At 37.3% G+C, this 230,686-nt stretch carries 222 protein-coding genes, 2 pseudogenes and 5 riboswitches (1 of these 229 cut by a window edge); of the genes and pseudogenes, 164 read left to right on the forward strand and 60 right to left on the reverse strand.

Annotated features, from left to right (window positions below):
* The 9 genes from ribF to KVT27_RS02580 all read left to right on the forward strand — a co-directional run.
* Window positions 1–288, forward strand: the 3' portion of a protein-coding gene (gene ribF / locus KVT27_RS02540) for a riboflavin biosynthesis protein RibF (RefSeq protein WP_150908020.1). Its footprint begins 663 nt before the window's first position; 288 of the gene's 951 nt are visible here — the last part of the coding sequence; its start codon lies off the left edge, out of view; its stop codon occupies window positions 286–288.
* Window positions 289–441: 153 nt separating this feature from the next.
* Entirely contained in the window at window positions 442–711 is a 270-nt protein-coding gene (gene rpsO / locus KVT27_RS02545) for a 30S ribosomal protein S15 (RefSeq protein ID WP_008178982.1), read from the forward strand.
* A 373-nt stretch (window positions 712–1,084) separates the two neighbouring features.
* Window positions 1,085–1,609 (forward strand): DoxX family protein, encoded by a 525-nt coding sequence (locus KVT27_RS02550; RefSeq protein WP_036124050.1) that lies wholly within the window; start codon window positions 1,085–1,087, stop codon window positions 1,607–1,609.
* A 450-nt stretch (window positions 1,610–2,059) separates the two neighbouring features.
* On the forward strand, window positions 2,060–4,174 hold the full coding sequence (gene pnp / locus KVT27_RS02555; protein WP_036124052.1) for a polyribonucleotide nucleotidyltransferase: 2,115 nt from the start codon (window positions 2,060–2,062) through the stop codon (window positions 4,172–4,174).
* Between the two features lie 82 nt (window positions 4,175–4,256).
* Complete coding sequence (locus KVT27_RS02560; protein WP_036124055.1) at window positions 4,257–5,480, forward strand: M16 family metallopeptidase; 1,224 nt, start codon at window positions 4,257–4,259, stop codon at window positions 5,478–5,480.
* A gap of 164 nt (window positions 5,481–5,644) precedes the next feature.
* Complete coding sequence (locus tag KVT27_RS02565; protein ID WP_036124057.1) at window positions 5,645–6,643, forward strand: ABC transporter substrate-binding protein; 999 nt, start codon at window positions 5,645–5,647, stop codon at window positions 6,641–6,643.
* Window positions 6,644–6,660: 17 nt separating this feature from the next.
* Window positions 6,661–7,653 carry a FecCD family ABC transporter permease gene (locus tag KVT27_RS02570; RefSeq protein ID WP_150908018.1) on the forward strand — a complete coding sequence of 331 codons (993 nt, stop codon included), beginning with the start codon at window positions 6,661–6,663 and terminating at the stop codon, window positions 7,651–7,653.
* Window positions 7,653–8,435 carry an ABC transporter ATP-binding protein gene (locus tag KVT27_RS02575; RefSeq protein ID WP_036124065.1) on the forward strand — a complete coding sequence of 261 codons (783 nt, stop codon included), beginning with the start codon at window positions 7,653–7,655 and terminating at the stop codon, window positions 8,433–8,435. Before KVT27_RS02570 ends, KVT27_RS02575 begins: the two co-directional genes overlap by 1 nt.
* 11 nt (window positions 8,436–8,446) lie before the next feature.
* Window positions 8,447–8,941 (forward strand): pyridoxamine 5'-phosphate oxidase family protein, encoded by a 495-nt coding sequence (locus KVT27_RS02580; RefSeq protein WP_217580608.1) that lies wholly within the window; start codon window positions 8,447–8,449, stop codon window positions 8,939–8,941.
* Window positions 8,942–8,974: 33 nt separating this feature from the next.
* On the opposite strand, the gene KVT27_RS02585 is transcribed toward KVT27_RS02580, so the two are convergent.
* The 4 genes from KVT27_RS02585 to KVT27_RS02600 are packed head-to-tail and all read right to left on the reverse strand — an operon-like array spanning window position 8,975 to window position 11,450.
* Window positions 8,975–9,589, reverse strand: coding sequence for an ABC-2 transporter permease (locus tag KVT27_RS02585; protein WP_217580609.1), 615 nt, complete (start codon window positions 9,587–9,589; stop codon window positions 8,975–8,977).
* A gap of 10 nt (window positions 9,590–9,599) precedes the next feature.
* Window positions 9,600–10,226: an ABC-2 transporter permease gene (locus KVT27_RS02590; RefSeq protein ID WP_036226489.1), complete on the reverse strand. Its 627-nt coding sequence runs from the start codon at window positions 10,224–10,226 to the stop codon at window positions 9,600–9,602.
* Window positions 10,227–10,228: 2 nt separating this feature from the next.
* Window positions 10,229–11,071, reverse strand: a complete 843-nt coding sequence (locus KVT27_RS02595) for an ABC transporter ATP-binding protein (protein ID WP_217580610.1) — start codon at window positions 11,069–11,071, stop codon at window positions 10,229–10,231.
* A gap of 1 nt (window position 11,072) precedes the next feature.
* Entirely contained in the window at window positions 11,073–11,450 is a 378-nt protein-coding gene (locus tag KVT27_RS02600; RefSeq protein ID WP_008178959.1) for a GntR family transcriptional regulator, read from the reverse strand.
* A 141-nt stretch (window positions 11,451–11,591) separates the two neighbouring features.
* Here KVT27_RS02600 and KVT27_RS02605 point away from each other — a divergent pair, with 141 nt between their 5' ends.
* From KVT27_RS02605 to KVT27_RS02870, 54 genes are all read left to right on the forward strand, one after another.
* Window positions 11,592–11,855: a YlmC/YmxH family sporulation protein gene (locus KVT27_RS02605; protein ID WP_004224966.1), complete on the forward strand. Its 264-nt coding sequence runs from the start codon at window positions 11,592–11,594 to the stop codon at window positions 11,853–11,855.
* A 9-nt stretch (window positions 11,856–11,864) separates the two neighbouring features.
* A complete protein-coding gene (locus KVT27_RS02610) occupies window positions 11,865–12,644 on the forward strand; it encodes an NAD(P)-dependent oxidoreductase (RefSeq protein ID WP_012293314.1) in 780 nt (259 codons plus the stop codon).
* Window positions 12,638–13,228 carry a dipicolinate synthase subunit B gene (locus tag KVT27_RS02615; RefSeq protein WP_008178956.1) on the forward strand — a complete coding sequence of 197 codons (591 nt, stop codon included), beginning with the start codon at window positions 12,638–12,640 and terminating at the stop codon, window positions 13,226–13,228. The genes KVT27_RS02610 and KVT27_RS02615 overlap by 7 nt, the downstream gene beginning before the upstream one ends.
* An 82-nt stretch (window positions 13,229–13,310) precedes the next feature.
* Window positions 13,311–14,348 carry an aspartate-semialdehyde dehydrogenase gene (locus KVT27_RS02620; RefSeq protein ID WP_036124081.1) on the forward strand — a complete coding sequence of 346 codons (1,038 nt, stop codon included), beginning with the start codon at window positions 13,311–13,313 and terminating at the stop codon, window positions 14,346–14,348.
* 13 nt (window positions 14,349–14,361) lie between these two features.
* Entirely contained in the window at window positions 14,362–15,261 is a 900-nt protein-coding gene (gene dapA / locus KVT27_RS02625; RefSeq protein WP_008178954.1) for a 4-hydroxy-tetrahydrodipicolinate synthase, read from the forward strand.
* 795 nt (window positions 15,262–16,056) lie between these two features.
* The gene (locus KVT27_RS02630) at window positions 16,057–17,724 is read left to right on the forward strand and encodes a ribonuclease J (protein ID WP_036124084.1); all 1,668 of its coding nucleotides are present in this window, start codon (window positions 16,057–16,059) and stop codon (window positions 17,722–17,724) included.
* A 153-nt stretch (window positions 17,725–17,877) separates the two neighbouring features.
* The gene (locus KVT27_RS02635) at window positions 17,878–20,172 is read left to right on the forward strand and encodes an FtsK/SpoIIIE family DNA translocase (protein WP_217580611.1); all 2,295 of its coding nucleotides are present in this window, start codon (window positions 17,878–17,880) and stop codon (window positions 20,170–20,172) included.
* A gap of 188 nt (window positions 20,173–20,360) precedes the next feature.
* Entirely contained in the window at window positions 20,361–21,089 is a 729-nt protein-coding gene (locus KVT27_RS02640; protein ID WP_008178950.1) for a GntR family transcriptional regulator, read from the forward strand.
* A gap of 54 nt (window positions 21,090–21,143) precedes the next feature.
* Window positions 21,144–22,226, forward strand: coding sequence for a BMP family lipoprotein (locus KVT27_RS02645; protein WP_036124090.1), 1,083 nt, complete (start codon window positions 21,144–21,146; stop codon window positions 22,224–22,226).
* A gap of 441 nt (window positions 22,227–22,667) precedes the next feature.
* Entirely contained in the window at window positions 22,668–24,215 is a 1,548-nt protein-coding gene (locus KVT27_RS02650) for an ABC transporter ATP-binding protein (RefSeq protein ID WP_036124093.1), read from the forward strand.
* Window positions 24,215–25,261 (forward strand): ABC transporter permease, encoded by a 1,047-nt coding sequence (locus KVT27_RS02655; protein ID WP_012293322.1) that lies wholly within the window; start codon window positions 24,215–24,217, stop codon window positions 25,259–25,261. Before KVT27_RS02650 ends, KVT27_RS02655 begins: the two co-directional genes overlap by 1 nt.
* 1 nt (window position 25,262) lies before the next feature.
* A complete protein-coding gene (locus KVT27_RS02660) occupies window positions 25,263–26,222 on the forward strand; it encodes an ABC transporter permease (protein ID WP_036124095.1) in 960 nt (319 codons plus the stop codon).
* A 175-nt stretch (window positions 26,223–26,397) separates the two neighbouring features.
* On the forward strand, window positions 26,398–27,669 hold the full coding sequence (gene yfmF, locus KVT27_RS02665) for an EF-P 5-aminopentanol modification-associated protein YfmF (protein ID WP_036124098.1): 1,272 nt from the start codon (window positions 26,398–26,400) through the stop codon (window positions 27,667–27,669).
* The gene (yfmH, locus tag KVT27_RS02670; protein WP_217580613.1) at window positions 27,666–28,964 is read left to right on the forward strand and encodes an EF-P 5-aminopentanol modification-associated protein YfmH; all 1,299 of its coding nucleotides are present in this window, start codon (window positions 27,666–27,668) and stop codon (window positions 28,962–28,964) included. The genes yfmF and yfmH overlap by 4 nt, the downstream gene beginning before the upstream one ends.
* On the forward strand, window positions 28,964–29,692 hold the full coding sequence (gene ymfI, locus KVT27_RS02675; protein ID WP_036147479.1) for an elongation factor P 5-aminopentanone reductase: 729 nt from the start codon (window positions 28,964–28,966) through the stop codon (window positions 29,690–29,692). The genes yfmH and ymfI overlap by 1 nt, the downstream gene beginning before the upstream one ends.
* 44 nt (window positions 29,693–29,736) lie before the next feature.
* On the forward strand, window positions 29,737–29,994 hold the full coding sequence (locus KVT27_RS02680) for a DUF3243 domain-containing protein (protein ID WP_008178933.1): 258 nt from the start codon (window positions 29,737–29,739) through the stop codon (window positions 29,992–29,994).
* A gap of 226 nt (window positions 29,995–30,220) precedes the next feature.
* Window positions 30,221–31,006 carry a DUF3388 domain-containing protein gene (locus KVT27_RS02685; RefSeq protein WP_008178931.1) on the forward strand — a complete coding sequence of 262 codons (786 nt, stop codon included), beginning with the start codon at window positions 30,221–30,223 and terminating at the stop codon, window positions 31,004–31,006.
* Between the two features lie 16 nt (window positions 31,007–31,022).
* Entirely contained in the window at window positions 31,023–31,952 is a 930-nt protein-coding gene (locus KVT27_RS02690) for a helix-turn-helix domain-containing protein (protein ID WP_175422988.1), read from the forward strand.
* 47 nt (window positions 31,953–31,999) lie between these two features.
* Window positions 32,000–32,578 carry a CDP-diacylglycerol--glycerol-3-phosphate 3-phosphatidyltransferase gene (pgsA, locus tag KVT27_RS02695; RefSeq protein WP_025113992.1) on the forward strand — a complete coding sequence of 193 codons (579 nt, stop codon included), beginning with the start codon at window positions 32,000–32,002 and terminating at the stop codon, window positions 32,576–32,578.
* Window positions 32,579–32,595: 17 nt separating this feature from the next.
* The gene (locus KVT27_RS02700) at window positions 32,596–33,855 is read left to right on the forward strand and encodes a competence/damage-inducible protein A (protein ID WP_036124110.1); all 1,260 of its coding nucleotides are present in this window, start codon (window positions 32,596–32,598) and stop codon (window positions 33,853–33,855) included.
* Window positions 33,856–34,016: 161 nt separating this feature from the next.
* Entirely contained in the window at window positions 34,017–35,078 is a 1,062-nt protein-coding gene (gene recA / locus KVT27_RS02705) for a recombinase RecA (protein ID WP_036124113.1), read from the forward strand.
* A 522-nt stretch (window positions 35,079–35,600) separates the two neighbouring features.
* Entirely contained in the window at window positions 35,601–37,160 is a 1,560-nt protein-coding gene (gene rny / locus KVT27_RS02710) for a ribonuclease Y (protein WP_008178918.1), read from the forward strand.
* Window positions 37,161–37,300: 140 nt separating this feature from the next.
* Complete coding sequence (locus KVT27_RS02715) at window positions 37,301–38,071, forward strand: tyrosine-protein phosphatase (protein ID WP_235318481.1); 771 nt, start codon at window positions 37,301–37,303, stop codon at window positions 38,069–38,071.
* A gap of 31 nt (window positions 38,072–38,102) precedes the next feature.
* Window positions 38,103–39,260 carry an O-antigen ligase family protein gene (locus KVT27_RS02720; RefSeq protein WP_217580615.1) on the forward strand — a complete coding sequence of 386 codons (1,158 nt, stop codon included), beginning with the start codon at window positions 38,103–38,105 and terminating at the stop codon, window positions 39,258–39,260.
* A 69-nt stretch (window positions 39,261–39,329) separates the two neighbouring features.
* Window positions 39,330–40,046 (forward strand): YveK family protein, encoded by a 717-nt coding sequence (locus KVT27_RS02725; protein ID WP_036147487.1) that lies wholly within the window; start codon window positions 39,330–39,332, stop codon window positions 40,044–40,046.
* Window positions 40,046–40,744: a CpsD/CapB family tyrosine-protein kinase gene (locus KVT27_RS02730; protein ID WP_036147488.1), complete on the forward strand. Its 699-nt coding sequence runs from the start codon at window positions 40,046–40,048 to the stop codon at window positions 40,742–40,744. Before KVT27_RS02725 ends, KVT27_RS02730 begins: the two co-directional genes overlap by 1 nt.
* An 8-nt stretch (window positions 40,745–40,752) precedes the next feature.
* The gene (locus KVT27_RS02735) at window positions 40,753–41,838 is read left to right on the forward strand and encodes a glycosyltransferase (RefSeq protein ID WP_217580617.1); all 1,086 of its coding nucleotides are present in this window, start codon (window positions 40,753–40,755) and stop codon (window positions 41,836–41,838) included.
* A gap of 67 nt (window positions 41,839–41,905) precedes the next feature.
* Window positions 41,906–43,003 (forward strand): glycosyltransferase, encoded by a 1,098-nt coding sequence (locus tag KVT27_RS27210; RefSeq protein WP_309140230.1) that lies wholly within the window; start codon window positions 41,906–41,908, stop codon window positions 43,001–43,003.
* Window positions 43,004–43,018: 15 nt separating this feature from the next.
* On the forward strand, window positions 43,019–44,539 hold the full coding sequence (locus KVT27_RS02745; RefSeq protein ID WP_217580622.1) for an oligosaccharide flippase family protein: 1,521 nt from the start codon (window positions 43,019–43,021) through the stop codon (window positions 44,537–44,539).
* Entirely contained in the window at window positions 44,530–45,519 is a 990-nt protein-coding gene (locus KVT27_RS02750) for a glycosyltransferase family 2 protein (protein ID WP_217580624.1), read from the forward strand. Before KVT27_RS02745 ends, KVT27_RS02750 begins: the two co-directional genes overlap by 10 nt.
* Before the next feature lie 127 nt (window positions 45,520–45,646).
* A complete protein-coding gene (locus KVT27_RS02755) occupies window positions 45,647–46,444 on the forward strand; it encodes a TIGR00282 family metallophosphoesterase (RefSeq protein ID WP_036124138.1) in 798 nt (265 codons plus the stop codon).
* A gap of 178 nt (window positions 46,445–46,622) precedes the next feature.
* Window positions 46,623–46,889, forward strand: a complete 267-nt coding sequence (locus KVT27_RS02760; RefSeq protein ID WP_004224903.1) for a stage V sporulation protein S — start codon at window positions 46,623–46,625, stop codon at window positions 46,887–46,889.
* A 259-nt stretch (window positions 46,890–47,148) separates the two neighbouring features.
* On the forward strand, window positions 47,149–48,888 hold the full coding sequence (locus KVT27_RS02765) for a 2-oxoacid:acceptor oxidoreductase subunit alpha (RefSeq protein ID WP_036124141.1): 1,740 nt from the start codon (window positions 47,149–47,151) through the stop codon (window positions 48,886–48,888).
* On the forward strand, window positions 48,888–49,754 hold the full coding sequence (locus tag KVT27_RS02770) for a 2-oxoacid:ferredoxin oxidoreductase subunit beta (protein WP_025114005.1): 867 nt from the start codon (window positions 48,888–48,890) through the stop codon (window positions 49,752–49,754). The genes KVT27_RS02765 and KVT27_RS02770 overlap by 1 nt, the downstream gene beginning before the upstream one ends.
* Window positions 49,755–49,959: 205 nt before the next feature.
* Complete coding sequence (locus tag KVT27_RS02775; RefSeq protein ID WP_254636038.1) at window positions 49,960–50,337, forward strand: 2-oxoglutarate ferredoxin oxidoreductase subunit beta; 378 nt, start codon at window positions 49,960–49,962, stop codon at window positions 50,335–50,337.
* Between the two features lie 231 nt (window positions 50,338–50,568).
* The gene (locus tag KVT27_RS02780) at window positions 50,569–51,657 is read left to right on the forward strand and encodes an ABC transporter substrate-binding protein (RefSeq protein ID WP_208704568.1); all 1,089 of its coding nucleotides are present in this window, start codon (window positions 50,569–50,571) and stop codon (window positions 51,655–51,657) included.
* The gene (locus tag KVT27_RS02785) at window positions 51,647–52,483 is read left to right on the forward strand and encodes an alkaline phosphatase family protein (RefSeq protein ID WP_036147503.1); all 837 of its coding nucleotides are present in this window, start codon (window positions 51,647–51,649) and stop codon (window positions 52,481–52,483) included. The genes KVT27_RS02780 and KVT27_RS02785 overlap by 11 nt, the downstream gene beginning before the upstream one ends.
* Window positions 52,484–52,553: 70 nt before the next feature.
* The gene (locus KVT27_RS02790) at window positions 52,554–53,399 is read left to right on the forward strand and encodes an ABC transporter permease (RefSeq protein WP_008178897.1); all 846 of its coding nucleotides are present in this window, start codon (window positions 52,554–52,556) and stop codon (window positions 53,397–53,399) included.
* On the forward strand, window positions 53,396–54,181 hold the full coding sequence (locus KVT27_RS02795; RefSeq protein WP_036124153.1) for an ABC transporter permease: 786 nt from the start codon (window positions 53,396–53,398) through the stop codon (window positions 54,179–54,181). Before KVT27_RS02790 ends, KVT27_RS02795 begins: the two co-directional genes overlap by 4 nt.
* Window positions 54,178–55,179 carry an ABC transporter ATP-binding protein gene (locus KVT27_RS02800; protein WP_036124155.1) on the forward strand — a complete coding sequence of 334 codons (1,002 nt, stop codon included), beginning with the start codon at window positions 54,178–54,180 and terminating at the stop codon, window positions 55,177–55,179. Before KVT27_RS02795 ends, KVT27_RS02800 begins: the two co-directional genes overlap by 4 nt.
* Window positions 55,176–55,958 carry a DeoR/GlpR family DNA-binding transcription regulator gene (locus KVT27_RS02805; protein ID WP_008178893.1) on the forward strand — a complete coding sequence of 261 codons (783 nt, stop codon included), beginning with the start codon at window positions 55,176–55,178 and terminating at the stop codon, window positions 55,956–55,958. Before KVT27_RS02800 ends, KVT27_RS02805 begins: the two co-directional genes overlap by 4 nt.
* Entirely contained in the window at window positions 55,958–56,968 is a 1,011-nt protein-coding gene (locus KVT27_RS02810) for a histidinol phosphate phosphatase domain-containing protein (RefSeq protein ID WP_217580628.1), read from the forward strand. The genes KVT27_RS02805 and KVT27_RS02810 overlap by 1 nt, the downstream gene beginning before the upstream one ends.
* A 77-nt stretch (window positions 56,969–57,045) precedes the next feature.
* Complete coding sequence (locus KVT27_RS02815) at window positions 57,046–58,350, forward strand: carboxylate--amine ligase (RefSeq protein ID WP_042737542.1); 1,305 nt, start codon at window positions 57,046–57,048, stop codon at window positions 58,348–58,350.
* 182 nt (window positions 58,351–58,532) lie between these two features.
* Window positions 58,533–60,077 (forward strand): tRNA (N6-isopentenyl adenosine(37)-C2)-methylthiotransferase MiaB, encoded by a 1,545-nt coding sequence (miaB, locus tag KVT27_RS02820; RefSeq protein WP_150908005.1) that lies wholly within the window; start codon window positions 58,533–58,535, stop codon window positions 60,075–60,077.
* A complete protein-coding gene (locus KVT27_RS02825) occupies window positions 60,078–60,515 on the forward strand; it encodes a YlbF/YmcA family competence regulator (protein WP_008178888.1) in 438 nt (145 codons plus the stop codon). It abuts the gene before it with no gap.
* Between the two features lie 133 nt (window positions 60,516–60,648).
* Window positions 60,649–61,299: an outer spore coat protein CotE gene (gene cotE / locus KVT27_RS02830; RefSeq protein WP_175445510.1), complete on the forward strand. Its 651-nt coding sequence runs from the start codon at window positions 60,649–60,651 to the stop codon at window positions 61,297–61,299.
* 127 nt (window positions 61,300–61,426) lie between these two features.
* Complete coding sequence (gene mutS / locus KVT27_RS02835; RefSeq protein ID WP_217580630.1) at window positions 61,427–63,997, forward strand: DNA mismatch repair protein MutS; 2,571 nt, start codon at window positions 61,427–61,429, stop codon at window positions 63,995–63,997.
* Window positions 63,998–64,012: 15 nt separating this feature from the next.
* Window positions 64,013–65,875, forward strand: a complete 1,863-nt coding sequence (gene mutL / locus KVT27_RS02840) for a DNA mismatch repair endonuclease MutL (protein ID WP_217580632.1) — start codon at window positions 64,013–64,015, stop codon at window positions 65,873–65,875.
* 17 nt (window positions 65,876–65,892) lie between these two features.
* Entirely contained in the window at window positions 65,893–67,386 is a 1,494-nt protein-coding gene (gene glpK / locus KVT27_RS02845) for a glycerol kinase GlpK (protein WP_217580634.1), read from the forward strand.
* Between the two features lie 17 nt (window positions 67,387–67,403).
* The gene (locus KVT27_RS02850) at window positions 67,404–69,050 is read left to right on the forward strand and encodes a glycerol-3-phosphate dehydrogenase/oxidase (protein WP_036124173.1); all 1,647 of its coding nucleotides are present in this window, start codon (window positions 67,404–67,406) and stop codon (window positions 69,048–69,050) included.
* A gap of 3 nt (window positions 69,051–69,053) precedes the next feature.
* Entirely contained in the window at window positions 69,054–69,971 is a 918-nt protein-coding gene (locus tag KVT27_RS02855; protein ID WP_036124176.1) for an alpha/beta fold hydrolase, read from the forward strand.
* Window positions 69,958–70,860, forward strand: a complete 903-nt coding sequence (gene miaA / locus KVT27_RS02860) for a tRNA (adenosine(37)-N6)-dimethylallyltransferase MiaA (RefSeq protein ID WP_217580636.1) — start codon at window positions 69,958–69,960, stop codon at window positions 70,858–70,860. Before KVT27_RS02855 ends, miaA begins: the two co-directional genes overlap by 14 nt.
* Before the next feature lie 97 nt (window positions 70,861–70,957).
* Complete coding sequence (hfq, locus tag KVT27_RS02865; protein ID WP_025114023.1) at window positions 70,958–71,188, forward strand: RNA chaperone Hfq; 231 nt, start codon at window positions 70,958–70,960, stop codon at window positions 71,186–71,188.
* Between the two features lie 95 nt (window positions 71,189–71,283).
* Window positions 71,284–71,586, forward strand: coding sequence for a rhodanese-like domain-containing protein (locus KVT27_RS02870; RefSeq protein ID WP_036124183.1), 303 nt, complete (start codon window positions 71,284–71,286; stop codon window positions 71,584–71,586).
* A 49-nt stretch (window positions 71,587–71,635) separates the two neighbouring features.
* Here the strand turns inward: KVT27_RS02870 and KVT27_RS02875 are convergent, their stop codons facing one another.
* The gene (locus tag KVT27_RS02875) at window positions 71,636–72,031 is read right to left on the reverse strand and encodes a hypothetical protein (protein ID WP_036124186.1); all 396 of its coding nucleotides are present in this window, start codon (window positions 72,029–72,031) and stop codon (window positions 71,636–71,638) included.
* Between the two features lie 270 nt (window positions 72,032–72,301).
* Here KVT27_RS02875 and KVT27_RS02880 point away from each other — a divergent pair, with 270 nt between their 5' ends.
* Both KVT27_RS02880 and cobT read left to right on the forward strand, forming a co-directional pair.
* Window positions 72,302–73,156, forward strand: coding sequence for a DMT family transporter (locus KVT27_RS02880; protein WP_036124189.1), 855 nt, complete (start codon window positions 72,302–72,304; stop codon window positions 73,154–73,156).
* Between the two features lie 61 nt (window positions 73,157–73,217).
* Window positions 73,218–73,393: riboswitch (cobalamin riboswitch) on the forward strand.
* A gap of 94 nt (window positions 73,394–73,487) precedes the next feature.
* A complete protein-coding gene (gene cobT, locus KVT27_RS02885; protein WP_036124192.1) occupies window positions 73,488–74,543 on the forward strand; it encodes a nicotinate-nucleotide--dimethylbenzimidazole phosphoribosyltransferase in 1,056 nt (351 codons plus the stop codon).
* A gap of 68 nt (window positions 74,544–74,611) precedes the next feature.
* Here the strand turns inward: cobT and KVT27_RS02890 are convergent, their stop codons facing one another.
* On the reverse strand, window positions 74,612–75,217 hold the full coding sequence (locus KVT27_RS02890) for a trimeric intracellular cation channel family protein (protein ID WP_036124195.1): 606 nt from the start codon (window positions 75,215–75,217) through the stop codon (window positions 74,612–74,614).
* Window positions 75,218–75,561: 344 nt separating this feature from the next.
* Between KVT27_RS02890 and KVT27_RS02895 the strand changes: the two genes are divergently transcribed.
* The 3 genes from KVT27_RS02895 (at window position 75,562) to glnA (KVT27_RS02905) (ending at window position 78,736) form a co-directional block, all read left to right on the forward strand.
* On the forward strand, window positions 75,562–76,812 hold the full coding sequence (locus tag KVT27_RS02895; protein WP_036124198.1) for a methionine gamma-lyase family protein: 1,251 nt from the start codon (window positions 75,562–75,564) through the stop codon (window positions 76,810–76,812).
* A gap of 157 nt (window positions 76,813–76,969) precedes the next feature.
* On the forward strand, window positions 76,970–77,347 hold the full coding sequence (locus tag KVT27_RS02900) for a MerR family transcriptional regulator (protein ID WP_036124201.1): 378 nt from the start codon (window positions 76,970–76,972) through the stop codon (window positions 77,345–77,347).
* Between the two features lie 54 nt (window positions 77,348–77,401).
* Window positions 77,402–78,736, forward strand: coding sequence for a type I glutamate--ammonia ligase (gene glnA, locus KVT27_RS02905; protein WP_036124204.1), 1,335 nt, complete (start codon window positions 77,402–77,404; stop codon window positions 78,734–78,736).
* Between the two features lie 90 nt (window positions 78,737–78,826).
* On the opposite strand, the gene KVT27_RS02910 is transcribed toward glnA (KVT27_RS02905), so the two are convergent.
* Window positions 78,827–79,138 (reverse strand): CotD family spore coat protein, encoded by a 312-nt coding sequence (locus tag KVT27_RS02910; RefSeq protein WP_025114030.1) that lies wholly within the window; start codon window positions 79,136–79,138, stop codon window positions 78,827–78,829.
* A gap of 456 nt (window positions 79,139–79,594) precedes the next feature.
* Between KVT27_RS02910 and KVT27_RS02915 the strand changes: the two genes are divergently transcribed.
* From KVT27_RS02915 to KVT27_RS02940, 6 genes are all read left to right on the forward strand, one after another.
* Window positions 79,595–80,602, forward strand: a complete 1,008-nt coding sequence (locus KVT27_RS02915; RefSeq protein ID WP_036124208.1) for an ABC transporter substrate-binding protein — start codon at window positions 79,595–79,597, stop codon at window positions 80,600–80,602.
* Window positions 80,603–80,714: 112 nt separating this feature from the next.
* Complete coding sequence (locus KVT27_RS02920) at window positions 80,715–81,731, forward strand: FecCD family ABC transporter permease (protein WP_217580639.1); 1,017 nt, start codon at window positions 80,715–80,717, stop codon at window positions 81,729–81,731.
* Window positions 81,724–82,764 carry a FecCD family ABC transporter permease gene (locus KVT27_RS02925; protein WP_036147524.1) on the forward strand — a complete coding sequence of 347 codons (1,041 nt, stop codon included), beginning with the start codon at window positions 81,724–81,726 and terminating at the stop codon, window positions 82,762–82,764. The genes KVT27_RS02920 and KVT27_RS02925 overlap by 8 nt, the downstream gene beginning before the upstream one ends.
* A gap of 50 nt (window positions 82,765–82,814) precedes the next feature.
* Entirely contained in the window at window positions 82,815–83,642 is an 828-nt protein-coding gene (locus tag KVT27_RS02930) for an ABC transporter ATP-binding protein (RefSeq protein WP_036147775.1), read from the forward strand.
* Window positions 83,639–84,409 (forward strand): IucA/IucC family C-terminal-domain containing protein, encoded by a 771-nt coding sequence (locus KVT27_RS02935; RefSeq protein WP_217580641.1) that lies wholly within the window; start codon window positions 83,639–83,641, stop codon window positions 84,407–84,409. Before KVT27_RS02930 ends, KVT27_RS02935 begins: the two co-directional genes overlap by 4 nt.
* Before the next feature lie 393 nt (window positions 84,410–84,802).
* Window positions 84,803–86,158: a YjiH family protein gene (locus KVT27_RS02940; RefSeq protein WP_036124220.1), complete on the forward strand. Its 1,356-nt coding sequence runs from the start codon at window positions 84,803–84,805 to the stop codon at window positions 86,156–86,158.
* Between the two features lie 15 nt (window positions 86,159–86,173).
* Here KVT27_RS02940 and KVT27_RS02945 read toward each other — a convergent pair whose 3' ends face one another.
* Window positions 86,174–86,905 (reverse strand): CPBP family intramembrane glutamic endopeptidase, encoded by a 732-nt coding sequence (locus KVT27_RS02945; protein ID WP_217580643.1) that lies wholly within the window; start codon window positions 86,903–86,905, stop codon window positions 86,174–86,176.
* A 175-nt stretch (window positions 86,906–87,080) separates the two neighbouring features.
* Window positions 87,081–88,094, reverse strand: coding sequence for an acyltransferase family protein (locus KVT27_RS02950; RefSeq protein WP_244294745.1), 1,014 nt, complete (start codon window positions 88,092–88,094; stop codon window positions 87,081–87,083).
* A 227-nt stretch (window positions 88,095–88,321) separates the two neighbouring features.
* Between KVT27_RS02950 and KVT27_RS02955 the strand changes: the two genes are divergently transcribed.
* The 4 genes from KVT27_RS02955 (at window position 88,322) to KVT27_RS02970 (ending at window position 92,523) form a co-directional block, all read left to right on the forward strand.
* Window positions 88,322–88,573 (forward strand): phage holin, encoded by a 252-nt coding sequence (locus KVT27_RS02955; RefSeq protein ID WP_025114039.1) that lies wholly within the window; start codon window positions 88,322–88,324, stop codon window positions 88,571–88,573.
* 81 nt (window positions 88,574–88,654) lie between these two features.
* Entirely contained in the window at window positions 88,655–90,754 is a 2,100-nt protein-coding gene (locus KVT27_RS02960) for a DUF2339 domain-containing protein (protein ID WP_208704553.1), read from the forward strand.
* A 259-nt stretch (window positions 90,755–91,013) separates the two neighbouring features.
* Window positions 91,014–91,766 carry a prepilin peptidase gene (locus KVT27_RS02965; RefSeq protein WP_036147535.1) on the forward strand — a complete coding sequence of 251 codons (753 nt, stop codon included), beginning with the start codon at window positions 91,014–91,016 and terminating at the stop codon, window positions 91,764–91,766.
* A 34-nt stretch (window positions 91,767–91,800) separates the two neighbouring features.
* Window positions 91,801–92,523, forward strand: coding sequence for a gamma-glutamyl-gamma-aminobutyrate hydrolase family protein (locus tag KVT27_RS02970; protein ID WP_036147536.1), 723 nt, complete (start codon window positions 91,801–91,803; stop codon window positions 92,521–92,523).
* Between the two features lie 104 nt (window positions 92,524–92,627).
* On the opposite strand, the gene lexA is transcribed toward KVT27_RS02970, so the two are convergent.
* Entirely contained in the window at window positions 92,628–93,245 is a 618-nt protein-coding gene (gene lexA / locus KVT27_RS02975; protein ID WP_008174697.1) for a transcriptional repressor LexA, read from the reverse strand.
* A gap of 166 nt (window positions 93,246–93,411) precedes the next feature.
* Between lexA and yneA the strand changes: the two genes are divergently transcribed.
* Together yneA and KVT27_RS02985 are read left to right on the forward strand one after the other, a co-directional pair.
* Window positions 93,412–93,726: a cell division suppressor protein YneA gene (gene yneA / locus KVT27_RS02980; RefSeq protein WP_025114043.1), complete on the forward strand. Its 315-nt coding sequence runs from the start codon at window positions 93,412–93,414 to the stop codon at window positions 93,724–93,726.
* Window positions 93,723–94,388, forward strand: coding sequence for a YneB family resolvase-like protein (locus KVT27_RS02985; protein WP_036124235.1), 666 nt, complete (start codon window positions 93,723–93,725; stop codon window positions 94,386–94,388). The genes yneA and KVT27_RS02985 overlap by 4 nt, the downstream gene beginning before the upstream one ends.
* An 18-nt stretch (window positions 94,389–94,406) precedes the next feature.
* On the opposite strand, the gene def is transcribed toward KVT27_RS02985, so the two are convergent.
* Both def and KVT27_RS02995 read right to left on the reverse strand, forming a co-directional pair.
* Window positions 94,407–94,985, reverse strand: a complete 579-nt coding sequence (gene def / locus KVT27_RS02990) for a peptide deformylase (protein WP_150907991.1) — start codon at window positions 94,983–94,985, stop codon at window positions 94,407–94,409.
* Between the two features lie 130 nt (window positions 94,986–95,115).
* The gene (locus KVT27_RS02995; protein ID WP_217580645.1) at window positions 95,116–95,643 is read right to left on the reverse strand and encodes a GNAT family N-acetyltransferase; all 528 of its coding nucleotides are present in this window, start codon (window positions 95,641–95,643) and stop codon (window positions 95,116–95,118) included.
* 189 nt (window positions 95,644–95,832) lie between these two features.
* Here KVT27_RS02995 and KVT27_RS03000 point away from each other — a divergent pair, with 189 nt between their 5' ends.
* Together KVT27_RS03000 and tkt are read left to right on the forward strand one after the other, a co-directional pair.
* Complete coding sequence (locus tag KVT27_RS03000; RefSeq protein ID WP_008174688.1) at window positions 95,833–96,066, forward strand: DUF896 domain-containing protein; 234 nt, start codon at window positions 95,833–95,835, stop codon at window positions 96,064–96,066.
* A gap of 125 nt (window positions 96,067–96,191) precedes the next feature.
* Complete coding sequence (tkt, locus tag KVT27_RS03005; protein ID WP_217580647.1) at window positions 96,192–98,186, forward strand: transketolase; 1,995 nt, start codon at window positions 96,192–96,194, stop codon at window positions 98,184–98,186.
* Window positions 98,187–98,369: 183 nt separating this feature from the next.
* On the opposite strand, the gene KVT27_RS03010 is transcribed toward tkt, so the two are convergent.
* The 5 genes from KVT27_RS03010 to KVT27_RS03030 form a co-directional block, all read right to left on the reverse strand.
* Window positions 98,370–99,002, reverse strand: coding sequence for a response regulator transcription factor (locus KVT27_RS03010; RefSeq protein ID WP_008174684.1), 633 nt, complete (start codon window positions 99,000–99,002; stop codon window positions 98,370–98,372).
* Window positions 98,977–100,017, reverse strand: coding sequence for a sensor histidine kinase (locus KVT27_RS03015; protein WP_036124243.1), 1,041 nt, complete (start codon window positions 100,015–100,017; stop codon window positions 98,977–98,979). Before KVT27_RS03015 ends, KVT27_RS03010 begins: the two co-directional genes overlap by 26 nt.
* The gene (gene liaF, locus KVT27_RS03020; RefSeq protein WP_036124245.1) at window positions 100,014–100,697 is read right to left on the reverse strand and encodes a cell wall-active antibiotics response protein LiaF; all 684 of its coding nucleotides are present in this window, start codon (window positions 100,695–100,697) and stop codon (window positions 100,014–100,016) included. Before liaF ends, KVT27_RS03015 begins: the two co-directional genes overlap by 4 nt.
* 111 nt (window positions 100,698–100,808) lie before the next feature.
* Window positions 100,809–101,447 (reverse strand): PspA/IM30 family protein, encoded by a 639-nt coding sequence (locus tag KVT27_RS03025; protein ID WP_217580649.1) that lies wholly within the window; start codon window positions 101,445–101,447, stop codon window positions 100,809–100,811.
* Between the two features lie 15 nt (window positions 101,448–101,462).
* On the reverse strand, window positions 101,463–101,819 hold the full coding sequence (locus tag KVT27_RS03030; RefSeq protein ID WP_036124249.1) for a lmo0954 family membrane protein: 357 nt from the start codon (window positions 101,817–101,819) through the stop codon (window positions 101,463–101,465).
* A 342-nt stretch (window positions 101,820–102,161) separates the two neighbouring features.
* On the opposite strand from KVT27_RS03030, the gene sirA reads away from it, so the two are divergent.
* Window positions 102,162–102,587, forward strand: a complete 426-nt coding sequence (gene sirA, locus KVT27_RS03035; protein ID WP_025114054.1) for a sporulation inhibitor of replication protein SirA — start codon at window positions 102,162–102,164, stop codon at window positions 102,585–102,587.
* A gap of 99 nt (window positions 102,588–102,686) precedes the next feature.
* Entirely contained in the window at window positions 102,687–102,905 is a 219-nt protein-coding gene (locus KVT27_RS03040; protein ID WP_004232154.1) for a YneF family protein, read from the forward strand.
* Window positions 102,906–103,004: 99 nt separating this feature from the next.
* Here the strand turns inward: KVT27_RS03040 and KVT27_RS03045 are convergent, their stop codons facing one another.
* On the reverse strand, window positions 103,005–103,373 hold the full coding sequence (locus KVT27_RS03045) for a M20/M25/M40 family metallo-hydrolase (protein WP_217580651.1): 369 nt from the start codon (window positions 103,371–103,373) through the stop codon (window positions 103,005–103,007).
* Window positions 103,374–103,595: 222 nt separating this feature from the next.
* Window positions 103,596–103,742: riboswitch (cyclic di-AMP (ydaO/yuaA leader) on the reverse strand.
* Between the two features lie 238 nt (window positions 103,743–103,980).
* Between KVT27_RS03045 and KVT27_RS03050 the strand changes: the two genes are divergently transcribed.
* Entirely contained in the window at window positions 103,981–104,451 is a 471-nt protein-coding gene (locus KVT27_RS03050) for an S-ribosylhomocysteine lyase (RefSeq protein ID WP_036124252.1), read from the forward strand.
* 51 nt (window positions 104,452–104,502) lie between these two features.
* Here KVT27_RS03050 and KVT27_RS03055 read toward each other — a convergent pair whose 3' ends face one another.
* Entirely contained in the window at window positions 104,503–105,474 is a 972-nt protein-coding gene (locus tag KVT27_RS03055) for an alpha/beta hydrolase (RefSeq protein WP_217580653.1), read from the reverse strand.
* A 206-nt stretch (window positions 105,475–105,680) separates the two neighbouring features.
* Here KVT27_RS03055 and KVT27_RS03060 point away from each other — a divergent pair, with 206 nt between their 5' ends.
* The 3 genes from KVT27_RS03060 to KVT27_RS03070 all read left to right on the forward strand — a co-directional run bounded on the left by KVT27_RS03060 (window position 105,681) and on the right by KVT27_RS03070 (window position 107,817).
* Window positions 105,681–106,865, forward strand: coding sequence for an acetyl-CoA C-acetyltransferase (locus tag KVT27_RS03060; protein ID WP_144422598.1), 1,185 nt, complete (start codon window positions 105,681–105,683; stop codon window positions 106,863–106,865).
* 22 nt (window positions 106,866–106,887) lie between these two features.
* Window positions 106,888–107,154, forward strand: coding sequence for a YqkE family protein (locus KVT27_RS03065; protein ID WP_025114058.1), 267 nt, complete (start codon window positions 106,888–106,890; stop codon window positions 107,152–107,154).
* A 159-nt stretch (window positions 107,155–107,313) separates the two neighbouring features.
* Window positions 107,314–107,817, forward strand: a complete 504-nt coding sequence (locus KVT27_RS03070; protein WP_217580655.1) for a GNAT family N-acetyltransferase — start codon at window positions 107,314–107,316, stop codon at window positions 107,815–107,817.
* Between the two features lie 24 nt (window positions 107,818–107,841).
* On the opposite strand, the gene KVT27_RS03075 is transcribed toward KVT27_RS03070, so the two are convergent.
* Window positions 107,842–108,321 carry a VanZ family protein gene (locus tag KVT27_RS03075; protein WP_036124258.1) on the reverse strand — a complete coding sequence of 160 codons (480 nt, stop codon included), beginning with the start codon at window positions 108,319–108,321 and terminating at the stop codon, window positions 107,842–107,844.
* The gene (locus KVT27_RS03080) at window positions 108,318–109,217 is read right to left on the reverse strand and encodes an aldo/keto reductase (protein ID WP_217580657.1); all 900 of its coding nucleotides are present in this window, start codon (window positions 109,215–109,217) and stop codon (window positions 108,318–108,320) included. The genes KVT27_RS03075 and KVT27_RS03080 overlap by 4 nt, the downstream gene beginning before the upstream one ends.
* A gap of 75 nt (window positions 109,218–109,292) precedes the next feature.
* On the opposite strand from KVT27_RS03080, the gene KVT27_RS03085 reads away from it, so the two are divergent.
* The 12 genes from KVT27_RS03085 to KVT27_RS03140 all read left to right on the forward strand — a co-directional run bounded on the left by KVT27_RS03085 (window position 109,293) and on the right by KVT27_RS03140 (window position 120,055).
* Entirely contained in the window at window positions 109,293–109,844 is a 552-nt protein-coding gene (locus KVT27_RS03085; protein WP_217580659.1) for an NUDIX domain-containing protein, read from the forward strand.
* Between the two features lie 58 nt (window positions 109,845–109,902).
* Window positions 109,903–110,415 carry a hypothetical protein gene (locus KVT27_RS03090; RefSeq protein WP_025114062.1) on the forward strand — a complete coding sequence of 171 codons (513 nt, stop codon included), beginning with the start codon at window positions 109,903–109,905 and terminating at the stop codon, window positions 110,413–110,415.
* Between the two features lie 121 nt (window positions 110,416–110,536).
* Window positions 110,537–111,001 (forward strand): ferric iron uptake transcriptional regulator, encoded by a 465-nt coding sequence (gene fur / locus KVT27_RS03095; RefSeq protein ID WP_008174639.1) that lies wholly within the window; start codon window positions 110,537–110,539, stop codon window positions 110,999–111,001.
* Between the two features lie 172 nt (window positions 111,002–111,173).
* A complete protein-coding gene (xerD, locus tag KVT27_RS03100; RefSeq protein WP_008174638.1) occupies window positions 111,174–112,076 on the forward strand; it encodes a site-specific tyrosine recombinase XerD in 903 nt (300 codons plus the stop codon).
* Between the two features lie 93 nt (window positions 112,077–112,169).
* Window positions 112,170–113,351: a phosphopentomutase gene (deoB, locus tag KVT27_RS03105; protein ID WP_036124267.1), complete on the forward strand. Its 1,182-nt coding sequence runs from the start codon at window positions 112,170–112,172 to the stop codon at window positions 113,349–113,351.
* 13 nt (window positions 113,352–113,364) lie between these two features.
* On the forward strand, window positions 113,365–114,615 hold the full coding sequence (locus KVT27_RS03110) for a thymidine phosphorylase (RefSeq protein WP_217580661.1): 1,251 nt from the start codon (window positions 113,365–113,367) through the stop codon (window positions 114,613–114,615).
* 274 nt (window positions 114,616–114,889) lie between these two features.
* A complete protein-coding gene (gene spoIIAA, locus KVT27_RS03115; protein ID WP_025114066.1) occupies window positions 114,890–115,243 on the forward strand; it encodes an anti-sigma F factor antagonist in 354 nt (117 codons plus the stop codon).
* Entirely contained in the window at window positions 115,236–115,676 is a 441-nt protein-coding gene (gene spoIIAB / locus KVT27_RS03120; protein WP_008174630.1) for an anti-sigma F factor, read from the forward strand. The genes spoIIAA and spoIIAB overlap by 8 nt, the downstream gene beginning before the upstream one ends.
* 10 nt (window positions 115,677–115,686) lie before the next feature.
* The gene (gene sigF / locus KVT27_RS03125) at window positions 115,687–116,478 is read left to right on the forward strand and encodes an RNA polymerase sporulation sigma factor SigF (RefSeq protein WP_025114067.1); all 792 of its coding nucleotides are present in this window, start codon (window positions 115,687–115,689) and stop codon (window positions 116,476–116,478) included.
* Between the two features lie 15 nt (window positions 116,479–116,493).
* Complete coding sequence (locus KVT27_RS03130; RefSeq protein ID WP_036124270.1) at window positions 116,494–117,942, forward strand: spore germination protein; 1,449 nt, start codon at window positions 116,494–116,496, stop codon at window positions 117,940–117,942.
* A 222-nt stretch (window positions 117,943–118,164) separates the two neighbouring features.
* Window positions 118,165–119,484 (forward strand): diaminopimelate decarboxylase, encoded by a 1,320-nt coding sequence (lysA, locus tag KVT27_RS03135; protein ID WP_217580664.1) that lies wholly within the window; start codon window positions 118,165–118,167, stop codon window positions 119,482–119,484.
* Between the two features lie 199 nt (window positions 119,485–119,683).
* A complete protein-coding gene (locus KVT27_RS03140) occupies window positions 119,684–120,055 on the forward strand; it encodes a GNAT family N-acetyltransferase (RefSeq protein ID WP_008174622.1) in 372 nt (123 codons plus the stop codon).
* Window positions 120,056–120,327: 272 nt separating this feature from the next.
* Here the strand turns inward: KVT27_RS03140 and KVT27_RS03145 are convergent, their stop codons facing one another.
* Window positions 120,328–120,831, reverse strand: a complete 504-nt coding sequence (locus tag KVT27_RS03145) for a DUF309 domain-containing protein (RefSeq protein ID WP_036124273.1) — start codon at window positions 120,829–120,831, stop codon at window positions 120,328–120,330.
* A gap of 55 nt (window positions 120,832–120,886) precedes the next feature.
* Here KVT27_RS03145 and KVT27_RS03150 point away from each other — a divergent pair, with 55 nt between their 5' ends.
* From KVT27_RS03150 to KVT27_RS03220, 15 genes are all read left to right on the forward strand, one after another.
* Complete coding sequence (locus tag KVT27_RS03150; protein ID WP_036124274.1) at window positions 120,887–121,666, forward strand: segregation/condensation protein A; 780 nt, start codon at window positions 120,887–120,889, stop codon at window positions 121,664–121,666.
* Entirely contained in the window at window positions 121,638–122,231 is a 594-nt protein-coding gene (scpB, locus tag KVT27_RS03155) for an SMC-Scp complex subunit ScpB (RefSeq protein WP_036147547.1), read from the forward strand. Before KVT27_RS03150 ends, scpB begins: the two co-directional genes overlap by 29 nt.
* Window positions 122,232–122,332: 101 nt before the next feature.
* On the forward strand, window positions 122,333–123,379 hold the full coding sequence (locus KVT27_RS03160; RefSeq protein ID WP_191967780.1) for a D-alanyl-D-alanine carboxypeptidase family protein: 1,047 nt from the start codon (window positions 122,333–122,335) through the stop codon (window positions 123,377–123,379).
* A gap of 350 nt (window positions 123,380–123,729) precedes the next feature.
* A complete protein-coding gene (locus tag KVT27_RS03165) occupies window positions 123,730–124,461 on the forward strand; it encodes a pseudouridine synthase (protein WP_008174614.1) in 732 nt (243 codons plus the stop codon).
* Between the two features lie 325 nt (window positions 124,462–124,786).
* Window positions 124,787–125,320 (forward strand): thiol-disulfide oxidoreductase ResA, encoded by a 534-nt coding sequence (gene resA / locus KVT27_RS03170; protein WP_008174612.1) that lies wholly within the window; start codon window positions 124,787–124,789, stop codon window positions 125,318–125,320.
* Between the two features lie 13 nt (window positions 125,321–125,333).
* Entirely contained in the window at window positions 125,334–127,010 is a 1,677-nt protein-coding gene (resB, locus tag KVT27_RS03175; RefSeq protein WP_217580665.1) for a cytochrome c biogenesis protein ResB, read from the forward strand.
* Complete coding sequence (gene ccsB, locus KVT27_RS03180; protein WP_008174608.1) at window positions 127,007–128,188, forward strand: c-type cytochrome biogenesis protein CcsB; 1,182 nt, start codon at window positions 127,007–127,009, stop codon at window positions 128,186–128,188. Before resB ends, ccsB begins: the two co-directional genes overlap by 4 nt.
* Before the next feature lie 115 nt (window positions 128,189–128,303).
* The gene (locus KVT27_RS03185; protein ID WP_004232215.1) at window positions 128,304–129,020 is read left to right on the forward strand and encodes a response regulator transcription factor; all 717 of its coding nucleotides are present in this window, start codon (window positions 128,304–128,306) and stop codon (window positions 129,018–129,020) included.
* A complete protein-coding gene (locus KVT27_RS03190; RefSeq protein WP_036124279.1) occupies window positions 129,013–130,788 on the forward strand; it encodes an ATP-binding protein in 1,776 nt (591 codons plus the stop codon). Before KVT27_RS03185 ends, KVT27_RS03190 begins: the two co-directional genes overlap by 8 nt.
* 78 nt (window positions 130,789–130,866) lie before the next feature.
* A complete protein-coding gene (sigX, locus tag KVT27_RS03195; RefSeq protein WP_036124281.1) occupies window positions 130,867–131,400 on the forward strand; it encodes an RNA polymerase sigma factor SigX in 534 nt (177 codons plus the stop codon).
* Window positions 131,397–132,680, forward strand: coding sequence for an RNA polymerase subunit sigma (locus KVT27_RS03200; protein ID WP_217580667.1), 1,284 nt, complete (start codon window positions 131,397–131,399; stop codon window positions 132,678–132,680). The genes sigX and KVT27_RS03200 overlap by 4 nt, the downstream gene beginning before the upstream one ends.
* A gap of 153 nt (window positions 132,681–132,833) precedes the next feature.
* A riboswitch (FMN riboswitch) is annotated at window positions 132,834–133,021 on the forward strand.
* Between the two features lie 221 nt (window positions 133,022–133,242).
* Window positions 133,243–133,830: an ECF transporter S component gene (locus tag KVT27_RS03205; RefSeq protein ID WP_036124285.1), complete on the forward strand. Its 588-nt coding sequence runs from the start codon at window positions 133,243–133,245 to the stop codon at window positions 133,828–133,830.
* 182 nt (window positions 133,831–134,012) lie between these two features.
* Window positions 134,013–135,359 (forward strand): sodium-dependent transporter, encoded by a 1,347-nt coding sequence (locus KVT27_RS03210; protein ID WP_036147550.1) that lies wholly within the window; start codon window positions 134,013–134,015, stop codon window positions 135,357–135,359.
* A 190-nt stretch (window positions 135,360–135,549) separates the two neighbouring features.
* Complete coding sequence (gene glnA, locus KVT27_RS03215) at window positions 135,550–136,884, forward strand: type I glutamate--ammonia ligase (protein ID WP_036124288.1); 1,335 nt, start codon at window positions 135,550–135,552, stop codon at window positions 136,882–136,884.
* Between the two features lie 77 nt (window positions 136,885–136,961).
* Complete coding sequence (locus tag KVT27_RS03220) at window positions 136,962–137,159, forward strand: hypothetical protein (RefSeq protein ID WP_036147553.1); 198 nt, start codon at window positions 136,962–136,964, stop codon at window positions 137,157–137,159.
* A gap of 45 nt (window positions 137,160–137,204) precedes the next feature.
* Here KVT27_RS03220 and KVT27_RS03225 read toward each other — a convergent pair whose 3' ends face one another.
* The gene (locus KVT27_RS03225; RefSeq protein ID WP_081937074.1) at window positions 137,205–137,558 is read right to left on the reverse strand and encodes an NUDIX hydrolase; all 354 of its coding nucleotides are present in this window, start codon (window positions 137,556–137,558) and stop codon (window positions 137,205–137,207) included.
* Between the two features lie 195 nt (window positions 137,559–137,753).
* Here KVT27_RS03225 and KVT27_RS03230 point away from each other — a divergent pair, with 195 nt between their 5' ends.
* Window positions 137,754–139,049, forward strand: a complete 1,296-nt coding sequence (locus tag KVT27_RS03230) for a helix-turn-helix domain-containing protein (protein ID WP_036124292.1) — start codon at window positions 137,754–137,756, stop codon at window positions 139,047–139,049.
* A 34-nt stretch (window positions 139,050–139,083) separates the two neighbouring features.
* Here the strand turns inward: KVT27_RS03230 and KVT27_RS03235 are convergent, their stop codons facing one another.
* Both KVT27_RS03235 and KVT27_RS03240 read right to left on the reverse strand, forming a co-directional pair.
* Window positions 139,084–140,490, reverse strand: a complete 1,407-nt coding sequence (locus KVT27_RS03235) for a M20 family metallopeptidase (RefSeq protein ID WP_217580669.1) — start codon at window positions 140,488–140,490, stop codon at window positions 139,084–139,086.
* 26 nt (window positions 140,491–140,516) lie between these two features.
* Window positions 140,517–141,755, reverse strand: a complete 1,239-nt coding sequence (locus KVT27_RS03240) for an MFS transporter (protein WP_217580671.1) — start codon at window positions 141,753–141,755, stop codon at window positions 140,517–140,519.
* Window positions 141,756–142,038: 283 nt separating this feature from the next.
* Between KVT27_RS03240 and KVT27_RS03245 the strand changes: the two genes are divergently transcribed.
* Both KVT27_RS03245 and KVT27_RS03250 read left to right on the forward strand, forming a co-directional pair.
* Window positions 142,039–142,902: an AraC family transcriptional regulator gene (locus tag KVT27_RS03245; protein ID WP_036226649.1), complete on the forward strand. Its 864-nt coding sequence runs from the start codon at window positions 142,039–142,041 to the stop codon at window positions 142,900–142,902.
* Between the two features lie 166 nt (window positions 142,903–143,068).
* Window positions 143,069–143,572 carry a pyridoxamine 5'-phosphate oxidase family protein gene (locus KVT27_RS03250; protein WP_217580673.1) on the forward strand — a complete coding sequence of 168 codons (504 nt, stop codon included), beginning with the start codon at window positions 143,069–143,071 and terminating at the stop codon, window positions 143,570–143,572.
* A gap of 46 nt (window positions 143,573–143,618) precedes the next feature.
* Here KVT27_RS03250 and KVT27_RS03255 read toward each other — a convergent pair whose 3' ends face one another.
* Complete coding sequence (locus KVT27_RS03255) at window positions 143,619–144,125, reverse strand: GNAT family N-acetyltransferase (RefSeq protein WP_036226653.1); 507 nt, start codon at window positions 144,123–144,125, stop codon at window positions 143,619–143,621.
* A gap of 134 nt (window positions 144,126–144,259) precedes the next feature.
* Between KVT27_RS03255 and KVT27_RS03260 the strand changes: the two genes are divergently transcribed.
* Window positions 144,260–145,030, forward strand: a complete 771-nt coding sequence (locus KVT27_RS03260) for a GNAT family N-acetyltransferase (protein WP_036124302.1) — start codon at window positions 144,260–144,262, stop codon at window positions 145,028–145,030.
* Between the two features lie 35 nt (window positions 145,031–145,065).
* On the opposite strand, the gene KVT27_RS03265 is transcribed toward KVT27_RS03260, so the two are convergent.
* Complete coding sequence (locus KVT27_RS03265; RefSeq protein WP_036147556.1) at window positions 145,066–145,329, reverse strand: coat protein; 264 nt, start codon at window positions 145,327–145,329, stop codon at window positions 145,066–145,068.
* A 183-nt stretch (window positions 145,330–145,512) separates the two neighbouring features.
* Between KVT27_RS03265 and KVT27_RS03270 the strand changes: the two genes are divergently transcribed.
* Entirely contained in the window at window positions 145,513–146,562 is a 1,050-nt protein-coding gene (locus KVT27_RS03270) for a DUF418 domain-containing protein (protein ID WP_036124304.1), read from the forward strand.
* 96 nt (window positions 146,563–146,658) lie between these two features.
* On the opposite strand, the gene KVT27_RS03275 is transcribed toward KVT27_RS03270, so the two are convergent.
* On the reverse strand, window positions 146,659–147,132 hold the full coding sequence (locus KVT27_RS03275; RefSeq protein ID WP_008174582.1) for a YbaK/EbsC family protein: 474 nt from the start codon (window positions 147,130–147,132) through the stop codon (window positions 146,659–146,661).
* 194 nt (window positions 147,133–147,326) lie between these two features.
* Here KVT27_RS03275 and KVT27_RS03280 point away from each other — a divergent pair, with 194 nt between their 5' ends.
* The 3 genes from KVT27_RS03280 to KVT27_RS03290 all read left to right on the forward strand — a co-directional run bounded on the left by KVT27_RS03280 (window position 147,327) and on the right by KVT27_RS03290 (window position 149,384).
* The gene (locus KVT27_RS03280; protein ID WP_217580675.1) at window positions 147,327–148,475 is read left to right on the forward strand and encodes a PstS family phosphate ABC transporter substrate-binding protein; all 1,149 of its coding nucleotides are present in this window, start codon (window positions 147,327–147,329) and stop codon (window positions 148,473–148,475) included.
* A 31-nt stretch (window positions 148,476–148,506) separates the two neighbouring features.
* A riboswitch (guanidine-I (ykkC/yxkD leader) is annotated at window positions 148,507–148,602 on the forward strand.
* 126 nt (window positions 148,603–148,728) lie between these two features.
* Window positions 148,729–149,070: a DMT family transporter gene (locus tag KVT27_RS03285; protein WP_217580677.1), complete on the forward strand. Its 342-nt coding sequence runs from the start codon at window positions 148,729–148,731 to the stop codon at window positions 149,068–149,070.
* Entirely contained in the window at window positions 149,070–149,384 is a 315-nt protein-coding gene (locus tag KVT27_RS03290; RefSeq protein ID WP_008174577.1) for a DMT family transporter, read from the forward strand. Before KVT27_RS03285 ends, KVT27_RS03290 begins: the two co-directional genes overlap by 1 nt.
* A gap of 56 nt (window positions 149,385–149,440) precedes the next feature.
* On the opposite strand, the gene KVT27_RS03295 is transcribed toward KVT27_RS03290, so the two are convergent.
* The 4 genes from KVT27_RS03295 to KVT27_RS03310 form a co-directional block, all read right to left on the reverse strand.
* Window positions 149,441–150,319 carry a glycine betaine ABC transporter substrate-binding protein gene (locus KVT27_RS03295; RefSeq protein ID WP_217580679.1) on the reverse strand — a complete coding sequence of 293 codons (879 nt, stop codon included), beginning with the start codon at window positions 150,317–150,319 and terminating at the stop codon, window positions 149,441–149,443.
* Between the two features lie 68 nt (window positions 150,320–150,387).
* Window positions 150,388–151,242: an ABC transporter permease gene (locus tag KVT27_RS03300; protein ID WP_008174570.1), complete on the reverse strand. Its 855-nt coding sequence runs from the start codon at window positions 151,240–151,242 to the stop codon at window positions 150,388–150,390.
* Window positions 151,235–152,434, reverse strand: a complete 1,200-nt coding sequence (locus KVT27_RS03305) for a quaternary amine ABC transporter ATP-binding protein (protein ID WP_208704545.1) — start codon at window positions 152,432–152,434, stop codon at window positions 151,235–151,237. Before KVT27_RS03305 ends, KVT27_RS03300 begins: the two co-directional genes overlap by 8 nt.
* A 158-nt stretch (window positions 152,435–152,592) precedes the next feature.
* Window positions 152,593–153,228, reverse strand: a complete 636-nt coding sequence (locus KVT27_RS03310) for a GntR family transcriptional regulator (RefSeq protein ID WP_036124312.1) — start codon at window positions 153,226–153,228, stop codon at window positions 152,593–152,595.
* Window positions 153,229–153,499: 271 nt separating this feature from the next.
* Here KVT27_RS03310 and KVT27_RS03315 point away from each other — a divergent pair, with 271 nt between their 5' ends.
* The 4 genes from KVT27_RS03315 to KVT27_RS03330 are packed head-to-tail and all read left to right on the forward strand — an operon-like array spanning window position 153,500 to window position 157,021.
* Entirely contained in the window at window positions 153,500–154,231 is a 732-nt protein-coding gene (locus tag KVT27_RS03315; RefSeq protein WP_036226664.1) for a GTP cyclohydrolase II, read from the forward strand.
* Window positions 154,232–154,246: 15 nt separating this feature from the next.
* The gene (gene ribD, locus KVT27_RS03320) at window positions 154,247–155,359 is read left to right on the forward strand and encodes a bifunctional diaminohydroxyphosphoribosylaminopyrimidine deaminase/5-amino-6-(5-phosphoribosylamino)uracil reductase RibD (RefSeq protein WP_217580681.1); all 1,113 of its coding nucleotides are present in this window, start codon (window positions 154,247–154,249) and stop codon (window positions 155,357–155,359) included.
* Window positions 155,356–156,441: an FAD-dependent monooxygenase gene (locus KVT27_RS03325; protein WP_217580683.1), complete on the forward strand. Its 1,086-nt coding sequence runs from the start codon at window positions 155,356–155,358 to the stop codon at window positions 156,439–156,441. Before ribD ends, KVT27_RS03325 begins: the two co-directional genes overlap by 4 nt.
* A gap of 16 nt (window positions 156,442–156,457) precedes the next feature.
* Window positions 156,458–157,021: a 5' nucleotidase, NT5C type gene (locus tag KVT27_RS03330; protein ID WP_217580685.1), complete on the forward strand. Its 564-nt coding sequence runs from the start codon at window positions 156,458–156,460 to the stop codon at window positions 157,019–157,021.
* A gap of 212 nt (window positions 157,022–157,233) precedes the next feature.
* Here KVT27_RS03330 and solA read toward each other — a convergent pair whose 3' ends face one another.
* From solA to KVT27_RS03350, 4 genes are all read right to left on the reverse strand, one after another.
* On the reverse strand, window positions 157,234–158,352 hold the full coding sequence (solA, locus tag KVT27_RS03335; RefSeq protein ID WP_036124320.1) for an N-methyl-L-tryptophan oxidase: 1,119 nt from the start codon (window positions 158,350–158,352) through the stop codon (window positions 157,234–157,236).
* A gap of 127 nt (window positions 158,353–158,479) precedes the next feature.
* Complete coding sequence (locus KVT27_RS03340) at window positions 158,480–159,832, reverse strand: uracil-xanthine permease family protein (protein WP_036226672.1); 1,353 nt, start codon at window positions 159,830–159,832, stop codon at window positions 158,480–158,482.
* Window positions 159,833–159,883: 51 nt separating this feature from the next.
* Window positions 159,884–161,251, reverse strand: a complete 1,368-nt coding sequence (gene guaD / locus KVT27_RS03345) for a guanine deaminase (RefSeq protein ID WP_217580687.1) — start codon at window positions 161,249–161,251, stop codon at window positions 159,884–159,886.
* 197 nt (window positions 161,252–161,448) lie between these two features.
* Window positions 161,449–162,339, reverse strand: coding sequence for a LysR family transcriptional regulator (locus tag KVT27_RS03350; protein ID WP_036124328.1), 891 nt, complete (start codon window positions 162,337–162,339; stop codon window positions 161,449–161,451).
* Window positions 162,340–162,452: 113 nt separating this feature from the next.
* Here KVT27_RS03350 and KVT27_RS03355 point away from each other — a divergent pair, with 113 nt between their 5' ends.
* The 3 genes from KVT27_RS03355 (at window position 162,453) to KVT27_RS03365 (ending at window position 165,092) form a co-directional block, all read left to right on the forward strand.
* Window positions 162,453–163,637 carry a YbfB/YjiJ family MFS transporter gene (locus tag KVT27_RS03355; protein ID WP_036124329.1) on the forward strand — a complete coding sequence of 395 codons (1,185 nt, stop codon included), beginning with the start codon at window positions 162,453–162,455 and terminating at the stop codon, window positions 163,635–163,637.
* 186 nt (window positions 163,638–163,823) lie between these two features.
* Complete coding sequence (locus KVT27_RS03360; protein WP_036124331.1) at window positions 163,824–164,564, forward strand: class I SAM-dependent methyltransferase; 741 nt, start codon at window positions 163,824–163,826, stop codon at window positions 164,562–164,564.
* Between the two features lie 12 nt (window positions 164,565–164,576).
* Complete coding sequence (locus KVT27_RS03365; protein WP_217580689.1) at window positions 164,577–165,092, forward strand: DUF6886 family protein; 516 nt, start codon at window positions 164,577–164,579, stop codon at window positions 165,090–165,092.
* 51 nt (window positions 165,093–165,143) lie between these two features.
* Here KVT27_RS03365 and KVT27_RS03370 read toward each other — a convergent pair whose 3' ends face one another.
* A complete protein-coding gene (locus tag KVT27_RS03370) occupies window positions 165,144–165,626 on the reverse strand; it encodes an NUDIX hydrolase (protein WP_217580691.1) in 483 nt (160 codons plus the stop codon).
* 168 nt (window positions 165,627–165,794) lie between these two features.
* On the opposite strand from KVT27_RS03370, the gene KVT27_RS03375 reads away from it, so the two are divergent.
* Window positions 165,795–166,238 carry a 2-thiouracil desulfurase family protein gene (locus tag KVT27_RS03375; protein ID WP_036124337.1) on the forward strand — a complete coding sequence of 148 codons (444 nt, stop codon included), beginning with the start codon at window positions 165,795–165,797 and terminating at the stop codon, window positions 166,236–166,238.
* A gap of 62 nt (window positions 166,239–166,300) precedes the next feature.
* Here KVT27_RS03375 and KVT27_RS03380 read toward each other — a convergent pair whose 3' ends face one another.
* Together KVT27_RS03380 and KVT27_RS03385 are read right to left on the reverse strand one after the other, a co-directional pair.
* Entirely contained in the window at window positions 166,301–168,685 is a 2,385-nt protein-coding gene (locus KVT27_RS03380) for an ABC transporter permease (RefSeq protein ID WP_217580693.1), read from the reverse strand.
* A 3-nt stretch (window positions 168,686–168,688) separates the two neighbouring features.
* Complete coding sequence (locus KVT27_RS03385) at window positions 168,689–169,447, reverse strand: ABC transporter ATP-binding protein (RefSeq protein WP_036124340.1); 759 nt, start codon at window positions 169,445–169,447, stop codon at window positions 168,689–168,691.
* 159 nt (window positions 169,448–169,606) lie between these two features.
* Between KVT27_RS03385 and KVT27_RS03390 the strand changes: the two genes are divergently transcribed.
* A complete protein-coding gene (locus KVT27_RS03390) occupies window positions 169,607–170,365 on the forward strand; it encodes a DUF4184 family protein (protein WP_217580695.1) in 759 nt (252 codons plus the stop codon).
* 13 nt (window positions 170,366–170,378) lie between these two features.
* On the opposite strand, the gene KVT27_RS03395 is transcribed toward KVT27_RS03390, so the two are convergent.
* The 6 genes from KVT27_RS03395 to KVT27_RS03420 all read right to left on the reverse strand — a co-directional run bounded on the left by KVT27_RS03395 (window position 170,379) and on the right by KVT27_RS03420 (window position 176,066).
* Window positions 170,379–171,821 (reverse strand): HAMP domain-containing sensor histidine kinase, encoded by a 1,443-nt coding sequence (locus tag KVT27_RS03395; RefSeq protein ID WP_217580697.1) that lies wholly within the window; start codon window positions 171,819–171,821, stop codon window positions 170,379–170,381.
* A gap of 9 nt (window positions 171,822–171,830) precedes the next feature.
* The gene (locus KVT27_RS03400) at window positions 171,831–172,538 is read right to left on the reverse strand and encodes a response regulator transcription factor (protein WP_036124344.1); all 708 of its coding nucleotides are present in this window, start codon (window positions 172,536–172,538) and stop codon (window positions 171,831–171,833) included.
* Window positions 172,539–172,570: 32 nt separating this feature from the next.
* On the reverse strand, window positions 172,571–173,272 hold the full coding sequence (locus KVT27_RS03405; RefSeq protein ID WP_036147570.1) for an ABC transporter permease: 702 nt from the start codon (window positions 173,270–173,272) through the stop codon (window positions 172,571–172,573).
* Window positions 173,273–173,290: 18 nt separating this feature from the next.
* Entirely contained in the window at window positions 173,291–174,163 is an 873-nt protein-coding gene (locus KVT27_RS03410) for an ABC transporter ATP-binding protein (protein WP_036147571.1), read from the reverse strand.
* A gap of 161 nt (window positions 174,164–174,324) precedes the next feature.
* The gene (locus KVT27_RS03415; protein WP_036147572.1) at window positions 174,325–175,341 is read right to left on the reverse strand and encodes an ABC transporter permease; all 1,017 of its coding nucleotides are present in this window, start codon (window positions 175,339–175,341) and stop codon (window positions 174,325–174,327) included.
* Window positions 175,338–176,066, reverse strand: a complete 729-nt coding sequence (locus tag KVT27_RS03420; RefSeq protein ID WP_208704540.1) for an ABC transporter ATP-binding protein — start codon at window positions 176,064–176,066, stop codon at window positions 175,338–175,340. The genes KVT27_RS03415 and KVT27_RS03420 overlap by 4 nt, the downstream gene beginning before the upstream one ends.
* Window positions 176,067–176,183: 117 nt before the next feature.
* Between KVT27_RS03420 and KVT27_RS03425 the strand changes: the two genes are divergently transcribed.
* Window positions 176,184–176,780, forward strand: a complete 597-nt coding sequence (locus KVT27_RS03425) for a TetR/AcrR family transcriptional regulator (RefSeq protein WP_217580700.1) — start codon at window positions 176,184–176,186, stop codon at window positions 176,778–176,780.
* 164 nt (window positions 176,781–176,944) lie between these two features.
* On the opposite strand, the gene KVT27_RS03430 is transcribed toward KVT27_RS03425, so the two are convergent.
* Entirely contained in the window at window positions 176,945–177,844 is a 900-nt protein-coding gene (locus KVT27_RS03430; RefSeq protein WP_036124357.1) for a hypothetical protein, read from the reverse strand.
* A gap of 433 nt (window positions 177,845–178,277) precedes the next feature.
* Window positions 178,278–178,619, reverse strand: coding sequence for a DUF7668 domain-containing protein (locus KVT27_RS03435; RefSeq protein WP_036124358.1), 342 nt, complete (start codon window positions 178,617–178,619; stop codon window positions 178,278–178,280).
* Between the two features lie 361 nt (window positions 178,620–178,980).
* Here KVT27_RS03435 and KVT27_RS03440 point away from each other — a divergent pair, with 361 nt between their 5' ends.
* From KVT27_RS03440 to KVT27_RS03450, 3 genes and pseudogenes are all read left to right on the forward strand, one after another.
* Window positions 178,981–180,069, forward strand: a complete 1,089-nt coding sequence (locus tag KVT27_RS03440) for an S-layer homology domain-containing protein (protein WP_217580702.1) — start codon at window positions 178,981–178,983, stop codon at window positions 180,067–180,069.
* Window positions 180,070–180,340: 271 nt separating this feature from the next.
* Window positions 180,341–181,366, forward strand: a complete 1,026-nt coding sequence (locus KVT27_RS03445; protein WP_217580704.1) for an Ig-like domain-containing protein — start codon at window positions 180,341–180,343, stop codon at window positions 181,364–181,366.
* A 99-nt stretch (window positions 181,367–181,465) separates the two neighbouring features.
* Window positions 181,466–181,603: pseudogene (locus KVT27_RS03450) on the forward strand (ATP-binding protein); the annotation flags it as partial.
* A gap of 11 nt (window positions 181,604–181,614) precedes the next feature.
* Here the strand turns inward: KVT27_RS03450 and KVT27_RS03455 are convergent.
* Window positions 181,615–181,920: a hypothetical protein gene (locus KVT27_RS03455; RefSeq protein WP_150907949.1), complete on the reverse strand. Its 306-nt coding sequence runs from the start codon at window positions 181,918–181,920 to the stop codon at window positions 181,615–181,617.
* A gap of 280 nt (window positions 181,921–182,200) precedes the next feature.
* Between KVT27_RS03455 and KVT27_RS03460 the strand changes: the two genes are divergently transcribed.
* The gene (locus KVT27_RS03460) at window positions 182,201–183,802 is read left to right on the forward strand and encodes a Na/Pi cotransporter family protein (RefSeq protein WP_200878341.1); all 1,602 of its coding nucleotides are present in this window, start codon (window positions 182,201–182,203) and stop codon (window positions 183,800–183,802) included.
* Window positions 183,803–183,906: 104 nt separating this feature from the next.
* Here KVT27_RS03460 and KVT27_RS03465 read toward each other — a convergent pair whose 3' ends face one another.
* The gene (locus KVT27_RS03465) at window positions 183,907–184,779 is read right to left on the reverse strand and encodes a LysR family transcriptional regulator (RefSeq protein ID WP_036147582.1); all 873 of its coding nucleotides are present in this window, start codon (window positions 184,777–184,779) and stop codon (window positions 183,907–183,909) included.
* 102 nt (window positions 184,780–184,881) lie between these two features.
* Between KVT27_RS03465 and KVT27_RS03470 the strand changes: the two genes are divergently transcribed.
* Window positions 184,882–186,048, forward strand: a complete 1,167-nt coding sequence (locus tag KVT27_RS03470; RefSeq protein ID WP_217580706.1) for a YbfB/YjiJ family MFS transporter — start codon at window positions 184,882–184,884, stop codon at window positions 186,046–186,048.
* A gap of 29 nt (window positions 186,049–186,077) precedes the next feature.
* On the opposite strand, the gene KVT27_RS03475 is transcribed toward KVT27_RS03470, so the two are convergent.
* The gene (locus KVT27_RS03475; RefSeq protein WP_036124367.1) at window positions 186,078–186,938 is read right to left on the reverse strand and encodes a YitT family protein; all 861 of its coding nucleotides are present in this window, start codon (window positions 186,936–186,938) and stop codon (window positions 186,078–186,080) included.
* 33 nt (window positions 186,939–186,971) lie between these two features.
* Window positions 186,972–187,511 (reverse strand): transcriptional regulator, encoded by a 540-nt coding sequence (locus KVT27_RS03480; protein ID WP_036147586.1) that lies wholly within the window; start codon window positions 187,509–187,511, stop codon window positions 186,972–186,974.
* A 184-nt stretch (window positions 187,512–187,695) separates the two neighbouring features.
* Between KVT27_RS03480 and KVT27_RS03485 the strand changes: the two genes are divergently transcribed.
* The 4 genes from KVT27_RS03485 (at window position 187,696) to KVT27_RS03500 (ending at window position 190,219) form a co-directional block, all read left to right on the forward strand.
* Window positions 187,696–187,947, forward strand: a complete 252-nt coding sequence (locus KVT27_RS03485; protein WP_036124371.1) for a PLD nuclease N-terminal domain-containing protein — start codon at window positions 187,696–187,698, stop codon at window positions 187,945–187,947.
* Entirely contained in the window at window positions 187,931–188,833 is a 903-nt protein-coding gene (locus KVT27_RS03490) for an ABC transporter ATP-binding protein (protein WP_217580708.1), read from the forward strand. Before KVT27_RS03485 ends, KVT27_RS03490 begins: the two co-directional genes overlap by 17 nt.
* A 1-nt stretch (window position 188,834) precedes the next feature.
* Entirely contained in the window at window positions 188,835–189,617 is a 783-nt protein-coding gene (locus KVT27_RS03495) for an ABC transporter permease (protein WP_254636042.1), read from the forward strand.
* 215 nt (window positions 189,618–189,832) lie between these two features.
* Window positions 189,833–190,219, forward strand: a complete 387-nt coding sequence (locus KVT27_RS03500) for a GntR family transcriptional regulator (RefSeq protein ID WP_217580710.1) — start codon at window positions 189,833–189,835, stop codon at window positions 190,217–190,219.
* A gap of 45 nt (window positions 190,220–190,264) precedes the next feature.
* On the opposite strand, the gene KVT27_RS03505 is transcribed toward KVT27_RS03500, so the two are convergent.
* On the reverse strand, window positions 190,265–191,662 hold the full coding sequence (locus tag KVT27_RS03505) for a hypothetical protein (protein WP_036124375.1): 1,398 nt from the start codon (window positions 191,660–191,662) through the stop codon (window positions 190,265–190,267).
* A 421-nt stretch (window positions 191,663–192,083) separates the two neighbouring features.
* Here KVT27_RS03505 and KVT27_RS03510 point away from each other — a divergent pair, with 421 nt between their 5' ends.
* The 4 genes from KVT27_RS03510 (at window position 192,084) to KVT27_RS03525 (ending at window position 196,928) form a co-directional block, all read left to right on the forward strand.
* Window positions 192,084–192,722: a GntR family transcriptional regulator gene (locus KVT27_RS03510; protein WP_036124377.1), complete on the forward strand. Its 639-nt coding sequence runs from the start codon at window positions 192,084–192,086 to the stop codon at window positions 192,720–192,722.
* Between the two features lie 19 nt (window positions 192,723–192,741).
* On the forward strand, window positions 192,742–193,791 hold the full coding sequence (locus KVT27_RS03515; RefSeq protein WP_036124379.1) for a 2,3-butanediol dehydrogenase: 1,050 nt from the start codon (window positions 192,742–192,744) through the stop codon (window positions 193,789–193,791).
* Between the two features lie 380 nt (window positions 193,792–194,171).
* Window positions 194,172–195,134, forward strand: coding sequence for an ABC transporter substrate-binding protein (locus KVT27_RS03520; protein ID WP_200878334.1), 963 nt, complete (start codon window positions 194,172–194,174; stop codon window positions 195,132–195,134).
* Between the two features lie 135 nt (window positions 195,135–195,269).
* The gene (locus tag KVT27_RS03525) at window positions 195,270–196,928 is read left to right on the forward strand and encodes an AraC family transcriptional regulator (RefSeq protein ID WP_208704515.1); all 1,659 of its coding nucleotides are present in this window, start codon (window positions 195,270–195,272) and stop codon (window positions 196,926–196,928) included.
* 219 nt (window positions 196,929–197,147) lie between these two features.
* On the opposite strand, the gene KVT27_RS03530 is transcribed toward KVT27_RS03525, so the two are convergent.
* Genes KVT27_RS03530 through KVT27_RS03540 form a run of 3 tightly spaced genes read right to left on the reverse strand, consistent with a single transcriptional unit; the run spans window position 197,148 to window position 200,765 of the window.
* The gene (locus tag KVT27_RS03530; protein WP_217580712.1) at window positions 197,148–198,272 is read right to left on the reverse strand and encodes a Ger(x)C family spore germination protein; all 1,125 of its coding nucleotides are present in this window, start codon (window positions 198,270–198,272) and stop codon (window positions 197,148–197,150) included.
* 29 nt (window positions 198,273–198,301) lie between these two features.
* Entirely contained in the window at window positions 198,302–199,702 is a 1,401-nt protein-coding gene (locus KVT27_RS03535) for a spore germination protein (protein WP_217580714.1), read from the reverse strand.
* The gene (locus tag KVT27_RS03540; RefSeq protein WP_036147591.1) at window positions 199,695–200,765 is read right to left on the reverse strand and encodes a GerAB/ArcD/ProY family transporter; all 1,071 of its coding nucleotides are present in this window, start codon (window positions 200,763–200,765) and stop codon (window positions 199,695–199,697) included. Before KVT27_RS03540 ends, KVT27_RS03535 begins: the two co-directional genes overlap by 8 nt.
* A 310-nt stretch (window positions 200,766–201,075) precedes the next feature.
* Between KVT27_RS03540 and KVT27_RS03545 the strand changes: the two genes are divergently transcribed.
* From KVT27_RS03545 to KVT27_RS03605, 13 genes are all read left to right on the forward strand, one after another.
* Window positions 201,076–201,867, forward strand: coding sequence for a nicotianamine synthase family protein (locus tag KVT27_RS03545; RefSeq protein ID WP_309140217.1), 792 nt, complete (start codon window positions 201,076–201,078; stop codon window positions 201,865–201,867).
* A gap of 305 nt (window positions 201,868–202,172) precedes the next feature.
* A complete protein-coding gene (locus tag KVT27_RS03550) occupies window positions 202,173–203,000 on the forward strand; it encodes a helix-turn-helix transcriptional regulator (protein ID WP_217580716.1) in 828 nt (275 codons plus the stop codon).
* Between the two features lie 82 nt (window positions 203,001–203,082).
* On the forward strand, window positions 203,083–204,069 hold the full coding sequence (locus KVT27_RS03555) for an ABC transporter substrate-binding protein (protein WP_150907936.1): 987 nt from the start codon (window positions 203,083–203,085) through the stop codon (window positions 204,067–204,069).
* Between the two features lie 50 nt (window positions 204,070–204,119).
* A complete protein-coding gene (locus KVT27_RS03560) occupies window positions 204,120–204,449 on the forward strand; it encodes a cupin domain-containing protein (protein ID WP_217580718.1) in 330 nt (109 codons plus the stop codon).
* 505 nt (window positions 204,450–204,954) lie between these two features.
* On the forward strand, window positions 204,955–206,820 hold the full coding sequence (locus KVT27_RS03565) for an S-layer homology domain-containing protein (protein WP_254636043.1): 1,866 nt from the start codon (window positions 204,955–204,957) through the stop codon (window positions 206,818–206,820).
* 72 nt (window positions 206,821–206,892) lie between these two features.
* Complete coding sequence (locus tag KVT27_RS03570; protein ID WP_217580720.1) at window positions 206,893–210,720, forward strand: chitobiase/beta-hexosaminidase C-terminal domain-containing protein; 3,828 nt, start codon at window positions 206,893–206,895, stop codon at window positions 210,718–210,720.
* A 477-nt stretch (window positions 210,721–211,197) separates the two neighbouring features.
* Window positions 211,198–212,103 carry an NAD(P)/FAD-dependent oxidoreductase gene (locus KVT27_RS03575; protein WP_036127718.1) on the forward strand — a complete coding sequence of 302 codons (906 nt, stop codon included), beginning with the start codon at window positions 211,198–211,200 and terminating at the stop codon, window positions 212,101–212,103.
* A 618-nt stretch (window positions 212,104–212,721) separates the two neighbouring features.
* Window positions 212,722–212,899: riboswitch (cobalamin riboswitch) on the forward strand.
* A 117-nt stretch (window positions 212,900–213,016) separates the two neighbouring features.
* On the forward strand, window positions 213,017–213,241 hold the full coding sequence (locus KVT27_RS03580; RefSeq protein WP_031417836.1) for a glutaredoxin family protein: 225 nt from the start codon (window positions 213,017–213,019) through the stop codon (window positions 213,239–213,241).
* On the forward strand, window positions 213,238–213,597 hold the full coding sequence (gene nrdI / locus KVT27_RS03585) for a class Ib ribonucleoside-diphosphate reductase assembly flavoprotein NrdI (protein ID WP_036124398.1): 360 nt from the start codon (window positions 213,238–213,240) through the stop codon (window positions 213,595–213,597). The genes KVT27_RS03580 and nrdI overlap by 4 nt, the downstream gene beginning before the upstream one ends.
* On the forward strand, window positions 213,594–215,687 hold the full coding sequence (gene nrdE, locus KVT27_RS03590; RefSeq protein ID WP_036124399.1) for a class 1b ribonucleoside-diphosphate reductase subunit alpha: 2,094 nt from the start codon (window positions 213,594–213,596) through the stop codon (window positions 215,685–215,687). Before nrdI ends, nrdE begins: the two co-directional genes overlap by 4 nt.
* On the forward strand, window positions 215,675–216,643 hold the full coding sequence (gene nrdF / locus KVT27_RS03595; RefSeq protein ID WP_025114203.1) for a class 1b ribonucleoside-diphosphate reductase subunit beta: 969 nt from the start codon (window positions 215,675–215,677) through the stop codon (window positions 216,641–216,643). Before nrdE ends, nrdF begins: the two co-directional genes overlap by 13 nt.
* Before the next feature lie 11 nt (window positions 216,644–216,654).
* Complete coding sequence (dut, locus tag KVT27_RS03600; protein ID WP_036147595.1) at window positions 216,655–217,092, forward strand: dUTP diphosphatase; 438 nt, start codon at window positions 216,655–216,657, stop codon at window positions 217,090–217,092.
* Between the two features lie 276 nt (window positions 217,093–217,368).
* Window positions 217,369–218,535 carry a glycoside hydrolase family 5 protein gene (locus tag KVT27_RS03605; protein ID WP_225316266.1) on the forward strand — a complete coding sequence of 389 codons (1,167 nt, stop codon included), beginning with the start codon at window positions 217,369–217,371 and terminating at the stop codon, window positions 218,533–218,535.
* 160 nt (window positions 218,536–218,695) lie between these two features.
* Here KVT27_RS03605 and KVT27_RS03610 read toward each other — a convergent pair whose 3' ends face one another.
* From KVT27_RS03610 to KVT27_RS03620, 3 genes and pseudogenes are all read right to left on the reverse strand, one after another.
* Window positions 218,696–218,932, reverse strand: a complete 237-nt coding sequence (locus KVT27_RS03610) for a ferredoxin family protein (RefSeq protein ID WP_036124417.1) — start codon at window positions 218,930–218,932, stop codon at window positions 218,696–218,698.
* Window positions 218,932–219,447: a YwhD family protein gene (locus KVT27_RS03615; protein ID WP_036147596.1), complete on the reverse strand. Its 516-nt coding sequence runs from the start codon at window positions 219,445–219,447 to the stop codon at window positions 218,932–218,934. The genes KVT27_RS03610 and KVT27_RS03615 overlap by 1 nt, the downstream gene beginning before the upstream one ends.
* Window positions 219,448–219,838: 391 nt before the next feature.
* Window positions 219,839–220,098, reverse strand: a pseudogene (locus KVT27_RS03620) (helix-turn-helix transcriptional regulator); the annotation flags it as partial.
* Between the two features lie 752 nt (window positions 220,099–220,850).
* Here KVT27_RS03620 and KVT27_RS03625 point away from each other — a divergent pair.
* Entirely contained in the window at window positions 220,851–223,328 is a 2,478-nt protein-coding gene (locus KVT27_RS03625; protein ID WP_036147597.1) for an S-layer homology domain-containing protein, read from the forward strand.
* Between the two features lie 87 nt (window positions 223,329–223,415).
* Here KVT27_RS03625 and KVT27_RS03630 read toward each other — a convergent pair whose 3' ends face one another.
* Both KVT27_RS03630 and KVT27_RS03635 read right to left on the reverse strand, forming a co-directional pair.
* The gene (locus tag KVT27_RS03630) at window positions 223,416–224,543 is read right to left on the reverse strand and encodes an acyltransferase (protein ID WP_036124423.1); all 1,128 of its coding nucleotides are present in this window, start codon (window positions 224,541–224,543) and stop codon (window positions 223,416–223,418) included.
* A 281-nt stretch (window positions 224,544–224,824) separates the two neighbouring features.
* Window positions 224,825–225,817 carry an NADPH:quinone oxidoreductase family protein gene (locus KVT27_RS03635; RefSeq protein ID WP_036124426.1) on the reverse strand — a complete coding sequence of 331 codons (993 nt, stop codon included), beginning with the start codon at window positions 225,815–225,817 and terminating at the stop codon, window positions 224,825–224,827.
* A gap of 125 nt (window positions 225,818–225,942) precedes the next feature.
* Here KVT27_RS03635 and KVT27_RS03640 point away from each other — a divergent pair, with 125 nt between their 5' ends.
* From KVT27_RS03640 to KVT27_RS03655, 4 genes are all read left to right on the forward strand, one after another.
* On the forward strand, window positions 225,943–226,533 hold the full coding sequence (locus tag KVT27_RS03640; RefSeq protein ID WP_036124427.1) for a TetR/AcrR family transcriptional regulator: 591 nt from the start codon (window positions 225,943–225,945) through the stop codon (window positions 226,531–226,533).
* Window positions 226,534–226,961: 428 nt separating this feature from the next.
* A complete protein-coding gene (gene rocF / locus KVT27_RS03645; protein ID WP_036124429.1) occupies window positions 226,962–227,867 on the forward strand; it encodes an arginase in 906 nt (301 codons plus the stop codon).
* A gap of 278 nt (window positions 227,868–228,145) precedes the next feature.
* Entirely contained in the window at window positions 228,146–229,573 is a 1,428-nt protein-coding gene (locus KVT27_RS03650; protein WP_036124430.1) for an amino acid permease, read from the forward strand.
* 240 nt (window positions 229,574–229,813) lie between these two features.
* The gene (locus tag KVT27_RS03655) at window positions 229,814–230,587 is read left to right on the forward strand and encodes a DUF817 domain-containing protein (RefSeq protein ID WP_217580722.1); all 774 of its coding nucleotides are present in this window, start codon (window positions 229,814–229,816) and stop codon (window positions 230,585–230,587) included.
* The last annotated feature ends 99 nt before the right edge of the window (window positions 230,588–230,686 follow it).

Genomic DNA, 230,686 nt, shown 5'->3' on the forward strand with positions numbered 1-230,686 from the left:
ATTCCGGCAAGTGGGGTCTATGCTGTTCGTCTACTAGTCCAAAATGCTTGGTATGATGGTGTCTGCAATGTAGGGTACAAACCAACGTTTAAAGATCCTAACGATAAGCAATTGTCCATTGAGGTTCATATTTTAAATTTTGATAAGAATATTTATGGCGAAGAAGTACATGTAGCTTGGTATAAACGTATTCGAAGCGAAAGAAAATTTGACGGTATTGAAGCTTTAAAAACGCAAATCGAAAAAGATAAACAAGAAGCTATACAATATTTTAACGATCTACAATAGAGTCAACGAAGTAACGGTTTTTACTTGCTTGCCCCAATCATTTATGGTAACATTCATAAGTGCATAATGCTCAACCTTAGCTCGGTATATCGAAGACTCCAACGTTTACTGTGCTAATGGGGATAAATAATTTTTCTTAGGAGGTCCATACAAATGGCTATTACAAAAGAACGTAAAAACGAAATTATCGCTGAGTACCGTACTCACGAAAGTGACACTGGTTCACCAGAAGTACAAGTTGCAGTATTAACAGCAGAAATCAATGCTCTAAATACTCACTTACGTACACACAAAAAAGATTTCCACTCTGAGCGTGGTCTTCTTAAAATGGTAGGTCGTCGTCGTCACTTATTAAAATATCTTCGTGAAACTGACGTACAACGTTACCGTGAACTAATCAACCGTTTAGGCTTACGTCGCTAATTACAGCGGGCTGTAGACAAACTTATGTTTTGTCTACAGTCTTTTTTTATTGCAAAAAAATAATGACCTTCTAGGATAGTTCACTTCTCGTCTCCGTTTTTATTTTGTTCGATAATAAGCCATAACTTTTTTACGCTCCGGTGAACGAGCTAGAAAAAACATGTTCTAGCCAATAAAAGGGTGATATATTCTAATCACATTTCGCAACCAAATTCAACCAGTCCTATGTGAATTTAGCTTTATTGTCCAATCGAGTTGGATCAAGAACTAATTGAATAGTAGTTGTTCTTATTTAGCCATGAATGGCCTATAACAACTTACTTCAGCTTGTGAAATGTGAAAACAAAATTTTATGGTGAGAAGGTGCAGTTGGATGTTTAACAAAATATTAAGAGAGAATAATATTGTTGCAGGGATTTTGACAATTATTCGTATCTATCTAGGTTGGCATTGGCTAACAGCCGGTTGGGGAAAATTGATGAATGGATTTGATGCATCCGGTTTTTTAGCAAATGCAACAGCAAATCCAGTAACTAGCGGCGAGGATTTAGCATATCCACTATATGTAAAGTTTATTGAAACATTTGCTTTACCCAATGCTGAAATTATTAATTTCCTTATTCCTTGGGGAGAGTTTTTAGTTGGCCTAGGATTAATACTTGGATGTTTAACAACCTATGCTGCATTTTTTGGGATGGTTATGAACTTTGCATTTTTAATGGCAGGAACTATATCAAGTAACCCATGGGATATTTTACTCGCTATCTTTATAGCAGCAGCTGGTTTCAATGCCGGTAAGTTTGGATTGGATCGTTTCGTCATTCCAGCTATCAGCAATAAGATCCAAACAGCAAAAAACAAAGATAAAATAGCTAGACCGCTGTCTAAAACTACATAATTTACATAAAAGAGACATGAAATGCCCCGTGAATGCTAGTTTGACGGGGCATTTATTTTAATTTTTCCACCTTGACACACTTAAACTTTACTACATACTTAACTTTCTTTATACTAGTAGGATGTTGTATGACAAGTACCGTGGTATAATAAATCTATTGTGTATAGCCTGCACTTGAAATAATAATGTGAAGAAGCATTTATATCTATTTACATACATTACTTTTCGTCAGGAAGGATCAATTTAAGTCAATTCCATATAACAAAAGTATAAAAATGTTTTTTCAATAAAATATAGAAATAAATCTTAAATAAATTGGCAATAACTGAATTTAAATGTATGATTATTTCAAGAAATATTTTTTAGCATAGAACAAGCATTTTTGGTACACTTACAATTAGTACATACAGACGAAGTAAGTGTTTTTTATAATAGAGAGGGGTTCATTGAATGAACGAAAAGAAAGTCTATTCCTACGAATGGGCTGGCCGTCCACTTGTAATTGAAGTAGGACAGTTAGCAAAACAAGCAAACGGAGCTGTATTAGTACGCTATGGCGATACTTCCGTATTATCTACAGCCACAATGTCAAAATCACCAAAACCACTTGATTTCTTCCCATTAACAGTAAACTATGAAGAACGTCTATATGCTGCGGGTAAAATTCCTGGCGGCTTTATTAAGCGTGAAGGGCGTCCATCAGAAAAAGCTATATTGGCGAGCCGTTTAATCGACCGTCCAATCCGTCCGATGTTCCCCGATGGTTTCCGTAACGAAGTTCAAGTAATCTCTATGGTAATGTCAAATGATTCTGACTGTACGTCTGAAATGGCAGCAATGCTTGGTTCTTCATTAGCCTTAGCTATTTCTGACATTCCATTTGATGGGCCAATAGCGGGTGTACAAGTTGGTTATATTGACGGTGAGTTCATTGTTAATCCAACAGTGGAACAATCGAACCAATCGACAATTCATTTATCTGTAGCAGGGAACAAGGACGCTATCAACATGGTTGAAGCTGGCGCACTTGAAGTTCCAGAAGAAGTGATGTTAGAAGCGATTATGTTTGGGCATGAGGAAATTAAAAAAATTATCGCATTCCAAGAGCAAATTGTGGCTGAGGTAGGAAAAGAAAAGAAACCAGTTACATTATTTGAAATTGATGAAGCAATCCAAGCGGATATAAAGGCTGCTTGTGAGACGGATATGCATGATGCAATTCAAACTGCTGAGAAACATGCTCGTGACGAAGCGATTCAAGCTGTAAAAGATCGTATTATTGCTTCCTATGAAGAGCAAGAAGCAGATGATGATACGATGAAGCAGGTTTATACAATACTTGATAAGATGGTAAAAGATGAAGTACGTCGACAAATCACTGAAGATAAAATTCGTCCAGATGGTCGTAAACTAGACGAGATTCGACAACTTTCTTCTGAAACCGGAATATTACAACGTACACACGGTTCAGGTCTATTTACACGTGGACAAACTCAAGCACTTTCTATTTGTACTTTAGGCGCGCTTGGGGATGTACAAATTATTGACGGTTTAGGTGTCGAAGAATCAAAACGCTTCATGCACCACTATAATTTCCCCCAATTCTCGGTTGGTGAGACAGGACCAATTCGTGGACCAGGTCGTCGTGAAATTGGTCATGGAGCTTTAGGAGAACGTGCACTGGAAGCAGTTATTCCTGATGAGTCTGTTTTCCCATATACAATTCGTTGTGTATCGGAAGTACTTGAATCAAATGGTTCAACATCTCAAGCGTCTATTTGTGCATCTACATTAGCTATGATGGATGCTGGTGTTCCTTTAAAAGCACCAGTTGCAGGTATTGCAATGGGCCTTATTAAAAAAGGTGAACATTATTCTATTTTAACGGATATTCAAGGCATGGAAGATCATCTAGGGGATATGGACTTTAAAGTGGCTGGTACAGCTAAAGGTGTAACAGCTCTACAAATGGACATTAAAATCGATGGCCTATCACGAAATATTTTAGAAGAAGCATTGACACAAGCTAAAGTAGGTCGTATGCATATTTTAGAATCAATGCTTGCGACACTTGCAGAGCCACGTACACAATTATCTGAATTTGCACCAAAAATCGTGATTGTTAAAATCAACCCAGATAAAATTCGCGATGTTATTGGACCTGGCGGAAAACAAATTAACAAAATTATTGAAGAAACGGGCGTTAAGATTGATACAGAACAAGATGGTACAATCTATATTTCTTCTGCTAATGAAGAAATGAATGCACGCGCAAAACAAATTATTGAAGATATCGTACGTGAAGCTAAAGTAGGGGAATACTACTTATCGACAGTGAAGCGTATTGAAAAATTCGGTGCGTTTTGTGAAATCTTCCCAGGTAAAGATGGCTTGCTTCACATTTCTGAAATTCAAGAGGAACGTACAAAGCAAGTGGAAGACGTCTTAAAACTTGGCGATCAATTACTAGTAAAAGTAATTGAAATTGACAAACAAGGTCGTGTGAATTTATCTCGTAAAGTAGTACTACAAGAGGAAAAAGAACGCGCTGAACAACAAAAATAATAAAGATAAAAGGCTGCGTCTAATGCGCAGCCTTTTTAAATAGTTTATCATCATAAAGAAATATATAGTTGGGGGAGATTTTTTGGTTCAAGTACATACATGTCAGAACGGTGTTCGTATTGTGTCAGAACAAATTAACCATGTAAGATCTGTTGCTTTAGGTATTTTTGTTAACGCGGGTTCACGCTATGAACTACCTGAAGAGAACGGTATTACACATTTTATAGAGCATATGTTGTTTAAAGGAACAGCAACTCGTTCAGCTCGTCAAATTGCGGAAGAATTTGATCGGATAGGTGGAGAATTAAATGCTTTCACATCTAAGGAAAATACGTGTTATTATGCAAAAGTTTTAGATCATCATGCAGAGCTAGCAGTCTCCATTTTGGCTGATATGTTTTTTAATTCTACATTTGCAGAAGAAGAATTAGAAAAAGAACGACAAGTCGTATTAGAGGAAATTTTAATGAGCGAAGATGCCCCGGACGATGATGTGCATGAAAAGCTATGGAGTGTCATGTATCCCAATGATGCACTGGGCCGTCCGATATTGGGCAGTGCAGCTACATTAAAGACATTTACTGCTGAGGCGATTCGCCATTATATGGCCAAACATTATGGTCCAGAGTCAGTGGTGATTTCCATTGCGGGCAATATTACGCCTCAACTCATAGCTACGATTGAACGGTTATTTGGACAATATCAGCCTTCCGCAGTTGCGATTGCGCCTGTGCTGACAAATCCTTCATTTCATCCTGGGGAAATTTCCAAAATCCGAGATACAGAGCAAGCGCATTTAGCTATATCCTATCCAGCTATTGGTGTTAAGGACCCTGATATGTATAGCTTTATTGCGTTAAATAATATTATTGGTGGCAATATGAGCTCACGATTGTTTCAAGAGGTGCGTGAAGAAAGAGGTCTAGCTTATTCTATTTTCTCCTACCAATCCTGTTATGCAGATGTTGGGGCGTTCACCATTTATGGCAGTACTAGCCGTCAGCAATTATCACAGCTACAACATACTATTGATGCTACTTTACTCGATATTGTCGCAGGTGGTGTCACAGAAGAAGAGCTTGATAATGCAAAAGAGCAGCTGAAAGGTAGCTTTGTTCTAGGATTAGAGGGAACTGGCGCACGTATGAATCGGAATGGTACGAGTGAGCTTGTTCATCGTAAACATCGTACAGTAGACGAGGTATTAGCGTCTATAGATGCTGTATCCATGGACTCAGTGGATCGATTGATTGCTAAAATTTTGAAAGCAGAGCCGGCTATTTCAATTATTGGACCAAGCGAATAAAATACCTACCTCATTGTATAGTCTTAAAAGTAGGTGTCTCAAATGATTATTGAGACACCTACTTTTTATTTGTATTATCAATTAGGCATTGTAATTATCAATTAACTCTGATAGTATGATTGATATTGAAAATCATTTTCATTTACACAGAGGAAATAGTAGATATGAAAAAATGGCTATATGTTAGTACACTCGCATTATCATTAGCACTTGTTGGATGTGCAGAACAAGAAGAGAAAGGCGCAGATAAAGAAATTCAAAAGGAAGAAGTAGCAAAGCAAGATGAAGCTGCTGATACTTCGGCTGTCAAAAAAGATGAATTTCAAGATGGTGTTGATGAAGAAGCCTTTCAGAAGGCATTAGCAAACTTTCCTACAACAGTGCCGGAAAAAATTGTGACGACATCAGTTCCTTTAACAGAAATGCTACATCTTTTGGAGATCACACCAGTGGGGGTACCAACATCGACAAACCCGATACCATCAGACTTTGATTCGATTACAAAAATTGGTTCACCAATGTCACCAGATTTAGAAGTTATTTCGAGTTTACAAACCGATTTGATTCTTGGCGCTTCTTCTCTACAAAGCTCATTAGATCAAGCACTACAGGGAATGAATCTCCCAACAGCTTATTTACCAACAGATTCGTATGATGACTTAAAATTGAGTTTTAAGGTGCTAGGTACATACTTTGGTAAAGAAGAAAAAGTAAATGAAATCTTACAAAATCTTGTAGCAAAAGAAAAAGAGCTGGAAGAGCAAGCACAAGGAAAAGAATTACCATCTGTTATGCTCGTTATCGGAACATCTGATTCCTTTATGGTAATGAACGACAAATCCTACTTAGGAAGCTTAGTAGAAAGATTGGGTGCAGATAATATTGCGAAATCAGTATTAAAAGCAGAGTCAACTTATTCACCAATGAATTTAGAAGATATTGTTGTAGCAGATCCAGATATTGTCTTTGTCTTAGCGTCTGGCGATCACGGAGCGAATGAAGATAAATTTAAACAAGAAATTGAAAAAAATAGTGCTTGGCAACAATTATCAGCATACAAAAATGACAAAATCTATATGCTTGATTACAGTATTTTTGGTGTCACATCTATTACAAATGCTGAGACAGCACTAACAACGATTGCAGATTATTTCTATAAATAAGTTCGTGAGGTAGAGGTATGATTCATACAGCAAGAAGTCGCATGATTATTATCACGACCTTTGTGATAACCATTTTAGCAGCAGTAATAGCAATTGGATTAGGTAGTGTCCATATTTCAACTCCTGATATATTATCAACCCTTATCAATGGTCGTGGTCAAGAGGGTGTGTATACAACGATTATATGGGATATCCGTCTTCCCCGCGTGTTACTAGCTTTAATTATTGGCGCAAGTATAGCTATATCTGGGGCGTTACTGCAGGCAGTCATGGGAAATCCGTTAGCAGATCCAGGTTTAACAGGGGTAACAAGTGGTGCTGCAGCTTTTGTATTGCTTATCCTTTTAGCGAATCCAGAATTAACCCATTTGATCCCTATCGCAGCCTTTGTTGGTGGTTTAATTGCCGCAGCAATTGTCTATGCACTCGCCTGGAGACGGACAGGCATTACCCCAATCACCATTATTTTATCAGGGGTTGCAGTAAATGCTTTATGTGGGGGCGTCATTGGATTTTTGTCGATACTATATAGTGATCGTCTACCATCGGCAGTACAATGGATGAATGGTAGTCTCGCTGCAAAAGGAAATGCATCGCTGCATATGATTTATTTGTACGCCATTATAGGCTGGATACTATCCATTTTTGCAATTCGCAAAGCAAACATTATCCGTTTGGGCGATCAGGTCGCTACTAATTTAGGGGAAAGTGTAACACGGATTCGTATTATGCTATCAATTTTAGCTGTCTTTTTAGCAGCGATATCTGTTGCTGCAGTGGGAATGATCAGCTTTGTTGGATTAATTGTACCTCATATGGCGAGATTATTAGTTGGTTCTGATTATAAATACATGTTGCCTATGAGTATGGCCTTGGGGGCGATTGTTTTATTGGTTGCGGATACGGGCGGACGGACAATATTTGCACCACTTGATATACCGGCAGGCATTTTAATGGCGGTAATCGGTGGACCTTACTTCTTATACTTAATGAGAAAGAGGGCGTTTTAATGTTAAAAATTGAACAGCTATCCATCAGCTATGAACAAAAGGAAGTTGTCCATAATTTTTCATTTGAAGTGGAACAAGGCGAGATTCTATCGATTATTGGACCGAATGGCTCTGGTAAATCAACGATATTAAAGGCGATTGCACGGATGCAGCCGTACAGTGGTGGGAATATCCTGTTTGAAGGAGAAAATATGCGTCGACTATCCTCAAAGGAAATCGCACGCAAAATGTGTATGCTGAGTCAGCAAAACCAAGCTCCGAGCGATATTTCTGTCAAAAGTTTAGTGGCCTATGGTCGATATCCGCATAAAAAGTGGTTTGAACGCCTGAATGCAGAGGATGAGGCAATTATTGATTGGGCATTAGAAAAAACCTATCTTTCCCATTATAAAGAAAAACCAATAGCCGCTTTGTCTGGTGGCGAGGCACAGCGCGCATGGATTGCGATGGCTTTGGCACAACGGCCACAAGTCTTATTATTGGATGAGCCCACGACATTTTTAGATATTGCTCATCAGCATGAAGTGCTAGAATTAGTACGGGAGCTTAACCGTGATATGGGTATGACAGTTGTAATGGTGCTTCATGATTTGAACCAAGCCTCTAGTTACAGCGATAAAATCGTCGTTGTAAAGGATGGTAACCGAGCACATATAGGGACACCGGATGAAGTGATGACTGAACAAATGATCCAACAAATATATCGTATGGAAGCTGAAATTCAATATGTATCTTGGGATAATTCTCCGAGAATTCAATTGAAAAATACGGTTAGAGTATAGGGGGAAATAATATGCCAAAAGCAATTGATATTGAACAAGTAAAACAAAATTATGAAAGCTTTATACAAAGTAAAAAAAACTGTGTGTTAAGCTTCGTGAATGGGGAAGGTAAGCCTTTTAGTAGTACTACGCCTTTTGTGCGACTCAACGGAAAGTTTTATGTTTATCTTAGCCAAATAGCCGAGCATTACCAACTCATGGAGCAATCGGAAGTGGTTGATTTAATTTGTGTAGCAGATGAGGCCGTAACAGCCAATCCATTTGCTCCAGAGCGAGCACGTTGGCAATGTGTACCAAAAAAATTAGGGAATGAAGGTCATGAGGATATATTTGCGACATTCGATCAACTGTTTAATGCAAAAATGATGGAGTTGTTGCGCTCACTTGATTTTTCTTTATTCGAACTAACGCCAATAGAGGGGCGTTATGTTGTTGGATTTGGGAAAGCCTTTACGATTGATATTGCTAATGATACATTAATTCATGTAGTTGTAGATAAAAAATAGGTTGCCTTAAGGGCAGCCTATTTTTTTTGAATGTTAAAATATTTCTCGTGTCATCAATAAATGAAGACATTTTTGAAAAACTAACCAGCTACTAAAGATACTTATAAGCGTTGGGATTAACAAAATGAAGAGATTTCCTGCTACTAGCGATAAATAAAAATGAACAACCGAATTAAGAGTTATAATTAGTACTGTAGCTGTAAGCATCTGTAAAGATCGCATTTTCTCCGTTTCCTCGAGCTGTTGAATATAAAATTGACTAGAAAGAAGAAAAAAAGAGCTACTGATAAAACCAACATACATGGCAAAATGGCTAATAAAATTTGTAGACGCTTCAGACTGTGAAAAGTACAAAGGTGCAATTAATATATAGAGACTTGCAACAAAGGCATAGCAAAAAAGGAAATCCGACTGTAATTGGACTTTCTTTGAGAGAGGCAAGCTATTAACATAAACTTCCCATTTTACTTGACGATCCCCTTTATATAAATTTTCAACGAGGCTAGCGGAAACAATTACTACAAATAGACAAATGAATGGGCTATCTAAATAAGGCAAGCGTATGAAATAAAGAACGAAACAGATAGTGATTGCAAAAAGGATAGTCCATCTTTGTACGATAAATCTTTGTACTAATAAGGCACGCATGGAATCCCCCCTAGAATTCTTTTCGTTTATAGATTTCTGTAGAAATGAGTGAGGAAAGCCACAGTAACAGAAGTCCAGCGAAAGGTGTAAAATAGATGAATTGCTTTAAATCTAAAAATGTCATAATTATTGTGGGTATAGCCCCTTTAAACATCCCCACTAAAAAGCCAGGGATAAAACAAAGTGCAATTAGAACCATTCTTCCTTTGAGAGAGCCATATTTAATATAAATAGGTAAAAAAACGGCTAACAGACAAAGGGCCGATGTTACAATCATCATAAACGTGAGGAAAAATTGAGCAGTCATCTCATTATTGCTCAATTGATGAATAAGAAAAATGATTGGTAGAGCAATGACAAGACCGAGTAGCATTAATAACACACTTAGTAAGTATTTACTAAGCACAATATCAGCTTTTGTAATTGGAAAGGTATTAGCGTATTTATCCCAGTTGCATTGTTCATCATACGCAAGGGCAGTGATGGCTTGAATGGTAACAATAAAAACAATAACAGCTAAAATCATAGAAGTTTCTCGCATAAGAATAGCCATAATAAGGAGAAAAAGTATGACAAATAATTGTGACTTCATTTGACGCTGAATGGTCATAAAATCTTTTACTAGTAAACCAATCATAATTAAACACACCCTTTCACGAAAAATAGCATAATATCTTCGATAGAGGGTCTTTCAAGTTTGAACATCTCATTTACTTCCTTTTTAAGTACTAATGCCTCGATTCCAAATACGCCATTGCGCTTTCTTATAATCGCATGCTCAGGTAATTCGTTTACCTCCTCAAGACTTCCTTTGAAAATGCCATACTCATATAAAAGGGCATCTTTACTTTCACTCAATAAAATTTCTCCATTATGAATAAGGGTGATATGGTCGGCTATTTTTTCTAAATCACTTGTAATATGGGAGGAAAAAAGAATACTGTGTGTTTCATCCTGCATAAATGCTAAAAATAAATCTAAAATTTCATCGCGAATAATGGGGTCCAGACCACTTGTTGGTTCATCTAAAATTAAGAGTTTCGGATGATGAGACAATGCTAAAGCAATTGATAGCTTCATTCTCATGCCTCGCGAAAGTTCCTTGATTTTTTTCTTCTTTGGCACGTTAAATTGAGCTAATCGTTCAAAGTAGTAATCTGTATCCCATGTTTTAAATACCTTTTTCATAATTTTGTCAAGCTGAGTCGCAGTCAGCGTTTCGGGTACGTGTAATTCGTCAAAAACCACGCCAATGTCATTTTTAATCGATTGTTCATGTTCGACATGATCTTTGTTAAAAAGTAATATATCGCCGTATTCTTTTTTTACTAAATTAAGCATGCACTTAATCGTTGTGGATTTTCCAGCACCATTTTCTCCAACAAAGCCCATTACTGTTCCTTGAGGTACTGAAAAACTTACATCTTTTAGTGAAAAACCTTCAAATCCTTTATGTAAGTCATGAATTTCAATGGCATTCATCTTAATGATCCCCCTCTAACATTAAAGTGACTAAATCTTGTAATTCTTCATTTGATAGACCAGCTGTTTTCGCTAATTTTACGGCTTTCAGCACATGTTCCTCTACTTGTCGCAAGAGCTCCTCACGCAGGAAATCCTGGTTACGTTCCGTTACAAAGCTTCCCTTCCCAGCGACTGTTTCAATAAAGCCATCCCGTTCTAAATCGGCATAGGCACGTTTAGTAGTCATTACGCTTATTTTTAAATCTTTAGCTAAAGCACGAATGGATGGTAGGGCATCACCTGCTTGCAATTTATTAGCTAGAATGGCTTCTTTGAGCTGGATGGTGATTTGCTCATATATGGGCTTATCACTGGCATTGCTTAAATGGATATGCAAAATCCTCACCTCTTATAACTGTATATACACACTATACACAGATTGGAGCAGAAATGCAATATATTCCTACTTTTGGTAGGGGGCACGATTTACAAAAACTCGGCATATATTGAGGTAACGGCTCAAGGAGGGAGATGAGGAATGCTACTATCTGAGATGGTGGATAAAGAGTTAATTCAAATTGAGGGTGGTGTACATTTTGGCATCCTGGCTCATACAGAATGCCTATTAGATGTGCAAACAGGAAAAATACATGGTTTTGAGATTGTCAAAGATAAATTACCTTTCCAAAAAAAGAAAATGAAGGTTAGTGAAATGATACCTTGGCACGAAATTATATTAATTGGTGAAGATCGAATTTTATTTAACAAGACATCTACAGTACAGTCAGAATATTTACAGTGAGGTGAGCTTTTGGAAAACGAAAAATGGCTCGTTATCGGTGAGGACTCCAGATTAAAAGAACTAGCTACAATGTTAAGAAGTCCATCGAGAACAGTGTTTTATAAAAGAACGACAGTTTGGAACGAGGAGTTAAATAAACTTGTTTTAGAATTTCAACCAAATAAAATTATTCTACCTATCCTGCCTTTAAAAATAGAAGTAGAACAGCTATATGGTATATCACAGGTTAAATTCTATACAGGTCGTTTAACTATGCACTGGAAGCATCTGCTAGAAAAAAATGAATCCCTTTGCTATTTACAACAAGAATCGTTTATTTGGCAAAATGCTAGATTAACAGCAGAGGGGTTTATCGCCACGTTTTACGGACTCGAGCAAAAATGTATTTACGGACAAAACTTTACAATCGCAGGTTTCGGACGTATCGCAAAAATGCTCGCTTCTTTACTAGTTAAAATGGGGGCAAATGTTCATATTGTTGCACGTTCAGTTGTACAAGTGAGTGAGGCTAAGGCATATGGCTATAAAGCTACGGACTTAGATGATCGTTTATGGTCAATTAATGAAGGTACATTTATTAATACCATTCCAGCTAAATGGATTACAGAATCGTTTAAAGATCATGTTCCAGCAGTTTTATATGATTTAGCCTCAGAGCCAGGCTGTTTGGATATAGATGCTGAGCAACTTCAAACATATGTACTGTTGCCATCATTGCCTGGGAAATACTTTGCACATAATGCTGCTGAAATTCTGTGCAAGGCCATAGAGGAGGAAGAAAATTGTTAACGGGGAAACGAATTGGCCTAGGTATTACAGCCTCTCATTGTACGTATGAAGATGTCATACCTAAAATTCAAAATTTTATGGATGTTGGTGCAACGGTTATACCAATCATTACCCATTCCGTTTTACATGCAGCTACACGCTTTGGTACAGGGGAGGAATGGATTGCAAAAATAGAAGCTTTAACTGGAGAAAAAGTTATTTCTTCTATAAAAGAAGCGGAGCCATTTGGTCCATCCAATCCACTGGATGCAATGGTAATCGCTCCAATGACAGGTAATAGTATTAGTAAGTTTGCCAATGCGGCTACAGATAGCCCTGTTCTTATGGCAGCAAAGGCAACTTTACGTAATGGATCACCTGTAGTGTTAGGAATTTCAACAAATGATGCACTCGGCTTAAATGGAATAAATATAATGAAGTTGTTAAATGCCAAAAATATTTACTTTATCCCATTTGGTCAGGACTCTCCTCACTCCAAACCAAATTCTCTAATTGCTGATTTTGACCAAATGGTAGATACTGTTCATGCAGCAATTACGCAGAAAAAGCAATTACAACCGCTGTTGATACAATATTTCAAATAAATCATAGATTACACACAATTTTCAGTATTTTTGTGATACAATAGCACACATTATGGAACTTGTATTCAAGGAGAGATGACAGATGACAAAGCAGTTAACAGTTGCGGTTGTTGGAGCAACAGGAGCAGTAGGATCAAAAATGATGGAGCAATTAATCAAACGAAAATTTCCAATAGGGAACATTAAATTTCTAGCATCTGCACGTTCAGCAGGAAAATCAATCGAGTTTAATGGTCAAACATATACAATTGAAGAAGCGACACCTGAAGCTTTTGAAGGCGTCAATGTCGCTTTATTCTCAGCTGGTGGTTCAGTATCAGCTGTGCTTGCACCCGAAGCAGCAAAGCGTGGTGCGGTAGTTATTGATAATACGAGCCATTTCCGAATGGATCCAGAGGTACCACTTGTTGTACCTGAAGTGAATCGAGGCGATCTGGCGAAGCATAAAGGGATTATTGCAAATCCAAACTGCTCGACAATTCAAATGGTAGCTGCACTTGAGCCAATTCGTAAAGCATTTGGATTAACAAAAGTGCTTGTTTCAACGTATCAGGCGGTTTCAGGTGCAGGTATTTCTGCTATTGAAGAATTAAAAACACAAAGCGCAAACTGGGAAGCAGGTAGGGATGTAGAAGCAAATATTTTACCATCTGGTAGTGATAAGCGCCATTACCCAATCGCTCGTAATGTCATTCCACAAATTGATAAATTCACAGATAACGGATTTACATACGAAGAAATGAAAATGATTAATGAGACGAAAAAAATTATGCATGCACCAGAGCTAAAAGTTGCTGCTACTTGCGTTCGTGTGCCGGTCGTTTCAGGTCACTCAGAGTCTGTTTATATTGAGGTAGAGAAAGAAACATCAATCCAAGAGATTTTTGACGTATTACGCAATGCACCAGGTATAGTATTACAAGATGATATTGCAACACAAACTTACCCAATGCCTATTTATGCAGAAGGGGAAGACGCTACTTTTGTAGGACGTATCCGTCAAGATTTAGACAACAAAAAAGGATTCCATCTATGGATCGTTTCTGACAATCTATTAAAAGGCGCTGCATTAAACTCTATCCAAATTGCAGAAGCAATGCTTGAGGATAACTTACTATAAGAGGGGTGTAAGGATGAATTTAGGTCGAATTGGAACGGCTATGATTACGCCGTTTAAAGATGATGGCACGATAAATTATCCAGAATTAGAACGTATTATTAATCATTTGATCGACAATGGTACAGATTGTATTGTTGCTTGTGGTACGACTTCTGAAAATCCTACAATGTCTACGGAAGAAAAAATAGAGGTTGTTCGTTTTACAGTAGAAAAGGTAGCTGGTCGTGTGCCAGTTATTGCTGGCACAGGGGACAATGAAACAGCATATTCTATAGCCATGACCCATAAAGCAGAAGAAAATGGAGCAGATGGCATAATGCTTGTAGCTCCTTACTACAATAAACCAAATCAACGTGGGATCTTTGCTCACTTTGAAACGATTGCTAAACAAACGAGTCTACCAGTTATGCTCTATAATGTCCCTGGGCGTACTGGTGTGAATGTGGCCTATGAAACTTCTGTTGCATTAAGTAAGATTCCTAACATCGCTTGGATTAAAGAAGCAAGCGGCAATTTGGATCAGATGGGTGATGTTATTGAAAATGTTGATCCAGATGATGATTTCTTAGTGTATAGCGGAGATGATGGCCTAACATTGCCACTAATGGCGATTGGCGGGGCAGGCATTATTTCCGTAGCGGCTCATGTAGTAGGCAATGATATGCAATTAATGATTAAAGCGTTTGAAGAAGGAAATCATAAGCTAGCAGCTAAAATTCACCGAGCATTATTACCTCTTGTACGCGCGCTGTTCGCTCAACCGAACCCTTCACCTATTAAATATGCAATGACAAAGCTAGGCTTTGATACACTCAATGTTCGTTTGCCAATGATGGAAATGACGGATGAAGAGAAGGCTAACTTTGATAACATTTGGGATACGTATCAAGAAAAAGCGAGAAGTTTTAGATAAATAAAAACGAGGCTGATCATTCAAATCAGTCTCGCGGACTGTAGACGAACTCTCAATGAATTTTGAGTTGGCTACAGTCTTTTTTTTCTTTACTGGGTCTACCCGCTTCCCTCGCTTTGTTGCTGCCGCTTTGCTTTCGCACAGAAAACATCCCCTCAGTCCAGAATCTCGACTTTCCCGCAATTTGTTACACCAACTTCAACATAAAGAACTCCTTATTCATTTAAAGTTATAATGAGCGTGAACAATTTGATATGTTAACGATTGATCCATGAATTCCCAAAGATTATTTCGTGTGAAAACTGGAAGCTACTATAGATTTTTTATTTAGATATCCACTAAACAATTGTCCATGCAGGCGATGCTTACTTTGGCTGCCATGATTTAAAGAAAATGGCTACTTGGACATGGTAATTAGCTTAGAGAGCAAATTTGCTCGGAGAGTATGTGGAGATCCGCAGTAAGTGATTTACCAAAATTGAAAATGCAAGAGGAAGAAAAGCATAGAGAGTGAACTTCTCGATGGATTTTGTCAACAGTCTGTGAGGCTGATTATTCAAAGCAGCTTCCTTTTTATTTAAGAAATCCATAACTTCTCATCCTCAAAAATACTTTAATGACTCTATTTCCATAAAGATTCCAATATCTGTCTTTCCATCTACTAGCAATAAGGAAAAGATAAGAAAATATATTTCTGCTGTGAAACATGTATTTTTAATTTGTGCAAAAGCTTAGCAAACCGTATAATAAATGTTAAGTGGTTGCTGTTCGGGATATTTTTTAGGAGGAAATAAATTGACAAAAAAGAAAAATGAACTGATTCGAATCATCCCTCTTGGGGGTGTGGGCGAAATTGGAAAAGCAATGTACGTAGTAGAAATTGATGAAGAGCTATTTGTAGTAGATAGCGGCTTAATGTTCCCAGAGGACGAGATGCTAGGCATCGATATCGTGATCCCTGACATTACGTACTTAGAAGAAAATAAAGAGCGTGTGAAAGGTATATTCTTAACACACGGACATGAAGATGCAATTGGCTCGATTGCCTATGTATTGCAAAAAATAAAGGCACCAGTTTACGGCTCAAAATTAACAATTGCTCTAGCTAAGGAACATTTGAAAGAATTACCTGCACCACATCAGGTAAAGTTTTTTGAAGTAACAAACCGTAGTCGTATGAATTTCAACTCAACGTATGTAACATTCTTCCACACAACACATAGTATTCCCGATTCGTTAGGGGTAGTGTTCCATACATCTGAAGGCGCGATTGTTCATACAGGAGAGTTCAAATTCGATCAATCAGCGACAGGTAAATTTAAACCTGATTTAGCGAAAATGGCCCAGTTAGGGGAAGATGGCGTCTTTATTCTATTATCTGAGTCTTGCGAAGCTGAACGACCAGGTTATACAACATCGGAAATTGTCATTGAAGAACAATTATCAAAAACATTCCATTCAGCACCAGGTCGTATTTTAGTAGCTGTTTATGCATCGAATTTTATCCGAATTCAACAAGTATTTGCTCAAGCTCAAAAATCATTCCGTAAAGTAGTGATTGTCGGGAAGCCATTAGAGAAGGCTGTAGATTTAGGTGTACAGCTTGGCTATTTAACAGTCGAAGAAGATACAATTATTCCAATTTCAGAAATGCAAAAATATCAAGACGATGAAATTATCATTATTACAACAGGCAATAAAGGGGAGCCTTTAGATGCTCTCGAAAAAATCGTACGTAAGCATCACCGTGACATTAAAATTAAGCAGGGTGATACAGTTTTAATTACATTTACACCTTCTCCTGGTATGGAAGTGCAAATGGCTAATACGATGAACTCCATTTCTAAAGCTGGGGCTGAAATTCTAACTTCTAGCAAAAATGTGCACGTATCAGGTCATGGTAGTCAAGAAGATTTAAAGCTTATGTTAAATTTAATGCAACCAAAGTATTTTATTCCTGTTCAAGGGGAATATCGTATGCTAATTGCTCACTCTAAATTAGCTCAACAGCTAGGCATGCAAAAATCCCAAATATTTATCGCTGATAAAGGGGATATTGTTGAATATAAAAATAATAAGATGCGCATGAGTGGACGTGTACAAGCTGGTAACGTCTTAATTGATGGGATCGGTGTTGGCGATGTGGGGAATATTGTTCTTCGTGATCGTAAATTATTATCACAGGATGGTATTTTCATTGTGGTCGTGACATTAAATCGTGCACAAAAGAAAATTGCGTCTGGTCCAGAAATTTTATCACGCGGCTTTGTATATGTTCGTGAATCAGAAGAGTTAATGGTTGAGGCATCGGACATCGCAAGGACTGTTATTGAAAAATATGTAGGGAAAGAAACATTTGAATGGACGAATATTAAGCAAGAAATTCGTGATACTTTAAATACGTACCTATTCCAGAAAACAAAGCGTCGTCCAATGATTATCCCAATTATTATGGAATATTAATACAAATGACTCATCGTCAAGGCTTTGAGGAAAAGTAAATGGAAAAGGATTTTCTCCCAATTGCGGTGGAAAATCCTTTTTTTGAAATGTTCGAGTTCTACATGGTATGATTCGCTACATATATAAAATGGATTGCAGAAGAAGGTGATAGAAATGGCGGTTAGTAAAAGAAAAAAGTCTACTAAAAGCAAAGCAACAACAGAAAAAAAAGAAATGTCTCCACTTATGTATGAAATTCTAGGGCTGCTCTTAATTGCGCTTGCGGTCATCATGATTTTTGAATACGGTATGATCGGGCGTACGCTACAAACATTCGCAATGTTTCTATTAGGAAATTTACATTTTGCCGTTCCATTTATGCTAATATTTGTTGCGTTATTAATGATGATTGGTCGAAAAAAAGTCGGTATGAAAGACCGCTTAATTCTAGGTATGCTCCTCATTATTATGAGCTTAACCATCTTTAGTCATGGCATATTATTTGAACAATTATCAAAATCAGGTGGCTTATTATCTGATTCGGTTCTCCGTGAATCATGGCGAATTCTCATCAATACCGAGGGGATTATTCATCGCAGTAATGCACTAGGCGGTGGAATGATCGGTGCTCTTTTATTTAGTGGTCTTCATGTTCTATTTGAAGCATCAGGGGCACGAGTCGTTGCTTGGGTTATTTTCTTTATAGGCTTGATTTTGGTTACTGGAAAAGCATTAGTGCCATATTTGGCAGAGAAAATGCCAGATTTATTTGGTAAATGGAAAAAGAAACATCGAGATAAGAAAAAAAATGCACCTAAAAAGCCAAGTAATCGTCGTTCTAGGGCAGAAAGTGTGGACGAGATTGCAGCGGTGAATCAAACCACGGATATGCCTGAGCAAGAAGAAGAAGAAATACATCATGAGCCCATTATTTCTGCATTTACCCAAAATGTATCTCAGGAAAGAACTATATTTGATCAGGCAGAAATAGTGGAAAATGAACACGATGAAGCTATGGATGAGGTCCATATTCAAGGGACAGATACTGTAGAAAATGCAGACTACCAGCTTCCTTCTTACAATCTATTACAATTACCACCACAACATGACCAAAGTGGAGAATATTCCGTCATCCAGGCGAATGCCAAAAAGCTTGAACAAACATTGCAAAGCTTCGGCGTAAAGGCAAAAGTCACACAAGTTCATTTAGGACCAGCCGTTACGAAATATGAAATCTTACCTGATATTGGTGTCAAGGTAAGTAAAATTGTCAATCTGCAAGATGATCTAGCATTAGCGCTGGCTGCCAAGGATATTCGTATGGAGGCACCAATCCCTGGAAAATCTGCCATTGGTATTGAAGTGCCAAATAGTGAGGTAGCCATTGTTACTTTACGAGAGGTATTAGAATCGAAGGATGGAGCTAAGCCAGAAGCATTGTTGCAGGTAGCATTTGGACGAGATATTACGGGACAAGCAGTGCTAGCAGAGCTCAATAAAATGCCGCATTTACTCGTAGCGGGTTCAACAGGTAGTGGGAAAAGTGTCTGTATAAATGGCATAGTAGTATCCATACTAATGCGTACAAAACCACATGAAGTAAAGCTTATGATGATTGACCCGAAAATGGTGGAGTTAAATGTTTATAACGGTATTCCCCATTTATTGGCGCCTGTTGTGACCGATGCACGAAAAGCTTCTCAAGCCTTGAAAAAAGTTGTTTCTGAAATGGAACGTCGATATGACCTGTTTTCACATACTGGAACACGAAATATTGAAGGCTATAATAATCATGTACAAAAGGTCAATGAACAGACAGATGAAAAGCATCCTAAGCTACCTTATATTGTAGTCATTGTAGATGAGTTAGCAGATTTGATGATGGTCGCATCTAGTGATGTGGAGGATTCAATTACACGTTTAGCCCAAATGGCACGTGCAGCGGGAATCCATTTGATTATTGCAACGCAAAGACCAAGTGTAGATGTTTTAACAGGTGTCATTAAAGCTAATATTCCATCGCGAATTGCTTTTGCAGTTTCTTCAGCTATTGATTCGAGAACGATTTTAGATATGGGCGGAGCAGAACGATTACTTGGACGCGGAGATATGTTATTTTTACCAGCCGGTGCATCGAAACCAAAACGGGTACAAGGAGCCTTTTTATCGGATCAAGAGGTTGAGGCTGTTGTGAATTTTGTTATAGAACAGCAAAAGGCTCAGTATCAAGAGGAGATGATTCCTACTGAAGAAGAAACGATTTTAGAGGAAACCGATGAATTATATGACGAAGCAGTGCAATTAGTGGTCAGTATGCAAACAGCATCTGTCTCCATGCTTCAGCGTCGCTTCCGAATAGGCTATTCAAGGGCAGCACGTATTGTTGATCAGATGGAACAACGCGGTATTGTCGGGCCTCCTGAGGGCAGTAAACCTCGTCAGGTGCTTATTCATCAATACGATAATTAAACATTAAATGGATGGTCCTTTCCGTATATTTGTCCATTTATTTGCAACGAATTTGAAGAAAGAATGAATTCTATAACAGATTTTATTTAAAACTGTTTATTTCATTCTGCAAAAATGTTATATTTATGAACGATTAGTAGGAATGTTGTACATCAGATGTCTGATCTCTGATTTTGGTGGTGATATATGTGACTATTAAAGCAGATCATCGTCATCTCTATCTTCAAGTAATCGATCGTTTAAAATCTGACATTGAGGCTGGCATTTTTAAAGAAAATGAAAAGCTGCCTTCAGAATTTGAATTATCGAAATCACTCGGAGTCAGTCGAGCAACACTTAGAGAAGCACTTCGACTGTTGGAAGAGGAAAATGTGATTGTGCGCCGACACGGGGTTGGGACTTTTGTCAACCCTAAGCCGTTGTTTACATCAGGCATCGAGCATTTATCGAGCATTTCTTCTATGATCGAGGCAGCGGGTATGGAGCCTGGTTCGCGTTTTTTAAAAGCGGCCGAGCACATCCCTTCTGAGGAAGATTTAAAACGCTTCCAATGTGATGGCGACGATAAAATACTCACAATTGAACGTGTCAGAACAGCGGACGGTGAGCCCGTAGTTTACTGTATAGACAAGCTACCCGCAAGCTTCCTGCCTACTGACTTTGTCGAAAAAAAAGAAGTTTCACTGTTCTCTGCTCTTGAGCAATCTGGAAAAATTCATGTGGCCTATGCGGTTACGTACATTGATCCAGTTGGGTATCATGAACAAGCTTCACCGATTTTAAACTGTGGACGTGAAACAGCTCTTTTAGTGTTAAAGCAGTTGCATTACGATGACCATGATCAAGTAGTGCTCTATTCAAAAAATTATTTCCGAGCTGATAAATTCAGCTTCCATGTAGTTCGTAAACGGGTGTAGAACATTTCTAAATTTTTTTCCTGCTAATTACAATACCTTTGGGGGGTTAATTAAATGAAAAAACGTAAATTTGGTTTAGTATTAACATCAGTATTAGCGGCAAGTGCAATTTTAGGTGCTTGTGGTACAAAAGACGAAAAGCCTGCAAAAGAAAATGATAACGCTTCAGGTGGAGAAACATCAGAAGAATCATTTTCAGTAGCAATGGTTACTGACGTAGGTGGCGTTGATGACAAATCATTCAACCAATCTGCATGGGAAGGTGTTCAAGCTTACGGAAAAGAACACGGTCTTAAAAAAGGTGATGGTGGTTTCGACTACCTACAATCAGCTTCAGATGCTGACTATGAAACAAACTTAAACAACTTAGTGCGTCGTGACTTTAACTTAGTTTATGGTATCGGTTTCATGATGGCTGATGCAATCGATGCAGTAGCAGCTGAAAATCCAGACAATCACTTTGCGTTGATTGATGCTGAAGTGAAAGCAGACAACGTAGTAAACGTACTGTTCAAAGAGCAAGAAGGTGCTTTCTTAGCTGGTGTTGCTGCAGCTAAAATGTCTAAATCAGGTAAAATCGGCTTCGTAGGTGGCGTAGATATTCCAGTTATTAACCGCTTCCACGCTGGTTTTGTTGAAGGCGCTAAAGCAGTAAATCCAGATATCGACATCCAAGTAAAATACACTGGTGCATTTGATAAAGCAGATCTAGGAAAAATCACTGCTAACAGCATGTACTCTTCAGGTGTAGATGTTATCTTCCACGCTGCTGGTGCAACTGGTAATGGTGTATTCTCTGAAGCAAAAGAACGTAAAGCAAAAGATCCAAATGCAGATGTATGGGTAATCGGTGTAGATGCTGACCAATACGAAGAAGGTAAAGTAGACGATAAAACAAACGTAACTTTAACTTCTATGTTAAAAGGTGTTAACACAGCAGTAGTAGATATTTCAAACAGAGCGAAAAACGGTGACTTCCCTGGTGGAGAAACACTTGTTTATGGTTTAGCTGAAGATGGGGTTAAACTTGCGGATTCTCGCGGTGCAATCCCAGAAGATGTACAAAAAGTAATCGATGAATATAAAGAAAAAATTGCTAAGGGTGAAATCGAAGTTCCAGAAAAAGTGGAAAAATAATTCATCTTTTGATCATCATAAGGGACTTTTAAGAAGGACCTTATGATGATTTTTCAATCTATCGTTATATTTAGATTATTCGCAATTCTCTATTTAACTAGATTTATATGAACCTTTTAGAGGTAGTAATAAGATTTTCATAATGATGGTAACAAGTTAATAGAAGAAAGGTTTCTAACGATGACCTTTCCTGTATTAATTTAGCAAAACACCTACCTCTATAGGTGGGATTATATCAGTAAATAAAAGATAGCCTTTGGTAACGAAAGCGGTCTAAAGAATTAGAGAACTGTAGCAAAAAAGCTCTAACGGTCATCTAGTTTATGTACATTTCGAATACAGGATGTATTGCTAATCTGTGCCATCAGTCATAGTAGAGGCAGATACTAAACGCTAAGGCGGAATTACTTTATAAAAGTGCCTATTAAGGGAGTGACAATATTGGAATATGTGATTGAAATGCTAGGAATCCGTAAAGAATTCGGTAATTTCGTGGCGAATAATAATATCACCCTCCAACTGAAACAAGGCGAAATCCATGCATTGCTTGGAGAGAATGGTGCAGGTAAATCGACTTTGATGAACGTCCTTTTTGGTTTGTATCAACCAGAGGGTGGCGAAATTCGCGTTCGTGGGAATGCTGTAAAAATTACAAACCCAAATGTTGCCAATGATTTAGGGATTGGTATGGTGCATCAGCACTTTATGTTGGTAGAAAATTTTACAGTAACAGAAAATATTATTTTAGGCTCCGAGCCAACTAAAATGGGTATTGTCAATATAAAAGATGCATCTAAAAAAGTACAAGCCCTTTCTGAGAAATATGGCTTGGATGTTGATCCTAATGCCAAAATTGAAGACATCACTGTTGGTATGCAACAACGTGTTGAAATATTAAAAACATTATACCGTGGTGCTGATATTTTAATTTTTGATGAACCAACAGCCTCTTTAACACCACAAGAGATTACGGAATTAATTCAAATTATGCGTCGTCTTATTGCTGAGGGGAAATCTATTATTTTGATTACCCACAAGCTAAAAGAAATTATGGAAGTGTCCGATCGCGTAACGATTATCCGTAAAGGTGAAGGAATTGGCACTGTTGTAACCGCTGACACAAATCCTGATCAGCTAGCTGAAATGATGGTTGGCCGACAAGTTGAATTTAAAACAGAAAAAACGGATGCGAATCCAACTGAAGAAGTACTTGCTATCCATGACTTAGTCGTAACGGATTACCGTGATATTGATAAGGTAAAAGGTCTGAACTTAAAGGTTCGCAAGGGTGAAATCGTCGGTATAGCAGGTATTGATGGAAACGGTCAATCAGAATTGATCGAGGCGATTACAGGTCTTCGTAAAATTAAAAGTGGTACTGTTGAACTAAATGGTAAAAATATTACAAATTTGAAGCCTCGTAGTATAACAGAAGAAGGCGTTGGGCATATTCCGCAAGACCGTCATAAGCATGGTTTAGTACTAGATTTCCCGATTGGTCATAATATTGCGCTACAAACGTATTATCAATCTCCTATAGCTAAAGGCTTTGTCATGGACTATAAAAAAGTGTCGGAGAAAGCCAATCAAATTATTAAAGAATACGACGTACGTACAGGTAATGGTGAAATGACACCTGCTCGTGCATTATCCGGTGGTAACCAACAAAAGGCTATTATTGGTCGTGAAATTGATCGTAATCCAGATTTATTAATTGCCGCTCTACCAACACGAGGTCTTGACGTAGGGGCGATTGAATTTATTCACTCGCGTCTTATTGAGCAACGTGATAAAGGGAAGGCTGTTCTGTTAATTTCCTTTGAATTAGATGAAGTTATGAATGTTTCGGATCGCATTGCCGTTATTTATGATGGTCAAATTGTGGACGAATTAAATCCGAAAGAAACAACAGAACAAGAGCTTGGATTATTAATGGCAGGTCAAAGTAAAAAAAATAACAAGCATGATGCGAAGGAGGGGAACGACTAATGTCAAATCGTGTCATTAATATACTCGTTCCTATCATCTCTATTATTATCGGTTTAATTGTAGGGGCTATCGTCATGGTAGTCAGTGGCTATGACCCAGTACAAGGTTATATCGCTCTTTGGACAGGTATTTTTGGAGATTCATATTCAATAGGGAACACAATTCGTCAAATTACACCATATATATTAGCAGGTCTTGCAGTAGCATTCGCCTTCCGTACAGGGCTGTTTAATATTGGTGTTGAAGGTCAGCTTATTTTAGGTTGGTTAGCAGCAGCTTGGGTAGGTTATGCATTTGAGCTACCTAAAGTTATACACTTACCATTGGCATTACTTGCAGCAGCAGCAGCAGGTGCATTTTGGGCCTTTATTGCAGGTTTCTTAAAAGCGAAATTTAAAGTGCATGAAGTAATTGCGACAATTATGCTTAACTATACTGCGTTATATATTGCAAACGCGGTCATTAAAAAATTGTCAGATGGTAGCTTTAAAACAGAACGTATCCATGAATCAGCTTCATTACGTTCTCCGTTTTTAAGAGAGCTTACAGACAACTCAAGTCTTCACTATGGGATCATTGTTGCACTATTAATGGTTGTTGTTATGTGGTTCATTTTAGAAAAAACAACTCGTGGATATGAGCTGAAAGCTGTAGGGTTCAACAAAAATGCTGCAGATTATGCTGGTATGAGCGTTAACAAAAACATTATTTTAGCGATGACTATTTCAGGTATGTTTGCAGGTCTTGGAGGAGCGATGGAAGCTCTAGGTACGTTCCAAAACGCATCCATTAAACCTGGCTTCACTGGAATTGGTTTCGATGGTATCGCCGTAGCCTTACTTGGTGCAAATACACCACTTGGCGTAGTATTCGGGGCATCACTCTTTGGTTCATTAAAATATGGGGCTTTAAATATGCCAAATGCTGCTGGTATCCCGGAAGAAATTGTATCGATTATCATTGCGTTAATTATCTTCTTCGTAGCATCAGGCTATATTATTCGAGTAGGCTTACAGAAGCTGAGCAAGAAAAAGGAGGGACAATAACATGAGCTTTTTAGAAATGTTATATTTCATCATCCCTTCAGCGATTCTATATGCAACACCTTTGATTTTTACAGCCATCGGTGGGGTATTCTCTGAACGCTCTGGTGTTGTCAACATCGGGCTAGAGGGCTTAATGATTGTTGGTGCTTTTGTAGGTATATTTATCAATTTAGAATTTGCTTCATCATTAGGTGCAGCAACTGTTTGGGTAGCAATGCTAGCGGCTGTTGTAATTGGTGCGATTTTCTCACTTTTCCATGCCGTTGCTTCTATTTCATTCCGTGCCGATCAAACAGTATCAGGGGTAGCTATTAACTTATTAGGCTTAGCTGCTACTGTATTCTTAGTAAAAATGATTTATGATAAAGGTCAAACAGATATGATTGACCAACCGATTCGCCGTTTTGGTATTCCTTATTTAGAGGACATTCCATTCTTTGGCCGTTTATTGTTCCATGATGTTTACAGTACATCTATTCTGGCGTTTGTGGTAGCATTTGGTGCTTGGTTTATTATTTATAAAACACCATTTGGCTTACGCCTTCGCGCTGTAGGTGAACACCCAATGGCGGCAGATACAATGGGGATTAACGTCAATAAAATGCGTTATATTGCTGTTATGATTTCTGGAGCTCTAGGTGGACTTGGTGGTGCTGTCTATGCACAAACAATTACGCACGACTTCTCACATGCGACAATTGCTGGTCAAGGATTCATGGCGATTGCTGCTATGATTTTCGGGAAATGGCATCCAATTGGTGCACTAGGTGCAGCCTTATTCTTCGGTTTAGCACAAACATTAAGTATTGCAGGGAACCAAATTCCACTCATCGAAAATGTTCCAGCCGTTTATCTGCAAATCTTACCGTATGTATTAACAATCCTTGCTTTAGCAGGCTTTATTGGTAAAGCGAATGCTCCTAAGGCAAGTGGTCAACCATATATTAAAGGTAAGCGTTAAAATAAGTCATGATTAAAGACTGAGTGAAATATGCTCAGTCTTTTTTTCCATGTTGTTTTCATATAATTTATAATTTTTCCCATACATACTTTGGATTCTTTTTGCAATTATAGACAGTAGACATGTATAGTATGTGTAGTACATCGTTATATTAAGAAGGATAGGAGGGTTTCATATGTTTAAAACTATACCTTTTGCCAAAGGTGTCAATTTGCATATCCGACAAACGACCCAATTTAAAACCGTAAATTTTTCAATTAAATGGAGAAGAGCATTAACAGCTAAGAGTGCATCGGAACGTACTGTGTTAACCAATGTACTGCAGCATAGTAATGCTAAATATAAAACAACTGCTGCTTTCAGAAGCTTCTTAGATGATCTATATGGCACTGTTTTATATTTTGATACGTCTAAACGAGGTAATGAACATACAGTGCTCATGAATGTGGAGACGGTAAATGATCATTATCTAGCAAATACAAGTGTGTTAAATGACATGCTTGGTTTATTGCACACGGCTATTTTTGAGCCAAATTTAGAAAATGGAGTTTTCAAGGAATCCATTGTGGAACGTGAAAAGAAGACAGTTATACAACGTATTGAATCTATTTTTGATGATAAATCTCGCTTTGCACAATTCCGCTTACAACAAATCCTAAGACCAAACGAACCAGCATCTATTTCGGCAAATGGTAGTGTTGAGGAAATTCAAAAAATAACCCCTTCCTCCTTATTTGAGGCATATCAATCAATGCTAGCTAACGATAAAATAGATATTTATGTTGCTGGGGATATTAATGAAGAAGAAATTGTAGCGAAATTAAAAAAAGCGCTACCATTTAATGATCGTTCACCTGAAGAAGTACCAGCTGTTCTTCCGCAACAACATCCTCAAAACGATTATGTTCGAGAACAGCATGAGATGAAGCAAGGGAAGCTTCACATTGGCTTTAGTACGCCAGTAAGATTTGGTAGTCCGGACTTTGCTAAAATGCAGATTTTTAATGGTATTTTCGGCGGCTATCCACACGCTAAATTATTTATGAATGTTCGTGAAAAAGAGAGTTTGGCTTATTATGCTTCTAGCTCCTATGCTTCTCATTATGGTCTCGTATTTGTAGTTTCTGGTATCGAGGCTAAAAATGAGGAAAAGGCGTTATCACTAATTAAAGAACAGCTTGCGACAATGCAGTCTGGTAACATTACTGATTTAGAGCTAGAACAAACAAAAGCAATGCTCACGAATCAATTAAAAGAGTCCTTGGATTCTGCCCGTGGACAAATTGAAATTTTTGATCAATATAAAGATTTACCAGAGGAATTCTCTGTGGAATCTTGGGCTAATAAGTGGAAAGCTGTGACGAAGGAAGATGTTATGGATATGGCGAAGCAAGTGCAGCTTGAAGCGGTCTATTTCTTATGTGGAAAGGAGCAAGCCGCACAATGAAAACAATTGAATTTAAGCAATTAGATGAAACTCTTTATTATGAAAAGCTTGAAAATGGATTAGATGTATATATCTTGCCGAAAAAAGGTTTTTCTAAAACATTTGTTACATTTACAACGAAGTACGGTTCTATTGATCGCACTTTTGTACCCATAGGTCAAACAGAAAGCATTACGGTGCCGGATGGAATCGCTCACTTCTTAGAGCATAAAATGTTCGAAAAAGAAGATGGCGATGTCTTCCAAAAGTTTAGTGAATATGGAGCTTCTGCTAACGCCTTTACATCATTTACGCGTACGGCATACCTATTCTCTTCAACTGATAATATTTACAAAAGTACCGAAACATTATTGAATTTTGTGCAAGAGCCTTACTTTACGGAAGCGACTGTCAACAAAGAAAAAGGAATTATTGGGCAAGAAATTACCATGTATGATGATCAACCAGATTGGCGCCTATATTTTGGTACGATTGAAAATATGTATCATCATCACCCAGTAAAAATTGATATTGCTGGTACAATTGAATCGATTGATGGCATTACGGCCGATCATTTATATACATGCTACAATACGTTTTATCACCCATCTAATATGCTATTATTTGTGATTGGTGCAGTGGATCCTGAGGAAATGATGACTTTTATTCGTGATAATCAAGGGAAGAAAGAGTTTTCAGAACCGGTATCCATTCAACGTTTCTTTGATGAAGAACCAACAGAGGTAGCAATAAACGAACGGACATTAAACATGGATGTACAAAAGCCTAAAGTTTATGTTGGATTGAAGGCAAAAGAAACCAATTTGTCAGGGCGAGAAATGTTAAAGCATGAGCTATCTGTTCAAATCGCACTAGAACTTATTTTTGGACGTACATCTAATTTTTATGAACATGTTTACGAGGATGGTTTAATTGATGAAACGTATGCATTTGATTTTACATTAGAAAATGGTTTTGGATTTGCTATGATCGGTTCGGATTCTTCAGAGCCTGATAAATTAACATCTGCAATAAAAGAAGAGTTGGCTAAATTTGAAGGGAATTCACACTTTGAAAGTGCTGATTTAGAACGTATTAAACGTAAAAAAATTGGTTTCTTCTTACGCGCTTTGAATTCTATTGAGTTTATCGCCAATCAATTTACTCGTTACTCCTTTAATGACATGAATTTATTTGATGTTGTACCGGTTCTTGAGGAATTAACAGTTGATGATTTATACAAAGCATTTGCCTCAATACAAGGTGAATCTCAACAAACCGTGTTTAAAATTTTACCAAGTAAGCAGGATGCCTAGTGAAAAAGTTTGCTCTTGTACTAGGTGCTTCAGGTGAGATTGGTCACGCTATTTGTCATAGCCTAGCTGAAGAAGGCTGGTCCATCTATTTACATTATTCAACTAATAAAAATGCTGCAGAAACTTTATGTGATACGCTTTCTAAAACTTTCCCTGCGCAAGAGTTTATGCTTGTACAGGGGGATTTTTCAATTGAAACAGGAGCAGAAATGGTAGCCGCACAGATTTTTAATGTGCAGGCTATTATTTTCGCAAATGGACAAGCGCATTATTCACTGCTAGAGGATACAACAGTAAAAGATATGGACGCACTATGGCGAGTTCATGTTCAAAATCCGATGAGGTTGACGGCTTTACTATCTGAAAAGCTTCGTCAGCATGATGTCAGCTATGTTTTATTTATAGGCTCTATATGGGGCGAAGCTGGGTCAGCTGGTGAGGCGCTCTACGCAACTGTAAAAGGAGCACAACATGCATTTGTTAAATCCTATGCAAAGGAAGCGGCATTATCTCGTATTCGAGTAAATGCCGTTGCTCCAGGCTTCATTAATACATCCATGAACAGTCATTTAAGTAAAGAGGAGCTTAATTATATTTTGGAGGATATTCCTTTAGGGTCAATTGGGCAAACAATAGACGTAGCTGAGATGGTTCGCTTTTATTTATCTGGGAAAGCGGATTATGTAACTGGACAAATCATTCGATTAAATGGAGGCTGGTACATATAATATTCTTTTTTACACATACTACATGTGTAAAGGAGGAGAAACATATGACCATTTTAGAAAACTGGCAAAAATGGACATCGTTTTTAGGACAAAACGTTATGCAAGCTGAATCAAGTGGTATGCCTAAGAAAATGATTCAAGCAGCTGCTGTCCAAATTGGTGAATATTTAGCTTCAAATGTAGATCCTAAAAACGAGCAAGAGCGAGTGCTATCAGATTTATGGGGCGTTGCCTCTGAAGATGAAAAGCATGCTTTGGCGAATTGTGTCGTTAAGCTTGTCCAAAATAAGCATGTGCAATAAAAAAAGAGGAGAGCTAATCTCCTCTTTTTTCTATATAAAAAATTTATTTTTTAGTGAAAACGGGAACGTATGTAAGCCTTATTTCTATGCATTCAAAAAAATTAGTAAGTTTTTAAAAATAACGCCGTAATTCCATGTATTCTAACTTTCCATTACATAAAAAATCAGCTATGATGGAACTTATAAAGGATTTTTTACGTTAACTAATAGGAAGGGAACGAGTGTGTTGAGCGATTGGTACTTTGAATATGAGATTCAGGTGAATCGCCCTGGATTATTAGGAGATATTGCTTCACTTTTAGGGATGCTACGTGTCAATATTATTTCAATTAATGGTGTCGATGAGGATCGACGTGGTATGTTAGTGCATACAGACAATGATGAGGCAATTGAACGTTTTCGTACAATTGTTTCGACAATGGAACATATTAACGTGACCAAATTTCGACAACCGAAACTTCGAGACCGCTTAGCTATTAGACACGGTCGTTATATTCCTCGAGATGCAGATGAAAAAAACACTTTCCACTTTGTAAGAGATGAACTTGGTATTTTAGTCGATTTTATGGCCGAACTCTTTAAAAAAGAGGGACATAAGCTGATTGGTATTCGTGGCATGCCACGCGTTGGTAAAACGGAGTCTATAGTAGCAGCAAGTGTTTGTGCTAATAAAAAGTGGATTTTTTTATCGTCCACAATGATAAAACAAACCGTTCGTAATAAACTAGTGGGGGATGAATTTAGTCGTAATAATATTTTTATTTTAGATGGTATTGTGACTCGTCGCTCTTCTGATGAGCGACATCTACAATTAGTGCGTGAAATGATGAATATGCCATGCATTAAGGTTGTAGAGCATCCTGATATGTTTGTTCAGCATTCCGAATATAAAATAGAGGATTTTGATTATATTATTGAATTACGTCATCACACAGATGAAGAAATTACTTATGAAATAATGGAAAAAAATCATATGTCCGAATCCGATTCATTTGGTGGATTTAATTTTTAATTTGATGTTAAAGTAGGTGTTATTAGTGGCAGAATTAGGGACTCGACTGAAAGAGGCGAGACTGTCTAAAGGCTACAGCTTAGACGATTTACAAGAAATAACGAAAATTCAAAAGCGTTATTTAGTAGGAATTGAAGAGGGCAATTATTCCATTATGCCTGGCTCGTTTTATGTACGAGCTTTTATTAAACAATATGCAGATGCTGTTGGTTTAAATGCGGAAGAAATTTTAGAGACTTATAAAAAAGAACTACCGAGTACTCCAAATGATCAAGTAAGTCAATCCATCACGAATAGTCCAAGCAGAAGAAAGGTCACAAAAGGCCCTTCCAATAAAATGATGGAGGCAATGCCAAAAATCATTGTTGGGTTATTTATTGTTGTGATCATCGTGGTAATATGGGTGCTATGGCAATCCAAAAACAGTCCAGGGACAAGCGAAGGCAACACAACATCCCCTGAAATTGAATATGATACAAATGCCAAGCCTATCGATAGTGCCAAAGATAAGAAAGAAAAAGAAGAAAAAGATGCTCTGAAAAATGACCAAAAAGATACAGACTCTAAAGAAGAAACACCAACTGATGAAGATCAAACTGATCAAACTGAAGAGATCAAGCAAACCATTTCCGCAGGTACTGTTGAAGCAGATGGAGCAACAACTTCTTACACGTTAACAGGTACAGATACATTGAAACTTAAAATCGAAGTTTCAGGTCCTACATTTGTTGGTATTCGTAATCAGCAGCAACAAGAATTATTAACGGATACTCGTGTTTATAATGCTGGTGAAGTGGTAGAATTCGACGCGACGACTGAAAATTATGTTCGTATCCGTCTTGGTAATTCTACGCAAGCTAAAATCTATATTAATGACGAGCTTCTCACGTATGCACAGCAAGTTGTAACTCAAAATATCGTCATCAATTTCAATAAAGAACAGTAGTCATCATGTGATGACTACTTTCTTTCATCATGAAAGGTGTTAGAAAAATGAACATACCAAATAAAATTACCATCTCACGAATCTTACTTATTCCATTTTTTGTCATTGTTATGATGTTTGATTTTGGCTGGGGAACATTGACTCTATTTGGGGCAGAGATGCCAATCCATCATTTTATAGGCGCACTTATTTTTATTTTAGCTTCGACAACTGATTGGGTAGATGGTTATTATGCACGTAAGTATAATCTTGTGACTACATTTGGGAAATTTTTAGATCCCTTAGCTGATAAATTACTTGTGTCAGCAGCTTTCATTTTAATGGTAGAGCTTGATATGGCACCAGCCTGGGTGATCATCATTATTATTAGCCGTGAATTCGCTGTTACGGGTTTACGCCTTATTTTGGCAGGTGGCGGAGAGGTCGTTGCCGCCAATCAGCTTGGCAAAATTAAAACTTGGGCACAAATTGTAGCAATCGCTGCTGCTCTTTTACACAACACAATTTTTACACTTATTGGTATTCCTTTTGATATGATTATGCTATATGTAGCATTGTTCTTTACGCTATGGTCTGGGTGGGATTACTTCTACCTTAATCGACGTGTTTTACTTGAGTCTAAATAAGAAAGGTCTTGTGAATCATGAATGCTGAAATTCTTGCGGTTGGCTCAGAGCTATTATTAGGTCAAATTACGAATACGAATGCGAGATTTATCTCGAACCAGTTATCCGAGCTAGGCATTAATGTTTTTTACCATACAGTAGTTGGTGATAACGCAAAACGTTTAGAACAAGCTATTGAAGTGGCAGAATCTCGTGCAGATTTAATTATATTTTCGGGAGGACTAGGACCTACGAAAGATGATTTAACAAAAGAAACGATTGCTCGCCATCTCGGTGTTTCTCTAGAATTTGATGAAGTTGCATTAACATATATTGAGCAGTTTTTTGCCAACCGAGGACGTCCTATGACGGAGAATAACCGGAAACAGGCTTTAATTCTAGCTGGAAGCGAAATATTAGCCAATCATCACGGAATGGCGCCGGGTATGATTTTTAAAAACAATAATCGTACGTATATTTTACTCCCAGGGCCACCAAAAGAGCTTGAGCCTATGTTTCAATTTGAGGCGAAACCTAAGCTTGCCGCGATGCTTAATGATGGAGGGATCATTGCCTCTCATGTGATGCGTTTTTATGGGATTGGTGAGGCCGAACTTGAAGTCCAGGTACAGGATATTTTAGATGCCCAAACAAATCCAACTGTCGCTCCACTTGCGTCGGATGGTGAGGTAACATTACGCGTAACAGCTAAAGCAGAAACCGAACAGCAAGCCCAACAACTTATTGCCGCCAAAGTAGCAGAGATACAAACCCTTGTTGGTGACTATCAATATGGTGTGGATGATGACTCACTTGTTTCAAAGACAGTTGAAATGCTAGTTGACAATAATCTAACTATTTCTGCTGCGGAAAGTTTAACGGCAGGGTTGTTTCAATCAGAGCTTGCGGAAATTCCAGGGGTAGGTAACGCACTCATTGGAGGCGTAGTGACCTATGCGGCAGAAGCAAAAGTAAAGCATCTTGGTATTTCACAAGAATTAATAGATACACACGGTGTTGTAAGCGGTGAATGTGCTGCTGCAATGGCAAGTGCAATTCGAAAACAATTTGGGACAAATATCGGCATTGGGTTAACAGGAGAAGCAGGGCCTACAGCACATGACCATCAGCCAGTAGGAACGGTTTGGATTGGTATTGCCATCAACGATGAGGAGCCACTTACATACTTACTTCATTTATCTGGTATGCGTAATACAAATCGACTCCGTGCAGTGAAATTTACATGCCATTATTTAATGCAGCGTTTGGAAGAACGCGGCTATACAAAACGATATTAATATAGAGTGAAAAATAGGAATTTGGGTAGAGGAAAACTATCCAAATTTTTATTTTGTAGAAAAAACGAATAAATGTTCGCTTTTTTCTTGCGTGTTTTCTCAAAAACAAGTATAGTAGAGATAGACAAAAACAGTGAACAGTTTTCGAAGGAGGAAAATGAATGAGTGATCGTAAAGCAGCCTTAGAACAGGCTTTAAAACAAATTGAAAAGAATTTTGGTAAAGGTTCAATCATGAAACTCGGTGAAAAAACCGACTTAGAAATTGCGACATCCTCAAGTGGATCATTAGCACTTGACGCGGCATTAGGCGTAGGTGGTTATCCGCGTGGACGTATTATTGAAGTATATGGTCCTGAATCATCAGGTAAAACAACAGTTGCTTTACATGCTATTGCTGAAGTACAAGCAAAAGGTGGACAAGCAGCATTTATCGATGCAGAACATGCATTGGACCCAATCTATGCTCAAAAATTGGGTGTCAACATTGATGAGTTATTATTATCACAGCCAGATACAGGGGAACAAGCACTTGAAATCGCAGAAGCACTAGTTCGTAGTGGTGCAATTGATATCATTGTTATTGACTCCGTTGCTGCTTTAGTGCCAAAAGCTGAAATTGAAGGGGATATGGGTGATTCTCATGTCGGTTTACAAGCCCGTTTAATGTCACAGGCATTACGTAAACTTTCAGGTTCTATTAATAAATCAAAAACGATTGCTATTTTCATTAACCAAATTCGTGAAAAAATTGGGGTAATGTTCGGAAATCCGGAAACAACACCAGGTGGTCGTGCCCTAAAATTCTACAGCTCTGTACGTTTAGAAGTTCGCCGTGCAGAAGCTATTAAGCAAGGTAATGATATTGTTGGTAACCGTACGAAAATTAAAATTGTGAAAAATAAAGTAGCGCCGCCTTTCCGTACAGCTGAAGTTGATATTATGTATGGAGAAGGTATTTCTAAAGAAGGCGAAACAGTTGATTTAGGTGTAGAATTAGACATCGTGCAAAAAAGTGGATCTTGGTATGCATATGGCGATGAGCGTCTAGGTCAAGGACGAGAAAATGCAAAACAATATTTAAAAGAAAACACTGCTGTTTTGGAAGAAATCTCAAACAAAATTCGATCTTCTTATGGTATTGCTGCTAATTCTTATACAATTGCTGCTCATGAAGAAGACGAGATGGATGAAGAATTAATGTCACTTCTTGATGAAGAATAATCAAACGATTGCATTGTTCCCAATTTATTACGGGAACAATGCTTTTTTTGTCTATAATCTAAAATTTTTACACATAATAAGATAGAAGCTATATGCCTCAGAAATTATTTCTTATGTACTGGGTTAATGTAAAAGGTGTAAAAGGAGAATTTTTTCCTAGTGTAAAAGTAACAGGAAAAAAATTCGCTGAATGGATAGGACTTACTTTTTTTCTTCTCGAAGGGCGAACAGGTGCCCGACTATCCTTGACAGAGCTGATGGCTAGCTATACAATTAAATATGTATAATTTCTGAATTATGACTTTAAATAGGCAGTACATTTTATCTTCATTTAGCAAAAGTTTTATAGTTACATGTCCTTTTCGAAGGATGTCAAAACGCCTACTGAATGCAGATAATACCTTTGGCCAATTAAACAAGTTTTGTGTGAAGCTAACAAAATATTGCGCAATTTGCCAAGGCGACATAGATGTATGCGCCGACTGAAACTGTAATACCCAAATAGCAAGAGGAGGTGTTCATATGGATGGAATTACTATCATCTCCGCTTTGCTTGGACTCATCGTTGGTGCCGCTGTTAGCTATATCTACATGAAAAAAGTGAATGACTCAAAAATCACTGGTGCTAAACATGTCGCTGAAACAATCGTTGAAGAAGGAAAACGAGAAGCGGAGGCATTAAAGAAAGAAGCACTACTTGAAGCCAAAGATGAAACTCACAAATTTCGTACTGAAGCCGAAAATGACATTCGTGAACGTCGTTTAGAACTTCAAAAACAAGAGAACCGTTTATTGCAAAGAGAAGAGAATCTTGATCGCAAGGATGATGCTCTAAATAAGAGAGAAGCAAGCTTAGAGCGTAAAGAACAAGCTCTAGCTGAAAGACAACAGCATATTGAACAGATGGAGAGCAAAGTGGACGAGCTCGTTGCATCACAAAAAACAGAGCTAGAACGTATTTCTGCTTTAACTAGAGAAGAAGCAAAATCAATTATCTTAAATGAAGTAGAAAAAGAGCTAGCAACTGATATTGCTGTGATGACGAAGGAAGCTGAAACACGTGCAAAAGAAGACTCAGATAAAAAGGCGCGTGAAATCTTATCATTGGCACTACAACGATTTGCAGCAGATCATGTAGCTGAAACAACCGTATCTGTTGTAAACTTGCCAAATGATGAAATGAAAGGTCGAATCATTGGTCGTGAGGGCCGTAATATTCGTACATTGGAAACGTTAACAGGCATTGATTTAATTATTGATGATACTCCAGAAGCGGTTATTTTATCAGGCTTTGATCCAATCCGTCGTGAAACGGCTCGACTTGCACTTGAAAAACTTGTACAGGATGGCCGCATTCACCCAGCACGTATTGAAGAAATGGTGGAAAAATCTCGCCGTGAAGTGGACGAACAAATCCGCGAAACTGGTGAGCAAACTACATTTGAAATTGGCATTCATAACTTACATCCAGATTTAATGAAAATTTTAGGCCGCATGAAATATCGTACAAGCTATGGACAAAACGTCCTAAAACATTCAATTGAAGTCGCGCATTTGGCAGGTTTACTGGCAGCTGAATTAGGTGAAGATGTGGCGTTAGCTCGTCGCGCAGGCTTATTACATGATATTGGTAAAGCCATTGACCATGAAGTAGAAGGTAGCCATGTTGAGATTGGCGTGGAATTAGCAACAAAATACAAAGAACATCCAGTCGTTATTAATAGTATTGCTTCGCATCATGGTGATACAGAAGCAACGTCTGTGATCGCGGTATTAGTCGCGGCAGCTGATGCTTTGTCAGCAGCTCGTCCAGGTGCACGAAGTGAAACACTTGAAAACTATATCCGCAGACTTGAAAAATTAGAGGAAATTTCAGAAAGCTATGATGGCGTAGAGAAATCTTATGCAATTCAAGCTGGACGTGAAATCCGAATAATCGTACAACCTGAAAAAATTGATGATTTAGCTTCTCACCGTCTTGCTCGTGATATCCGCAAACGTATTGAGGAAGAATTAGATTATCCAGGTCATATAAAGGTAACAGTCATTCGCGAAACTCGTGCCGTTGAGTACGCGAAATAATATTGAAAGTTAGAGGTTTCTCTAGATTCATATCTAGAGAGCCTCTTTTTTAATTTAGCCAGAGTCATGTTTGAGGAGCATTCATCATAAAAAAGAAAAAGGCTAGATTTTCTGCAGATGGATTAAAGAGGAAAGTTGTGATGAAAATGATAGATCTTCATGCCCATATATTATTTGATGTGGATGATGGGCCTAAAGACAAAACAGAATCCTTAAACATGTTGGAGCAAGCTGCACGGGAGGGGATAACAGAAATTGTCTGTACCTCACATGCTATGCATCCACAATATCATGTCCAATATAGCATGGTTCAAGCGCTAATACATGATTTACAACAGCTACTGCTACAACACCAAATTCCAATCACCCTCCACACAGGACACGAAGTTCGTTTACATGATGAGCTTTTGGCACATCTTCAGCAGAAGCAACTCCATACATTAGCCCACACTAACTATATTCTATTAGAACTTCCTTCCAATACGATTCCTGCCTATACGAAAGAGATGATTAGACATTTAAAATGTGCTGGATATACACCTATTTTGGCACACCCTGAACGAAATTTTGCCATTAGAGAAAATCCAAAAAGACTCGATGTCCTTATCCAAGAAGGTGCGTTTACACAAATAACGACAGGTAGTTTAACAGGTTTGTTTGGTAAGGAGGTACAGCGTTTATCATTAGCTTTAGTAAGAGCAAATTACATTCATACGATAGGCTCTGACGCCCATAATGTAAGTACAAGAAAATTCTGCTACCAAGAGGCACTCCAATATCTAGAGAAAAAGAATGAAATAGAGATGGTAGAGCGGCTCCTCATGAATAATGCAAATGTTTTAGCTAACAAGCCTATCATGCGATTTGAACTAGAGGATCTTGTCGTGAAGAAGCGATGGCTTATATTTTAATCTCCTATGTAGAATTGAGTGTGAGTATAATATGAAACTATTCATCACATTAGTGTTTAGCGCACTTATTTTTATGAGCCTTATGCAGCCCGTTGATGGCATTTACCATAAAATATCTTTAATTATTAGCCTTTTCATTATTATAATCTCTATACTTCAGCATAAAAAAATTAGTATTCAAAATGTACAAGCTAGTGTTTTTTTTAGTATGTATACGTTTTTTTGTGTCATTGCAGCTGGGGTAAATCAAGATATGATTTTATTGAAAAATAGTCTTCAATTATTTTGCATGTTTTTAGCCGTTTCTATTTTCTTTAATGATCTTGTGAAAGAGCATGTTATGGAGATTGTTGTGAATAGTGTTTTACTAGCCTACGTCCCATTTACTTATTTATGTTTCCTACAAGCACGCTATATGTTTGGGGGGTTTGCAGGTGTATTTGAAAATCCCAATACAATGGGGTTTTCTATGATTGGATTAATGGTTGCCGTACTTTTAAGGCTATATCAGCTAACCACGAAATTTTTACATGAACGACAACAGCCAAAATTAATTTTATTATTTGTTTTTTATACGACCATTTATTTAATGTGCTTGTATATTATACTACTTTCAAATGCTCGTACTTCATTGTTAACCGCAGCACTAGTGACAATTGTAGTGATTGTTTCTAGTATTAGAAACTTAAATAAAACCTTTCTGCCATTCCTAAAGTTTAGTGCTCTTTTTGCGGCCACCGTTTTAATTGTATTAATAGCCTTTATGAAAATGGATAAGATGCAAGATGCCGTACAAAGTATCGTATTGAAAATGGAAAAAAAATCTACGAACATAACAGATGGTCGACTTGAAATTTGGCAATATGTTTTTGAGCATATTCAATTTTGGGGACATGGTGTGGAGTCATTATGGTCTATAGGTGTATCTCATGCTCATAATACATTTATTAATATTTTACAGGAGGCAGGTCTACTGGCATTGATTAGCTATTGCTGCTTTTTGCTAGCCATTGCCAAAGGCTATCGTCACATGAATGACCAGTTTGCCATTTTGATGGCGTTAATTATAGTTGCGATGCTAGGGGTTTCCACATTTGAAATTCTTTATTTTAATGTGCTCCATATTCTTGTGTTTGTTGTCAGTGGTAGCTTGAGAGATACGGGCAAAAAGACAATATTAACCGAATAAGCGCTAGGCTTGTGTAATATACTTTATTAGCATTGCCGTTATCTGCCTATATTAGGAGGGATCCATTTTGTGAATGAAGAAATGACAATCCAAAGTCTAGTAAAAGTATTACAAAAGCGCTGGTTCTTCATCCTAATACTGATGATGCTGTCGATCGGCATTGCCGTGTTCATTAGCTATTTTCTTCAAACGCCTATTTATGAGGCAGAAACTCAATTATTGGTCAATCAAAAAAGCTACGAGAATCAGCAACTAATTGGAGCACAGAATGTGGATACGGACCTTCGTTTAATAAATACGTACAATGTCATTATTAAAAGTCCTGTTATTTTAACAAAAGTCATCGATGTTCTGGCACTAGATACAACTCCAGAAACTTTAATGAAGCAAATTGAGGTTTCAAGTGCTAATAATTCCCAAGTAGTTAATATTCGTGTACAAGATGAGAATGAAGCAAGGGCGGTGAAGATTGCCAATACGATTGCAGAGATTTTTAAAGAGGAAATTCCTGTTTTAATGCATGTGGATAATATTAATATTCTCTTTATTGCCCAATCCAGCGAACATCCAGTACCAGTGAAACCAAATAAATTGCTGAACCTCCTAATAGCGGCTATTAGTGGTTTCAGTTTAGCAGTTGTACTCGCCTATTTTTTAGAAACGCTTGATAGGACTATTAAAACAGAGCAGGATATCGAGGAAATATTATCATTACCAGTGATTGGGGTAGTCAGTAATATAGAATTACTCCATAGTAAAAAATCCAGAGCTAGGGGGTCATCCTAATGCTGTTCAAAAGAAAAACAAAACGAATCCCAATGGCTCGCAAGCTGATTACCGTTTCCGATATGATGTCCATTCCCTCAGAGCAATATCGTACCATTCGCGCGAATATTAAATTTTCACAACCCAATCAAGATGTCAAAACTATTCTAGTAACGTCCTCTATCGCTGGTGAAGGAAAATCGACAAATGCCGCGAATATCGGAGTTGTATTTTCACAGGAGGGGAAACGTGTCCTCATTATTGATGCTGATATGCGTAAGCCTACACTTCATCATACATTTTATCTTGATAATATATTTGGCTTATCATCTGTGTTATCACGTCAAGCAACCTTACAAGAGGTGATTCAAGAAACCTTTGTAGAAGGTGTGGATATTATTTCGAGTGGTGCTATTCCTCCTAATCCAACCGAATTATTAGCCTCAGAAACAATGACCTTCTTGCTACATGAAGTGAAAGAACAATACGATATTGTGATGATTGATGCCCCACCATTGCTTTTTTTATCGGATGCACAAATTTTATCGAATAAATGTGATGGTACTCTTTTAGTTGTTAATACGGGGACTGTTGGAAAAGCAGCTGTCGTGAAATCAAAATCCATCTTAACCATTTCCAAGGCCAATATATTAGGTGTCATCTTAAATAATTATAAAATGAAGGGTAGTACGTATGAGCAGTATTATGGAAAGGAATAAAATGGAGAATGACAGTGAAAAAGATTTTGCATATTATCCCCACTACTGATTTTGGTGGTATAACGACCATGATCGTAGATACTTGGTTGAATGTTAATAAATCGTTGTATCATTTTGATTTTGTGTCATTTAATAAAGGTCCTTACCATGATATTCTCTTACAGCAAGGTTCGAAAATATTTTATGAAACGTATATTACTGAGCAAGGCCCACTTTCATATATGCGGAACATTTATCGGATCATCAAGCAATATCAATATGATGCCGTTCATGATCATACAGGTTACCGAGCAGTTTTTACCATGCTAGCAGCTCGTTTGGCTGGCGTAACATGCCGTGTATTACATAGCCATACGAATGTTGCTGAAGAATGGAACAATAAAGCTCTGTTAGCCTTGTTGAAAAGACTGAGTGTTGGAAATGCAACGAGACTGGTAGCGTGTAGTCAAAAAGCGGGTGAGTTTTGCTTTGATAAAAAATCCTATGAGGTTGTCGCTAATCCAATCGATATGCAGAAGATAGAGCGTTTATCGTCAGCGGAGAAAAAGAATTTAGCAGAAGGTCTAGGGATTCAAGATGGAGATTTAGTCATAGGGCATATTGGTCGTTTTGTACCTGTGAAAAATCATCCGTTTTTAATTGAGCTTGCTGCTACATTAAAGCAAAAAGGAATACCATTCAAATTACTTTTGATAGGGGATGGCCCTTTAGAGCAGGAAGTTCGTTATCTCGTCAAGCAACGAAACCTAGAGGATTGTGTTCGATTTTTAGGCCAACGTGCGGATATTATTAAGCTCCTTCAGCTTATGGATAAGTTTATTTTACCTTCTCATTTTGAGGGCTTTGGCATTGTATTATTAGAAGCTCAAATTTGTGGTACACCAGCCATCGTTTCTTCCACACTGCCAAAAGAGGTCGATCTGAATGTTGGATTGCTACAATATATAGATCTACAGGGAGAGGTCGATCATTGGCTGCAAGCTATTTCGGAAAATAATGAAAAGATAGATCCGCAAATTATTAGAAAGAGTCTTAAAAATAAAGGATTTGATGCACAAGTAATAGCAACTAGATTATGTGCTCTTTACACTTAGCTAGCAAACTAATTCAAAGGATGAGACTATCCAAAAGAAAATTAAAATTACTCATATCATCACTACGATAGGTCTTGGTGGAGCAGAAGCAATGCTGCATCGTCTCTTACAAAACGTCGATAGGGACTTGTATGAGATAGAGGTTATTTGTCTAACAGAGATGGGAACTTATGGTGAGTTTATCGAACAACAATTAAACATCAACGTAACTATATGTGATATGCGAAGGAGTATGGGGAGCGCCTTTATTCAATGTTATAAACGATGTCGAGAGAGTGATATTATTCAAACTTGGATGTATCATGCTAATTTTCTTGGATACATTCTTTCAAAATTACTAAAAAAGAAATTAATTTGGGGCATCCATCATAGTAATTTAAATAAACATGACAATAAACGAAGGACAATTTTCATTGCAAAGCTTTGTGCTAAATTGTCTAAACATGTGGATGCTATTATTTCTTGTGGTCCAAAGGTGAAAGAAATCCATGAAGCGATTGGGTACAAAAATAAGCAGCACCGAATTATTGTGAATGGCGTAAATACTGATTTTTATAAGCCTAGTAAAAAGCGCGAATATTATATGGAACGATTCAACATTCTGAACCAACCTATTTTATTGCATGTTGGTAGATGGGACCCTTTAAAGGATTATGAAAATTTGCTAGCAAGTTTGAAGCGATTAAGGCAGGAACGACAAGATTTTTATATGTTTTTAGTAGGCTATGAAATAGATGGCTCCAATGAGGTATTGCGCCAAATGATTGAGAACGCGCAATTAGAGTCATTCACTTTCCTATTAGGTAGTAGAGACGATATTCCACAATTAATGGCAGCAGCAGATCTATACATTTTATCCTCCTCAGGGGAGGGGCTACCGAATGTGTTGGTAGAAGCACTTGCCAGTGGCACTTGCTGTGTGACTACAAATGTTGGGGATTGTGAATATTTAGTTGGGGATTATGGGGAGGTTGTACCAGCCAAAGATGCAATAGCTTTATCGCAGGCCATTAATAGGGCATTAAATTACGATTCAAAGCAATATGAACAAAAAGCTAGTCTTGGTCGTGCACATGTTTTAGCAAACTTTGAAATTAAGCATGTTGTGGCGCAATATCAATCTCTATATCCAGCTATTATTGATAGGAAAGACAATCCTTACTAACAGAAAGGTGTGCTCATGAAAGAAATTAAGATTGGAGCCATTCTTTCGTATCTGACAATCGGCTGCACGATGATTTCTTCCCTTCTTTTTACCCCCTTTATGATTTCGCTTCTTGGACAGAAAGAATTTGGATTATATTCCTTAATGATTGTCCTTGTTGGCTATCTTTCTATTTTAGATTTGGGGTTGGGCAATGCGATTGTACGCTATATTGCTAGAAATAGAGCAATAGCTGATAAGGCATTAGAAGCATCATTAAACGGATTTTTTTTGAAATTATTTATGGGTATTGGCTGTCTTACATTATTGATAGGCTTTTTCCTATTTTCACAAGTACATATTATTTTTGGACAAAGCTTATCTGGAGACCAATTAGCCAAAGCCAAAGTAATGGGCTATATCATGACGATTAGTGTAGCGGTGCAATTTCCACTCGGTGTATTTACTTCCATCTTACAAGCATATGAAAAATTTATTTTTATCAAATTAACAACATTACTACAGGTGATTGTACAGCCTTTGACAATGTTGTTTTTTCTGTTACAGGGAACCGATGCGGTAACATTAATCTATATTATTGCTATTTATAATATTCTCTTTTTAGTGTTGGATGCCATTTATTGTATGAAAGTCTTATCCATCCAATTTACCTTTACTTTAAAAAACATAAAGCTTATAAAGGAAATTTTTATCTATTCTTTTTTCATTTTCATTACAGTCATTGTCGATAAAATCTATTGGCAAACGGATCAAGTGCTATTAGGCATATTCAAAGGGACTGAGGATGTGGCAATTTATGCGGTAGCTATGCAAATAGTGCTCATATTTATGTCACTTGCGTTAGCCATAAGTGGTTTATTTCTACCTCGTATTTCTATGCTTGTCACAAAAGAAGATGGCTTAGTAGAAATTAACCAATTATTCATTAAAGTGGGCGTCATTCAATTTTTAGTAGTTGGCTATATACTAGGTGGATTTTTTCTGTTTGGAAAAGAATTTTTATTACTGTGGTTAGGCAAGGATTTTATGGCCATCTATGCAATTGTTCTTATTATTATGGTGCCATTCAGTATTGATCTAATACAAAATTTAGGTATTAATGTGTTGAAGGCGAAGAATCTTTTTAAATTTAGAACCATTTTGTTAATAATAGTGGCAGTCGCCAATATCATTGTATCCATACCGGCTATCTATTTTTATGGAAAAATAGGCACAGCAATTATTACGGCATGTTCTTTATTTATTGGAAATGTAGTGATCATGAATATTTATTACTATAAAAAAATTGGTTTAGATATTTTAGGTTTTTGGCGGACAATTAGTAGGCTCGTTCTAGCATTTATATTGGCTATTTGCTGTAGTCAGCTTTTATGGGATTTAACGAAACCTCCCATTACTTGGGTCTCTATCATTCTTTACATTTTTTATTATACAGCTCTGGCAGGTGGGAGCCTTTTCTTTATTGGCATGACAAAAGAGCACAGAAGAAAGTGGTTAGAGTTATTACGTAAAGGAGGGGCAAAATTTTGGTCTTAGTAAGTGTGATTGTCCCTGTTTATAATGCCGAGAATTATTTGAACAAATGTCTTACGAGTATTTGTCATCAAAGTTTAAAGGACATTGAAATTATTACGATTAATGATGGTAGCGAAGATCAATCATTAATGGTATTACAAAATTTCGCACAGATGGATGCTCGTATAACTGTTTTAGATATTGACAATGGTGGTGTTAGCAAGGCAAGAAATTTAGGGATGGAACAAGCCAAGGGACAATATATTACTTTTGTTGATGCGGATGATTGGCTAGAGCTTACTATGCTGGAAGAACTGTTTCACGCCTGTAGGCTGACAGGTAGCAATATTGCTAAATGCGATTTATTTTGGCAGGAAGAAATAGGAAGTAGGCAGCTATATTATCCTTCAAAGACATACTTTACTTATAGCGCAACCGTTTGTTTAAATAAATTATTTACAGAAAAAGGTGAAAAGCATTTTGGCTTTGTCAGCTGTAAACTATATAAAAAATCCTTTATAGATTTGCATAAACTAAAATTTGATGAAACGATGAATTTTGCAGAAGACACAGTGTTTCTAACGAGAGCTGTTATAAAGAATCAATCCATCTGCTATGTTCCAAAACAGCTTTATTACTATAATGTAGGCAATCAAAATTCTCTCACATATAGAGCGATGAGCAATGTAAGAAATAATTATGATTTGTTGTATAAAAAGCTTTTTGAGGAATTACAGAGTGGAGAGGTTTATGAAAAAGTAAAAAATAGTTTTTTAAATTACCAATTTGAAGGGCTCCTTGTTATTCTTCATCAATGTCCAGCTAAACCACAGGCCATTAAAAATGCCCTTCAATCCTTTTTACGAGCGTATCCAGAAGTATTGAAGGTGAAATTAATGAACCGTAAACTACAACAATTCATTTTTTTAAAGCTCATAAAAATGAATTGGCTTACTTTATCCTCTACATTAATTTACATGAAGGTGAAAAGAGCAAAGTGATATAATGACCAGATATTTATTTTATTTTGCTTAATCCTCCACCTAGCGTTACAATTAATGATGTTATTCAAGGTACGTAAAGTCTGTTTTTTTAGAGACGTAATGGAAAGAAAGAGTGGTTGAAAAAATGAAAGTTTTATTTATTGGCGATATTGTTGGTTCAATTGGTCGGGATGCGGTAGAGAAATATTTACCTCGCTTAAAAAAGAAATATAATGTTGATGTTGTCATTGCCAATGGTGAAAATGCTGCTGCAGGACGCGGAATTACACATAATATTTATAATGACCTGCTACAAATGGGTGTAGATGTTATTACGATGGGTAATCATACATGGGATAATAAAGATATATTTGATTTTATTGATGATGCTGATTATTTAATACGTCCAGCCAATTTTTCTGAAGAAGCGCCAGGTAAAGGCATGGTGCAAATTTCTAAAAATGGTGTGACATTATCTGTCATTAATTTACATGGTCGTGTGTTTTTACCACCTCATGAGGACCCATTTGCCATGGCAGAAAAATTGATTGAAGAAGCTCGTCAAACGTCACCGCTTGTATTTGTAGATTTCCATGCGGAGGCAACTAGTGAAAAGATCGCTCTGGGCTGGCACTTAGATGGAAAGGCTTCTGCAGTTGTTGGGACGCATACACATGTACAAACAGCTGATGCACGCATTTATCCTAATGGAACAGCCTATATTACAGATGTAGGTATGACAGGTCCATATGATGAGATTTTAGGGATGACGAAGGAAAGTGTTATTTATAAATTCCAAACAAATATGCCGTCTCGTTTTGAAGTACCGAAAAAAGGCCGAGAAGTATTAAGTGGTTTCTTTGTAGAAATTGATAATCAAACAGGGAAGGCTAAATCCTGTGAACGTATTTATATAAATGAGGATTATCCATTCCAAGGTTAAAAAAGTCGAAGAATGTTGATTTACAGCGCTTTTACCGAGGAAACAGGATTCTTTGTGAAACTAGTCTATTTCCGTCTTGCGGAGCATAAAATGTGCTACGGACAATAACTTGAGGTCCAAAAAGGGGGACATGAGTTGTTGAGCGTAAACACTATTCGCGAAACGGGGAGGAATAATTGTGGATTCATTAAAAGTATCATCACGCTCTAATCCAAATTCAGTTGCAGGTGCATTAGTCGCGGTAATCAGAGAAAAAGGGCAAGCAGAAATGCAAGCAGTTGGGGCAGGTGCACTTAACCAAGCCGTGAAAGCAGTGGCCATCGCACGCGGATTTGTAGCGCCAAGTGGCACAGATTTAATTTGCGCGCCGGCGTTTGCCGATATTTTAATTGCTGGTGAAGAACGTACAGCCTTGAAGCTGCTAGTGGAAAAACGTATTCGATAAAAAGTAATAAGTAAAATGCCTTGTCACATAATAAAGTGACGGGCATTTTTTCGTTTTCCTGTTTACATATGATAGATGTCACTTGAAATAGGTGCGTTATTTTGCTTGGATTTGAAAATTACAACTTTATGAACACGATTTTCAGTCAAAGGTCTGATTTTCGCCTAAATCGTTGAGAAACAATAGTGCAGAAGGTTTCTTCGTGTTAAACTTATGAAGGAAAAATAATAGTACACATTGGATTTAAGGAGTTGTTGACATGTTACATCAGCTTTCATGGAAAGTCGGTGGGCAACAGGGTGAAGGGATTGAGAGTACAGGTGAAATCTTCTCAATGGCAATGAATCGTTTAGGGTATTTCCTATACGGTTACCGTCATTTCTCTTCTCGAATTAAAGGTGGCCATACGAATAATAAGATTACAGTTCGTCCAACAGAAGTACGTGCAATTGCGGATGATTTAGATATTCTAGTAGCATTCGATCAAGAAACAATCGATGTCAATTATAAAGAGCTTACAGAAAACGGTATTATTTTAGCGGATGCCAAATTTGATCCTGTTAAACCAGAAGATTCAAAGGCACCATTATTTGTAGTTCCGTTTACAGAAGTGGCAGCAGAGCTAGGCACTTCATTAATGAAAAACATGGTGGCAATTGGAGCAACAGCATCGTTACTAAATTTAGAGGACGCAGTGTTCCAAAATGTTGTCGATGATATCTTCGGTAAAAAAGGTGAAGAAGTCGTTCAAAAAAATATGGAAGCTATTACTCGCGGACGTCAAATCATGAATGAGCTTTTAGGTGATCGTATTGGCGAATGGGCGCTTGCGCCAGCAGATGGCAAACGCCGTATGTTTATGATTGGTAACGATGCTGTGGCGCTTGGTGCATTAGCTGCTGGGACACGCTTTATGGCAGCCTACCCAATTACACCAGCTTCTGAAATTATGGAGTATCTCATTAAGAAACTTCCAAAATTCGGTGGCACAGTTATCCAAACAGAGGATGAGATTGCCGCAGCAACAATGGCGATTGGTGCTAACTTTGGTGGTGTTCGATCCTTTACAGCATCAGCTGGTCCTGGTCTTTCATTGATGATGGAAGCAATCGGTCTTTCAGGTATGACGGAGCAACCATTAGTGGTCGTTGATACACAACGTGGAGGCCCATCAACTGGATTACCAACAAAACAGGAACAATCAGACTTAATGGCTATGCTTTATGGTACACATGGGGAAATCCCTAAAGTAGTCATTGCTCCTTCAACAATGGAGGAAGCATTTTTCGATACAATCCAAGCATTTAATATTGCAGAGGAATTGCAATTACCAGTTATCTTAATGACAGATTTACAATTATCGCTAGGGAAACAGTCTGTTGAACCATTTGATTACAATAAAATAGAAATTCGTCGCGGTAAAATTGTCATGGACGATTTAGAAGAAGCGGCAGATAAAGCTTATTTCAAACGCTATGAAGATACTGAAGATGGTATTTCACCGCGTGTATTGCCAGGGAAATTACATGGTATTCACCACGTTACTGGAGTGGAACATGATGAAACAGGTAAGCCATCTGAAGCTACGGGTAATCGTCAAACTCAAATGGATAAACGTTTCCGTAAGTTAGAGAATTTGAAATTTGATAATCCTGTGTTTGTGAATGCTCCACATGAAGAGGCGGATATTTTATTAGTAGGCTTTAACTCAACTAGGGGTGCAATTGAAGAAGTTCAAGAACGACTAAACGCGCAAGGAATGAAAGTGAATCATGCACATGTTCGCTTAATTCATCCATTCCCAACTGCGGAAATGGCACCACTTGTAGCGAAAGCGAAAAAAGTAGTCGTTGTGGAAAATAACTATACGGGTCAATTGGCAAATATTATGAAGATGAACGTAGGTGGTCACGATAAAATCGCGACAATCACTAAATATAACGGTACACCATTCTTGCCAGGTGAATTAGAAAATCGTGTGAAGGAGTTGACTCGCTAATGGCAACATTTAAGGATTTTCGTAATGCAGTAAAGCCAAACTGGTGCCCAGGTTGTGGAGACTTCTCTGTACAGGCAGCCATTCAACGTGCTGCTGCCAATGTTGGAATTGAACCAAATGAACTTGCAGTAATTTCTGGAATCGGTTGCTCAGGTCGTATTTCAGGCTATATCAATTCTTATGGATTCCATGGTATTCATGGTCGTGCACTTCCCATTGCACAAGGATTAAAAATGGCCAATCGTGATTTACATGTTATTGCTTCTGGTGGTGACGGTGATGGATTTGCGATCGGTATGGGGCATACGATTCATGCCATCCGTCGAAATATTGATATTACGTATATTGTCATGGATAACCAAATTTACGGCTTAACAAAGGGCCAAACATCTCCACGTTCTGCTGCTGGATTCATCACTAAATCCACACCAGGTGGAGCAATTGAGCCATCGTTAAAACCTTTAGAAGTAGCATTAACAAGTGGTGCTACATTTGTGGCACAAGGCTTCTCAACAGATATTAAAGAATTAACGGCTTTAATTGAAGCAGGGATCAACCATAAAGGCTTCTCATTCATCAATGTCTTTTCACCTTGTGTCACATATAATAAAGTGAACACATACGATTGGTTTAAAGAGAACTTAACAAAGTTAGCGGATGTTGAAGGTTATGATCACTCAGATCGTGGTATGGCGATGCGTACAGTGATGGAAAATGAGGGCTTAGTAACAGGAATTATATATCATGATACAGAAACAACATCTTATCAAGAGAAAGTACCTGGCTACTCCGAGTTACCATTAACAGATATCGATATTAAAATGAGTGAAAATGATTTCAATGAGCTAGTAAAAGAATTTATGTAATATGATAGAGTCAAAGCATTTGGACTGGTAATAGTCCAAATGCTTTTTTTGTTGTGAATGTATTGCATGTAGAGTTAGAAAACAGCGGTAATGATAGAAAAGTATGTGAATTCATTTTCAAGTTGTGAAACTAAAACAAATACAAGGGGGCTAGTAGAGGTAAAAATCACCCCGAAAATGCTACAATAAAAGAAAAAAAGAGGCGATGCACGTGAATAACGTCATTGATTTTATTGCAAAGAAAAAAGAACGTGAAGAAAGGCAGCGTGCGCAGGATTTAGAGCGTTATGTGGCGACACACTGCAATTTTAAACAACCAGAAAATATTGATGCACTCGTTGAGGGCAAACTGATAGAAGTCAAAGACCACTCGTTATTTCTGGGCTTTCTGTCCATTTTAAAGGATGAGCAAATAGAGCCGATGACTATATTTCAGGATGTCTTTACGTTAGAACCCCCTCGTTTTGAAATGTCTTACAATATGAGATGGTGGTCTGTTGTTCAACTAGCGTTTACATTTTTAACAATTTTAAAGGAAAATGAGCCGCATACATATGCTGATTTTTTAGGTCTCTCCAAATAATCTAAGTATGTGTACGTCTGGTCAATCACACGTACACATACAACACCCCCTATGTTCTTCAATTAATTTTTAACTCTCTATCCATCATTCTATTCATTCATAGGTATTTATAATTTCTCAATAATTTTTACTAAATATTTTAACGACCTCCATACTTGCTTAATGTTTGTTTTATACCATTACAGGTGTAAGCAAATAAAAATAAACAAAAACAAATGGAGGGTCCAACACATGGCAATTCAAAAGTTGTGGAAAAAAGGCTTAATTGGTGCATTAGCTATTTCCATGTTGGCAGCTTGTTCAGACAGTTCATCAGGTGCAAATGAGGTAAATGAAGATGTAACGCTTGAAGAAATTACTACAAAAGCAAAGGAAGAGGGAACTGTCAATTCTGTTGGAATGCCTGATACATGGGCGAACTGGGTGGAAACTTGGGAGGAGCTAGGAACTGAATATAGCATTAAACACAAAGATACAGATATGTCGAGTGCTGAAGAGCTAGCGAAGTTTGAAGCGGAGAAAGATGATGCTACAGCAGATATCGGTGATGTAGGGATTGCTTTTGGTCCAATTGCCAAGGACAAGGGTCTAACATTACCATACAAAACTTCTTACTGGGATGAGATACCTGATTGGGCAAAAGACGATGAAGGCCATTGGATCGTAGGCTATACTGGAACTATTTCATTTTTAACAGATAAAAATAATGTAAAAGATGCCCCTAAATCGTGGGAGGATTTAAAAAATGGCGATTATACAGTCAGCATTGGGGATGCGTTAACAGCTAACCAAGCACAGTTTGCTATTTTAGCAGCTGCTATGGCATTTGGTGGGGATGAATCCAATATTCAACCCGGGATTGATTTTTTTGCTGAGTTAGCGAAGCAAGGTAGATTACAGGGTGATCCATCGGTCGCAAACTTAGAAAAAGGAGAAATTGATGTCGCGATCTTGTGGGATTTCAATGCCTTAGGCTATCGTCACCAAATAGATGAGGACCGTTTTGATGTAGTGATACCAAATGAGGGATCTGTTACTTCAGGCTATGCGACGATCATTAACAAGTATGCGAAAAACCCACATGCGGCCATGCTAGCACGTGAATATATTTTATCTGATGCAGGTCAAGAAAATTTAGCAAAAGGCTATGCAAGACCAATTCGAGACAAAGTAGACCTACCACAGGATGTTAAAGATTTATTATTACCAGCTGATATGTATAACAATGCTCAGCCAGTAAACGATCAAAAGAAATGGGAAGAAACAACGAAGCAAATTCCACAATTATATCAGGAGCAGGTGTTAATCCATGCAAAATAAGAAACTAGTTCTTATTGTCGTTGACGCACTACGCTTTGATACTGCTTGTAGCCATATGGGATTTTTACACCATTTAGTAGAGCGAAAGGTAGCAGCGCGCTATAAAATTTGTTCGGAGGTTCCAGCGTTATCCAGACCATTGTATGAAACCATTTTAACAGGGACACCCCCCATCGTTCATGGTGTCACAAGCAATATGACCGTCCGTTTATCGACTCAACAAAGCGTCTTTCATGTTGCGAAGAAACACGGGTTGACTACTGCAGCCTCAGCCTATTATTGGGTAAGTGAACTTTATAACAGAGCACCATTTAACCATATGGCTGACAGAATTCAATTGGATACATCCTTACCAATTGACAATGGATTGTTCTATTTTGAGGATCATTATCCGGATAGTCATGTATTTGCAGATGCAGCGTGGTTAATGGATGAAAAGCAGCCTGATTTCCTTTATATTCATCCGATGAATGTTGATGATGATGGTCATAAATTTACTGCGGATTCCGCACAATATCGCAATCGTGTTTTAGCGATGGATGCCTTATTATCATTATTCATCCCAAAATGTATGGCGCAAGGGTATGAGGTCATTGTTACAGCGGATCATGGCATGACGAGTGATGGCAATCATGGAGGAACAACGGATGAGGATCGATATGTTCCACTATTTGTAATAGCCGATTCTGTCAAGGCAGGGATAAATGAGGGTGTTGTTTCACAATTACAAATTGCACCACTATGCTGTCATTTATTAAATATGGAGCCTACTGATGAGATGGTGCCACTTTTGCTTGAAGGTGTGTATGCAGCAAAAGAGGTTTAACTAATAATAGTCGCTCCTTTTAGACTGGAGCGACTATTATCCCATTGAGCAGCAGTAATTATAGAAAGAAGTGATTGTGTTGATATCGAAGCGGCAATCCATTGCCTGGCTTTCTCCTTTTCTAGTATTACTATTATTATTTTTCCTTGTCCCTTTATTGTATATGCTCATAACTAGCTTTCAAAATAGTGATGGCTTTACGCTGGCACAATACAAGGCGGTCTTTACAAACGGTTATATTCTACAGGGCTTTAAAAATAGTATTACCTTATCCGTCATTTCAGCTATTATCGCGTTAATGGTTACATTGTTCGCGGTCTATGCCATGATGAAGTTCTCTGAGCCAGTAAGGGAGAAAATTTTAATACTAACAAATTTAACATCTAATTTTTCGGGTATTCCATTAGCATTTGCTTTTATCGTGTTACTTGGCAACAGTGGTTTATTTACACTGTTATTTGAAAAATGGGATATTGATGCACTGTCATCATTTTCACTTTATAGTTGGGGTGGCCTTTTATTAATTTATATTTACTTTCAGCTTCCGCTATCGCTTATGCTGTTATATCCGATTTATGATGGAATCCAGCAGCAGTGGAAGGAGGCAGCTGCACTTTTAGGGGCATCCAGTTGGCAGTTTTGGATGAAAATTGGTTTACCAGTTATGCTACCAGGGATTGTCGGAACTTTTAGTGTGTTATTTGCTAATGCTATGGGGGCGTATGCCTCTGCCTATGCGCTGACGAGCAGTAATTATAACTTAGTGGCGATTCGTATTGGCTCATTAATAAAGGGTGATATCTTTGCCCAACCAGAGCTAGCAAGTGCGATAGCGGTCATTTTAGCCGTATCAATGGTAACGGCTATGTTAATTAGTGAGTGGAGCATCTCAAAAACAAGGAGGAAACTTAAATGAAGAAGAGGGGCTTGGCCGATTTATTTTTCCTCCTATTAGTTGGGTATCTTATATTGCCCGTTCTAGCAACAATGCTCTATGCTTTTGCATCAAAATGGAATAAAACGATATTACCTGAAGGATTTACACTAAAATGGTTTGCCGCATTGTTTCAGGATAGTGATTTTATTCAAGCATTTGGACGTTCAGTATTATTAGCAGGAGGTGCTGTTAGTATTGCACTCCTTGTTATTGTGCCAGCCATCTTCGTTATTGTCTTGTATTTTCCTACGTATGAAAAGTGGATACAGATGGCCGTTGTCATGGTTTATTCTTTTCCAGGAATCATTTTAGCGGTAGGACTTATCCGCGTTTATAGTCAAATAGGGATACCGATGATTTTCGTTGTTTTAGGGGCCTATGTTGTTGGCATTCTACCTTATATCTATCAGGGCACACGAAATAGTTTGCGAAATATAGATGCAAGGCAACTTCTTGATGCAGCTCAATTGCTTGGCGCCTCTAAAAGGCAAGCATTCATAAAAATTTTACTGCCTACAGTTTATCCCGGCTTATTTGCAGGTGCGCTGTTATCTTTCTCTGTTTTATTTGGCGAATTTGTCTTAATTAATCTTGTTGTGGGCTCTCGCTTTGAAACCGTTCAAATTTATTTAATGAAAAAACTTAGTGCAAGTGGACATATTGCTAGTGCAGTAGTTTTCATTTATATCGTGCTGATGGGTTTATTAACATTTGTCATTGCAATAGTAACGAAACGATCGAAAGGTGCTACAAATCTATGAGTTATCTTGTTATTGAAGGGCTTCATAAAAACTATGGGTCATCAACTGTTTTATCGAATATTAATATGAAAATTGACAAAGGTGAATTTATTACTTTATTAGGACCAAGTGGCTGTGGAAAGAGTACGATTCTTCGTATTGTTGCAGGCTTAACGGATGCAACGGCAGGCAAAATTTCCATTGAAGGCAAAGATATGAATGGTGTACAACCGAAGGATCGTCAAGTAGGGATGGTTTTTCAATCCTATGCACTTTTCCCGAATATGACCGTGCAAGAAAATGTCGCCTTTGGTTTGCGCATGCAAAAAGAGAATTCAGTTGAGCTAGAACAGCGCGTTCAAGACATGTTGGAGCTTGTTCATTTAAGCGAAAAAAAGCACGCTTATCCGAAAGAACTATCAGGAGGTCAACAGCAACGTGTTGCACTAGCGCGAGCGTTAATTGTCCGACCTAAAGTATTGTTATTAGACGAGCCACTTAGTGCGCTAGATGCTCAAATACGTAAGAAGCTTCAGGCAGATTTACGGACCATTCAACGGAAGCTCAATATGACGATGATTTTAGTAACGCATGATCAGGAAGAGGCCATGGCTGTTTCAGATAGAATATTTGTAATGAATAATGGCAGTATTGCACAAAGTGGGACACCAACTGAGATTTATACAAGACCTAATAATGAATTTATTGCTAATTTTATTGGGCATTATAATGTTTTTTCCCGACAGGTTTTACAGCAAATGCTCGGAGAATCTTTACCAGAGCCATACCGTAAATTTGCGATTCGTCCTGAAGCTTTGCATTTCGATAAAAGAAATGGTGATCTGTGTTTAACAGGGATAGCGAAACAATCATTAATGAGTGGCAATATCATTCGAACAATGTTTGAGGGGGAGGTCTTTTTTACAATGGAGCAGCTGCATCAACAGGGCTATTCAATTGAAATGGGAGCAACCTATAAGTGTTATGTCGCAAAAGAAGATGTGATTGCATTATCATGACTTACGCAAAACTAGAAAGATTCGAATTCATATTAAAACAATTAGAGTGGGAAGGGAAAATAATTGTAGCGAATATTGCTGACGCACTTCAAGTAGCTCCTGAAACAATACGAAGAGACTTTGATGAATTAGAGCAACAGCGTTTATTAACAAGAGTGCATGGAGGAGCTATTAAATATACGAACGTACGCAATGAGCCTGCCTTTTTGCGTAAGCTACAAATGCAGAAAGAGGCTAAGCGTCAAATTGCTCGTATGGCCGCAAAACGGATTAGCGATGGAGATACGATAGCAATTGATACGGGGACGACAACGGTTCATATTGCAGATTTTCTACTAGCTGTTGATGATATAACAGTTGTTACAAACTCAATTGCAGCAGCTGTCCAGTTTAATTTAGCGATAGAGGAAAGACGCATGACTGGGAAGGTTATTTTACTAGGCGGTACTGCGAATCCTCGACAATCCTCTGTCGCAGGAGCAATGACTTTGGAAATGTTAGATAATATGAATTTTGATAAAGCATTTATTTCATGTGGTGGCATTAGTGATGGTGTTGTTTACGATTATGATTTAGATGAATCTCTCATTTCAAAAAAAATGCAAAAGCATAGTAAGGTCAATTATTTATTAGCGGATGCATCGAAAATTAATGGAAAATCATTTTTTCAAATCTGTCATCTTGAAGAATGCACGGAAATTTTTTGTGAAAATACCTGTCCATTAGAATGGCAAGCTTATGAAGAAAAATGGACGGTGTGTAATGGAGGGAAAAGTTAATGACAATTGATTATCATGTACATTTAGAAGAGGGGCCTTATTCATCGCGCTGGCTAGAGCGTACATCACAGGCGCTTGAGTTCTTTCAACATGTGGATGCTACTGCACAAGGTTCAAAGGAGCAGATGATCTTTCAATTACAGAGGTTAACAAAGAGAGTTCAAAATGGCTGCTATAGTGAGGAATGGTTGGATTTATATCTTCAGAAAGCAAAGCAGCTTGGTTTACGAGAGGTTGGCATTGTTGATCACTTATATCGTTTTAAGGAGACGCGTGCTTACTTCGAGCGCTTTATGAAATTGGACGATAGTGAGATTGGTCAATTACAGCGATATTGGCTAGATCGTGTCATGACAGAAAATATCGATACTTTTGTCTCTACCATTCAGCAGGCGAAGGAAAAATGGCACCGAGAAGGCATTGCCTTGAAGCTAGGTATAGAGGCAGATTATTTTATAGGTGGGAAAATGGAGCTAACTTCATTATTAGACGAACATCCATGGGATTATGTAATCGGTTCAGTTCATTTTGTAGATGGCTGGGGCTTTGATAATCCCCAAACAGAATATCTATTTAAGCAAATGAGTCCGCAAGCATTACAAGAAAACTATGAGCGCTTTTTTTTGACTGTTGAAAACATGATACAGTCCGAACTATTTGATTTTGTGGCCCATCTGGACAACTTTAAAGTATTTAATTATCAGGTAGAGGATCAGGCATTTCTAAAAGTGTGGTATGTACGTATCGCACAAGCTTTAACGTCAACTGAAACCGCCACGGAGATCAATGCAGGGTTGTATTATCGTTATCCTGTAAAAGAAATGTGCCCTGGCCCTCGCTTTTTACAAACCTTACTTGATTATGGGGTTATTTTTACAGTTTCCTCAGATGCCCATTTTCCTGATGATTTAGGAAAGTATACATTTGCCAATACAGACTTGCTAAAGAGCCATGGGGTTCAATCCATCGTCTCTTTTGAACAACGCATTAAAAAATTTATAGAAATATAGATACGGGAGAAGGCACTAAAGATTTATATTAGTGTCTTTTATTTGTGCTACATATGTCCAATCTAGTTCGCATACAAATGAATAAATTCATTTTTACTAGAGAGGCGATCGAATTGTCATACCTACATGTACAACCATTTTTGCCTATTGTTATACAATCAGGACAGCATGCCTACGGGGTAGCGCGTTCATTTTATGAGGCCTATACTATTAAGAGCCTTGTCATCGAGCCAGCTAGAAAGCGGGGGAATTTCCCATCATTTTTCTCCAGTGGTACGCGGGGAATCGCCACGCAAAATAGTGGTATCCTTGACTTTCAATATGTAGAGAATTTAGATGACCCTAATCATTTTGTTCAAGCGCTGTTGACGCTGGCAAAGCAGTTTCAGCATCAACGATTAATTTTATTAGTTTGCGACTGCTTCTACGCAGAGCTGATCATTCAAAATAAAGAGCAGCTAGAAAAATATTTTATTTTACCCTATATCGATCAAGCTTTGCTCAAGAAGGTTCAAACGAAGGAAAAATTTTATCAACTTTGTGACTTGTATAAGTTAAAATACCCTCAAACAGTGACTGTAACAAAGGAACAACAGACAAACTGCTTCATACCATTCCAATACCCAATCATTATTAAACCTTCCAATTCTGTGGCGTACTCTAGCTGCTTCTTTCCTGAGAAGAAAAAAATTTATCTAGTCCATAATGACAGCGAGATGCAACAAATTGTTCGCAGTATTTATCGCTCAAGCTATCAAGATACTTTAATTTTACAAGAGTTTATCCCCGGTGATGATTCGTTCATTCGCGTATTAGACGTGTATGTAGGGAGAGATAAAAAAGTGAAATTGATGTGTTTAAGCAATAAGCTTTTTGAGGACCCCTCCCCGCTAAACAAAGGTATCTCTTTAGCTGTCATGATCGATTATGATGAGCAATTGATGGATACAATCCGGCATCTGTTAGAGGACATCGGTTATACGGGCTTTGCCAATTTTGATATGAAATATGATCCGCGTGATGGGGAGTATAAGTTATTTGAGCTCAATTTACGAGCCGGTTCTTCCAGCTATTATGTAACAGCGAGCGGCCATAACTTCATGCAATATGTAGTGAATGATCATCTATTCCACATCCCGCTTGAACGAACATATGTCCAAACTAAGCATTTGTGGTCACTACTGCCTCCAAAAACTTTATATAAATGTATGGGGAATGAAAAATTAAAAATTGAAGCAAAACGATTAGTGAAACAAGGCCAATATACAAATGCTTTATTTTATAAAGAGGATATGAGTATGAAGCGTTGGGTCAAGCTGAAATTATACAATGGATACTTATATATAAAGCATAGGAAGTATTTTATTGATCGTAACGTTTAGCTCTCTTATTAGATAAGATAAAACTTGAAATTGGACGGATGTATCCTTTCAGCTACTTGTAATTAAGTCGAAACCACGACATTTGAAGCGCAAGCCTTGTAGGAAGTATCAACTATTCAGTATAATAGTAAGATGGAAATTCAAGTGCATGGATTTCGTTTGAAAGGAGTTACCCGATTGCGATGAATGAGGAACAACGCTTAGCTAATCAACAGGTCAATCAACCAAAAAAAGAAGACAAGCCTGAAAAGGATTACAGTAAATATTTTGAGAAGGTCTTTACGGCACCTTCCTTAAAAGATGCTAAAAAACGTGGTAAAGAAGATGTAAAATACCATAAGGATTTTACCATTGACGAACAATTTGCAGGAATGGGTAAAGATCGTACTTTCTACATTCGTACTTATGGCTGCCAAATGAATGAGCATGACACAGAAGTAATGGCTGGTATTTTTATGCAGTTGGGTTACACACCAACTGAAATAATTGAAGAAGCTGACGTCGTCTTGCTGAATACATGTGCCATTCGAGAAAATGCAGAAAACAAAGTATTTGGAGAACTTGGTTTCCTGTTGAAATATAAACGAAAAAACCCAGAGATGCTAATCGGGGTTTGTGGCTGTATGTCGCAAGAGGAGTCGGTTGTAAATAAAATTTTAAGAAGCTATCCACATGTCGATATGGTTTTTGGAACGCATAATATTCACCGCCTTCCAAACATTCTTAAAGAAGCTTATATGTCGAAAGAAATGGTCGTAGAGGTTTGGTCTAAAGAAGGCGATGTGATTGAAAATCTGCCGAAGAAACGTCTTGGTTCCATTAAAGCATGGGTTAATATTATGTATGGTTGCGATAAATTCTGTACGTATTGTATCGTACCCTATACACGTGGAAAAGAGCGGAGTCGTCGTCCAGAGGAGATCATTTCTGAGGTCCGAGAGCTAGCGGCTGCAGGCTATCAGGAGATTATGTTGCTTGGTCAAAATGTCAACGCTTACGGGAAAGACTTTGAGGATATCGAATATCGTCTTGGGGATTTAATGGATGCTTTAAGAAAAATTGATATTCCACGTATTCGTTTTACAACGAGTCACCCTCGAGATTTCGATGATCAACTAATCGAAGTACTTGCAAAACGTGGTAATTTAGTAGAACATATTCATTTGCCAGTACAATCTGGCTCTAATGACATTTTGAAAATTATGGCTCGTAAATATACACGTGAGCATTTCCTGACATTAGTAGAAAAAATTAAAGCTGCAATTCCTGAAGTAACATTAACGACAGATATTATCGTTGGCTACCCAAACGAAACGGAGGAACAATTTGAGGAAACGCTTTCCTTATACCGTGAAGTTGGCTTTGAGGCAGCATTTACGTATATCTATTCTCCTCGTGAAGGGACACCGGCTGCAAAAATGGTCGATAATGTACCTGAAGAAGTGAAAAAGGAACGACTTCAACGTTTAAATGAAGTAGTAGGTGAGTATTCTCGCAAAGCCTTAGAGCGTTTAAATGGTGAGATTGTCGAAGTATTAGTTGAAGGAACAAGTAAACGACGAGATGATGTGCTAGCAGGCTATACGCGAAAAAATCGTCTGGTTAACTTTAAAGCACCAGCAGAAGTAATTGGTCAATTAGTAAAAGTTAAAATTATAGAGACTACATCTTATTCACTTACTGGTGAGTTTTTGGAAGTCGTAAAAAATGAAAAGGTGGAAGCGTAAATGACACAAATCTTATTCACAAAAGAAGATTTAATTAAAAAATCACATGAAATTGCACATATGATTGCAAATACACCAGAGGTTGAATTTTTCAAAAAGGCAGAAGCTCAAATCAATGAAAATCAACAAGTACGTGAACGAATTGCTAGTCTAAAAAGTTTACAAAAACAAGCGGTTAATTTCCAACACTTAGGAAAAGAAAAAGCGCTAAAAATGATTGAAGATAAAATTGCTAAAATCGAAGAAGAAATTAATGACATCCCAGTTGTGCAACAATTTAAAGAATCACAAGGTGATGTAAATGATTTATTGCAATTAGTATCAAATACGATCGCTAATAATGTAACGAATGAAATTATCCGCTCAACAGGTGGCGATGTGCTACGTGGTGAAACGGGTTCATATGTAGACAATTCTCAACCAGGTAGCTGTTCTTAACAGATGATAGAAGTAAAGCTCGAATGACAGCATTCGAGCTTTTTTTATGTTTATTTCTATGGAGGAATGCTCACGCTATAGCAGTCATCTTTCGAAAAGAGTTGTGGAGGAATCATTTAATTCTCTAAAATATATGTTCACCCAATGGGCGCTACCTGCATATGATGGAGTGAAAAGAGTCGAAGGAGGAATTGCGCTGAAACGTTTACGACAAATCGTGACGAAAGCAGTAGTTGCCAAAGGGAAGAAGAGAACGGAAGAGCGTGTAACATTATCACCAACAAATAAACCGACAAGTATTTTAGGATGCTGGGTAATTAACCATACTTGCTCTGCTAAAAGAGTCGGGAAATTTGTAGAAGTAACAGGGAAATTTGATGTCAATGTATGGTATGCCTATAGTAATCATTCAAAGACAGCTGTGTTTTCGGAAACAATTCACTATAAAGACAAAGTGAAGCTTCACTATCGAGAAGGGGAAATTAGCGTTGGTGATGATGTTCGTGTACGGGTAATACAAGAACCGAATTGTATTGAAGCAGTAATTTCTTCATGTGGGACGAAATTTGAAATTGTAGTAGAACGTGAAGTGGTTGTGGAAGTAATGGGTGAAACAACAATTTGTATTAGTGTACATCCGCTAGATTATGAAGAAGACTGGAGCCTTAATGATGAGAGTTCATCATCATCGTCCTCATCTAGCTCAAGCTCATCGTCAAGCTCTGATGGAGAAGGTAGGTATGTATTAGAGTCGTCATCGTTTCCTGATGAACGACCAAGATAATTTTAGAAACCATCATTTTTCGATACATGCGAAACGCTAGCATCTTAAAAAAGGTGAATGAAGCGTTTCGCATGTATCTTTTGTTATAATAAAACTATCTATAGGTAAGAGCGAGGTAAATATTTATATGACAACATATACACCAATGATGCAACAGTATCTACAGGTTAAAGAAGATTACAAGGATGCCTTTTTATTTTTTAGATTAGGTGACTTTTATGAAATGTTTTTTGAGGATGCCATTAATGCCTCACAAATTCTAGAAATTACGTTAACGAGCCGGGATGCTGGCGCAAAAGAACGAATTCCAATGTGTGGTGTGCCGCATCATTCGGCTAAAAATTATATTGAAACACTTGTGCAAAAAGGCTATAAAGTGGCTATTTGTGAACAAACAGAAGATCCAAAGCAAGCAAAAGGCGTGGTCAAACGTGAAGTGGTTCAACTCATCACACCCGGTACAATTATGGAAGGTAAGACACTTGAAGGGAAATCCAATCATTTTATTGGAGCAGCCGAACAACTGAATGACACAACATTCGGCTATGCATATTTAGATTTATCAACAGGTGAAGCCGTGGCTTCGTCCATTGAAGGTGATGGCAAAGCATTATTAATGCAAATGCAGGCTTATGGTATTCGGGAACTTATTGTAACGGATGGTTTACAGTTATTGTTAGCAGAACATGCTGCAAATGCCGCCATTGTACTATCAGTGGAAGCCGATGAAATGACGGTGGATAAAGCAGCTAGCTATGTAGAAGCTGTTCCACCAGCCCTACAAATTTCATGCCTTCGATTATTGGCCTATATAGATAAAACACAAATGCGTTCGTTATCACATATTCAAGCATTTACGTTTAATGAAATGAAACATTATTTACGCATTGATTCTAGCTCAAAGCGAAATTTAGAGCTCATTCAATCCATTCGCGGTGGAGATCAAAAAGGGACACTGTTATGGTTGCTCGATGATACTGTCACAGCAATGGGTGGCCGTAAATTAAAACAATGGCTACATCAGCCGCTTGCCACACGCTCGGCTATTGAGTCTAGACTAGCGATTGTGACTGATTTATTAGAAGAATATTTTGTTCGAACAGAGTTACAAACTGCTTTAAAACAGGTATATGATTTAGAGCGGCTAGCTGGTCGCGTTGCTTTCGGCAATGTAGGTGGCCGTGATTTAGCGCAATTACGTGATTCGTTGCGCCAAGTGCCAGCTATTCAGCAGCAGTTAATAGGTGCGGGTAAGGAGACACTCCAACAATTAGGGGAAGCTCTCGATACATGTACAGCTGTTGAGGAGCTTTTAGCAAATGCCATAACGGATAATCCACCAATTACCATTAAAGAAGGGGATGTGATTCGAGACGGCTATCATGAACGATTAGACGAGCTTCGATATGCCGCTCGCAATGGTAAGGATTGGATTGCTCAGCTCGAGCAAGAAGAGCGTTTGAAAACAGGCATTAAAAACTTAAAAATTGGCTATAATCGCATCTTTGGTTATTATATTGAAATTACAAAATCTAATATCCATTTAGCGGATTTAACTCGTTATGAGCGCAAACAGACGCTAGCTAATGCAGAGCGCTATATTACACAGGAATTAAAAGAAAAAGAAGCATTGATTTTAAATGCTGAAGAAGAAAGCCTAACACTAGAGTACAACCTATTTGTAGAAATTCGGGATGCATTAAAGGAATTTATTCCACGTGTACAAGCACTGGCAGCGAGCATAAGTGAGTTAGATGTTTTACTAAGCTTTGCGAGTATCTCAGAAAAATATCGTTTTACAAAACCTCAATTCCATAATGGACGAGCGCTTGAAATCATTGAAGGTCGCCATCCTGTTGTAGAAAAAATATTGAATAAGCAAATGTATGTACCAAACGATTGTGTGCTAGAAGAACAGAATAATATGATGCTTATTACTGGGCCGAATATGTCTGGTAAAAGTACCTATATGCGTCAGGTAGCATTAATTGTTGTCATGGCACAAATGGGCTGCTATGTACCTGCTGAAAAGGCGAAGCTACCTATTACTGACCAAATTTTCACGCGCATCGGAGCAGCTGATGATTTAGCAGCAGGGCAATCTACATTTATGGTAGAAATGCTTGAATCTCAACACGCCATTATGCATGCTACAAAAAACAGTTTAATGTTATTTGATGAAATAGGTCGTGGTACCTCTACTTATGATGGGATGAGTTTAGCTCAATCCATGATGGAATATATTCATGACAAAATTGGTGCCAATACGTTGTTTTCTACGCATTATCATGAATTAACAGCTCTTGAAAAGGATTTACCACGCTTACAAAATGTACATGTTGCAGCGACCGAAAAAAATGGCATGGTTGTGTTCCTGCATAAGGTGAAAAAAGGTGCTGCTGATAAATCATATGGTATTCATGTGGCACAATTAGCGCAATTACCAGAAGAAATTTTGGCAAGAGCACGTGTGCTATTGGAAAACTTTGAGGCTGGGAACGAAGTAGTGGCTGAAACACAGAAAATAGCAGAACCGCCACTGCAAATGTCCTTATTTACTGAAGAAGAGCCAATTGCACCAGCTGGGGCAGAGGTGTTAAAAAAATTAGAGAAAGTTAATATTTTAGGAACTTCACCGATGCAGGCAATGAATATTTTATATGAGTTGCAGCAAGAGTTATTAAACATGAAAAAATAAAGGAGTGATTCGTTAGTGGGAAACATACAAATTATGGACGAATGGCTCTCCAATAAAATTGCAGCAGGAGAAGTAGTTGAAAGACCAGCTTCAGTTGTCAAAGAGCTAGTAGAAAATGCAATTGATGCGGGAAGTACGTCCATTGATGTTTTTTTACTAGAAGCGGGTCTCACTTCCATTCAAGTAATTGATAATGGTAGCGGTATGGATGAAGAGGATGCCATCATGTCATTCTCTCGCCATGCAACAAGTAAAATCCATCAGGAGCATGATTTATTTCGTATTCGGACATTGGGCTTCCGTGGTGAGGCATTAGCATCTATAGCTTCTGTTTCAAAAATGACTTTAATTACATCGAACGGTGAATCCGGTACACATTTAGAGCTTGAGGGTGGTCATATGTTGACGCATAAGCCCGGCCCTTTACGTAAAGGGACAGATCTGACGGTATCACAATTATTCTTTAACACTCCTGCTCGCTTAAAATATATGAAAACTATTCAAACTGAACTTGGGCACACTATAGACTTAATGAATCGTCTTGCGCTTAGTAACCCTCAAATTGCTTTTCGATTATTGCATAATGGTCAACTATTACTCCAAACAAATGGACGAGGAGATGTGCAACAAGTGCTTGCTGCCATTTATGGAGTACATAATGCTAAGAAAATGGTGTCATTCCAAGGGGAGTCACACGATTATCGCATTTCTGGCTATGTGACCCTACCAGAGGTGACGCGTGCTTCAAAAAATTATATGTCTCTATTCGTCAATGGTCGCTGGGTTAAGCATTATTTAGTACAGAAAGCTATTGTTGATGCCTACCATACGTATTTACCGATTGAACGTTTTCCTATTGTGGTTCTTTATATAGAGGGAGATCCATTTTTGACAGATGTTAATGTGCATCCTGCGAAACATCAAATTCGTTTAAGTAAGGAGCCAGAGCTTTTAAAATTAATCGAAGAAACTATCCGTGAAAGAATACGTAGCGTTATTCGCGTACCACAAATGGAGAAAAAAGAAAAAATTGTAAAACCAGCTACAGAGCAATTAAATATTTGGAAGCCTGCACCTAAGATAGATGTGGAGAAAATGAACGCAATTGTAGAGAAGTTATATGATGTGCAAACTGTTCAAGAAAACAATCGAGAAACTACAGTAGAGCCAGAGCCTGTTTCTACTATTATGGAGGATTACGCGCATCCTACTCCGCCATTACAGGCTGAAGAAATAGAAGAAGTAACTGTTGTGGAGCAACATGTGGAATTAGTAGATGAGACGGTTAAGGAACCGTTCCCTGAGCTAGAAGTAGTCGGGCAAATCCATGGCACATACATTGTCGCCCAAATGGAAGATGGTTTTTATTTAATTGATCAACATGCTGCACAAGAGCGCATTAAATATGAATTTTTCCGGGAAAAGGTCGGTCAAGTTAATCCACATGAGCGGCAGGCATTACTACTTCCACTAACATTCCACTATGCGGCCGATGAGGCACTTTTATTACGAGAACACAAACATGAATTAGAAGCAGTAGGCGTATTTTTAGAAGAATTTGGACAATCTTCTTTTGTTGTACGCGAGCACCCTAGCTGGTTCCCTAAAGGTGAGGAACAGGAAATCATTGAAGATTTAATTGAACAGGTGCTGACGACTAAAAAGGCAGATGTAAAAAAATTACGTGAAGCCGCTGCGATTATGATGAGCTGTAAAAAATCTATTAAGGCCAACTATTATTTAACGAAAGAACAAATGGAAATATTGCTGAGAGATTTACGCAAAGCTGATAATCCATTTACATGTCCACATGGACGTCCAGTGCTCATTCATTTTACATCGTATGAAGTAGAAAAAATGTTCAAACGGGTCATGTAGTGAAAAGGGGGAAAATAATGGGCGAATTTATTTTAGCAATTGATCAAGGCACAACAAGCTCAAGAGCTATCCTATTCAATAAAAAAGGTGAAATTGTTCATGTAGCACAAAAAGAGTTTCAGCAAATTTTTCCGAAGGCTGGCTGGGTAGAACATAATGCCAATGAAATTTGGGGTTCGGTCCTTTCAGTAATTGCAACCGTCTTAACAGAAAGCGGGCATGATGCTAGTGATGTCCATGCTATTGGAATAACGAATCAGCGAGAAACAACCGTAGTGTGGGATAAACATAGCGGAAAGCCTATTTACAACGCCATTGTCTGGCAGTCGCGTCAAACGCAGGAAATTGTGAATGACCTGAAAGAACAAGGGTTTGAGGAGCTTTTTCAGGAAAAAACGGGATTACGACTAGATGCTTATTTTTCAGCCACAAAAATTAAATGGATGTTAGATCATGTAGAGGGCGCCCGTGAAATGGCTGACAATGGAGATTTATTATTTGGCACGATTGATTCTTGGATTGTTTGGCGATTATCAAAGGGAAAGGCCCATGTTACCGATTATTCAAATGCGGCTCGAACGTTACTATACAATATTCATGAATTACGATGGGATGCGGAACTTTGTCAGCTATTAGATATTCCGATGTCGATGCTTCCTGAAGTGAAAAATTCATCAGAAATTTACACTGAAACGGCGGCAAGTATTTTCTTTGGCGAAAAAATTCCGATTGCAGGTATTGCCGGTGATCAGCAGGCGGCACTTTTTGGCCAAACTTGTTTTACAAAAGGAATGGCTAAAAACACTTTTGGTACTGGCTGCTTTATGTTATTGAATACAGGGCAAGAGGCAGTAAAGTCAGAAAATGGGTTATTAACGACAATTGCTTGGGGAATAGATGGTAAGGTGACCTATGCATTAGAGGGAAGTGTTTTCGTAGCAGGCTCAGCGATCCAATGGCTTCGAGACGGACTACGTATGATTCGGACTGCTGAGGATTCAGAAAACTATGCTAAAAAAGTAGCCAATACGGATGGTGTCTATGTTGTACCTGCCTTCGTTGGACTAGGTACACCTTATTGGGATACAGATGCTCGTGGTGCCATTTTTGGTTTAACGCGTGGCACGTCTAAAGAACATTTCATCCGTGCGACACTTGAATCATTAGCCTATCAAACGAAGGATGTACTCGATGCGATGGAGGAAGCAGCCGGTGCACCTATTGAAGTACTACGTGTAGATGGTGGTGCTGTAAAAAATGAGTTATTAATGCAATTCCAAAGTGATGTTTTACAGTTGCATGTAGAACTGGCAAAGCTCAATGAATCAACAGCACTAGGTGCGGCTTATTTAGCAGGACTTGCTACAAATTTTTGGCCAAATCAAGAGGTTTTATCAGCACTGTGGGTAAATGGTCAAACCTACCAGCCGAAAATGGAAAAAGACCAAGCGACAGCTCTTTATGCCGGCTGGCAAAGAGCTGTAGAGGCAACACGAATTTTTAAATCTTAGCTATTGGGGGAAAAGGTATGTTTTCATATGAGCATCGTCCAAAAATTTTATATTATTTAGAGCACTATAGTTTTGATGTTTTAGTCATCGGTGGAGGCATTACGGGAGCAGGTATTGCCCTGGATGCTGCCTCAAGGGGATTGTCCGTCGCATGTATCGACATGCAGGATTTCTCTGCTGGAACATCGAGTCGATCGACTAAACTTATCCATGGTGGACTACGATATTTAAAGCAATTTGATGTAGGAGTTGTAGCAGAGGTGGGACGTGAACGTGAAATCGTCTATGACAATGCTGTGCATGTGACAACACCAGAAAAAATGCTTTTGCCTTTATATAAAAAGGGTTCCCTTAGCCCAATGACAACATCTCTAGCCTTAAAAGTTTATGACCGTTTAGCAGGTGTCAAAAAACAGGAACGTAGAACGATGCTAAATGTGCAAGAAACCTTAGCATTAGAACCTTTACTCAATCAAGAAGGACTTGTGGGTGGAGGCTATTATGTTGAATATCGTACAGATGATGCACGTCTTACAATTGAAGTATTAAAAAAAGCTGTTGAATATGGGGCACTTTGTCTTAATTATGCGGAGATGAAGGAGTTTATCTACGATAAGAAAAAGCTTGTTGGCATTAAAGTAGAAGATCATGTAACAGGACGCATGTTGAATGTACATGCTGCACAAATTGTCAATGCTACAGGTCCTTGGGTGGATGATGTACGACAAAGGGATAAAGTAGCTGATAATAAGCAATTAAGATTGACGAAGGGTGTTCATATTGTTCTGAATCAAAAAGATTTTCCATTAAAGCAAGCAGTTTATTTCGATATTGCTGATGGACGTATGGCATTTGCAATCCCGCGGGATGGTAAAACCTATGTAGGTACAACGGATACTGTTTTTGAGGGCAATCCAGTACATCCTGTTGCAACACAGCAAGATGTGGACTATTTAGTTGAGGCGGCAAAGAAAGTTTTTCCTACCGCCAATATTACAAGAGCTACAATTGAATCATCGTGGGCAGGCGTTCGTCCATTAATTTATGAAAAAGGAAAGAATCCTTCAGAAATTTCAAGGAAAGATGAAATTTGGACGGCTCCAAGTGGTTTAATGACGATAGCAGGTGGCAAGCTAACAGGCTACCGCCAAATGGCAGAAACGATTGTAGATAAAATCGTAAAAACCCGTCGTTATAAGCATGCGAGTGCATCCATCACTCGAGAATTATCACTGTCAGGAGCAAAGGGTATTAACGCCATCAATTTTCCTGATTATATTGCCTATAAAGCTCGAGAGGGTGTTCAGTACGGTTTAAATTATGATGAAGCCAAGCAACTTGTCCAAAAATATGGCACGAATGTGGATGCTTTATTCGATCGTGTAAAATACTTACATGAGCATGGTAGTACAATGCCACTTACTTTACATGCGATGCTATTATATGGCTTAGAAGCTGAAATGGTCTATACTCCAAGTGACTTCTTTATTCGTCGTACTGGCATGCTATATTTTGACATTGAAGCAGTCAAGCTCTATAAGCAACAAGTGCTTCAAGTGATGCAACAACACTTGAATTACACGGAGGAACAACGAAATGCTTATATGGCTGAATTAGATCAAGCCATCATGGATGCCACTATTTTCGTGAAAGAAGGGGAATAAGCGATGGAGCGTTATATTCAAATGTCGGATGGACATTTTGTATTCACACGAACACTAGAATCTAAAAGCCCTTGTATTGGACATATTCATATTTTACACGGCATGGCAGAGCATAGTGGTCGTTATTTAAAATTTGCTCACACTCTTCAAAATGCCGGCTATGTAGTGACGATGCACGATCATCGTGGACATGGTGAAACAGCTGCTTATAATGGAACTTTAGGCTTTTTCGCTGAAAATAACGGCTTTGAACGTGTTGTAGAAGATGCACATGAAGTCATTACTCAATTACATGCACCAGTTGTCGACAAACCGCTCATTATTTTTGGTCATAGTATGGGCTCATTCATTACGAGACGCTATATCCAACGGTATGGGGGACAGGTAGACAATGTTGTGCTCTGTGGAACTGGCAATGTTACAGCCTTACATGCAATTGGTAATATTGTATCCAGGGCTTTAGCAAAAGGTCTTGGTAAAGAGACAGAAAGCAGGCTCCTCAATCAATTAAGTTTTGGTAGTTTTAATAAGCAGTTTCCAAATCCGAAGACTGCCTATGATTGGCTATGCTCCGTACAAGGAGAAGTTCAAAAGTATATAGATGATCCATATTGTGGCTTTATTCCAACCAATCAATTTTTTGTAGATTTGACTACAGGCTTTTCAATATTGAATCGCAAAAAAGAGATTGCCAAAGTAAGAAAGGATCTTCCAATACTTTTGATAAGTGGCAGTCAAGACCCTGTCGGTGAACAGGGACTAGGCGTGTACGCAGTGGCAGAACAATTAGCAACTGCTGGTGTGGCGGATGTCACTGTTTATTTATTTGAAGATAAGAGACATGAAATTTTAAATGAAGACAATCAAGAAGCGGTCTTTCAAGTATTATTACGGTGGTTAAAAAAATATGATAGAAAATAAATTACAGCAGGCAGAGGTTGTAGCAATAGTGGGACCAACTGCTTCTGGAAAAACAGCATTAAGTATTGAACTTGCCAAAAAGTATAATGGAGAGATCATTAACGGTGATTCCATGCAAGTTTATAAAGGGTTAGATATAGGTACGGCGAAAATTACGGAAGAAGAGATGGAGGGAGTCCCTCATCATTTACTAAGTTTTCTGGAGCCGACAGAATCATTCTCAGTGGCCGATTATCAAAAGCTAGTAAGAGCGAAAATTGCTGACATACAAGCTCGTCATAAATTACCGATTATAGTAGGTGGCTCGGGCTTATATGTACAAGCTGTTCTGTTTGATTTTCAATTTACTGATGAAAAAGTGGATGAGGCAGCACGTCAAGCCTATTATGATGAATTAGCGAAGCTTGGTCCTGAGGCCATGCACGATAAATTAAAACAACTAGACCCTCAAACTGCAGAGGCCATTCATCCAAATAATACACGTCGTGTCATTCGCGCATTAGAGATGCTAGAATTAAACGGTGTGTCGAAGGCAGCTGAAGCTCAAAATCGAGGTGAAGTGCCTCTCTATAATCACTTGATCTTAGGGCTAGGTCAAAATATGTCACGAGACGTGCTTTATGACCGTATTAACCACCGTGTCGATTTGATGATGGAGAATGGTCTTTTAGAAGAGGTCAGAGGGCTATGGCAACAAAATATCCGAGGTGTGCAGTCTATACAAGCCATTGGTTATAAGGAATTATATGATTATTTAGATGGTAAATGTTCGCTAGAAGGCGCTCTTGACAGCTTAAAACAAAACTCTCGCCGCTATGCAAAAAGGCAACTTACTTATTTCCGCAATAAAATGGATGTCCATTTTGTGATGACAGATGAGCAATTATAAAATTAAAGAAAAATTTCTAAAAATTACTAATTGATAAATTGGTAGAACGTGCTACTATAGGAATGAAGAGGTAGAAAGTTAGTAGGGAGGCTATTTGATGAAATCAATCAACTTGCAAGATACGTTCTTGAACCAACTACGTAAAAACAGTGTTTTTGTAACTGTATTTCTATTAAACGGATTTCAGTTAAAAGGGACTGTGAAATCATATGATAATTTTACAGTTTTATTATTGGATGCTGAAAATAAGCAGCACCTGATTTACAAGCACGCCATTTCTACATTCGTTCCAGCTAAACAAATAGAATTTTTAGAGACAGAAGCATAAAAAGATTGTTAAACAGTTAGTGTTCTCCACACTGGCTGTTTTTTTTGCTACAGGCTATAATGATAGAGGAAATAGATATTTGGAGGACGAGTTTGATGAAATCAATGGAAACAACACAATTATTAGAACTATTAGATGCAAATGAAGACCTATATATTATTGATGTACGTGAAGAGGATGAAGTTGCACATGGCATGATTCCTGGTGCTCAGCATATTGCTCTTGGGACAATCCCAGAACGTCTTGAGGAATTAGATGAAACTAAGCCATATATTATCGTTTGTAAGGCTGGTGGCCGTTCAGCTAATGCTTGTTTTTATTTAGAGGCACAAGGATTTGATGTGACAAACCTTGAAGGCGGCATGTTAGCTTACGATGGTGAATTAGAATTTAAATAATGACATAATGAAAAAAGAAAGAGTGTATACTCTTTCTTTTTTCATATGCTTATTTTTGGAGTGAGTCCATGACGAGGCTAAAGTTTTTTTCAAAGTTCATGTACGGGTTCACATTTTTTTGGCCGCGAACCTTTGAAGCATAGCTGGCAAAATTTAAACCAGCACCGTATATTTGTAAAGCGCCATTCGCAAGATCTCCCTTTTGTAAAAGCTCAATGCCATCCTTTAAGAAATTTTCACTCTCATCGAAATGACATTCCGCCATGTATTTATCTCCACTATAAAATAATTTCAAATTTTCCATAATGACATACGCTGTTTCTTCACTGATGGAAGCATCAACATTCATTAATAACTGATTAATCGGTTTCACTAACTGAGCGTAATGACTATCATAATTTTCACAAGTCTCCGCAATCGCGTTTCTTAATTCTCTTGCATTCATTCTAACTCCTCCTAAAAAGAAAATTTTATCCTTACCTATGAAGTAATTAGCGTTTCCTTTTCCCTTTATCTATAAATCGTACTCTGTAATTTTCAGAAATATGTTACAATTATATCGATGAAGGAGGGATTTTGTATGTTTCGTTCAATAGCACCCCCAACAATGTCTTTACAGTAGAATCTACTGTTAAGGCATACAATAACAGTTTGCTCATTTTCAATAGATTCTACTGTGTAGGTTAATACTTATACGTAGAAAGTAGGAATTGTAATGAGCGGAAAATTAGCGTTTGTATTATCCATGATTATTTTTGGTGCAGTTGGTGTTTTTGCCAAGTATATCCCTTTGTCTTCAAGTGAAATCGCTTTTTGGATGAGTTTAATTGGTGCTTGTTTTTTGATAGTGATTTTTATTTTTAAAAAGAAAAGTTTAACGAAAAGAAGTATTCTCAAAAATAAGTGGAAATTAATTCTTTCTAGTGTTGCCTTATGTGGGAATTGGATTTTCTTATTTCAGGCTTATAAAGAAACAACAATTGCTAATGCTGCACTCAGTTATTATTTTGCACCAATACTAGTTATCTGTTTATCTCCAATAATCTTAAAAGAGAAGCTAGTTGGCAGAAAAATACTGTATGTCTGTGTGGCTATTATCGGACTATTTTTGATTGTCCAAAGTCAAGGCACTGGAGACAGTAAACATTTTATTGGTATTGTCTACGGTCTTATCGCTGCATGCTTTTATACAGCTCTAACATTTACAAATAAATGTATATGTGGCTTAAAAGAACCGGAAAATACAATTATTCAACTATCTTTAGCAGCTTTTTTCCTTTGTTTTTATATACTTGGAACAACAGGGTTTCAGGTTATGACACTCAATTTTAAGTCAGTCCTATTATTAATGACATTAGGTATTGTCCATGCAGGGGTTGGATTTTTATTGTTCTTTTGGGGCATGTCAAAGCTGAAAGGGCAAAGTATAGCCATTCTTAGCTATATAGATCCACTGACATCATTAGTCATTTCAACGATGATTATTGGAGAAAAAATGACGCTTCTACAAATAATAGGAGCGGTACTATTATTAGGGTCAACATTGCTAAGCGAGCTAGAAAAAGAATAGGCATACAAAGTATCACATTCAAATATTGACAGAAGAAATATGCTGTCGTAGATTAAAAGTAGTTTAATACAAGCATTAGGTGCCCATTAAGGGAGAATAGGGAATAAAGTGAAAAGCTTTAGCGGACCCGCCACTGTAAAAGGGAGTTTAATAGTGAAGACCACTAGCTCATTGCTGGGAAGGTACTATGAAATGTTGAACTTAAGCCAGGAGACCTGCCTATTTGCTTGAAGAGGATATAGATGATGGAAAAGTCTGTAGTTTATTTGTCATGACAATAAACTACAGGCTTTTTATTTTGTCTTCATGAAGAACGAGAGGAGAAATGACAATGCAATTATTACATGACACAATTCAAAACATTCAAGGCGCTAATAAAAATAGTAGGGAGCAAGCAAGGAAGCGAATAGATATTCTTTGTAAGCCGCCAGGTAGCCTAGGTAAATTAGAGTCCATTGCTGTGCAGCTTTCTGGGATTACAGGACAATTATATCCTGTGATTGATCAAAAGGTGATGATTGTCTGTGCAGCAGATCATGGAGTTTGTAAGGAAGGTGTGACGACGAACCCACAAGATGTTACTTTATTTCAAACATTAAATTTCCCAAAAGGAGGTACAGGTGTTTGCGCGATTGCAAGTGTGACGAATACGAAGGTTGTAACGGTCGATGTTGGAGTAAAGGATGATCTTCCACTCAATTCGGGCGTAATCGTTCAAAAAGTAAAATATGGTACAGATAACATGGCACAAGGCCCTGCTATGTCTAGAGAGGAGGCCATTCAATCTATTGAAGCGGGGATTCGTGTGGCAACAGATGAAATCATAAAAGGAGCCAATCTACTTGGTACAGGTGAGATGGGCATCGGTAATACAACGCCGAGTACTGCGATTTTAGCTGTTTTGACTGGCTATGACCCAATTGAAATAACAGGATTTGGAGCAGGTGTTGGTCAAGGAGGAATTGCTCATAAAGCAGCGGTCATTCAAAAAGCAATTACGCTCAACAAACCCAATCCTAATGATATCATTGATGTTCTAGCTAAAGTTGGAGGGCTAGAGATTGGGGCTATGGCTGGTATCATCCTTGCAGCCGCAAGTCATCGAAAACCTGTTGTGATTGATGGATTTATTTCAACTATTGCTGCGCTTATTGCTTATCAAATTGAACCAAAAGTAAAGGATTTTATTATACCTTCTCATGCATCGGAGGAGCCAGGGGCTAAAATTGCCGCTGAATTACTAGGAGTGGAGCCCATGCTGCACATGAATATGCGGCTAGGAGAAGGTTCCGGTGCAGCCCTAGCCTTTCCCCTATTAGATGCTGCTTGCTCGATGATGAAAAATATGGTGACGCTGGAAGAAGCAATGAATCTTTTGACTAAATAGTTACTGAAAAAAAAAATAAGCGCAAATAGTTAAGGAACCATTTGTGCTTATTTAATCAATGATAGACTCTATGCCCGATTCAACCTTCGCAAAGGTAAACGCCATTTCATCATATAGGAAAGAATACGTAAGGCTGTTATTACCGCAAATAAAATATAAAGGAAGATATCTCCTGTAAAAACTTCAAACCCAATAACAAGTCCTGCGAGAGCAGCCCAAACACCATAGACTTCGTCACGAAGAACAAGTGGTTTTCGTCGAGCTAATAAGTCACGCACGATACCACCACCTGAACCAGTTAAGACCGCAGCTACAATGACAGCGCTGATCGGCATATCCAGCTTTACGGCGTAGAGTGCGCCTTGAATAGCAAATGCTGATAAGCCAATTGCATCTGTGAAATTGCCCCAACGATGCCAGTGTTGAATCAAATGATGAGGAAAAATAAAAAATATGGTAATGGCAGCAAGTGCAATTTGAAACATCATATCCTGTCCCCATAATGTCGTGACAGGTAGCCCGATAAGTAAATTTCGAATAGCCCCTCCACCAAAAGCAGTGACGATACCGAGTATATAAACACCGAATAAATCGTATTCCTCTTCCATTGCAATAATTGCCCCAGAAATAGCAAAGGCAATTGTACCAATAATACTAAAAACATCCCAAGCCATCCCTTTCACCCCTTCTATAAATAAATGAATCTCATTCCTAAAGCATAAAGATCCTGTAAGTAACAAAATCTATGAATTTAATAGCCAAAATTCATCATTAAATACTCTTCTTGAAATAAGTCCGCACATTAGCTTAGCGTAAATTTCGCTGAGAAACAATAGGCAAGTTTTACAGGGACCTATACAAATTGATAAGATGGTAATGAAATAAAGAAAAACATCTGTCATAAGCGTTCATTACAAGTAGACGATTAGGGAATTCTAGGATAATTGAGGTCCATTTAAATATGGAATCAAGTTTACGGAATATATGCATGACAATTGTGAAATGGAGAAGAAAAAGAATGACGTTTACATCTAATTTATCAGCATCGACGCTATCTTTAGCGGCAACAATAGAAGAGAGAGTGAGACCTTTTCATGCTAAGGTGGAAGAGATGGCGTTTTATAACCAGCAAAAAGTGCTAGCGGCATTTCGAAAACATCAAGTTAGTGATTATCATTTACATCCATCCAATGGCTATGGCTATGACGATGAGGGACGCGATAATTTAGAGCGTGTCTATGCTGAGGTGTTTGGTGCAGAGGCTGCCATTGTTCGACCGCAAATTATTTCAGGGACACATGCAATTACGCTTAGTCTATTCGGTGTGCTACGTCCTGGTGATGAGCTGCTTTATATTTCTGGTCAGCCATATGATACGTTACAATCCATTGTCGATGGTGGTGACAAAGATACAGGGTCCCTAAAAGATTATCAAATCGGTTATTCACATGTTGATTTACTGGATAATCAAACCATCGATTGGTCAGGTGTGAAAGGGGCCATAACAGCGAAGACAAAAATGATTGCCATTCAACGATCAAAAGGCTATGCAACACGTCCATCCTTTTCTATCGCAGAAATTGCTGATATGTGTGCAAACATTCGTGAGTTAGCACCGGAGGCCATTATTTTTGTTGATAATTGCTATGGTGAATTTGTAGAAAAGCAAGAGCCTATAGAGATTGGTGCTGATTTAATGGCAGGCTCCCTCATTAAAAATCCTGGTGGAGGATTAGCGAAAATTGGAGGCTATATTGCAGGCAGAGCAGATTTAGTGGAGAAATGTGCGTACCGGATGACATCACCAGGAATTGGGGCAGAAGCAGGAGCGACATTAAATACATTAGGTGATTTTTATCAAGGATTTTTCCTAGCTCCACATGTTGTATCACAAGCATTAAAGGGTGCCATTTTTACGGCAGCTATGCTGGAGGAAATCGGGATGAATACATCTCCAAGTTATCAGGCACATCGGACAGATTTAATACAATCGGTTTCTTTCCAAACCGCACAGCAAATGATCGCCTTTTGTCGGGAAATACAAGCCAACTCGCCAATTAATGCTCATTACGCACCAGAACCAGCCTATATGCCTGGTTATGAAGATGATGTCATTATGGCAGCGGGAACATTTATTCAAGGCTCCAGCATAGAGCTTACAGCAGATGGTCCGATACGTCCGCCTTTTACAGCCTTTATACAGGGTGGACTAACATATGAGCATGTAAAATTTGCAATTTGTAGTGCGGTACAAGCTATTCAAAAATAGAGAGAAGGAAATGGACAAACCGTAAATTTGAATAGTTTTTTACAATTTTCTCTCGGATTGAAAAAAATAATGCCAACCATGTTAGGAAACCTCACATGGTTGGTTGACAGTGAAAAAATTTCGTTATATGATAAGCGGGTATTGGAGGAGGACTTAAATGAGTCGTGAAATTAGACGAACTATGCCGTTATTATCAATGAGTATTGTAATGCAATTAACTGAGCTCTCGGCACGACAAATTCGTTATTATGAAGAACACCATTTAATTGAGCCGCACCGAACAGAAGGCAACCGTCGAATGTTTTCATTAAATGACGTCGACATATTGCTTGAAATTAAAGACTACTTAGAACAGGGTATGAATATGGCGAAGATTAAAAAAATATTTGCTAAAAGGAAAGATCCTGTTGCTACAATTGAAGAACAAGATTTAAGTGATTCTGAATTACGTCAAATTATGCGCGAAGAAATGCGTCAAGCACAGCGCATGCAAAAATCATCCATCCGACGAGGGGATTTATCTCGATTCTATTAAAAATAGGGTAGGGTAAACATAAAAGCTAGACAAATTATAGGAGTGTGGAAAACTGTGGGTAAATACACAAAAGAGGACATTAAACGTCTCATCGAAGAAAAGAACGTAAGCTTTATTCGTTTACAATTTACAGATATTCTTGGCACAATCAAAAACGTTGAGATTCCTGTAAGCCAATTAGACAAAGCACTGGAAAATAAAATGATGTTTGATGGCTCATCTATTGAAGGCTTCGTTCGAATCGAAGAATCAGATATGTATTTATATCCTGATCTTGATACTTTCGTAGTATTCCCTTGGACTTCTGAAAAAGGGAAAGTAGCACGTCTTATCTGTGATGTATACACTGCGAAAGGCGAACCGTTTGCTGGTGACCCACGTAACAACCTAAAACGTATTCTTAAAAAAATGGAAGATATGGGCTTCTCAAGCTTTAATTTAGGGCCAGAGCCAGAATTCTTCTTATTCAAATTAGATGCAAAAGGCGAACCAACATTAGAAGTAAATGACCATGGTGGTTACTTCGACTTAGCTCCAACAGATCTAGGTGAAAACTGCCGTCGTGATATCGTATTAGAGCTAGAAGAAATGGGCTTTGAAATCGAAGCTTCTCACCATGAGGTTGCTCCTGGACAACATGAAATTGACTTTAAATATGCGGACGCTGTTACAGCTTGTGATAACATCCAAACATTTAAATTAGTAGTGAAAACAATTGCTCGTAAACACGGTTTACACGCTACATTTATGCCAAAGCCATTATTTGGTGAAGCAGGTTCTGGTATGCACTTTAACGTGTCACTATTTAAAGGTAAAGAAAATGCATTTTATGATGAATCTACAGAATTAGGACTATCCAATACAGCTATGCAATTTATGGCTGGTGTCCTTGCACACGTACAAGGTTTCACAGCTGTTACAAATCCAACAGTTAACTCTTATAAACGTCTAGTTCCAGGTTATGAAGCACCATGTTATGTAGCATGGTCAGCGCAAAACCGTTCACCACTAATTCGTATTCCATCAGCACGTGGCCTTTCAACTCGTGTAGAAGTACGTTCAGTGGACCCTTCTGCAAACCCATATTTAGCAATGGCTGTTATTTTAGAGGCAGGTCTAGAAGGTATTCGTCAAAACTTGACGCCACCAGCAGCTATTAACCGCAACATCTACGTGATGTCAGAAGAAGAGCGCCAAGCAAATGGCATTGAAAATCTACCAGCGGCACTTGATGATGCTTTAACATTATTGGCTAAAGATCAAGTAGCACAAGCTGCTTTAGGTGAGCATATTTACGCCAACTTTAAAGAAGCAAAAGAAATCGAGTTCGATATGTATCGTACAACTGTACATCAATGGGAACGCGATCAATATTTAAAAATGTATTAATAATGCATGAAACCGAGTACCTCTGAGAGAGGCTACTCGGCTTTTTTTGTTTGAAATATGGAGGGGCATTACTCGCCCCCTCCATAACTATTAATAGCCCATATGTTTATGGGGATGATGCGGCATATGACAAGGGTTAGGTGGCATACCGCACATTGTATGTGTTTCACAGCATTCATTAACAACTGATTCTGTGCATGGGAAATAGTATTGATGATCAATCATATGTTTATTCACTGTTGTGACATGTGCTGGTTGTACATGTGGAACAACTGTATGGATATAATTTGTACGGACATATTGCTCTGGTGGTAAAAATTGTGGTGGATCAAATTGCATTGGCATCGTTTGTGGCGGACAGCAATGTGGACCTTTTGCCGGATGGCGTCTTCGTTGAAACATGTTATAACCTCCTGTTTTGATAAGTTGTCGTTCATTATTAAGATATGAGATAGACGTCAATAGGGACTATTTATTTGCCTATTATTGAATAGGTAAATCTAACAAGTCGCTGAAATGGTAGAAAATCTAATGTTGATTTGCCTACAAATTAGGTGAAAGAATGAACTACCAAAAGCTTTTTCACATTTTACCGCTGTCATCATAATGTTGAATCGACCTAATGTTTAAATAATATTCCCCTACATCTTGGAATAATTGTGTCGAAATTTTTACAAGTAAACAACAAACCTAATGCTTCTAAACTATAGATAATCGAGCTGTAAGCTAAATGAGCATAAAAAATTAATAAAAAAGTATATTTTTTGAAAAAATAGATATTGTCAATAAAACAGTCATACAGTATACTCTTTAATTGATAATGATTATCGTTATTGATTAAAACTTAGGAGGAAATGTATGTCGAAATTATCACTACGCAATAAAAATATTTTTATTCTTTTTGCTTTATTATCAATAGTATCTCTCATAATGGTTGGATGTGGAGATAAAGCAACAAACACTAGTAGTAGTTCACAAGAAACGGATAAAGCTGAAGAAGGTAATACCGAGTCTTCAAGCCGTGAAATTACCCACGCTATGGGCACTACGACAATTGAAGGAACACCTACAAAAATTGTTACTCTATACCAAGGGGCTACTGATGTAGCAGTAGCAATGGGCATTAAGCCAGTAGGGGCAGTAGAATCTTGGGCTGAAGCACCTTTTTATAATTATTTGAAGAAAGATTTAGATGGTGTTGCGGTTGTTGGACAAGAAACACAACCAAATCTTGAAGAAATTGCAAAGCTTAAACCAGATCTAATCATTGCATCGAAAGTTCGTCATGAGGAAATTTATGATCAGCTATCACAAATAGCACCAACTGTTGCTCATGAAACGGTATTTGATTTCAAAGGTACAGCTGAAATGATGGGTCAAGCAATGAATCAAGAAGAAAAGGTAAAAGAGTTATTTGGAGAATGGGATACGCGAGTTGCAGATTTCCAAACAAAAATTAAAGAGAAGCTTGGCGATAAATGGCCATTCCATGTTTCGGTTGTCAATTTCAGAGCAGACCATGCACGTATTTATGTAACTGGATATGCAGGTTCTATATTGTCGGAGCTTGGCTTCCAAGGTCCTAAAAATTTAACTGATGACTCATTGGAGATCGTCAAGCTAACGGATAAAGAAAGTATTACGCAAATGAATGCCGATGTTATTTATATGTTCATGGAAAATGATGAGGCAGTGAAAAAGAATTATGAAGAATGGACAAATCATCCGCTATGGAAAGAGCTTGATGCTGTGAAAGCAAATCAAGTTTATCAAGTAGATGAAATCAATTGGAATCTAGCTGGTGGATATATTAGTGCTAATTTAATGCTAGATGATATTTATGACAAATTTGAATTAGATAAATAGAGAAAGTGATTAGGGCTGTTTAAATGACAGCCCTCTCCTTGTAGTGTTTAACCTATAAAAACCTGCAACTTTTCTCATAAGTTAAAATGTGGATCAAGAAAGTTGGCGCAAAATGAGAATTTTTCTTTCTACTACCTCGATGAAACAAATAGGGTTGTTCATCAGTTGTTTGATCCTTTTGCTGACGTTTATGTTCAGCATAACTATTGGTCAAACATCCATTCCCTTCTCGTCAATCTATGATGCCATTTTTCATTATGATGCTGCTAATAAGGAGCATGTCATTATTCGAACATCTAGATTTACAAGAGCTGTGATCGCAACAGTAGTTGGCGCAAGCCTAGCTATCTCGGGAGCATTAATGCGGGCATTAACTAGAAACCCTTTAGCAGCTCCTGATATTTTAGGTATTAATGCAGGGGCAATATTTTTTATTGTCAGTGCCATTACTCTTTTTTCTGTTAATTCCTTAATGAGTTATATGTGGATTGCCTTTTTAGGTGCTGGTGCAGCGGGAGCTATGGTGTTTTTCCTTGGATCATTAGGGAGAGATGGTTTAACACCGATTAAAATAGTGTTAGCTGGTGCAGCGATTACAGCTCTATTTGTCTCGTTTACGCAGGGGCTTTTAGTGATTGATGAGCAAAGTTTACAAAGTGTACTCTTTTGGTTAGCGGGGTCAGTATCCGGTCGAAGCATTGACATGCTCATACCTGTCCTACCATTTATTTTAGGGGGCACAGTCGTGGCAATAGGTATGGGCCGTTCAATAAATATTTTACAATCAGGTGATGATATTGCAAAAGGCTTAGGCCAACGAACGATGCTGACGAAACTCACACTCGGTATCATCATTATTATTCTTGCAGGTAGCTCAGTTGCTGTAGCAGGTTCAATTGGCTTTATTGGTTTAATTGTCCCTCATATTGCGATTCATCTTGTTGGTATGGATTATCGTTGGATTATACCGTACAGTGCGGTATTAGGAGCTATCTTGCTGCTGCTTGCAGATATAGCAGCAAGATACGTAATTATGCCATTAGAAATGCCAATTGGTGTAATGACTGCATTAATTGGTGCTCCTTTCTTTATTTATATTGCACGAAAGGGGTTAGCAAAAAATGTCTAATTATACGACGATTCGAACGAAATCCGATCGCATATCTTTTCAAATCGCCAAAAGAACTTGTTGGATTATACTACTTTTAAGCTTATTATTAGTCAGCATTACGATTATTGGCTTATCTGCAGGTAGCGATTTTATTCATCCTTTCATAGTAGTGAAGGAGTTATTAGGCTACGGGAACGGAGAGTATGACTTTGTCTTACATACATTAAGGCTCCCACGTATATTGATGGCTTTATTAGTTGGTGCTGCGCTAGGTGTTGCTGGTTTAATTTTACAAGGAATCATACGCAATCCGCTAGCTGCTCCAGATATTATTGGTGTAACGAGTGGAGCGTCCATGGGTGCGATTATTTTTATCGTGTACTTTATGGGATCAGTCGGCATTCAATTTTTACCGTTAGCGGCTATTTCAGGTGCGGCCATTATCTCCTTTATCATTTACTTGCTGTCATGGAGAAAAGGTGTCACACCTATTCGCATGGTGCTTATAGGAATTGGGATTTCCGCATTAGCAAAGGCAGTTGTAACCATGTTGCTAGTCCTCAGCGAGGTAGCTGCAACTACGAAGGCCTATCTATGGCTAACTGGAAGCTTGTATGGGGCGAATATGACAGATGTCTATTTGCTTTTACCATGGGTGGCTCTTTTATTACCTTTAACATTTGTTTTAGCGAGAACAGTCAATGTGAAGGAATTAGGAGATGACATTGCGACAGGGCTGGGCGTAAAAGTTCAAGTGTACCGTTTGCTTTTTTTACTCATTAGTGTCATGCTAGCTGGTTCTGCGGTTGCTTTTGCAGGTGGAATTGCCTTTGTTGGATTAGTAGCCCCTCATATGAGTAGACTGCTTGTAGGGCGTTCTTTTGCAGGATTAATACCCGTTACTGCTATAATTGGTGGCATTATTGTCATTGTAGCTGACATTGTTGCACGAACAGCCTTTTTACCAAAGGATTTACCAACAGGTGTCTTTACGGCTGCTATTGGAGCACCATTTTTTATTTATTTACTATTTAGAACGCGCAATCAATAGTGCCTAATGATAAATGAGTTAAAAGCGTGAGAGAAGAAGGTGAAGGGATTATGAAAAGCGTCTTAGAAGTACAAAATCTAGATGTTAGCTATGGTGAAAATCTTATTTTGGAAGATTTGAATCTTCAAATACCAAAAGGGAAAATTACGGTACTAGTAGGTGCCAATGGTTGTGGAAAATCTACGCTCCTAAGAACGTTTGCCCGACTGCAAAAACCAAAGTCGGGTGAAATTTTTTTAGAAGAGCATCCACTAGATGGGATTTCAACTAAAGAGGTGGCAAAACGTTTAGCCATTCTCCCACAGGGACCTGTTGCGCCAGAAGGATTAACTGTTCAACAATTGATTAAACAAGGTCGTTATCCTCATCAAAGCTGGTTAAAGCAATGGTCTACAGAGGATGAAAATATTGTGAACAATGCTCTTGAGGTGACACAGATGACCGAATTTGCAGATCGCCCAGTAGATGCATTATCCGGAGGTCAGCGTCAGCGTGTGTGGATTGCTATGACATTAGCTCAAAAAACAGATCTTATTTTACTTGATGAACCTACAACTTATTTAGATATGGCTCATCAAGTAGAAATTTTAGATTTACTATTTGATTTAAATGAAAATGAAGGCCGTACAGTTGTTATGGTATTGCACGATTTAAACTTAGCCTGTCGTTACGCTCATCATATTGTAGCTGTGCGAAATAAACAGGTGTACGCACAAGGTAAGCCAGAGGAAGTGGTGACACCTGAGATGGTACAAGCTGTCTTTCGGATGGACTGTACCATAATGAGAGACCCACTATTTGGAACGCCATTATGTGTTCCGCATGGTAAGGGACGAACGGTTCAGATGGAAGCATTTGAGGAGGTAGCGGCCACTTGAGCAACAAACTGTCAGCTGAAGAAAAACCAATATTATTAAGCGATTATCGATTGACGTTTGAGCCAGCAATAGATGCTACTTACTCCATAAGTGCCGAAAATTTATTGGACGCTGAACAGGCTCTAGTCTATTTACAAACAATCGCTCCTTTTTTTCAATCGCCATCTTTATTAGTGACGGCATCGTTATTTGGAAAGCGCTATAGTGTTTTGACGATGGCTTCAGCATTTTATGCCATGTCGAGATATGATAAAGGACTACAAGTTGCTATCGAAAATATTTGGGTAGAAGCAGAAGGTCATGCGAAACCATGGCTGCCTAACGTTCGGTTTATTGATCATACGGTGTCAGTACCAACAACAGATCGTAACGCATGGCGTGACGAGGTGCTTAAAGGGATTTTTGCGGATAATCTAGCAAAAGTGTGGCAGTCATTAACGAAGATAAGTAAAATCCCAAAAACAATTTTATGGGAAAATACCGCTATTTATGTCAATTGGCTATACGAAACGAAAATAAGAGAAGGGGCCAATGAGCAAGAAATCATTCGCCTACAAGAGGACTATGACTACATTGTAAATCAGGCACCAGGTGCTCTCTTTGGCGAGAAGAAGAATCCGTTGACGAATTATTGTGGACCGAAAGTGACGATAAAGGAATCCGAGCACCCGATACGCTTAAGAAAAACATGTTGTTTTTATTATCATACATCTGACGAAATAAATGACTATTGTATCTCCTGTCCTAAAATCAAAAGACTCGTTTAACCTCATAAAGTATATCATTCCCCAAAGTGAATAAATGTCATGTTTATTCACTTTTTTTCCTGAAAAATTTCTGTTTGTTATGTTGAAATATTGTTATACTAGATTAAAGTGTCAGTAGTTTGTCTGTATAAAAATTCAATCATATGTAATTTTTAACCAATTTAATTGTAGCTTTTAACTCGTTTTATAACAAAGTAATGTTATAAAAACATGAATGATGTAAATGTTTTTCTGTTTAAAGCTCAAAATTCAATTGTTTTTGTAATAGTCTTATAACAAGATGTGAGGGGAGATTTTGAATGGACACAACATGTCGAGCTCATAGAATAGTAGATTGGGAAATAGATCAAATTGCAATTTCATGCTTAATAGAAATGAGGTTTTAATCAAAAAATGAAAAAGTATGCTGTTTCTACATATGTTTATTTTATTATCCCTTCTTTAATTGGTATTTTTCTATTTATGACACCTGTCTTAACAGAAGAAGGCTGGAAGGTACCGATTGCGATTTTAGCAAATGTTTTAGCAACTATTGTTGCTCCTATTATTAGTTATTTTACAATTCTTATGTTTGCTATTTCAGCAATTGGCGCACTTATGGCTAAATTTATACCACGTAAAAACGTGAAAAACCCAAGTATTTTAGATACATTGTTTTATGTTAATTGGTTTTGGACGATTACCCGCTGTATCGGCTTAGTTTTTGCTTCAATGGTTGTCTTTAACTTTGGTCCTTTTGCCATCAATAACGAAAATACTGGTGGACTACTGATGGACCCTAATGGTGGTCTTGTGACATTTTTATTTACCATCTTCTTGTTTGCTGGTTTCCTTCTGCCGTTTTTAACTAACTTTGGACTTCTTGAATTTTTCGGTACAATGATGGTGAGAATTATGCGCCCCCTATTTAAAAGTCCAGGACGTTCTTCCATTGATGCCCTTACTTCATGGGTCGGTGATGGAACGATAGGTGTGTTAATGACAAGTAAACAATATGAGATGGGGAACTACACCAAAAAAGAAGCAGCCATTATTGCAACAAGCTTCTCTGTAGTATCTATTACATTTTGTATCGTAGTATTGGATACGGTTCATTTGGCACGCTATTTTATTCCTTACTATTTAACAGTGGTCTTTTGTGGAATTGTATTAGCGATTATTATGCCTCGTATCTATCCACTTGCTCAAAAGGAAGATACCTATATAGATGGTACGCCTGTAGACTATTCACGTGAGCAATTACCAGAGGGCTATAATTCAGTCTCACATGGCTTAGAAAATGCACTAGCTGTTGCCCATGCCAATCGTGATCCACGCAAATTTATAAAAGATGGATCTAGAAATGTCATTGATTTATGGATAGGTGTTGCACCTATTGTAATGGCTTTTGGTACGGTTGCTTTGATGCTGGCTGAATTTACAAGTATCTTTGTGATTTTAGGCAAACCCTTCGAGCCTATTTTAACAGTACTTGGCTTACCAGAAGCAGCTGAAGCTGCACAAACAATGGTGGTTGGCTTTGCAGATATGTTCCTGCCTTCTATTTTAGGTGCGGGTATTGAATCGGATACTACTAGATTCGTTATAGCAGTGGTTTCTGTCACGCAGTTAATTTATATGTCTGAGGTGGGTGGACTTATTTTAGGTACGAAAATTCCATTGAAATTTTTCGATTTAGTGGTGATATTTTTATTACGTACACTTATCTCACTTCCAATTGCTGCATTAGTGGGCCACCTTTTATTCTAATCAAAATGCCAAGTCCTAGATGGACTTGGCATTTTTCATGAAATGAATAGCATAGGATTTCTTTACTCGCTTCCATAAAACTAGCATATAGAAAAATAGCACTAAAATAATAAGATAACCACTAAGCGTAGGGCTCTCTACATTTCCCATAAAGTTAAAGAAATTATTGAATCCATGGAAAAGAATAGTAATAATAATCGATTGCCCATCTAAAATAAGTAAAGAAAGAACAAGGCCCACTAAAAGGGCATAGATGATTTGAATAATAGTATCTTCAAGCGATTGCCCACCAAGTAATTGTAAAGCATGTGTAATGCCAAACAATAAACTAGAAATGAATACCGCTGTAAAAGCACCCTTGGCAAGAAGCATTCGCAGCATAAGGCCCCTAAATATGGTCTCTTCTATAAATGCCACAATAAGCACTTGCATTAAAAACATAAAAATAAGATCGCTAATCGATGTGAGATTTAATCCTTTAGTACTTACAAGGATGATTCCTAAAACAAAAAGTAGCGGTAAAATCATTAATAAATGATTCTTTTGAATGGGATGAAAGAAATACATTTGCCAGTTTTTTCTCAGGGCAATATAAATGAAGAGTCCCAATGCTAGTGGAACTAACATAACAAACTGTAACAAAGGGCTTGATGGTTCTTTAATAGAAACAAAAGCTCCATTACCAACATAGAAAAGTATGATAAGAAACTCTAAGCCAATTATTTTGGCAATCACTTTTTGTTTCATTCTGTTCATTTCCTCCTAATCATGCTAGCAGTAATTAATAGGAAGACACTTAAAAAGAGAGTGCTTCCGAAAAAAATAGGGAAATACATTCTAAAATGATGTTAAAATCCACAACACGTAATAAATGTACTCGTCGTAATTAATGAACTATTATCCATTGTATCAAATTTTTTCCTCAATTTTGAATTGGCTTTTTTTGGTGTGATTTGCCGATCAAATAAGCACTAAAGGGAAGAAAGGAAATAATTTTTATGAGCAGCATACAGACCATTAAACTAGCTAGAAAAAGTGAAATAACTTGTAGAAAAGTAGTAGGGAGTAATGCACTATAGGGTGCTAGATATTCTTGAATAAGCCAGTGAATTAAAAAGATACCAAAGGAATAACGACTGATGATATGGATGAAGGGCAGCTTAGGCAAAATTTGAGCAAACGCTAAAATAAAAATCGTCATCGCTAACACAAATAGCATCATATCGATTCTTCGTGATGTAAGTTGCTGGTCGCCTAAATAATAATTTATATAGATCATGACTGTTGCAAGTATGACCGATAAAACGGTAAAGAACTTATATTTAACGATATAATACATGAATCTTTCATAATGACGACCAATAAAATAGGCAAATACAAAATATGGAAGCCAACCTATGAAGAGCAGTCGCATAAAATGATCATTTTCTACGAAGGTATCTAGATTTAATTTTGCTAGTGTCATATAAAAAATCCCCAGTAAGAACATAATAGGAGCAAACCATATACTGGATAGCTGATATTTATTCACAATAAAAAAGAGAATATAGAGCTGAAAAATGGTCATGACAAACCAGCCAGAAAAATCCCCTAAAATAATGTGACGGTACAAGGCATCCCCAAAATTTTCGTGATAATGAAAGGCTGCATTAGCCGCATATAAAATACCAGCAGCTACAAACGGCATGACGATAAACTGAAATCGATGCCATAAAAAATGGGAAGGTAGCTGATGCTGATAGCGATTAGATAATATTAAAATAGATAATAAAATGAAAATGGGTGTAGCGGCACATAATAATAGTCTAAAAAATTGATAGAATGGTTGATCAATAAAGCCATTAATAATTTCAATATTTGTCGTTGCGTGCAATAGCACAATACTTAAACAAGCAATAGCTCTCAATGCGTTCCACTCGTATACGATCTCAATCACCCTCAATTTCAGTAATTTGGCGGGCATCTCCTGCCAGGATGCAACCTAACTAACTATATGAATTTGGCATTATGGTTAAAACCGGCCTGTCTTGTCACTCGAAAATAGTTTAGTTCGCAAATTATTATTAAAAACACCTAGTAAACTTGTCAAAAGCTCCATTTTTGCATATGTGTCACATAACCTCCCTGCATATACTGGGTCAAGAGGGGGGGAGGTGAGCTTTTATGAGAATTAACTGGAAGGTTCGTCTTCAACATATACCATTTTTACTAGGGCTATTTTCATTGTTACTCTTACTCGCACAACAAGTAGGGGCGATTTTCGGCTTTGATTTGACAGCTGCAATGAGTGAGCAAATTGCATCTATTTTAAATACAGTGCTATCTATTCTTGTATTAATGGGTGTCATAGTGGACCCAACGACAAAAGGTACAAGTGATAGTGAAAAGGCATTAATGTATAGGAGACCACGATAAAGTATTCGAAAAGTGTAATTTTACAATAAGGATAAATATGTTATAATGTTAGAAAATTGATAAAGTGGGGAGGATGATTGAATGTCCCTTGAAATGGAACGAAGAGTGGCTAAACTTGAGGAGGAAATGGCAGATTTACGTCAGGAGTTAAGTGAATTAAGGCGAATTCAAAGCAATGAAAAAATAAATACTCTTGATGCAAGACAGTCCATGATCGAGCAATCGGTTCCAATACAACCAACACCAACTCCAACACCAAAACCGACAGTGGAGCCGAAGTCTACCCCAGTCAAAACAGCACAAAAAGAGGTGCAACCACAGCCATCGATGGAGGAACGTGTTATGTGGGCACTTCCAAAAGTATTCATGGTTATTTTAGTTATGGGGGTACTTTGGGGTCTCAAACTTGTTAGTGACTATGGTTATTTATCGAATGGCGTGAAAATCATCCTTGCCTATTCATTATCGGTAGGTTTGGCGATTATCGCTTATATTCTGGAACGTAGAAAAGTAGGCTCACCTGCTATTACGGTCTCATTATATGGTGGAGCATTCATTGTTGGGATATTAACGACTGCAGCTAGTGCCATTTTGTATGAAATCATCCATCTTACACCAGCGCTTGGTATTACAGTTCTTTATATTGGCTATGGTATTGCCATAAGTTACTTAAAGAAAAATGAGGCATTAACTATTTTTGTTGCTTTTACCTCGTTATTACTACCTTATTTATTAGAATATATGGACTTTAGTGCCATCATTATTTTACTATTTGTTATCGTTTTATTTGCCATGCTGCAATTGGTTGTCCAACAGCACAAGCAAAAGCTTGCTCTTTATATTTCAACCTTTTTCTCAGTGCTGGCAATAGGTGTTGTAGCATTTATGAATCATGACAAGCAAGTTGTCTTTGCTTTTGGTTTACTTGCTATACTGGCAATCTTTTATGTAAGCTGGTGTCGATTATATAATGCACAATCTAAATGGAAACCTCTTCATATTGGTCTCCAATTTTCGTTAGGGTCATTTAGTTTATTGCTGATGAACCTGATCATACGTTCACTCGAATATGGAGAAGCGGTGCTACTTATTTTCATTGCTTTATTAATAGCATTAGCGTTTTATAGTCATCGTCAAAAATGGCAGGAAGTATTTGATAGTGCTATAACACTCGCATTTATTGCCGTATGTAATACGATACTTATTATGAATATACCTGATAAAGTGGATGATTTACTATATCCATTGATCGCATTTGCAGGTGTAATGATGAGCTTACGATTACGTGCCAGTATGATGAAGGTAGTCACATCATTTTTCCTTGTGATTACATTGTTGCTAAACTTCATTTTCCATGAACCGACACCATTTATTAGCTTTGAGCATTTAAGTCTGTTCATGCCAATTATTTATCTAGTAGTCATTTACTTGTATGCTAGACGTCCAAAAGAAACGTTATCACCTTTTGAGAAAGTCATGAAGGATTTATATGCCATAGATATTTTAGCAGTAATCGCCACAGGTTACTTCTTAGCTTATATAAGTAAACTAGATTCAGCCTATTTCGCGGCAACAAATGGTATTCAGTATTTGATGTGTATTGCACTAGCTGCTTTGTTTGCAGGATCTCTGCTCGTGTCAGAGAAATTCAAAGGGCGCGCATTAACACCTGTCCTTGGAGCATTCTTTATAGTATTATCTTTGATGATCAGCACAAAGCCTTCTATGATGGATAGCTTAAATATGATGACCAGATTAGTTTATATAGCGGTAATTATGGCGATTATTGTAGACGTTCTAGTAAAGGGCCGTATATATCGGCTTTATGAAGAGCGAATGGGGAAATATGTAGACACTATTGTTAGCTCAGGTGTCGTACTCACAATGATCTCAATCTGGGGGCTAGTTCATCAATTTACGTATAGTCATCTACTTGATTGGAAGCTAAGTATAGCTCTTACAACGATTACATTATTCCTCACAGCGAGCATTTCGCTATGGATTAGTTCCACGCAACACTTAAAAACGCTTCGTACTACAGGTTTTGTTATTTTAGTCATTGCGTTTATCAAGCTTATTTTCTTTGACTTATCAGCCCTTGATTTATTAATTAGAGCTGTTCTATTTATAGCAATTGGTGGCATTGGCATGCTGTTGTCAGGTAGGTTGCTGAGGAAATAAATTGAAGAGATTCCAATGATTTTTGGAATCTCTTTTATATTGTGCTAAACTGATACTACTCTTACTCTACTCCTTCTTTTTTGTACCGTATGACTTCAAACCTTTTATGAAATATTCTTCAAATACATCTCTCATTATCAATGTCCATTGTTGAATAACATTCGATACGTGGATTGCTGAGCAAGACTACAATAATTATATGAATAGGCGCATCATACTTATTGTGTATGGGCGCCTATTGGTTTAGGAGGACATAAATTTGGAAATGGCTTATACAATTATCATTTTTCTAGTTGGTCTAGTCTTTGGCTCTTTTTATAATGTAGTTGGCTTACGTGTGCCGCGGAAGGAGTCTCTTGTATATCCCTCCTCCCATTGTACGAGCTGTCAGAGACAATTGACGGCTCTTGATTTAGTGCCAGTATTGTCTTATCTGTTTTTAAGAGGAACATGTCGAGGCTGTGGTTTTAAAATTTCTTGGTTATATCCAGCGATAGAATTGTTAACTGGGGGATTATTTGCCTTTGCTTATTTGGAGCTAAACTGGAGCTTAGAATTTATAGTAGCTTTATCGTTTATCTCATTGTTAGTCATTATAGTTGTTTCAGATTTTACCTATCTGTTAATTCCAGATAAGATTCTATTATTCTTTTTGCCTTTTTTGGTCATAGGACGTGTACTGTCACCTTTAACACCTTGGTGGGACAGCCTAGTGGGTGCACTCGTTGGTTTTGGCATATTATACAGTATTGCGGTTTTATCGAAAGGTGGAATGGGAGGGGGAGATATTAAATTCTTCTTTTTAATTGGTCTCGTTCTCGGCACTATTCATACGCTGTTGACTTTATTTTTTGCCGCTTTCATTGGTATGATAATCGGAATAGTTGTCTTATTAAAGCGTAAACAAGGAAGACAAACACCTATTCCCTTTGGTCCATCTATTGCATTAGCCGCTACGATTGTTTATTTCTACGGAGATTCGTTCATCAATTGGTATTTAGGTTATTGGTAAGTGTTTAATCTTCAATTCTGTGGAGGGGAATCAAGTGAAGCCGATTATTGGAATTACAGCTTTTGTAGAAGATGATTTATCAGCTCATTTAAATGCTGCTTACAGCAAAAGTGTTATTGAGGCGGGCGGTATCCCCCTTATTATTCCGTTAGGTGTGGAGGAAGATGCTGCTCAAATTTTAGCCCTTACAGATGGCTTATTGCTCTCTGGAGGCTATGATGTACATCCTTTCCTATTTGGAGCGGAGCCTTCACCAAAGCTAGGTAAAATTCATCCAGCTAGAGATGCCGTGGAATTAGCATTAATTGAGGCTGCATTTGTACGGAAAATGCCTATTTTCGGCATTTGTCGGGGTATCCAAATATTAAATGTTGCATTAGGTGGGACGTTATATCAGGACATTGATAGTGACCATTATAGTACGAAGCTAATCAAACATATGCAACAAGCTGGTAGGTCAGTAGCAACGCATTATGTACAAATTATTGCGGAGAATTTATTAGCGACTATTCTGGAACAAGAGAAAATTGCCGTCAATTCTTTTCATCATCAGTCAGTGAATGTACTAGCGGAGAATTTAAAAGTAGCGGCGAAATCAAGTGATGGCATTATTGAAGCAGTGGTGCACGAGGAATTACCATTCTGTTTGGCTGTGCAGTGGCACCCAGAGGAATTGGCTATAGCGGGAGATCAGCATGCACAAAAGTTATTTGCAGCGTTTGTTGAAGCAAGTTTGAAATTTAAAAAAGAGGCATAGAGAGGTCATTGTAAAAAGAATCCAATAGTTTGTGGATTCTTTTTTTGCGTAAAAAAGAGGATATATGCTCAGTGAAGGAACACAATCCTCAAACCCTCATTTAATTAATGTACACGGCGATAAAGACCAACAACTTGTCCCAAAATTGATACTTGATCGACGATAATCGGTTCCATTGAAGAATTTTCAGGCTGTAAGCGGAAATGGTTTTTTTCCTTAAAGAAGCGTTTTACAGTAGCTTCATCCTCAGCTGTCATGGCTACAACAATGTCTCCGTTAATGGCTGTTGACTTTTGCTTTACGATCACTAAGTCACCATCTAAAATTCCCGCTTCAATCATCGATTCACCCATAATTTCTAGCATGAATAACTGATCCTCACTCGTGCCATATGTATCTGGCAGTGGGAAATACTCTTCAATATTTTCGATAGCTGTAATAGGAGAACCTGCTGTCACCTTCCCTACAAGTGGTACATGGATGACATGTTGCTTTTGGATAGATTCCTCAGGCTCAAGAATTTCAATAGCACGTGGCTTTGTTGGATCTCGACGAATAAAACCCTTTTGTTCTAATCGAGCCAAATGACCATGAACAGTTGAACTTGAAGCAAGTCCAACAGCTTCCCCGATTTCACGGACTGATGGCGGATACCCTTTAGCTCGTACCTCGTCTTTAATGAACGCTAATATGTCCTCTTGTCTTTTCGATACTTTTTTCATGATTGCTCACCTCTTTTTTCTAATATCAATCTTCTTATTTGATAGTATAACAGAATGCGAACACGTATGCAAACATAGGTTCGAAAAGTGTTTGACAAAAACGTTTGTTCGCTTTATTATGAGAACATACATTCCGAACAAACATTCTAGAAATGAGGTTATAATGATGACATGGTTAAAGAAAAATACACATATCACTATATTATTAGGTGCTTGCTTACTCTTCGCAAGTTACCTTTACATCACTGATCCGGGGGATGTTAATTACGCTGAAATTCAAATCGAACATGGGGATAGCTTGTGGTCGTTAGCAGAACAATACCGTGGTAAAATGAGTAAAGAAGATTGGATTAAGCTTGTCAAATCAGAAAATGAGTTAGCAGACATTAAAATCGTGGCAGGTAAATCTCTAGTCATTCCAGTTTTGAGTGATCAAGCCAGTCCCATCAAAACTATTGAAATTGCGAGAAACGAACAATGAAAAATAATCAAATGACGGCTGTTGTCTATTGCCGAGTAAGTACTGAAAAAGAAACGCAAAGCTCCTCATTAGAGCGCCAACAAGAAGAATTAGTGCGCTATGCTAAAGAGCAAGGCTATGAAGTAAAGGGTGTTTTTAAAGATAAGCATAGCGGTTATGATGTTGAACGCGAAGGCTTACTGGAAATGCTTGATTTTATAAAAGAGAAGGAAATAAAAGCTCTTTTTGTACAAGATGAAACTCGTTTAGGTCGTGGAAATGCAAGAATGGCAGTATTGCATCTATTACAAAAATCAGCAACAGATGTTTATTCGATGCGTGATGCAGGACCAGTCCAGTTAAACGAAATGGATACGATGCTACTAGAGATTTTAGCAATTGTAGAAGAATATCAACGTAGAATCCATAATGCAAAAATTCGCAGAGGTATGCGTCGTGCTGTGGAAAATGGCTATCGCCCTGAAAATAATCTATCCAATCGTGGCAATCCACATGGTCAGGAGCGGAAAGAACTGCCTGTTGATGAAATTGTGAAGCTACGTAATCGTGGTTTTACCTTTGAGGAAATTTCCATTACGCTTAGAGGACTAGGCTTTGAGGTAAGTAAGGCAACCGTACATCGCCGATTCCAAGAGCATCAAGAAAGATTAGCAGGCAAATAATATAGCCCGCTAATTTTTTTAATACAAGCTTTCGATAATAACATTTTTGGGTAGTTCAAAAGGGTTATCTTTATTAATTCGATCATAAAACATAATGCCGTTTAAATGATCGATTTCATGCTGTACAACGATAGATTCATAGCCTTTTAAAGACATCATAAATTCCTGTCCATCAATATTATAGGCTTTTACTTTAATTCGTTCATATCTTGGTACAAAACCGTGAACAGGTCGATTAACAGACAGACACCCTTCCCCCTCAGGCAAATAGATCATATTAATAGAATGGCTCATTACTTTTGGGTTAATGAACATCATTTCATGTTTTTGGTCGTGATCCTCAAAAAATACAGCAAACATTCTTTTATCAACGCCAATTTGATTGGCAGAGAGGCCACTACCAGGACGGAGTTTATACTTTTTTATTAAAATCGGGTCTTGGCTGTTTTTTAAATATTGAAGCATAGATAATAATATATGTCGGTCCTCTAAGGGAACTGGTATGGCAACGTCTTGCGTTTGTTTTCGTAATAGGACTGAGTGTTCTTTTACAAAATCTTTCATAGTAATCATGTAATCAGGATGAAATTTTGCCATCGAAACATACCTCCTCAATAGGACTTCTTCAGAAGTTCATCAAGCTAAATTGTATGGTTGGATCATACATCATTAACCAGAGCCCAACAATGTTTATAGGCGCGCATTTTCACAAGTGTTTAACGTTCTTCTAACCTTCTAATAAATTGTTCCAATCTTCACGTAAAACTGCGTAATAGTATTCGTCCCACCATTCCTTCCCATATGGTATACACTTTTTAAAATAACCTTCACGCCGCATTCCGATCTTTTCCATAACTTTATAGGAAGCGATATTTTCGGGCTGACAGGTTGCAATAATTCTATGAAGTTTCTTTTCATTAAATCCATAGTCTAATACAGCACGGGCAGCTTCAGAAGCAAAGCCTTGATTTTGAAAAGCTGGATTTAGTACCCAACCGATTTCATAAGTATGATCGCCGAAACAAGGATGGAAAACGATATGACCAATCACTTGCTTGCAATTATTTGAAACAATAGCAAAATGTTTTGCTTTGTCGTTACTATTTTCTGCAATAAATTTCTTTGCCTGTTCTTCATTGAAAACACCCTCAGGCATATAGTGCATCACTTTTTCATCTGAAGTATAGCTATAAACAGCTTCCCAGTCCTGCTCTTGAAATGTTCGAATGAGTAATCGCTTAGTTGTCACGTTCACATGTATATCCTCCAATATATAGTTAAATTTTTCCTTCCATATAATATTTATACACTTCAAACATCTGGAAGTCATGTATTTTTTATTTCAACAGCTTGAATAAGGGCTGGTATAACTGCATTTAATGGGAAACCGTGCTATACTTTGCATACTGAGTTCAATAAGGTAGGTACTGAAAGGTGTGTAACGATGTTATCAAAAGAAAAAATTAACCGTATAAATGAACTTTCTGCTAAAGCGAAAAGTGGTCAACTAACGGATGAAGAGGCAAAGGAGCGAACAGCGCTTCGTAAGGAATACTTAGATACATTTAGAGCAACAATGCGTGATACGATTGAAAACGTAAAAGTGGTTGATGCAGAAGGAAATGATGTCACGCCTGAGAAGGTAAGACAAGCGAAAAAAAATAAATTTCTAAATTAATGTGACACAATTCAACAAAGTATGTATGAAAATACAAATAGTATTACAAAAGCATTGTTTTCTAAAGCAATGTTGACTAAACTGTAGAAGAACAATTATAGGACGAGAAAGGATGTCACAATATAATGACTCAACATGCGGATTTATTAGCAATTAATGCTATCCGAACTTTGTCAATCGATGCTATTGAAAAAGCAAATTCTGGTCACCCAGGTTTACCAATGGGGGCAGCGCCAATGGCTTATACGCTTTGGACAAAACAATTACGCCATAATCCAGCGAACCCAAAATGGTATAATCGCGATCGTTTTGTATTATCAGCTGGTCATGGTTCCATGCTTCTTTACAGCCTACTTCACCTAGGCGGCTATGGTTTACCAATGGAAGAAATTCAAAACTTCCGCCAATGGGATTCATTAACACCAGGACATCCTGAATATGGTCATACAGTAGGTGTGGAAGCGACAACTGGTCCTCTAGGACAAGGTATTGCCATGACTGTAGGTATGGCAATGGCTGAGCGTCATTTAGCAGCTACTTACAATAAACCAGGTCATGACATCGTTGACCACTATACATTTGCATTATGTGGTGATGGTGACTTAATGGAAGGCGTTGCAGCAGAGGCTATTTCATTAGCTGGTCACTTAAAACTTGAAAAATTAATCGTGCTTTACGATTCTAATGATATTTCTTTAGATGGTGACTTAGAAAAGTCATTCTCAGAAAATGTACAAAAACGTTTTGAATCTTATGGTTGGAATTATTTAAAAGTTGCAGATGGCACAGATGTTGATGCGATTAACGCAACTATTGAAGAAGCTAAAAAATCAACTGGCAAACCAACATTGATTGAAGTGAAAACAGTGATTGGTTTTGGTTCTCCAAATAAATCAGGTAAAGCTGATTCACATGGTGCACCACTTGGTACAGATGAAGTGGTATTAACAAAAGCTGCTTATGAGTGGGCACACGAGCCTTTCCAAATTCCTGCTGAAGTATATGATACGTTTAATGCTGCAGCTGAAGTGCAAGGAGTTCAGTCTGAAGAAGCTTGGAATACGAAATTTACTGCTTATAAACAAGAATTCCCAGAGTTAGCTGCTCAATTTGAACATGCTATGAATGGTGAATTACCAGCAGACTTCGCTTCTGAATTACCAGTGTATGAAGCTGGTAAATCTGTTGCAACACGTTCTTCTTCTGGTGATGCGATTAACGCTATCGCTAAGAAAACACCATCATTCTTTGGTGGCTCTGCTGACCTTGCTGGCTCAAATAAAACAACGATGAAGGGAGCAGGCGATTTCTCTGCAGACGATTATGCTGGTCGCAACATCTGGTTTGGTGTTCGTGAATTTGCAATGGGCGCTGCTTTAAACGGTATGGCTCTTCACGGTGGTTTAAATGTATTTGGTGGAACATTCTTCGTGTTCTCAGATTATGTTCGTCCGGCAGTTCGTCTTTCAGCATTAATGGGTCTTCCTGTAACGTATGTATTTACACATGACTCGATTGCGGTAGGAGAAGATGGTCCAACCCATGAACCAATTGAACACCTTGCATCATTACGTGCAATGCCTAATTTATCTGTTGTTCGCCCTGCGGATGCAAATGAATCAGCTGTTGCGTGGGAACTTGCCGTTGCATCAGAAAATACGCCAACAGTATTAGTATTGTCTCGTCAAAACTTACCTGTTCTTAACGCTTCTATTGAAACAGTACGTGAAGGTGTAACGAAGGGTGCTTACACAGTATCTCCTGCTACTAAAGAAATAGCGGATGCGATTTTAATTGCAACAGGCTCAGAGGTTTCACTTGCTGTTGAGGCACAAAAAGCATTAAAAGCTGAAGGCATGGATGTAGCTGTCGTTTCAATGCCATCTATGGACCGCTTTGAAAAACAAGATGCTGCTTACAAAGAATCTGTTTTACCAAAAGCTGTCACTAAACGTCTTGCGATTGAAATGGGTGCATCATTCGGCTGGCATAAATATACTGGCTTTGAAGGTGATGTGCTTGCAATCGATAAATTTGGCGCATCAGCTCCAGGTGAAATTGTAATGGAAAAATACGGATTCACTGTAGAGAATGTAGTTGCAAAAGTAAAAGCACTATAAGATTTTTAATAAAATACCGCAACACTCAGCGTACGTATGAATTCGCAGGGTGTTGCGGTATTTTTTTTGCTATTGGATGCCGTATCACTAAAGGAATGAACAAATACATCCCGTAGCAAGAGTCTTCTAAAATATGTTTAATTAAAAAAACTGCATATGGTTATGCAGTTTTTTATGTAGAAATTATTTAGCAAGCCCGTTCTGAAAGGCATAGACAACGGCTTGTGTGCGATCTTGAACCTCAAGCTTTGCTAGAATATTGCTTACATGTGTTTTCACAGTTTTTAAAGCAATATATAGCTCGTCAGCAATTTCCTGATTGGCTTTACCCTGTGCCATCAGCAATAAAACTTCCATTTCACGGTCAGTAAGGTGGTCGTAAAGGGGTGTATTATTGCCGTGGCGCATACGGTGCATCATTTTAGATGTAACTTCTGGCTCTAATACCGTTTCGCCACCCATTGTTTTACGAATGGCTTCTGCAATTTGTTTAGCATTAGATGTTTTTAATATATAACTCACTGCCCCTGCCTCTAAAGCAGGGTAGACTTTGTCATCATCTAAAAAGCTAGTCACCATCATGATTTTTGCCTCGGGCCATGCGGCTAAAATTTCTGCTGTTGCCTCAGCACCAGTCATAATGGGCATAACATTATCCATTAAAATAATATCAGGCTTTAGGGCAAGGGCACGCTCAACTGCTTCTTGCCCGTTTTCAGCCTCTCCCACAACTGTAATATCTGGCTGTGCGGATAAGTACGCCGAAACGCCGATACGCACCATTTCATGATCATCCACTATGAGCACTTGTATCATTGTCATTGACCTCCTCTTTATGTAGTGGAATTTTAACTTCGACAATCGTTCCTTCTTCAGGGACTGACACAATTTTATATGTGCAGCCAATTTCAACAGCTCGTTCAGCAATATTTTGCAAGCCGTAAGAAGTGGATTTATCTGCCTCTACATCAAAGCCTAAACCATTATCTTGAATGCGTAAAATGGCTAAGTCATCTCGTGCAACAAGCAACAATTCAACCTCACTTGCTTTGGCATGTCGAAGTGTATTAGAGAGGGCTTCCTGGGCAATGCGGAATAGGTGATCTTCTTCTGCTTTCGTTAATGCCATTTCTTCTAGCTCATATTCAATATGGAAGTAAACCTTTTGCTGAAGCTCGATAATTAATTCCTCTAAGCCTTGGGCAAGTGTTTTATTGCGAAGTGCAACAGGTCGCAAGTGTAATAATAATGCACGCATTTCGAGCTGTGCTTGCTGAACTATTTTTTCCACTTGCTTTAAGCTAGTCGCATTTTCGTCATTTTCCGTTAAAGCAGAAAGCAACATGGAGGCTGCAAATAATTGCTGCGACACAGAATCATGTAATTCTCTAGCCAGACGCTGACGTTCAGCAATGATACGTTCCTGTATAATTTTGTCATGAGCTTCTGCACGTTCATTGGATAAGCGCTGTAGACTTTTACGCTGTGTATCTATTAATTCACTTGTTTGCACAAGTGCTTTTTTTAATGGTTTCGGAAGGGCTTGCTTTTTAGAAAGCACAAAATCAGGTTCGATTAACTGCTTTATAATTTTCGTTGCTTGAGCTTCTCGGGCACGAGCAGTCATACTAATCCAACTGGTAAAAAGGAAGCTAAGAGCAAATAGGCTGACTACAATAATTCCGCCGAGAGGAAAATTATCATAATTTTGTCGCCATAAAGGTTCCCAAGTTTTCTCATCAGGATTTCCCCATACTGCAACAAGCAATCCGAATGTAGCACTCATTAAAATGAATAATAAGGTAAATAATCTTGAGATAAAGGCAATCATTTACGCAGCACCTCCAAATCTCCAAGCCATGTTGCAACATGAATAATTAAAATGCGTTTTGCATCCTCAGGATTTCCATCAGAAAAGCTAACACTTTCATTTAAAATACGTTGTGGACCCACATGTAAGCAAGTAAGCTCACCAAATAGGGTCGTATAGTGTATACGAAAAGGTATTTCATACGGGATATAGATTTGAACTTTACCAATCCCTTGACGAATCGTAATTAGACTTGTGCCAGCAGGCAAAATCGTTTGAGTTGTATCAACTGTGATATCTCCTGCTAAACGTTGAATTTGCACATCTTGCCATTTGTATGCTTCTGTTGGTGCTGGTATGGTGCCAATTAAGTCATTTTTCGAGGTAGATAGTTTTTCAAAAAGCTCAGCACCAACTATTTTTGGTTCATTTTCTCGTTGTAAGTATTGATAAAGCATATATAAGAGCATAATGACAATGAATAGACGGAGGCTCCACATTGTGAATAATGCAATCGCAATGAAGAATATGCCGGTCCATTTAAAAAAGCGGACTTTTTTAGCAAAGCTTAAATAAAGCAGTACGGCCCCAATCAATAAACAAAAGGCGCCACCATTATTAAAAATAGTAAGCTCCATAAAAACGAGTAAAAAGAAGCATAGTACCCAAAATGTGAGCTTATTTGTAGTGAAATTTTGCAAGAGGGTCACCCTTCTTTCTACTAATAGTATAAAAGAGGGAATGGGACCCTCTGTTTTAAACGTGAAAGAATGCGCCGGTTAGAGTTGGCGCATTGCTTCCATTATAACATGTTATTTATTTTCAATTAGCAGTGGAGAGCTTTGCTCTGAAGCTTTTTTTTCTAATTGTGCCAATCTTGCTTCAAATGTTGTAACTTCATGATCTTTGTCAATTTGATAAGCCAATTTATCAATATAAGCTTCCAAATCTTCAAAATTTGTTTTATTGTTTTTGGCTATCATACCATCCATTTGATGATGGGCACGAGTGACATTTTCTTTGCCCATTAACTGTAATTGACGAACTTTCATGTCTTTAATTTTATGTTTCATTGTTTCAAATTTACGCTCTAGCTCGAAATATTCACGTGTACTTGCTTCGATACTTGCCTGTAATGTATGATTACGGGCAGTGTAAGCTGTCACTTCATCTGTTGCAAAATCAATTAAATCTTGCTCGCCACTAGTTTGTGCTAATGTCAGTTGAGATTCACGTTTAGCAAGTAAATCTGCATTTTGTTGATATTCTTGCTCAAGCTTTTCTTTTAATTGTCCTTGACGTTCTAATAATTTACCTGTTTCTTCTGTTTGTTTTTCAGCTTCACGGATGTACTGGTTTAACATAGCAATTGGATTTTTTTGTTCCTTCTTATCAAATAACTGATGTAAGTCTGCCTCTACTGTATATCTAAAACGTTGAAATAAATTCATATTCATTCTCTCCTTTTATTTTGTTAAATTTGACCATTCTTTTTCGAAGTTTGTAAATGGGTCTTCTTCTTTTTTACTTTCAATTGTTGGGATTTTTACATCTTCGCCATTCCATTTTTTATAAATGACATAGACAATTGCGATTGCTGCAAGACCAATCATTGCAGGAATGTTCGATACTGCTGATAGGATACCGATTAGACCAACCGCGAACCAAAAGATTTTACCGAAATTAGACTTGCTCGCCATGTAAAAATGCATCCCTAGTGCTACAAATAATCCGGAGAATAGTAAGCCTGCCAATGGTCCGATTAAGGCTAGTGCAACACATGCTGCGATAACGCCTCCAGTTAATAAAAGAAATTTTCTCATTTGTTTTAGCTCCTTTCGTTTGTACCTTTATGTTACCGATTTACAAGATTGTCTAAAACGGACTCGAAATTGATTTTCTACTAGGTCTTGAGGCTGAGAACTATCTAGGCTGCAATAAAAGTGGGTTTTTGATGTACACAATGAGTGTATCTTGCTTGTTTTCATTGAAAAATAGCAGTTCATTTTAAGAGCTAATTATCATCTGCCATAAAGTAATTTTTAGATCCTAAACTAGAAGCTTTTCGACAAAAATAGAAGATGAAACCTTCCTCCGTTTGACAAATTAACAAGATGGGATGAGCTATACTTATGGAAAATAAACTGAGCGAAGGAGGATTTCTGGTGAGAACCTATTCCATATATAAGATAAAAGAAGAGCATTTAACGTTTATTTTTGGCAGAGAGCGAAAGTTGTTAGAGATGATGCAAGGCTGTGAAGACGCCAATGAGAAATCCTTAAAAGAGCTTGCGTATATATGTGAATCCGTTCGTTTTGATGAAATAGCAGCAATGTTGGAGCATCAACTTGATTCCAAATATGCACATTTAGAAAGAGCTCGTAATGCTTTGTTTTTAGAACATCCGATAAAAGGCAAAATGGCTATTTATTTAGTGGATCGTAAGATTTGTGTTTATTGTGAGGGTTCACGAATGCTAGATTTAGATTTATTTCAAATGCTTGCCAAAATGAGTGAACGATTCATTGCTTTCAATAAACAAGATAATGAATGTGGGTGGTTGAAACCTATGAAGTATACAATGCACTAGGAAAATTCACTACAATATATAGTAACATGCTATCATTTGGTGTATAATGGAGCGTGGAGAGTTTTTTCTCGGTATATTGTAGTGGAGGAGGTTGGTTGTATGCCTACATGGGGCTGGATTATTATCGTAATTATCGCATTAGCAGCGGGAGCGGCACTTGGTTTCTATTTCGCTCGTCAAGCTATGATGAAATATTTAAAAGAAAACCCACCTATTAATGAGCAAATGATTCGTATGATGATGGCACAAATGGGTCGTACGCCGTCTGAAAAGCAAGTACGTCAAATGATGGCACAAATGAATAAATTCCAAAAATAATTGGAATTTTTAAGGAGCAGCTGGTTAAGGTAACTGGTTGCTTTTTACATGGACTCATAAAAGGGGATGTCTCAAAATGGTTGAGACATCCCCTTGTTTTTAATGAAGAGAAGCATTCAGCCAGTTAATTGCACTATGTACAACAACAGCTACACCTAACGGTAGAACACCCTTATCTAAAATAATATTGGGATTATGAAGTGAATAGTTTTGATTTCCTAAACCGTTCGATCCAGCCCACATAAACATCGTTGGTACACGCTGGCTAATATAAGAGAAATCTTCTGTACCAGCTAAAGGTTCTTCGTCTATCTGTAAGTTTTCCTCACCGACAATTTCTTTGACAAAAGGGGCGACTAATGTACAAAGATCTATATTATTATAAAGTGAAGGTGTTGAAATGGTGTGAAGGTCATATGTGCCTCGCATCAATAATTTCTGGAATGCGTTTAAATAGCTACGATCCACCAGCCATAAAAGATCCCTTTATTTTTTTGCTTGTTCATAGTTTGTTTCCCTCCGATTTCTACTTTAATTACTGAGAATGAAGCTCTCACTTAGGCAGAAAGAATTCGTTTTCATTAATGACTATGTCATCGACCCAATTCATAACGTTCCATCCATCAAACGAGATGCTCGTCCTCAATGGATTCTGAAATTTTCCAATTCAAATAATGAATATGGCTCCATTTTCCTTCTCATATAACGCTTACGAGGTTAACTGTCGGATTGGGACCTTTGAGTAGCCCTACCTAAAAAGGATTCACCCCTTGGATTTTCTAATGATCTGTAAATATTTGATTTCCTTGTCTCAACTGGCTTCAGCGATTTAGAAATTTGAAACTGACTATGAAATTCTTTAACAAAAGGCTGTAAAAATTTTTTTTACAAAGCAATTTCTTATGTTAGTAAGATGTGTAGCAGTCTTTTAGAAACAAGAATGAAAAAATTTTTAACTCTATTCGTTTGAAATATTCTATGAAAACATAAAAAAACTAGCAATTTAAAATATTCCCACTAATTTTAGAAAAACTAGCTATAATAAATAGTATTCATAGAAAAGGAGCTGTTAAATATGGAACGCGAAAAGACAAATGTAGAAAGCTTTGATCTAGATCATACAAAAGTAAAAGCCCCGTATGTTCGGTTAGCGGGAGTTAAAGCAGGGAAAAATGGCGATGAAGTGTACAAATATGATATTCGCTTGAAGCAACCTAATAAAGAGCATATGGAAATGCCAGCTTTGCATTCCTTAGAGCATTTATCTGCGGATATCATTCGTAATTATTCTGACCATATCGTTGATTTCAGTCCAATGGGTTGCCAGACAGGCTTCTATGTATCCCTTATTAATCATGAAGATTATGAGGACCTATTAACTATTTTAGAAAAAACATTTACTGACGTGACAAAGGCGACAGCAGTGCCTGCATGTAATGAGGTACAATGTGGCTGGGCTGCGAGTCATAGCTTAGAAGGAGCACAAGCATTAGCGAAGGAATTTTTAGCGAAACGAGAGGAATGGCATATCGTTTTTGAAGAATAAATATGGAAAAAAAACCTTGCGGGAATAATAAAAGCAAGGTTTTTATTTGCGTTAAAAATGGAATGGAATGACATTGGAGGAGGAAGAATCCCGATTTATTTTTTGGTAAATAAAACTTTCTAAAAAATCATGAATTAAATCTTCGTATTCATCCATATTTTCATTAAAGGATTGGGCATGTGCCCCAGTATCAAATAGCTTTAATTTTTTAGGACCTACTTTTTTATTGTAAAGATCTAGTGACATGGACGCTGGAATAAATGAATCAGGGATACTATGGATAAAAAGTACAGGTTTTTCAATATGGGTCACTGCTTCGGCGGGGGTCACACTTTTGAAGGAGTAGCCGTCCCGGAGGCGGACAAAGAAATCGGCAAAACGAATGGGAATAATAGAGCCATATTTAAATTCAGTTTTGGCAATTTGCTTGAGCAACATGGAAAAATCGGAGAATGCACAATCAGAAATATAAAAATCAGCATCATCTTCAACCGTACCTGCATAAAGTAACATTGTTGCTGCACCCATAGATTCTCCATGAATACCTAGTATTGCATCTTCACCAATCATGGCTTTCACTGTATTGACTACTGCATCAAGATCATTTTTTTCATAGTGGCCATAACTAGTTGTTTTGCCACCAGATTCGCCATGACGGCGATGGTCAAAGATGACTGAATTATAGCCAAGCCTTTCAAATAGCCGAGCGTATTTAACGGAATTTATTTTATTTTCGGTAACACCGTGACATATGATGATCGTGTTATTGGTTTGCAACGGCTGAAGCATAATTCCTCGAATCGTATAACCATTAGGAGAATCAATATTTAATTCGCATTTCAAGTTTTTATTGTACCAAGCCTCATCAAAGCGTTTGGCTGTCGTTTCTCGTTCACGAACAAATTCAGGATCTTTTTGTTGAATATACATTAATTTATTGGAAAGCGCGAAGCCGAACAGACCAGTAGCTGCTGCGGCAAGCGTTGTTGTAATACCAGAGAATAAAAGCATCTTCTTTTTCATCATAAAACACCTCCACATGCTGTTTCTTATTTGTAATGTTCCCAACTGAGATTGTTTAAAACACGTCAACATTTTACAATAACTTTGGCAAAACTGCGATTATTTCTATTATCGAAAATCGTCAAAATATTTGTTAAAATATACATATCTGCTAGTAGCATATGCAGCAGTGTTGATTTTTGAACGGGGAAAAGGGGAGAATGGACATGATAAATGAGGTAGTAATCGTGAGTGCTGTACGAACAGCTATAGGCTCATTTCAGGGGACATTAAAAGACGTACCAGCTGTAACTTTAGGTAGCATTGTTATTAAGGACGCTTTAGCGCGTGCAGGAGTAGCTGGGGAACAAGTCGATGAAGTCATTATGGGGAATGTGTTATCGGCTGGTCTTGGACAAAATCCAGCTCGTCAGGCAGCGATACAGGCTGGCTTACCACATGAAGTATCAGCATTAACAATTAATAAAGTATGTGGATCAGGTTTAAAGGCTGTGCATTTAGCAACGCAAGCTATTTTAGCAGGTGATGCTGATATTGTCGTGGCTGGTGGCTTTGAAAATATGAGCCAGGCACCTTATGTTTTAAAAAATGCGCGTGAAGGCTTCCGAATGGGCGATCAAAAGGTAGTGGATACTATGATTCATGATGGTCTATGGTGTGCTTTTAATGATTATCATATGGGAATTACAGCTGAAAATTTATGTGATAAGTATGAAATTTCAAGAGAAGAACAGGATGCTTTTGCAGCTCGTTCTCAGCAACGCGCAGAGGCAGCAATTGCAGCAGGCAAATTTGAAAATGAAATCGTCGCTGTTGAGATTCCACAGCGTAAGGGAGAGCCTATTGTATTCGCCAAGGATGAATTTCCACGTGCAGGTGTAACAGAGGAATCTCTAGGTAAGCTACGTCCCGCATTTAAAAAAGATGGCTCCGTAACAGCGGCGAATGCTTCAGGCATTAACGATGGGGCAGCGGCAGTTGTTGTGATGTCGAAGAAAAAGGCACAAGAGCTTGGTATTCAACCAATGGCGATTATTTCAGCCAATGCAAGCGCAGGAGTAGATCCTGCAATTATGGGAACTGGTCCAGTTATAGCAGTACAAAAAGCACTGGCAAAGGCAGCAGCAACATTAGATGAAATAGATGTAATTGAAGCAAATGAAGCATTTGCAGCACAATCGATTGCTGTTGATCGTGAATTACGCTTTAATCATGATAAACTAAATGTCAACGGGGGCGCGATTGCTCTTGGTCATCCGATCGGTGCAAGTGGTGCTCGTATTTTGGTCACACTCTTACATGAGATGGAAAAGCGTGATGCGAAAATGGGCTTAGCCACGTTATGTATCGGTGGTGGTCAAGGGGTAGCTACAGTAGTGAAGCGTCCTTGATGTCAATAAGAAGGTGAATGAAATGGGAAAGAAACGAAAACAACAACAACAGACAAGCAATAGCATGACAGCGAGCTTGCCAAAGCAGGAGGCAGTCACATTAGCAGACCAGCTAGGTGGCGATGTGTTAGCTAAATTAAAAGCGGCAAAGCAAGATTTAACCGTGAAAGAACAGGCGGCAGAAGAAGAGCGCCAAGCAAAACTAGCTTTTGAACGTAAGCAACGAGAAAAAAATAAATCGTTTGAAGAATTATTAAACGAGTATGGCGATAAAGGCACGAAATATTAATAAGGAAACAGTGAATTCGCGCATGTGGGTTCACTGTTTTTGGATAACCAAAAAAGTCGATATTCTATAAGTAACAAATCATGATGTGGGAGACGCTGCCAATAACATATACCTTATTATAGTTTAGTAAATAGATTAAATTATGATAGGAGAACAATGATGTTTGAATTATATTCTAAAAGATTAAGATTAATTCCTTTAAATGCTAAGTATTTACAATTGCTAATAGAGCATGAGAATGATTTAGCAGTTGAATTCTCTTTACATAAGCTAGAGGGGATTATTGATGATGAGCTAAAACAGGCATTGAACTATAGACGCTCCAAAGATTTGGAAGATGAAGAAAATTATATTTGGCATACGAATTGGATGATTGTATGTAAAGAACAGAATTGTGCTATTGGGGGCATTATGCTAAAAGGGATGCCAAATGAGAGGCAGGAAGTGGTGATTGGTTATTATACCTTTCCTAGTTTTCAAGGACGTGGTTATATGACAGAAACCATTATAACAATGATAAACTGGCTACATCATCAACCAAATGTTCAGTATATTATTGCAGATACAGAAAAAGATAATTTCGCTTCGCATCGAGTTTTAGAAAAAGCAGGGGCTACCTTATATAAAGAAACGGAGTCTCTTTATTATTGGAGATTTCTATAAGGATTATATATGTAAGACAAAAGGCTAGTATAGTGCCTTTTGTCTTTTATTTTTCAACAATTTCCTGAAGACCACAACGACACCAACAAAAACAATGGCTCCAGCTGTATCAACAAGCACATCTTGACCGCTCATTGTGCGACCTGGTGTAAAGCTTTGACGAAATTCATCAAGCATAGCAATTAAAGCCGTTCCAGCAATAGCAATAGTTGCTGCAAAACGGCGTTTTCCCCATGCAAAGTACAAACCGAGCGCAATGCATCCAAAACCGATAAAATGTGTAAGTTTACGAATTAAAAATTCAACAAATGGAAAATAACCACGTTCTTCAACTGATACGACTGTGTCCCAATAAGGGATTTTTAAAACGGATAGTTGTTTTTCAAAAGGTTTATTAGCTAATAAATCTTTAAGCTTTGGTAAAATACTTTGTTGTTCGTAAGTCATGCTCGAGGAAATGATAAGCACAACAAGACAGATGATGAAGATTAACCACTTTTTCATCGATGTTCTACATATTGTTCATTTTTCGTTAACGTATTTGCTGCTTCAAAATTGGTTATAGCAGCCGTATTTTCATAGGCAGAGAGGGTCTGTGCTAGTTGCTCCTGTGAGCTTGCTCCAATCACTGTAGAAGCGATTGCTGACTCTTTTAAATTAAAGGCTAGTGCCAATGCATGTAAGTCATTATACTGTGAAGCTAAGTTTGTTAACGTTGTTGTTAACTCTTCTGAAGAATAGGTGTTAAAACCGTTTACTCGTTGAAGACGTTGCTGCCAGCTATTTGTTAATAAGCCCTTTGCCACTGTGCCGCGAGTTACAACAGAAGCACCTTCGTTCGCAATAAAGTCAAACCACTCTTCGGGGCGACGATCTAATGCACTATATTGCATCATGACACTTTTAGCAGAGCTTGTAGGTAAAAAACGTTGTAACACATTTGGACGAATCGAGGAAATGCCATATTCACGGATAAGTCCTTCTCTTTTCAGGCTCTCAAAAGTGTCGATAATACCATCCCAGTCATCTTCGATTGTACCACCGTGTAACTGATAAACATCGATGTAGTCCGTTCCTAACCGTTTCAAACTAGCATGAAGAGCTTGTTTTATATAAGATGGCGAAGCATCCCATTGCCAGCCTTGCACACCTTCAGTCCAACGATTACCTACCTTCGTGGCAAGGATAATCTCTTGACGACGCTTTCCTAATGCCGCGCCAATAATCTCCTCATTAGCCCCTAAATCATATAAATCGGCAGTATCTATATAATTTATGCCCGCATCTAATGCCATATCGACAATAGGAGCTCCTTGCTCTTTATCTGTCGAAAGTGACATGCCTCCTAAACTAATTTCAGAAATGAATAATTCACTAGTGCCAAGCTTCCTCTTTTTCATGAAACGACCTCCTTCGATTTCTTTACTTGTAATGGTACAATGAACATATCTGAAGGACAAGCGAGGTTATCGTCTATGAAAAAGTTTGAGGAAAAAACGACAAAAACGACACCAATCTATGACGGAAGAATTGTAAAACTACAAGTTTATGATGTCATGTTGCCAAATGGTCAGGTTGCAAAGCGCGAAATTATTAAGCATCCCGGAGCGGTTGCGGTAATTGCTGTGACAGATGAGGGTAAATTAGTGTTAGTGGAACAATATCGTAAGGCACTTGAACGTTCTATTGTTGAAATTCCAGCAGGGAAACTTGAACCTGGTGAAGAACCAGCAATGACAGCTCGCCGTGAATTAGAGGAAGAGACAGGCTACGGCGCGCACAGCCTTACATATTTACAAACATTTGCAACGTCGCCGGGATTTGCAGACGAGGTCATTCATCTATATGTAGCGAAGGATTTGTATATCATCGACAATAAAGCAGCATTAGATGAGGATGAGTTTGTCGAACTTTTAGAAGTTTCGTTGGAAGTAGCACAATCAATGGTCGCAGATCAACGTATATTTGATGCTAAAACTGCATTTGCTGTACTTTGGCTTGCTGCCCATTTAGAAAATAATCTTTAGCATAATAGAGACGGACGAGCATAAGCTGTACAAACCTTGATAGAAAAGGAGCATGTTTATGTCTCGTACGGTGTCTATATTTTATCACGCTTCCATCATTGCCGTTAGCTTTGTTTGTGGCGTTATTTTCTTTCATATTTTTGGTGGACCGAAAGCGGAACCGTTTATTTTATTTATAGAACCTCGTTTAGCCGATGGGGACAGGCATTCGATTTTTCGTTTAGTGCTTCCTGTCGCCATTTCCATAGGTCTTGTATTATTACTAGCAACTCACAGTGTTTTAAAAGTTTTAGTACGTGTAACTGTAGCGATGCGTGCCACTTTTTTTGGCTTTAGTTCTGTTTTTTTATTACAAAAACTTGAAGCTTTTTGGCTTTATACGATTTGGTGGTTTCCATTTCAGCTTATCTATTGTATATTGTTGCTAGTCCTATGCAATTTACTTGTACCTGCTTGGTCAAAGCGAAAAATCGGGAAACAAGTATCTGGTCGGACAATTTTGTTGAATTTTATCGCATTTTTCATCATAATAGTTGCTGAGTTTATTGTTGTTTCTTATGTGTTAAAATGATGGGTTTAATAGACAGACATTGTGATCAGATAAAAAAGTAGAACATGTTAGAAATCTATTCACTATCTTGTAATAGGATTTACTCCTTTGGTATAATGGAAAGAGTTTAGGGGGGCGTCACATGGAGAGCCGAATTGATCGTATAAAAAAACAGTTGCATAGTGCTAGTTACAAGCTGACGCCGCAGCGAGAAGCAACAGTTGCTGTCTTGCTTGAGCACGAAGAAGACCACCTAAGTGCTGAGGATGTATATCTTTTAGTAAAAGAAAAAGCACCAGAGATCGGTCTAGCTACTGTTTATAGAACGTTAGAATTATTAACTGAGCTCAAAATTGTCGACAAAATCAACTTTGGCGATGGCGTGTCGCGCTATGACCTACGCCAAGAGGGAGCTGCCCATTTCCACCATCATCTAGTTTGTATTGAATGTGGAGCTGTTGATGAGATTCAAGAAGATTTACTTGAAGATGTGGAAGCCGTTGTTGAAAAGCGTTGGAACTTTATCATAAAGGATCACCGACTAACTTTCCACGGTATATGCTGGCGCTGTCATGATAAAAACGACGAATCGAATGAAGAAAATTAACGAAAAGCTGTCTGTTTTAATCTCTGTTATAGATTAAATCGGGCAGTTTTTTGTTTTTTTATGAAATAATAAATCCTTATTTCCGTTGGTTTATGTCGAAAGGAGGAGGCTTTAGCACATTTCTAATAGCCATGCTAAAATAGAAAATAATTGACAGTAAGGGGGCGTTGTGATGAATGAATTTCAATATGCAGTAGAGGATTATATCCATTTTATCCAAGTGGAACGGCAGTTATCTGTTAATACATTAGCATCCTATCGCCGAGATTTAGAAAGCTATGTGAATTTTTTGCAAAATGCAGAAGGCATGGCTGATTTTAATCGTGTAGAAAGAACGACTATACTACGACATTTAGAGCAACTACGTGCACAAGGGAAGACAAGCCGTACGATTGCTCGCCATATTTCATCTATTCGTAGTTTCCACCAATTTTTACTCCGAGAAAAGCGTGCTGAATCAGATCCAACAGTACACTTAGAAATGCCGACAATTGAGCAAAAATTACCGAATATTTTATCTATAGAAGAAATTGAAGCCTTATTGACAGCGCCCAATCGAAGTAAGCCACAAGGTATCCGTGATTTAGCGATGCTTGAATTATTATATGGCTCAGGTATGCGAATCAGTGAGCTTATTGCTTTAGATTTAGCTGATATTCATTTAACAATGGGCTTTGTTCGGGTGTTTGGGAAGGGTGGAAAAGAAAGAATCATTCCTCTTGGCAAAAGCGCGTTATCAGCCATAAGCACCTATTTAAACAATGCTCGTGGTCAATTACAGGGAAAATATCCAAAAACTGATGCGTTTTTTATTAATCAAAGAGGGAAACGTTTAACAAGACAAGGTTGTTGGAAATTAATGAAGGAGCATGCTTTAAAAGCTGGCATCCAACATGAGTTAACACCCCATACATTGCGTCACTCTTTTGCTACTCATTTAGTCGAAAATGGGGCTGACTTACGCGCCGTACAAGAGATGCTAGGTCATGCAGATATTTCAACAACGCAAATATACACACATATTAGCAAAACAAGATTATCGGAAGTATATAAGCAATTTCATCCCCGCGCTTAAAAATTTCAGAAAATTTTTTTCGGGTCGGATGTCTGACCTTTATTTTTCGCATTTTTTTGGTAAAATAGAGTCATGAGATTGGAGGCAATAAGAATGAATAAACCGTTTAACAAAATCCATGTAGTTGTGATGGACTCTGTAGGAATTGGTGAAGCGCCAGATGCTGCAAATTTTGGCGATGTAGGATCACATACATTAGGACACATCGCTGAAAAAATGAATGGGCTTACAATGCCAGTAATGGAGTCAATGGGTTTAGCAAATATTGAGCCGCTGCAAGGTATGCAAGCGACAAATGAGCCGAAAGCATACTATGGAAAAATGCAAGAAGCTTCTGTCGGAAAAGATACGATGACAGGTCATTGGGAAATTATGGGATTGAATATTGATAAGCCTTTTAAAGTGTATCCGGATGGATTTCCTGCAGAGTTGATTGCTGAGCTAGAAAAACGTACGGGGCGTAAAGTACTTTGCAATCAACCGGCAAGTGGTACGCAGGTTATAGAAGACTTCGGTAAAGAGCATATGGAAACAGGAGCAATTATTGTCTATACATCAGCTGATCCAGTTTTACAGATTGCTGCACACGAGGAAATCATACCCTTAGATGAATTATATAAAATCTGTGAAATTGCACGTGAATTAACATTACAGCCTGAATATTTAGTGGGTCGCGTAATCGCACGTCCATTTATAGGTACTCCAGGGGACTTCTCTCGTACTTCAAATCGACATGACTATGCGTTAAAGCCATTCGGTCGTACAACGATGAATGTTTTGAAAGATGCAGGCTTAGATGTAATTGCAATTGGTAAAATCTCTGATATTTTCAACGGTGAAGGTGTCACAGATGCTGTACGTACTAAAAATAATACGGATGGAATGGACAAATTTGCTGAAGTTGTCCGCCGTGATTTCCATGGAATGAGCTTCTTAAACTTAGTAGACTTTGATGCTAATTTTGGACACCGCCGTGATCCACTAGGCTACGGACAAGCCCTAGAAGAATTCGATGCACGACTACCAGAAATTACGAGTGCAATGTCAGAGGATGATTTATTAATTATTACAGCAGACCACGGGAATGACCCGACCTTCCATGGCACAGATCATACACGTGAATATGTACCGTTAATTGTCTATTCTCCACGTTTTAATGGTGGAGCTGAATTAGAGCTTCGTGACACTTTTGCAGATATTGCAGCTACAGTGGCTGAGAACTTCCAAGTAGAGGCCCCAGCATTCGGCAAGAGTTTCTTACGAGAATTGAAATAAGGGGGATTTTCGAATGAATATGGTGCAATTGTTTGAAAAGAAAAAACAAGGATTAGAGCTCTCACAGGCTGACATTCAGTATTTTGTAGATGGCTATACGACAGGTTCGATTCCTGATTATCAAGCAAGCTCACTGTTGATGGCGATTCGACTTTTAGGAATGTCTGATGATGAAACGTTTTATTTAACAAAAGCAATGATTGAATCAGGTGATGTCATTGATTTAACGTCTATTGATGGTTTTAAAATTGATAAACACTCAACAGGTGGCGTTGGAGATAAAGTAACACTTGTGGTCACACCTATTATTGCATCTCTAGGAATTCCAGTAGCTAAGTTTAGTGGTAAAGGTCTAGGTATTACAGGTGGTACAATCGATAAATTAGAGTCAATCCAAGGCTTTAAAACAGAGCTTTCCTCACAGGAATTCATTGACAATGTCAATCGACATAAAATTGCAGTGGCTGGGCAAACAGGCAATCTTGTACCAGCCGACAAAAAGTTGTATGCATTAAGAGATGTGACAGGAACGGTCGATTCGATTCCATTAATTGCGGCATCCATTATGAGTAAAAAAATCGCTAGTGGTGCGGATGGTATTGTGCTAGATGTTAAATGTGGGTCAGGTGCGTTTATGAAAACGCAAGAAGAAGCTCAGCGATTAGCTGATACAATGACAGCGATTGGGGAAAAACTTGGGCGCAGAGTTGTTGCTCATATTAGTGATATGGATAATCCACTAGGTAAAATGATTGGCAACAAGCTTGAAGTATTGGAAGCCTATGCATTATTAAGTGGTCGTATGGAAGAAACACATGAGGATTTACTAGATGAATGTGTAGTTATTTCTTCTTTAATGTATCAAGTTGCCGCAGGTGTTGATGAAACGGAAGCGACTGCCGCTGTTAAGCGCGTACTGGCAGATGGTTCTGCCGCTGCTAAATTTGAGGAATTTATTGTTGCTCAAGGTGGGGACGTATCAGATATCGTACAAAATGAAACAGCCCATAAAGTTTCAGTAATGGCAGTGACAGAGGGTACTGTGGAAACAATTAATGCCCTTTTAGTTGGTGAAGCTAGTGTTAGTCTCGGTGCTGGACGTTTAACGAAGGAATCCGCGCTGGATTACGATGCAGGCATTCAGCTGATTGCTAAAAAGGGTGATCGTGTAAAAAATGGGGATATTATTGCTTATTTATATTCCAATAACCAAATCGATCAAGATACGATTCATAAAATACAGCAAGCTTATACAATTGCATAATGTTTTAATTGCGAGAGCTCTCACATACGAGGGTTCTCGCTTTTTTTATCGTTCCACCATTAAACCTATGAAATGTTTACATTTTCGTAGAAATTTCATATTGAGATAACAGCAGCTTGTTTAAAACACGTTCACTTATCCCATACTGCACTTAAACCTAAAAAGCTATAAGTATGTCGATTTGACACTATTTCAGAAGACTTTGCACTAGTTCTGTCAGCCGCAAGGAATCAGCGTATTAAATGTGGAATTGCACGAGGAGGAGGCGATGTTCATGCATTTTCAATTAGAAATGGTCACAAGAGAGACAGTCGTTATACGTTTATTTGGGGAGCTCGATCATCATGCAGTAGAGCAAATTCGAGCGAAAATTTCTGCAGCAATTTTCCAAGGCACTGTGACGACCATCATATGGAACTTAGAAGGGCTATCTTTTATGGATAGTTCGGGAGTAGGCTTAGTGCTTGGTCGTATGCGTGAGTTAGAGGCAGTTGCTGGGCGAACTATTTTATTGAATCCATCGCCAACCATGCGGAAAGTTTTTCAATTTTCAGGTTTAGGGCCTTGGATGATGGATGCAACAGAGGAACAAGCGATTGATCGCGTAAGGGGGATTGTAAATGGATAACGAAATGACATTAACTTTTTTAGCACTTAGTGAAAATGAAGCCTTAGCCCGTGTAGCAGTCACTGGCTTTATTGCTCAATTAGACCCAACAATTGATGAGCTATCTGAATTTAAAACAGTCGTCTCAGAAGCAGTTTCCAATGCCATTATTCATGGCTATGAAGAGGATGGCAGAGGTGTTGTTACTGTTCATGCTAAACGTGAAGATGACATTGTAACGGTGTCTGTGATGGATAAAGGGGTAGGCATTGAAGACGTTAGTCAAGCAATGGAGCCGTTATTTACAACAAAAAGTGTAATGGAGCGCTCAGGTATGGGCTTTACGATTATGGACAGCTTTTCTGATCAGCTAACAGTTATGTCCAAGTGGCGTGAAGGAACAACTGTAACATTTACGAAGAAATTTTACACAGTTCGCACAGCGGTCATGTGAGGGTATCATCGTGAAGCCGTTAGAACAGTCGTCCGAAAAGCTTTTGTCTCAGGAGGAAATGCGTGATTTAATAGCACGCGCACAGCAGGGCGATCATGAGGCTCGTAAACGAATGGTAGAAGGTAATACGAGGCTTGTGTGGTCCATTGTTCAACGTTTTACAACGAGAGGTGTTGAGCTCGAGGATTTATTCCAGATAGGCTGCATAGGACTCATGAAATCAGTAGATAAGTTCGATTTATCGTATGATGTTAAATTTTCAACCTATGCAGTACCTATGATTATTGGTGAGATTCAACGCTTTTTAAGGGATGATGGCATGGTGAAGGTGAGTCGCTCTATCCGTGAGCTGAACTTTAAAATCCGACATGCTACAGACGAATTTATTAAAAAGAATGAACATCCGCCAACGATACAGGAGCTGGCTCAAGTACTTGGAGTGACAACCGAGGAAATTGTGACAGCATCGGATGCATTAAGAGATCCAGCATCTCTACATGAGCAATTGTATGAAAGTGAAGGAGATTCCATCACATTGATGGATCAAATGAAGGATGAAAAATCTGAGCAGCCATTTGATTATATCCCCCTTAAAGAAGTGCTTACAAGGCTTGAACCGAGAGAACAGTCTATCATTTATTTACGCTATTTTTCAGATTGTACGCAAACTGAAATTGCAAATAGGTTAGGCATTTCACAGGTGCAAGTATCCCGTTTGGAGAAAAAAATTCTTGCTCAATTAAAAAGTTGGATGGCTACAAGCGCAACTGTAGAGCAAGAAGCAATAAAAAAAGACATCTAAGAAAATGGTGACAGCATGACAAATAAATTATTTAGCAACTTAGAAGCAGCCGAAGATTTTCTTAAGGAGCAATTTGGTGACGGCGAATCATTTGACGTTGGGATTAAGCATTTATTTGTCAAAGATTTGCCGGTTCTTTGCGCCTATATTAGTGGACTTGTGGATGGAGAAGCCCTAACACAATTACTTTCAAGTATGCTCCCAGATGAGGACTATGAAATTGATGTGGAGGATGAGAAGGAGTATTTCGAGTCTTATTTTAACTTTCACGGACGTTCAGAGGAAACTGAGCGAAAAGCTTATTTATTAGCCATTTTAAGCGGGCAAGTGACCTTTATTACTAAAAGTGGCTATTGCTACGTTGCCGAGCTCAGAAACTATCCAGGACGTTCCCCTGAGGAGCCCGACAATGAAAAGGTTATACGTGGCTCAAGGGATGGTTTTACAGAAGGAATATCTCAAAATACAGCTTTAATTCGTAGGCGGATTCGCAATAGTAATTTACGTTTCGAGCTACATAAAATATCCAAAATCGGCCAAACCGACGTCGCCATAGCGTATATGAAGGATGTTGCCAATGAAGATATGCTCGAAAAATTACGACAGCGCCTTGACCAGATTAACCACGATGGTTTGACAATGGCTGATAAATCATTAGAAGAATGGCTGTTTAAGCAAAAATTCCATCCAGTTCCGTTTGTCCGTTACACGGAAAGGCCAGATATTGCTGCAGCGCATTTACTGGAAGGGCATATCGCCATAATGGTAGATACTTCACCGTCTGTTATTCTTGTGCCAATTACGATTTTCCATTTACTACAGCATGCGGAGGAATATAGACAGGCACCACTAGTTGGTACATTTGTACGCTTTATGCGGTATTTCGGAGCCATTATGGGTTTACTTTTATTACCTTTGTGGTATGTATTTGCAACAAATGAATCATTGCTTCCCGATGCTCTTTCTTTTTTAGGGACTCAGGAGAAATCGCATGTACCCTTATTACTGCAGATACTTATTGCAGATATTGGTATTGAATTTTTGAGGATGGCCGCCATTCATACTCCAACACCACTGTCTACTGCGATGGGCTTGGTTGCGGGGGTAATTATTGGTCAAATTGCGATCGATGTGGGACTGTTCTCAGCAGAGGTTGTCCTCTATACAGCGGTTGCAGCTATTCTCATCTTTATTATCCCGTCCTATGAGCTAAGTATCTCCATAAAAATATTTAGGTTATTCTTATTGCTTATGGTAGGTATTTGGGGCGTTAATGGTTTATTCATTGGTATATTCTTAGTGTTTACGTATTTATGTTCATTACGACCAATGCAGGCACCTTATTTTTGGCCGCTTGTCCCATTCTTCCCCATGGCGATGCTACGTGTTCTGATTCGTTTCCCGATGACGGCAGATGCATTAAGACCTTATGTAGTCGCTTCCAAACAGCGAAAAAGATCATAGGAGCCGTTGCACTCGTTTTTTTCATGTGATAAAGTTCACATATAGTATTTTGTGATTTTTGCAAAAATTATTTTCATTCAGTAAAAGGGAGGTTTTATACATACGCCTCTTGCAGCTGGATGAAATTAATTTTTGATGGGATATCTCTATTTCCAATGGTAGATCCTATCATATTTCTGTAAAAGTGACAGAATGGAACGAAGTGAAAAGGGAGAGATGCACATGCATTTATATGGAACACAAGCGATTTCTGAAAATGGTCATTTAACAATTGGACAGGTAGACACACTAGAGCTTGCCAAAGAGTACGGTACACCACTTTTTGTGTATGATACTGCACTTATTCGTAAGCGTGCTCGCAGCTTTATCGATACGTTTAAAAAACTAGGCGTAAAAGCAGAAGTAGCTTATGCTTCAAAGGCATTTGCATGTGTAGCTGTGTATCAATTAGCAGCAGAAGAAAACTTATCTTTGGATGTTGTATCAGGTGGAGAATTATTTACAGCTATAAAAGCAGGTTTTCCAGCTGAGCGCATTCATTTCCATGGCAATAATAAAAGCATTTCAGAATTAGAGCTAGCTTTTGACTCCAAAATCGGTTGTATTGTTGTAGATAATTTCTATGAGATTCAGCTTTTAAAAGAAATATCTGAACGTCGTCAACAAAAAATGCGTATATTATTACGTGTTACACCAGGGGTTGAGGCACATACGCATGATTTCATTACAACAGGTCAAGCTGATTCTAAATTTGGTTTTGACTTAAACAATGGTCAAGCGGATAAGGCATTCCAACAAACATTTAACCATGAATTCTTAGAGTTATTGGGCTTACATTGTCACATTGGCTCACAAATTTTTGACACTGCTGGCTTTGGGTTAGCAGGAGAAAAATTGATTGACAAAATTTCTGATTGGAACAAGGCTCACGGATTTACATGTACTGTGTTAAACTTAGGTGGGGGCTTTGGTATTCGTTATACTGAAGAAGATGCACCGCTTGAACCACAAGTATATGTAGAGGACATGATTACAGTAGTGAAAAACAAAGCAACTGTACTTGGCCTAAAAATGCCAGAAATTTGGATTGAACCAGGTCGATCACTTGTCGGTGATGCAGGAACTTCTCTTTATACAATCGGATCACAAAAAACAGTACCAGATGTGCGAAAGTATATTGCTGTAGATGGTGGGATGAGTGATAATATCCGCCCAGCATTATACGACGCTAAGTATGAGGCAATCATTGCAAGTAAAGCGAATGAGCCGAAAAATGAAATGTATACGGTTGCTGGCAAATTATGTGAATCTGGCGATAAATTAATTATTGATGCTAAACTACAAGACGCAGCTTCAGGAGATATTTTAGCCATTTTCTGTACAGGGGCATATGGTTATTCTATGGCAAGTAACTATAACCGTGTTCCTAGACCTGCTGTTGTATTTGTAGAGAATGGACAGCATCAATTAGCTATTCGCCGCGAAAGTTATGAAGATATTGTGCAAAACGATCTCCCGCTAACTTTAAAAAAGGGTGAGTAAATTTGAGAAAGAATAAATGGGTATTACTAGCATCCATTTCAACTTTTATTGTGTTGTGGGGCATTGTCTATTGGGTGTTGGCGTCTAAAGGAATTCTCGGACCTGGTTCGTAAGACAGAAATTGGCTTGCGGTAAAAGTACAAATCGTGTAGGATAGTCAAAGATTATGTACAGCTAGAAAAAGAGGGAATAGACAAATATGTTAATTCGATATAAAAAAGCTTTAGAGAAAATAGCAATGGGGCTACTTTCGTTTATGCCGAACGAAAAAGACGTGAAAAAGCTTACCGAGACCATCCACTCCTATGAAAATGATGATAATTGGGTTTTATACTTATGGAAAAAAAATGATGAATATGTTGGCATTGTTGGGCTTGTAACAGATGAGAATAACACTGCTACGATCCAACATGTATCTGTTGTGCCTTCCTATAGAGGCGAGGGTGTTGCGAAGGAAATGCTTCAGGAAATAGGAGAGCTAGGCCAATATGAAAATGTACGTGCGACAGATGAAACACGTCAATTAGTTCAAAAATGTATCAATTGCATCGATAAAAAAGCAGACGAGTAACATCGTCTGCACAAACTGTTGACAAAAACCATCGAGAGTGAACTCTTATCGATGGTTTTTGTCGTTCTATATGTGGTCAATTACTAATTGACCACGTTCATTCACTACTCAGCTATTATTGGTTAGCATCGCCAAAGTTAAGTTGAATGGAACAAAGGCCGGCGACACCTGCGGGAAAAGCGAAGAAATTAAGATTCTGGTCAGAGTGAAGCTAGGGAAGCGGTGATACCAGCTCATTTCCACAGGCCAAAAGCGTCTGCCTATAGTGGAAATTAACGTTTACTTTTTCTTTGTTTGCTTTCTTGTCGCTCTGCAAGTATATGTGAGCGATCCCTTAGCATATGCTTATGAAGAAGATAGTTTGAGTTACTAGGTGGCATAATTTCTATACGCGCTAGTGCTAATTCCAGCAACTCGGGTGAAAGGGGAAGCTGGAATGCATGGAAGGACTTGCCTGCTTGGATTGCGGCGAGACAATTTTTTAATTCTGTCAGGAGTTGATAATAACTAATTTCATGGAAAAATATATGACCTTCATTTTGTTGAAAATTATGAAGTGCTTTTTCTAAAATTCGTATAGCGCCAGTATCATTACCACGCCGCCAATGGTATAAGCCTGTTGCGAGCTGTACATAGCCAACTAATGGGTGCATTTTATCACCAGGCGCGATTTCCTTCCAATATTCCTCAAGCACTTCATGGCATTCAAAAAAATCCTGATTGCCATTAAAATAAGCGCAGTATTCGATAAATAAAGTATGATGCTGTGGATGCATTTTGAACTCCTTTCCACTATACTATAAGAACATAGAATCTCAGGGTGGTAAAATAATGTCTTATGAAGTAAAATTAGATGCCTTTTCAGGGCCTCTTGATCTATTATTGCATTTAATTCACAGGTTGGAAATTGATATCTATGATATCCCAATGGCTGAAATCACACAACAATATATCGACCATATACATGCTATGCAAGTATTGGAATTAAATGAAGCAAGTGAATATTTAGTAATGGCCGCAACACTGCTGGCGATTAAAAGCCGTATGCTATTACCTATTCATGAGGGTGAAATGGATGATGCCGAATTGGAAGTAGATGGCCCAGACCCGCGTGAAGAGCTGGTGCAGCGATTAATCGAGTATAAGAAATACAAGGAAGCTGCTAGCAATCTGCAAGAACTTGAAACAGATCGAGCGCAAGTATTTACAAGGCCGCCAGCTGATTTAACAGGTTTAGCATCAGATGAACAAATGGCTTTGTTTGATTTGAATGTAAATATTTATGATATGCTTGGAGCATTTCAAAAATTGATGCGTCGAAAGAAATTAAAGAAGCCTCTAAAAACGACAGTAACGAGGCAAGAACGGTCAGTGAAGGATCAAATGCGTTCGGTTGTAGATACTTTACGATCAACAGGTGGACGTGCATCATTTTTCGAGCTTTTTCCCTATGAAGATAAGCCGACACTTATTTTGACGTTTGTATCCCTTCTTGAATTGATGAAACGTCAAGTCGTCATCGTAGAGCAAGATGGTAACTTTGAAGAATTAATGGTTACCCTACAGAAGGAGGAATGGGAAGATGACGAAAACATCGATGTTACAGAGTAGAATTGAAGCCTTATTGTTCGTTGTCGGAGATGATGGCTTAACGATTAAACAACTTTCTCAGCTGTTAGGTGAACAAGATGAGATTATTATACAGGCAATGGATGCCTTGCGAAAAGTCTATGATGAAGATTTAGCTAGAGGAATAACTGTGAAAGAAATGGCAGGCGTTTTTCAGCTTATTACAAAATCCGATTTAGCAGATACTATTCAAAGATTAGTAGAAAACCCTACTGCACAATCATTATCCCAAGCCTCTCTTGAGGTATTAGCAATTGTAGCGTATAAACAGCCAATTACTAGGGTAGCTATAGAAGATTTACGAGGTGTTAAATGCGAAAGACCTATTCAGACTTTAGTGTCTAGAGGGTTGATTAAAGAGGTAGGACGTTCAGAGGGAACTGGACGTGCTATCCTATATGGAACAACTAAAGAATTTTTACATTATTTTGGTTTAAACAGTGTAGAGGAAATGCCACCTCTGCCTGAGGAAGAGTTTGCAGAAAATGAACAAGAAACCGATTTATTTATGACTAAATTCCAAGAAGCGTTTAATGGTGCAAAGTAATGTATAGGAATAAAGCATAACGACCAACATAAATATAAATCTATACTTTCCTATCATATTGAATAAGGAGTGGCTCGTTGCTTCGGTTATTTCGATTAATAATGTTGATGATCATTGTGTTAATGGTAATACTTCCGCAAACAAGCTTTGCGAGAGGTGGAAGTGGCTACGCGGTTTTAGATGGAGATACAGGTCGCGTATTAATAGGTTCAAATAGTAATGAACGGCTACCAATTGCTAGCTTAACGAAGATTTGGACGGCCCTAGTGGCCATCGAAAATAGTGACTTGCAAGAGGAAGTTGTCATTTCACCTAAGGCTGCCATGGCTGAAGGGAGTTCCATTTATTTGCAGGCAGGCGAAACGGTGACCGTAGAAACGTTATTATATGGTTTAATGCTGCGTTCAGGCAATGATGCTGCGACTGCTTTGGCAGAGCATGTAGGTGGTTCTGTAGAAGGCTTTGTCAAATTAATGAATGAAAGAGCTGTTATTGCGGGTCTTACCAATACGGTTTTTATGAACCCCTCTGGCCTACATCATGAAGAGCACTTATCTTCTGCAAGGGATACAGCCGAGATGCTAAGAGTTGCCTTGCAAAACAAAACATTTGAAAAAATCGCTTCCACGGTTCTTTATCGAGCGAATACGGTGAACGGCATGCTATGGGAAAATAAGCATCGACTATTAAGAGAAGGCTCAGGAATGGCAGCAGAAATTGATGATGAGACAGAGCAACCTGTGAGTTCGTTAAAATCTGCTACTGGTGTTGCTTACGCAGGTAAAACAGGTTTTACAAAGGTAGCTGGTCGTACGCTTGCAACAGCCTTTCAAAAGGACGGGCAAACCTGCATAGTTGTCACGTTAAATGTATCGGATGATTGGAATGTTCATCGTAGCTTTTCCAATCAAGTGTGGACAGATTATGATCTTGAAACAGTGGTGAAGAAGGGTAAATACAACGTGAATAAAAAGTTGGCTATTCGATTAGAGGAGCCAGTTCGCCTGCAGTTAAATAAAGAGGAAAAAGCGCAAGTGCGGCAAGTTTTACATGTTTCAAGAAAGCGTCAGGAAGCTGTCTTATCCATCTTTCTAGGCGAAGAACGTATTTATGCAATACCAGTAAAAGTTGAATCAGCGGATCGTTGAAAAACGATTGGCTGATTTTTTTGTTCTACAAAAATCTCCTCTATATCGGAGTGCAAACAGGAAATATAAACATTTTTTTAAAACGATTTGCTTTTTGGTAAAAAGAGTATACTACTAGCATGGTGCAAAGAAAATTCTATACCTAATAGTGATCAATATAGTGATCAATGCGCTAATGAAAAAGTATTACGAATACTCCAACAATGAATGTGAAATTTGTTTTTCTTTAATATTACGCTAAAGTATGACATAATTTTCACAGATTAGCGGGAAAATTAACCCTATTCAATTGAACGAGAAATCAATTTTCGACGAAATTGTTAATGTGAAAGAAAACTAGAGGTGAAGAAATGGAAAGATTACAGAAAGTCATTGCCTATGCGGGGATTGCTTCAAGGCGAAAAGCAGAGCAATTGATACTAGAAGGTAAAGTTAAAGTGAACGGTAAAGTTATCCGTGAATTAGGAACAAAGGTGTCTAACTCAGATACAATTGAAGTGGAAGGCGTAAAGCTTGAAAAAGAAGATAAAGTTTATTTCTTACTGTATAAACCACGCGGAACAATTTCGGCCGTGACGGATGATAAAGGACGCAAAACTGTCACAGATTTATTTCATCATATTCCGCAACGTATTTTCCCCGTTGGTCGTCTTGATTACGATACATCTGGATTATTGCTATTAACAAATGATGGAGAATTTTCCTATATGTTGACGCATCCGAAATTTAAAATTGACAAAACGTATATCGCACGTGTCAAAGGTATTCCAACAATTGAAGGTCTAAAAAAGCTTCAACGTGGTATTAAATTAGAGGATGGCAAAACTGCACCTGCCAAAGTAAGTATGACGTCCTTTGACGAAAAAGCGGGCAAGGCAATTTGCGAAATTACAATTCATGAAGGCCGTAATCGCCAAGTTCGACGTATGTTTGAAGCAATTGGTACACCTGTTGTCAAATTAAAACGTGAACGATTTGCCTTTTTAGATTTATTTGGCCTTGCACCAGGTGAGTTCCGTGAATTGTCGAAGCACGAAGTCAAGCAATTACGTGTGTTAGCAGAGACAGGGAAACTGGATTAAATAATTTGCCAGAAGAAAGTGATAGTACCTTAAAAGGTAATAAAAACTATTTTCACTTTCTTTTTGGTGAAATCGTTCATAAATCATTCATAATTAATAGCTAAGTGTTTTTGTATCATTTTGCTATAATAGGTGAGAATAGTACACCTAGTTACATTTTAGCCAGAAGAACTTCGTACATCGTTAACGTACAATTTTCATAGATGTTTGTACATACGTAAAGACGTTTATAAAATGAAAAAGTTCTAGCTAAAGTCTTTATAATGTAAAAGCTTCATGTCTACAATGTTTACGCAAAGTCGTAAATGATAGGGGGTTTATTAACTTGGAGAAAAAGAAAAAGCGTCTCGTACTACGGACTGTCATTTTAGCAGTATTAGCATTGGCAATCGGGTACACGGTATATGGAACAGCAACAAAGGAAAAAGTAGAGTTAGTAGCAGTTGGCTCAGAAGCACCTGACTTCACGTTAGTAGATTTAAACGGTGAAAAACATAAATTGTCGGATTATAAAGGACAAGGGGTATTTTTAAATTTCTGGGGAACTTGGTGTAAGCCGTGTGAAAAGGAAATGCCTGCGATGGACAGACAATATCAAATATTTAAAGATCAAGGTGTACAAACTTTAGCGGTCAATATCGCTCAAACAGATTTTGAAGTTCAGAATTTTGTTGATCGATATAAATTGTCTTTCCCAGTTGTCATTGATAAAACAAAAAGTGTTATGACTGCTTATAACGTAGGTCAATTACCTGCTACAGTGTTAATTGATCCAGAAGGAAAAGTGGCAAAAATTATTACTGGTGAAATGACAGATGCAAATATTGCTTCGTACATGGAATTAGTAAAGCCGAAATAAGGAGTAAATGACGATGGAAAAAATCATTTGTGCTTGTGGTCATAGTAACCCTTACGGCACGAAGCTCTGTGAGAAATGTGGTCGTCCTTTAACGGAAGAAGAGAAGCAAAATAAAGTTGTCGATATGCGCTATGACGGTACTGCCATTCGTTCTAAGACTTATAATAAATCGGTTATCGACAAAATTTGGAATTTCTTCTCGAGTGTTAAAGTTGGTATATCTTTAATTATTATCACATTAATTGCTGCTTCAATCGGAACATTACTACCACAAGAGTTTTACGTAAAAGCCTCTGATATAGAGAAGGGAGCTTATTACGCTGACGTATATGGTACGTTCGGTAAAATTTATTACACGCTAGGACTCTCAGATTTATATAGTTCATGGTGGTTCCAAATTTTGGTTGGCATGTTAGCTGTGTCAATTATTGTAGCCAGTCTGGACCGAGGAATCCCGCTCTATAAATCTCTAAAGAATCAACGTGTTAAAAGACATGAAAGCTTTATGAAGCGTCAACGCATTTTTGGTGAGGGTCAAATAACGGCTGACGCTGAGGAAACGCTTGATAAAGTGGCTCAAAAGATGACTGAAATGAGATATTCTGTCCGTCGAGATGGTAGCGCTCTCTTAGCTGAAAAAGGTCGCTTTTCTCGTTACGGTCCGTACATAAACCATGTTGGGCTCATTATCTTCATAAGTGGGGTTATGTTACGTCTTGTACCAGGCTTCTATGTGGATGAGTCGATATGGGTCCGCGAGGGAGAAACACGTGCTATTACTGGCATGGACGGTTATTTCATTGAAAACAGAGATTTTATTTTAGAAACTCATGATAATGAACCCCAAGGAGAGCAAGTAAAGCAAAATGTTAATGTGGTTGCAAAAAACTTCCAAACTGACATTACGCTTTACAAACAGCCTAAAGATGCAATCCCAGGTGATACGGAAAATCTGGAAAAAGTTAAAGATTATTCGATTCGTGTCAATCACCCATTAAAAGAAGATGGCTATGCTCTTTATCAAATGGATTATCGTCTGAATGAATTAAAGCAAATGAATTTTGAATTAATTAATAAGGCGAGTGAAAAATCACTTGGTAAAGTGGAAATTGATTTAACAAATCCTAAAAAAGAATATGATTTAGGTAATGGTTCTTCCGTGCAAATTCTAGTCTATACACCAGATTTTGATGGCTTTGAAAATGGGGAACCTCAAACAAAAACATCGATTCCAAATAATCCAGCATTTTTATTTAAAATGACTACGCCAGAAACACCAGAAGGCGAAGTAAGTTTTGTGGAAATTATGCAGCCACCACTAGAACCGCTGGGTGAAAATCAATACAGAATGAAATTTGCTGCAGCAGAGATGCGTGATATGTCTGGTATTACGGTTCGTAAAGATAGTACAATTCCTATCTTATTTGTTGGTGGCGTTATCTTTATGATTGGTGTCGTAATTGGATCTTACTGGAATCACCGTCGTTTATGGCTTCAAGTTGAGCCGGATGGCCGTGTTTTAATGGCTGCCCATGTTAATAAAAATATGTTCAGCATGAAAAAGGATTTAGATGCTGTTACAGCATTTGCAGCATTGCCTCCATACAAAGATCAGTTAGAGAAAGAAGAGGCTGGCGAAGAGTCCACGGATGGTGGCATTAAAGAAAAGGAAGGTGACAACACCTTATGAGTTTGATTGACATAAGTGGAAACCTGTTATTTGTAGCTTTTATTGCTTATTTAGTTGCGACGTTATTATTTGGTGGTTCCATTAAACAAGCGAATGCTACAGGTAAAAACACTGGTAAATGGGGTAAGCTTGCCATTGTGGTAACAATTATTGGATTTGTATCACAGCTTGCCTACTTTATTACACGATGGATTTATACTGGACATGCGCCAGTAAGTAATATGTTTGAATTTACAACTGCCTTTGGTATGTTCATTGTTGGTGCGTTTATTTTAATTTACTTTATTTATCGTTTATCTGCACTTGGATTAGTAGCATTACCAGTAGCACTTTTAATTATCGCTTATGCTTCAATGTTCCCGAAAGAAGTAAGTCCATTAGTGCCCTCATTACAAAGCCATTGGTTAACAATTCACGTGATTACAGCGGCATTAGGGCAATCTATTTTAGCGATCAGTGCTGTGGCTGGACTTATTTACTTATTAAAGGTTGTAGATTTAACGAAGCCTTCTAAACAACGATTTTGGTTAGAAGCCGTTATGTACTGTCTTGTAGTAGTTGTAGGGTTTGTTGCTGTGACATCTACATTCAGTGCAATGGATTATGAATCTAGCTACAATTATGTGGACAAAGAAGGAACTACGCGTAAAATTATTTACAATTTACCACCAGTTTTCGGTATGAATGAGTATGAGGCAGTTGAAGAGCATGGCATGTCACCAATTGTAGAAATGCCAGCTTTAATTAATGCGAAGAAACTAACAACTGTCTTTTGGTCATTATTAGTAGGGTCAGTATTGTATTTATTAATTCGCTTAATTGCACGTCGTCGAATAAGCGCTATTTTCCAGCCACTTGTGAAGCGTGTTAATTTACAATTACTTGATGAAATTGGCTATCGTTCAGTGCTAATTGGTTTCCCTGTATTCTCCCTAGGTGCTTTAATCTTTGCGATGATTTGGGCGCAAATTGCTTGGAGTCGCTTCTGGGGATGGGATCCTAAGGAAGTATGGGCTCTTATTACATGGTTATTCTATGCGGCATTCCTACATTTACGTTTATCAAAAGGCTGGGAAGGTCAAAAATCTGCTTGGTTAGCATTAATTGGTTTCGGTATTATATTATTTAACCTAATTGCTGTTAACTTAATTCTTGCAGGTTTACACTCCTACGCATAACCTGTGAAACAACAAGCCTTTTCGCTCTAGCGAAGAGGCTTTCTTTTCTTTTCAATATGTGTCACACCATGTACAATAGAAGTTAGAGAAAGATTGGAAGAGAGGGATCGTGAAAGTGTCAGAAAATATTTCAGTATTAGTAGTAGATGACGAGGATCGAATTCGCCGCTTATTAAAAATGTATCTGGAGCGAGAAGGATACCTTGTTGACGAGGCAGAAAATGGTGAACAAGCGATCGAAAAATCTTTAGAAAAAGAATATCATTGTATTTTACTTGATATTATGATGCCTGAAAAAGATGGGCTAGAAGTGTGTGCAGAAATTCGTGAACGCGCTGCAACTCCTATTATTTTATTAACTGCTAAAGGCGAGGAAGCTAATCGAGTTCAAGGCTTCGAGCTAGGAGCAGATGATTATATTGTAAAACCATTTAGTCCTCGTGAGGTAGTGTTACGTGTGAAGGCCATTTTACGTCGTTCACAGGCATTCTCACCAACGACCAATGCATCCTCTTCAAAAGATTTAGTGGTGTTCCAGCATTTGATGATCGATCATGATGCACACCGTGTAACAGCAGAGGGCATTGAGGTGAATTTAACACCAAAAGAGTATGAATTACTTTACTTCTTAGCGAAATCGCCAGACAAAGTATTTGACCGTGAACAACTACTAAAAGAGGTTTGGCATTACGATTTCTTTGGTGATTTACGTACAGTTGACACACACGTAAAACGTTTACGTGAAAAGCTCAACCGTGTTTCTGAAAACGCTGCTAAAATGATCGTGACGGTTTGGGGCGTTGGTTACAAATTTGAGGTTGTCAATGAATAGAATATGGAATAGTGTTGTCGGGAAGCTATGGGTAACCATATTGCTTCTCGTTTCATTTGTATTATTTGTTTTCACGGTATTAATGCTTGAATTTCTTCAAAACTACCATATGCAGCAAGCAGAAATATCTTTACGTCAAACTGCTGCCACTGTGGCAAGTATAGTGGATGACAATGAAACCGCTGAATCGACTTCGGAATTATTAAAAGATATTTTACCTAAAGGCACCAATGCACTCATCGCAATCAGCCATGTAGAGGTATCCTTTGCCATGCAAGAAGGACTCAATAAAAAGGAAATTCAAGATACTATTTTGGCAAATAAATCTTTCCGTGAGGTTTTTCAATCAGATGAACCAATTACTAAAGAAATGATGATGCCCTCCTCTACTGATCAAGAGAAAATGGAATCTTACGTTGTGCTTGGTTTCCCATTAAATGTAGAAAATGCTGTACATGGAGCAGTTTTCATCTATCAAAGCCCCGATGCCCTACATAAAACGTCCAAGGAAACGACGAAAATTGTCTTTTTGGCAGCTTTCATAGCATTTGTCTTGACTACATTTTTTGCGTTCTTCTTGTCTTCACGTATTACATCTCCACTAAGAAAAATGCGTGAGCTGGCATTTGAAATTGCAAAAGGGAATTTTGAAGCGAAAATGCCTACGACTCAAAATGATGAAATTGGACAGCTGGCAGTTGCCTTCAATCAAATGGGTCGTCAATTAAAGCATAATTTAGAGGTCATCAATCAAGAGAATGAACAGCTATCCAATATTTTGACATCTATGACAGATGCAGTGATCACATTTAATCGCGACCGTACAATATTATTAAGTAATCCACCAGCGGAACGTCTGATGCAAAAATGGTTTGTAAACAAAGGCTCACAAAGTGCGAAGCCAATACCGCCAGAGCTGTATCATATGCTGGATCATGTACTCATGTTTGAGGATAAGCTAGAAGAGGAAATTGAAATGGATGGTAATTACTATACGTTTACAATTAGTCCTCTTTATAGTGGAGAAATCATTCGTGGTGCAGTCGCTGTTATTCGTGATATGACTGAACAACACCGCCTAGAAAAACTTCGATCCGATTTTATTGCGAACGTCTCTCATGAATTGCGGACGCCAATCGCCATGCTACAAGGCTATTCTGAAGCTTTGATGGATGATGATTTTATTCAAGATCAGGAAGAACGTAATGAAATAACAAAAATTATTTATGATGAATCCAAACGAATGGGTCGCCTTGTCACGGATTTATTAGATTTAGCACGCATGGAATCGGGGCATATGACACTCTATAAAGATGAATTACCAATTAATTCTACATTCGAGCGTATTACCCAAAAATTTGCACAGGTTGCAAAAGAAAAACATATTCGTCTACTATTTGATAGTGAATTTAATGACGATGCACTGATTAATATAGATGAGGATCGCATCGAGCAAGTACTCACAAATTTAGTCGACAATGCACTAAGACATACGGATGAGGGATCTGTCACAGTAAAAGTGGAGCAGGAGCCAACATTCGCTAAAATTTCTGTTCAAGATACAGGACATGGTATTCCTCAAGATGATTTACCTTATGTCTTTGAACGCTTTTATAAAGCAGATAAGGCACGTACTCGATCTAAGGGTGGTACGGGACTTGGCTTAGCCATTGCACGAAATATTATAAAAGCACACTCAGGAAATATTATGGTAGATAGTGTGCTTAAGGAAGGTACTACCTTCACATTTTATTTACCGTTCGATTAATAACGTGGTTTGTTATTAATTGACTGTAACTTCTGCGAATGTAAGACGACAAATAATATAGAACGGGGGTGGAGTGCATTGAATGACTCCGTGTTCCATCGACTATACGATGCCTATCATCAAGACGTGTTCCAGTTTCTAATCTATCTAGTAAAAAACCGTACACTTGCTGAAGATTTAGCGCATGAAGTGTATGTAAGAGTATTGCGCTCATACGATCAATTTGCAGGCAATAGTAGTGAGAAAACATGGCTTTTTGCAATAGCCAAAAATGTTGCGATTGATCATTTTAGAAAGCAAGCAGTGCGTCAGAAGCATTCGCTTGATTTCTTTGACTGGGAAACGGAACAACTCCATTCAAACACACCATCACCGGAGGAAATGCTACAGGCCAGTGATGAATTTATGCAAGTAGAGTCAGCATTAGAAAACTGTACTGGCGATCAAAAAATGGTCATTATTATGCGCTATTTCCAGGATTTATCGATTGCAGAAACGGCGCAAATACTTGATTGGACAGAAGCGAAGGTAAAAACAACCCAGCATCGAGCCATTAAATTTTTAAGGCAACAGCTACAGCCGATCAGAGAACAGGAGGCGAAACGGCAATGACACATAAGCCATTTGATGATGAGCAGCTTGAACATGTACTGAACAATGCCCCTAAGCTTTCTGACCACCGTTCGAAAGAAGATATATTAAATCGGTTAATGGCAGATGCTCGCTTGCAAGATAATATACACCTTCAAGAAGCTATGCAAGAACCTATAGAAGATGAACCATCTCAACAGGAAGATGCTACCATTAAAAAGCATACGACGAGATCAAAAGTACGTAATATGCAGATTTATATGAGTGTAGCCGCAGTCTTTGTGCTAACAATACTAGTTGGCACAATATTGAAGAACAATCAAGGTGAGCAAAAAGATCAAGCGAGTATGCCTGAAACGGCTCAGTTTTCGACGATGCAAGAGGATTCAGCAGCAAAGGAAGCGGCCACGCAGGATGAAATGCTGGATTCCAAAAGTATTGTTGCGGAACATGAGCGCATTTTATCTTTACGTACATCTGTCTATGAGGAGGATGTAAAAGATGCTGTCGTATTCCGTATTGGTTTGGCAGGGCGTGATGCGGAAAGTGTTCCTATGACGTATGTGATTCCAAATGAACGTGTGGCTACTGATTTTGGAGAAGAGAAGCCTTCTACCTTACGGATATATGAAAAGTATGCTCCTCAAATTGACGAGGAGGCTAAAGGGTTTACAGAGTATCATCCTTATAAAGGTGAGCTGAAGGAAAAGGATGATAAGCTTATCCATGTCTTGCCAAAGGGGAATGACTATGATGTTGCCTCTGCTGCAGTAAATGAATATAAAGGCACAATGGAAGACACATTCTCAGACTCTGAATACACCGAAGTAGAAATCCAAAATGAAGATGGAACCCCGTATGAGTTTTCTCAAGAAGGTGAGCCAAGTCAAGGAATGTCCTTAACGAATGCAAAGCACTATAATTATTACTTGTACCATGATTCCAATGGTGCAGAATATTTATCACCAGATTTCCGTCAATCTTTTGAGACAGTCACAGAGGCACTTACACTGATGAAAAATAAAAATGATGATGTCTATACATCGGTAGTGCCTGAAAATGTAACATACACAGTCACTGAACAAGCGGAAGGTGTAGTTGTGACTTTTGATATTCCGCTTGATTTAACATCTATGGAACCAATACGAGCTACTCAATTAATTGAGGCCATGATGTTAACAGCTGCTAGCTTTAATCAACAGCTCCTTTTAGATAATGTTGTGCAAGAAAGCTGGGAAGGCTTTGATTTAAAGGGTTATTTACCAAAGCCAGTGGGACCGAATAAACAGTTTTTACCATAGTCGAAGGAAGAAAAAACAAGAGAGGCATTCCTGCATGGCGGGAGTGCCTTTTCTATTTATAAAACATAGCAATTTAATCGGATTTTTTTGAGCAGAACTATTTACTTTTACTTCGTAATTCATTATAGTAAAGCTGTAGAATAAAATAATATGATTCATCTTCGGGGCAGGGTGAAAATCCCGACCGGCGGTAATAGAGTCATAAATCGCTAATGAATATATTCATTAGCTCGCTTGATTTATGTTAAACTCTTCAGCCCGCGACCTGTGCGAATTTTCGCATGGCTGACTTGGTGAAATTCCAAGGCCGACAGTTAAAGTCTGGATGGGAGAAGATGGAGGTACGATCGTCATTCATTGTCATGAAATGAACTATGACCGAGCGCTTTTTTTGTATGGTTTATTAAACAGTGCTCAAAAATTAGTTGATGAGGACGCTTATTCGTTATGCCTTTCTCCCTTATGCTTTATTAAACGCATAAGGGTTTTTTTCATGAAACAATTGAAAGATCGTCACCTTTCTTCTTGCGAGATTGAATCAGCAAAGAGGAGAGAGTTTTCTATGAAGAAAAATGTCAAACTTCAATCGTTTATTACGATTGGCATGCTGAGCAGTATTTCATTTTTATTAATGCTTTTTAATTTCCCGATTCCGCCATTCCCAGCATTTTTGGAAGTGGACTTCAGTGATATGCCTGCCTTACTTGCGGCAATCACAATGGGGCCTGTAGCTGGTATTTTAGTAGAATTGTTTAAAAATGTGTTGGATTGGATTTTCTCAGGCACTCCAACAGGCGTTCCTGTAGGGCATATGGCTAATTTTGTAACAGGTATTTTATTCATCTTGCCAGTAAGCTTTATTTTTAATCGCTTTAAAACAATCGCTGGCCTTGTTGGAGGTTTAGCAATGGGAACAATTGTGATGGCAGTAGGAATGAGTGTTTTAAACTATGCTGTATTTTTACCAATGTACACTTACTTCTTAGGAATGGAGCCTGTTGTAGGTGATTCACTTTATAAAATGATTATCGCTGGTATTTTACCATTTAATATTGTCAAAGGGATTTTATTAACGGGTATTATGGCGTTATTATTTACGACGATGCGTAAATGGATTGACCGCCAGCGTTCTATGTATATAACAAAATAAAATGTACTAAGCCTCGAGGGATGAACTCGAGGTTTTTTTTATGGCGGAATGTAGAAAGAAAAATAGAAAAAGGTAACGGGTTGTCAAAATATAACTAGTTCTTTTTTAGTAATACCTAGTCGAAAGCTATATTTTCATGTAAAATTAGAGAAGAGTTTAGAAAGTTAGAGGAGTTTGAAGAGATGAGTGGAAAAAAAGGACAGTGGTCTAGTAAGTTAGGATTTATTTTAGCATCAGCAGGCGCTGCAATTGGACTAGGAGCGATTTGGAAGCTCCCGTATGTAACCGGACAAAGTGGAGGAGGCGCGTTTTTCTTAATCTTTGTATTGTTTACATTATTAATTGGGCTCCCGATGCTATTATCTGAATATATTTTAGGACGAGGTACACAGTCAGAGGCAATCACTGCCTATAAAAAAATTGCTCCTACGAAAAAGGGATGGGCATGGATTGGCCGCATGGGTGTTCTCGGATGTTTTTTATTACTAACATTTTATAGCGTTGTCGGTGGCTGGATTTTTATTTATAGTGGGCTAGGCGTAGCGGGTGCTGTCATTGATCCGGCTATTGATCCTGGAGAACTATTTGGAAAAATAATTGGGACACCTTGGATTACAATTGTAGGTTTGGCTTTGTTTACATTAGCAAACGTACTTGTTATTTCATTAGGTGTCCAAAATGGTATTGAAAAGGCGAATAAATGGATGATGCCATTGCTCTTTATTATGTTCATTGTCCTAGTGATTCGTGCTGTCACATTAGATGGCGCCATGGAAGGGGTAAAATTCTTTTTATGGCCTGATTTCTCAAATATTACCGGAAAAGCCTTATTAGAAGCTTTAGGGCAATCCTTCTTTGGGTTAGCCGTTGGATTTTCTTGTCTTGTTACATATAGTTCCTACCTCAAAAAAGATGTGAGTCTACCGAATTCAGCAGGCTCCGTCGTTATGCTAACGGTACTTGTTTCATTTTTAGCTGGACTAGCTATTTTCCCGGTCGTTTTTGCTTTTGATTTAGAGCCGGCAGCTGGGCCGGGCTTGTTATTTATGGTGCTACCGACAGCATTTAGCCAAATGCCATTTGGGGAAGTATTTTTAGCGATGTTTTTATTATTATTCTTATTTGCCACATTAACGTCCTCGTTTAGTTTATACGAAATTATTGTTGCGGCATTTATGGAAAATAGTCAGAAATCTCGTCTGGTATGGACTTCATGTCTTGGTGTAGTTGTCTTTCTTGCGGCCATCCCAGCATCTCTTTCCTCTAGCCTGCTAGCGAATGTATCGGTTTTTGGAAAGAATATTTTTGATGCAACTGACTTTTTAGTATCAAACTTAATGCTGCCATTGGGGAACTTGTCCATTGCAATTTTTATTGCATATGTAGTAGATAAAGAATTTGTGAAAAGAGAACTGCTAATGGGAAGCCAGATGGGGCAGGGGTATTATTCGATTTACAGGATGTTAATGGTAATCATAGTACCAGCTGTCATTCTCGTAGTGTTCGTTAATATGCTATTACAATTTTAAAAATATATAAGGTGTATCCATTTAGTCAATGGGTACGCCTTTTTTATGTATCGAAAATCAAGATAAATATATTCTAAAAGAAAGATGTTATAAAACCTTACATACATATTGCTAAAAATAAAAAAATGATGTATTTTAAAAGCAGTTATAAAAAAGTGTGTTAATTAAATTTACATTGGAGTGGTGGAAAATGAAACATTATACAAAAGAAGGTATTATACGCCGAGTAAAGGAAGAAAATGTGAAGTTTATTCGCCTACAATTTACTGATATATTAGGAACGATTAAAAATGTAGAAATACCTGTGAGTCAATTAGAAAAAGCTTTAGACAATAAGGTTATGTTTGATGGCTCTTCGATTGAAGGCTTTGTACGTATAGAGGAATCTGATATGTATTTAAGACCAGATTTCAATACATTTGTCATTTTTCCTTGGACAGCTGAAAAAGGTAAGGTGGCGCGTCTTATATGCGATATTGCAAGGCCAGATGGGTCACCATTTGAAGGAGACCCACGCTCTAATCTAAAGCGCGTTTTAAAGGAAATGGAGGAGTTGGGTTTCACTTCCTTTAACTTGGGCCCAGAGCCAGAATTTTTCCTTTTTAAGCTGGATGAAAAGGGGCATCCGACACTTGAGCTAAATGACAGCGGAGGTTATTTTGACTTAGCTCCGACAGATTTAGGGGAGAATTGTCGTCGGGATATTGTTTTAGAGCTAGAAGGGATGGGCTTTGAAATTGAGGCTTCTCACCATGAAGTAGCACCTGGACAGCATGAAATTGATTTTAAATATGCTAGTGCCATTGAAGCTTGCGACAATATTCAAACATTTAAATTAGTCGTAAAAACAATTGCTGCACAGCATGGGCTACATGCAACATTTATGCCGAAGCCACTATTCGGAGTTAACGGCTCTGGTATGCATTTTAATCTATCGTTATTTGAAGGGGATAAAAATGCATTTTATGATGAACACGCAGAACTTCAATTAAGTGCAACAGCTCGTAGCTTTATGGCAGGAATCATCCAGCATGTACACGGATTTACGGCGATTACAAATCCACTTGTTAATTCTTATAAACGATTAGTCCCAGGCTATGAGGCTCCATGCTATGTTGCGTGGTCTGCTCAAAACCGTTCACCACTTATTCGTATACCAGCAGCTCGAGGATTATCAACTCGTGTTGAATTACGTTCAGTTGATCCAGCGGCGAATCCTTATTTAGCAATGGCTGTGATCTTGGCTTCGGGGCTTGATGGCATACGCAAGGATTTAACGCCTCCAGCAGCGGTAGATCGCAATATTTATAAAATGACAGGTCCAGAGCGTGAATTAAATGGCATTGATAGCTTACCATCTTCATTAGAGCATGCGTTAATTGAATTAGAAATGGATTCAGTTGTACGAGATGCTCTAGGTGATCATATTTATGAAAAGTTTAATGTTGCCAAAGAAATCGAATGGGATAAATACCGCACACGGGTCCATAACTGGGAGCGTGAGGAATATTTAACGATGTACTAAAAAATATTGGAGCTAAAAAGCTCCAATATTTTTATACTGACTTTCATACCCTTTATTAAGGAAAAGGGGTGTGGGTAATGACACAAACGACTCAAGTTGTGACAATTCAAAACAATGATATTGTGCAATTTGAACATGATATTAATCGGGCTTTATTAGATTTAAGTTACTTTTTCATACTTGATATCAAATACAATACCCTCTATATCGGAGAACAAACGGTCATCCATTCTGCCTTAATTATTTATCAACATCCAGACGAGAACAGCCAGTAATTTTATATGTAAAAGGATGGTCATGTCGAGAAGACGTGACTTTTTTTATGGAAATAAAGATAAGAGAAATGATCGATCTTCTGGGAATGTCAATGCTAGTCGTGCAACATCATCTTTAGATTGCCATGCGATATCATAAATTAATTCGTCAGGATCATGAATGGTCATTTGTCCACCAATGACGACGGTTTCAAAGTAATGGACTTCTACAATTGCATTATTTTTTCTATAAATTTCCTTGATGATAGTAACTGTATAGCCTGTTTCTTCGTATACTTCGCGAATACAGCATGACTGGAAATTTTCCAATGCCTCCTTTCCACCTGAAGGTACAGCCCAAGTTTTTTCTTCCTCCTTTGATCCTTGCAAAACCATTAATAAACGATTTTCTGCGTTCATACAAATAGCGGCAGAGCCTTGCCATTTAACCAAATGAATAACCTCCCAACTACCTTGTCAATTCTATTTTTACTTAAAATGGTATTGTTGTAAATCATGTAATAGCTTTTATATGAAATTTATATGCATTCTATATGGTTTTGATATAATATAATTATCAAATTTTTCATGTGGATTGAACAAGGAGGGGTATTCTTGAAAATACGATTAGGTCTTATAGGTCCTTCAGACTCAATTGAATTTGTTGAATCTGTCCTGAAAAATTGGCCAGAATTTATATGTACATCGATAGAATGTCTAACAGAAGAGCATTTAGAGGAGAAAATAACTCCGCTACTTAAGGAAGAAATGGATATGTGGTTATGTACAGGGCTAATTACATATAACATTGTACAAAGCTGGAGTCAGCTAGAAACACCCATTTTTTATGTTGTTTATAAAGGCTCATCCTTATACAAAACGGTATTAAGAGTACTATATGAACGGAAAATTGAGGTCAATGAAATTAGCTTCGATGCTGGTAATAGTGTTACATGGGAGCAAGCTTTAGTAGAGGCGGGTATCGAGGAAAAACCAAAATTTGTTGAGTCAGACACGATTTCATTAAATGAACTTGTCCAATATCATTTTAAACTGTGGGAAAGTGGTCAAACAAAGGCAGCCATTACAGGTCATCCTATACATCATGAATTACAACGTCTTGGTGTACCAACTTATCGTTTATTTCCATCCTCTATGGCAGTAGAAGCGGTTATCACAAATATGCTACGGACATATGAAATGCTTCGGTATAAGGCTACACAAATTGCTGTTCAAATTATTGAGATTGATCCTTTTTTAGAGATGGCTAAGGATAACTTCTCAACGAATGAGCTATTTAGAATCGAGCTAAAGATGATGGAGCATTTACTGACCTATACAAAAAGTATTCATGGCTCCATTAAGTCCACGAGTTTTGGGCGGTATATCATATTTACGACTAGAGGATTAATGGAAGACATTACGAGGAATTTTAGCCAAATGCCTGATATGGAAGATTTCACATTGCTGGATCAAGAGGCGATGACTTGTGGAATTGGCATTGGACAAACGGTTTATGATGCAGAGATAAATGCGGGTAATGCCCTCCTTCGTGCCAAGGAATGTGGAAAGGGTTCATGGATGGTTTGTTTTGATAATAAAAAAATTGCTGGACCATTAGGCAAGCCGGAGCAGCTTACCTATTCCTATACGTCAGAACAATTAGAAACACTTAGTCAAGAAACTACACTTAGTGTCATGACCTTAAATAAACTGAAGTCCTCGTTGAAAAAATTAGCCAGTGATGAACTGAATGCCAATGAACTCGCTACTTATATGCAAATTCCTGCAAGAAGTGCCCGTAGAATATTAACGACACTTGAGGAAAAGGGGTTCGCTGAAGTAGTTGCTGAGGAAAAACCTCATACAAGAGGACGTCCACGCAAAGTTTATAAAATTTTTCCATTGTAAAAGAGAGTCCTTATAACAGGGACTCTCTTTATTTTTAAGAACGAATTTTGTATTGCTTGACATCTGATGGAAGAGGGCTTGTATACACCTCGCCAGCCCGGCGATCAACCAATTCCGCTTGCGCTTGTTCAATCAGCTCAGGCTGCTGAAGAATTTCTAGTGCGGTGGCAGCCAAAATTTTTCCTGCGTGAAGCATGCCTTTATGTGCCAATGAAGTTGTCCCTGTAGCTACAATTTGCCAAGTATGAAGCGGTGTTCCTAGTGGTTCACATGCCGTCATACATTGAGCAGTTGGGACAATCCAGCTGACATCTCCGACATCTGTAGAGCCAGCCATAAATGCATCGGACATAAACGGATCGATGACATCAGCTATTGCTTTCCCAGCAAGCTTTTGATTTCTTTGAACATCCATCTTCTTTTCCTCTTCAGATAATGTTTCGCGAATAGCCTCCGCAAAATGAAGTTCCGCATCTGTATAGGATGGTGTGCCTAATTTTACAAAGTTATCATACATAACTTGTTCCAATGTTGTATTAGGAATTACATTCGAGAGAGCTGAGGCAAGATCAATGTCTACCTCTGTTCCCGTCATAAGGGCTGCACCACGAGCAATATCACAAATACGTTGATAAATATCGTCTGTTTGAGATACTCTTGGAGCTCGAACAAAATACAATACTTCTGCCTCTGCTTGTACGACATTTGGAGAAGAACCACCTGTATTTGTAATGGCGTAATGTACACGTGCCTCTGGAATAATATGTTCGCGTAAATAATTAACTCCAATATTCATTAGCTCTACAGCATCAAGAGCACTTCTACCTAAGTGTGGACTAGCAGCTGCGTGAGCACTTTTCCCTTTAAATTTAAAATACACTTCGTAACAGGCAAGGGTCGCAACAGACATAATATTATTCGTCGTACCTGGATGCCAAGATAGGGCAATATCTACATCATTAAAAATGCCTTCTCTGGCCATAAATGTTTTGCCACCACCAATTTCCTCACCAGGACATCCATAATAGCGCACTGTTCCAGTTATATTATTTTCTTGCATATAATCACGGAGTGCAATGGCTGCCGCTAGAGAGCCAGTACCTAATAAATTATGACCACAGCCATGCCCATTGCCGCCAATTTGTTGTGGATTAGGCTGCGCTATTCCACCATTTTGGCTTAAACCAGTAAGAGCATCAAACTCGCCTAAAAATGCAATGACGGGTTTTCCACTACCAAAAGAACCAATGAAGGCGGTTTCAATATTGGCCACGCCTTGTTCCACTTCAAATCCTTCCTCTGCTAATGTTTGACATAATAGCTTGGCCGACTTGAATTCTTCAAAACCTGTTTCAGCATATTCCCAGATTTGATTACTGACTTCAATTAACTTTTCTCGTTTATCCTCAATAATTTGCGATAATCTACTTTGACTAGTCAAAGAAACTCACTCCTATTTTCCATATTTTAAGCTTGATCAATTAAACTACTATTCTTAGACGGAATTTTATATAATGCAGCACAAATTATAACGATCACCAAGGCTCCAATAAGGAAGAAGAATGCGGCTTGGAATGATCCGCCGAAACCATCAATTAGAGCACCCATAGCTGTTGGTGCAATAAAGCCTGCCATACCACTAGCAAAATACATCATTCCTAAAAACGAACCAATAATTCGTTGTGCAACATACTTAAGAGGAATGGCTAGTATGGCCATTGAAATTGCTGAATCACCAATGGAGAAAAGGCTCTGATAGGAAATAGCTACTTGAATACTAGATGCATTAAACATCAAATATAAGCAAATGCCAGACACTATCGCACCAACTAAAACGATTATTTTTTCTTTTCCTGCCAAAACTTTATCGATTAAGAACCCTGTGACAATTGCAGCTATTAATCCACAGGCTTGTGGAATCATGGCAAGTGATCCTACTTCTCGTAAATTTAAATGTCGAGTTTGCTCCAAATAGGAAGGTAACCAAGAGGAGAAGCCCCAATGGACAGTACTTGAGCAAAAATACATGATGACTAGAATCCATAAAAATGAACTTTTATAAAGTTCTTTTATTGGACGATCAGGCGAATTACCCACAGCTGCGTCCTGTAGCTTGTCAAGCTTTGGTGGATTGTAATACTTAAAGAGTAAAAGAGTGACGATTAAACCCACACCACCAATAAGGTAAAACATAGTGCGCCATCCCCAAGTATCTGCAATTAAACCAGCTAAATATAAAGCAAGGACACCACCGATTAATTGAGCTGCTAGTAGCATCGACTTTGCCCGTGCCCGAACATCTTTTTTAAATATCTCCGTAATGGCCACGCCGCTACCTGTTGGTAAACCGCCATCCCCTAGACCAAGAATAAAGCGGATAACTAAAATAGCCATAAAAGAGCCAATCATCCCAGTCAGTAGGGAGAAGAGGGAAATCATGAACACTGCAATGACAATGATCTTCCTTGATCCGAACTTGTCAGATACCCATCCAGCAACCAATGTCATTAGTGCGCTGCTTAGCCAAAAGCTACTGATGACCATGCCGCTTTGTGTTTGTGTTAAATGTAATTCTTTACTGATTGGAATAATCGCCACGTTCATGCCGAACAATGTTAATGAATCGACTAACCATGCCAGAAACAGTAGTGAAAAGATAAAATTACGTTTACTAGCACTCATTTGCGTATGTAAAACATTCATCATAATTCTCCTCCTTTGGAAAGATCCCAGCATTACCCTCCTTTTATTTAAGGACAATAAAGGTCTTGTCCGTTATTATAAATATATTATTGTTATTTTTCAATATATTTTGATATTTAGTACAATGGAATTTAGAGGAGAAAGAGTAAAAGCGTATGTAAAATACGAAATGAAGAATTGTGATCGTGATGAAAAACTGCTTCTAAATGTACCTGTCCAAAGTTAGCATAAAAAGACAGGCTGGAAAGCATGAACTATTTTAAGATGTTATCAGGGAGTGAGAGCAATGAGTTGGATTGAGTCGATTCAAAAAGCCATTAATTTTATGGAAGATCATTTATTAGAAAACATAACCATCGAACAAATTGCACAGGAGGTTAATTCATCTGTCTTTCATTTTCAGCGAACGTTTGCGATTTTAACGGATATATCGATTGCAGACTATTTAAGACGGAGGAGATTAACATTAGCAGCTCAGGAATTAATGGATACAGATCAAAAAATAATCGATCTCGCCTACAAATATGGCTATGAAACTCCTGAAGCCTTTACAAAGGCGTTTCGTAAACAGCATTATGTAACGCCAAGTGAAGCGAGAAAGAGGCAAGGACCATTACAATCATACAATCGCCTGGTTATTCAGGTAAGCTTGAAGGGAGCAGAACCAATGAAGTATAAAATCGTAGAAAAAGACAAGTTTCAAGTTGTTGGGGTAAAAAGAACGTACAATTGCCAAGATGGAGAGAATACTCGAGAAATTCCATTATTCTGGCAGGAAATCAATGAGAGTGCCTTCGATCAGCAGCTATATCAATTAAATAATGGCAATATCAATGGGGTACTGGGCGTTTGTGTACCAAATGCAAGCCAAGGACAACAGGGATTCATTGATTACTGGATTGCTACAAATCATGAAGGGGATGTAGGAGAAAATCTATTAACAATGGAAGTGCCTGCATCAAAATGGGTTGTATTTGAGGTACATGGCCCTATGCCAGATGCTATGCAAAATACGTGGAAACAAATATATTCAGAATGGTTCCCATCCAATCCATATGAGCCAGCAGGAACAGCGGAGCTTGAGGTGTACCCTGAGGAAGATGCATATAGTCCTGATTCATACTCAGAAATTTGGATTCCAATTAAATAACGATAAAATAAAGCCAAGAATGCTAAACAAATGCATTTTTGGCTTTACTTATTATCGAAAAAAAAATATCCTTTTTTTAGGTATCATAAAGATGTAAAATATATATATGTTTTAGACTAAACGATTTTATTTTAATCGTTCCATATTTTGATGAGGGGGTTAAAGTATGATAAGAGGTATGATTCAAAACAAACGGGTAGAAATTTCTAATGATGAAGCACAGCGATTTTTAAAGATGGGGAAAGTAGCGCATGTTGCGACGGTTGATGAGGAAGGATACCCTTATGTGATTCCATTTGTTTATGTGTATGAGGGAAATGATAAACTTTATTTGCATATTGGTAATATCCGAGAAAGCCATTTTTGGTCCAATATTAAACAAAACCCTAAAATCAGTATAGAAGTAAGTGAAATGGGCGATTTACACCCAGGGAAAAAATACGCTTGTCAATCTGCACTTGTCTACCAAAGTGTAGTGCTATTTGGACAAGTTGTAAGAATTGAAGAGGAGTCAAGGAAGGAATGGTTCTTTGATGCGCTTTTAGAGAAGTATGGTAATCCTGAATGGACATTTGAAAAAGAGGGCTATCCAATTATGCCTAAAATAGAGTTATTCGAGGTACAAATAGAAAAGCTGACGGGGAAAATTAATCACGGCATGTATCACTAAGCAAAAAGCTAAGACTGGTTATCTAACCATTCTTAGCTTTTTTATATTACCCTTTACATAGTGTGTATACTTGTAAATGTTCTTCAGTGCTATCATAGCCCTGTAAAATAAAATTCAATTTCTGTAAGACTTTGATGGAATTACTATTCGCGGCATCGACCTTTGCTACAATTGTCGTGATCTCCAAATGTGTAAAAGCAACATGGATTAAAGCGATAATAGCTTCTGTGGCGTAGCCCTTACCCCAATGAGTCTTCGCCAAGTCATAGCCAATTTCTGCGGTAGCTTTATCGAAATCTATGTTATTAAATCCGCAGGAGCCAATGATACAATTGCCTATCTTTTTAATGATCGAATAGCGAATGGCCCTATGTTCATTAGCTAATTGATTGAGTAAGTCAATCATTTCTAGCGCCTGTTCTTCGTGTGTAAAGCTTGAGATATTCATAAATTTGGTCACAGCAGGATCTGACCAAATACCCCATAAACTTTTAGCATCAGCACTAGCCACTTTTCTTAATAATAATCTTTCCGTGTCCATACATTCAATCAATACTTTTACCTCCAAGATTTTAATGATGTTGGATGAAAAATATTGCTATCTGTGCATCATTCAGTCCCTTCAACTAGATCTATATATTATTATAAAATATAAGGTACTTAATGCCAATAAGAGGGGGAAACGTCTTGATAAAAGTTACAGCGAATCATTATCCAATTATTAAACAATACATTCTAAAGGCTCCAACATTTGTTTATAGTATTCTTGATCAATTAATAGAAGGGACAGTCTATGCAGATACAGCAACTTTTCAAACGCTCCTAATACACACAAAATCAGGAATTCATTTTGTATATGGTGATTCAACCACAACTGAGATTGACCGTCAGCTTGCCATTTGCCTTGAGCAATCTGTAGAGAAAGGGAAACGCTTTACCTTATTTTCTTATTCAGAGCAATGGAATACTAAAATTGAACAACTTTTAAATGGGCAGCTTAGAAAATTAGAACGCTATACCTTTACATTTGATAAAAGCTTATATGGTGGGACGGACAAGCAAGAAGTATCCAATTTTGAGGTCATGCCAATTACTCAACATCATATAAATAACGCAATGGAGTTTACATCTGCTTACTATGATGAATATTGGGATTCTACGGCTAATTTCCTGACAAATGGTTTTGGCTTTTGTCTCATACATAAGGAGCAAATCGTCAGTGAAGCCGTCTCTATTTTTAAATCAAATGACTATGCGGAAATTGATATTATGACAGATTCGAAGTATAGAGGTCAGGGATTGGCTAGTTTGATCGCAACAACATTTATCAATCATTGTTTGGCCAATGAGCTAAAGCCATGCTGGGATTGTGATATCTCCAATACAGCATCCATTTATTTAGGGGCAAAGCTTGGCTTTACGGGTCCACAGAAATATGCGATTTATACAAAAAAGTAGCCCACGCTGTTTTCAACAGAACGTGAGCTTCATTGTTAAAAGAATCGATTACGTAGTTCGAATACCCGATTGAATAGTCTTGCATCTCTCGCCATCTTATTGGGTGCCTGCATGTGAGGTCTGAGGCATTTCTGAAATAGTTCATCACAATATCTAATGCTACCGTAACGATCATAACATTCATCATGTTGTTTACAGCAACTATCCACAGCATTTGTGGGCTGTCCTGGTCCCGAGCAACCAGGTCCACAGTATCGATAGCCCGGATAACAGAAACCAAATTTGCGATTTCTTTTCATCGGAGAAACCTCTTTTCTACTATGTTCTTACTATAAAGTATGTTATTTTTTTCGGGAGAATCGGATAAAAAACTATAAAGTTAATCTTTTGATTTGTAAGGTTCCTGTAAGCTTAAAAAAAAATAGTTGTAAGGATGAAGAGTTATGCTAGCTATAGCATAAAAGATAAGGAGTTATTTGAACATGAATCCATCCGTTACACAAAAAGAACGAATTCTTTCCTTGGACATTATTCGAGGGTTAGCGTTATTTGGTATTTTATTTATTAATGTAGGCGCCTATCAGGTCATAATAGAGGGCGGCCCTATGCCTGATTATAGTGGCATCAATGGAGTGATCGATTCACTTATTGATATCTTTATTGAAAAGAAATTCTTTTCAATCTTTTCATTCCTTTTTGGTGTTGGTTTTTATATTTTTGCATCTCGGGCTGAAGCTCGTGGGGATAAACCGAAACGACGATTTGCCAGACGTTTAGTTGCACTATTGATTATTGGTATCATTCACATTTTCCTGTTTTGGGGTTCAATCTTAGCTATCTATGCAGTTATTGGTTTTTTATTGCTACCATTTTACTCTGCGAAAATTCCAACAATTTGTAAATGGCTTTTTACAATCATTACACTTCATATTCTTGCTATATTAGGTCAAATGTATATACCAACTAGTTCGATAATGGCCACTATTTTAGGTCTTTTAGGGAATGATGCTATCGCTATATTTATTATGTTTTTAAGTGGGTTCTTAGTAGCGAAAGCTGGTTGGATTGGTCATATTGGCGCTCATATCCAACAAATAAAATGGCTGCTTCTTGTTACAGGCCCGTTCTTTATTGGTTTTTCACTATGGATATGGTTTGCCTCACAAGCTGATGACCAACAGTTACAATCTATTATTGGTTTAGGAGTAGTTCCGACAACATATTTTTATTTAGCTTGCTTATTTACTATCCTAGAGAATCGTCAAATAGCGAAAATTTTTCAGCCAATTGGACGTGTGGGACAAATGGCATTTACCAACTATTTAGCCCAAAGCTTTATTGGTATGGCCATCATCTCGATTATGGGCTTAGAAGTCGTTTCACCATCAGATATTGTCGTAATCGCAAGCATTATTTTTATTATCCAAATTATCTTTAGCATGATTTGGTTCAAATTCTTTTCCATTGGTCCATTTGAAAAGCTTTGGCGCTATATGACATATGGTAAAAAGAATGTGACAAAGCAATCATAAAAGCTCTATGATTTTTTTCAATGATGAAAGAGAATAGGAGAAATAACGAACAAAAATCGGTGAGACTGTTGAAAAGTTTCACCGATTTTTGTTCGTCTAATCATGCCAGCCCTTACAGACATCAATCCATTCTTCATAGGGCGTATAGGTTTCAAGCTCAGAAATAGTAACCTCTATCGCGGAATTACTACTACCACATGCAGGAAAAACCGTTGTAAACCGTTTAAGGGATTCATCTAAATAAATAACAACACCTTCATTCACGCCAAAGGGACACACTCCACCGACATCATGACCAATCATAGCTTCCACATCATCTTTGCCTAGCATCTTTGCTTTTGTCCCAAACACTGCTTTATATTTGGCATTATCGATTTTTGCATCACCGGCTGCCACAATTAATATAGCGCCATCATTGACAAGAAAGGATAAAGATTTTGCTATGCGGGCAGGCTCACAGCCAAGTGCCTGAGCTGCTAATTCAACAGTTGCAGAGCTCTCCTCTAACTCTTGTATTTTGTGTTCCACATGCCATTGGGCTAAATGGCTGCGTACTTTTTCTATTGCCATATGTACATTCCTCCTAATCATCCAGTTACGCCTTGGCGATTTTTCCATCACCATAGGCATGATCTTGTTTCAAACAGATGTCGAATCAAGATAAATTTAATCTTAACATAATTTTCAGAATATAATGTTGCGAATGCCTGCTTTTTCTAGTACGATTAATTTGAAAGTGTAAAATTACACTGGAGGGTTGCGTCTTGATTAAATTTTTACAAATCGTGAGCATTATGATTGGTTTATCAGTAGTGACAGTAATGGTAGCACTTATTGTCATTCTGAATGGTCATATACACTTTCTACCACTAGTTTATACAGTTCCCGTTTGTTTATTTGTGTTGTTTGTTGGTGGAATATTTAATTGGATACATACAAAAAAGAAAAGGAGATGGTTAATGAGTGTATTAGGTGTAGCAATAGTAATTGCTTTAATACCTCCTATTCAACATTATTATAAGCTGAGTATTCCCACGGTAGATGCAGAACTTGATGTATCTGCCTATCAACCATTTACGCGGGGCAATCAAGTAGTAAAGCCTGACGAAAAAGCCTCCTTACAATTGACAGAGTCATTACCGCGTTTAGATGGAGCCACGGCTATGTATCCTTTATATGCAGCTTTTGTAGAGGCTACTTATCCTGAAGGAGACTACCAGCCATATAACAGTAGGGTCCAAGTGAGCCGTACGCCAGAAGCCTATCAAAATTTAATAGCGGGAAATGTGGATCTTATTTTTGTGGCAGCACCTTCTGCCTCGCAAGAATGGCAAGCAGAAAAAGAAGGACTGACGTTTGATATGACACCAATAGGGCGAGAGGCATTTGTTTTTTTTGTCCATCATAAAAACAGTGTAGATAATGTAACATTGGAACAGGTGAAGAAAATATATGCTGGTGAAATAACCAATTGGCGTGATGTAGGCGGTGATGATGAAGCCATCCGTGCTTTCCAGCGTCCAGCGGATAGTGGAAGTCAAACGGCACTAGAAAAATTAATGGGCAACATGCCGATTATGAAAGCACCTTCTGAAAATATTGCCTCAGGAATGGGTGGCATTATCCATGAAGTATCACAATATCGAAATTATAAAAATGCGATGGGCTATACGTTTAGATATTATTCGACAGAAATGGTTCAAAATAAAAAAATCAAATTACTATCTATTGATGGAGTAGCTCCAACTAAAGAGAATATTCGAAATGGAACATATCCTTTAGTATCCGAGTTTTATGCAGTCACTGTAGGGGCAGAAAATGAAAATGTTCAAAAGCTAATGGATTGGATACTTACTGATGAAGGTCAAGCATTAGTAGAAAAAGTCGGCTATGTCCCAGTGGAAAATTATTAAATAGTTTGCTATACTAAGGTTAATAAAATATTGTAAAGTTTTCTAGGGTTCCGTAGCCGATGCTAGTCTGGTCCGAGAGAAAACCACAATTTTTTTTGTGACACGGAGGGATAAAAGCCTGGGAGATACTGTCGATGGACAGTTTCTTCTAGGCTTTTTTGTTTGGCTAAAATCAGGTAATTTGGCGAAAGCTGAGAAAGGATAGTCATCAAGGTAGTCATTCATCGTGTCCTATAAAATGGAGGGATTTTTTATGAATAAGCATTGGTTAAGTGTCATTATCGCTGCTTGGTTTGAAGTAGGCTGGGTCATTGGTTTAAAGCATGCTTCAACTGTATGGGAATGGATAGGCACTGCAATTGCAATCTATGTTAGTTTTTATTTGCTTATTAAAGCGGGAGAGCACTTACCAGTTGGTACGGTATATGCGATTTTTGTAGGCTTAGGGACAGCTGGCACAGTATGCGCTGATAGCTTGCTGTTTGGAGAGCCATGGAAGCTAGCAAAAATACTATGTATTGTTGTTTTATTGGCAGGGGTTGTGGGCTTAAAGCTTGTGACAGGAGAGCCGAAGGAAAAAGAGGTGACTGAATAATGGCATGGATGGCATTAATAATTGCAGGCCTATGTGAGATGATGGGTGTTTATATGATTAGTAAATATAATAACGAAAAGAATAAAAAAAACTTGGGATTATTGATATTTGCATTTACATTAAGCTTTGCAGGTCTTGCGTATGCTATGGAAACCTTACCAATGGGCACTGCTTATGCAATTTGGACTGGAATTGGTGCGGCTGGAGGAGCCTTGCTAGGAATGTTCTTCTTTAATGAATCAAAGGATTGGAGAAGAGTTGTTTGTATAGTGCTAGTTTTAGGAGCAGCCGTCATGTTAAAAATATTGTCATAAAAGAAGACTATAAAAAATGCACTTCCAGTTGAAAAAAGGAAGTGCATTTTTTTACATTATTTTTTTACATCTTTTGTCCATTCAGCTACTTTTTCTGGATTTGCTTCAATCCATTCTTTAGCAGCGTCTTTTGGATCCTTACCATCCATTACTTCTAGCATAACGCTTTCTAAATCTTCAGCTGTCCAGTGAAAGTTATCTAATACGGAATACACTTCAGGTGAATCCTCATTTAAACCTTTACGAACAAAAGTATTGATTGTTTCTTCGCCACCGTATACACCTTTTGGATCTTCTAAATATTTAAGATCATATTTAGCAAATTTCCAGTGTGGTGACCAACCAGTAACAATAATTTCTTCTTTTTCTTTCAAAGCTTTAGCTAAAGAAGTAGTCATTGCACCAGACGAAGACGTAACAAAATTCCAATCTGCTAAACTATCATATTCATCTAGTGCTTTCTCTGTTGCGGCTGTTATACCAGCGCCAGGCTCAATACCAGTAATTGTACGATCAGCCTCATCTGTTAAATCTTCAATAGAGTTTACTTTCATATAGCTTGGTACAACTAAGCCGATTTTAGCGCCAGCAAGGTTTTCGCCCAGCTCATCTAATTTATCTTTATATTTTTCATATTGTGATTCATGTGTATGTGGTAACCATGCAGCGACCATACCGTCTGCCTCGCCTTTAGAAACTGCTTCCCACATAATGGCATTATCCAAAGGAGTTAATGTCACATCATAGCCTAAATCTTCAAGGACTTGCCCCACTACATTCGTAGAGGCGATTTCAGTATCCCACTCTACATAGGCTAAGTTTACCTCCTTAGAATCACTATTTTTTCCAGAACCAGAGTCTCCTCCGCTACATGCAGCGAGCATGAAGCCTAAACCTAAAGCCATTCCTAATTTCGATAGTGTTTTCAGTTTCATCTAATCTCCCTTTCTGTACATCATGTCTATCTATTAAACTGCCTTCATGGCAAGAAAATAAACTAATTTTATAAGGCTTTCTTTTTATTAAAGCTTTGTGTTAAACGGTCAATTATAATGGCAAAAATAACTAAACCTAAACCTGCAACGAAACCATTCCCAACCTGTGTACGTTGTAGGGCTGTTAAGACTTCACGTCCTAAACCTGGAGCACCAATCATCGAGGCGATTACTACCATAGAAAGGGACAGCATTACAGTTTGGTTAATACCTGCCATAATCGTTGATTTAGCAAGTGGGATTTCTACTTTAAATAATTTTTGACTAGCTGTACTACCATAAGAGTCTGCGGCTTCCACTAATTCTTTAGGTACCTGACGGATACCAAGATTAGTCATACGTACAGTTGGTGGCAGGGCAAAGATAACGGATGCGAAGACACCAGGTACAATTCCTATGCCGAAAAAGGCAACGGCAGGGATGAGGTAGACAAAGCCAGGCATTGTTTGCATGAAATCGAGTATTGGTTTAATAATACTTTCAGCGATAGTAGACTTCGACATTAGAATCCCCAGTGGAATACCGATGATGATGGAAATAATACTTGAAAAGATGACGAGCGTGGTTGTTTCCATCAGATTTGTCCAAAGACCTTGATTATAAATAAACAACAAGCCAATTAATGAAAATGAGGCAAGCCCGAATTTTTTACCAGTTGCATAAAAGGCAAAAACAACGACAAGTAATATTAAAATAATGGCTGGGATACTATTTAACAAATCAGTGACCTGATTCATGAGTAGTTTTCCAAATTGCTGAATCGAGTTAAAGAACGCTGAAAAATTACTCGTCAACCAGTCCATAGCTGATTCTACCCATGGAGCTAGTGGTATTGTTGGAATATTATCTAAAAAATTATTCATGTACATCGACCTCCTCGTCACTCGTTGAAAGTGCTTGGATGACAACGCCTCTAATCAGCACACCAAGCAAGCGACCATCTTTTACGACGGCAATAGGAGTAGGTGAATTATAAATCATCCCTAATATATCCTGTAATAGCATGTCTGGTGGAACTGTTAACACCTCTGATTGCACAATGGAATGGACAGTTTGCTCTTGCTTCTTAGCTGAAGCTAATGCATCGTCTGCTGTAATAAAGCCTTTTAAATGTCGGTTTTTGTCGACAGCCATTAATAAACTAACAGCTTCTTGTCGCATACGTTTTAGTGCTACTTTAGGGCCGTCTAAATCTACGTTGACATAAACAGGTCGCACCATAACATTTTCAGCCGTCAATACTTTAGAACGGTCCACATCTTCCACGAATGTTTTGACATAATCATTCGCTGGGTTGGTTAATATTTCTTCTCCCGTACCAATCTGAATGATAGAGCCATCCTTCATAATAGCGATTCGATCCCCTATGCGTAATGCTTCATTCAGATCATGAGTGATAAATAAAATTGTTTTTTTGACCTTTTGTTGTAGATCGAGTAGCTCATCTTGCATTTCTTTACGAATTAATGGGTCTAATGCTGAAAAAGCTTCATCCATTAATAAAATTTCAGGATCATTGGCAAGAGCACGCGCTAATCCAACACGTTGCTGCATACCACCTGATAATTGACTTGGGTATTGATCTTTATAAGCGAGTAATCCAGCATTTTCAAGAGCTTGCTCTGCTTTTGCTTGGCGTTCTTCCTTTGAAATGCCTCGGATTTCAAGGCCGTATTCGGTGTTTTGAAGTAATGTACGATGAGGGAATAAACCGAAGTTTTGGAAAACCATGCTCATTTTGTTTCTTCTTACAGTCCGTAAACTTTCTTTACCCATTTTAGAAATATTTTCTCCATCGATATATATATTTCCGCTCGTTGGTTCAATAAGGCGGTTTAAGAGCCGTATTAATGTTGATTTACCGCTTCCTGACAATCCCATGATAACGAAGATTTCTCCTTCGTTCACTGTAAAGCTTGCATCGTATACACCAACAGTTGCACCTGTTTCTTTTAAGATATCAGTCTTACTTTTTTGTTGCTTGACGAGTTCTAGTGCTTGGGGAATATGTTTGCCAAACACTTTTGATACGTGTTCTACTTTTAATTTTTCCATAGAAGCACTCCTTTCGTAGATTATTACTATTTGAGGATAGTGATACCCAAAAATAAACAAGTAACAACCTTACTGTAACAAAGGGTTGTTACTTTTGTCAAACCGACCAATAAGAAAAAAACCGCTTAAACGCTGTGATATCAGCGCTTAAACGGTTTTTAATTTGGGTATAAAAAGCTTTGTACTCTAGCGAAGCTTTCATCATTTCCAACAAAATAAATAATGTCACCTTCTTCGAATGATACATAAGGACCAGGTGATAGTAATAATTCATTACCACGACGAATACCGACGATGGTACTTGATGTATTTTGCCAAAAATTTAAGGCTTGTACAGTTTGATGAATGCCTGGGCTTTCAGCAGTCATTTCTAATTGATAAGGGATAAATGGATTTACTGAACGGAAATGCTCCGTACGACTAATTAGCTGCTTTGCCTTGTCTTGTAAATTTATTAATTCATGCTGTTGCTTTTGAATACTTGTCAGAAGTTCATTTTGTATTTCATGAATGGATTGAACGTCATGAAATTGTCGGACAAAATGCGCTGCTTTTTCATACGACTTAATAATTACACCGCTACCTTTCGAAGCCTCTACAATTTCTAAGTCTTGTAAAACAGCGATTGCTCTTCTCGCAGTCTCAGCAGACACATTATATTGACTTGCAAGAGAAGATCTAGCATATATTTTATCGCCGATGCGGTATTTTCTTTCTACGATCTTGGAGGCAAGGTCGATAGCGATTTGTTGATATTTTGGCTGCTTCAGTTGCACAGTTTTTTCTAAGTTCATTTTAAACTTCCTTTCGTCATTACAGGTACCACAGCTTATTATAGACTAGCCTGCACAGAAAAAATAGCATCTCCATAAGCTAGTAGTATATGATGAAAAAGTAATGCTAAAATTTTTGTATATACTATTAAAAATCATAGGATAGTAGCCGTTGTTTGACACTTTTTAGTTATTATTATAAACTAAGTTACGTTATGTAAGTGTTGTGAAAATACATGTGCTCAGTTGGTGTTTTTAACCAACTGTTTCCTATAGAAGGTTGGAGATTAATATGACAATTACTACTAAAATTATGGACATAGTGAAAGATAAAATGACAGTTATAAAGCACACGAATACAGAAAATATTTGCCTAGTTGGTCCTGTGAATTTGCCCGTTCAACAAGGTGACTTTTCTGCTACATTTCAGTGGTATAACTGGCTTACAGTAGATGTGAATGTATCAAAAGAAGAAATCATTGATGGCTTAGCTGCAGCCAATTTGGCTTTTTTACAGCAATCATCAGTTCTTGTATATGGTGATTTTACCCATTCAGAAGATGCTTTAATCCGCATGCATAGTATTTGTCACACTGGTGACATATTTGGCAGTCAGCGCTGTGATTGTGGCTATCAATTGCATGAATCTATGAAAATGATTGTAGAGCACGGCTGTGGAGCTATTTTTTATTTAGCTGATCATGAAGGGCGAGGCATCGGACTATTCTCTAAATCACTCGCTTATTTATTACAAGAAGAAGGGCTAGATACAGTAGAGGCAAACCATGCACTTGGCTTCCCTGACGATACACGTTCATATGAAGAAGCACTCGCAGTTTTAGCTACTCTACGTGCAAAGCCTGTGACACTTATTACAAATAATCCTAAAAAATTGGCTGCTTTACAGGCTCGAGGCTTAGCGGCAGAAGGGCATGTTCCTTTATGGGGTGGCTTAACGGAAACGAATCGTTTTTATTTGGAAACGAAGGTTGAGAAATCTGGACATTTACGAGAAAAACAATAAGTGGAGGTGGCGACCATGACTAATAAAGACGAAAAATACATGCAACTAGCTCTAGACCTAGCAGCTAGTGCAAAAGGTAATACAAACCCTAATCCACTTGTCGGGGCGGTAATTGTCAAAAATGACATTATTGTAGGTACTGGTTTACACAGAAAAGCAGGCGAACCACATGCAGAAGTTCATGCTTTTCGTATGGCTGGCGAACATGCAAAGAATGCTACACTATATGTCACGCTTGAACCTTGTTCACATTTTGGTAAAACGCCTCCTTGTGCGAATTTAGTGAAGGAATCTGGCGTTAGTCGAGTGGTGGTTGCCATGCAAGATCCTAATCCTACTGTTGCAGGTCGTGGCATTCAACTGCTACGCGATGCAGGTATAGCAGTGGAGGTCGGTGTTTTGGAGCAACAAGCACGCCGTTTAAATGAACGCTTTATCCATAACATGCTCACTAAAAGACCGTTTGTTATTTCAAAATTTGCTATGACTGTAGATGGGAAAATTGCTACGCATACAGGGCACTCTAAATGGGTAACGGGTGATGCTGCACGTGAGGATGTCCACCATATTCGCCATGAGGTAGATGGCATTCTAGTTGGTGTTGGTACAGTCATCGCTGACAATCCATCTTTAACAACAAGATTAAGTGATGGCTATGGGAAAAACCCAACACGCATCATTATGGATAGTTTATTACGTACACCGCTTGATTCGAATGTGATCAATTCGGAAGAAGCCCCAACAATTCTTGTTTGTAGCAATGAGGTAAGCCAAGAAAAGGTCGATTTATTTACTAATAAAGGCCTCACAGTTTTATCTATTGAGAAGAACGAACATGGGCTAAATATTGATGAAATGCTTGCAAGACTTTATGAACACGGCATTACAGATATTTTGCTAGAGGGTGGTAGTAAAGTGAATGCTTCATTTTTACAGCAAGGTGCCATTGATAAGTATGTAATTTATATAGCGCCAAAGGTTTTAGGAGGAAATTTATCCTTAACGCCATTTGCGGGCTATAACCCCTCTTTCATGAATGAGGCATGGGATATTGAATTTGCCTCATTTGATAAGGTAGGCGAGGATTTACGTATTATCGCTTATCCAAAGCAAGGTGAAGGAAATTGAACTATGAAGCGGATGTTTGTATAGTAGGGGCTGGACCAGCAGGTGCACTTTTATCTTATTTACTAGTCAAAAAAGGGCTATCGGTCATTCTACTAGAGCAAAATGCGGCCCTAGGTAAGTCTTTTCGTGGCGAACATTTAAATGAAGAAGGCGAGGCTGTTTTAAAAAGTCATCAACTTTTCGAAGCAGTCGAGTCGCTCGGCTTATTACGTATGGAGAAGCTAGAATATTATGCAGATGGTAATGCCTTTAAAACAATTTTTCCTAATGACTCTGTTGGGCATCTAGGCATTCATGTTCCTCAAGCTAATCTATTAAAAGGAATTTTACAAAAAACGCTGCTATTTTCTCACTTTACTTGCCTGCTACATACGAAGGTAACGGAGCTCATCCAGGACGCATCAGGTAATTATAAAGGCGTAATCGCCATAAAAGATGGAACAACCATAAAGATTAATAGCCAACTAATAATCGGTGCTGATGGACGATACTCTACGATTCGTAAGGCAGCGCATATTGATGTTCAAAAACAAAAACATGGCTTTGACTTATTATGGGCTAAAATCCCAGCTCCTTCAGACTGGGAGCCCTCTATTAAAATGGCATTAATCGGAGATAAGCAACTATCATTGTTCACGCAAGTTGGTGGCTTTATTCAAATTGGGTGGAATATTGAACAGGGGAGCTATCCACAGCTCCGAAAACAATCGTTTACACCTTTTATCCAACAGCTTACGATGCAATTTCCTGCATTATCTGAGCCAGTAAAGGAACATATTCAGTCTTGGAAAGATTTTGTGCTGTTAGATGTTTTCAGCTGTCACTGTAACTGTTGGGGAACGCAAGGTCTTGTGCTATTAGGCGATGCGGTTCATACGATGACACCGACCGGAGCATTTGGCCTAAACAGTGCGTTAAAAGATGCTGATTGTTTGGCATCTCTATTAGATAAGGGATCATTAACTCATTTTAATGTACAAGATTTTCAGCATATGCGAAAGCAAGCTATTGAGGATGTTTTAGCAGTACAAATAGAGAGGGAACAAACTTTTTCTACTCATTTTGTCAATAGAGCATCATGAAAGGAAGTAACACCTAATGAAATTTGGTTTTGACATTGATGATACACTAATAGATTTACGGGCACATGCCTTTGACATTTACAATAAAAAAATGGAGAAAGATATTCCAATTGATATTTTTCATACGCTAAAACGAGTTGAAATTCATGAGCCATTTGGCTTATCAGATGAAGAGGGAGCAGCGATGTGGAACAGTTCATTAGAGGAAATTTATTTTACGAACTGTCCTTCTTTTGAAGGGTCATTAACAATGCTGCAAGCTTTAGCAGATCATGGCCATGATATTTACTACATTACCTCTCGTCCGAAGCAATTTTGTGCGCAAACAAAAGAATGGATGGGTGCACAAGGATTTCCGATAAAAGAGGGCCATTTTTTCTGTGGTATGCAAGATGCAGAGAAGGTAGCGATTATAAAAGATCTTGCTTTAGATGTTTATGTAGATGATAAACCAGCAGTGCTGGAGACACTTCAAAATATACAGACAAAAGTAGTTTTAAAAAATCAATCCTATAATCAGCATGTTGAGTTACCAAGATTGCATCATTGGCAGGATTTTTTAGCACTTATTGAAGCGTAAGATTTTCTATATGGATGAACCCAAAATTATAGTGACTCATTAAGTTACTATAATTTGGGGTTCTTTTTAGTCTATAAAAATGAAATAGTAGATTGATGTAGAATGAACTAAAGTAACGTCGCTTATCTCCAAGATTAAATTGCCGCCTTACATTCCTATCTGCTTTTATGATGAAGCATCCAATTAATGCCGTTTCCCACATGTATCCCAAATTAAAGGAATCGACTAAGGTGGAAGCGTGTTAGATCCTGCTGACATTCACCATATAACGTTAATTCTGCGAGAGCTTCTCCAACGGCACTGCTAAATTTAAAGCCATGACCTGAAAAACCTGCCGCGATTATAATATTTTGATGAGTAGGTAGGAAATCAATGATGAAGTCTTCATCTGGCGTCATGGAATATTTGCACGTTTTCCCGTATTTTAATGCGCCATGCCGAGGCATAAATTGCTGAATAAAATGTTGTAAATCTGCACGATCCTTGTCATCGAATGGATGAAGAGGCCTATTTGGATTTATTTCTTCGCCACCATCATGTCGACCCAGCTTTAGTCCTGCACCATCAATGCTAGGGAAGCCATAGTATGAGGAGTCGGCAAATTCAAAGCAATAGGCTGGAAAGACCCCTTCACTATAAAGCTCTTCATCCGCTTCGAACCATGCAAAGGTTTTTCGCGTTGGTGTAACAGGAAGGGAGATGTCCAACGTTTGCAGTAGCTCAGTTGCCCATGCCCCAGCAGTGACAATTAATTGCTTTGTTTCATAGACTTGATTGGCCGTTTGCACTTGCACCATTTCTCCAGCTTGGATGCTAACAACTTTTTCATTTGTTTGTAAGCGTGCCCCAGCTTCCAAAGCTAGCTTTTTATAGGCTCGAATACATGCTTCAACTCGAAGGACACCGGCTGTCGGCTCCAAGCATGCCACCAAATTAGCTGGTAAAGATAATCCAGACCACTTGTTCATCGCTTCAGCTGCTGAATAGTGTTCGAGTGCTAATTCATGAAGTGTTGCACTGGCTTTTACATTTTGAATAAAACTGCAGGTTGGTTCTCCGATATTTACTACCCCAGTTTGTAAAAATAAGTTTTCATCTGCTAAAGATTCGAGCTCCTGCCACAGCTCCCCAGCTCTTTTCACGAAAGGTACATAGCTAGCTCCCTCTCCATAGGCAAATCGAATAATTCGTGTCTCTCCATGATGGCTACCTTCCTCATGTGGGGGATTAAAAGAATCCAGCATTAAAACATTTTTGCCTGCCTTCGCTAAATAATAACCTGCCGCCATCCCCATAGAGCCTGCCCCAACTATAATGACATCATATACCATACTAATCCCTACTTTTTTGCTCAAGTATAACAGATTGCTAGAAAATGAAACAGAAATATTTGAAAAATTAAAAAAGCACAACCCTCCCTCACTTATTGTGAAAGTGGGTTGTGCATGAAATTGTTAATTATTTTGAGCGTGGTAATATTTTATTGAGGATAATGGCTACAAGTGCAGCTGTGGCAATAGGTGAACCGAATAAATATTGAACAGTTGTCGGTAATGAATACAAGAAATCATCTGGCAATAATGTCAGTGCTAACGTTAAAATGACTGGAATAGCAATTACATACATTTCCTTTTCGCCAATATGTTCATTTTTCATGACCTGTAAACCACTAATAGCAATGATGCCGCATACAATGACAAATACTCCTCCAATGACAGCCGAGGGAATGGCTGAAATGAGAGCGGCTAATTTACCAGAGAAGCCAAAAACAATGAACCAAATACCCGCAGCGATAAATACGCGACGACTAGCAATTCCTGTAATGGAAATTACCCCTGCATTTGTTGAGTAACCAGTTACTGGTGTAGAACCTAGTAATGAAGCAATAAAACAGCCGATCCCTTCACCGACAACACCTCGATTAATTTGCTTATCCGTTAAAGGTTTGTCGATGACATTACTAATAGCAAACCATGTTCCAGTTGTTTCCGCCATTAAGACAATATATATAATGACCATTGTCATAATAGCAGAAATATTAAAGCTAAAGCTGAAATCAGCGAATGGAATTTGAGGCATACTAAACCATTTTGCTTGTGATACAGCTGATAGATCTAAAACGCCCATTATATTTGCAGCAATACTACCGACTATTAAAGCAATAATAACGGAGCCAATACGGAATAGGCGCCCCTTTTGATGGAAGACTGTACCTAACATCACACAAATCATTAGGACTACTGCTGAAATCAACGCTAAATAAATATTTTGTTGAATGGATGCACCTGCTCCATTAAAAATATTATCGCTTAAACCGACAGGCATTAACGATAGACCAACAACAAAAATGATTGTTCCCCCTACAATTGGCGGAATAAATGTTTGTACAATTTTATTGAAGATACCTGTGTAGCCTAAAATAATTACTAAAATGGCACCAACTAAGCTTGCGCCTAATATTGTGCTCCAACCTAAATCCCCACTGCCACTGGCTGCGTAAATACCAACGATGGCTCCTAGCGGGACATAGGAAGGGCCCTGTGCCATTGGTAATTTCATGCAGAAATGTGTTTGAATTATAGTTGCAAGCCCTGCAGCAATAAAGGTTGATTGGATTAATGCACTGGCTTGACCAGTTTGTAAGCCAATTAGCATGGCGATTAAAAATGGGACAACGTAAACGTCCATTGCCATGACATGCTGTAAACCTAGTAACGCTGATTGACCAATTGAAACTTTTTCATCTGGTAGTACGGTTAATTTGGTTGTTTTACTCGTTGTATTAGTTAGTTTACTTTGTTGCGTTTCCACGAAAATGTGCACCTCGTATTGATAAATTTTTAATAGACAGTTGGTGAACCATTAGTCCCTTGAATGAACTTTATTCCCTTGGACCCAAACCTCACGGATATTTTCAGGGCGGACAAGATACATCATTTTTTGGAAAATATCGTGTAATGCTTCTTGGCTATCGAAAATCGGAAGCTTTGCAGAATGTGTCTTTGTATCAATGATTTGTACATCCCATGTATAGTTTTCCTGTAAACGACCAATTGGAAGGCTTAAGCTTTCGCCGCCGCCAGCTGTCGCTAGATAAAAGGCTTCATTAATCGTAATACGTGAATTTGGAACACCGCGTTTATTGGCTGTGATTGCTGTATCTACACCATCCTCAAGCATTCTCGAAGACATGACAGCTTGTCTTGCATTATCGAAAAGGCTAGGGGAAAATCCGCCTGATATATCTGAACCTAATCCAATATCAACGCCGAGTGCATGGAAACGGGCAATGGGAATAACGCTATTTGCAAAATAGGCATTAGATATTGGGCAATGACCGATAGCTGTGCCTGTCTCAGCAAATAGACGTGCATCATCATCGCTCAGGAAATTACAATGGGCCATAACAGATTTTTCACCTAATAAACCAAAATCATAGAGAGCCTCAGCATCATTTTTCTGGAATCTTTCCTTGACGTAGCCATGTTCCCAGTCGCTTTCGCTACAGTGAGATTGGATATGTGTATTGTATTTTGCTGCTAATTCCCCTAAGCCCTTTAAAGCATTGTCGGTACAACTTGGAATGAAGCGAGGAGTGACAACAGGATATACACCTTGCTTAGTTGTCTTTGCTAAATCCTTAACAGCTAAAATGAATTCTTCTGTATCAGCAAGAGCTGTTTGTGTAGTAGCATCTCGGTAAAAATGAGGGTTTTGTTCAGGATCATCCATCACCACTTTTCCGACTAATCCTCGTTGCCCTTTTTCAGCACAAATTTTTGCTAAAAGAATACTAGCCTCTTTATGAACCGTCGCGAAATATAAGGATGTTGTAGTGCCGTTAGCAAGGAGTGTGCTCACTAAATCTTCGTAAACTTCTTGAGCAAATACTAAATCCGAAAATTTTGATTCGATAGGGAAGGTATATGTGTTCAGCCAATCATAAAGTGGTATGTCTAAAGCTGTACCAGATTGCGCCCATTGTGGTGCATGTACATGCAAGTCGACAAATCCTGGTAAGAAATATTGACCTTCATCTAATGGATGAAAATGTTTATGGTGTTGGTATGTAGTTAATAGTTGTTGGTAATCAGCATGTTCAGGAGAGACTGTTTTTTCAATCATGCCATCTGCATTAATGAAAAATAAATAATCTTTTAAAATCTGAACTTCAGTAGCAGATTTACTAGTAAAAGCTGTTCCTTTGAAAATTTGCGTATATTCAGCCATAAAAACCACCTTAATGTTCGTTTATTGATAATAACACGGATTATTATAGGCTATTTAAACTATTAAGTCTATAAAAAACGAATAATAATAGAAAGTGGTTAGAGGTGAATGGATGGCTCAGCCTACATTTTTAAAGCTTTGACAGACGCTGGAAGATAGAAAAAGGCACTCTTTTTTGATGCCAGAGTGCCTTTTTTCTAAGAAGTGGTTTCATGAATGATATGAAGAAAGTTATTAAAAGAAGAAGAATGAGGTTGTTCATTTTTCCGTGTACAAAGATAAACCGGGCGCTGAATGTCAATGTTTTTAATAAACACTCGTGCTATTTGTTGCTGCTGGATAAAGCTGGATGCTGCTATAGATGGGGCAAGCATCGTCCCGAAACCAGCTGCAATTGCATGAATGGACTCATTAATTCCATCTAGTTGTAGTCCCACTTTAGGTGGGGGTATCTTATGTACTTTACATAATGCATTTAAATATTCCTTTGTGGAGCTACCATCTTCTCTTGTGACAAAGGGCTGTTGCATGAGTTCGGAAAGTGAAACCGTTTGACCGGCTAATGAGTGATTGTATGGCACAATAAACCAATAATCTAAATTCATCAGAAATTGGTAATGAATATCAGGGTGATGACCATCTTCTTTAACGATAAAGGCTAAATCTGCTTTATAATGGAGTAACTCCTCTATTACTTGCTGTGAATTAGCTGTTTTTAAATGAATATGCGTAGTTGGGTAGACTTGTTTAAAATGGGCTAATAATTTAGGTAATAAAAAATGAGAGGGCACATGTGTGGAAGCAATTTGTAATTCCTCATGACCTGTATTTTTTAACTGTTCTACTTTATTTTCGATATCTATTTCTAAATCAAATAAGCGCTGTGCTTGTTTATATAAAAAGGCACCGCTCTGAGTTAGTGTAATACCTCTACCTTTCGATTCTAGCAATATTAAACCTAGTTCTTTTTCTAAATTTCGAATTTGTATGGTTACAGCGGGCTGACTAATCATAAGGGCTTGCGCAGCTTTGGAAACACTATTGAGCTCGGCTACCTTTGTAAATAACCGCAGTGCATGTAGATTCATGATAGACACACCTTTTATAAATTATTTTTATGCATTTATATAGATTATATATTAGATTTATTAATTTTTGCTCGGTATCCTTTTAATTAAAATAGGGAAAAAGGGGGGACACTATGAATCGCCAACATATGGGGATTGTATTTGGAGGAATTTTATTACTCGTCATTGCTATGGGCATTAGTCGATTTGCTTTTACGCCGATTCTACCGTTTATGCGACGGGATGTAGGATTTTCTTTAGAAGTTGCTGGGTTTTTAGCGTCAAGTAATTATATTGGCTATTTCATTGGGGCACTATGGGCGGGTTTTATTCATCGTCAGCGTAAACAAATTTTAATGGTAAGTGTTATTTTTAATGTCCTATCAGTTGGATTAATGGGTTTGATGGAGCTGTATAGTATATGGTTAATTTTTCGATTAATCGCTGGTATTACAGGTGGACTAATTTTTGTTTTAACGTCTAGTATTGTCATGGATTATTTGGCGAAACATTCACTATCCCGATGGTCGGGCTATGTTTTTAGTGGTATAGGGCTAGGGATTGCCATTTCAGGCATATGCGTTCCTCTTATTGAAGCGAGACTTGCATGGCAAGGAACATGGTTAGGACTAGGCATACTATCAGTTGTTTTTTTACTGATTACTACTATTTTATGGAGAGGTTTAGAGATTCAAGATACGTTAAAAGTAGCGAATTCTTCTAATATGAAAATGACAAAGGGCTTTATGCCATGGCTTATTTTGTCATATGGACTTGAGGGACTAGGGTATATTATTACAGGTACTTTTTTAGTTGATATTATTCATAATATTCCTTCTCTCCAAGCGTATTCCTCGTATAGCTGGGTCATTGTAGGATTAGCCGCAATCCCATCAGCACCTGTGTGGACGATCTTATTAGAGAAGTTTTCAGCTATAAAAATTTTGTTTGTGGCATACATACTTCAAGTAATAGGCATCTTGTTACCTGTATTCTCACAAACCGTTTGGAGTGTATTAGTAGCATCATTTTTATTCGGTCTAACCTTTGTAGGTATTGTGACACTAACTACATCCTATGCACGACAACTTTTTCCTACACAAAGTGGATTTGTTGTATCATTACTAACAACGTTTTATGCGTTTGGACAAATAATTGGACCTATTGTCGCGGGTCAGCTGGTCAATATTTATAATAGCTATAAGGCAGCACTAGTCTTTGCGGGTATAATCGTCTTTGTGGCATTACTAGTGATGTTAGTGGGCAGATGGCTGACCATAAAAAAAGAAGCGGTTGCTGAACATACCATTTCGATATAAACCATAAAAGCCAGAAATCCTATATGGATTTCTGGCTTTAGTCATTTACTTAAAGATGGCGTGCCTCTATCTACATGATATTAAAAAAATAAATAAAAGTCTATATCTTTTTTTCTTTATATGGAAAAATAGACAAGTGCACAAGGGACGTAACGTTACGATTTTACATTGAAATGAGGTATTTTTATGAATACAGAACAAGCCATTAAGCGTTGGAATCAATATGCGGAAAGGTATACTGCTAATTATCATGAGTATGGTGATATTCATCATGAAGTACTATTAAATCCCACTATATTTTCTCTACTGGGAGAGGTGGATGGAAAGCATCTATTAGATGCGGGGTGTGGCGAAGGATACTTAAGTAGATTACTAGTGAAACAAGGGGCTGTCGTAACAGCGGTTGATTTTTCACAAAAAATGCTAGACATTGCTATGGAAAGAACACCGCAGCAGTTGCCAGTTCAATTTTATCATGGTAACTGTGAAAATTTAGCGTTTTTAGCAGACAATCAATTTGATCGTATCGTTTCGAATATGGTTCTTCAAGATTTAGAGGATTATCGTGCTGCAATACGTGAGATGTATCGTCTTTTAAAGCCGAATAGCACCTTTGTTTTTTCAATATTGCATCCCTGCTTTGTCACGCCAAATAGTGGATGGATTAGACATGAACAGCTGGATCAGCAGTATTGGAAGGTACAGCGTTACTTTTATGAGGGTGTTTATCAACAACTAGCTGCTGACCCACCTATTGTATTGTTTCATCGCACATTAACAAGCTATGTGGAAGCAATTACGGAAGCGGGCTTTCATATAGAAAAAATTGTAGAGCCGAGTCCGTCACAAGAAATGCTTGAAAAGTACCCTCAATTTGAGGAAGATTTGCATTGTGCTGATTTTATTGTATTTAAGCTGAAAAAATAAGGAGGAGAGACTGTGAGATTATTTCATGTTAGTGAAGACCCTACGATAACGATTTTTCATCCTCGTATACCCGAACGACCAGATTTAGATGCAAGCAAAGGTCTTGTATGGGCGATCAACGAGAGATGCCTGCCTAATTATTTAACTCCGAGAGATTGTCCTCGTGTTTGTTTTCATGCTGGGAGTCAAACGACAGAGCAGGACAGACAGCAGTATCTCACAACAGCGCCTCATGTAGTGGTTATTGAACGCAAATGGGTGGAGGTATTGAAAAGTACAAGATTATACTTATATGAGTTTGAGGGAAAAGGATTTACGCTACAGGATGAAAATGCGGGCTATTCGGTTAGTGAAACGGCTCAAATTCCTATTGCGTTATTTGAAATCGATGATATATATAGTGCAATGCTAGAACGTAATGTCGAATTGGGAATAGTCGATAGCCTATGGGACATTCATGATGAAATTCAGCATACAACGTTACATTGGTCAATGTGTCGAATGCGTTGCGCTCAGCCAAGATATTAAGTAAACAAGCCTCGTCATGTACTTTTTACATAGACGAGGCTTAGTTATTTATTATACGTTAGTTGTTTGTTCAATCGGTGTTGAAGAAATATTGACTAATTTTTTATCTTGATAAGTAAAGATGTATTCGTAGTTCGTTGTTTCCTGAAGCATTGTAGGCAAATAATACTTTAAATCTGCAATGCCTACATTTTCAGGGTGGAAAATCCAAGTAAGCTCCTTCCAATCAAGAATGCCCTCTGCAACTTTTATCGGTGTAACATATGTAAATGAATCAGGAATTTCTGCTATAAACGCATACATACAGCCATATTCAATGACCCCATCTGTCCATGTGATTTTACCTTTATAAGTAATATCCTCAACCGTAATACCTGTTTCTTCTTTAATTTCTCTTAGGGCACCAGCTAAAGGTGTTTCATTTTGTTCAATTTTTCCACCTACACCATTCCATGCGCCCATCCAAGTTGGATAGTCTCTATTAAGTAATAGGATGTGCTCACCCTTTTTTAGAAAACAAATCGTAAATTCCACGACAATCTACTCCTCCTTCAAATTCCCTTTCCATTTCTAAGAAACTAGGACTGCTTTGATACGTATTGTATCAGAGAAAATGCTAGGCCACTTAGTAATTTTTCAAAGACACATGTTAAAATGATACTATTCATATAGACGATGGTCGTAAAGGGGAGAGGTATAGCAGTGATTTTAATAAGTGCTTGTTTAGCAGGATTAAATGTTCGTTATAACGGTACGAACTGTATAGATGATAGAGTTCAAAAGCTTGTGTTAGAGAAAAAGGCTATCACCGTTTGTCCTGAGCTGATGGGAGGTTTTTCAACGCCTCGTGAACCTGCTGAAATAGTGGGAGGCAATGGAGACGATGTTCTTGATGGCAAAGCTACCGTTATTGAATGGTCTGGCCGTGATGTCACAGAGCTATATATGAAGGGGGCGTATGCGACCTTACAGAAAGCGCTAGAGGTGGGAGCGACACAGGTCGTCTTAAAGGAAAATAGCCCGTCCTGTGGTAGTGCAGCTATTTATAATGGCGAGTTCAACGGTACTAAAATAGTCGGGGAAGGCGTAACCACTGCCTTACTTCGAAGAAATAATATTATCGTGCTATCGGAAGAAGATATTTAGTGAATGACTGTTCCTCCAGAAATCACTCCATGGAAATGGCCCCTAATGTGTAGGGGCCAAGCTTATTCCACAATTAATATTCGAGGTGAAGTCTTAGCTATAACCTTTGTAGAGACCCAGCCGCCAAAACAAGCTGCCATTACACTTACAAGGCTTATTCCGATACTCATCGGCCAGTTGATCACAAGCGGAAGTTCAAGTAAGCCGTATTCTAAAATAATGGAATGGAGAGCAAGTGGAATTAATTTTATACCGATAATAAATCCTCCGATTGCGCCGAATATAGAAAGAATTAAAATACCGGATGTAATCGACCACCTAATATTTGAAGAGGTCATTCCAATGGATTTATAAATTCCATACGTACTACTTTCTTTTCTAACATTAATTCTCGATACACTAAAAATAATGATGCATGTTACGATGATAAATAAAAAGCCAACGATTGAAAGTGGGATAACTAATACGGCTACAACTTCTTTAAAAACAGCATCTAGTAATACTTGTTGTGTGACTGCTGATATAGAGCTATTAAAGTGAGCATTCAAATCCTCGACAATTTGAGGAGCGGATGTTTCATCTAATAGATTCATCATACTAATTTCAGAAGCAGAATAGGTAGTGTTATAAACTTTAATAACATCTGCTGAAATTCTCGCCGAGTTCGACATATTTGCTATAGATTGATAGATCCCTGTAATGATCAGAAAGTGCTGCTTCCCCTCAATGTAAACTTCTACAATATCTCCTATATTTTTATTTAAAGACCGAGCGACATTAATGCCGATAGCTATCTCATTTTTACTGACAGGATTACGTCCAAACATGGTTTCGTACCCAACGGCATCAAAGCTACCCTCGATAACATTGACAGTGATATTTAATGGTGAATTGTTGTCGTTAGGAAGGACTCCCGTGAATTGATCTAGCCATGCATAATCTTTAATACGTTCATCTTCCAGTAAAAAATCTTCAAATCGTTTTTTTGAAAATGTCTCTTTATTAAATACGGTTACTACTACATGTGATGCATCATATCCCCACGAGGGGGAAGTCTCTTTGATGGAGATAAAACTATTCAATATGACCACACTAAAGACGAGTATGGAAGACGTTATAGAGGTAAGCGCTATAATAAGAATGGAACTTTTTAAATTCTTTGTTATGCTTTTCAGTCCAATTTGAAGTTGAATTGGTAGATTAGATAAACGAAATAGTCTACTCGAGCTACTTCTACGACGATTTATTTTACTATTTGCACTTTCCGACATACCATATTTGATTGCTTGGACAGGTTCCACCTTGCGAGCCTTGTTCGAGTAGAAAAAGGCGGTGAGTACCACAATCCCAAAAAGGATGAGGGCAATCAGCACGGTTAGTCGAGTTTCTTGGTGAATGGCTAAATGATTTCCTGCTTTAAGATAGGATAAGGAGCTTTCTAAAATGATTCTGGAAAGAAATTTACTTACGATGAGTCCCGGTATGATCGAGAAAGCAGATAGCAAGCCAAATTGTAATACGTAAGTAGCACTTATCTGTAGAGACGATAGACCGAGAGATTTCATAACGCCTATTGTTCTGTAGTTCGCTAAAATGGCGTCGGAAATGCTAAAACCAATGATAAATAAAGATACCAGAAGCATAGCTATACCAAAGGCAATCATGATAAAGCCAATGATTTTATTAATAATTAAATAAAAAGAAGCTATTTCTTCATATTCCATTTTAGATTCGAGATAAGGTCCTTGCAGATAGTTTTCAAAATCACGCCAATAGCTAGAGCTTTGCTCATAATTGTCAAAGCGTAGTGCCATCATGTATTGTTCAGTTCCGCCCATGGATGATAAATGCAGCTGATAGTCCGTATTGTTCATCCAAATACGAGCGTTTGTTGTAAAGGGACCACCATACGGCATATCTACTACAACACCTGAAACCATTAAGCTAAACGTTATCTCACCTGTATTAAATTCAATTGCATCGCCAAGTGAAATGTGAGCACTTGATGCCAATGAGGTAGGAATCCATATGGTCCCTTTAGGTGGAGATGTTTGCTTTTCTCCCTCAGAAAATAATAATTGATCGATCATTGAAGGCATTTTTGGTGTATCCATCATAAATAAATACAGATTGGGCATTTCTTTCCCATCGAAGGTAATGCCAGATAAATTTTTATAGGGTATTAAGTCGGAGGAAGTTACCCCTTGCTGCTCCTGCCACCAATCGTTTACGGCAAAAGGGTTATGAACATCATCACCCATTGTTAAAATTTGATGGGCACCATTTGAATCAAAATGGGCTTTTTCAAAAATATTGTTCGTATTTGTTAGTATGGTTACAGAAGTAGCGAGTAAAAGCGTTGATAGGAAAATAAGGACAACCATCAGACCATTTTGTAATTTTCTTTTTCTTAAATAGGAGGAACAAAGAGAGACAATTGCGTACATCGACTACTCCTTTCCAGCAACATAAGAAAAGATAATATGTTCTCGCTCTTGTATATGAAGATGATCATATTTTTCGAAGTTTAATACCCCATCTATTTTTCCATCTTGAATGATAATAAGACGATTTGCACGACAAGCTGCCTTTATATCATGCGTTATCATCACAACAGATTGCCCACTTCTATTTAAATTAGTTAAGATATCTAATACGGCTACACCTTGATCGTAATTTAAACTACCAGTTGGTTCATCCGCAAAGAGCACTTCAGGATTATTAACCAATGCTCTAGCTATTGCAGCCCTTTGTTGCTGACCACCTGATGTTTGAGAAGGTAAACGATTTCGTTGCTTGTCAAGACCCATTAAATGGAGTAGCTGTTCTGCTTTTTGGATCATTACTTTTTTATTAGTTTTGGCGATGTATCCAGGAAGGGCGATATTTTCGAGCAGCGTCAAATCAGGGATGAGATTACTATTTTGATAGATATAACCAACCTTCTGTGAGCGAAAGGTAGCTAGCTTTCTTTCTGAAAAGGAATCTAACTTCTCCCCTTGAAAGTAAATTTCACCTGCCGTGATCGTATCCAGTCCACTTAAAAGATAAAGAAGCGTTGACTTACCAGAACCGGAATTTCCCATAATAACAGTGAAATCCCCCTTATAAATATCAATATTCATATTTTTAATGGCATGGAATTGTTCGCTACCCGTTGAAAAGGTTTTACATACATTTTGGGCTCGTATCAGTACTTCTTTTTCCATAGTTAAGGCCTCCTTTTGATTATTTTCTTTAGTGTAATATGTAATTATTAGTAGGTTCTTATGAAATTATTAATAAATTCTTACAGTCGAAGTAACCTTTTGAACAAAAAAACGTTGTAATAATCGATTTGAAACATGTCATAAAAGGAGAAGGAAGTTATGCCATTAACATTTGCTCATCCAGCAGCGGTCTTACCTTTTACTCGAAAAAGTAAATATATTCATTTTTCTGCCTTGGTATTAGGAAGCATGGCTCCAGATTTCGAATACTTTTTAAGGGGACGGCCAATAGGAGAGATTGGCCATACATTTGCAGGGTTCTTTTTATTCAATCTTCCACTCGTTCTAATCATCTACTTGATTTATTATCGGTTTATCCATCAGCCAATCATGAGCCATTTACCAGAATTTTTACAGGATTTTAATAGCTATCAAATGGCAGGGACTAAAACATGGAAAACTATTGTTTTTAGTTATTCAGCATTATTAGGTATGCTAACCCATGTCATATGGGATTCATTTACACATCAAAATGGGCTTATGGTGACCAAACTTCATTTTCTTTCTCAAACATTTACTTTATTTGGATTTCATATCCCCATTTATAAGTTTTTACAGCATGGAAGTACATTGGTAGGCATTACGCTTATTTTTGGGTATATGTATGACAGGGCATCTTTGATCAAACATAACAAAATGCCTGCGGTATCTCCTCAGAAAAAATTTGCTTTTTGGAGTGCGCTAGCTTTCTTAACGTTTGTTTATGTATGTTTTTGGCAGTGGATCAATGGCATTCCGTTAAGCAGCTACGGCGTATGGGTTGTCCGTATCATCGATTCATTTTTTGGTAGTGTACTGACCCTTTCAATCTGTTTAGCATTTCGGAACAAAACAATGAACGATAAAAAGACTACCTAAAATGGGAGTCTTTTTACGAGATAGGAAGTGTAAGTGTAAAGGTAGTGCCTTCCTTGTGCTTGCTATGAAATGAAATTGAACCATGATGTTCCTCCATAATATGTTGGCAAATGGATAGACCAAGCCCTGCTCCTTCGTTTTTAATAGCAGATTCTCTTTCAGGCTGATGACCTCTAAAGTAACGTTCAAAAATAAAGGGCATATCTTCGGGAAGCATCCCATTGCCATTATCTATTACTTGGATATAAAGTGTTTGATTTTCAATATAAGTAGTAATAGTTATGGTATCTCCATTGGAGGTTTGCTTTAATGCATTGGTAACAAGGTTGGATATAACCTGCTCTAGCCGACCCTCATCTACTTGAATAAGGACATTAGGAATCATTGTAGGTTTGATAAAATGAATATTGGTTGTTTGGACATAATAGTGAATCGGCTGCAAAATGTTTGTAAGGACTTCTCGGCTATATTGTTCTTTTAAATGGATAGGGATATGGCCGAGTTCCTTTAATGTATGAATAAATAAATCATCAATGAGCCTCGACATTTTTTCCGTATTCGTCTGCATGATATGAATGTAGGACATAAGTGAATCTTCATTTCGACAAACGCCCTCAGATATAGCGTCCAAATAAGCTTTTATAGTAGTTAGAGGTGTTCTCACATCATGAGAGATATTCGAAATGAGCTTTTTTTGATGTTGCTCCTGTTCATTTCGTTGGATGACTAATTGTTTAATCTCTAATCGCATTTGGTCAAATACGGCATACAATTCACCAAGCTCATCCAATTTCGTATAGCTACTCATTTGATCGTAATTCCCTTTGACAATTTCCTCGGTGTTTTTTTTCAGCTCATGTAATGGTGTTAAAATGTCTTTCTGTACTTTCCTGTTCATATATAGGGCGAGGCATATTATAAAGAGGCTCAGAGTGCCCATCATGACTACTAAAAATAAGTTGTTTGAATTTGGTTGTATGGAAGGAAATAGACTATCTTTGTTTAGGGTAAAAATAGCATTTCCTATTTGTTCATGGCTCTCATCATTAACAATAGGAAAAGCAATCTTCATTTTTTCAGGTTCTTGTTGTGATGTAAATAAATCGTAATGTAGATCATTTTTAATTTGAATCGTAGATGTAAGGTCATTCTCTTTTGTATGGAATATTACTTTGCCATCTAGATGAAGTACGGTCATATCAATTTCCTGGTCATCGCTCATTTGTTGCAGCTTACTACGTATCTCGGAATCTCGTTCTAAATTTGAAAAATGATCTTCTATGTATAATAATAGCTGATTCACGGATAATCGAATTTGATTGATGACATATTGATCCTCTGATACTTCTTGAGATTTGTTGGTAGCAATGAATAGAGCAAGGGTACCTATCAACAATAGTACAACACAGATGATAAGCGTCCATATCCATTTGTTGATCCAATTTTTTAAGTACATTTGAGTCTCCTATACGTGATTGGATGTACTGAATTTATAACCAACTCCCCAAACGGTTTGAAGATAAACAGGATGAGAAGGATTGATTTCAACTTTTTCTCGTAGCCGTCTAATATAGACTGTAATTGTATTCTCGTCTCCATAGGTGTCATAACCCCAAACCGCATCAAGCAACTGACTTTTGGAGAAAACTTGATTTCTATTTTTTGCTAGAAAAAATAGTAACTCAAACTCTTTTGCTGACAGGGGAATAGGCTTGTTATCGCGCAAAAAAAGATATTCCTGCTTATTAATAACGATATTATCAATGTGAATGACATCCTTCTGAACGTCATGATCTTGAAGCCATCTATCCTGCCTTCGTAAATGGGCATTAATTCTTGCCACTAGTTCACTTAGTGAAAATGGTTTAGTCATATAATCATCCGCGCCAAATCCTAGCCCTAATACTTTATCAGTATCACTCCCTCTAGCACTTAAAATGAGTATTGCCACATTACTATGTTCACGGATTTTACGGCATATTTCGATCCCATCACAATCGGGTAGAGAAAGATCTAGGATCACGAAATCTGGAGCGGATTCTTGCAAATAAAGGATAGCTTCATGGCCAGTTCTTACAATATGTGAATCGAACTGATGAACGCTTAAGTAATCCCTTATAATATTGGCAATATCATTTTCGTCCTCCACAATTAGAACGTTGATGTTCTTCATTAAAATGATCTCCCCTTAATTTAATGTCAAAATCATGTTCTTCTCCGATTAACGAGGAAGAAAAATAAAGCAATGATAAGGAATGCGTAAAGGATTATCCAAGCAAAATGCCAGTAAAATACGTTAGGGACTACTTCTATTTGATCGCCAACGCTCATTATTTCAAGTGAAAAATGAACAGGCGGTAGTAGCCACAGGAGACCAGCTTGGATATTATTTTTTAAAGTAGCGATAACGACAGACATAATTAGGATACTTATGACACCCCACCAAGTATTTTGCCTATTGTTCACAATCTCTCTTGTGAACAAGGCAGTGAGTGCAATAGCAAGAATCGATAAACTAAAATGAGACAAGAAGCCCAATCCTATATGTAATGGTTTTGGTTTTTCGAAAAACGCATCAATGAGAATCGGATAGAAGACTGAAACACAACTTAAGCTAAAAGCAATTAAACCACAAATAATGAAAACGCCAATATTGTAGTGTGTTGGATTTTTGGCATGAAGAGTAGTAATCAACTTTTGCCCCTCATCCTCAGCATGAAATAATGTAACAGTAAACCAGCCCATTAAAAAGAACAGAATAAGCGATGTAAATGAATAGCTATCTAATATTGGATTAGGCACAAACGTATAGTTAACGACAAGACAGAGGATGAAAATTGTAAAAGGTGGAACGTATTGATAGGTTCTTAAATAATTAATAAATTGATAGCGCAATAAACTGCTCATCTTTTTCGATACCTCCTATTAAAAATGAGAAGAGAATTGTTCTTTTTTGTGATGGACATTAGCTAAATATTTAATAGAGGCATTTTTTTGTAGTAGTTTAAGCAAAATTTGATCTGAATCCTTTGCCTGCACTATCGATACGATTTCAAAATGACCATTCGCTAAAGGTTGTTTTTGTTGAATTTCCATCAAAGGTACAATTTCATCAAGTAATGCTAGGCTTGCAATATCAAATATTAGTCGATGGACAGGGCGGCTAATCAAATCCTTTGCTTGAATAAGTTGATTTTCTTGAATAAACAAAACTGAATCGACAAGATTTTCGAGTAATTTCGTTTCATGGCAAGTTAGGATAATGCTTAGTCCTTTATCTCTTACTGTCGCCAATATTTGTTCGAAATCATTTTGTGCTTTGGCATCAAGCCCTGATAATGGCTCATCCATTATTAGTAAATCTGTTTCCTCTAGCATTGCCTGCATGATCATCACCTTTTGCCTCATTCCTTTAGAGAAGTGGACGATCCTTGTATTTTGAGACTCTTTTAATTGGAACATTTCAAGCAATACTTCTATTTTCTTCAAAAGACGCTTTTTAGGCATACCCCGAATCCGCCCCATATGATAAAGATATTCTTGCGGTGTAAATAAAATTTGGGAAGGGGTGACTTCTGGGACATAACCGACTTTTAGCGAAGTTTTATGCGCCACAATTTTACCGCTGTCTGGTTTAATGAATGCAGCAATAATTTTGAGTAAAGTGCTTTTTCCAGATCCATTTTTTCCGACAAGCGCAATAATTTCATTGGCTGCAATCGAAAACGATGCATGATCTAAAACTGTTTTCCCATTAAATTGTTTACTAACGTTTTGTACTTCCAAAATAGTAGTCATCTTCACTCACCTTTATTCTTTGGATAAATCTCGACTATAAAATGATTATAAAGAAATTTGGTCTTTCACTTCAATGAAATTGGATAAATTTCCTGTATTTAGACATTACCATGCCCACAATAAAAAGTTCTGCCGAATGGAGCAGAACTTTTAACGTTTCATTATAACGAGCGATATTTTTTTAAACTAATAATATTTAAAGTGATGAAAACAATGGCGAAACAAGCAAGTATGCTGAGATTCAGGATAATATCCGGGAAGGCATACCCTTTATACATAACGCCATTCAATGCATCTGCTGCATAGTAAAGTGGCATGATTCGGCCGATATTTTGAAGCCATTCAGCCATACTATCCAGTGGGAAAATGCCCGAAAAGAATACTTGTGGAACAATAATTAATGGTATAAATTGCATCATTTGAAATTCGGAAGCGGCAAAGCTTGATAATAGCGCACCCAATGATAAGGACACAAGAGCGACTACCATATTAATGAGTAAAACAAGCCAGATAGAGCCTACATGGACAATATCAAGTACATAAATACCAAACAACACGATAATAATCGTTTGTAGAAAGGCAAATAGACCATAGCCGACCATATAACCTGCTACAATTTCTGAACGCTTAATCGGTGTTGCGAGTAAACGTTCCAATGTTCCAGAGGTGCGTTCCTTTAACAGGGCAATGCCAGTAATTAAAAAGACAAAGAAAAAGACAAAGAAGCCAATGAGCATGGGACTAAAAATATCGAAAATGGCAGTATCTTCATCACCATACACATAGTCTGTTTTCAAGCTCCCCATTGCGGCTTGTGATGGCTGCAAAATTTGGGCAAGTTGCATGGTTAAAGCTTTTGACTGGGAAGGATCATCATTTAATAAAGTTAATTTACTACTATTTGGCTCTATTGCTAGCCATCCGTCATACTCTTTATCCTGCAGTTGTTTTTTCGTAAAATGATTGTCTACAACAATCGAAAAATCCGCATTTTTAAGTTTCTCTATTAAGGGCGCGGGGGCATCGGAGACAACTAGTGTGATCTTAGCTTCGTTACTATTAAAAATAAAGTACATTAATGACAGTACGAGCAGGGGGGCAAAGAACAATAATGCAAGTGTCCGTTTATCTCGTTTCATCTGTTGGATAATTCTTGTTACAATTGCACCGATTCTCATAATACGTCCCCTCCGGCCATTAAAAATACTTCATCAAAATCCTTTGCTTGGTAATGATCCTTTAATGCTTGAGGTGTACCCTGTGCAATAATTTGGCCATTCCTTAACATAGCTAATTGATCACATCTTTCTGCTTCATCCATTGCATGAGTCGTTACTAAAATCGTTTTCTGTTCTTGATCTTTTAAACGAATGAGCTCTTGCCAAATTTCTTTTTTGAGGACAGGATCAATTCCTACTGTTGGTTCATCTAAAATTAATAGCTTAGGATCTTGAATAAGGGCAATCGCTAACGATAATCTTCTTTTCATTCCGCCCGAATAATTACCTACTTTACGCTGTAAATCATCGGTAAGACGGACAAGATTGGCAGCATAGGCTACACGCTCCATTCTTTCGGCTTTCGATAAGGGATAAAGCTTAGCGAAGAAATGTAAATTTTCCTCCCCCGTTAAATCTGTATAAAGAGCATCTGATTGTGCCATATAGCCGATATCTTTCAATAATTGTTGGTGGGGTACAACCAAATCTAATACTTCAACAGTGCCGTTATCAGGTTTCAGCATGCCCATTATCATTTTAATTAACGTTGTTTTACCACAGCCTGATGGACCAAGTAAGCCCATTAATTGCCCCTTTGGAATCGTTAAAGAAAGGGGGGCAATAACCTGCTTATGTTGGAAACTTTTTTTAAGGTCTTTTATTAAGATGGCATGGTTGACCATACAAATTTCACTCCTTCACTGAACACAATGTTGATTTGATAAAAATTTTAAGGTAGCATGTGAGCAAATACAATAAACAGTTTGCCAGTATGTGTTAAGTATATGGAGGGAAGTGCAATGTCCGTACATGACAAGATGAATTTTGAAACAAAACAAGCGATTAAATCGGCACTGATCCAGCAAGTAGAGGAGTTGGGCTTTGAACGTGTGACAGTAAAAAATTTAGCACTAACAGCCCAAATTAATCGAGGAACCTTTTACTTGCATTACTCAGATAAATATAAAGTAATGGAGGATTTGCAGCAGGAACTGTTGATGGAATTAGAACGCTATGTGAAGCATGTACAACCAGTAGATGCTTTTCAAACATTGAAAATGGGACAACTCTATCAACCGTTCATCAAGGTTATCACCTGCATAAAAGAGCATGCACCCGCCTTTCGTATGTTATTAGGTGAACAGGGAAGTCCTAGCTTTACACAAAAGATGAAAACCATATTTGGCAATCATATTTTGGACAGACTATCGGTAGTTCGCGAGGAAGTGAAGGACCCGGAATTCCAGCAATACTTACAAGCCTTTATAGCATCTGCCATTTTAGGAGTGATTCAAGAATGGTTAGAAAAGGGCAATGACAATTTAACGATAGAAGAAATGGTCACAATGCATTTTCGGTTAATGCGATTTTTAGGGAGTGTAGTAGCTAGCAGTTAAACATAAAATCTACATAGCGGAGAATGGGCCATGTAGATTTTTGTTCCTTATAAAAACTGGATAACGCTAAGTATGCGAAATAGAGCACAATGGGAAAATGAAAAAGAACATGATTGGCATCATTTACATTGCCTACCTCATGTTCTAATTATGCGTATTCAAATTTATTTTCCATAATAATCATTTAATGCAACTTCCAAGCGTTCTTCTAAGTGAGTAGAAATATAATTTAAAACGAATTGCTCTTTTTCCATTTCAATTTGAGAGGATCTGAACATCCTTTTGAAAAAACTAACCTGATTATTCATTGAAAATTGCTGTAATGCTTCTGTACGTAACGTAGAAACGATTTCATTTTCGATATGACGCTCTCTAATTTTCTGTACTATTTCCTTGACACCATTTTCTTGTAGCTCGGTAATCTGTTGTTGGAGATTTTCATTTTCCTGTTTTAATTCCGAGGTTTCTTTTTGAATTTCCTCAAACTGAAGGGCCGAATCGGAGGATAATCGTTGAATGTTCTCGGCAAGAAATTCCTGATTAATGTTAACTTGTAATGTTCCATGCTTTTCATCCGGCAAAATCTGAAAGAGCCCTGTTTGAATCATTTGCTGTAGGACATTCCCAAGAACATCAATTTTATTGGATAAATCCCCAGAATCCATAGTCGTTGCCGTAATTTGATGCCTCAACAGCTGACCATTATCATCAATACCAAGCAATAATTTTATACCCTTCACACGATATTCATCCTTTAATAATAAAATCATTCTTAGCCTCAATATAGCTGGTAAGTCTAAACGGATATTTCCATGCTCATTCGGTGTAGCATTGTCGAAAATGTACTGCTCAAACGGCTTTAAATAGTAGCGAAGCATGGCATCTGTAATATCGAACCAGCCAGCGATTTCTGCTATCGTATAGTGATTAGTTTCATCGATGTCCGCTAAATAATCATCATTGTAGAGGCTCTCCTCTAAAGGCGTATGCTGTAGCGCAACAAACAATGGGTCATCTTGCACAATTCCAAGTACCATCTCTTTTGCATCATTTACTTTAAGCATCCTTTCACACCCCACTTTATTTTTCCCATAACAAAATGTTCCCTATATAGGTTTCTATTCGATTGGTAGCAATTGTATGCCTAATTTGTGTAGGAAATAATCATTAGAACAATGTACCTTTTAACCTTTTATGACTCTTTCGAAAAAAATAATTTGTCCTAAGAGGGGATGTGGGGAGTTATTGAGAGAGGGGACTTATTGGATGGTTACCATCCTGCTTTATTAGACGAAACTGGTTTGAAAGTATTCGCTACTTTTTAAATAGATAGAGGATTGGCAAGGTATGAATTGAAGCTACAAGGAAGTTGGAAAATGATTCAACCCAATATTTAAAAGGCTATAATTAGTTCAAAGTAAAGTCATACAAAAATTAACAATAATTAAGAGGTAGTGGAGCGAGTATTAGGGAAATTGATAAAGGGCTTAATTGCCCCTAAGCATCAATGGTTTCAATATAAAACTTAGTTACCTCAGTTTTTTCAACATTTGTTTTAGCTTCGCAAAATAGTACTATTGCACTTTCCTCATCGTCAAACCATAAATACCTTACTTCTGTACCAAAGCCGCTTTTATCATTATATTCGTATACATCTATGTCCATTTCTTCATCACTTTTCGGTAAGGTAAGGGTACCTTGCATTTGAAGAACTTCGTGTAAAAACTCTGCTGTCTCATCATTAATCTTATTCTCCTCTTTAAGTTTATCGTAGCGAAGATTTACTAGATCAACGAGTGTTTCTTTAGTTAATTGCACTATTTTTTCTTCTAATGTCATGGATAATCATCTCCTAAACTATGCAATAATTAACTAATAGTATACCATCATTTAATTAACTAAACTGACAGTGAGTGAGGGAAAATCTTGATTTTTGAGAAAAAACATCGGCACTCTTTTTAGGAAAGAAATGTTTAGCATATATCCGTTCACTTCATTACGACAGTTTATATAAAGATAGAAAAGATAGATGACCATTAGTAAATTGAGAATATCAATAATATTGCACATGAATGAATTGGTAGTCACTAATTACCTGAGAAAGTATTAAAGAAACTAGTATTTTATCCCTGTTAATTTCATTAAAGTATAGTCAAAAACACTCTTTTTATGTATATTATTGGTTAAGGAGGGAATTGTAATGAAGAAAATAACGATTTTATCATTTTTGTTTTTATTGAGCTTTTTTGCAATTTTTGCTAATAGTGCAAGTGCGGAATCTGTTTTTAAAGATGTTGAAGAAACCAATCCTAATTACAATGACTTAAAATTTTTATATGATAAAGATTTATTATCTGATTCTATTGTAGGTAAGAAACAAACTTTTGGCAAAGATAGTAAAGCAACACGAGGTGATGCTGTGACTATGATCGGAAAAACAATGGGCTATAAAATGTACACTACATATACTCCATATAAGGATGTAGATTATGATGAAGTATTTAGTGGACACGTTTTAGAATTATCTAAGTTAGGGATTATAAATGGTTATTCTGATGGCACATTCAAGTCTGATGGTAGTCTTACGCGAGGACATCTTGCTTTATTCATTGATAGAGCATTCGGTAAATATTTGCCTGAGGGTAATCAAGAGTTCAGTGATGTTCCAAAATCAAATGATGCTTACAAATCTGTAAAAAAATTAGTTGGAGCAGGGATTACAACAGGTTATGGTAATGGAACATTTAAGCCCAATGAACCTTTAACGAAAATGCATTTACATGTGTTTATGGCAAGATTAGTTAAATACTTAGAAGAGCAAAATGTAAAAGTACCTTTGAATGATCCTTTGATTGAGAGTACTGAAAGATATAAACCGATTAATGATGCTAAGATTAAATTAGGTTTATCTAAGTCAGAAGTATATGAGTTAATTAAACATCGTATGACTAATAAACAAACTGATAGGTGGTATTCTACAAATGTTGGTAGGAATGGTTTAGATGGGAAAACTACTTATGGATTTTTTGATGGAAAACTTGAAAGTATTACGAATATATATAATTGGAAATCACAAGTGAAAGCATCAAATTCAATTAGAAATATACATGAGATATATTTAGAAGAGTATAAGAAAGAATTTGGTGAAAACTATAAAACAAATATAGAAGATGATTTAATTATGACATTTTGGGATAAATCGACTTTCACAATAAAACTAAACACACATATATTAGATGGAAAAATAGATGTAGTCTCACATATCTCTACTGATCCTATACCCTTCTAGTGCAATAAGTGCCTTTACATTTATATAAACCAAAATATTAACAATATATAAATATTATTAACATTCCTCAATATTATATTTTAAATTCATGCATATAATTAATAGTAGGGGAAGTAAGTATAAGAAGTCATTCGCTGACGGATCGCCGTATGCGATGAAAGTCGCCTGTGCGGTGAAGGCTCGTTATAAACCTAAAGAAAAAGAAGGATAAGACGAGAATGGCATAGGTGCAGCAATTACAGGAGTAGGAACCCCTTCATCTGTTTTACAAATGGGCGAAACTATTGAATTAATTGCTGCAACAATTGAGTCAGGCACAATTACTTGGTCATCAAACAATCCTAATGTTGTGACAATCAATTCTACCACAGGTAAAATTACTGCTAAAGCTCCTGGTATAGCAACAATTTCGTATGCAAGTAGTAACGGTAAAAAAAATTTTATCAATCTTAACGTACATGGAGAAGCAATGGCAAAAAATCCATCCTATACGCAAGTATTGCAAATGGGCGAAGTAACTACAACTACAGTGGGAACAGGGTTATCTGCCAGTGCAACAAACAAAAGCTTTGTATCTAGTACAACGAGTGTGGCAACGGTTAATGCTACGACAGGTCAATTAACTGCAATAAGTCCAGGAAGTTCTGTTATTACGTATATAGGGAAGGACAATAATGGTGTAGTGGTAGAAAAAGGAACGATAACGGTGACAGTTTATTCCCAAGCAGCAGTGGGAGCAGTACCGACAGTTCCAGCACCATTTTCAGTTATTGGATGGGGCTCACCGGCAACAGGTTTTACGCCTCCAATTACTGGTCAATCTATCATTTGGACAGCAAGTAATGGGACAGGTTCTGCCATTATCCAGCCGAGTACTGGTGCTATCAGAGGTATAACAGCTGGTGATGTAACTGTAGCCTATAAAATTGTTGATATTAACACAAAAGTAGTGGTCTACAAGTCCGCTCCAGTAATGATTTTAATTCCTGATACACCAAGAGTAAATATTTCAGCACCATATGTTGATGGAGGGACTATTGGTGGAACTTATTCATTATCAACTAATGTAAATTTGACAGGTGTAATAGTAGGAGAAGATAACGCAATTGTCCTGTTTAGTAATCCAAGAAGTAACGATATAAATATTGCAACTGCAGTGATTGTGGGTCCAAATCCATCGGGACATGTTTTTTTGAACGTGGAAAAAAAGGGTGTTGGCGCAGTTCAAATAACATTTGATTACACGGATAGCAACAACAAAACTGGCACGATGACCTGGACATTTAATTTCCAATAGAACTATAGATAAAGGATGCTTCAACGTTTTCTTTTGCCTTCCACAAATCTGTGGAGGGTTTTTTTGTTTTTTGTAGGATATATATTTCTATATCAATGAAGAACAAATGTGACGGAGGGCTCAGGGCTTGGACTAGCCATCGCCAAAAGCATCGTGGAGCTTCACGGAGGAACGATTCACGCAAAATACAAAAACGAGACATTGTATTTTATTATCTCATTGCCATTTCCATCGTAATAAAAATCTGTCTAAAGTGGATAAATAGTAATAGCGTGATGTGGTCGTTCATGGCTTGCAAGCATGTCTTGCATGACGGCTAAAAAAGCAGTGTCTTTAATTAATATTTGAATTTCTGTCTGTTTGTATTGCTTTTGAAAATCAAAAATATAATCTCTAATGATCGATAGGTTGTAGTGACTTTTAATTTCTACCTCAACGAAAAATGGCAGTGTTAAATCAGGAAGCTTGGTATTACCCCCACGACGAATCCAAACAGCTTCTTGCACATAATAACGGATGGGTAGTTGACGGTTACTGGCAATAAAAATATCCATAAAAAGCCCCCTTCTCAGTCTATTTCAAGCCTATAGGAAATTTTCTCAGTCGTCAAAAGAAAACATGTGGAAATCTTAATAGCGATTTCTCACATGTTTTTTCTGTTTGCTTTTTGTTGAATACTATTTGTTTTTGTCCGTTTTTTGGCCTAATTGTAAAGGGAGTGTAAACATTTATTTAATGCATTGTAAATGATATATACAGCAAGCTTAAAACTATTAATAATAAAGTCTGACAACAAGGAAAGGACTGAATAGATTGGATATCAATATACAGGAGATGATTTTCCAATTTCTTGGAGGGTTAGGCTTATTTCTTTTTGCTATTAAATTTATGGGGGATGGTTTACAGAAGGCTGCTGGTGACCGTCTACGCGATATTTTAGATAAATTTACAACAAATCCATTAATGGGTGTACTAGTTGGTATTATTGTAACCGTTCTTATACAGTCCAGTTCAGGAACAACTGTTATTACAGTAGGACTAGTTAGTGCAGGACTGATGAAATTGCGCCAGGCGATCGGCGTAATTATGGGTGCCAATATTGGAACAACTATTACCGCATTTATAATAGGGATTGATGTAGGCGCATATGCATATCCCATTATGGCAGTCGGTGCCATTTGCTTATTTTTCTTTAAGAAAAGCATCATTCAAAATATTGGACAAGTACTGTTCGGGTTTGCCGGTTTATTTATTGGTTTAGAGCTCATGAGTGGTGGGATGAAGCCACTTCGAGATTGGCAACCATTTTTAGATTTGACTGTCCAAATGTCCGATGTACCGATTTTAGGTGTAATAGTAGGGACGATATTTACGTTAATTGTTCAATCTTCCTCTGCAACTGTAGGTATTTTACAAGGACTTTATGCTGAGGACTTAATTTCATTACACGGAGCATTACCTGTTCTGTTTGGAGATAATATTGGAACAACTATTACTGCCATCTTAGCGGCTTTAGGTGCTTCTATAGCAGCGAAAAGAGCGGCTGCCATTCATTTACTATTTAATGTGGTAGGTACGATTATCTTTATGCTGATACTTGGCTTATTCACGAACTATGTAGAATGGATAACGGGTTTACTTAACTTAGAACCAAAAATGCAAATAGCCTTTGCTCATGGAACTTTTAATGTCATGAATACACTTATTCAACTGCCGTTTATTGGCGTTTGGGCATATGTGGTAACAAAATTAATTCCTGGTGAAGATTCAGCCATCGAATATAAACCAAAATTTTTGGATAAAAATTTAATTATTAAATCACCTTCCATTGCACTAGGCCAAGCAAAAATGGAAGTAGTCCGTATGGGAGAATATAGTATTCTAGGTCTAGAAGAAACGCTAACGATCTTAAAAACAGCTGACACAAAATTGGTAGGCAAGGTGGGACAATTGGAAGAAGCTATCAATAATTTAGATCGGAAATCCACAGAATATTTAATAGAGTTATCCAAGCAATCTCTATCGAACCATGATTCAAAACTGCACCACGCTTTGTTTGACAATATTCGTGATATCGAGCGTATTGGTGACCATGTAGAAAATATTATCGAGCTTCTTCAATATAAAGATAGCAACCGGGTCCGCTTAAGTGATCAAGCACTAAAAGAGTTAGAGGATATGTTTATTTTTACATTAGAGACTGTTAAAGTGGCTATTGAATCTCTTGACAAACAGGATTTATCTTTAGCACAGCAAGTGATAGAAAAAGAAAATGAAATAGATAATATGGAGAGACGTTTACGTAAATTGCATATTAAACGATTAAATGAAGGTGTGTGCTCGGGATCAGCGGGCATTGTATTTGCTGATATCGTCAGTAATTTGGAAAGAATCGGAGATCATGCATCCAACATAGCGGAAACGGTTATTTCCTAAAATGAGCTGTTCAGTAGAGTAAAAACTACTGAACAGCTTTTATTTCACATGTGACGAATAGCCCCACAAAAGTGCCGGAGAAATATGGAAATTCCCAGATCCTTCTAAAAAGGATGATAAGCTTCTATAGCTTCTAAAAAATAGTGGAGGATGGGGGATTGTACCTCATCCTTACGATAAATAAACCAAGTAGGAATCTGGGCTTGCTTGGTTGTTATTTCATGTAGTTTTAATGGATAGGCTGCCATATACTTCTCTGCAATGGCGCGAGGAAGTAGGGTAATGCCTAGACCAGCCGCCACACAGCCAATAATTCCATCAAGCGTACCAAATTCCATTCTATTTTTTGGCTGTACGCCGTCGTCATGTAACCAATGCTCGAAAACGGCTCGATAGGAGCAGCCATGTCTGAAGGAAATTACTGTACTGTCCTCGATATCACGCAAATCTTGGATAGGTTTATGATTGCTTGATGTAATGATGACAAGCTCTTCGTTGACAAATTCCTTGATCAATATATTTTCTTTATAAACGGGGCCAGTCACAAAGGCACCATCTATTTCATAGTTTATTAACCGGTCTATATTGTACTGAGATGGACTTGTTAAAATAGTAATATCGATCTTTTCATGAGCTTGATGGAATGTCGTCAATAGGGTAGGTAAATGCAAAGCAGCAGTTGTTTCCATTGAGCCAATCCGTAAAATACCACTAGAATTCTCACCATCTTGTAAAAGTTCAAAGGATTTCTCATAGAGATGAAGTATTTTTAAGGCCACCTCGTAAAATTGTTCCCCCTTAGCTGTTAGCTGAATACCTCGATGTCCACGATAAAATAATGTTGTATTATACATAGCCTCAAGACTTTGTATTTTCATGGAGATATTGGATTGTGTGTAATTAAGTGTTGCAGCTGCTTTAGAAAAACTTCCTGTTTGTACAACTGTTCGAAAGATAGTCAAATCATTAATATTCATATGTCCTCCAGCTATCAATTTTATTGATATCAATTATAACGAATTAGGCATATTTGTGATATCTAAATATTCGATATAGTGGAGAAGAGAGGGAGTGTTTTTATGCAAAAGCAAACGATCCACTATTTGATAGGTGGCGTATTCGCTTTAATGATCGCGATGGGAATCGGACGTTTTTCATATACAGTCATTCTACCCTATATGCAAGAAGCGTCTGGGTTTAGTCGAGCTACTGCAGGCTATTTAGCAACCAGCAACTATTTAGGCTACCTGATAGGGGCATTAGTGGTGGGACGATTACCAATTGAACAAAAACGTGTTCCCTTTTTGCAAGTAGGTCTTATCATCAGTATGCTGACTACGGCCTTTATGGGTTTTACCGAAACGATTATTATATGGTATGTCCTCAGATTTATTTCTGGGGTGATGAGTGCTTTTATTTTTGTAGTCATTGCTAGTCTTGTTCTCGATCAATTGGCGGATAATAATAAATCGCATCTATCAGGGCTTTTCTATGGTGGTGTGGGAATTGGAATAGCTATCAGTGCCATCATCGTTTCGCCTATTCATGCAATCTTTAAGTGGAATGGAACATGGATAGCTTTAGCTTTATTGTGTGTGTTATTATTTGTCTTTATTGCTTTATTCTTCAAATCCATCCCACACAGTAAAAAACAGTGGGGGAATCAATCTATACCAGTACCAAAAATGCCACCGAAGTCATGGTTGAAATGGTTAATTGTCGCCTATAGTTTAGAGGGGCTTGGCTATATTGTCACAGGAACTTTTATTGTATCGATTGCACAGGAATCAACAAGCTTTCATGGAAATGCAGCACTAGTATGGTTTGTAGCTGGTTTAGCTGCTATTCCATCGTGTATCATATGTTCCAAGCTAGCACAGCGCTTTGGTTATGTGAAAATACTACTGATTTCTATGGTTGTTCAAGCAGTCGGAATTGCTCTACCGGCAATAGCAACAAATACAATTACGCTTTATATAAGTGCCTTTATTTTTGGGGCAACTTTTATGGGGATCACAACAATTGTTACAACTCTAGCAAGACACATTGTCCCAGTAAACAGTCATCAAATTTTAGGCTATTTAACAGCTGGCTATGCTTTAGGTCAGATGGTAGGACCTACTGTAGCAGGGGTACTTGCTAACGCTACTAATAGCTACCAATATTCATTAGTTGGTGCAGCGACAGTTGTAATCATTGGGGCGTTGAGTTTATTAGGTGGGGTAAAATACGAAAAAAGTAAGTAAGACATGTTGGCGTCTTACTTACTCTTATTTTAATGGATATCTCTTTTCTTAAAGTTCCCGCCACGAACTTCTGAAACATCAGAAATCACAACAAAGGCACCTTCATCGATATCTTTAATAATAGAAACTAACTTGTTTTCTTCCATACGGTTAATGACACAGTTTAAAATTTCAGTTGGTTCATTGGAGAAGCCGCCACGTCCATGTGTATAGGTAACACCACGTCCGAGACGAGCTTGGATTGCGTCCCCAATCTCCTCAGATTTAGCACTAACTACACGGACTTCTTTTGATTTCTCTAAACCAACTTGGATAATATCAATTACATTTTTCGCAATATAATACGTTAACGCTGAGTATAAAGCGCTCTCTAAGCCAAAGATAAAGCTTGCCCCTAAGAAAATAAAGGCGTTGATAAATAAGATAATATCGCCGACTGAAAATGGAATTTTACGTGATAGTAATACAGCTAAAACTTCCGAACCATCTAAAGCACCACCGTTACGTAAGACAATCCCGATACCTACCCCAAGCAGCATACCACCAGATAGGACAATTAGTAAGGGATCATTTGGGCCTAAAATGGTTTTGACATCATGTAAAAGAACTGTTGATATGGATAATGCTGCGATCCCAGCACTACTCATTAAGGCAAAGGTTTTTCCAACTTGCTTATAACCGATATAGATGAACGGAATATTTAAGACAAAGAGCAGTAAGCCTAATGGGAGTCCAAATAGGTGTGCCCCCATAATACTGAGACCCGTTACACCACCATCAATGACAGCATTTGGAATTAATACAGCTTCTAGTCCGTAAGCAGCAATAACTGCCCCAATAATAATCATAATGAATTTTCGAGTGTTTTCTAGTGACTTTCTTTTTTTCATAAATCTTCTCCATTTCTTTACGTAAAATACTACCTAAGGTTTTGGAATAATATTTATTGCAATTGTTTTAGTCTCCGAACCTTTACTTGAGTCGGCCATATTATAGTATTTAGTTAATAAGTCGTTCAATTCATATTCAAAGCTCTTGAATTGATCAGCTGTTAACGATAAGTCAATGAAAGAAAAAGTAGCTAAATCTGTAATACTTTCTTTTTCATCAAGTGAATGTAAATAATTTTGATATTGAGATAATAGTGCTAATTGATAGTAGGAAATGTAATTTAATTTTTGCTTAGTTGTGAGCTGTGTCCAATCCTCCTTACTAAGTTTTGCTGCTCCTTCATTTAATGCATAAAACTTCTCTGTAACAGAACGGACTTTTCGCTCCTTCACAATTTTTATGATGTTTTCGTCCACTAAAATTTGGATATGTCTATATAAAGTAGCTTGCGGTACATCCTTAATGACCGAAATCATCTCCAAAGTGCTTAAACCTTCTTCTTTATTGTGCATCAGAGCTTGTAAAATTTTCATTCTCACAGGGTGCATTAATACCTCTGCTTTATTGCGCATAAACCGATCCTCCTAATAAAATAATGAGATGGTATCAAGGAAAGCATTTGAATGTTATCAAAATGAGAACATTATCAAAAAATATACTATAGATATTTTTTGAAGATGTACAGTAAAAAGGTAATGAAAATTTTTAACAACTTTGTTATCATTATTGATAATGATAATGATTGGAGGTTTTACAATGAAATTACACTATGGTTTTGATGAAATCAGTCAACTCGATTGGACGAGTATACTTCCTATTCTTTTGCCATTTTTATTAGTGGGATCTATCCTCATTTTAATTGCATTAATCGATTTATACCGCAACAGAAATAGGAGAGAAAATGTACTAATGTGGACAATTATTATTGTGTTTTTTAATACAATTGGTCCTGTTTTATATTTCATGATTGGTAGAAAGGATGTCAATACACGTGCGCTTAGAAATTGAAGGCATTACAAAAAGGTTTAAACACAAAACGGCAGTGCATGATTTTTCAATGATTGTTGATGCGAATGAGTGCGTCGGATTAATTGGACCAAACGGAGCAGGAAAATCAACATTGATTCAAATCATTGCGGATATTTTATATGCAGATGAGGGAAAAATTCTTCTTAATGGACAACAAATTACAAAGATGAAAAATCAGATAGGCTATTTACCTCAATATCCTAATTTTTTCTCCTGGATGACAGCATTTGAGACATTATCTTTTATGGGAACACTTTCAGGTTTACCAAAGAATGAATTACAAAACGAAATTCCTTTGCTATTAGAAAAAGTTGGATTAGGAAAAGAAGCCCATTTTCAGGTTGGAACTTTTTCAGGGGGTATGAAGCAACGACTTGGTATCGCACAAGCTTTATTGCATAGACCAGCTTTGATGATTATGGATGAGCCAGTATCAGCTTTAGATCCGATTGGAAGACGTGAAGTGTTGAATCTTTTAAAAGAGATTAAAAAAGAAACGACCATCTTACTATCAACCCATATATTAAGTGATGCGGAGGAAATTTGTGAACGCTTTGTCGTCATTCAAAATGGTCACAAAATAGAGGACGCTACAAAAGATCAGTTGCAGGAACGTTACCAAGAATCTGCCATCTATTTGATGGTTCGCCAAGAAGACCTTAATTGGGTAACAACGGTTGAACAGTTATCCTATGTCAGAAAAATTGAAAATGAAAGAAATGGCTTTAAAATACACGTCCATCAATTGGAGGAAGACGCTCAAAAATTGTTACAGTATGCGATAGATTCAAATGTCATGTTGTTAAAGTTTGAATTGGGCATTCATGAAAGCTTAGAAGAAATATTTTTAGAATTGGTGGTGTGAAATGGTGAATACTTTTTTGGCATTAAGTAAAAAAGAAGTAACTCAAATGACGAAGGAATTTAAAATTGTCTGGCTACCAATTGTCTTTATTTTACTTGGGTTAACTCAGCCGATTATGATGTATTACATGCCGGTTATTTTGCAATCAATGGGTGGTGTGGAGGGTATTATGATTGACCCAACCTTGGCAAAGCCGGAGGGAAGCGAAGTACTGGCCACAACCCTAAGTTCCCAGTTTGATCAGTTAGGAATTATTATTTTGGCAGTTGCAGCAATGAGTATTATACAAGGTGAAAAAGCAAATGGAATGATGGCATTTATTCTTACAAGACCAGTGTCTATCTCATCCTACTTAAATAGTAAAATTATTGTCCATTATCTAGTAGCTGTTTTCTGTATAGCTCTAGGCTATGGTATGTCGTATGGCTATACATCCTTTTTATTTACGGCAGTACCAGTGTCGCATGCTTTGCTGGCTTTGCTATTTTATTGTGTGTGGCTATTGTTTGTTATTACGTTTGTTGCCATGATGAGCACGTTTTTTAATAATTCGGCTTTTATAGCGTTAGCAAGTATTGTCGTCCTGTTTATCTGCCGTTTCATTGCTGGTTTACATCCGCTTTTGGATGTTGTTAATCCTGCCAGTAATAGCTTGCATGCTACTACTATATTGATGTCAGGGAATATGAAAGCCTGGTATGGCTTCCATAGTGCAGTTACCATGCTCCTAGTTATATGGATGATTGCAATCATGCGCCATTTCATTGCAAAAAGGAAGTTTTAAATGGGAGAGATGGCGAATTTGTTATAGGTACTTTGTCAAAATCATCGAAAGCCATTATATCCATTCAACTGTATTAATACACTTATTATTCGAAGCATCTATTTTCATAATCGACCATCTTACTTTTGAAAATACCCATTGATATCAGTTGTTAATATTTTATCTTAGTACTATGTACAATTATATAGCTCTTAAATGAAGGGATAGATTGGTCAATGAATCTGAAAGTAAATCGAACAAGTAAGGTTCCACTATATCAGCAGCTAAACGAACAATTGCTATTAGCAATAATAACTGGGAATTTAAAAAAGGGTGACCATTTACCATCCATTCGAAATTTAGCTTCACAAACAAATCTTAACCTTCATACTGTTCATAAAAGCTATAAAGAACTTCAGAAGAGCGGGATCATCACCATTAAACCCCCTTCCAAAGCAATTGTTATGGTTGATTCTGGGGAAGCAATAAGTATTTCCCTTCAACAAATATCTATTCGTATCGAACATATAATAATAGAATCTTCTATTTTAGGGATTAATGAAATTTACCTTAGGCAGATGTTTGAAGGGGTTTTACAGAAATATTACAATAGCGTTAAATAACAAGAGGTGGCTCCTGATTCTAAGGAGCCATCTCTTTTGCCTTATTTAAATCAAAAACACCGCTACAATTGTTGTCACAACAAGTCCAATGATTACAGGGAGTAAGTTACGCCTTGCGAGCTCAAATGGGCTCACATTACAAATGGCAGCTGCTGGAATTAATGCCCAAGGAATCAATGTTCCGCCACCAACCCAAATGGCAGTAATTTGCCCTAAGGCCGTTAAAGTAGCAGTCCCTCCGCCTAGTGCATTGCCGAATAAGCTTCCGACAGAGCCCGCTAAGGAAATTCCTGAGAAGCCCGAGCCATCTAATCCAGTAATGGCACCAACTACTGCCAAAGTGATTACTGCAATTTCCTTCGTTAAAGGGACTATTGCTGCAAGACCGACACCGAGATCATTGACAATACCGTGCGAGGTAGCGGGTAAATGATCTCCGAGAATTTGTGTGAAGCCTGCATCTCCTAAATAGAAGAAAGCTGCAATCGGGATAACAGGTCCGAAGACTTTAAAGCCGAATTGAAAGCCTTGAATTAAATAGCTTGTTGTTTTTTCAAGTCCTTCTGTTTTATGGGCTACGATACTAAGCAAAAGTAATATGAAAACGGAGGTTCCACCAATTAAAGCAGTTGCATCGCCACCCTGTAATTTGAAAACCGACATGGCGATGACATCTAAGATAAAAGCAATCGGAATAAGCACAGCGAAGAAACGTTTTTGCCCAATTGACAGTAAATTTTCTATCGTTTCTTGCTCACCGTTTTCTTCTGCCGAATTTGCTGTGTTTAAAAGTAAAGTTCCACGTTTCATATCTCGCCGCAAGAAAATATAAGCAACGATGGTCGTGACAACACCCATAGTAATGACGAGCGGAATACTAGCAGACACCACGTCCCCAACAGGGATGCCAGCAGCATCTGCTGTTAGCTTCGGTGCCCCCTGGATGACGAAATCACTCGATAATGCTATCCCATGACCGAATAAGTTCATCGCCATCGCCACTCCGAGTGCTGGCAAGCCTGCTCGAATGGCAACAGGCAAGAGTACTGCCCCTAACAATGCCACTGCAGGTGAAGGCCAGAAAAACCAAGAAATAATCATCATTAATAGACCAATCGTCCAATAGGCAAGAGCTGGTGTTTTAATGATTTTCGTAAATGGCGCAACCATAACCTCGTTAATTCCTGAAGTCATCATGACCCGGCTCATAGCAACAATAATAGAAATGATAAGAATGGTAGATAACAACTCTGTAATGGCATAAATAAAGCTGTTAAATACACCACTAATGGATGAAGTTAAATCGCCAGTCGCAACAATTGCTAGCATGAATATGCCTACTACACAAATGAGGGTGGTATCGCGACGTTTAACCATAAATCCGATGATAAGCACAATAAAAATAACGTAAATCCAATGGAGAGCAGTAAATTCAACCCCCATATGTTTCCCCCTCAATATTCGATCTGATTCTATAGAATATGAAGGGGAAACAAGTTGGTGATAAATTTTAAAAAAATTCAGCCTAAGTGAAGGGGAATCTAATTTGCAAATAAGCCAAAAAACAAACAATTCATATAGCGAATTACAGGTGTACTTTGATCAAAAGGGGCACTAATTGTTTACAGCTTAGTGTTACACAACTTCTAAACAATCTCCATGAAAGTAATCAGTGTAATAACCATTCCATTAGTGGTTATTCTCATACCTAAAACAAGTTAATTGAAAGATATGGATTTTTATAATAGAATACTTTTATAGATTATCGATAATCTATAATCCATAATATATAACACCTGTAGCTAATCACTCTATACACTGAACTATGTTAAAATAAAACATATAAATTTATTGGAGTGGTTTAATGGGGTTTGATGAAAATTCAATTTCAAAAAAGACAATTTCTGAGCAAATAGCTGAACAACTATTATTTCGCATATTTTCGGGCTATTATGAACAAGGTCAGCGCTTAATAGAAGCGGAAATTGCAAAAGAGTTACAAGTAAGTCATGCACCTGTCCGTGAGGCGCTTTATCTTTTACAAAAAGATGGTGTAGTTGAAAAAGTACAGCATAAAGGTGTAAGAGTGAAGACCATATCGGATCAGGAATTAAAGGATTATTTGGAAGCGCTTTATAACCTTTTGGATTTTGCACTGACAAAGTGTGAAGCTAAATGGACGGATGATTTGCAAAATGAGCTTTTATTTCGTTTTGAAGCGATGAAACAAAAAAAGTCTGCTGAAAATATTTATGAATATGTTGTTTCGTTTGCTCACTTATTACAATTGTTTTTTGATGTTTCAGGAAATATTGCGATGCTACGATTCTTTAAAGAAACAATCTTTGTTACAAATGTAGCTGCCCAAACAAAATGGAAAATGAATCTAGTTGAATCCTACCACATGTCCATTAATACATTTATCAGATGTATAGAAGCGTCGGATTTTGATAATGCACGAGTAGCTATTAAAGATGTTATTTTATGGTACCAATTTAAATAATTTTTTGGGGGTAACATAAATGAAAGCTGCAGTTTGGCATGGTGTAAAAGATATTCGAGTAGAAGAGGTTGAATTACGCGCTTTACGAGAAGATGAAGTGAAAGTAAAAGTAGCATGGGCAGGTATTTGTGGGAGTGATTTGCATGAATACGAAGAAGGTCCAGTTTTCGTACCAGTTGATGTAAAAGCAGAATTAACAGGTGAGATTGCCCCACTGACAATGGGTCATGAATTTGCTGGTATCATTGAAGAAGTTGGCTCTAACGTGACGGACTTAAAGGCAGGAGACCGAGTTGTCATCAATCCTACTTTGACTTATAGAAAAAAACATGAAGATGTTGATCGCTATGATGGATTTAACTTTATCGGATTACATGGAGATGGTGGATTTGCGGAATATGTTAATGTTCCTGCAACAAATATTCACCGTTTAGCCGATAACTTAACATTACAAGATGGTGCATTAGTAGAACCAATGGCTGTTGCTGTACAAGCTGTCAAAGATGCTGGGGTTACATTAGGTGATTCGGTTGCAGTATTTGGGGCTGGACCAATCGGGTTATTAACAGTAATCGCTGCAAAAGCATCTGGCGCAAGCAAAGTTATCGTGTTGGATTTATCTGATGACCGTTTAGAAAAGGCAAAAGAATTAGGCGCAACCCATGCGATTAATTCAGGTAAAGAAAATCCTGTACAAGCAGTTCGGGCAATTGTTGCAGATGGGGTGGATGTATCCTTTGAGGTTGCGGGAGTTGCTCCTACCTTTAAGCAAGCAATTGATGTAACAAAACCTCGTGGCAATATGATGATTGTTTCAATTTTTGCTAGACCAATCGAATGGAATCCAATGCAACTTACAAATACAGGTGTTAATATACTATCCTCGATTGTATATACACCGTCTATATTCCAAAGAACAATTGATGCAATGAGCTCGGGTCAACTAAATCCACAAGGTATTATTACAAGCCAAATTGAACTAGATGAAATTGTGGACAGAGGATTTAAAACTTTAACAAGCGACAAAACGCAATCTAAAATTTTAGTTGCAATTAGCGGAGAAAACTAATAGATTCATCTATTTCTAATTTTTAAATAGGAGCATATAGGAGCATATAGGAGCATGGCTAATGACAGCCATGCTCCTTTCGTATATTTTTTGCATGAAGCCACCAGTTCTTCACTAGATATTTCCACTTCTCCGCTCACACAAACTACAAGGTAATTGCACCTCCAATAAATGCGCTCCGTACAAAGCAGTAGGGATAATTTCATTTCATTACCATAGGTTTTTCTTCTTCTTCATTAAAAAGCGTTGTTTTGGACAAGAATTGACATTTATACAAAGAAATCGTTGCGTTTTTTCCATTGTTTCACCCTTTCACACAAATTATAATAATGTTGTAAATGATAATCATTTTCAATTAAAGACCGAAAGGAGCAACAAGTGTGACAAAACAACATGGAAAGAAAATTATACGATGGGTAGGGGGGTTCCTCCTGTTGTTAATCATATCAGCATGCAGTACTTCAAATGCTAATAGCAATATGGCTGATGAACAGAAAGAGGAAGGTGAGAAAACAGTACAATATACAACGATTACTGGTGAACAAGTAGAAATACCTGCGGATCCAAAACGAGTGGTTTATATTGGTCAGACAATTGGTGATTTCTTGGCAATGGATATTCCAGTTGTTGGTAATAATCTTCCGAAAGAGCCTGCTAGTTACTATGAAGGTAAACTCGAAGGAATCGTTGATATTGGAAATCCTGCTGATTTAGAGACGATTCTTACCTTAAAACCCGATCTAATTATTAATGGCTATTACAAGGCAGATCCAAACCTGAATGAAGAATTGGCAAAAATAGCTACTACGATTCCCTTCAATCCAGCTCTTCCTTATACAGAACGTGTAAAGGAAATGGGGAATATCTTGGGCAAGCAGGAAGAAGTAGCTCAAGTAATTGCTAAATTTGAAACACGTTTTAAAGAAATGTTTGAAAAGTTTCAATTAGCAGAAGGGGAGACTGCAACAGTTTTCTATCAGTTAGGTAAAACGCTTTATGTTATGGGCGATCGTAGCCTTGGTGCTATTATTTATGGAGAAAATGGCTTTGCTGTCCCTCCAGCAGTACAGAAGAATATTATTGATGTAGAAGGCGTGTCTTTCGTTACGGTTTCAGAAGAGGTGCTTTCTCAGTTTGCTGGTGATCATTTGTTTGTAATTGTACAAGAGGATGATGAAAGTGAATCAGAAGCTGACCGGTTACTACAAAGCCCAATATGGGGAACATTGCCTGCAGTCCAAAAGGGAAATGTTTATGTGATTGCTAATGAATGGAATACAGATGAATTGCTAGCTTTGGAGCAATTATATAAAATGCTACCAGAATGGATGCACAAACAGTAAAATTTGTATCTATCGAATCAATTATTATCCGCTAGTTTTCTAAAATAAAGCATCCTCGGTCAATAGTTGATAGTGAATCATTCTGTGTTATAATAACGATAATGATAATCATTTTCAATTGTTGGAGAGTTGCTTATGAATTTTGCATGCCTATATACTAGGCTACAACACTATGATAGTTTTCAAGTTAATCAGCAGACGGCAGCGATGAGCTATGTAAAGAGGAATGGCAATGAAACGAATTTGTGTACATTATTAATAGCATGTAGTCATGGCATACGCCTCTATGTAGACAAAATTGCAATCGATCTAAGACAAGGGAGCTGCATTCTCGTTTTACCAGCCCAACGCTACACTGTGGAATCAAGTACTGGAGAGGCACAGCTTGCACGTTTTACTTTCGAAACCTTTGAAGTAAAAGGAAGGGCTTTACATCCGATTGCTCATCCACCCTTACTTTGTGGTTATCCTTATAGGCTATTATATTCTCAAGTTAAGCAAGTACTAGGGAATGAAATATGGGTGAAGAATCAATTTTGCTCCTCTCTAACCTCATCAGAAATGGCTATGATGCAAGGTAGACTTCAACTGATTCTAGGGATGATGGCCCAGTTAGATCAACAAGCTGTCGATTTACAGAGCGAAGAAAAGACAAAAATGATTCAACGTACTATCCAATATATAGAACAACATTATGATGAAGATTTAACGGTAGAACAGCTAGCAAATATGGCTGGCATTGTCAGGTGGAAATATAGTCAACAGTTTAAAATTTTGACAGGCAAAAAACCAACTGATTATCTAGTCCATCTACGAATAGACCAGGCAAAAAAACTTCTATGTAATTCCACAGAGCCATTGAACAAAATAGCTCGACAAATAGGATTTAAGGATGAATATTATTTCAGTAGATGTTTTCATAAATTAACTGGCAACACTCCACGTGAATATGCGAATATCCATCTACATACGCAGCAAAGAACAGTTATCGATTCACTTGGTAGAAGGATTCTTGTTCCTCAAGATACCACAAGAATTGTGACAGATGGCAAACATACACTGGGCGAATTATTAGTACTAGGTATATCTCCCATAGGAGCGGCTATCTCTATTATGAAAGAAAACGTAATTTATCATAATAAGCTACGCAATATTCAGAGTATCGGGTATTGGGCCGATCCAGATAAAATAGCACAGCTACAGCCTGAATTTATATTACTTAGCTATTATCCAAAAGATTTACAGGAACTAAATGCGCTTGCTCCAACGGTTGTACTGGACAAAAAGTTTAGATTATTTGAGCGGTTACGGTATATCGCCAAACTTTTTGAACGCACTAAGGCAGCGGAGAAATGGATTACTACATATGAAGACAAAGTAAGATTGGTACGTAGACAATTAGCAGATGCCTATGTAGCTGGAGAAACAGCTACAGTTTATCTCAAGTTAGGTGAAAAACTTTATATTATGGGCATGAATGGATTGGCGAGCTCTTTATATGAATCACTGGGCTTTCGTCCCTCAGAAAAAGTGATGCACCTCATCGAGCAAGGGGAGGCATGGCTAGAAATTCAGCACCATCAAATAAGCCACTATGCTGGAGATCGTAATTTTGTCTTAACTTCTCGTAAGGAATTGCATACTGTCTCTCACTGTCCATATATTTCGGCTTTAGCCGAGTTAAGTCCCGGTAAGACTCATTTTTTAGATGCTATATGGAATTATGATGATCCAATTACTCGCGGACGGTTACTAGAGGAACTACCATATATTTTAAAAAAGAAGATAGTATGAACCTGGGTTAGTCCCAGCATTCAAAGGCTTGAAATCATATAACTATTTATTATTTAGCTATCGAGGGGCTCCCACGATAGCTCTTGTTATTTTTCTCCATCATAACTTTATGATGGAGTTGATTGGAACGAAGAGGCGCGATTTTTGCATTCCTCCTTCACCCACTAACGGGCGTTTGTTTTAACGGTAGCCATATGCAAAAAAGGTGAGGGTGCCATATTATTTAATAGCACCTTTATCCTTTATGAAAACATTTATATTCATTTTTTCAATAGAATTTTCAGTAATGGTATTTAATTTATCGACAGTCCATGATTGGGGTCTGAAACGATAAGCCTTTTCTGAAAGATTGAAAATATCGGAGTCTATTTCCAACCCTTTCATAAATGTACTTTGAAACTGTGATGAAATAATTTTTTTGACATCCTTTTCAATGGTTTTTATTCCGATGTTTTTTGGGTTCTCTCTAATTGAAGCTTTTACATCTAAATTTAAAATGTATTTAGGAATGGTGTCACCGACAATTTCTATATCATAATCTAAATTGTCAATAAACATGGAAACAGATTGATCCTTTATTGATAATTTCATGTTATTAAAATCCTTATTAAACCAATCTAGCCCTGAAAGTTCTTCTTCCTTTATCCAACCATTGAATTTTTGTTGTGAAAGAAAATAAGCACCACTTATTTTTAATATATTTTTTGATTTATTATCCTCCATCCAATAATCTTCACTAATTTTTATTGTAGGAACCATAATTGATCCAACTGGTTCATAATATCTTTTAATCATGTCTTGTACAGTACTGGTTGAGATGAATGAATTAAAGAATAATTGTTCATTTGGATCATAAGGAAATGTTAATATAGGCGGTTTATAAAAGAGACCATGTACATTCATTATCTCTTTAATATCATCTTCATATCCATAAGCTAACGTATTGTAACGTAGATAATAATCCCTACTAAAAAAATCAAAAAATTCATCCATATGACCGTCCAATATATTTTTGGAAATAAAGAAAGTTTGTATATGTCCATAATACAAAGGGTTAACAGAATTCTTTTCTATATCATCGATTGCTCCCTGAATCGTTTCACCTTCTCCATGTCCGACAACAATTGGAGCTGGCTCAGATGCAATGCTAGGATCTGAGCCAGCAACATTCGTAAATCCGAAAGCTTGAAAATATAAATGATACATATCATTAGAATAATCAATACCAAGAGCGGTAATATAAACTTCACTTTGTATTTCCTTCGTACCTAAACAGCCGCCTAGAATAAATAATAAAGGAAAAATTAATATTATTTTGAATGTGGAAGTATAGTAATGGGACATTTATAATCTCCCTTCTGTTGTAAAAACAGTCAGTCTCTTATTTTATTTCTAAATGGCATTTTTAAAAAACCTTTAATAAGATTGGGTATACTAACTTTATAAAATGTAGAAAGGTAAGGATGCCCGAAACTTTCTAATGACGAGATATAGGTTAAGAAAAATAAGACACTTAAAACAAAGCCATACATTCCAAAAAATGCGGAAATGATTAATGTTGCAACTCTTATTAAAAATACATTGCCTAGTACATTTTGATTAATTAATGTATAGCTAGATATAACGGTAAGTGCTCCAATTACTAATGTTGATGGTGATGTAAATCCCGCTCTTATAGCAGCATCCCCAACTATTAAGCCTCCTAAAACTGCAACAGTTTGACCTACAGCTTTTGGTAAGCGTATTCCCGCTTCTCGAAAGAGGTCAAAAAAAATGAGCATAATAAGAATTTCGAACGAAGAGGAAACAGGGAGTCCAATTTTAGATGCAGATATGGATACTAGTAAGGGAAAGGGTAGCTGGTTAAGTTGATGGACAGTTAATGCAATCCAAAACCCAGGTAAGAATATACTTGTTAATAAAGAGGTAATCCTTAAAATTCGTGAAAAACTCACAAATAAAAAATTCGTTTGATCATCTTCAGCTGCTTTCAAAATAAGTAATAAATTTACAGGTCCAATTAAACAGCTTGGACTTCCATCTACTAATATGACAAAACGGCCTTTATTGAGGGAACTTACTACAAAATCGGGCCTTCCTGAATAATCAAGGAGGGGAAAGAGTGTCAACTTATCATAAAGTAATTCTTCAATATGATAACTACTTGCAATATTATCTACTTTTATTTTATTAAGTTTGTTTTGTACATGCTTTAAAGTGTTTTGATCAATATAATGCTCAATATAGAGCAATGAAACTTTTGTTTTACTGGTGTCGCCAATTGTAAAATCGTCACTTGATAAATTTTTACTTTTTAATCTCATTCTTATTAAAGAAAAATTTGTATCTATATTTTCAACAAACCCGTCTCTAGGTCCTCTTAATGACACTTCCATATTCGATTCTTCAATGGATCGTTCAGGTAGTTTAGCTAAATTGGTTGAATATAAGCTATTCGATGAAACATGATAAAAATATAAAAAACCTGAGAAAATTTTTCTATTTATTTCATCTGTCTTCATTCTGTACTCTTTGATCTCCTGTACTTCTAAATAGCGATTTATAATTTCCTCATCATATAAATGTCCTTGTTCAGCCAGAAATCTAATATTTGGTAATAATGAATTTAAAAAAAGTACACTATCAATTAAACTATGGCAATAGATAAATATAACTTCATGTTTTTCGTTATTAAACATATAGAATTTACTACTTACCGTTATATCTGATTGATGGTCAAATTCTTTATAAAAAAAATCCTTATTTTCAGTCAAGATGATGAACTCCCTTTTGCTTTTTTTCTAATACGTAGAAAACAGTCATAAAAAAGAATAAAAATAAAAAAATAGAAAGAAGATAAGTGCTTTTTATAAATGACAAAAAATCAGAAACAGACCAAGGAATTAATAATCCTATGGTTAAGCTTAGATAACCAATAATTAATATAAATTTTCGATTTTTAAAGAAGGATGACACAATATACATAAATAAACATATACGAATAAAAGCCATTGATAATATTTGGAGAACAGATAAAGAATCTAATCTTGTAAAGTACTTACCAAATGACAAAACTCTCCATTGCTCGTTTATAGGAAAGAGCATTTTTTTAGTGAGATAAATGCCAAATTCAGATACAGTAGTCACGATAGCGATAAAAACTAATAGGACAAACATAATAGAGAAAACGATTATTCCTGTCCTTTTCATTTGCTCTTTTACATAACTATTTAAAACGATTAAAATAAAGCCCATTTCTAAAATACCAATACATATGTATAATATTCCCCATAAAATGGACGGAGTATTACTTGTATTTACTGGTAATAATAGTTCGTATTCATTGTTCATTGAGTTCCCTAAATTGAGGAGTACAAATAAAAAAATGTATAGTGAACAAATAATCAATGACAGGATAGCAATAGTTTTGATCCCTTTCAGGGAACCATAAAAGCATAATAATATAAATAAAATAACTGTAATAAAATATGGATAATCAGAGTTAAAACTTTCTTCTGCCCAAATAATTGTAAATTTGAGTGAGACGAACGTTGATGAAATTAAATAAATGATATATGAAGTAATGATAAATAAATAAAGTGGTCTATTATCTTGTAAAAATTGTTGTTCAAAAAACGAAGTATTATTTAATTTATGGGTAATTCTAGAAATAAGGAATGCTAAAATTAATATTGGGATTAAACTTGCCAAAGCGCTTATCCATGCTTCACGTTCGACGATTGTGAAAATGGTAGGAATTAAAACGAAATGTGCTAAAAAACTAACTGATAAAAATAACAAACAATATACATGGATTGGCTGTATAACTTTATTCATTTGATCTTAAACCTCCTTCTAACAATATTGCCCATATCGGTTGCCATCTAACCCCTTGGAGCTTCTAATGAAATCTATACTCAACTCTCGCAATTTTTAGGCTCCTATAGTACTCTCATTCAAGCTAGTTTCATAGAAAAACTAGCAATAATTCTATTAAAACAATCAAAATAGATTTTGATTGTTTTACACTATATCCTCCTAATTTTGAAGAGTGGCCCAATAATTCACATACCATAAAAAATGCTGAAATAGTTTTACAAGGAATGGCATATATTGAACTTTAATTCTCAAATTAGGAGTGGGGTAAGTGAAGGATAGGATGTTATTTTTAAAAGAACTACAAAACTTTGATAAGAAATTTCAGTTCATTATCCAGCAAAATAAGGAGCAGCAACAGATTAATTATTTTGAGCTGTGTGAAGTAATGGATGATTACTCTTCTTTTATCATAAATCGTGACAATGAAGAACGGTGGGCGAATATGAAGGAATCGATAGAGATCCTATTATTAACCGACAAATTAAGAATGAACGCGTCTGTTTGTGTGCAAATCTTGGAGAAATATCGAGCGTTATTATTAAGTCATGAACAGGAACCAGTCACGGATTATTTTCGTAACATAGAAAATTGTATTGGAAAGGAATTTGGCGATTTTGAAATAACTAGTCAGTCGAAGGTACTCTTAATTGGATCTGGATCCTTTCCGATTACCTTATTAATGGTTGCGGAGCGCACGGGAGCAGACGTTTTTGGAATAGATATTGATGATGAAGCGATTCAATTAGGAAAACAGGTAGTCAATAAATTAGGGGATCATTTATCCATTCAAATTGATCAAAAGACGGTAGCGGAGCTCGCAGTAATAAAACAAGTTAGTCATATTATATTTAGCTCAACGGTCAGCAATAAATATGACATTTTAGATCAACTATACGATATAACAAATAAAGATGTGCTTGTTGCAATGCGCTACGGTAATGGATTAAAGTCTCTTTTTAATTATCCGATGCAGAAGGTAGACGATACCAAATGGCATATAGTAGATGAGATTATGCATCCTCAGGATGTATTTGATGTTATTTTATATCAAAAGGTTTAACGAAATTGATAATTGTGTAGAAAGCAAAACGTTTTGAATTTAGAGAAATGGTTCTATGTTCAAGCTTTTCATACGTAGTGTAAGCCACCAATTAGTAGATGGGTGGTTATATTTCAAATTGACAATGATAATCATTATCGATAAGGTGGGGATAGGCGAAGGTCGTCAACCCACCTTTTTGTATTTCAGAGGAAGAGAAATTGACCTTACACATCGGCTTTTTATGTCTGTATCCCTTAGGTGGAACAGTTTGTAGTCAAACCCCAACCAGGCGATAAATACAATTTTGAAATGAGGTAATTAATTTGAAAATCGATGTTGAGCAATTAGCAGAGCATTTAGCACATATTCCATTTCAAGTACAGGGGGTATACCGATATGCTAAAAGCACTGGTGTGCCCTATGCTGAATATACAGATTCTTTTCCTGGATTTGTTTTTCCTCTTAATGGAAAAATACAATTTCAATTTAATGGCACCCCTTATATCTTTTCACCAGGAAAAATTGTACATGGTGGTGCAAATATGAAGCTAAATCAAAAAAATTTTGAATATGCGAACTGGGAATATATTCTTGTTCAATACCAAATATGTAACACAGAGCTACAAGAGTCCAGCTTTTCACATCAGCATTTTGAATTATTCACTGGACAATCTCCCCGTCTTATCGAATTAATTTTGCGTCTTTGGCAGGTGTACAATCAGCGTGGAGGCATTTCGAAATTTCAAACCGAAATGCTATTTCGAGATGTACTGAATGAGGCTTTATTATGTGTGGTGAATAGTCAAAATAGCAGTGAATCAAATACTGTATTCGAACGAGTATGTAACTATATTCATGAGAACTATTATCAAAGCCTTACCATTTCTTGTCTTGCAGAACAAAATCATATTAATCGAAATCGACTTTCTTATGTATTTAAAAAACATGCAGGGATAGGACCAGCAGAATATTTATTAAAATATCGGATAAACATGGCGCAAAAAATGCTATATACAAGTGAGGTCCCTGTCCAACAAATTGCACAGGCTGTTGGAATTGAAGATCCTTTTTATTTTAGTAGAGTGTTTAAGAAACAATTTGGTATTCCCCCTAAAGAGTATCGAGAGAAGTTCATCAATAATCCATGCTAGTTTCAACAAGCATCCATTCAAAACGATAAATGATTTTACTATACTAATGGCATATCAAGATCATATGTTGGAGGAAATTTGGATGGAAAAGATGAAAGGACTATGTTTCTCAATACTATTATTAGCAGGCATATTAGGAGGTTGTAATGAAACCCCTGCTGTAAATAAAGAATTATCTACGAAAGAAGAAGCATCTACGTCAACGGTTCCAGTGGATGCAAAAGATTGGCCAAGAACAATTAAGGATGCCTTAGGTAAAGAAATAGTGATCGAGAAGAAACCTGAAAAAATAGCTTCCCTTTGGTATTTTTATCCCGAAATATTAGTGGCATTGGGTGAGCCTCCTGCTGCTTCTACAGATAAAGAATATTTATCTTCTTTAGCCTATTTAAACGGAAAGTTAGATTCAACCGAGGAATTAGGAGATAAATTGTCTCCAAGTATTGAAAAAACTCTATCGATTGAGCCTGATTTTATTTTAGCAACAGAACATCATGAAAAACTGTATGAATCATTAGAAAAAATTGCACCAATCATTACTTTAAAATCCCAGGATATTTATGAAGATTGGCAATATGGCCTCCGTACCGTAGCTGAGATTATTGGTAAAGAGGACAAAGCTGAAGTAGTAATTGAAAAAATGATGCAAGCAATTACAACTGGTCGACAAGATTTAAAAACGATTGAAGGAGAGACAGTAGCACTTATCGTGTCATGGGATGGAAAAACTTTTAATGTTTTAGGTGAAGATAATCCTGTTTATACACTTGCGTTTGATAAAGAAAGGGGGTTGGGGCTTACACCAGATACCACATTCAATGGGAAGAGTAATCAATTTTCTGCGTTCGAGGGAATTTCAACTATTCATGCAGACCACATTTTCCTTATAGGTGACATAACAAAAAAAGAAACATTAATGAGTGAGTTAAATCAAAATAATGTTTGGAACAATATGAACGCAGTAAAGAAAGGGAATATTTATTTGATGGATACGTCTGCTATTACGGGTGGTCCATTAGCAATCGAATATGCTTTGCAAAATATAACGGATGCTCTGCAAAATCAATAAAAAAAAGTAGCATTCATCGAAAACAAGTAAAACAATAGGGAGAGATGTCTATGAATTATCAAGCTATTAATCTTAATGAGAGTGCAGCTCAAATAAAAGAACTTTGGTCTCCGAAAGTTGTTGGTGAAATACACGATTTCCAATTCAAAGTGGTGAAGATTGATGGGGAATTTATGTGGCATGAGCATCAAGGCGCCGATAAAGTATTTATTGTGCTCGAAGGAGAGCTATTTATTGCTTTTCGCGATGGCCAAGTGAAAATTTCTCAAGGGGAGATGATTATTATTCCCGGAGGACCCGAGCACAAGCCTTTCGCCGAAAAAGAATGTCATATCATGATAGTGGAACCAAAGGAAGTAGTAGACACGGATCGTCATTAACGTAACATGAGTATTGAGCTGCATTGTCAGCTCTTTTTTTTTGAATAAAGGAGGTAGGTTAGTTGGGAGTCTATCTTCAATTAGTTACAGTAAACCATATCATAATTTCGTGCGCTGAGGAGTAGATGATACTCCTCAGCTTTTTACAGTTAATGAGATTATTGCATTGTAAAAAAATTTGAGGAGTAAGTGGGCCTATGTCTTGGTTACAACCATCGAATGCTTGTTGGAACTAGGCGGTCCATTTACGGTTTTGTTCTTATTTATATAAGCCGAATTAGTTGAATGAAACGTTAGGGGAAAAAAGCCCTGTTATTACTGCTCTTATTCATATTGTAAAAGTTTAGTATGGATTATTTTACATAGTATTTAGAATATTAATAATAAATTAGAATGTTTTTATTATTTTTCTGTTAAAATTATTATGTTAACCAATATTTTGGTAGTGTTAATTGGTTTTAAAAATTTCCTTATTAAATAGGGATGGGGAGGTATTACTCTAAGTATGAGTAAATGGAGGAAATCGAAGTATTTAAAAGCAATAACAGCAATGGCCTTAACGGCTTCAGCAGTAGTAGTGGTAGCACCGATTGCATCAGAAGCAAGTAGCTTCAAGGATGTACATCGAACGCATCCATTTTATGACGACATTAAAAATTTAAATGATCGGGGCATTATTAATGGGTTCCAAGATGGCACATTTAAACCTGAACAAAACTTAACACGTGGACAAGCTGCTAAAATTATTGCAAGTGTATTAGCACTGGATACATCGAATGTTAGCAATCCTAATTTTAAAGATATTCCTACTACTCATCAATACTTTGGAGCTATTGCTGCTTTAAAGCAAGTAGGGATTATTGATGGCTATGAAGATGGCACATTCCGTCAGGGCGAGTATATTCAACGTAACCATGTAGCAAAGATTTTAGCGAACGCCTTTCATTTAAAAGCTTCAAATACAAATTCATTACCATTCACTGATGTGCGCGCTGATTACAAAGAAGCGATTGCTGCTTTATATGAAAACAACGTAACGACTGGTAAGACAGCAACATTATTCGATGGTTCTTCCAATGTAACACGAGGGCAAATGGCTGCATTTATTACTCGTTCAGAAGCTGTTGGTCATCCGATTTCTCAACCTTCTCAAAGTGTAACGTTTAAAGTTAAAGAATATGCGGCGAGTGAAATTACTATTAATGGTAAGACATATTATTTCGATGATTCGGTAAAATCGATTTTTACCACTGAAAATAAGACAGCACTTACGGGGGCAGATATTACAGCATCTATTAAAAATGGTGTTATAACAAAAGTAAATAATGTTGTTTTAAATAAGGCAGGTTCAGCAGAGAAGGAAGTTGTATTCAAGACAAATGCAACGCTCGATTCAATTACGATTAATGCCGATGCTGTGATAGTTAAAAATGTATCGATTACTGGAAATGCAATTATTAGCTCAAACGTTAAAACAAAAGTGGCATTTGATGGTGCTACAATTACTGGCGATCTAATAGCAGAAGCCATAGATGGAGCAAAAGCTTCATTAGAAAATACAAATGTAAGTCAAACTACACCTGTATTGACAATCAAAAATTCGCAAACAGGAAAAGTCTATGTCAAACGGAATAATATCTCAATTATGTCGAACACGGTTATTCCAGAAATCATTATTACAGCTACTATTTCTGCTATACATATTGAGGGAGCTGTAAAGAAGGTAACAATAGAATCTACGGCAAAACTGAAAATGACTGGAAATGTAAATTTTGAACGACTATTGCTTTCAACGGCCGTGGAATTAGCGTTGAATGTTGGTGGTGTAGTTAATTATTTATCGGTTCTAAACGCTGATGCTCGAATTACAATCGGTTCAGGATTACTGATCAATACGTTGTCGATTCCAGCGGGTTCAACTGTAACAAAGATTATGACGAACTATGCAGCAGTTGCTTCGCAAATTAAGGCTGTTATTGGAGGTTCTTCACCAAGTACTGGGGTTCCAAACACTGGTGGAGGAAATGTAGCACCCGATCCAGTTATTCCACCAGAAAAAGTGAATGAATTTAATGTCAAGAATGCTGAAGAATTAAAACAAGCATTAAAACAAGCAAAAGCAGGAGATTTAATTAAGTTAATGGCTTCAGTGACTACAGATATAACGTTAATAGATTTAGTAATGTTTGATTTGAATGGTCATACCTTGAAGGGAAATGTAACGATAACAGCTCCAACAGCTAAAGGGAGTTATACTTTCATGCCAACTGGTAGTACGGGTACGATTTCAGGAGATTTAATCATTGGTGCACCAAATGTAAACATCAGTTTAGATGGATTAACTGTTGAAGGACACACAGTAATTGAATAATAACTTTCACGTAAATTCCTTTGCAAAATAGAGAAAAGGATGAACGATAAAAAATCATAAGGAGCTTAACGAATGAAGAAATATGAATTTAATTTCGTTTCTAAAATGGCTTTATCATTTTTACTTATAATATCTATGATTTTGCCTTACGTAACAGTGGTAAAGGCGGAAACGACAGAAACCACTTCAAGTGACTTTGTTGGACTTGATCCTACGGAACAGACTGAGCCAGCTAATCCTTCAGTCACTGAAGGAACAATTGCCGAAGCTCGTGCAGCTGTGGGAAAAGACCAAACATATCAAATTCAGGGGACGGTTACGACAAAACCTGGTAACTGGGGAGGCAAGGCCTTCTATGTACAGGATGAGTCTGCAGGTGTTTATGTTTTCTCTAGTTCTACAGAAGCAGGGAGCTTAGCTGTTGGAGATATTGTCAAAATTAAAGGGAAAACGAGTTCATTTAATGGTGAAGTTCAATTTAATTCACCGACAATTGAACGTATATCTACAGGGGCAGCACCTGCACCGCAAATAGTGAATCTACCACTTGAAGACAGCTTACAAGGTACATTAATTACACTTGAAAATGTGAAGATTAAAGATTTAGCGTCATCTGGTACATATGGAACATATGAGTTTAAAGCCGTTGATGCAGAAAATAACGAGCTAGTAATTCGCCATGATAACCGTACAGGCTATCAGTTCTCTCAATTTGAAGCAGATGGGTTCAATAACAATGATGTAATTACAGTGACAGGGATTGCTTCCATTTTTAACGGGACCTATCAATTAAAAACGTTAAGCGCGGAAAGCTTCCAATTAGTAGGAAACTATGAGCCTACACAAGTAGCGAATGTTAAAGCTTATCCAGCAACGGGTGAAGTTTTTGCAGGATCAAAAGTAACATTGTCAACAGATACACCAAAGGCAACAATCTATTACACGATAGATGGTTCTGAACCGTCAACAGCTAGTGAGGTTTATGATGCAGCAGCGGGCATTGTTGTAAATGAAGCAATGACGATCAAAGCATTTGCTACAGCAACTGGTTTAAACAATAGCGAAATTAAATCTTTTCATTTTACAGTTAAAGATGCGCCAGCCACTATTTCAATTACGGAAGCACGTAATAAAGAAATAGGACAAGTAGTAATCGTATCGGGTATTGTAACAGCAAAATTAGAAACTGCTACTGCTCACATTCAAGATGAAGAGGGTGCGGCAATTGCAATTTACCCTGTAGATAGTCTTACTGCAAATGTCGGCGATTTGGTGACGGTGCAAGGTCAAGTTGCTGAATATAGCGGACTAAAGCAATTAACGAATATTTCGCTTGTTGGCATGCCTATTCCTTCTACACTACCAGGGGCAAACATTATTAAAAGTATTGAGGTTGCAGAAGACAATGAATCAAAATTAGTAACGATTAAAAATGTAGCCATTACTGGTTCAGGTCAAAATTTTACCGGAACTGATGATGTAGGCACATTTGCTATTTACGATAAAACACGTGACTCAGGTTTAGTAAGTGGAAAAACGTATGGGGAAATTACCGGTATTGTTGGTCAATATACAAATCATCAACTACTCCCTATTCGCATTATTGAAGATGTATCAAAGGTTCAGGATATTAAAGCTTCTCACGTTGGTGGGGTAACAGCTGGTACGAACGTTACACTTTCTACCATGACAGAAGATGCAACGATTTATTATACAGTGGACGGCTCAACACCTACTACAGCTAGTACAAAATATACAGGGGAAATTCTTGTTCATAAACCGTTGACGATTAAAGCGATTGCAGTGAAAGAAGGTTTAACGAATAGTGCGATTGCTACATTTGTTTATGAGATTATTGATACTGAAAATGCCACAATTAGCGATATTCAAGGGGCAAGCCATATATCACCTTATGTCGATTTAACAGTAAGTGATGTAGAAGGAATTGTAACATTCGTTATTAATTCAAGTAGCTTCATTATGCAAGAGGGCGATTCGACATTCGATGGCGTAAAATCAACAGCGATCAGAGTAAGTAAGTCGGCACATAATGTAGCAGTAGGGGACGTTATTAAAGTATCAGGGAATGTAACTGAAGTGGGTGGAAACTCTCGTTTAAGAGATACGCAAATTTCTGCAACGAATATTACAAAAACAGGTACAGCAGAAGTTCCAAAAGTACTTGTTATTGGAGAGGACCTATTCCCACCAAATAAAATTATTGATAATGATGGCTTTGCAATTTTTGATCCACAAGAAGATGGTATTGATTTTTGGGAATCTATTGAATATATGCGAGTATCATTCCCGGATGCGAGAGTGATTGGACCGATTTATAATAATGATTCACCAATTGTTGTACCGAGCACAACAAATAATACATTTAATGTGAATGGCGGTTTAAATATTGCAGCCGACGATTATAATCCAGAAAAAATTATGCTTGAAGGGGTAGCTGGAAAAAATTATGATTCGGGTGATCGTTTTAATGATCCACTTATCGGATTTGTAGAAAACTTTACAGACGGCTATCGACTGAACACGAATAAAGTCTTTCCTGATGTGACAAAGGCAAATCTTCAGCAAGAAGTGACGCATCTTGAACCAGTATTGGACAAGTTAAATGTCGCTTCCTATAATATCGAAAACTTTTCGAATAATCCTGCCAATACATCTAATGAAAAAGTAGACAGAATTGCAGCGACATTTGTGAAAAATATGAAGTCACCAGATATTATTACATTAGTCGAAGTACAAGATAATGATGGACAAAATGATTCAGGAAATGCTGATGCATCTGAAAGCTATATGCGATTAATTAATGCGATTAAAGCTGCTGGTGGACCTGCTTATGATTGGATTGACGTAATGCCTATTAACAATACAGTAGGCGGTGCGCCTGGTGGTAATATTCGTGTAGGCTACTTATATAATCCGATACGTGTTTCTTTAGTGACTGGTACAAAGGGAGCGGGTGACCAAGCGAATGGGTGGACAGCAGATGGAAGCCTTGCTTTAAATCCAGGCTTTGTTGATCCAACTAAATTTGCAGATACACGTAAACCAATTGCGGCGGAATTCAAATTCCAGGAAGAGCATGTAGTCATTATAGGAGCGCACTTAAATTCTAAAGGAGGCGATGGTTCACTGTGGGGACCAACTCAGCCGCCAGTGTTAGAATCAGTAACAAAACGTCGTCAGCTTGCTCAAGCCATCAATGATTTTATCGATGAAGGTCTTGCCATCAATCCGGATATAAATATCATTGTAGCAGGGGACATGAATGACTTTGAATTCACACCAGCACTTGAAACATTAAAAGGTGATGTTTTAACGAATATGGTGGATAAAGCCCCAGAGACTGATCGTTTTACGTACTTCTTCCAAGGGAACAATCAAGTGTTGGATCATATTTTAGTTTCGAATAATCTTGCTAACGTTACGGCCATAGACATGATTCATATTAATGCGAACTTTACAGAAGCGCAGGGGCGAGCATCGGATCATGACCCTGTATTAGTTCAAATTGATTTGAAAGCAGGAAAAGAAGAAATACCAACACCAATAGTACCTGAAAATGTATATAGCTTTAATAACTATAAGACTGGTAAATTAATAATGAATCGTCCAAGTATTTCATTAACGTTAGGAAAAAATACTAATATTAAAAATGGAATTGCAGTATTTAGTCAATATGCCGAATTTCATGGTGAAGGATTTGCAGACAAAACTGTAACAATCAGTCCTAAAAAAGGAAATGCGATTTTTGATTTTAAAGGTACGGCGATTGGTGAAATTATTATCGAAGGAAAAAATGTAAAAGAAATTCGTAATTTACCTGCTGGAGCCACTATAACGTATACAAAAGGCGCTTCGGCTGAGGAAATTGAATTTAAGTAATAACTACTTGCAGTAAGAATGTTAGGCATATGTCAATCATTTAGGGACTTGTTAATTTAGACTGCATGGATCATATTTAGCCATTCCAAATACAATTGGAGTGGCTTTTACTTTTTTCATCAATAACTATTGAAAAATGGAGATTGGGCTCATCTCCATAAAGTAGATAAACGGAGTTACTTTTCTAAAGTGAATAGATGTACTTCAATTAACGGTGCTTAGACAGTATTTCAAACATTCAAACCAAAAATTTGACGAGAAAAAAATAAATAGATATTATAGATATGTTAAGTCCTTAATAGAGTGATTAGACCCAACCAGCTAAACTGTATCTTTTTTATTGAGATCAAGGACTAATATATAATGGGCTTAACAAATGGAACGAAAAAGATATCATACATATAATTAGCGGTGTCTTTTGCCTTAATTGTAGATATTAAAGGTCTTTAATATATTGTGATGTGGAGGGAAATAATGATGAATCAATATGATTGTATGATTATAGGTGGAGGCCCTGCTGGGTTAAGTGCTGCCTTAACATTAGGAAGAGCGCGCAGAAAGGTTGCACTAGTTGATAATGGAACAAATCGAAATCGTGTAACTCAGGAGTCACATGGTTTTTTAACAAGAGATGGGATAAAGCCACAAGAATTTAAGAATCTCGCAAGTAAAGATATAGAATCTTATCCTTCTATAACAATGATGGATCAAACCGTCAGAGAAATAATTAAAGATGATATAACTGGTTTATTTCTAGTCAATACTTCGGAAAATAAATCTTATATATCTGAAAAAATACTGTTAGCTACTGGAATACAAGAGGAATTTCCTCTCCCGCAAATCAGACAATATTATGGTAAAAGTTTATTTAGCTGTCCATATTGCGATGGTTGGGAGCTGCGAGACAAGCCATTGGCTATCATTGCAGAAAACGAGGAGCATATTAGTCATATGACGAAATTGGTTTTTAATTGGTCACAGGATTTAATCGTTTTTACGAATGGTCATCAACTTTCTGAGAAGGTTCAAAATGATTTTGAACAAAAGAAAATTAAGGTGTATACAAATACTATTAAAGATTTACATGGGGATGATGGTAACTTATCGAGTGTTGAATTAGAAACAGGTGAAAATATTTTAAGAGCTGGTGGATTTGTTGTGCCAAGTTTTTATCGTCCCAATAAATTTGCTAAACAGCTAAATTGTCAAGTTGATGAAAATGGAACAGTTATGACTGATGGTGCTGGACGTACAACTGCGGCTGGGATATATACTGCAGGTGAAACGGAAAAGGGTGGTCCCTCTTCTTTAATGATTGCAGCTGCGGAAGGTTTTAAGGCTGCTACAAGCATAAATATGGATATAACAATAGAAAGGTTTTAAATTTATGGTTAGCTGATGAGTCATATAAAATTCATCAGCTATTTTTAATAGGACTAATCAAGCTGGCGGAGAATGAACTTGAATATGTTATACTATAAATAAATATAGAATAACTAGAAAAGGTACATATTCATTGTAAATTAGTTGAAAAGGGTAGAACGATTGGTTTCCTCGCGCCTGTAGGTTGAGCACATTTTAGTAGTCGTCGTTATGTTATGACGAAACGAAAATGTGTCATCATCGCAAGAGAGGGGTCCTACTTTAGACTAGTACAATAAAAAAATTTACGAAGATAGGATGTATGGAGTAGGATGCGAGATTTACATCATACTCATAGTTTTACACATAATTGCATCTTTACTGTAAAGGAAAGATGCCTTTTTTATGTATAAAATTACTAGGGTGGCTACGTTTTTAGGTAAATAAGCGACTATTATTTTACTTCTTATTTTTTAATAAAATAATGCTATTGCATTCGTGCTTATATGATTATATTTTAGTTCGTTCTTACAAGGATATGTCAGAAAATATGAATAGTCTCAAATTGATGAACTTTTATTTCTCGATTTACTTTTTATATAAAGGATGGTACACTTAAAATTATCGAAAAACAATATATTGTGTTCGTTTTGTGTAGGTACTACTATATGTAGTTTAATAGGGAAGTTCGGTACTATTCCGACGCTGTCCCCGCAACTGTTAAGCTGACGATGATTATAACCACTGTGCATTCGCATGGGAAGGAAATCAGAGATTGAAGCAAAGCCAGGAGACCTGCCTATATAAAACAAATTTATCATTTCTTCGGGGATTAAGAGATGGGAACGTCAGTATTTTTAGTATGTTAACGTTTCCATTTAAGCTATCTCTCTAGAAGAGGTAGCTTTTTTATTTTATGAAAAGAGGGATTACTATGAAACTTTATACGAAAACAATCTGTCCAAAATGTCTATGGGTAAAATCCGAATTACAACGAGCAGGACTTGAAGCAGAAATTGTTAATATTGATCATGATGAACAAGCGAAACAAACAATTATAGATGCAGGTTTTTTAAGTGTGCCTGTTTTAGAGGTGGATGAAACATTTATAGGTGATGTTCAGGAAATTGTTTCTCGTATTGAGATGATCACACTATGATCGTTTACGCTAGTCGTACAGGAAATGTCCGTAATGTAGTTTCTAAATTAAGGGCAGAATCTATTGAACTCTCTGAGGAATTAAGCTTGAATAAGCCTTATCTTTTAATTACATATACAGATGGATTAGGTGACATTCCAGCAAAAGTCCAACGTTTTTTAGAAAAAAATAGAGATTTTTGTAAAGGAGTAGTTGCTAGTGGCAATAGTAACTTCGGACATCATGTATTTGGTGGTGCTGGGGAGAAAATTGCTACTACCTATCATGTACCCTTAGTGAGGAAATTAGATTTGCGTGGCAATCAAACAGATTATGAAGCAATACAAACGTTTTATGAAACGAGGGTAATGGGATGAAAACTTATTTAAAGCTTAATAATGACGTACTGAATCGTTATAGTACAACGGGGCTACTAGAGTTAGAAAAGGACCGTGAGGCTACTCGCCGCTACTTTTTAGAATATGTCAACGTACGTTTACGTTATTTTATAGATATAGAGGAAAAAATCCGCTATTTAGTGGATGAGGGATACTACGAAAAAGATTTTATAGACATGTACGAGATGGATTTTATAAAGAAGCTGTACAAAAAAGCATATGATTATAATTTCCGCTTCCCGTCATTTATGAGTGCAAGCAAATTTTATGACAGCTATGCTATGAAAAGTCGTGATGGTGAAGAAATCTTAGAAAAATATGAGGACCGTATTGTCATTATTGCTTTGTACTTAGCACAAGGGAACACAGTGCTAGCAAAACGTTCTGTTGAAGCAATGATGGAAGCCTATCAGCCTGCAACACCTACTGCATTAAATAGTGGGAAAAAAGCCCGTGGTGAATTAGTAAGCTGCTTTAAATTATCAATGGATGACTCTATGAATAGTATTGCTGAAAATATTGGCTATTGTTTAGAGCTTTCACGCCTAGGCGGAGGGGTCGGGGTCAACTTAACGGATTTACGTCCTTTAGGTGATCCAATTAAAGAAATACTAAATCGTGCAAGTGGTGTTATCCCAGTTGCAAAATTATTAGAAAACTCATTTAGTTATTCTAATCAGCTCGGTCAACGAAATGGCTCAGGAGTTGTCTATCTAAATATTTTCCATGCAGATATAGAGAATTTCATTTCATCAAAAAAACCAAATGCTGATGATAAAATTCGCCTCGCAACACTATCAACAGGAATTATTATTCCAAGTATTTTCTTCGATCTGATGAAACGTGATAAAGATATAGTGTTATTTAGTCCATATGATATTTTTAAAGTATATGGTAAACGAATGTCGGAAATTTCAATTTCAGAAATGTACTATGAACTACTTGATAATCCTAAAATCCGTAAAATTAAACGTTTGAATGCGCGTAGACTCTATACTGAGGTGAAAAAAGCTCAATTTGAATCAGGTTATCCTTTTGAAATTTTTGATGATAATGTCAATGAAGTACATCCACTAAAAAATATCGGTCGTGTAAAAATGTCAAACCTATGTACTGAAATCTTACAAGTTCAAGAAACTAGTGTCATTACAGATCAAGATCAGCCTAACGAATATGGGTTAGATGTGTCGTGTAATTTAGGGTCAATTGATATTCATGCAGCGAGTAAAGTAAATGATTTTGAAACATTAATCGATACAGCTATGCACTTATTAACAAATGTGTCACAAATGACATACATCAAAAATGTCCCATCAGTGGCAAAAGCGAATCGATTAATGCACTCAGTAGGGCTAGGTTGTATGAATCTCCATGGACATCTTGTTACGGAGGGCATCATGTATGGCTCGAAAGATTCTATTGATTTCATGGACCGCTTTATGGAAGCAATGAACTATTATTCGCTTAAATCATCGATGGAAATGGCTAAAGAAAAAGCAGAAACGTTCTACCGATTTGAAGATAGCGATTATGCTTCAGGTAGCTATTTTGATCAATATGTAAATAAGAATGAAGAAGAGCTATCACCCGCTGTGTTAAAAGCACTTGGCAACATTCCAATTATCACTAATAAAATGTGGGAATTATTAAAGGAAGATGTTATGGAATATGGTCTATTTCATTCATATCGTTTAGCGATAGCACCAACAGGCAGTATTTCGTATATTCGTAGCTGTACGGCATCCATTTCTCCTTGTACAGAGCGTGTAGAGGTTCGTGATTATGCAGATAGTCGCACGATTTATCCAATGCCACATTTAACAAACGAAAACAGTCATTTATATGTAGAGGCCTATGATGTTGATCCTTATGATTTAATTGATTTATATGCAGCTTCTCAAAAACACGTTGACCAAGGTATTTCAATGACTCTTTATGTCACTGACAATTGGACAACAGAACAACTAGCTAAAGTATACATTTATGCATGGGTTAAAGGGATCAAGTCCGTTTACTATGTTCGTCAACGATTACAAAGCTTAGAGGAGTGTGTAGCATGTCAAATATAGTGTATGAGGCAGTCAACTGGAATAAGGCAACTAGTGAACTTGCTCAAATTTTCTGGGACCAGCAATGGAAGCAAATTTGGTTTCCAGAAGAAATTGCAGTGAGTAAAGATATTAAGCAGTGGAAAAGTTTTGAGCATCAGGACACATATAAAAAGGTGTTTGCAGGACTAACTTTGCTTGATACCGTTCAGACGAATATAGGAATGAATCGTGTTGCTGCTTATACAGATGATTTACAGGAAAAGGCGGTATTAACCGTTTTTGATGCATTTGAGGCAATACATGCTAAATCATATTCTTATATATTTACAACGCTTTGTACAAACGAGGAGATAGACGAGCTCTTTGAATGGGTAAAGAAAAATGAATATTTACAATATAAGGCAAATAAAATTGCGGATATTTATAATAGTATAGAAGAAGGGGACTCTGAGAGCTTATGGAAAGCGATGTTTTCATCCGTTATGCTTGAATCTTTCCTTTTCTATTCTGGATTTTTCTACCCATTATACTTAGGTGGACAAGGTTTTTTAAGAAACAGTGCTGAAATTATTTCTCTCATTTTGCGCGACGAATCCATTCATGGCGTAGCGGTAGGGTTTTTTGCTCAAAATCTATATAAGCAATTCTCTAAAGAAAAACAAGAAGCCTTACAATTATGGGGTTATGAATTATTGCTGGATTTATATCAAAATGAAATGAAATATACCGAGGATATTTATGCGGAGACAGGATTATCGCCTGAGGTAAAAGCCTATGTGCGTTATAATGCTAATAAGGCCTTAATGAATGTTGGCTTTGAAGCCATGTTCCCAGAAGAAGAAGTGAATCCGATCGTCATGAATGGAATTCGTAATGAGGGCTCCACATATGATTTCTTTTCACAAAAGGGGGCTACCTATGCCAAAGCAAAAGTAGCGCCAATTACAGATGACACATTTAATTTTAATCGTTAGGATGAAGAACAATGAACGTAGAAGTAAAAATTAAAAGAATGCATGTAGATGCAATGCTACCAATGCAAGCTAATCCCGGTGATGCTGGGATGGATCTCTATTCCATTGAAACTGTAGAGATACCCGCTGGAGGGACTAAATTAATTAAAACAGGCATTCAAATTGAATTACCTAAAGGAACGGAAGCACAAATTCGACCAAGAAGTGGACTAGCCTTAAAACATAGTATTACAGTACTCAATAGCCCAGGAACAATCGATGAAGGGTATAGAGGGGAAATCGGTGTTATTTTAATTAATCATGGTCAGGATACGTTCTTAGTAGAAAAATCTATGCGAATTGCCCAAATGGTGATTCAATTTGTCCCTACTATTCAACTACTGGAAGTCAATGAATTATCTCAAACGGTTCGTGGAACTTCTGGATTTGGAGCGAGTGGTACAAAATAAGAGTAAGTTTTAAATAGCCGTATATTAGGATTGAGTTTAATACTGAACTCAATCCTTTTTATTTTTTTAAAATTGTCACATTCGTGTAACGTAGGTTCAGTACGATTTACATGAGGTGATAATATGAGAGAAATAAATCATAGGAAAAGAATGAAAAATAAGTTCAACATGATAGTTTCCCTTTGGTGTGCTTTAATAGTCGTCTTTGCTACTGGCTGTAGTTCTGTGGAGCAAGAAGAAAAACAAAAGAAACAAGAGAAACAAGAGAAACAGGCAATGCCACAGATGCAAAATGGTTTTTGGGATGAGCAAAGAAAAGGTACAAATTTTATGAATTCCACTTCTCTGCCAGAAAATTATGAAGAGGCTAATGAATTCAACATTGAATTTATCCGTTTAGCGCCTGATAAATGGGCAAAGGAAAGAGATTTCTTATTTGATGATAAACCTGATGCTACGCCGAATAAAGATTTTTTAATCGGCAATGCAGATCAGTATGAGGGAATTGTTGAAAATGATTTTAAGATGTTAAAAGAAGATTTAGATGCAGCATATGCAAGAGGATCAAAAGTTGTACTGACTGTCCTTAGTCTTCCGGGAAACCGTTGGAGACAGTTTAATAACTATGAAAATGATGACCGAATTTGGCAAGACTTTAACTATCATGAGCAAGCAGCGCTTTTCTGGAAAGATCTTGCCGTGCGCTTAAAAGATCACCCCGCAGTGGTAGGATATAACGTAATTAATGAACCTCATCCTGAAACAGCCACTGGTTTTAATGATTTTTGGACAGAAGACTATGACAAATGGTACAACAAGATAGAAAACACGCCAGCAGATTTAAATAGACTTTATGGAACAATTGTAGATTCTATACGATCTGTAGATACGCATACACCCATTATTTTAGATTCGGGTTTATTTGCTACACCTTGGGCAATAAACTATTTAAAACCAATAGAAGACAAAAATGTGCTGTATGCTTTCCATATGTATGAACCGTATGAAATGACAAGTCAAAATCGAAAAAAAGGATTCACATACACTTATCCTGGTAAGGTCAAAGTCGGGGATGATCAGAATGAAAAAATGTTTGATAAAACTTCATTAAAAGATTTTTTAGCACCCGTTGCTAAATGGGCAGAAAAGCACAATATATCAAACAACCGAATTATTGTAGAAGAATTTGGCATTAACCGAATGGTTGATGGAGCGGATCAATATATGAGGGATTTAATTGACATTTTTAATGATTATGGCTGGCACTGGGCATTTTATGCATTTCGTGAAGATACATGGGATGGAATGGATTTTGAATTAGGTAATAAACCTGTCAAAGAAGCATATTGGGATGCGCAGGCTAATGGAGAACTACCTGATAGAAAAGCAATAGAAGTAGATAATTCTATTTGGGATGTCCTGAAAAAAGATCTGAACAAGTAACATGTTTGTTTGCTGCTAAGATCAAATAGTAATTATATGTAGTAGTACAAACCATCGTTTGTACTACTTTTTTGCCTGACACTCAGCGCTTTAAATCAATACTTCTTTAAATCAATTAACTTGCTGTTGCAGTTAATAAAGGATAGTCATTGTATATCATTTAGTTTCGAAAATAGTTACGTGCTAGTAGAGTCGCAGAATTATATTCAGCAGGCAATTCATCCTCAAAGAAAATAGCCTCTACGGGGCAAACTAATTCACAAGCGCCACAATCAATACAAATATCAGGGTTAATGACATATTGGGTATCCGTATTCACAATGCAATTTACGGGACAGACATCTAAACAAATGGCTGCTTTTTCATCCCTACATAATTCTGTAATTACAAAAGCCATTAAAAATCCCCCCATAATTGCTGTTTTAATTCTTCAGGTGAGTGTGTCCAATACTGTTGATTAAATTCAGATAAAAATTGGGAAAGTAGTTTTTTTGATTTTGTATCGACATGATTTAGGAGAAATTTCCCTTTAAGTGCTTTATCTAAATAATTTACTTGCTCTGGCAACGATTTATAGCCAAGTTTAATGCGGCGCTCTTCTTTTGATACCCGTACTTCACTTGCGGTACATCCCGCATAATAAGGTCCATTTTCCCCTACCTGAAGAGCTACCCAAACGATCCAATACCGATTATAATCGTCACTAGCATGAGCTAAATCTGGTGAAAAACGCACTTTTTTTTCAATAATACTTCGCCCATGTAAGGCTTCTAAGTCTATAAATACGTGTTCTTTTTCACCATCTATAATAATAGGCGTTACATTATTTAAATCAAGGGTACCTACTCCGTACCCTCCATCTCCATCTGTCGAATCATTACTTAAGATGGTAAAATGTATCTTTTCTTTCATAGAAAACACCCCCACACTCTTTTTACAACATTTACAGGTGTCGCAAATAGAAACAATTTATAGTATTAAAATAGCAAATTCATTACGTATAGCTTTTATAAATTAATCTAATTGAACGTTTTAGTAGTAATTTTTATACTATACGTAATGGTTGCCAAGGATTTCTCCTCATACTTTTTTAATTCAAAAGTATAATTGAAATATACAACTTATTATCCTTTGTTGTCTTCGGACTTACGTCTGAATTGTTATGATATGGTAACTTAACTATATACAGCTATTAATGTTCGCTTACATTTTTATGGAACTTTATATAAATAAGAAAGTTGACTATGTCTATTTCGATAAATAAATTTTACTGAGTGATACAGAAAGAGTAGAATGGGTACTAAAAAGATTGGATAAGTTTTAAAATTCTAATTAATAATGAGAGGAAATGAATAGGGTCCATTAAGCTTTTATCGAATTTGTATCCTGCTATAATCCCGAAACCGCCGTTTGTCTCTTGGAAAGAAACGACTGGTATATTGCTTCAATGTTTCTATAAATTGTCCTGCATGATACTTGAAATTCATTTGCTAAGCTAGAAGCTGACACTATTTCTTGATTGAGAGGATTGAAGATAATAGATAGTAATCGTTCTAATTTCATTAATAGCAACCTGATAACCATTAAACTATAGGTCCTTTTTTAAAAAAATCATACCATTCCTTTAGTCTTTATTTTCAATTTGATAGTTCCATTTCTACTATACCTTTAAACTAATAATTTAGGAAAAACCTTCTACATCTAAGGATAGTAGGAGGTTATTTTTTTCTTTAGTTTTATATATTTTTTATATTAGAAATAGCGCATCTTTCTAATATCTATTTTCAATCACTCCTTCTAAAAACGATATAGTAATGATAGGCGAAACAATGATTATAGCTAATTTTAACAATTTATATTTTATTAGCATAGAATTTAACCTGTTAATGCTTTACATTTATACCGTTCTATAATTCATTCAACATACTATTATACCAAGAAAATAAATGGGATCTGAAAAATGGAATTTTAAGTTTCCGGCTATAAATAAATATTTTTATGTGCATTTTGTCTTCGGTTCTCTAATTATTGGGAATTATTTATGTAATAATTACCTATGTAACCAATTGAATATTAAAATTACCTTATTTTTAGCATTTATTTATTGGTAATGTAGTTATATTATTGTCTTGTAAAGCAAATTTAAGATTGATTGGTATATTTCATCATGAAAAATTTTGAAGGTTGCTTTATCCATAACTATTAGTAATTATTATTTGAGAGAACGTATTATACATATCTTTACAAGTTAATAGAGCGGTAATATTGTTCTCACAGAATAATATAATTTTATTTGAATTCTGGAGGAATATAAAATGACGAAACATAACAAAGGTCGTAAATTTTTCGTAACTACTGCTACAGCAGCACTTGTAGCATCAGCAATCGTACCGGTAGCATCAGCTGCTGAATTTAATGATGCAGATAGCATTTCATCTTGGGCAAAAGAAGCGGTGCAGTTTTTAACTGACAAAGGTTTCATCCAAGGTGATGAAAAAGGAAACTTCAACCCAACTGGTACACTTACACGCGCTGAAGCTGCTGAAATTTTATCAAAAGCATTAGACTTAAAAGCTACTGGGACAGAAGACTTTACAGATGTAAATGAAAATGACTGGTTCTATAATGCAGTGCTTGCTACTTCACCAGAATTATTTGACGGTATGGGTAATGGTAAATTTGAACCGAAAGCACAATTAACAAGAGAACAAGCTGCTAAAGTTATCGTTCAAGGTTATGAATTAACTGGTAAAGCAGACCTTAGCCAATTCTCAGATGCTTCTAAAGCTTCTAAATGGGCTGTATCTTACTTAGAAACAGCTGTTGAAAATGGTGTAATCAATGGTAAAGGATCATTATTAGCGCCACAAGATAAAATTAGCCGCGAAGAATTCGCTACTATGGTTAAACGTACAATTGATGCAGTTAAAGAAGTAACACCAGCAGTAGAATCTGTAAAAGGACTTAATGCAAAAGAATTTGAAGTGAAGTTCAACACAGCTGTTGATGCAAAAGATGCTGCTGTAACAGCGAAATATGCGATTGACGGTGTAACGATTACGAACGCTAAAGTATCTGAAGATGGAATGACTGTTACTTTAACAACTGATAAAGAAATTAAGTTAACAAATGGTAAAGTGACTGTAAACCCAATCAAAACAAAAGCAGATGCAAAAATTCTAACTGAAGAATTTAATAAATTAATCACATTTGCTGATACAACTCCTGTTAGCGTAAATTCTGTTGAAGCTAAAGGCACAACAGCGGTAATCACTTTCGATGAGCTTGTACAAAACGAAGGAACAGTAAGCTTAAACGGTACTGAACTTGCTAAAGATCGTTATACTTTATCTGGAAAAACATTAACAATCAAAGGTTTAACTGCTGATCAAACTTATAAAGTAGACATCGTAGGGGCAACTGACTTCGCTAATAATATCGCAAATCCAATTGCAGTGAACTTCACGGTTCTAAAAGCAGACGTTGATAATTCTAAACCAACTGTTTCTACTGCAGTGAATGGAACAGAAATCACGTTTGATTTCTCAGAAGAATTAATGAAACAAAATCTTGATGCAGATGCTGGTGCTACTGCTGCAGAATATGCAAAAGTAACAGTTGGTTCTACTGTTTACTACTTAAAAGATGCTGATATGAAAGATACAGAGGATAAAACTGTATTTACTATTGATGCAAAAGCTGCATTAGGGACAGCTACATTCATTAATGCGGACGTGAAAGTAGAAGGACAAAAAGATTTAGCTGGTAATGCTGGAGATGCATTTGAGTTCAAGGCTATTTTATCTAAAGATTTAACGCCTGCTTCACTTGTAACTACTTCTACTAAAATGTTAGTAGCTGATGATGTGAATGCTACTACTGATGTAGATGCTCTATACCTTACTTTTAGCGAGCCAGTAAAAGTAGATGGTAAATTAACAGTTAAAACTCAAAATGGTATTGCTTACACTACTGGAAAAGAAACAGCTGTAAAAGCAGATGCTGGTTACGATGTAGATGGTAACGGTAAAATTGAGGGTGCAGAGAAAAACACTGTGAAGGTGGACATTGATTTAGATAGCAATTCAACATATACATTTGAATTATCTGCTAAAGCAGTTGCTGATTTAGCTGGCAACGTAACAGCAGATACAATCACATTCAATGTGACAACTGGCACGTATGAAGCTACACCTGAAACTACTACAGATTCATTAGTATTTGGAGCTACACCAGTTGTAGTAACAGATAACAATGTATTCACTGTTGAATATGCTGCTGATGTGACTGCAACAGCAACAAATGCTTCTAACTACACACTTGGAGGAAAAGAGCTACCTGCTGGCACTCAACTTCAATTTGTTGATGGTACTAAAAAAGTACGCTTCACTTTACCAGAGGGTTCTATCACTGCAAATGGTAATTATGTACTTGAAGCTAAAAATGTAGTAGATACTAAAGGTAACACTCTTAAAAATGGCAAAGCGACAACTCTAGTTGCTCTTAAAGAAAATATTGTGCCTGTAGCTTCTAAAGTAACAGTTGTAGATAGCAAAACATTTACAGTTGACTTCACTGAAAGCATTGCTGATCAAGCTACGCCAACAGGTTTAACAGTGAAAATTGCTGGCTCGACTGTGGAAATTGCTTCAGCTGCTGTAGCTAATGGTAAATTAACTGTAACAACTAAAGCTGACTACGCTTTAACTGATAGCATTGTAGTTGAATTTAAAGCTACAAACCTTGTTGATGCAAATAACAACAAAGTAAAAGACGGTTCAGTTTCAAAATAATTAAGCTGATTATGTAAGAAAGCCCTGTGGATTTCCACAGGGCTTTTTTGTTAGTCCACATAGTTTCTACTATTATAATAGGCAACATTATTTATAAGGAAACTCTTTCGGAATCGGTCCGAATGCAATCCAATGATATTTACTATATTTTCCCACCAGAAATACAACCATCCACGTAACAAATAGAGCAACAATAAAGCCTCCCACACTCCAAATATGAAATAAGAGACTATTGCCACTTACAGGTATTTGACGATATAGGAAGAGGAAAAAAGGATGTAATAAATAAATGCCAAATGATAGTGTCCCAAGGTTAATAAGGGCATTTACAAAGGCTTTATTCCCACTATCATAAATCCAGAAAGAAAGCTGTAACACTACCATACAGGCCGATAAAGATTGTAGCTGAAAAACTAGTTCAAATACGATACTGTTGGCTAAATAGGTTTGGGATGAGAAAACATAATAATATAGATAAATATTATAAATAGTAGAAAATAACCAAATAGCCCAAATGAAATATATTGAAACAGGGAAGTTTTCTTTTGTTAGCTGGAACCATCGTTTATACTTTTCAAAATAAATTCCTAAAAATGCACCAGCCAGGAAATAAAGTATATAAGAGAATGAAATACTCCCTCTGAATGGATACTGCCAAAACTCAGCATTTAATTGGATAAAAATCCATTGAAGAGCTAGTCCTATCCATATTAGGTGAGGGGATAGGGCGGGTTTTTTCTTTAAAATATATAAGAATAACGGGAACAATAGATAGAACTGCACCATAATAAATATATAGTATAAATGAGTATATGCTTTTCCAATTAGTAGTTTCTCAAGAAATTCAACACTAAAAAGGGCGTGCCATGTTAATGAAAAATCGTGCGTCACATAAAATTGCATGGCTGCATAATAAAAGACGGAAAAAAAGAGATAGGGAATAAGTATTTGGGTAACTCTTTTTTTATAAAAACGAACAATCAGTGTTTTTGTGAAATCCTTTTGTATATAGTTGTAAAATAAAACAAACCCACTTAAAAAAATAAAAACAGGAACAGCGAATTTGGGGGAAATATTCAAAAATACGTAAATGGAGTAGAGTCTTGATTCGCTGGATAAAGCTGTAACAGGTGTACTAGTAGAATGGATAAGAAGTACAGCTAGTATAGCTAATGCCCTAGTAATATTTAATTCATCTATATGTGCTCGTTTCATATGATCATCTCCAAAAATAGTTGATAGTTTTTGATTTCCCTAAGTTTAATGCTCATATACATTAATGGTATGTTTGAGAACACGAATTTAGACAATTTTTTATGACGCTTGACTAGAAGCAACTAGTGATATGTTCATGGCCTACTATAAAGAGCTTTTATGTCCGGCAGATGTCAAACAAAAAAAGCTACCATGCTGAGGCATAGTAGCTTGTAGGAATAAAAGTCGTATGATAAAAGCCTTCCTACATTCATTTGTAAGAAGGCTTTCGTTTAATTTATTTATAATTTCACAAGGAATCTACCTCTTGCTTGACCTTTCAGTAACATAGGTAAAACATCTGGAAGTTGCTGCAATGTTACCTCTTGATGTATGAAGCGTTCAAGGTTTGCTGGTTTAAAATCTGTTGCTAAGCGATTCCATATTTTCAATCGTACATCCATTGGACAATAAACAGAATCAATTCCAAGTAAATTCACGCCTCTTAAAATGAAGGGGAAGACACTTGTAGGAAGGTTTGTTCCTGCTGTTAACCCACTGCTAGCAACTGCACCTCCATACTGAATTTGGCTTAATAAAGAGGCAAGTGGCTCTCCTCCAACAGAATCGACAGCTGCAGCCCATTTTTGTTTGCCTAACGCTCTAATTTTCCCATCAAATACCTCTCCACGATCTACAATTGAACTGGCTCCAAGGTTATTCAAGTATTCATGTTCTGAATCTTTTCCTGTACTTGCTTCTACTTGATAACCTAGTGTTGAAAGAATCGAGACAGCAAAACTGCCTACACCCCCAGTTGCACCCGTAACAAGGACTTTCCCTTTCTCAGGATTAATGCCATTTTCTTCGAGTCTTTGAATAGACAAAGCAGCTGTAAATCCGGCTGTTCCTATAATCATTGCCTCTTTGAGAGATAGACCGCTTGGAAGTGGAACAATCCATTTAGAAGGAATTCGAGCGTACTCGCTAAATCCTCCAAAGTGGGCTACGCCAATTTCATAGCTTGTTGCAATTACCTCGTCACCTTCATGGAAACGGGGATCTTCAGAGGATACAACAATCCCAGCTAAATCAATACCGGGTACGAAAGGATAGGAAGTAACGATTTTACCATCCGGTATAGCTGCCAAACTGTCTTTATAATTAATGCCAGAGTAGCTTACTTTAATTAATACCTCACCATTTGGTAGATCATTTAAAGTAAGATCATTAACTTTCACTGTAAAATCCTCATCTTGATTGACTACCAACGCTTTAAAGTTTTCTAATGTCATCGTAAACATCCTCCTCAATATAATTCCATTAAACAGTATCAAAATTATTCTGACCGGTCAATATAAAATTGGACATGGCACACTGTTCATGTATAATGACTTGTATCAAGTCATTGGAGGCTTCTATGAAAAAGAAAGAGGAAGAACGAAAGAAACAAATTATGAAAGCAGCCTTTGATGCTGTTTCAAATTTAGGCTATGATAATGTTACATTACAAGATATTGCCGATCATGCAGATGTTTCGAAAGGTGTCGTTCACTATTACTTTACGAGCAAGCAAAACATCTTATTAGAATTACTGGAATCCACAACAAACAAAATCTATAGTTTTGAAATAAAAGAAATTGCCAAATACGAGAAGGCAATAGAAAAACTTCATGCCTATATAAATGCTGTTTTTGTATCCCCTCAGGACAATAAAAAATTTTACAGAGTGTATTTAGATTTTTTAGCCCAAGCGAATGGAAATGAAGCGTATAAAAAAATAAACTTAAAATTTTATGAGAATTGCTGGGGGATTGGACAAGAAATTATTAAGTTAGGACAGCATGAAGGTGTGTTTTGTGAAGAAATGGATTCCTTAGAAAGTGCAAAAATGGTGAGGGCGATGATTGATGGTTCTTTGATACAATGGTTAACTAATGATTTAGAAGAACAACATCAATATTATAAAGAAACGTGTTTGAATAGTATTTTAAAATTATTAAAAACTTAGAAGTTTTAAAGCCCTACTAGCTACGTCGTAGGGCTTTTTTATGTCCAAATAATTGCCTAAAGCTATTTTAAATAAAATTTTTAGTAGAAAAAAGGAATGCCAATATTAAACAAAATAGTATCTATTTTCAATATTATTGCAATAAATAGTGTTTAAACCTTAAATTACCTTAAAAATTTTCAAAAAAAACTATAAAAAAAGAATAGTTTTACTGTTCTGTTTTTGAAATTTCTGACAATAAATGATGTAAAATTGTAAAATATTGTTTGTGTATTCATTACTTTGCTGTTTATGCATTCATTTATGCATGATGAAATCTATGTTTTTAATAATCCAAACTGTATAAAAATTAAAAATAATGTCGAGTTGAGTCAATTTTTCATTTTCTTTATACTGTGAAAGTAATTATTGGAGAGGAGAAAATTATTATGCGCAAAGAAGTGACAATTATTGGGGTGCCAATGGATTTGGGTCAAACGAGAAGAGGAGTTGACATGGGACCGAGTGCAATTCGATATGCTGGTCTAACAGATCGACTTGAGGGTCTTGGATATTCCATTCAGGACGAAGGGGATCTGACTATCGAACTCGTTCATAAAGATGTAGAAATAGAGGCAACAACTAACTTAAAAAATTTAAAAACTGTAGCTGATGCTAATGACAAACTTGGTCAAAAAGTAGATCATGTTATTTCCTCAAAACGCTTTCCTTTAGTTTTAGGTGGAGATCATAGTATTGCCATTGGTACATTAGCAGGTGTTTCCAAACATTATGAGAATCTAGGCGTTATTTGGTATGATGCCCATGGTGATTTAAATACAGGTGAAACATCACCTTCAGGTAATATTCATGGAATGTCTTTGGCAGTAAGCTTAGGACTTGGTCATCCGTTACTTACGAATATTGGTGGCTATGCGCCAAAAGTGAAGCCTGAAAATGTTGTTATTATTGGGGCACGTGATTTAGATCCAGGTGAGAAACAACTAATTAAGGAAATTGGCATTAAGGTGTATACGATGCATGAAATCGATCGTTTAGGCATGACGACAGTAATGTCCGAAACGATTGAATATTTAAAGGAACGCACTGACGGTGTCCATTTATCTTTAGATTTAGATGGCCTTGATCCTAATGATGCTCCTGGTGTAGGAACTCCAGTGGCAGGTGGTATTAGCTACCGAGAAAGTCACCTTGCTATGGAAATGCTATCAGAAGCAAATATTATTACTTCTGCAGAGTTTGTAGAGACAAACCCAGTTTTAGATCAATATAATAAAACAGCTATCGCTGCCGTAGCTTTAATCAGCTCACTCTTTGGTGATACATTACTTTAAGCAAACGATTGGGAAGATGAATGAGCCTATAAGGAAGAACTTTTTTAATAAAATTAGGTCGCCACAACCGAATATTAGAAAATTGCTCTCCCTCATTATAGTTTACAATAGAACGAATTAATGCTCTAGACTAAACGGGAACTTTTATTTGTCAGAAAATTGACTGTTCACAAAATAGATTAAATTTTATAAATCAAATCTATTGATATTTCTACTAATTATCTTTTTGTACTTACAAAAGTAAGTGCTTACAAGGTAATAGCATAAGGGGTTTTTTTATGGCATCAGAACAATATGAATTAAAAAGAAGTATGAAAGCTAGACACTTGTTTATGATCTCACTTGGGGGTTGTATAGGAACGGGGTTTTTCCTTGGATCAGGCTTTACCATTAATCAAGCCGGACCAACTGGGGCCATTCTTTCTTATTTAGTAGGCGGATTAGTGATGTATCTAACGATGCTTTGTTTAGGTGAATTATCAGTGGCTATGCCAGTATCTGGTTCATTTCAAACATACACGACGAAATTTATAGGTCCTGCTACTGGCTTTGCTGTTGGCTGGCTGTATTGGCTAGGCTGGGCAGTAACGGTTGCCCTTGAATTTTTAGGCGCTGGACAACTTATGCAAAGATGGTTTCCAGAATCACCAGTATGGATGTGGTGTTTAATATTCGGGGCCCTGCTCTTTTTGTTAAATGGTTTATCAGCAAAGGCATTTGGTGAAGCGGAGTTTGTCTTTTCTAGCATTAAAATTTTGGCCATCATTATGTTCCTAGGAGTTGGGGGAGCAGCTATGTTTGGCTTGATCGATATGAAGGATGGAACGGAGGCCCCATTCCTTACTCATTTTTATGAGGGGGGACTATTTCCAAATGGTGTAACAGCATTGCTTATAACGATGATCACTGTGAATTTTTCATTCCAAGGAACAGAGTTAATTGGTATTGCTGCAGGGGAAAGTGAAAATCCGGAAAAAACGATTCCTAAATCTATTAAACAAACCGTATGGCGTACGCTTTTCTTCTTTGTTCTATCCGTGGTTGTGCTTGCAGGGATGATTCCTATGGATAAAGCGGGAGTTGTTGAAAGCCCATTTGTAGTTGTATTGGATAGTATAGGTATACCTTATGCGGCTGACATCATGAACTTCGTTATTTTAACAGCGTTATTATCGGTTGCTAACTCGGGTCTATATGCAGCAACGCGTATGTTATTCTCTCTTTCCGTTGAAAAAATGGCTAGCCCAGTTTTAGGGAAGGTTAATAAGAGAGGGATTCCTATGAACGCATTATTAATAACACTTGCTGTAGCCGGATTATCACTTCTGTCTAGTGTATTCGCTGCAAAAACAGTTTTTGTTTGGCTTTTATCGCTAGCTGGTTTAGGCGCTCAAATAGGCTGGATTGCAATTACAGCATCACAAATCGCCTTTAGACGATCTTATGTCAGACAAGGGGGAAAAGTGGAGGATTTAAAATTCAAAGCTCCACTTTATCCAATCATTCCAATTATCGGTTTAGTCGCAAACTGTATTGTTATGGCGAGCTTGGCATTTGATCCATCGCAACGATTGGCACTTTATTGTGGTGGAGCATTCTTTATCGGCTGTTACGTCGTTTATTACTTAAAAGTGAAGAAGACTAAGGCAATAAAAATAAGTCAACAAGAAGTACAGTTAAAATTAGATCAAAAAATGTATCTTTAAGTATGGGGAGTAGCTGCTAAGACGGCTACTCTTTTCTATTTTTTCTCCTCAATCCCACAAATTTAGAAAAATGAAGGACGTATTTCATAAAAAATTGTTCCAATAAAAAGAGAAAATATTTATCGTTTTTCGATAAAAAAATATTGAAATTAGATAATGTATCGTATATTCTTCATACAAGAAGAATTTAGATTTGCACACTAAGTTCCTCATACTCTGTATCATTACTGAGGTGAATGTATGATGAAGAATTTTTTGAAAGACTTAGGTTACTTTACGTACCATCAATCATTATCTTGTATTTTTCCTGTCGTAATATTTATTACTCTCGCGCTCTCAAAAGTAATTCATATACCAGGCTTTGCAAGATACGATTTCATTTTAATAATCTGTCTTGTGACACAATACTTGATGTATAAATTTGGTCTAGAAACGAAAGATGAAATAAAAGTGATCTGTCTATTTCATATTATTGGGCTTGTTCTTGAACTATATAAAGTGAATGTTAATTCTTGGTCTTATCCAGAAGAGGCTTGGTCAAAAATTGGAGGTGTACCATTATATAGTGGCTTTATGTATGCAAGTGTAGCCAGCTATATTTGTCAGGCGTGGCGCAGGTTTGATTTAAAGATTGTCAATTGGCCAAAGAGTTATATAGCTATTCCACTAGGTGCCATGATTTACTTGAATTTTTTCACACACCATTTTATTTACGATTTAAGATGGCTGTTAATGGTGTTACTTTTCATTGTGTTTTACCGTACAGTTGTCAAATTTACCGTACGCAATAACATCTATCAAATGCCGATTGTCGTATCATTCTTTTTAATTGGGTTTTTCATTTGGATTGCGGAAAATATTGCTACATTTTTTGGTGCATGGTCCTACCCTAATCAAGAAGTAGCCTGGACGATTGTTCATTTTGGGAAAATCAGTTCTTGGTTTTTACTTGTCGTTATTAGCATTATGATTGTGGCTCAGCTAAAGTTATTTTATCGAGATTCGGGTGAGTGAATGAGGAATTAGAAACTCTTTATATTAAATAGTTTGAAGTTGTACCCACCGGTTTTCATCAAACTGTCCCTTTTGTAGGCGTCCTTCCTGCTGTAGACT

Origin of the sequence: Lysinibacillus sp. GbtcB16 (genome assembly GCF_019091145.1) — a bacterium.
GTDB lineage: Bacteria > Bacillota > Bacilli > Bacillales_A > Planococcaceae > Lysinibacillus > Lysinibacillus fusiformis.

What these genes read in the sequence shown, in the direction of transcription:
- rpsO (WP_008178982.1), top strand. Translation starts at nt 442, where the DNA reads ATGGCTATTACAAAAGAACGTAAAAACGAAATTATCGCTGAGTACCGT.
- KVT27_RS02550 (WP_036124050.1), top strand. Translation starts at nt 1,085, where the DNA reads ATGTTTAACAAAATATTAAGAGAGAATAATATTGTTGCAGGGATTTTG.
- pnp (WP_036124052.1), top strand. Translation starts at nt 2,060, where the DNA reads ATGAACGAAAAGAAAGTCTATTCCTACGAATGGGCTGGCCGTCCACTT.
- KVT27_RS02565 (WP_036124057.1), top strand. Translation starts at nt 5,645, where the DNA reads ATGAAAAAATGGCTATATGTTAGTACACTCGCATTATCATTAGCACTT.
- KVT27_RS02570 (WP_150908018.1), top strand. Translation starts at nt 6,661, where the DNA reads ATGATTCATACAGCAAGAAGTCGCATGATTATTATCACGACCTTTGTG.
- KVT27_RS02575 (WP_036124065.1), top strand. Translation starts at nt 7,653, where the DNA reads ATGTTAAAAATTGAACAGCTATCCATCAGCTATGAACAAAAGGAAGTT.
- KVT27_RS02580 (WP_217580608.1), top strand. Translation starts at nt 8,447, where the DNA reads ATGCCAAAAGCAATTGATATTGAACAAGTAAAACAAAATTATGAAAGC.
- KVT27_RS02585 (WP_217580609.1), bottom strand. Translation starts at nt 9,589, where the DNA reads ATGCGTGCCTTATTAGTACAAAGATTTATCGTACAAAGATGGACTATC.
- KVT27_RS02590 (WP_036226489.1), bottom strand. Translation starts at nt 10,226, where the DNA reads ATGATTGGTTTACTAGTAAAAGATTTTATGACCATTCAGCGTCAAATG.
- KVT27_RS02595 (WP_217580610.1), bottom strand. Translation starts at nt 11,071, where the DNA reads ATGAATGCCATTGAAATTCATGACTTACATAAAGGATTTGAAGGTTTT.
- KVT27_RS02605 (WP_004224966.1), top strand. Translation starts at nt 11,592, where the DNA reads ATGCTACTATCTGAGATGGTGGATAAAGAGTTAATTCAAATTGAGGGT.
- KVT27_RS02620 (WP_036124081.1), top strand. Translation starts at nt 13,311, where the DNA reads ATGACAAAGCAGTTAACAGTTGCGGTTGTTGGAGCAACAGGAGCAGTA.
- dapA (WP_008178954.1), top strand. Translation starts at nt 14,362, where the DNA reads ATGAATTTAGGTCGAATTGGAACGGCTATGATTACGCCGTTTAAAGAT.
- KVT27_RS02635 (WP_217580611.1), top strand. Translation starts at nt 17,878, where the DNA reads ATGGCGGTTAGTAAAAGAAAAAAGTCTACTAAAAGCAAAGCAACAACA.
- KVT27_RS02645 (WP_036124090.1), top strand. Translation starts at nt 21,144, where the DNA reads ATGAAAAAACGTAAATTTGGTTTAGTATTAACATCAGTATTAGCGGCA.
- KVT27_RS02655 (WP_012293322.1), top strand. Translation starts at nt 24,215, where the DNA reads ATGTCAAATCGTGTCATTAATATACTCGTTCCTATCATCTCTATTATT.
- KVT27_RS02660 (WP_036124095.1), top strand. Translation starts at nt 25,263, where the DNA reads ATGAGCTTTTTAGAAATGTTATATTTCATCATCCCTTCAGCGATTCTA.
- yfmF (WP_036124098.1), top strand. Translation starts at nt 26,398, where the DNA reads ATGTTTAAAACTATACCTTTTGCCAAAGGTGTCAATTTGCATATCCGA.
- yfmH (WP_217580613.1), top strand. Translation starts at nt 27,666, where the DNA reads ATGAAAACAATTGAATTTAAGCAATTAGATGAAACTCTTTATTATGAA.
- KVT27_RS02680 (WP_008178933.1), top strand. Translation starts at nt 29,737, where the DNA reads ATGACCATTTTAGAAAACTGGCAAAAATGGACATCGTTTTTAGGACAA.
- pgsA (WP_025113992.1), top strand. Translation starts at nt 32,000, where the DNA reads ATGAACATACCAAATAAAATTACCATCTCACGAATCTTACTTATTCCA.
- KVT27_RS02700 (WP_036124110.1), top strand. Translation starts at nt 32,596, where the DNA reads ATGAATGCTGAAATTCTTGCGGTTGGCTCAGAGCTATTATTAGGTCAA.
- recA (WP_036124113.1), top strand. Translation starts at nt 34,017, where the DNA reads ATGAGTGATCGTAAAGCAGCCTTAGAACAGGCTTTAAAACAAATTGAA.
- rny (WP_008178918.1), top strand. Translation starts at nt 35,601, where the DNA reads ATGGATGGAATTACTATCATCTCCGCTTTGCTTGGACTCATCGTTGGT.
- KVT27_RS02715 (WP_235318481.1), top strand. Translation starts at nt 37,301, where the DNA reads ATGAAAATGATAGATCTTCATGCCCATATATTATTTGATGTGGATGAT.
- KVT27_RS02720 (WP_217580615.1), top strand. Translation starts at nt 38,103, where the DNA reads ATGAAACTATTCATCACATTAGTGTTTAGCGCACTTATTTTTATGAGC.
- KVT27_RS02730 (WP_036147488.1), top strand. Translation starts at nt 40,046, where the DNA reads ATGCTGTTCAAAAGAAAAACAAAACGAATCCCAATGGCTCGCAAGCTG.
- KVT27_RS02735 (WP_217580617.1), top strand. Translation starts at nt 40,753, where the DNA reads ATGACAGTGAAAAAGATTTTGCATATTATCCCCACTACTGATTTTGGT.
- KVT27_RS02745 (WP_217580622.1), top strand. Translation starts at nt 43,019, where the DNA reads ATGAAAGAAATTAAGATTGGAGCCATTCTTTCGTATCTGACAATCGGC.
- KVT27_RS02755 (WP_036124138.1), top strand. Translation starts at nt 45,647, where the DNA reads ATGAAAGTTTTATTTATTGGCGATATTGTTGGTTCAATTGGTCGGGAT.
- KVT27_RS02765 (WP_036124141.1), top strand. Translation starts at nt 47,149, where the DNA reads ATGTTACATCAGCTTTCATGGAAAGTCGGTGGGCAACAGGGTGAAGGG.
- KVT27_RS02770 (WP_025114005.1), top strand. Translation starts at nt 48,888, where the DNA reads ATGGCAACATTTAAGGATTTTCGTAATGCAGTAAAGCCAAACTGGTGC.
- KVT27_RS02775 (WP_254636038.1), top strand. Translation starts at nt 49,960, where the DNA reads ATGCACGTGAATAACGTCATTGATTTTATTGCAAAGAAAAAAGAACGT.
- KVT27_RS02780 (WP_208704568.1), top strand. Translation starts at nt 50,569, where the DNA reads ATGGCAATTCAAAAGTTGTGGAAAAAAGGCTTAATTGGTGCATTAGCT.
- KVT27_RS02785 (WP_036147503.1), top strand. Translation starts at nt 51,647, where the DNA reads ATGCAAAATAAGAAACTAGTTCTTATTGTCGTTGACGCACTACGCTTT.
- KVT27_RS02795 (WP_036124153.1), top strand. Translation starts at nt 53,396, where the DNA reads ATGAAGAAGAGGGGCTTGGCCGATTTATTTTTCCTCCTATTAGTTGGG.
- KVT27_RS02800 (WP_036124155.1), top strand. Translation starts at nt 54,178, where the DNA reads ATGAGTTATCTTGTTATTGAAGGGCTTCATAAAAACTATGGGTCATCA.
- KVT27_RS02805 (WP_008178893.1), top strand. Translation starts at nt 55,176, where the DNA reads ATGACTTACGCAAAACTAGAAAGATTCGAATTCATATTAAAACAATTA.
- KVT27_RS02810 (WP_217580628.1), top strand. Translation starts at nt 55,958, where the DNA reads ATGACAATTGATTATCATGTACATTTAGAAGAGGGGCCTTATTCATCG.
- KVT27_RS02815 (WP_042737542.1), top strand. Translation starts at nt 57,046, where the DNA reads ATGAATAAATTCATTTTTACTAGAGAGGCGATCGAATTGTCATACCTA.
- miaB (WP_150908005.1), top strand. Translation starts at nt 58,533, where the DNA reads ATGAATGAGGAACAACGCTTAGCTAATCAACAGGTCAATCAACCAAAA.
- KVT27_RS02825 (WP_008178888.1), top strand. Translation starts at nt 60,078, where the DNA reads ATGACACAAATCTTATTCACAAAAGAAGATTTAATTAAAAAATCACAT.
- cotE (WP_175445510.1), top strand. Translation starts at nt 60,649, where the DNA reads ATGTTCACCCAATGGGCGCTACCTGCATATGATGGAGTGAAAAGAGTC.
- mutS (WP_217580630.1), top strand. Translation starts at nt 61,427, where the DNA reads ATGACAACATATACACCAATGATGCAACAGTATCTACAGGTTAAAGAA.
- glpK (WP_217580634.1), top strand. Translation starts at nt 65,893, where the DNA reads ATGGGCGAATTTATTTTAGCAATTGATCAAGGCACAACAAGCTCAAGA.
- KVT27_RS02850 (WP_036124173.1), top strand. Translation starts at nt 67,404, where the DNA reads ATGTTTTCATATGAGCATCGTCCAAAAATTTTATATTATTTAGAGCAC.
- KVT27_RS02855 (WP_036124176.1), top strand. Translation starts at nt 69,054, where the DNA reads ATGGAGCGTTATATTCAAATGTCGGATGGACATTTTGTATTCACACGA.
- miaA (WP_217580636.1), top strand. Translation starts at nt 69,958, where the DNA reads ATGATAGAAAATAAATTACAGCAGGCAGAGGTTGTAGCAATAGTGGGA.
- hfq (WP_025114023.1), top strand. Translation starts at nt 70,958, where the DNA reads ATGAAATCAATCAACTTGCAAGATACGTTCTTGAACCAACTACGTAAA.
- KVT27_RS02870 (WP_036124183.1), top strand. Translation starts at nt 71,284, where the DNA reads ATGAAATCAATGGAAACAACACAATTATTAGAACTATTAGATGCAAAT.
- KVT27_RS02875 (WP_036124186.1), bottom strand. Translation starts at nt 72,031, where the DNA reads ATGAATGCAAGAGAATTAAGAAACGCGATTGCGGAGACTTGTGAAAAT.
- KVT27_RS02880 (WP_036124189.1), top strand. Translation starts at nt 72,302, where the DNA reads ATGAGCGGAAAATTAGCGTTTGTATTATCCATGATTATTTTTGGTGCA.
- cobT (WP_036124192.1), top strand. Translation starts at nt 73,488, where the DNA reads ATGCAATTATTACATGACACAATTCAAAACATTCAAGGCGCTAATAAA.
- KVT27_RS02890 (WP_036124195.1), bottom strand. Translation starts at nt 75,217, where the DNA reads ATGGCTTGGGATGTTTTTAGTATTATTGGTACAATTGCCTTTGCTATT.
- KVT27_RS02895 (WP_036124198.1), top strand. Translation starts at nt 75,562, where the DNA reads ATGACGTTTACATCTAATTTATCAGCATCGACGCTATCTTTAGCGGCA.
- KVT27_RS02900 (WP_036124201.1), top strand. Translation starts at nt 76,970, where the DNA reads ATGAGTCGTGAAATTAGACGAACTATGCCGTTATTATCAATGAGTATT.
- KVT27_RS02910 (WP_025114030.1), bottom strand. Translation starts at nt 79,138, where the DNA reads ATGTTTCAACGAAGACGCCATCCGGCAAAAGGTCCACATTGCTGTCCG.
- KVT27_RS02915 (WP_036124208.1), top strand. Translation starts at nt 79,595, where the DNA reads ATGTCGAAATTATCACTACGCAATAAAAATATTTTTATTCTTTTTGCT.
- KVT27_RS02920 (WP_217580639.1), top strand. Translation starts at nt 80,715, where the DNA reads ATGAGAATTTTTCTTTCTACTACCTCGATGAAACAAATAGGGTTGTTC.
- KVT27_RS02925 (WP_036147524.1), top strand. Translation starts at nt 81,724, where the DNA reads ATGTCTAATTATACGACGATTCGAACGAAATCCGATCGCATATCTTTT.
- KVT27_RS02930 (WP_036147775.1), top strand. Translation starts at nt 82,815, where the DNA reads ATGAAAAGCGTCTTAGAAGTACAAAATCTAGATGTTAGCTATGGTGAA.
- KVT27_RS02940 (WP_036124220.1), top strand. Translation starts at nt 84,803, where the DNA reads ATGAAAAAGTATGCTGTTTCTACATATGTTTATTTTATTATCCCTTCT.
- KVT27_RS02945 (WP_217580643.1), bottom strand. Translation starts at nt 86,905, where the DNA reads ATGAAACAAAAAGTGATTGCCAAAATAATTGGCTTAGAGTTTCTTATC.
- KVT27_RS02955 (WP_025114039.1), top strand. Translation starts at nt 88,322, where the DNA reads ATGAGAATTAACTGGAAGGTTCGTCTTCAACATATACCATTTTTACTA.
- KVT27_RS02960 (WP_208704553.1), top strand. Translation starts at nt 88,655, where the DNA reads ATGTCCCTTGAAATGGAACGAAGAGTGGCTAAACTTGAGGAGGAAATG.
- lexA (WP_008174697.1), bottom strand. Translation starts at nt 93,245, where the DNA reads ATGAAAAAAGTATCGAAAAGACAAGAGGACATATTAGCGTTCATTAAA.
- yneA (WP_025114043.1), top strand. Translation starts at nt 93,412, where the DNA reads ATGACATGGTTAAAGAAAAATACACATATCACTATATTATTAGGTGCT.
- KVT27_RS02985 (WP_036124235.1), top strand. Translation starts at nt 93,723, where the DNA reads ATGAAAAATAATCAAATGACGGCTGTTGTCTATTGCCGAGTAAGTACT.
- def (WP_150907991.1), bottom strand. Translation starts at nt 94,985, where the DNA reads ATGGCAAAATTTCATCCTGATTACATGATTACTATGAAAGATTTTGTA.
- KVT27_RS03000 (WP_008174688.1), top strand. Translation starts at nt 95,833, where the DNA reads ATGTTATCAAAAGAAAAAATTAACCGTATAAATGAACTTTCTGCTAAA.
- tkt (WP_217580647.1), top strand. Translation starts at nt 96,192, where the DNA reads ATGACTCAACATGCGGATTTATTAGCAATTAATGCTATCCGAACTTTG.
- KVT27_RS03010 (WP_008174684.1), bottom strand. Translation starts at nt 99,002, where the DNA reads ATGATACAAGTGCTCATAGTGGATGATCATGAAATGGTGCGTATCGGC.
- KVT27_RS03015 (WP_036124243.1), bottom strand. Translation starts at nt 100,017, where the DNA reads ATGATTGCCTTTATCTCAAGATTATTTACCTTATTATTCATTTTAATG.
- KVT27_RS03025 (WP_217580649.1), bottom strand. Translation starts at nt 101,447, where the DNA reads ATGAATTTATTTCAACGTTTTAGATATACAGTAGAGGCAGACTTACAT.
- KVT27_RS03030 (WP_036124249.1), bottom strand. Translation starts at nt 101,819, where the DNA reads ATGAGAAAATTTCTTTTATTAACTGGAGGCGTTATCGCAGCATGTGTT.
- KVT27_RS03040 (WP_004232154.1), top strand. Translation starts at nt 102,687, where the DNA reads ATGCCTACATGGGGCTGGATTATTATCGTAATTATCGCATTAGCAGCG.
- KVT27_RS03050 (WP_036124252.1), top strand. Translation starts at nt 103,981, where the DNA reads ATGGAACGCGAAAAGACAAATGTAGAAAGCTTTGATCTAGATCATACA.
- KVT27_RS03055 (WP_217580653.1), bottom strand. Translation starts at nt 105,474, where the DNA reads ATGAAAAAGAAGATGCTTTTATTCTCTGGTATTACAACAACGCTTGCC.
- KVT27_RS03060 (WP_144422598.1), top strand. Translation starts at nt 105,681, where the DNA reads ATGATAAATGAGGTAGTAATCGTGAGTGCTGTACGAACAGCTATAGGC.
- KVT27_RS03065 (WP_025114058.1), top strand. Translation starts at nt 106,888, where the DNA reads ATGGGAAAGAAACGAAAACAACAACAACAGACAAGCAATAGCATGACA.
- KVT27_RS03070 (WP_217580655.1), top strand. Translation starts at nt 107,314, where the DNA reads ATGTTTGAATTATATTCTAAAAGATTAAGATTAATTCCTTTAAATGCT.
- KVT27_RS03075 (WP_036124258.1), bottom strand. Translation starts at nt 108,321, where the DNA reads ATGAAAAAGTGGTTAATCTTCATCATCTGTCTTGTTGTGCTTATCATT.
- KVT27_RS03080 (WP_217580657.1), bottom strand. Translation starts at nt 109,217, where the DNA reads ATGAAAAAGAGGAAGCTTGGCACTAGTGAATTATTCATTTCTGAAATT.
- KVT27_RS03085 (WP_217580659.1), top strand. Translation starts at nt 109,293, where the DNA reads ATGAAAAAGTTTGAGGAAAAAACGACAAAAACGACACCAATCTATGAC.
- KVT27_RS03090 (WP_025114062.1), top strand. Translation starts at nt 109,903, where the DNA reads ATGTCTCGTACGGTGTCTATATTTTATCACGCTTCCATCATTGCCGTT.
- fur (WP_008174639.1), top strand. Translation starts at nt 110,537, where the DNA reads ATGGAGAGCCGAATTGATCGTATAAAAAAACAGTTGCATAGTGCTAGT.
- xerD (WP_008174638.1), top strand. Translation starts at nt 111,174, where the DNA reads ATGAATGAATTTCAATATGCAGTAGAGGATTATATCCATTTTATCCAA.
- deoB (WP_036124267.1), top strand. Translation starts at nt 112,170, where the DNA reads ATGAATAAACCGTTTAACAAAATCCATGTAGTTGTGATGGACTCTGTA.
- KVT27_RS03110 (WP_217580661.1), top strand. Translation starts at nt 113,365, where the DNA reads ATGAATATGGTGCAATTGTTTGAAAAGAAAAAACAAGGATTAGAGCTC.
- spoIIAA (WP_025114066.1), top strand. Translation starts at nt 114,890, where the DNA reads ATGCATTTTCAATTAGAAATGGTCACAAGAGAGACAGTCGTTATACGT.
- spoIIAB (WP_008174630.1), top strand. Translation starts at nt 115,236, where the DNA reads ATGGATAACGAAATGACATTAACTTTTTTAGCACTTAGTGAAAATGAA.
- KVT27_RS03130 (WP_036124270.1), top strand. Translation starts at nt 116,494, where the DNA reads ATGACAAATAAATTATTTAGCAACTTAGAAGCAGCCGAAGATTTTCTT.
- lysA (WP_217580664.1), top strand. Translation starts at nt 118,165, where the DNA reads ATGCATTTATATGGAACACAAGCGATTTCTGAAAATGGTCATTTAACA.
- KVT27_RS03140 (WP_008174622.1), top strand. Translation starts at nt 119,684, where the DNA reads ATGTTAATTCGATATAAAAAAGCTTTAGAGAAAATAGCAATGGGGCTA.
- KVT27_RS03145 (WP_036124273.1), bottom strand. Translation starts at nt 120,831, where the DNA reads ATGCATCCACAGCATCATACTTTATTTATCGAATACTGCGCTTATTTT.
- KVT27_RS03150 (WP_036124274.1), top strand. Translation starts at nt 120,887, where the DNA reads ATGTCTTATGAAGTAAAATTAGATGCCTTTTCAGGGCCTCTTGATCTA.
- scpB (WP_036147547.1), top strand. Translation starts at nt 121,638, where the DNA reads ATGACGAAAACATCGATGTTACAGAGTAGAATTGAAGCCTTATTGTTC.
- KVT27_RS03160 (WP_191967780.1), top strand. Translation starts at nt 122,333, where the DNA reads ATGTTGATGATCATTGTGTTAATGGTAATACTTCCGCAAACAAGCTTT.
- KVT27_RS03165 (WP_008174614.1), top strand. Translation starts at nt 123,730, where the DNA reads ATGGAAAGATTACAGAAAGTCATTGCCTATGCGGGGATTGCTTCAAGG.
- resB (WP_217580665.1), top strand. Translation starts at nt 125,334, where the DNA reads ATGGAAAAAATCATTTGTGCTTGTGGTCATAGTAACCCTTACGGCACG.
- ccsB (WP_008174608.1), top strand. Translation starts at nt 127,007, where the DNA reads ATGAGTTTGATTGACATAAGTGGAAACCTGTTATTTGTAGCTTTTATT.
- KVT27_RS03190 (WP_036124279.1), top strand. Translation starts at nt 129,013, where the DNA reads ATGAATAGAATATGGAATAGTGTTGTCGGGAAGCTATGGGTAACCATA.
- KVT27_RS03200 (WP_217580667.1), top strand. Translation starts at nt 131,397, where the DNA reads ATGACACATAAGCCATTTGATGATGAGCAGCTTGAACATGTACTGAAC.
- KVT27_RS03205 (WP_036124285.1), top strand. Translation starts at nt 133,243, where the DNA reads ATGAAGAAAAATGTCAAACTTCAATCGTTTATTACGATTGGCATGCTG.
- KVT27_RS03210 (WP_036147550.1), top strand. Translation starts at nt 134,013, where the DNA reads ATGAGTGGAAAAAAAGGACAGTGGTCTAGTAAGTTAGGATTTATTTTA.
- glnA (WP_036124288.1), top strand. Translation starts at nt 135,550, where the DNA reads ATGAAACATTATACAAAAGAAGGTATTATACGCCGAGTAAAGGAAGAA.
- KVT27_RS03220 (WP_036147553.1), top strand. Translation starts at nt 136,962, where the DNA reads ATGACACAAACGACTCAAGTTGTGACAATTCAAAACAATGATATTGTG.
- KVT27_RS03225 (WP_081937074.1), bottom strand. Translation starts at nt 137,558, where the DNA reads ATGAACGCAGAAAATCGTTTATTAATGGTTTTGCAAGGATCAAAGGAG.
- KVT27_RS03240 (WP_217580671.1), bottom strand. Translation starts at nt 141,755, where the DNA reads ATGATGAATGTTTTACATACGCAAATGAGTGCTAGTAAACGTAATTTT.
- KVT27_RS03245 (WP_036226649.1), top strand. Translation starts at nt 142,039, where the DNA reads ATGAGTTGGATTGAGTCGATTCAAAAAGCCATTAATTTTATGGAAGAT.
- KVT27_RS03250 (WP_217580673.1), top strand. Translation starts at nt 143,069, where the DNA reads ATGATAAGAGGTATGATTCAAAACAAACGGGTAGAAATTTCTAATGAT.
- KVT27_RS03265 (WP_036147556.1), bottom strand. Translation starts at nt 145,329, where the DNA reads ATGAAAAGAAATCGCAAATTTGGTTTCTGTTATCCGGGCTATCGATAC.
- KVT27_RS03270 (WP_036124304.1), top strand. Translation starts at nt 145,513, where the DNA reads ATGAATCCATCCGTTACACAAAAAGAACGAATTCTTTCCTTGGACATT.
- KVT27_RS03275 (WP_008174582.1), bottom strand. Translation starts at nt 147,132, where the DNA reads ATGGCAATAGAAAAAGTACGCAGCCATTTAGCCCAATGGCATGTGGAA.
- KVT27_RS03285 (WP_217580677.1), top strand. Translation starts at nt 148,729, where the DNA reads ATGAATAAGCATTGGTTAAGTGTCATTATCGCTGCTTGGTTTGAAGTA.
- KVT27_RS03290 (WP_008174577.1), top strand. Translation starts at nt 149,070, where the DNA reads ATGGCATGGATGGCATTAATAATTGCAGGCCTATGTGAGATGATGGGT.
- KVT27_RS03295 (WP_217580679.1), bottom strand. Translation starts at nt 150,319, where the DNA reads ATGAAACTGAAAACACTATCGAAATTAGGAATGGCTTTAGGTTTAGGC.
- KVT27_RS03300 (WP_008174570.1), bottom strand. Translation starts at nt 151,242, where the DNA reads ATGAATAATTTTTTAGATAATATTCCAACAATACCACTAGCTCCATGG.
- KVT27_RS03305 (WP_208704545.1), bottom strand. Translation starts at nt 152,434, where the DNA reads ATGGAAAAATTAAAAGTAGAACACGTATCAAAAGTGTTTGGCAAACAT.
- KVT27_RS03310 (WP_036124312.1), bottom strand. Translation starts at nt 153,228, where the DNA reads ATGAACTTAGAAAAAACTGTGCAACTGAAGCAGCCAAAATATCAACAA.
- KVT27_RS03315 (WP_036226664.1), top strand. Translation starts at nt 153,500, where the DNA reads ATGACAATTACTACTAAAATTATGGACATAGTGAAAGATAAAATGACA.
- ribD (WP_217580681.1), top strand. Translation starts at nt 154,247, where the DNA reads ATGACTAATAAAGACGAAAAATACATGCAACTAGCTCTAGACCTAGCA.
- KVT27_RS03330 (WP_217580685.1), top strand. Translation starts at nt 156,458, where the DNA reads ATGAAATTTGGTTTTGACATTGATGATACACTAATAGATTTACGGGCA.
- solA (WP_036124320.1), bottom strand. Translation starts at nt 158,352, where the DNA reads ATGGTATATGATGTCATTATAGTTGGGGCAGGCTCTATGGGGATGGCG.
- guaD (WP_217580687.1), bottom strand. Translation starts at nt 161,251, where the DNA reads ATGGCTGAATATACGCAAATTTTCAAAGGAACAGCTTTTACTAGTAAA.
- KVT27_RS03350 (WP_036124328.1), bottom strand. Translation starts at nt 162,339, where the DNA reads ATGAATCTACATGCACTGCGGTTATTTACAAAGGTAGCCGAGCTCAAT.
- KVT27_RS03355 (WP_036124329.1), top strand. Translation starts at nt 162,453, where the DNA reads ATGAATCGCCAACATATGGGGATTGTATTTGGAGGAATTTTATTACTC.
- KVT27_RS03360 (WP_036124331.1), top strand. Translation starts at nt 163,824, where the DNA reads ATGAATACAGAACAAGCCATTAAGCGTTGGAATCAATATGCGGAAAGG.
- KVT27_RS03380 (WP_217580693.1), bottom strand. Translation starts at nt 168,685, where the DNA reads ATGTACGCAATTGTCTCTCTTTGTTCCTCCTATTTAAGAAAAAGAAAA.
- KVT27_RS03385 (WP_036124340.1), bottom strand. Translation starts at nt 169,447, where the DNA reads ATGGAAAAAGAAGTACTGATACGAGCCCAAAATGTATGTAAAACCTTT.
- KVT27_RS03390 (WP_217580695.1), top strand. Translation starts at nt 169,607, where the DNA reads ATGCCATTAACATTTGCTCATCCAGCAGCGGTCTTACCTTTTACTCGA.
- KVT27_RS03395 (WP_217580697.1), bottom strand. Translation starts at nt 171,821, where the DNA reads ATGTACTTAAAAAATTGGATCAACAAATGGATATGGACGCTTATCATC.
- KVT27_RS03400 (WP_036124344.1), bottom strand. Translation starts at nt 172,538, where the DNA reads ATGAAGAACATCAACGTTCTAATTGTGGAGGACGAAAATGATATTGCC.
- KVT27_RS03405 (WP_036147570.1), bottom strand. Translation starts at nt 173,272, where the DNA reads ATGAGCAGTTTATTGCGCTATCAATTTATTAATTATTTAAGAACCTAT.
- KVT27_RS03410 (WP_036147571.1), bottom strand. Translation starts at nt 174,163, where the DNA reads ATGACTACTATTTTGGAAGTACAAAACGTTAGTAAACAATTTAATGGG.
- KVT27_RS03415 (WP_036147572.1), bottom strand. Translation starts at nt 175,341, where the DNA reads ATGAGAATCGGTGCAATTGTAACAAGAATTATCCAACAGATGAAACGA.
- KVT27_RS03420 (WP_208704540.1), bottom strand. Translation starts at nt 176,066, where the DNA reads ATGGTCAACCATGCCATCTTAATAAAAGACCTTAAAAAAAGTTTCCAA.
- KVT27_RS03425 (WP_217580700.1), top strand. Translation starts at nt 176,184, where the DNA reads ATGTCCGTACATGACAAGATGAATTTTGAAACAAAACAAGCGATTAAA.
- KVT27_RS03430 (WP_036124357.1), bottom strand. Translation starts at nt 177,844, where the DNA reads ATGCTTAAAGTAAATGATGCAAAAGAGATGGTACTTGGAATTGTGCAA.
- KVT27_RS03435 (WP_036124358.1), bottom strand. Translation starts at nt 178,619, where the DNA reads ATGACATTAGAAGAAAAAATAGTGCAATTAACTAAAGAAACACTCGTT.
- KVT27_RS03440 (WP_217580702.1), top strand. Translation starts at nt 178,981, where the DNA reads ATGAAGAAAATAACGATTTTATCATTTTTGTTTTTATTGAGCTTTTTT.
- KVT27_RS03445 (WP_217580704.1), top strand. Translation starts at nt 180,341, where the DNA reads ATGGGCGAAACTATTGAATTAATTGCTGCAACAATTGAGTCAGGCACA.
- KVT27_RS03455 (WP_150907949.1), bottom strand. Translation starts at nt 181,920, where the DNA reads ATGGATATTTTTATTGCCAGTAACCGTCAACTACCCATCCGTTATTAT.
- KVT27_RS03460 (WP_200878341.1), top strand. Translation starts at nt 182,201, where the DNA reads ATGATTTTCCAATTTCTTGGAGGGTTAGGCTTATTTCTTTTTGCTATT.
- KVT27_RS03465 (WP_036147582.1), bottom strand. Translation starts at nt 184,779, where the DNA reads ATGAATATTAATGATTTGACTATCTTTCGAACAGTTGTACAAACAGGA.
- KVT27_RS03470 (WP_217580706.1), top strand. Translation starts at nt 184,882, where the DNA reads ATGCAAAAGCAAACGATCCACTATTTGATAGGTGGCGTATTCGCTTTA.
- KVT27_RS03475 (WP_036124367.1), bottom strand. Translation starts at nt 186,938, where the DNA reads ATGAAAAAAAGAAAGTCACTAGAAAACACTCGAAAATTCATTATGATT.
- KVT27_RS03480 (WP_036147586.1), bottom strand. Translation starts at nt 187,511, where the DNA reads ATGCGCAATAAAGCAGAGGTATTAATGCACCCTGTGAGAATGAAAATT.
- KVT27_RS03485 (WP_036124371.1), top strand. Translation starts at nt 187,696, where the DNA reads ATGAAATTACACTATGGTTTTGATGAAATCAGTCAACTCGATTGGACG.
- KVT27_RS03495 (WP_254636042.1), top strand. Translation starts at nt 188,835, where the DNA reads ATGGTGAATACTTTTTTGGCATTAAGTAAAAAAGAAGTAACTCAAATG.
- KVT27_RS03500 (WP_217580710.1), top strand. Translation starts at nt 189,833, where the DNA reads ATGAATCTGAAAGTAAATCGAACAAGTAAGGTTCCACTATATCAGCAG.
- KVT27_RS03505 (WP_036124375.1), bottom strand. Translation starts at nt 191,662, where the DNA reads ATGGGGGTTGAATTTACTGCTCTCCATTGGATTTACGTTATTTTTATT.
- KVT27_RS03510 (WP_036124377.1), top strand. Translation starts at nt 192,084, where the DNA reads ATGGGGTTTGATGAAAATTCAATTTCAAAAAAGACAATTTCTGAGCAA.
- KVT27_RS03515 (WP_036124379.1), top strand. Translation starts at nt 192,742, where the DNA reads ATGAAAGCTGCAGTTTGGCATGGTGTAAAAGATATTCGAGTAGAAGAG.
- KVT27_RS03525 (WP_208704515.1), top strand. Translation starts at nt 195,270, where the DNA reads ATGAATTTTGCATGCCTATATACTAGGCTACAACACTATGATAGTTTT.
- KVT27_RS03530 (WP_217580712.1), bottom strand. Translation starts at nt 198,272, where the DNA reads ATGTCCCATTACTATACTTCCACATTCAAAATAATATTAATTTTTCCT.
- KVT27_RS03540 (WP_036147591.1), bottom strand. Translation starts at nt 200,765, where the DNA reads ATGAATAAAGTTATACAGCCAATCCATGTATATTGTTTGTTATTTTTA.
- KVT27_RS03555 (WP_150907936.1), top strand. Translation starts at nt 203,083, where the DNA reads ATGGAAAAGATGAAAGGACTATGTTTCTCAATACTATTATTAGCAGGC.
- KVT27_RS03560 (WP_217580718.1), top strand. Translation starts at nt 204,120, where the DNA reads ATGAATTATCAAGCTATTAATCTTAATGAGAGTGCAGCTCAAATAAAA.
- KVT27_RS03565 (WP_254636043.1), top strand. Translation starts at nt 204,955, where the DNA reads ATGAGTAAATGGAGGAAATCGAAGTATTTAAAAGCAATAACAGCAATG.
- KVT27_RS03570 (WP_217580720.1), top strand. Translation starts at nt 206,893, where the DNA reads ATGAAGAAATATGAATTTAATTTCGTTTCTAAAATGGCTTTATCATTT.
- KVT27_RS03575 (WP_036127718.1), top strand. Translation starts at nt 211,198, where the DNA reads ATGAATCAATATGATTGTATGATTATAGGTGGAGGCCCTGCTGGGTTA.
- KVT27_RS03580 (WP_031417836.1), top strand. Translation starts at nt 213,017, where the DNA reads ATGAAACTTTATACGAAAACAATCTGTCCAAAATGTCTATGGGTAAAA.
- nrdI (WP_036124398.1), top strand. Translation starts at nt 213,238, where the DNA reads ATGATCGTTTACGCTAGTCGTACAGGAAATGTCCGTAATGTAGTTTCT.
- nrdE (WP_036124399.1), top strand. Translation starts at nt 213,594, where the DNA reads ATGAAAACTTATTTAAAGCTTAATAATGACGTACTGAATCGTTATAGT.
- nrdF (WP_025114203.1), top strand. Translation starts at nt 215,675, where the DNA reads ATGTCAAATATAGTGTATGAGGCAGTCAACTGGAATAAGGCAACTAGT.
- dut (WP_036147595.1), top strand. Translation starts at nt 216,655, where the DNA reads ATGAACGTAGAAGTAAAAATTAAAAGAATGCATGTAGATGCAATGCTA.
- KVT27_RS03605 (WP_225316266.1), top strand. Translation starts at nt 217,369, where the DNA reads ATGCCACAGATGCAAAATGGTTTTTGGGATGAGCAAAGAAAAGGTACA.
- KVT27_RS03610 (WP_036124417.1), bottom strand. Translation starts at nt 218,932, where the DNA reads ATGGCTTTTGTAATTACAGAATTATGTAGGGATGAAAAAGCAGCCATT.
- KVT27_RS03615 (WP_036147596.1), bottom strand. Translation starts at nt 219,447, where the DNA reads ATGAAAGAAAAGATACATTTTACCATCTTAAGTAATGATTCGACAGAT.
- KVT27_RS03625 (WP_036147597.1), top strand. Translation starts at nt 220,851, where the DNA reads ATGACGAAACATAACAAAGGTCGTAAATTTTTCGTAACTACTGCTACA.
- KVT27_RS03630 (WP_036124423.1), bottom strand. Translation starts at nt 224,543, where the DNA reads ATGAAACGAGCACATATAGATGAATTAAATATTACTAGGGCATTAGCT.
- KVT27_RS03635 (WP_036124426.1), bottom strand. Translation starts at nt 225,817, where the DNA reads ATGACATTAGAAAACTTTAAAGCGTTGGTAGTCAATCAAGATGAGGAT.
- KVT27_RS03640 (WP_036124427.1), top strand. Translation starts at nt 225,943, where the DNA reads ATGAAAAAGAAAGAGGAAGAACGAAAGAAACAAATTATGAAAGCAGCC.
- rocF (WP_036124429.1), top strand. Translation starts at nt 226,962, where the DNA reads ATGCGCAAAGAAGTGACAATTATTGGGGTGCCAATGGATTTGGGTCAA.
- KVT27_RS03650 (WP_036124430.1), top strand. Translation starts at nt 228,146, where the DNA reads ATGGCATCAGAACAATATGAATTAAAAAGAAGTATGAAAGCTAGACAC.
- KVT27_RS03655 (WP_217580722.1), top strand. Translation starts at nt 229,814, where the DNA reads ATGATGAAGAATTTTTTGAAAGACTTAGGTTACTTTACGTACCATCAA.